Raw genomic sequence first — 227,636 nt, 5'->3', positions numbered from 1 at the left:
CACGCCGGCTGCACCGTTGGTCGGCGCGGTCACCACGCGACCACCGGCGGCGTTTTCTTCGTTCACCGCCAGTGCGTACAGGTTGACCCAGTCCAGCGTGGTCAGCGGATCGCGCATCGCCGCTTCCGGCTTCGACGACAGCTCGCGGTACAGCGCCGGTGCACGACGGCCGACCTTCAGGCCACCCGGCAGCACGCCTTCCTCGCGGATGCCACGCGCGACGCACGACTGCATCGCGCTCCAGATCTCGCGCAGGTTGGCGCGGATCTCGTCTTCGCTACGCCAGCACTTCTCGTTCTCGAACATCAGCTGGGCAATGCTCAGGCCGCTGCGTGCGGTCTGCGCCAGCAGCTCGTCGCCGCTCTTGAACGGGTAGGGCAGCGGGGTCTCGTCGGGCACGATGCGGTCATCGGCCGCGTCGTCCTGGTTGACCACGAAGCCGCCACCGACCGAGTAATAATCGCGGGTGGCGATCACTTCGTCGTCGGCGTTGTACGCGGTGAAGCGCATGCCGTTGGTGTGGTAGGGCAGCTTCTGGCGCTTGTTCATGCCGAGGTCGCGCTTCTCGTCGAAGGCGATCTCGTGCTGGCCCATCAGCTGGATGCGCTTGCTGCTGCGGATGCGCTCCAGCGTGGCCGGGATGATGTCCGGGTCGATCAGGTTCGGCCGCTGCCCTTCCAGGCCGAGCAGGATCGCCTTGTCGGTACCATGGCCGCGGCCGGTCAGCGCCAGCGAGCCATAGACATCGGCGCGGATGCGCGCGACCTCGTGCAGGCGGCCCGGGTCGAGCAGCCAGCGGTGGATGAATCGCTCGGCGGCCTTCATCGGCCCGACGGTGTGCGAGGAGCTCGGGCCAATGCCGATCTTGAAAACGTCGAACGTGCTGACAGCCATGGTTGCCGTACTGCGGGTACCGGAAGAGACCGCTATTCTAGCGGTTCACGCCGCACTTCAATGGCTGCGGCGCAGCATTTCCACCAAGGGGACCCTGCCGGTGTTGACTCTGTTCCAGCGTGACGACTGCCACCTGTGCGACATGGCGCTGGCCGAGCTGGCCAAGGCCCGGGCGCCGGAATTCGAATCGGTGTTCCTGGATGACCAGCCAGCGCTGGAATCGCGCTACGGCGCGCGGGTGCCGGTGCTGCGCGACGAGCGCGGCGACCGTGAGCTGGACTGGCCGTTCGACGCGGCTGCGGTTCAAGCCTGGCTGGCCGTCGAACGGTAGTGCCGGCCGCTGGCCGGCACCTGCCCGCATCGGTGAGGTTGCCGGCCAGCGGCCGGCACCACCGGAGATGATGGCCGGGGCGGTGCCCCGGCCCGTTGATCATTTCGCGTCGAACTTCACGATCGTGCTGATCGCGGTTTCGTCCGGGATGGTCTTGGTGTCGGCCCAGTCACCGCTGCCGACGCCGAAGTCCAGGCGCTTGACGGTGGCCTTGCCGGTCAACACCGGCTGGGTGCCCGGCTTCCAGGTGAAGGTGAGGGTGACCGGCTTGCTGACGCCGCGCAGCTCCAGCGTGCCGTCGGCGGCGAACTGGTCGTTGCCCACCGCACGGAAGCCCTTGGCGGTGTAACGCGCAGTGGCGAACTTGCCGACGTTGAAGAAGTCGGCGGTCTGCAGGGTCGAGTCGCGGTCGCTGTTGCCGCTCTTGGCACCGGCCAGCGGAATCACCACGTCCAGCGAACCGGCGGCCGGGTTGGCCGGGTCGAAGCTGAGCTTGGTGGCAAAGCCCGGGAAGCTGCCGGTGAACACTTCGCCGTCGTACTTGGTGGCGAACACCAGGATCGAGCCGGCGCCGGGGGCCTGCGCGTAGTCCGCAGCGAGCGCCGGGGCGGTGGCCAGCATGCCGGCCAGGGCGGCGGCCACGGCGGCCGGAGTGGTCAGTTTCAGGTTCATCGGTCAGTCCTTCTGAGGGGAGGCGAGCCAGCCGCGCGGCAACATGCGGGACAGCGTTGCATCGCGCTGGAACAGGTGGTGGTAGAAGGCAGCGCCGGCATGGGCCAGCACCACCGCGATCAACAGCCAGAAGCCGTATTCGTGGATGGCGTGGGACACCGCGACGACCTGCGGATCCGGGCCACTCAGCTTGGGCACATCAACCAGGCCGAACCAGCGGAACGGGCGCAGGCCACTGGCCGAGTCGTACAGCCAGCCCGACAGCGGGATGGCGAACATCAGCACATACAACAGCACGTGGGTGGCGCTTGCGATGCGCTCCTGCCAGCTGGGCACGCCCGGCACCGGCTTGGGGGCGCCGGCGTACAGGCGCCAGCCGAGGCGGAACAGCACCAGCGCCAGTACGGTGATGCCGATCGACTTGTGTGCGGTGTAGACCCAGAAGTACTTGGGCGTCTTGGGCAGTTCGCCCATGGTCAGGCCGACCACGCCCAGGGCGAGGATCAGCAGTGCGATCAACCAATGCAGGATCTGGCTGACACTCCCCCAGGCGGCGGGGGTGTTCTTGGCGGTCATGAAAGGTCCTCTAGCGGGCCGTCTTGGGGTCGGAGTGCGGAACGGGAGCGGGAGTTCCCGGGGCGTCGCTGCGGTCGAGGGTGGCTTCAGCCTCGATCCTCAGCTGTACTGCATCACCGATGACGCCCGGCCAGGCGGTGATGCCGAACGCGCGCCGGCTCAGCGTGGTGCTGGCGGAAAAACCGGCGGTGCGTCGGAACGGGGGGAGGGGGTAGCGCTTGATGGCGTTGAGGGTCACGTCCAGGGTGACTTCCTGGCTGACGCCGCGCAGGGTCAGGGTACCGATCACGTGCGCACGCTTGGCATCGATCGGTTCGACCCGGCTGGAGACGAAATGTGCCTTCGGGAAACGCTCGCCATCCAGAAGGCTGCGGGCCAGCGTGGCCTGGTTCCATTTGGCATCACCAAGGTCCAATCGCGACACGGGGACCTCGACATCCAGTGTGGCCTCGCGCCAGTTGTCGGGATCGAACTGCAGGCGGCCCTCACTGCCGGAGACCGTCCCCATCGCCTGCGAGTAACCCGCGTGGTCGATGGTGAACAGCACACGCGTATGCACCGGATCGAGGCGATAGGTATCTGCATCCGCCCAGGCGGGGGCGGTGGCGAGCAGCGTCGGCAGCAGGGCCAGGCAGGGACGCATCGATGGCGGGCTCCGGAAGGGGGACGATGCGATCATACGCACAGCCCCCCGCCAACGTTGCGTGCATGGCTGCAACAGTTCGTGGTGGGTCCACCGGTGGAAACAGGCTGTTGCAGCCATGAACCCGGCCCTGTGTGACAATCGGGACAGGACAGGGGGTTCAGGATGACGAGCGGTTGGCGCCTGTGGTGCCGAGGCATCGCGGGAATGGGGCTGCTGCTGATGGCGTTCGCCACGGCGGCCACGGCCCTCGACATGGCGGAAACACCGCGCCTGCGCCGTTTCGGTGCAGCTGAAGGCATGCCCTCGCGCATGGTGCTGGCGCTGGCCGAGGACCGCCAGGGCCATATCTGGGCGGCCACCGATGGTGGCCTGGTGCGCTATGACGGCGGCAACCTGCGGGTCTGGGAACATGATCCGGAGCAGCCGGGCTCGCTGCCCGGCAACGAGATCGAGACCCTGCTGGTCGATCCCCTGGACCGCGTCTGGGTCGGCATCAATGGCAAGGGCGTGGCCCGGCTGGATGCCGACCGCGAACGCTTCAAGACCTTCGATGCGGTCAACGGCCCCTGCTTGAGCCAGTTCTGGACGCTGGCCTACGCCGAGGATGCACTGTGGATCGGCACCAGTGGCCATGGCGTCTGCCGTTTCGGTGAAGACGGCAGCCTGCGCTTCTTCGAGCATGATCCGGCCCGTCCTGGCGGGTTGCCCAGCAATACCATCTACAGCAGCCTGGTCGATGCGCAGGGGCGACTGTGGATCGGCACCGAGGCGGGCATTGCGCGCTGGAACGGGACTGGATTCGAGGCTGTCGCGCCGCGCGAACTGGGGGCGCTGAGTGTATTGCGCCTGAGCCGCGACCCCGATGGCTCGATCTGGGCCGGCAGCCAGAATGACGGCCTTTACCGTATCGACGCGCAGGACCGGGTCAGCCGTCCGCGCTGGGCCGACAGTGCGCGCCTGCGTTCGGCACTGGTGCTGGCCGATCGCCAGGGCGGTTACTGGGCGGGCACCTCCGATGGCCTGTTGCGTGGAGATGCCAGCATGCTGCGGCGGCTCGACGGCGACCGCGGCAGTGGCTTCCTCACTGCCCAGAGCGGTGTGCTTGATCTGATGCAGGACCATGAGGGCGGATTGTGGGTGGCGCTGCTGACCCAGGGCCTGGCCTACCTGCCGCCGGACTGGCGCCGGTTTTCGATCTGGAACCAGCTTGACGGCAAGCCGCTGGACAGCCAGTACCTGCTGAGTGCAGCCAGTGATGGCCGGAATTACTACGTCGGCTCAGCGCATGGCGTGTACCAGCTGGACGCGCAGGGAGTACTGAAGTTGCTGGCCAGCGATCGCGAGATCGGCAGCGGGGCGGTGTGGTCGGTGCTGCCGCGGCCGGACGGGCGCCTGTGGCTGGGGCGTGCCGGCCGCATCAGCGTGTACGACCCGGCCACCCGCGCGCTGCACGATTGGCATATCGATGGGGGAGCCGATCTGCGCCAGCGCATCGATCTGATGCGGCAGGCCCCCGATGGCACGGTCTGGCTGTCGGTGATGAACCTGGGCCTGCAGCAGCGCAGCGCCGATGGCCGCGTGCTGCGTAGTTACCCGCTGGAGGATCTCCGCAAGACCGCCGATTCACCGGTTGAGCAGATCCGCTTTGATGCACAGGGCAAGGCCTGGGTGATGGGCGACATGGGGATCTGGCGTGAACAGGCCGGGCGCTTCGAAGCGGTGCCGGGCGTTTCGCGCGGGCTGATCTACGATCTGGTGTGGGTGGATCCACAGCAGCTGTGGCTGGCCCGGCAGGGCGCGCTGGAACGCTACCAATGGGATGGCATGAGCCTGCGCCTGATCCAGCGCATCGATGGCAGTGCTGGCGTGCCCTCAGTCAGCATGGGAGGACTGGCGCTGGCCGAAGACGGCCGCCTGTGGGCGACCACGCCACGTGGCCTGCTGCGGTGGGACCCGAAAACGCGCCGCCTGCAGCAGTTCAACGAACGCGATGGTCTGCCCGACGCCGAGTTCACCAGCAGGCCGCCGGCGGTGAATGCCGATGGTCGCGTGCTCGCGGTTGCCCAGACCGGCCTGGTCGTGTTCGATGTGAATGCTGCCGATGCGGTGCTGCCGCCGTCGTCGCTGGTGATCGCCGAGGTCCGCGTGCGGCGTGATGATGCCCGCGGCTGGCAACCGCTGCCGACCACCGGCACGCTGTTGCTGGGGCCGGATGATCGTGATCTGCAGATCGATGCGCGACTGCTTTCCTATGCCAATCCGCAGGGCAACCGTTACCGCTTCCGGGTGCAGGGCTACGACCAGAACTGGGTGGAGCAGGGCGGTGACGGCCAGCGCACGCTGTCGCGGCTGCCGACCGGCAGCTACGTCATTGAAGTCCAGGCGGCAACGGCCAGTGGCACGTGGACGCCTTCACAGCGGTTGCAGGTGAAGGTGCTGCCACCCTGGTGGCGCAGCGGCATGGCGATCTTCGGCTACCTGCTGATCGGCTCGCTGCTGCTGCTTATCCTGGTGTGGTCGATCCGTGCGCGCCTGCGCCGCCGCCAGCAATGGCAGTTGACCGTGCACAAGCAGCAACTGGCAGAGCAGGCCTCCCAGGCCAAGAGCCGGTTCCTGGCCACGCTGGGCCATGAGGTGCGCACGCCGATGACCGGTGTGCTCGGCATGAGCGAGTTGTTGCTGGCCACCCCGCTGGATGCGGTGCAGCGCAGCTATGCAGGCTCGATCCAGCAGGCTGGCAGCCACCTGCTGCGGCTGGTCAATGACGCACTGGATCTGGCCCGCATCGAGGCCGGCCGGCTGGAGCTCGACCTGCGCCCGTTCGATCTGGCTGGCCTGCTCGACCAGGTGCAGGCGTTGATGGAGCCGATGGCGAAGCAGCGCAACCTGGGGTTCCAGCGTGGGGGCGATCCGCCGGGGCCGATCAGCGTCAGCGGCGACGAGATGCGCGTGCGGCAGATCCTGCTCAACCTGCTGGGCAATGCAATCAAGTTCACCGAGCGCGGGCACGTCGGCCTGGCCGTGCGCCTGGAAGAGAACGGTGGCGGACTCTGCTTCGAAGTGCATGACACCGGCCCGGGCATCAACGCCGAACAGCAGGACCGCCTGTTCCATCGCTTCGAACAGGCGGACGGCCCGCGCACCGCGTCGCGCTATGGCGGCAGCGGTTTGGGCCTGGCGATCTGCCAGGAGCTGGCCGTGGCCATGAACGGACGCATCGAAGTGGACAGCCAGCCGGGCAAGGGCGCGCGATTCCGGGTGTGGTTGCCGCTGCCCTGGATCCGGCAGGCCGCCAATGCGCCGGGCGAGTCGCCGGTGCTGCCGGTGCTGCCGCCGCTGCGCATCCTGCTGGTGGAAGATGACGCGACCGTGGCCGAGGTCATCGCCGGCCTGCTGCGTGGCCGTGGCCACGACGTGGTGCATGTGCTGCATGGCCTGGGCGCGCTTTCGGAGATTGCCACCGATGGTTTTGACGTGGGCCTGCTCGATCTCGATCTGCCCGCGCTGGACGGCACCGCCATCGCTCGCCAGCTGCGCACCATGGGCTATGAACTCCCCCTGGTGGCGGTCACCGCGCGCTCCGATGCCTACGCCGAGACCCAGGTCCTGGCGGCCGGGTTCGATGGCTTCCTGCGCAAGCCGGTGACCGGTGACATGCTGGTGACTGCCATTGCCCAGGCGCGCGCAAAACGACAAACCGCCCTTTGAATGCGCCAGCGCCGGGCGTGAACGGCGCGACTTTCGGTTTACCATGCCGACGCCCGTAGTGCGGGAATCATCAGAAGCAGCGTGAGGAGGCAATCGGTGGTGTATCTGCGGGCGGCGATGCTGCTGCTGGTCCTCCTGTGCTGCCTGTCGCCCGCTGCGGCGCAGCCGGTGCCACCGAGCCCGCGTCAGGTGACGGTGTTCGACGGCTTGCCGTCCAATACCGTGAACCGCATGGCCGAGGATCGTTACGGTTACCTCTGGATCGCCACCAACGACGGTCTGGCCCGCTACGACGGGCGCAACTACCGGATCTGGCGTTCGGAGGACGGCCTGCGCGACAACCGCATCTGGACGGTGCTGGTCGATGCGCGCAACCAGCTCTGGATCGGTACCGAGAACGCCGGTCTGGTACGGATGTCGGCCGATCGCCGCCAGCTGCATTTCTACGACCGCAGCAGCCAGCCGTTGATGGGCACCAACACGGTCTGGAGCCTGGCCACCACGCCGGATGGTTCGGTCTGGTTCGGCACCCACGAAGGTGGTCTGTACCGCCTGGACAACCAGGACCGGCTGCAGCGCTTCCTGCCCGAAGCGAACAACCCACGCAGTCTGCCGGCCGCATCGGTGCCGTACCTGGCAACCCTGGCCGATGGCAGCCTGTGGATCGGCACCAAGCATGGCGTCGCGCGCTGGACCGGCACGGACTTTGAACGGGTTGGTGCCGGCATCGTTCCCAGCCTGCTGATCAATGGCCTGACGGCCGAGCCCGATGGCAGCCTCTGGATCAGCACGATGGCCGGTGCCATCGTGCGTCGTCCCGATGGTCGTTTCGAGGCACCGTCCTGGAAGCTGCCCGAAGGCGAACAGGTGCTGGGCATGATGCTGCGCGACGAGCAGGGCGGGCACTGGCTGGACACCCGCACCGGCCTTGGCCGCGCGGTCGATGGCCAGTACCAGGCCGTGCCGCTGTACAGCGCGGTGGCGCGTGGCCCGGTATGCCCGAACTGGACCGGCGCCTACGAGGATCGCGAGGGGGGCATCTGGCTGGCCAGCACCAACGCCGGCCTGTGGCACCTGCTGCCGCGCTGGTGGCAGTTCTCGGTGCTGTCGCGGCTGGAGGACGACCCCCGCTCGCTGCGCAATGCCTTCGTGCTGGGTACCAGCCCGTCCAGCAACGGCGGCATCTGGACGGTCGGCAGCCACGGCGCGCTGGACCGCTTCGATCCGAAGACCGGCCGCATCGAACAGCACCGCACCTGGGTCAACGGCATGCACTGGCTGACCTCGGTGCGCGAGGATCGCCGCGGCCAGGTCTGGATCGGCTCCAACGACGCGCTGCTGCGCTACGACCCGAAGCGGCGAGATCTGCGCCGCTGGGGCCGGGATGCCGGCGCCGACGCGACCATGGAAGGGGTCATCGAATCGATGATGACCTGTGATGGTGACAGCCTCTGGCTGATGCTGCCGTCGGGTCTTCAGCAGCGCGATCTGGATGGGCGCCTGCGGCGCCAGCTGGACAATGGCCAGCGCGGATTGCAGCAGGGCCAGCTCAATCTCGATGTGGAATGCGGGCCGCAGGACCATATCTGGCTGGCCAGCAGCCGAGGCCTGCTGCAGTGGCTGCCGGAAAGCGAGCGCTTCCAGCCGGTGCCGGGCGCACCGGCGACCGCGATCCATGCACTGCACGTGGGCAGCGATGGCCAGGTCTGGCTGTCCGAGGATGGCCGCCTGTCGCGCTACCGCTGGAGCCAGGGCCGGCTGGAGCGGCAGGCCGTGATCGGTGCCGAGCAGGGCTACCCGGCGATCTCCGCTTCGGGGCTGGTGGTCGATGTACAGGGGGTGGCGTGGGCAACCAGCGCGCGTGGCCTGGTGCGCATCGGCGCCGATGGCCAGAGCGTGCGCCTGTATGGCGTGCATGACGGCCTGCCGAGCCAGGAATTCCGCGAGCACACGCTGGTGATGTCGGGAGACGGCCATCTGGTGGCGGGTACGCCGTCCGGTGTGGTGGTGTTCGACCCGGAGCAGGTGCGGCCCTCGATGCGGCGTGCGCCGCTGGTGATCGAGCGGGTGGAGGTGCGCCGCAACGAGCAGGTGCTGGACCTCACCCACGACACGCCGTTGCAGATCGCCGATGGCGACCGCGATCTGCGCATCGTCGCGCGCCTGTTGTCGTTCGCCGATTCGGCGTCCAATACCTATCGTTACCGGTTGGCCGGCTATGACCCGGACTGGGTGGAAGTGGGACCGGCCGGTGAGCGCCTGTTCTCGCGGCTGGCACCGGGCAGCTATCGGCTGGAAGTGCAGGCGCGGTCGGCCGACCATGTCTGGTCACGGGTGCAGAGCCTGGAATTCCGCGTGCAGCCACCGTGGTGGCGCAGCCTGTCCGGCCTGCTGGTGCTGGCCTCGTTCGCGCTGCTGCTGACCAGCTGGTTCGCCTGGCTGTACCGTCGGCGCCTGCAGCGTCGCCACGCCTATCAGCTGGCGCTGCACAAGCAGGAGCTGGCCGAGCAGGCGTCGGCGGCCAAGACCCGCTTCCTGGCCAACCTTGGTCATGAGATCCGCACGCCGATGACCGGTGTGCTCGGCATGAGCGAGCTGCTGCTGTCCTCACCGCTGGATCCGCAGCAGCGCGGCTATACACAATCAATCCGCCACGCCGGCGAGCACCTGCTGCATCTGGTCAACGATGCGCTGGACCTGGCGCGGATCGAATCGGGCCGTCTGGAGTTGCAGTCCAAGCCGTTCGCGCTGAGCTGCCTGCTGCAGGACCTGGCGGCGCTGATGGGCCCGTTGGCTGCACAGAAGGGCCTGCGCTTCACCCTCGACAACCAGTTGCCGCCCGGCCTGCAGGCCACCGGCGACGCGATGCGGGTACGGCAGATCCTGCTGAACCTGCTTTCGAATGCGGTCAAGTTCACCAGCCGCGGCACCATCACCCTGCACGCGCGCAGCGACGCCGAGCTGCGATCGCTGCATTTCGAAGTGCGCGACACCGGCCCCGGCATCAGCCAGGAGCAACAGCAACGCCTGTTCCGCCGCTTTGAGCAGGCCGATGGTGCACGTACCGCGGCGCAGTACGGCGGCAGTGGCCTGGGCCTGGCGATCTGCCGCGAACTGGCGCATGCGATGCAGGGGCGGATCCAGGTGGAGAGCCAGCTTGGTCGCGGCACCTGCTTCGGCGTGACGTTGCCGTTGCCGATGGTGGTCGATGCCGATGCCGAAGCAGATGGTGAAACGCACCGCGAGGACGCGGCCAACATGCCGCCATTGCGGGTACTGCTGGTGGAGGACGACGCGACTGTGGCCGATGTGGTGCGCGGGCTGCTGAGTGCGCGCGGGCACGAGGTGGTACATGCGGGCCATGCGCTGGCGGCACTGCGTGAGATCAGTGCCGGTGATTTCGACGTCGGCCTGCTGGATCTCGACCTGCCGGGCCTGAGCGGCTTCGAGCTGGCCCAGCATCTGCGCAACCAGGGCTACATGCTGCCACTGCTGGCGGTGACCGCACGTACCGACCCGGACCTGCAGCAGCAGGTGGAGGCGGCCGGCATCGGTGGCTTCCTGCGCAAGCCGGTGACCGGGGAACTGCTGGTGGAAGCGATCGCCCGGGTGATGGGAAGGTAGGGATTATTGCAGGGCTTGCAGCCCTGCACCTGCAGAAGCAACGTCAACGTCAAAAGCGTGCAATCCGTGGGATGGCGGGGTGGGTCCGGTTGCGGGGGACGCTGCAAGTCCCCCTCCGGGGCCCGGCCCAGCCGCTGGCGGCTGTGCGTTCGGGCGCTTGCGAAGCGGTGCTTCGCAAGCAAAGCGCCCTCACCCATGTAAGCTCGGTCGCCGCTTGCTCGTGTGCGCTGTCCTGCGCACACGGCAAGACCGGGGTTGGGCCTCCTGCCCAACTCGCCCGAGGCATGCCTCGGGCCCATGCGGCTCACGCCCCCGCAACCGGACCCTCCCCGCCTTCGACAGTTTTCCGCGATCTGTCGGAGCACGGGGTCGGATCCCGTTGGCGCGCAACGGGCTCTGACCCCAATCTGGAATTCGATATCTGACAGATGTGTCGACCAAGGTCGACACCTACCAACAACCGCGCGTTCCAACAGTCGCCGTTACCCACAGCCGCGTGAACCTGTCAGAGGTGGGGCGGTGTGGGCTTGCAGGACCGTTGGCGCCATGGATGGCGCCATCGAGCCCCCATGGACGGGTTTACGGCGTGTCCTGCAAGCCCACACTGCCCCGCCATCCCACGGAATGCTCGCTGTTGCTGTTGCTGTTGCTTCGGGTTGGGCCTCTGCGGGTGCAGGGTGCAACCCTGCCGAACCCCCTCACTCCGCGACGTGCTCGACCTGCCGTGGCTCCGGCTTGGTGTCCGGCAGCTGCCAGAAGATCATCGTCGAGGTCAGGGTGATCGCGCCCACGCACAGGAAGGTGGCGTGCAACGCGGCGGTGGCGCTGTTGCTGTCCAGGTGATTGCCGAACGCGGCCAGCAGGCTGCCGGCCGCCGCGGCACCGAAACCGGCGGCGAGCATCATCACCATCGACAGCAGGCTGTTGCCGGAACTGGCGAACTCGCGATCCAGATCACGCAGGGTCACGGTGTTCATCACGGTGAACTGCAGCGAATTGACCGCGCCGAAGAAGGCCAGCTGCAGCAGGCGCCAGGCCAGGTGCTGGCCGGGTGTCATCAGGATGAAGCTGGCCATCGCCAGGCCCACCAGCACGGTGTTGACCATCAGCACGCGGCGGTAGCCGTAGCGCTCGACCAGCTTCACCGCCAGCTTCTTCGACACCATGCCGGCCGCCGCCACCGGCACCATCATCAGGCCGGCGTTCATCGGGCCCAGGCCCAGGCCGACCTGCAGCAGCAACGGGATCAGCATCGGCATGGCGCTGCTGCCGATGCGCGAGAACAGGTTGCCAAGGATGCCGATGCGGTAGCTGGGCACGCGGAACAGGGCCAGCGAGAACAAGGGCGCGGTGGAGTTGGCGGCATGCAGCCAGTAACCGACCAGTGCGGCCAGGCCGGCCACGGTCATCAGCATCACCAGCGCATGTGGCGTTCCGAGCCCGGAGATGCCGTCCAGCGCCAGCGACAGCACCACCATCGCAAAGGCCAGCATGATGTAGCCGCGCAGGTCGAAACGGGTGCGATGGCTGGCGTAGTGGTCGGGCATGATCTTCATCGCGGCGATGAAACCGATCACGCCGATCGGCAGGTTGATCAGGAACACCCAGTGCCACGACGCGATCTCGACCAGCCAGCCACCCAACGTCGGGCCGATCAACGGGCCGACCAGCGCGGGGATGGCGATGAAGCTCATCGCGCGCAGGAAGTCCTCGCGTGGCACCGAACGCATCACTGCCAGGCGTCCGACCGGCAGCAGCATCGCACCGCCGATTCCCTGCAGCACGCGCGCACCGACCAGCTGGTGCAGGTGCTGGGCCAGCGCGCAGGCCAGCGAGCCGAGGGTGAACAGGATGATCGCCACCAGGAAGGTACGGCGGGTGCCGTAGCGGTCGGCGATCCAGCCGGAGGCGGGGATGAAGGTGGCCACTGCCAGCGCGTAGCTGAACACCACCGACTGCATCTGCAGCGGGCTCTCGCCCAGGCTGGCCGCCATCGCCGGCAATGCCGTGTTGACGATGGTCGAGTCCAGCATCTGCATGAAGATCGCCAACGAAACCAGCCACAGCAGGGGGCGCTGGCGGTTGTAGGTCGATGGCGATGTGGACATGGGGTGCGGCCGGTGCAGCGTGGGGGACGCCATGATCGCGCACTGCGGGTCACGGCGCGATCAACATCGCGCCGCAACCGCATGCGCAATGCTCAGCGCTGGCTGTGCGCGTGCACTGCGTCGACCAGCACCTGCACGTGCGCCGGGTCCATGTCCGGCGACATGCCGTGACCGAGGTTGAACACATGGCCCTCGCGCGAACCACCGTTGCCGGCGGCATAGGTGTCGAGCACGCGTGCTGCTGCGGCGGCGATCGCATCCGGCGAGGCGTACAGGGTGGTCGGGTCGAGGTTGCCCTGCAGGGCGACGCGGCCGCCGGTGCGGCGCATCGCCTCGTCCAGATCCAGCGTCCAGTCCAGGCCCAGCGCATCGGCACCGGTCTGCGACAGCGCTTCCAGATGCAGGCCGGTGCCCTTGCCGAACAGGATCAGCGGGGTGCGCTCGTTGCCTTCGCCGCGCTCCAGGCCCTCGGCAATCCGCTGCAGGTAGCGCAGCGAGAACTCGCGGTACATCGACGGCGACAGCACGCCACCCCAGGTATCGAATACCTGCAGCGCCTGTGCACCGGCCGCGCGCTGCGCGCCGAGATAGGCGATCACCGCCTCGGTGGTGACCTCCAGCAGGCGGTGCAGGGCCTGCGGATGGTTCAGTGCCATCGCCTTGATCCGCGCGAAGTCCTTGCTGCCGCCGCCTTCCACCATGTAGCAGGCCAGCGTCCACGGGCTGCCGGAGAAACCGATCAGCGGCACCTGGCCGTCCAGCTCACGGCGGATCAGGCGCACCGCGTCCATCACGTAGCCCAGGTCCTGTTCCATGTCCGGCACCGCCAGCCTGGCGATGGCCGCTTCATCACGCACCGGGTGGCGGAACTTCGGGCCTTCGCCTTCGACGAAGTACAGCTCCAGGCCCATCGCATCGGGAATGGTGAGGATGTCCGAGAACAGGATGGCCGCATCCAGCGGGAAGCGGCGCAGCGGCTGCAGGGTAACCTCGCAGGCAATCTCCGGATTCTTGGCCATGGCCAGGAAGCTGCCGGCCTTGGCTCGGGTCGCGCGGTATTCCGGCAGGTAGCGTCCGGCCTGGCGCATCAGCCAGACGGGGGTGCAGTCCACCGGTTCGCGGCGCAGGGCGCGCAGCAGGCGATCGTTGCGGAGAGGGCTGGTCACGATGGGCATTCCTTGGACGAAAGTTGGCAGCGGCGTCAGTCGCCGTGCGAGAGGATCTGGAAACCGCGATGCAGTTCGGCATCGCGGGCCTTCTCGAAGGCATGGCGGGCTTCGTCGGCCTGCAGGAACAGCTCGCGCCGCAGCTGCGAGCGGCTGCCGACGCGGCCGCTCTCGCGCAGCAGTTCCCAGCCGCCGAACAGATCCGGCTGCAGGCTCAGGCGCAGGAAGCGCGGTGCCTGCGCACCGGCGTCGGGATGTTGCAGGTAGACGTGCATGGCGCCGATTGTAGCGGGGCCAGGGTGACCCCGGCCGCAACGCGGTGGTGCCGGCCGTTGGCCGGCAACGTCATGAGCGGGGAAGCCGGCCAGCGGCCGGCACTACCAGGCTGCGCGGCAGGATTGCCGGCCAGCGGCCGGCACTACCGGGCCGACAGCACCTTCAGCACCGCCGCCTCATCCACGTCCGGCACCACTTCGGCGCGGCCCATGCCACGCCACAGCACCAGGCGCAGGCGGCCGGCCACGTTCTTCTTGTCCAGCCGCATGCGGCCGAGCAGGGCCTGCGGATCCAGTCCTGCGGGGATCGTCACCGGCAGGCCGAGCCGTTCCAGCAGCGCCTGCAGGCGCGCGCGGTCGGCATCGTCGGCCAGGCCCAGGTCGGTGGACAGCGTTGCCGCCAGCACCATGCCCACCGCCACCGCTTCGCCGTGGTTCAGCGCATCGCGGCCCGGGGCCGAGTAGCCCTGTTCGGTCTCGATGGCATGGCCGAAGGTATGGCCGAGGTTGAGCAGGGCACGCTCGCCCTTCTCGAACGGATCACGCTCGACGATGGCGGCCTTGTGCCGGCAGCTGCGCGCGATGGCTTCGGACAGTACCGCATCCTCGGCGGCCAGCAGTGCATCGGCATGCTGCTGCAGCCATTCGAAGAACACCGCGTCGCCCAGCGCGCCGTACTTCACCACTTCGGCCAGGCCGGCGCGCAGCTCGCGCGGTGGCAGGGTGGCCAGCACGCGGGTATCGGCAATGACCGCGCGCGGCGGATGGAATGCGCCGACCAGGTTCTTGCCGGCCGGAATGTCGACCGCGGTCTTGCCGCCCACGGACGAATCGACCATCGCCAACAGGGTGGTCGGCAGCTGCACGCAGTCCACCCCGCGCATCCAGCAGGCGGCGGCGAAACCGGCGAGGTCACCGACCACGCCGCCACCGAGGGCGAACACGCAGGCATCTCGGGTGGCGCCGAGCGCGGCCAGCGCTTCGATCGCGCGGCCGAATTCGGCCAGGGTCTTGGAGGCTTCGCCGGCGGCCAGCACGTGCTCGCCGACGATCAGGTCGGGGCGTGCGGCCAGCAGCGTCTGCTTCACGGCGGCCAGGTAGCGCGGAGCCACTTCGCTGTCGCTGAGCAGCAGCACGTGGCGGCCGCGCACATGCGAGGCCAGCGCGGTGCCGTCGGCCTGGGCACCAGCGCCGATGGTGATGGAGTAGGGGCGGTCGCCGCCAACGGCGACCTGCAGCAGGGCGGGGGAAGTCATGCGGTCAGGTCCTGGCGCTGCCATTGCGTGGCCAGCTTGACCACCAGCTGGGCGGTCGCGTCGGCAGCGGTATACGGGTCGGTATCAAGGGTGAGGTCGGCCAGTTCGCGGTACAGCGGGTCGCGGTGAGCAGCCAGATCGTGCAGCACCTGCTCGCGGTCCGGGCGCTGCAGCAGTGGCCTGCCTTTGTCGCGGGCCAGGCGTTCCAGCTGCGCGGCCACGCTGACCCGCAGGTAGACCACGAAGCCGCGCTGGGCGATCAGCGCACGGTTGTCCGGATCCAGTACGGCGCCGCCACCGGTGGAGACCAGCTGGCCGCGGCCTTCCAGCACACGGGCCAAGGCTTCGCGCTCATGGCTGCGGAAGCCGGTTTCACCCGAGTGCTCGAAGATTGTCGGGATGCTGGCGCCGGCGGCATCGACGATGGCCTGGTCGACATCGACGAAGTCCAGCGTGAAGCGCTCGGCCAGGCGGCGGCCGATGCAGGTTTTGCCGGCGCCCATCGGGCCGATCAGGATCAGGTTCGGAGCAGGATTCATGCCCTCTGATGCTAACACCTCCGTGCCCTTGCCTTTACGTTCTTCACGTCAGGCTAGGCGTTCCTGCGGGGTCTCCCGCGCCAGCCGGAGTACAGGCCATGACGGTCGCCAAGGTCATCGAAATCACCGCCTCCTCGCCGAAGAGCGTGGAGGACGCCGTGCGCAGCGGTCTGAAGAAGGTCTCCGAGACGGTCAAGGGCATCCAGGGCGCCTGGGTGAACGAGACCAAGGTGGTCACCAACGGCAGTGGCGAGATCACCGAATGGCGGGTCAACCTGCGGGTGACCTTCCTGGTGGAATAGGCGTGCTCAGCGCACGTCCTGCACCTGGCGCTGGCCGTCCAGCACCACCACGTGGTCGGCCAGGGCGGGCAGGGCGTGCAGTGCCTGCCGGCTGACCCGCTCGTAGTACTGCACGAAGCGCTCCAGCTGTGGCCGGCTCATGCCGTGCCGGCCCGGCTGCGCGGCCTGCAGGTTCTGTTCCTGCTGCCAGCGCCAGCGTGGTACCACCGAAAAATCCGGCGGCTGCAGGAACCACAGGCGGTCGCAGCGCTGCCACAGCGCCGGGTAGTCTCGGGCCAGCGCCTGGTTGCACCAGCGACGCCATCGGCCATCGGCGTCGGCCTCGCGTTCCAGTGCGTTCAGCGGGCTGTCCAGCGCGTTGTCATCCTGCGCCGGTGTGCCGAGGAACCAGCCTTCGAACACCAGCAGGTCCAATGGCTGCTGCAGCTGCGGCCACTGAGCCTCGGGCAGGCGTTCATCGGCCAGCTTGTCGAATCGTGGCATCGCGAAGGGCTGGCGTGCGGCCACCGCGTCCAGCACGCCGTGGGCCAGCGGCAGGTCGTGGGTGCCGGGCGGCCCGCGGGTGATCAGCAGCGGATGCACCTGGCGGGCCAGTCGCTGGCGCTGCGCACGGGTGAGGTAGACGTCATCGATCGACAGCGTGGCCGCGTTCAGGCCGCGTGCCTGGGCGCGCGCCACCACCTGCGCGGCCAGCGTCGATTTGCCGCTCCCCTGCAGGCCGCTGATCGCCAATACTGGAACCGCTGCGCCGCTGCCCAGCGCATCATCCAGCGCCTGTTCGGCCAATGTTTCGGAGAATCCTTTCACCTGGGGCATATACGCAGCAGCGGCCATGCAGCCACAATAGCCCAATCCGTGTGAGAAGAACGCAATCATGAGCGACCTGTACGCCGAAGCCCTGTCCACGTTTGCCGGCCTGTTCGACGAGGCCAAGCAGAGCCGCGAGGTCGAGCCGAATGCGATGACCGTGGCCACCGCCGATACGCAGGGCCGTCCCTCGGCGCGTACCGTGCTGCTGAAGGCCTTCGACGAGCGTGGCTTCGTCTTCTATACCCACCTGGACAGCCACAAGGGCCAGGAGCTGCAGGCCAATCCGCAGGCCGCGCTGTTGTTCCTGTGGCGCAGCCTGCGCGAGGCGGGTATCCAGGTGCGCATCGAAGGCCGTGTCGAGCAGGTCGCCGATGCTGAAGCCGATGCCTATTTCGCCAGCCGCCCGCGCATGAGCCAGATCGGCGCCTGGGCCTCGCAGCAGTCGAAGACGCTGGCAACGCGCGAGGAATTCGATGCGCGCGTGGCCGAGGTCGAAGCCCGCTTCGAGGGCAAGGACGTGCCGCGCCCGGAGGGCTGGAGCGGCCTGCGCGTGGTGCCTGACCGCATCGAGTTCTGGTATGGCGCGCAGTTCCGCCTGCACGAACGCTGGTGCTATGAAGCCGGTGCCGAAGGGCGCTGGAGCAAGCGCCTGCTGTATCCGTAAGGCAACCTGATGCAACGCCTGCCGCTGTACCGTGTGGTGGTGTTCGTGCCGTCGGCAGTACTGGATGCAGTGAAGCAGGGCATCCTCGCGGTGGACGCGCTGGCGGCCGGCGACTACGAGCACGGGATGTGGTGGTCGGCGCCGGGGTTCGAGCAGTTCCGCCCGCGCGTGGGTGCGTCGCCCGTGCAGGGTGAGGCGGGCCGCACCGAAGTGGTCGACAGCGTGCGCCTGGAATTCTGCCTGCCTCGGAATCCGCAGCGGCTGCAGCGCATCTTCGAACAGGGCATCGTGCCGCATCACCCGTGGAAGGTGCCGGTGGTGCAGGTGGAGGAAATCGAGCTGCTGCTGGCCAGGTAGATCCACGCCATGCGTGGATGAGATGCTTGACGGAAGAGCGGTGCGAACCAAGGTTCGCACCCACCAGGCAACGAGTGGTTACAACCCCTCCGCGCGCAGCCAGCGCCACAGTGTGGTGCGTGAGACGCCCAGCGCCTGCGCCATCCCCTCGCGATCATTGCGATGTTCCTGCAGCAGCGTTTCCAACTGCGCACGCGGTGGGCGCTTGCCGTTGCTTTCCACCGGCAATGCTGCAACGCCCTCATTCACCAGTTCGGGCGCAAGCTGCAGCAGTCGCGCAGCATCAATCAGCCCTTCACCGGGCTGCCAGTGGATGCGCAGGCGATCCACCAGGTTGCGCAGTTCGCGCACGTTGCCGGGCCACTCGGCGGCGATCAGTATGCCCATCGCGTCCTCATCCAATGGCGCGTCGATCCCGCGCAATTGGCGGAAGAAGTGCTGTGCCAGCATCGGAATGTCGCCACGCCGCGCGCGCAGCGAGGGCAGGGCGATACGCAGCGCGGCCAGCCGGTAATACAGATCGCGGCGGAAGCTGCCGGCCGCGGCGCGCTGTTCCAGTGATTGCAGGGTCGCGGCCACCACGCGCAGATCCACCGGGGTCGGTTCGGTGGCACCCACGCGCAGCACTTCACGTTCCTCCAGCACACGTAGCAGGCGAGTCTGCAGTGGTAGCGGCAGTTCGCCGATCTCGTCCAGGAACAGCGTCCCGCCGTCTGCGGCTTCGACCAGGCCGACACGGCCGCCACGGCGTGCGCCGGTGAAGGCGCCATCGCTATAGCCGAACAGTTCCGCCTCCAGCAGCGATTCGCTGATCGCGCCGCAGTTCAGTGCCACGAAGCGTCCGCGACGACCGCTGGCGGCGTGCAGCTGGCGCGCCACCAGTTCCTTGCCGGTGCCGGTTTCGCCGCTGACCAGCACGGTGCTGTCATGTGGGGCGTAGAGCGCGATCTGCGCGCGCACCCGCGCCATCGCGTCGCTGTCGCCGAGCAGTTCATGCGCATCGGCGCGCGCTGCCGGGCGCCGGCGTGGGGCAGGGCGGTTGCTGCCGGAACGTGCCAAGGTCTGGGTCAGTTCCAGCGCATGTTCGAACGCCTGCCGCACCGAGTCGGCGGAGTACAGCAGCACGCCGGGCAGGCCGGCCTGTTCGGCGTGGTCGATGGCCATGCCGGTGCCGACGATCACTTCGATGCCGTTGGCGCGCAGATCGGCGATGCAGTCGCGCGCATCCTCGCGGGTGACGAAACGCCGATGCTCGATATCCAGGCCGAAACTCTGCTGGAAGTTGCTGAACACCGGCACGTCGCTGGCGTGGGTGACCAGGCCGATGCGGCTGGCGATGCGTCGCGCGCGCGCCAGTGCTTCCATCAGATCGAAGCCGTTGGCCTGGATCGGCACCAGCGGCAGCTCCAGCCGGCCGCGCAGCCAGGCGGCGTTGGAGCCACCGGCGATCACCACATCGCAGTGCTCGCGACGCAGGCGCTGGCCGATCACATCCACCGCTTCCTCGAAGCCGAGGTTGATCTGTTCGATGCGCGCGCGGCGGTCGAACTCGGGAATGACGTCGCCGAGCAGGCCGGTCAGACGCGAGACGCTGACCGTCCAGATCACCGGGCGGCCGGGGTCGGCATCGGCATGGCGCAGGGGTGAGCGGGGCAGGTACATGGCGGCGGGTTCGGGCGAAGTGTTTCATGATACATCTGTTTCAGTGTTTCATATGTTTCACTATTGAGTGACGGTCATGTCCGTGAAATCAACGGCTTGCAGCTTGGCATGGTGCTTGCGCCTACCCATCCGTTCTTCAACCTGGATTGCCGCATGACCGCTTCCGCCCCTTTCTCCGCCGGTGCCCGCTTCCGTGAGGCGCTGGCTGCCGAATCGCCGCTGCAGGTGATCGGCGCGATCAACGCCAACCATGCCCTGCTGGCCAAGCGCGCCGGCTTCCGTGCCATCTACCTGTCCGGCGGCGGCGTTGCCGCAGGCTCGCTGGGCCTGCCGGACCTGGGCATCAATACCCTGGAAGACGTGCTGGTGGACGTGCGCCGCATCACCGATGTCAGCGACCTGCCGCTGATGGTCGACATCGACACCGGCTTCGGCCCGAGCGCGTTCAACATCGCGCGCACCGTGAAGTCGCTGATCAAGGCCGGCGCGGCCGCCTGCCACATCGAGGACCAGGTCGGCGCCAAGCGCTGCGGTCACCGCCCCGGCAAGGAGATCGTCTCGCAGGGTGAAATGGTCGACCGCGTGAAGGCGGCTGCCGATGCCAAGACCGATCCGGACTTCTTCCTGATCGCGCGCACCGACGCCATCCAGGTGGACGGCGTGGACAAGGCCATCGAGCGCGCCATCGCCTGTGTCGAGGCAGGTGCCGATGGCATCTTCGCCGAGGCTGCCTACGACCTGGACACCTACCGCCGCTTCGTCGACGCGGTGAAGGTACCGGTGCTGGCCAACATCACCGAATTCGGTGCCACCCCGCTGTTCAGCCGCGATGAACTGGCCTCGGCCGGCGTCGCCATCCAGCTGTTCCCGCTGTCTGCCTTCCGCGCCGCCAACAAGGCTGCCGAGAACGTCTACCAGGCGGTGCGCCGCGATGGCCACCAGCGCAATGTGGTGGAGACCATGCAGACCCGCGAAGAACTCTACGACCGCATCGGCTACCACGCCTTCGAGCAGCAGCTCGATGCACTGTTCGCCGCCAAGAAATAAGCAGTACCCTGCACCATCAAGTTTTCGGAGGGAAACATGAACGATACGACCGCAACCCCGACCTTCAAGCCGAAGAAGTCCGTAGCCCTGTCCGGCACCGCCGCCGGCAACACCGCGCTGTGCAGCGTGGGCCGTAGTGGCAATGATCTGCACTACCGTGGCTACGACATCCTGGACCTGGCCAACACCAGCGAGTTCGAGGAAATCGCCTACCTGCTGGTGCACGGCAAGCTGCCGACCCGCGCCGAGCTGGTTTCGTACAAGGCCAAGCTGAAGTCGCTGCGCGGCATTCCGGCAGCAGTGAAGGCGGCGCTGGAAGAACTGCCGCCGTCGGCACACCCGATGGACGTGATGCGCACCGGCGTGTCCGTGCTCGGCTGCGTGGCGCCGGAGAAGGACGATCACAACCATCCGGGTGCGCGTGACATCGCCGACAAGCTGATGGCCTGCCTCGGTTCGATGCTGCTGTACTGGTACCACTGGAGCCACAACGGCCGCGCCATCGACGTGGAAACCGACGACGACTCGATCGGTGGCCACTTCCTGCACCTGCTGCACGGCGAGAAGCCGCAGGAGTCGTGGGTGAAGGCGATGCACACCTCGCTGATCCTGTACGCGGAACACGAGTTCAATGCCTCGACCTTCACCTGCCGCGTCATCGCCGGTACCGGCAGCGACATGTACAGCGCGATCTGCGGTGGCATCGGCGCGCTGCGTGGCCCGAAGCATGGCGGCGCCAACGAAGTGGCGTTCGAAGTGCAGAAGCGCTACGACAACCCGGATGAAGCCGAGGAAGACATCAAGGCCCGCGTCGAGCGCAAGGAAGTGGTGATCGGTTTCGGCCACCCGGTCTACACCGTCTCCGATCCGCGCAACAAGGTGATCAAGGACGTGGCCCGCGAGCTGTCCGAAGAGCAGTCCAGCATGAAGATGTACGACATTGCCGAGCGCCTGGAATCGGTGATGTGGGACATCAAGAAGATGTTCCCGAACCTGGACTGGTTCAGCGCCGTCAGCTACCACATGATGGGCGTGCCGACCGCGATGTTCACCCCGCTGTTCGTGATCGCCCGCACCGCCGGCTGGAGCGCGCACATCGTAGAACAGCGCATCGACGGCAAGATCATCCGCCCGAGCGCCAACTACATCGGTCCGGAAGACCGCGACTTCGTCGCCATCGACAAGCGCGTCTGATCCACCTGCTGTACCCATCCGGCCGGCCCCGTGCCGGCCGGATGCTTTCGCCGCCGCACCGCCGGCACCCGGCCCGCCTCAAGCACTCCGCCAGCCCATGAATACCGATTACCGCAAGAACCTCCCCGGCAGCACGCTGGACTATTTCGACGCGCGCGCCGCTGTCGATGCGATCCAGCCTGGCGCCTATGCCACCCTGCCGTACACCTCGCGCGTGCTGGCCGAGAACCTGGTGCGTCGCTGCGATCCGGCTACGCTTGGCGATTCGCTGAAGCAGCTGATCGAGCGCCGCCGCGACCTCGACTTCCCGTGGTTCCCGGCACGCGTGGTCTGCCACGACATCCTCGGCCAGACCGCACTGGTCGACCTGGCTGGCCTGCGTGATGCGATCGCCGACAAGGGCGGTGACCCGGCCAAGGTCAATCCGGTGGTGCCGGTGCAGCTGATCGTCGATCACTCGCTGGCGGTGGAGTGCGGTGGTTTCGATCCGCAGGCGTTCGAGAAGAACCGCGCCATCGAAGATCGCCGCAACGAAGACCGTTTCCACTTCATCGATTGGACCAAGCTGGCGTTCGAGAACGTGGACGTGATTCCGCCGGGCAACGGCATCATGCACCAGATCAACCTGGAGAAGATGTCGCCGGTGGTCTACGTGCAGGACGGCGTCGCCTTCCCGGACACCTGCGTGGGCACCGACAGCCACACCCCGCACGTGGACGCGCTGGGCGTGATCGCGATCGGCGTGGGCGGCCTGGAAGCGGAGAACGTGATGCTGGGCCGCGCCTCATGGATGCGCCTGCCCGACACCGTCGGTGTCGAACTGAGTGGCCGCCCGCAGCCGGGCATCACCGCCACCGATGTGGTGCTGGCCCTGACCGAGTTCCTGCGCAAGGAACGCGTGGTCGGTGCGTGGCTTGAATTCTTCGGCGAGGGTGCCGCGGCACTGACCATCGGTGACCGCGCCACCATTTCCAACATGTGCCCGGAGTACGGCGCGACCGCCGCGATGTTCTACATCGACGGGCAGACCATCGATTACCTGCGCCTGACCGGCCGCGAGGAATCGCAGGTGGCGCTGGTGGAGAACTACGCCCGTACCACCGGCCTCTGGGCCGATGACCTGGCCACCGCACAATACGAGCGTGTGCTGCGCTTCGACCTGTCCAGCGTGGTGCGCAACATGGCCGGCCCGTCCAACCCGCACAAGCGCGTGGCGACCGCCGAGCTGGCCGAGCGCGGCATCGCCGACGAAGCCAAGCTGGAAGCGGGCAAGGCCGAGCAGGCGCAGGGGCTGATGCCCGACGGCGCGGTGATCATCGCCGCCATCACCAGCTGCACCAATACGTCCAATCCGCGCAACGTGATCGCCGCCGCACTGCTGGCGCGCAAGGCTAACGAGCGTGGCCTGCTGCGCAAGCCGTGGGTGAAGTCGTCGCTGGCGCCGGGTTCGAAGGCGGTGCAGCTGTACCTGGAAGAGGCGGGCCTGCTGCCGGACCTGGAAAAGCTCGGCTTCGGCATCGTCGCCTTCGCCTGCACCACCTGCAACGGCATGAGTGGCGCGCTGGACCCGAAGATCCAGCAGGAAATCATCGATCGCGACCTGTATTCCACCGCCGTGTTGTCGGGCAACCGCAACTTCGATGGCCGCATCCACCCGTATGCGAAGCAGGCCTTCCTGGCTTCGCCGCCGCTGGTGATCGCCTATGCCATCGCTGGCACCGTGCGCTTCGATATCGAGAAGGACGTGCTGGGCGTGGACACCGACGGCAACGAGGTGCGCCTGAAGGACATCTGGCCGAGCGACGCCGAGATCGACGCGGTGGTGAAGGCATCGGTGAAGCCGGAGCAGTTCCGCCGCGTCTACAACCCGATGTTCAACGTGCGCGTGGAGCACGGTGCGGCGGTCAGCCCGCTGTACGACTGGCGCCCGCAGAGCACCTACATCCGCCGTCCGCCGTACTGGGAGGGCGCACTGGCCGGTGAGCGCACGCTGTCTGGCATGCGCGCGCTGGCGGTGCTGCCGGACAACATCACCACCGACCACCTGTCGCCGTCCAACGCGATCCTGGCGTCCAGTGCCGCCGGTGAGTACCTGGCGAAGATGGGCCTGCCGGAAGAGGACTTCAATTCCTACGCCACCCACCGCGGTGACCACCTGACCGCGCAGCGCGCTACGTTCGCCAATCCGAAGCTGTTCAACGAGATGGTGCGCAACGACGACGGCAGCGTGAAGCAGGGTTCGCTGGCGCGCGTGGAGCCGGAAGGCAAGGTCATGCGCATGTGGGAAGCGATCGAAACCTACATGGACCGCAAGCAGCCGCTGATCATCATCGCCGGTGCCGACTACGGGCAGGGCAGCTCGCGTGACTGGGCCGCAAAGGGCGTGCGCCTGGCCGGCGTGGAGGCGATCGCGGCCGAAGGCTTCGAACGGATTCACCGTACCAACCTGATCGGCATGGGCGTGCTGCCGCTGGAGTTCAAGCCGGGCACCACCCGCCTGACCCTGGGCATCGACGGCACCGAGACCTTCGACGTGATCGGCGAGCGCACCCCGCGCGCCGAGCTGACCCTGGTCATCCACCGCCGCGACGGCCAGGACGTGCTCGTGCCGGTCACCTGCCGCCTGGACAGCGACGAGGAAGTGGCGATCTACGAGGCCGGCGGCGTGCTGCAGCGCTTCGCCCAGGACTTCCTGGAAGGCGCCAAGGTGGCGTGATGCCGGACTGAATGCCTGCCCCCGGAGGCCGGGGGCGGGCTTGTCCGACACCAGGGCAGGGCGCACACTGACTTGGCAAAAACTGCCAAAGGAGAGTTTCATGGCCACCATGAACATTTCGCTGACCGATCCGCTCAAGCAGTTCGTGGACGAGGAAGTGCGCGAAGGCGGCTACTCCAGTACGTCGGATTATGTGCGTGAACTGATCCGCCAGCGTCAGCGCAGCAAGGCTGAAGAGCTGCTCAAGCAGTTGATTGCCGAGGGGCTGGCTTCTGGGCCTGCCGTTCCGGTGACTGCGGCCACATTCGAGCGGATGCGTCGCGAACTGACCGAAAGGATGGAGCGTGAAGGCGATTGAATGGAGGCCCCGTGCCGAGACAGACGCAGCCGACGCCGCGCTGTGGTACGCACGACAGGGAGGGCTGGCACTGGGTCAGCGCTTTCTCGCCGAGCTGGAGGCCACGCTTCAACGTATTGCGATGTTCCCTGCGTCAGGTTCCGTCTGCCATGCCGACCTCGCCGCACAGTTGCCGGCACTCTTGCGCTTCATGCAGGTTCCGGGCTTTGAACGCTATCTCGTCTACTACCTCGATCTGCCGGACCGCGTGGACGTCATGCGGGTGTGGTGCGTTGATCGTGGCCTTGACGCACTGATGCAAGACATTTCCTGAAATCCAAACGCGTGGATCCGACGATGACCTTTCTCCCGCAACTCCGTATTCCCGCCAGCTACATGCGCGGCGGCACCAGCAAGGGCGTGTTCTTCCGCCTGCAGGACCTGCCCGAGGCCGCGCAGGTGCCGGGCGCCGCGCGCGATGCGCTGCTGATGCGCGTGATTGGTTCGCCCGATCCGTATGGCAAGCAGACCGACGGCATGGGCGGCGCCACCTCCAGCACCAGCAAGTGCGTGATCATCTCCACTGCCTCTGTGCCGGATCACGATGTCGACTATCTGTACGGTCAGGTGGCGATCGACACCGCCTTCGTCGACTGGAGCGGCAACTGCGGCAACCTCAGCACTGCGGTGGGTCCGTTCGCGATTGCCAATGGTCTGATCGATCCGGCCCGCGTGCCGCGCGATGGCCTGTGCACCGTGCGCATCTGGCAGGCCAACATCGGCAAGACCATCATCGCGCACGTGCCGATGCGCGATGGCGAAGTACAGGAGATCGGCGATTTCGAGCTGGATGGCGTGACCTTCCCGGCCGCCGAGATCCAGCTGGAATTCATCGATCCGTCCGATGACGGCGATGCGGGCGCGATGTTCCCGACCGGCAACCTGGTCGACACCCTCGATGTCCCCGGCGTGGGCAGTTTCGAGGTGACGATGATCACCGCGGGAATCCCGACCATCTTCCTCAACGCCGCCGACCTCGGCTACACCGGCACCGAGCTGCAGCCGGCGATCAATGAGGACAAGGCCGCACTGCAGAAATTCGAGACCATCCGCGCACATGGCGCGCTGCGCATGGGCCTGATCTCGAAACTTGAAGACGCAGCAACCCGCCAGCACACGCCGAAGGTGGCCTTCGTGGCGCCGGCGCAGGACTATGTGTCGTCCAGTGGCAAGGCAATCCCGGCGTCGGCCATCGATCTGCACGCACGTGCGTTGTCGATGGGTAAGCTGCACCACGCGATGATGGGCACCGCCGCCGTGGCGATTGGTACCGCCGCGGCGATTCCGGGCACGCTGGTCAATCGTGCGGCCGGCGGCGGCGAACGCGAAGCGGTGACCTTTGGTCACCCCTCCGGCACGTTGCGCGTGGGTGCGCAGGCCGGGTTCGTTGACGGACAGTGGACGGTGACCAAGGCCATCATGAGCCGCAGCGCCCGTGTGCTGATGGAAGGCAAGGTGCGGGTGCCGGCCGAGTAACCAGCCGGTCGGCGCTGGCATCACATGCTTCGGTAGATGCCAACCTTGGTTGGCATGGCATTGGCACCGCCCGGGCAATGTCCAGCGCCAACCACGGTTGGCGACTACCGGGAGGCGCGGCCTGACCTGCTTTCTGAAGAGGAGATCGACGATGTCTGACAGCCACACCCCATCCAACGAGCGTGCAGCGTGGGATGCGCTGCTGGTGGACATCGTCGATTACGTGCGCGACGCCCGTATCGACTCACCGCTGGCGTTCCAGACCGCGCACCACTGCCTGCTTGATACGCTGGGCTGCGGTCTGGAAGCGCTGTCCTTCCCGGCCTGCAGCAAGCTGCTCGGTCCCGTGGTGCCGGGCATCAGCGTGGTCAACGGCGCGCGCGTGCCGGGTACGCACTACGTGCTGGATCCGGTGCAGGCCGCCTTCAACCTCGGCGCGATGGTGCGCTGGCTGGATTTCAACGACACCTGGCTGGCGGCCGAATGGGGCCATCCGTCGGATAATCTGGGCGGCATCCTTGCCGTCTGCGACTGGCTGGGACGCAACGCGCAGGCCCTGCGTCGCCCGCCGCCGACCGTGCACGACGTGCTGCTGGCAATGATCAAGGCGCATGAGATCCAGGGCGTGCTGGCGCTGAAGAATTCATTCAACCGGGTCGGGCTGGACCATGTGGTGCTGGTCAAGGTGGCGACCACCGCCGTGGTCGCGCAGCTGCTCGGGCTGGATCGCGAACGCATGCTCAATGCAGTGTCGCTGGCCTGGGTCGATGGCCAGGCGCTGCGGACCTACCGGCACGCGCCCAACACCGGCTCGCGCAAGAGCTGGGCCGCAGGCGATGCCACCAGCCGTGGCGTACGCCTGGCGCTGATCGCGGCAACGGGTGAAATGGGCTATCCGAGCGTGCTCAGTGCACCGACCTGGGGCTTCGAGGCTGTGTCCATGCATGGACAGGCACTGACGCTGGAGCGGCCGCTGGGCAGCTATGTGATGGAGAACGTGCTGTTCAAGATCAGCTACCCGGCCGAGTTCCACGGCCAGACTGCGGTGGAGGCAGCGATCGCGCTGCACCAGCAATTGCGCGCGATGGGGCGGCAGGTCGAGGATATCGCGCACATCGCCATCCGCACCCAGGAAGCCTGCATCCGCATCATCGACAAGAGGGGCCCACTGCACAATCCGGCCGACCGCGACCACTGCGTGCAGTACATGATCGCCATCGCGCTGCTGCATGGGCGGCTGGTGGCCGAGGACTATGAGGACGACGTCGCCGCCGATCCGCGCATCGACGCGCTGCGCGCAAAGATGGCCTGCCACGAGGATCCGCAGCTCAGCGCCGACTATCTGGACCCGGACAAGCGCAGCATCGCCAACGGCCTGAGCGTGCGCTTCAACGATGGCAGTGAACTGCCGGAAGTGCTGGTGGAGTATCCGCTTGGCCACGCCCGACGCCGCGGAGAAGGCATTCCGCTGCTGATGGACAAGTTCCGCCGGCACCTGGCCCATCGCTTCCCGACCGCCCAGCAGCAGCGCATCCTGGCGGCATCGCTGGATCCGGTGGCGCTGGCGGCGATGCCGGTGACCGATTACGTGGACCTGTACCTGCCGGGGTAGCAACGCTTTGGTGGGTGCCAACCTTGGTTGGCACGGGCCCAACGCCAACCAAGGTTGGCGGCTACCGGGACCGCCTTGGTCGGCACGGATCCGATCCAGCCGGGCGCGGCCCGGTGCCACCGTTCCGATGCATTCCTGCCGAATTCGCGTCAACACCTTGACGCGGCCTGCCTATAATGGCCGCCTCGATCAAGGAGTGACGACATGAGCGGTCCGGCACGGCGGAAGCGGTGGGGATGGGCGGCGGCGGTACTGGCAGGAGGCCTGTTGCTGGGCCTGGCCGGTTGCCGCAACGACAGCGGGCAGCTGCCCAAGGCCAGCGGTGAAGCGATCACCACCCAGGCCGAGCAGGTGAAGGAATTCACCCTGCTGCGCGCCTACCCGGACCAGAAGAATGACGGCCTGTCGCTGGCGCTGGAATTCTCGCGCCCACTGGTGGGCACCCAGGATTTCGACAAGCTGGTGCGCTTCGAAGAGAAGGTCGGCACCGACGACAGCAGCTGGACGCTGTCCGATGACGGCCTGACCCTGCGTTACCCGTTCGTCGAGGCTGGCAAGGAGTTCAGCCTGGTGGTCTCGCCGGACCTGCTGGCCGCCGATGGCAGCCGCCTGGGCAAGGAACTGAAGCAGAAGGTGTTCAGCGGCGAGCTGAAGCCGGTGGTCGGTTTCGCCTCGCAGGGCAGCGTGTTGCCGGCCAAGGACAGCCGTGGCCTGCCGGTGGTCTCGGTGAACGTGCCGGAAGTCGACGTCGAGTTCCTGCGCGTGCGCGAGAAGGACCTGCCGACCTTCTTCAGCCAGTATCAGCGCGGCGGCCGCCGTGGCAGCTGGGAGCTGAGCAGCGACTACGAGCGCAGCCCGATCAACAAGCTGGCCGAGCCGGTCTACGTCAACCGCTTCATCCTCGGCGGCAAGAAGAACGAGCGGGTGCTGACCTACCTGCCGACCCAGGACATCAAGGAACTGCAGGAGCCGGGCCTGTACTTCGCCCTGCTCAAGCGCACCGGTGACTATGAAGGCGAGTTCGACACCGCGTTCTTCTCGGTCAGCGACATCGGCCTGCATACCCGCGCCTACAAGGACAAGCTGTTCGTGCACACCGCCGGCCTCAAGGACGGCGCGCCGCTGAAGGGCATCGACCTGCGCGTGCTCGACGCCAAGGGCGAGGTGGTACTGAAGGGCAGCACCGACGGCAACGGCAATGCGCTGCTGAACTACACGCTGGATGCCACCCACGTGCTGGTCGCCAGCACGGGCAAGGACACCAGCTTCCTGCCGTTCAACCAGCCGGCACTGGACCTGAGCGAATTCGCCGTGGCCGGCCGTGACAATGCCTGGTTCGACGTCTATGCCTGGTCCGGGCGCGACCTGTATCGCCCGGGCGAAACCGTGCGCCTGTCCGCCCTGCTGCGCGACAACGATGGCAAGCCGGTCAAGGCTCAGCCGGTGTTCCTGCGCCTGAAGCAGCCCGACGGCAAGACCTTCCGCGAGACCCGCCTGCAGCCGGGCGAGCAGGGCTACATCAACTTCGAGCAGGTGATCCCCGCCGAGGCGCCGACCGGGCGCTGGCAGGTCGAGTTCCGCACCGACCCGGCGAGCAAGGAAGCGATCCAGGGCATGACCCTGCGCATCGAGGAGTTCCTGCCCGAGCGCATGAAGCTGGACCTGGACAGCGCGCAGAAGACGCTGAAGCCGGGTGAGGACCTGCGCCTGCAGGCCAATGGCGCCTACCTGTACGGGGCGCCGGCCGACGGCAACCGTTTCACTGCGCGCATGGCGGTGGCCGCCGAGCAGCAGCCGGTCGAGGGCCTGCCGGGCTACTTCTTCGGTGACCCGACCCTGCAGCTGCCGCGCGAGGCCAAGGACGTGATCGACACCACGTTGCCGGGCAACGGCCAGCTGCGTGAGGATGTGGCGCTGCCGGAAGAGGCGGCCAAGGCCAAGGCGCCGATTGCCGTGGTGCTGTCCGGCAGCCTGTATGAAACCGGTGGCCGCACCGTCACCCGTACCCTGAAGCGGGTGATGTGGCCGGCCAACGCCCTGGTCGGTGTACGCCCGCTGTTCAACCCGGAGGACGGTGCCGATTCCAACGGCAACGCGCGCTTCGAATTGATGCGCGTGGATGCTGCTGGTACGCCGCAGCCGGCCAAGGGCCTGAAGATCACCCTGGTGCGCGAGCTGCGCGACTACCACTGGACCTTCAACGACAACCGCTGGGACTACGATTTCACCCGCCGTTTCGAGAACAAGGAAACCCGCACCGTCGATGCCGGCAGCAGTGCGGTCGCCTTCGATTTCCCGGTGGAGTGGGGCGAGTACCGGGTGGACGTGTTCGACCCGTCCACCGGCCTGACCAGTCGCTATCCGTTCCGCGCCGGCTGGAGCTGGGGCGATGACAACCGCGGCCTGGACGCGCGCCCTGACAAGATCAAGCTGGGCCTGGACAAGACCGGCTACAAGGCCGGTGACACCCTGGAAGTGACGGTGACCCCGCCGCATGCCGGCAAGGGCATCCTGATGGTCGAGACCGACCGCATGCTGTACGTGCAGGACATCGAGGCCAAGCCGGGTTCGACCTTCAAGATTCCGGTCACCGCCGACTGGGAACGCCACGACGTCTATATCACCGCGCTGGTGTTCCGTGGCGGCAGTGCGCCGAGCAAGATCACCCCGGCCCGTGCCGTGGGCGTGGTGCATGTGCCGATGGACCGCAAGGGCCGCACCGTGGCGGTCGGCCTGGTGGCGCCCAAGCAGATGCGCCCGGAGCAGGACCTGCCGGTGACGGTCAGCGCACCGCAGCTGGCCGGCAAGATGGCGCACGTCACCGTCTCGGCGGTGGACGTGGGCATCCTCAACATCACCCGCTTCCCGGTGCCCGATGCCGGTGCGCACTTCTTCGCCCAGCGTCGCCTCGGCATCGATGCCTACGACATCTACAGCCGGGTGATCGAGAGCTTTGATGGCGGTGCCGGCAAGCTGAAGTTCGGTGGCGACATGGCGCTGCAGGCATTGCCGCAGGCCAAGCGCCCGACTGCGCGCGTGCAGACCGTGGACCTGTTCTCCGGCCCGGTGCAGCTCGATGCCAAGGGCATCGCCCGCATCCGCCTGAAGGTGCCGGACTTCAACGGTACCCTGCGGGTGTCGGCGCTGGTCTACAGCGATGACCAGTACGGCAAGCGCGACGTGGAAACCGTGGTGCGCGCGCCGATCCTGGCCGAAGCCAGCATGCCGCGCGTGCTGGCCCCGGGCGACCGCAGCACGGTGACCCTGGACGTGCAGAACTTCACCGGCAAGCCGGGCCAGTTCAACGTGAAGGTGGAAAGCGAAGGCCCGCTGAACCTGGGCGAGGGCAGCCGCAGCGTGCAGTTGAATGCCGATGCCAAGACCACGCTGAGCTTCCCACTGTCGGCACGCGAGGGCCACAGCGTGGCCAAGGTGCGGGTGCGGGTGGATGGCAACGGCTTCAAGGCCGACCGTCGCTACGAGCTGCCGGTGCGTGCGGCGTGGCCGCAGGTGCTGCGTTCGCAGGTGCGCACGCTGGATCCGCTGGCAGCGGTCAGCCTCGACAACAGCCTGACCGATGGCCTGATGTCCGAGTCGGTGAATGCCCGCCTGCTGGTCAGCCCGCTGCCGCCGATCCCGTTCGCCAGTGCGCTGCAGGGCGCGTTGAACTACCCGTATGGCTGTGCCGAGCAGACCACCAGCAAGGGCTACGCCGCGCTGATCCTGGACCAGGCGACGTCGTCGATGCTCGGAGCGGACGGGCTGGATGCCAAGACCCGCCGCGAGCGCATGGAAGGTGCGTTCGGTCGCCTGGCGTCGATGCAGGTGGCCAATGGCAACTTCTCGATGTGGGGTGACGACGGCTACGTGAACCCGTGGCTGACCCCGTACATCACCGAGTTCCTGCTCGACGCGAAGGACGCCGGTTTCGCGGTGCCCGACAACGTGCTGCAGAAGGCGCTCAACCGTCTCAGCGAGGATCTGCTGTCCGGTGGCAATCAGTTCTACGGCCAGGACGACCGCGAGAAGCTGAAGTTCGCCAATCAGGCGTATTCGGGCTACGTGCTGGCCAGGGTCAACCGTGCGCCGCTGGGTACCCTGCGCACGCTGTACGACAACGAGCGCAGCAAGGCGGTCGGCGGCCTGTCGCTGGTCCATCTGGGCGTGGCGCTGTCGCTGCAGGGCGATGCCAAGCGTGGCCAGGCGGCATTGGCCGCGGCCTTCGCCAAGTCCAGCAGCGAACGCCCGTCGTACTTCGGCGACTACGGCAGTGCGATCCGTGATGACGCGCTGATGATCGCGCTGACCCACGAAAACAAGCTGGCCAAGCCGGCCTGGGATGCGCGTGCGGTGGATCTGGGCCGTGGCCTGGATGCGCGCCGCAATGCCGGCTGGATGTGGCTGAGCACGCAGGAACAGGTGGCCATCGCCCGCCTTGGCAAGGCACTGGCCGCCAATCAGAAGGCGCTGGTGGCCGGTGAGCTGGTGATCGGTGGCAACACCGAAGCCATCGGTGAGCGCAAGCTGTTCGGCCGCAACTTCAGTGCCAGCGAACTGGCCAGTGGCGTGCGCTTCACCCCGCAGGGCCAGCCGCCGATGTTCGCCAGCATCGACGTGGCCGGCATCCCGCGCAGTGCGCCGGCACCGGACAACAGCGTGCTGGGCATTGAGCGCAGCTACTTCGGCACCGATGGCAAGCCGTGGTCGCCGCGTCCGCTGAAGGAAGGCGAAGCGCTGATCGTGCGCGTCACCGTCACCGCCGACACCACGATGCCCGATGCACTGCTGACCGACCTGCTGCCGGCCGGCCTGGAGATCGAGAACTTCAACCTGGGCGATGCCAAGCAGTGGGCCGACGTAGTGGTTGATGGCATCACCATCAGCGACCGCGGCGAAGCTGCCGACACCAAGCACGAAGAGTTCCGCGACGACCGCTATGTGGCTGCGCTGAAGCTCTCGCGTGGCAGCAAGGCCAACGTGTTCTATCTGGTGCGTGCGGTGACCCCGGGTACCTACTCGGTGCCGCCGCCGCTGGTGGAGGACATGTACCGGCCGCAGCTGCGTGGCGTCGGCCGTAGCAACCCGACCACGATCACGGTGGTACAGCCGTGACCGCGCGGACGGGCCGCGACGGCGCGGCCCGTCCCGCTGGCAAGCTCCAATCCGGCACGCTGCAATGAAGAAGACGATGTCGATCCGGCTGGCGGCCCTGCGCCGCCGGTTGCGGCCGCTGTGGCCGTGGCTGCGCTGGGGCACGGCCGCCACGCTGGCGCTGCTGCTGGTGCTGGATTTCGCCTTCCCGCCGCCGCTGCCGAAGCAGCGCGATACCAGCACCCTGGTGGTGGCTGCCGACGGTACGCCGCTGCGTGCGTTCGCCGATGCCGAGGGCGTGTGGCGCTATCCGGCATCGATCGACAGCGTCTCGCCGCTGTACCTGCAGGCGCTGCTGACCTACGAGGACCGCTGGTTCTGGCGCCATCCGGGCATCAACCCGCTGGCCATCCTGCGTGCCAGCGGCCAGCTGCTGCGCGGCGGCCGCATCGTGTCCGGTGGCTCGACCCTGACCATGCAGGTCGCGCGCATCCTCGATCCGCATACGCGCACGCCCTGGGGAAAGCTCAAGCAGATGCTGCGCGCGGTGCAGCTGGAAGTGCATCTGAGCAAGCAGCAGATCCTGGCCCTGTATCTGGAGCGCGCGCCCTACGGTGGCACCATCGAGGGCGTGGAAGCGGCCAGCTGGGCGTACCTGGGCAAGCCGGCGGCGCAGCTGTCGCATGCCGAGGCCGCGCTGCTGGCAGTGCTGCCACAGGCGCCGAGCCGGCTGCGTCCGGACCGTCATCCGGAAGCGGCGCAGAAAGCGCGGGACAAGGTGCTGTCACGCATGGCCGAACTGGGGGCGTGGACGCCGGAAGAGGTGGAAGACGCGCGTATCGAGAACGTGGTGGCGCGATCGCTGCGGCCGCCGCTGCACGCCGCATTGCTTGCGCAGCGCCTGCATTCGGCGCATCCAGGACAGGCACGCATCCAGAGCAGCATCGACATCGGACTGCAGCGCACGCTGGAAGAGCGCGTGGCCAGCTATTTCTCGACGCTGCCCGAGCGTACTTCGGCGGCCTTGCTGGTGGTCGACAACCAGACTCTGCAGGCGCGTGCCTACGTCGGTACGTTGTCCTTTGGTGACCGCCAGCGGCTCGGCCACGTCGACATGGTGCAGGCCTGGCGGTCGCCGGGCTCCACGCTCAAGCCGTTCCTGTATGCGATGGCGCTGGACGATGGCCTGATCCATTCGGAAAGCCTGCTGGTCGATGCGCCGCAGAGTTTCGGCAGCTACCGCCCCGGCAACTTCGACATGGCCTTCAATGGACCGATCGGCGCCTCCAGCGCGCTGCGGCTGTCACTCAACGTACCCTCGGTGGATCTGCTGCAGCGGGTCGGTCCGGCGCGCTTCGCCGCACGCCTGTCGCACTCCGGCATCCAGCTGCGCTTCCCGCCGGGCAGCACGCCCAACCTCTCGCTGATTCTGGGCGGTACCGGGGCGCGGCTGGAAGATCTGGTCGGCGCGTTCGCGGCGCTGAACCGCAACGGCATTGCCGGACGCGTGCGCTACACCGATGACGAACCGATGATCGAGCGGCGACTGGCCTCGCCGGGCGCCAGCTGGATCGTGCGCGAAATGCTGGAATCGAACCCGCGCCCAGGCTACAGCGTCGGTACGTTCGATGTCGGTGGCCGCCCGCGTGTGGCGTGGAAGACCGGCACCAGCTATGGCTATCGCGATGCGTGGGCGATCGGCAGTACCCGCCACTACACCGTGGGTGTGTGGGTGGGCCGGCCGGATGGCACGCCGTTGCCGGGCCAGTACGGCGCGGTCACCGCACTGCCGCTGATGTTCGAGGTGGTGGACAGCCTGCCGCGCCAGCGCGGCGATTCGGCTGCCGCACCGATGCCGGCCAGTGTCAGCCAGGAAGACATCTGCTGGCCCACCGGCGAACGCGCCGAGGGCCTGCCGGCGGCGCTGTGCCAACGGCGGATGTCGGCCTATCTGCTGGACGGCGCGGCGCCGCCGACCTTCCCCGAGCGCGAGGCACGGCGCTGGCAGCCGGGGCGGCAGCGTTACCTGGCCGACGCGCGAACCGGCTTGCGTGTATCCGCTGATTGCCGTTTGCCGCATGAGGAAGTCGCGCTTGAGATCGCGCGTTGGCCGGCGTTGTTGTCACCGTGGCTGCCCAAGGCCACGCGCGCTGCCTCGCAGTTGCCGGAGCTGTCGCCGGATTGCCGCGACGACGGGCGTGAGGCCAGCGTGGCCCTGCACATCGATGGCCTCAATGATGGCGCCACGCTGGCGCGTGCGCCAAACTCGGAACATGGCGTGCGCCTGCAGCTGCGCGCGCTGGGCAGCGAACAGGTGGTGGACTGGTTGCTGGATGGACGCTGGATCGCGCAGACCCACGGCGCGCAGTTGATGCAGCGCGAGTTCGCCGATCCGGGCGCACACACTTTGACCGCGCTGGCGGCCGATGGCGCGTGGACGCAGGTGCGGTTCAACGTTCTCCGCTAGATGCCGGCCTTGGTCGGCGCGCGGCCCAACGCCAACGACACCGCCGTGCTCTGGTAGGTGCCAACCTTGGTTGGCACGCGGCAAAGACGCCCACCAAGGTGGGCATCTACCAGATCATTCCCCGATCCACCCATCCAGCAGGTCGGCGAACTCATCGGCGTGCTCCTCTTCCTGTGCAAGGATCTCTTCAAGGATGCGCTTGGTGGTGGTATCGCGGTCGCCGATGAAGTTGATCATCTCGCGGTAGCTGTCGATGGCGATGCGTTCGGCCACCAGGTTCTCGCGCACCATGTCGCGCAGGTCGCTGCCTTCCTTGTACTCGGCATGCGAGCGCGCGGTCAGCGTGTCGGGGTTGAAGTCCGGCTCGCCGCCGAGCTGGACGATGCGCTCGGCCAGCTTGCCGGCGTGCGCCTGTTCCTGCTGTGCATGTTCGAGGAATTCGGCTTTCACCGCGTCGGCCAGCATGCCCTTGGCCATGAAGTAGTGCCGGTAGTAGCGCAGCACGCATACGTACTCGGTGGCCAGTGCATCGTTGAGCAGCTTGATCACGACCTTGCGGTCGGCGCTGTAGCTGTCGGTGATCGCACCGTCTTCGATATTGCGACGGGCGCGTTCGCGCAGGGTCTTGCGGTCACTGATGCCGGGCACCTTTGCGGCAGGCTTTGCGGCTTTGGCTGGCTTGGTGGACATGGCTGGCCGTTTCCTCTTGCGGTGGAAGATCAGGTTGGCAGGTGCTCCAGCACGTATTCGGCCGAAGACACTTCGAACTGGCCGGGCTGCTCGATCCAGGCCGCACGCACCACGCCATCCACCACGTACAGGGCGAAACGGCGTGAGCGGATGCCCATGCCCGAGGCGCTGGCGTCGAGCTCCAGGCCGAGCGCACGGGTCAGTTCGGCATTGCCGTCGGACAGCATCAGCAGGCCGTCGGGCACGCTCTGGTCGGCGGCCCAGGCCTTCATCACGAACGGGTCGTTGACCGCCATGCAGTAGACATCGATGCCGCGCTGGCGGAACGCCTGGAATTTCTCGACGTAGCCGGGCAGGTGGCGCGCCGAGCAGGTCGGGGTGAACGCGCCGGGCACGGCGAACAGCACCACCTTGCGTGCGTCGAACAGCGAATGCGTATCGAGCGTTTCAATGCCCTCGCGGATGCGCTTGAGGGTCACTTCCGGAATGCGGTCGCCGACATGGATGGTCATGGGGAACTCCTTGCTGGGGCAGGCTAGTGGGCCGGATGGGACAGGGGCGTCAAGACATTGGAAAACCCGTGTGCAGGCCCCATCTTCAGGCTTTGCGGCGGGGCTTCCAGCCACAGCGTGGCGCATGGGGATGGCAGTCGCATTGCGCAGGATCAGTCGGCCTCACCGTGGCCGCACGAGGGGCGGCGTAGCATGCCGGCGCGTAGAATGAACCCGGGGCGGCGCCACCGGCGCGGCCGAAGCAGATCGAGGTAGCTGGATGGAATTCAAGGATTACTACGCCACCCTGGGGGTGGAACCGAGCGCGGGCGAGGCGGAGATCAAGACGGCCTACCGCCGGCTGGCACGCAAGTACCACCCGGACGTCAGCAAGGAGGCCGGGGCCGAAGACAAGTTCAAGGCGGTCAACGAGGCCTACGAGGCGCTGCGCGATCCGGAAAAGCGCGCGGCCTACGACCAGCTGCGCGCGCAGGGCTATCGCCCGGGCGAGGAGTTCAACGTGCCGCCGAACTATGGTGGTGCTGGCGGTTTCAATTTCGAGGAAGTATTCGGCGGTGGCGGCCCCAATGGAGGCTTCAGCGACTTCTTCGAGAGCCTGTTCGCGCGACAGCGTGGCGGTGGTGGCGCTGGTCCGGGGCCGGGCTTCAGCAGCCAGGGCCACGCGCCCAACCGCGATACCCGCGCCAAGCTGTCGGTTCCGCTGGAAGCGGCCTACAGCGGCGACAGCCTGCGCATCACCGTCAACGGCAAGCAGCTGGACGTGCGCGTGCCCAAGGGCATCCGCCCAGGCCAGGTGATCCGGCTGGCCGGGCAGGGCAACCATGGCGGCAACCTGCTGCTGGAAGTGGAGTACGCCGCCCACCCGCAGTTCGAGGTCGATGGCCGCAACATCCTCTATACGCTGCCGGTGACCCCGTGGCAGGCCGCGCTGGGCACCAGCATCAGCGTGCCGACCCTGGGCGGAGCAGTGGAATTGAAGATTCCGGCCGATTCCGATGCTGGCCGCAAGCTGCGCCTGCGTGGCCGTGGCCTGCCGGGCAATCCGGAGGGCGACCAGATCGTCGAGATCGAGATCGTGGCCCCGGCCGCGACCGACGAGGCGCAGAAGAAGGCTTACCGGAACCTGGCCAAGGCGTTTGGCGAGTCAATCTGAGCACGCCTTGCGGTAGTGCCGGCCGCTGGCCGGCTGTTTCATGACCCGGAACGGTGATGCGTGGTTGCCGGCCAGCGGCCGGCACTACCGCGCGTGTCTCAGCCCTGCCCGGCGAACACCCGTTCCAGCACCTCGGACAGCTCGTCTTCCGAGAACGGCTTGGTGATGTAGGCCTTGGCGCCCTGGCGCATGCCCCACATGCGGTCGGTGTCCTGGTCCTTGGTGGTCACCAGGATCACCGGGATATGCCGGGTCGCCTCGTCGCGGGCGAGGGTGCGGGTGGCCTGGAAGCCATTGAGGTTGGGCATCACCACGTCCATCAGGACCAGGTCGGGCAGCTCGGCCTTGGCGGTTTCGACCCCGGCGGCGCCATCGGTGGCGGTCAGGATCTGGTGCCCGAGCTTCTCGACGATGCGCTGTATCCCCAACAGCTGCGACGGTGAGTCGTCGACGATCAGAATGCGTGCCATGTTGTTCCCCATGTAATGCCCGCAGTGTAGTGCGGGCCCATTACTGGCGGGAGGGGCGCATCTGCCGTCCGTCGCCTGCCTGCGACGTTCAGTCGATCCGCACCACGGTGCGGCCCAGCGAACCGCCGGCCAGCATCCGTTCGAACACGGCAGGAAGGCCATCGAGGCCGACTTCGGCGGTGCAGATGCGGTCCAGCTGCTGCGGCTTCCAGTCACTGCCCAGCCGCGACCACACTTCTTCGCGCAGCCCGCGCGGTGCATTGGCCGAGGACACGCCCAGCAGTGACACGCCGCGCAGGATGAACGGCATCACCGTCATGTCCAGCGTCGGACTGGCGGCCAGGCCGGCACTGACCACGCTGCCGTAGGGCACGGTCTGCGCCAGCAGGCTGGCAAGCATGTCGCCTCCGGCATTGTCGAGGCCCCCGCCGAAGCGGGCCGACTGCAGTGGGCCGGTATCGGCCAACGCCGAGCGTGGCAGCACCTCGGCGGCACCGATGCCGTGCAGGAAGTCGGACTGCTCCGGCTTGCCACTGACCGCGTGCACCGTGTAGCCGGCACGACTGAAGATCGACAGCGCCAGCGCGCCGACACCGCCGCTGGCGCCGGTGACCGCCAGTGGGCCGAGCTCCGGTGTCTGCCGGTTGTCCTGTAGGCGCAGCAGCGCCAGCGCTGCCGTGAAGCCGGCGGTGCCCAGCACCATCGCCTCACGCGGGGTCAGCCCGGCCGGCTGGGCGATCACCGCACGCGACTCCAGCCGCACATACTGGCTGTAGCCGCCGTCGCGGGTTTCGCTGAGGCCGCAGCCGGTGGCCAGTACCGCATCGCCTTCACGCCAGGCCGGGTCGGTGGATGCCACCACGGTGCCGGCCACATCGATTCCGCCGACCAGCGGGAAGCGGCGCAGGATCCTGCCCTTGCCGGTGCCGGCCAGCGCGTCCTTGTAGTTGACCGAAGACCAGTGGGCGCGGATCAGTACCTGGCCGGGGTTAAGGTCGTCGACATTGAGCTGGGCCAGGCCACTGCGGTAACCGGCGGCGTCGTTTTCGATGCGGAAGGCGGTGAACGGGGTGGTGGGGGCCATCGGCGTTGCCTGACTTCGAGGAAAACGCCACCTTACCCCGTTGCCCCCCTTTCGATCCTGCCGATCCGCCCCATCTTGTATGATCGGTGATGGTTTCACGGCTGGTGGTGCGGGAAGGGCCCGCGCCGCAGCCCAAATCTTGATGGAGCGTGCATGGCCTGGAATACACCCGGCGGCAACAAGGGCGGACAAGGCCCCGAGGACAATCGACGCGGGCCCTTCGGGTCGCGCGGCGGTGGCAATGGTGGTGGCTGGGGCGGACTGCCCGGGCCGCTGAAGGACCTGTTCGACGGTGGCATCATGCGTTGGGTGGTGGCGGCTGTCGTGTTGCTGGTGCTGTTCTCCAGCTTCCAGCTGATCGGCGAACAGCAGCGTGGCGTGGTGCTGCGCTTCGGCCAGTTCTCGCGCATCCTGCAGCCCGGCCCGAACTTCAAGCTGCCGTGGCCGATCGAATCGGTCACCAAGGTCAATGCCACCGAGATCAAGACCTTCTCGATCCAGGTGCCGGTGCTGACCCGCGACGAGAACATCGTCAACGTCTCGCTGAACGTCCAGTACCGCATCGACGACCCGCAGCAGTACCTGTTCGGCACGGTCGATGCCAACCAGGTGCTGGAGCAGTCGGCGCAGAGCGCGGTGCGCGAGGAAGTCGGCCGCGCCGATCTCAACGCCGTGCTGAACAACCGTGGCCCGCTGGCCGTGGCCGCCGAGGAGCGCCTGCAGGCGCTGCTGAAGGCGTTCAAGACCGGCCTGACCGTGACCGGCCTGACCCTGCAGGATGCCCGTCCGCCGGAAGAAGTGAAGCCGGCCTTCGACGAGGTCAACGGTGCCCAGCAGGTCAAGGAACGCCTGATCAACGAAGCCCAGGCCTACGCCGCCAAGGTCGTGCCGGAAGCCCGGGGCCAGGCCTCGCGCGCCCGTACCACTGCCGAAGGCTACAAGCAGGCGGTGGTGTCCAAGGCCGAGGGTGACGCGCAGCGCTTCAGCCTGTTGCAGGCCCAGTACAAGGACGCTCCGGAAGTGACCCGCAAGCGCCTGTGGCTGGAGACCGTGCAGCAGGTGCTGAGCGAGAACCGCAAGGTGATCGGTGGCGATGGCCGCCAGCTGATCTACGTGCCGATGACCGGCGATACCCGTCCCACCACCTCGGCCCCGCCGGGGGTGACCAATCCGGAGGTGGTGATGCCGTCGCTGCCGGGTGCAGCGGCGGAAGCTTCCCGTGATCCGGGCCGGCCGGTGGGCCGCCCGACCGGGCGACCGAGCGGCCGTGAGGAGGGCAGCCGATGAAGAGTCCTATCTGGATCGCCGTGATCGTGGCGGTGGTGCTGGGCCTGCTTGGCTCGGTGTACGTGGTCCGTGAGGACCAGACTGCCATGGTGCTGAACCTGGGCAAGGTGGTGCGTTCGGACATCAAGCCGGGCCTGCACTTCAAGGTGCCGGTGGTGGAAACGGTGAAGGTCTTCGACCGCCGCTTCCAGGTGCTCGACACCGCCCCGGCGCGTTACTTCACCGCCGAGCAGAAGGACGTCAGCGTCGACTTCTTCGCCATCGGCTACATCTCCAACGTGGGTGACTACTTCCGTGCCACCGGTGGCGATCCGCGCATCGCCAACGCCCGCCTGGCACCGATCATCACCGACTCGCTGCGCAACCAGATCAACTCGCGCACCCTGCAGCAGCTGGTCTCCGGCGACCGCAGCGAGCTGATCGCCGAGCAGCTGAAGGGGATCAACGAAGCGGTGGCGGGCCTCGGCATGCAGATGATCGACCTGCGCATCAAGCAGGTGGACCTGCCCACCGACAGCCAGGTGATCAATGACGTGTACGAGCGCATGCGCGCCCAGCGCAAGCAGGAAGCGGCCAAGCTGCGCGCGGAGGGCGAGGAGCAGTCGCTGACCATCCGCGCCCAGGCCGACCGTGACAGCACCGTGCTGATCGCCGAAGCCGAGCGTGATGCCCAGCGCCTGCGCGGTGAAGGCGACGCCGATGCGGCGCGCATCTACGGCAAGGCCGGCTCGGCCGACCCGTCGTTCTATGCGTTCTACCGCAGCCTGGAGGCCTACCGTGGCTCCATGACCGACGGCAACGGCGTGATCGTGCTCGACAAGAACGACCCGTTCCTGCAGTACCTGAAGAACGACCGCTGAGGTCGCAGGGCAGTACCCCACGGGGCCCGGCCAGATGCCGGGCCCCGTGCTTTTTCCGGAGTCCCCCATGAAAGATCTGTTCGCCGCCGTCTGCCTGGTGGCGGTGCTGGAAGGCCTGTTCCTGTTCGTCGCCCCGTTCGCCTGGAAGCGCATGGCCGAGCGCCTGCTGGACCTGCCCAGCCCGGCCCTGCGCAGCTTCGGCGGGTTGGTGCTGCTGGCCGGCCTGAGCCTGCTGTGGTGGGCGCGGCATTGAAAGGGTAGTGCCGGCCGCTGGCCGGCAACCTGGGATTGCCGGCCAGCGGCCGGCACTACCGGAGGCGTCTGACTGGCCGGCACATGCGTGGCCCGGCTCTGGTAGATGCCAACCTTGGTTGGCATTGCCGGCCAGCGGCCGGCACTACCGGGAGGTGCCTGACTGGCCGGCACATGCGTGACCCGGCTCTGGTAGCTGCCAACCTTGGTTGGCATTGCCGGCCAGCGGCCGGCACTACCGGGAGGCACCTGACCGGCCGGTACATGCGTGGCCCGGCTCTGGTAGATGCCAACCTTGGTTGGCATTGCCGGCCAACGGCCGGCACGACCGGGCGGGGCGGCTGACCGGCCGGTGAAGCCGTCCGTCGGAAAGGTGGCACCCGACCCCGGAAACCCGGATAATGCACAAAAGCCGGACGGGCCTCCCCGTTCGGCTTTTTCCGTGTCTGGGCCTTCCATCGCCGGCTGCTCCCCGTTTGGAGCCGCCCTCCAGGTGCTGGCCAGCCCCGCCACGGTTCAACCGTCCGCGGCCCCGATGGCCGCAACATATGAGGAGCCCGTCATGGGTCAGTCTGTCGTAGTGTTGGGTGCCCAGTGGGGCGATGAAGGCAAGGGCAAGATCGTCGATCTGCTCACTGAGGAAATCGGCGCCGTCGTGCGCTTCCAGGGCGGCCACAATGCCGGCCACACCCTGGTCATCAACGGTAAGAAGACCGTCCTGCACCTGATCCCGTCGGGCATCCTGCGTGACGATGCGCTGTGCCTGATCGGCAACGGCGTGGTGATCTCGCCGGCCGCGCTGCAGAAGGAAATCGCCGAGCTGGAAGCCTCCGGCGTGGAAGTGCGTTCGCGCCTGAAGATCTCCCCGGCCGCGCCGCTGATCATGCCGTACCACATCGCCCTGGACCAGGCGCGCGAGCGCGCTGCCGGCGGCAAGGCGATCGGCACCACCGGCCGTGGCATCGGCCCGGCCTACGAAGACAAGGTGGCGCGTCGCGGCATCCGCATCGCCGACCTGCATTACCCGAAGCAGCTGGAAGAACTGCTGCGCACCGCGCTGGATTACCACAACTTCGTGCTGACCAAGTATCTGAACACCGATGCGGTCGATTTCCAGAAGACCTTCGACGAAGCGCTGGCCTTCGGCGAATACGTGCAGCCGATGAAGTCCGACGTGGCCGGCATCCTGCACGACCTGCGCAAGCAGGGTAAGCGCGTGCTGTTCGAAGGCGCGCAGGGTGCGCTGCTGGACATCGACCACGGCACCTACCCGTACGTCACCAGCTCCAACACCACCGTCGGTGGTGCACTGGCCGGTTCCGGCGTCGGCGCCGATTCGATCGACTACGTGCTGGGCATCGCCAAGGCCTACGCCACCCGCGTCGGCGGCGGCCCGTTCCCGACCGAACTGGACGACGAAGTCGGCCAGGGCATCCGTGACCGCGGCGCCGAGTACGGTGCCTCGACTGGCCGTCCGCGTCGCTGCGGCTGGATGGACATCGTCGCGCTGAAGCGCGCCGTGGCCATCAACGGCATCAGCGGCCTGTGCATCACCAAGCTGGACGTGCTGGATGGCATGGAAAAGCTCAAGGTCTGCATCGCCTACGAATACAACGGCAAGCGCACCGAGTACGCGCCGCTGGATGCACAGGGCTGGGAAGACTGCACCCCGGTGTACCTGGAGTTCCCGGGCTGGAGCGAGAACACCCACGGCATCACCCAGTGGGACGAGCTGCCGCCGGCGGCACGCGCCTACCTGCGTTCGCTGGAAGAGCTGGCCGGCTGCCCGATCAGCATCGTCTCCACCGGCCCGGACCGCGACCACACCATGGTCCTGCAGGATCCGTTCGCCTGAGGTAGCGCCGGGCGCTGCCCGGCGTAGGTGACAGTAAGAGCCCCGCGAAAGCGGGGCTTTTTCGTTACTGTGTCGGCACGGCCAGCAGGGAAATGACGTGATGACCCGGATGTCAGCGTGAAGGGCGTAACGGTGGTGCGGATCACCCTGTGGGTGATGTGGAGCCTGTGGGCGCTTGCCTGCGCGGTGCTGGTGCTGGGCGCGATCGCCAACCACATGGCCTCACGCACGCAGGTGCTGCCTCTGGTGCTGAGCCCGGGTGCGACGGCCGAGGTCACGGTCTACCGCTTCATCGATGACCAATTGCGGCTGCGCCTGCGTTACGCGGATGACGGTACTTCCACGGCGATCGATCCTGAGGTGCGCCTGCGCGTGGAAACCCCGACAGATCAGACCGACTTCCGCGCCGAAACGCGTTCGGGCGTGCCGGGTTCCGGCATCACCCGCGCGCTCGAATCGGTTGTGCCTGCTGGATTTGCCGCCTCGTACTTCGGTTATGGCCGGGGGGATGCGCTGCCGCGCGGGCGTTCGTGGCTGCGGGTGACCGTTCTGGAGGTCGAGCCCGCGCTGGCGGGGCGCGTGGCCTCGGTGGAACTGCTGCCACCGATGGACGTACTGAAGCTGACCGACCTGGACTACGCGTGGCTGTGGCCGTTCTTCTTCTGGAAGGTGGCGGCGTTGTTCCTGCTGATTCCGGGCGCTGCGCTGGTGGCATTCACCATCACCTTGCGGCACTGGCAGCGTCAGGCGTCGAAGCCGCCTGTTTCAACAGCGGATACGGATTGATCGACTCTCCCTTCCACCACTGTCTTTCCGGGCCCAGCATGTGCACTTCAAAGTGCAGGTGCGGGGCCTCGGCGCTGGCGTTACCGGTGCTGCCCACGTAACCGATCACCTCTCCGCGCTTGATCACCTGCTTCTCCGCCAGGCCATCGGCGTAGCGCTGCAGATGCGCGTAGTAGTAGCACCAGCGCCCGCTGGGCTCGAACTGGTAAATCGTCAAGCCGCCGCGCTCGCTGTCGAACAGTTTTTCAACCGTTCCATCGGCCACCGCCAGCACCGGCGTACCGGTATCGGCCATGATGTCGATGGCATCGTGCACGCGACCCTCGCTGCGCGCATCGGTGAACGTGTCGCGCAGCTGGGAGGCCAGGACGCCCTGTACCGGCAGCAGCAGACCCGACGGCGCATCCGCAGTCCGCGCGGCTGACGGTGCGGTGGCGGCGGGGGCAGGGGCCGTGTCGAGCGGCGCTACGGATCCCTTGGCCGGCGCCACAGCTGCTGCCGGTTGTGCTTCCGGCAGCGAGGCGGCTACCGGCTCGCCTGCATCGCGGCGCAGCCACCAGCCTGCACCCAGCCCCAGCAGAACGCCCAGCACGATCAGTTGCGAAAGGCGCATCGGCTCACTCCTGCATCACCACGGGTACCGAGGTATCCACGGCATCGGCCACGCGCAGCGCATCCCAGTTGGTCATGCGCACGCAGCCATGCGATTCGGTCTTGCCCACATGGCCGGGTTCGGGCGTGCCATGCAGGCCGTAATGCGGCTTGGACAGATCGATCCAGACCCGCCCGACCGGATTGTTCGGGCCCGGTGGCAGGGTGGCCTTCTTTTCGCCCTTGCGGGCATCCCAGAACAGTTTCGGGTTGTAGTGGAACGGCGGGTCGCGGTAAACGCCCAGGATCTTCCATTCGCCGATCGGTAACGGGTCGTGCTGGCTGCCCGACGACACCGGCACCTGTGCGATCACCTTGCCCTGCGCATCCAGCAGCTGCAGCGTGGAGTCGGATTTGTCGACCACGATCTTCGCCGCCTTTGGCAATGCGGCCAGTGCGATGTTGGGTACCTGGATGCGGCTGCCAGCCTTGGTCAGGTCCACGCCGGGATTGAGCGCCTTCATCAGCTCAGGGGAGGCATGGAAGCGCTCGCCGAGGGCTTCTTCCACACTGCCGTAGCCCAGCGATGTGAGCTTGGCCTGGGCGGCGGGCCCTTTCGGAGTGGCCTGGAACGGACCGGCGACATCCTCAGCAGTCAGCGTGTAGCTGGCCAGCGGCCCAACGGTATCGGCCTGCAGGGCCTTCCAGGTGGTGTCGTCCAGTTCGCCCGTTACGTCCAGCCCATGCGCTGCCTGGAAACCCGACACCGCGCGTCGCTGGTTGCTGCCCACTTCGCCGTCGATCTGGCCAGGGGAGAAGTTCGCGCGATCCAGCAGCACCTGGGCGTGCAGCGCGGAGTGGGGTGCGGTGTCCGGTCCGGCCGTTTCGGCAATGGGTGCGGGCAGGTGGGGCGGCGGCGCCTGCGCGAAGGCTGGCGACGCCAGCAGCGAGAGAGCGAGCAGGGTGGATCGGGACACGGGCAAGGGCATTGGGATCTCCAGCAGGTCACGCCACCACCTTGCCCGCAGCAGCCGCCGAGCCACCGTGAAAGGGATCTGACGTCCGCATGAGCAGTCGCGCCCACCGCAGTCAATTCCCGTGTCCAGAAGCGGCCGGGCCGGGGCTCACCAAGGTGAACGGTGGCCGACGCTATCGACGGACGGCGATCAAGATTGCCTGCCGGGCCGCCGATAAGGGCGCATCCCCCCGTTTTGGATACCCCCATGAACTACTTGAGGAACGTCAGGGTTGCCTGGCGTCTTGGGCTGGGCTTTGGCCTGTTGCTGCTGCTGGTTGCCGCCGTGGTGGCCACCGGCGCCACCGCCAGTGTCGTGCAGAAGCGCGCGATGCAGCAGGTGGTCGACGTCAGCGTAGCCAAGGTGCGCCTGTTGTCGCAGATGCTCGATGCCAACAACCAGATGATGGTGGTGCGTCGCGAGATGCTGATCCGCCAGGGCGACGACCGTGGCCACGACGAGCAGCGCATCGCCGATCTGGTGAAGCGCTACGAGGCCAGCTGGACCGCCTATCAGGCGCTGCCCAGCGACGCCGACGGCAAGGCCATCGCTGAAACCATCGCCGCCAAGCGTGCCATTGCGCGTCCACTCAACAAGCAGACCAGCGAACTGATGGAGCAGGGCGACTACCCGGGCGCCGTAGCGCTGACCCTGGGCCCGGTGCAGGAAGCGGCAAACGGCTGGAACAAGGCGCTGTCCGATGGCGTGGACTTCGAAGAGAAGGAAAGCCGTGAGGCAGCCGCCGAGGCGATCCGCCTGGGCGAGCGCAGCCTGCTGCAGCTGCTGGTGCTGGGCGGCGTCGCGCTGCTGGTGGGCATCGGTGCCTCGGTGATGATCGGCCGCAGCCTGACCGGCCCGCTGGCCCGCGCGGTGAACCTGGCCGAGCGCCTGTCCAAGGGCCAGCTGGACCAGGAGTTCCGCCTTGGTGGCCGTGACGAACTGACCCAGCTGGGCGAGGCGATGGCCAGCGTGCGGCAGAGCGTGCAGGCGGCGATCGGCGCACAGCTGCAGATGGCCGAACAGCACGAGGCCGGTGCGATCCGCTACCGCATGGACGCCAGCGCCTTCCCCGGCGATTTCGGCCGCATGGTGCAGGCCACCAACAGCCTGGTCGAATCGCACGTGCAGGTGGAACTGCTGATGGCTGAAGTGATGCAGCGTTACGCCATCGGTGACCTCAGCCGCGACCTGCCGGACTACCCGGGCGAGAAGGGCACGCTGACCCGCACTCTGGCGGCAGTGAAGCAGAGCCTGATGGCGATCAACGCGCAGATCGATGAACTGGCCCGGGCCGCGCGCGCCGGTGATTTCAGCATGCGTGGCGATGCCGCTGCGTTCCAGTTCCAGTTCAAGGCGATGGTCGAGCACCTCAACGGCATGATGGCCAGTTCGCAGGCCAGCATCGCCGACGTTTCCGACGTGCTACGCGCGATCTCGCACGGCGACCTGACTGCACGCATGGACGGCGAGTACGACGGTGTATTCGCCCGCATGCGTGACGACGCCAACACCACCACCGCGCAGCTGACCGGCATCGTGCGTGGCATCCAGGTGGCCGCCGACAGCATCAACAACGCGGCGCAGGAACTGGCCGCCGGCAACAACGACCTGTCGCGCCGCACCGAGCAGCAGGCCGCCAACCTGGAAGAAGCCGCCGCATCGATGGAGGAACTGACCTCGACTGTGCGCCAGAATGCCGAGCTCGCTCGTCAGGCCGACAGTGAAGCGCACGCCGCCGGTGCCGCCGTACGCGAAACCGAGCAGGCGATGGCGCAGATGGCGTCGGTGATGGGTGAGATCGATCAGTCCTCGGCACGCATCTCGGAAATCTCCACCGTGATCGACGGCATCGCGTTCCAGACCAACATCCTGGCGCTGAATGCTGCGGTTGAAGCCGCGCGTGCAGGTGAGCAGGGCCGTGGTTTTGCCGTGGTCGCCAGCGAGGTACGCACGCTCGCACAGCGTGCCGGTGTCGCCGCCAAGGAGATCAAGGAACTGATCGAAGATGCCGCTGCGAAGGTGAAGAGCGGCCTGGCAGTGACGGTCGAATCGGAAGCTGCGATCGCGCGCGTAGCCCAGGCAAGTTCGCGCACCACCCAGCTGATGAGCGACATCGCAGCGGCCAGCAAGGAACAGGCCGCCGGTATCGAGCAGGTCAACCAGGTGGTGGTGCAGATGGACCAGGTGACCCAGCAGAACGCTGCGCTGGTGGAAGAAGCCACCGCGGCGAGCCGCGCGCTGGAAGAACAGGCGCATGCGCTGACCACGTCGGTTTCGGTGTTCAAGGTGGAGCAGGGCGCGCGCATGCCCATCATGCCTGCGCAGGCGGCGTAAGCAACCTGCGACTGGATGTTGGATGGCGCCCTGCATGCGCTCCCGCGTGCAGGGCGTCGATGCGCGCAACCGGTCCGTGCCGTTGGCTAGCGCCCGCGCGCGGCGCGTTCGATCAGCCAGCCGGCTGCGTACAGCAACAGCAGTGTTGGCGGAACCAGTACTGCATACGCGGTCGACCAGGGTTTGCCGTACAGCAGGCTGCCTGCGCCGATGGCATCGAGTGCAGCAGACTGCAGGGTGATGGGGAGCGACATCAGGATATAGGCCCCCTTCGGGTCCGCATCCGACTGCGCGCCGTGAACCAGCCATGCGGTCAACAGCAGGTAGACCACGCAAAGCGCAAGACCGGTCCAGCTCAGTAATCGCCGCATCTTCATCCGCACGCCTCCGTTCAACGGACGTCGAAGTGAGCCTGCAGAGGCAGGCTCACATTCCGCAGCAGATCCCTGACCACCACCTGCGCAGTCCACGTGCCTTTCGGATCACTGGCCTCGGCCACGAACTTCAGGTGCAGGTTGGTCATGTACAACAGGTTTGGCGGGCCGGGCAGGGCAGCGGTGAAACAGGGAACATCGCGTTCGTCGATGCTGGTACTGCCGTCCGGGCGCAGCATGCGCAGATCGCAGTGCACCTTGGGTACGCGGTTCTCATCCAGTTGCGGGTTGGACAGGAATGTCAGCAGGAACAATTCACCGCCCGGGTGGACTTCGTCGGCCTCGGTAAAACCGGGAGTGGTCTCCGGTGGGGTTTCCAACTTGGCCTGCCAGTCGGCATCGGAGGTAACCAGCAGCGATGCAGCAAAGCCACCGCTGGATTTCATAGCACCGGTCTCCGGCATCGCCTTGCCGTCCCCGTTTATCCAACCATCGCTGGCGGAGCTGTTCAGTGGCAGCATCATGGCCATCATGGCCAGCGCGTAGGTCCATCGCATCAACGGCTCTCCTTGGCAGCCGCGTTCCGCGGCAGAGCGGGCAGTATTGCTCAACCTTGCCCGGCAAAGCAGCCGGAGAGCCGGAGCAGAGTTTCCGTTGCCTGCCGATGTGGGCGATGCTTGCCAGCAAAGGAGGTGACATGGGAATCGGGAGCGAGGAAAAGCCGGGCGGTGATTCAGCATCACCCACGCCGCAGCACGTGCTGATGCTGCCCGGCCTGGATGGCTCCGGCAGGCTGTCGTTCCCGTTTCTGTCAACACTCCAGGCTCATGGGCTGACGACGCAGGCGATTACGCTGCCTGCGCAGGGAGGGCAGGATCACGCCACGCTGGCCCAACGGCTGTGGTCGCAGCTGCCCGGCCATCCCTTCATCCTGCTTGCCGAGTCCTTCTCGGGCCCGTTGGCAGTTGAACTGGCCACACGACACCCTACCGGGCTGCGCGGACTGGTGCTTGCCTCGACCTTTGCGAGTCGGCCGGTGCCATTGCCGGCAGCCAGCGCAGCCCTGCTGTCGCCGGCCTGGCCTCTGCCTCCCGTGGCGTTGCTTGCGCGCCTGTTGCTGGGGCGGTGGCGCACCCGCGAGCACCTGTCGATGCTGCGCGATGCGCTGGCCCGGATTCCGGCGGCCACATTGCGGCAACGCGCCGCAGCGACCCTGCGCGTCGACGTACGCGCATTGCTGCCGGCAATCGACGTGCCGACGCTGTGCCTGCACGCGTGCCATGACCGCCTGCTGTGGCCACCCAGTGTGGCAGAACTGCAGGCCCTTTTGCCGGATGCCCGGCATGTTTCGCTGGAAGGACCGCATCTGCTGCTGCAGGCACGCGCTGACGCAGCCGCAGCCGAAGTTGCCGCGTGGATGAGGACGCTGTCGCCCTGATCGAAGGACTCAGCCCCGCGCGCGGGTACGTGCTGCCTTCTTCGCCGCCACCTTGCGCACGGTCTTCTTTGCCGCACGGGTTTTCGCTGCCTTCTTCGCCGCAGCGCTACGCGAGGCGGGAGTGCTGGACTTCTTGGCCACCGTCTTCTTTGTCGCCTTCTTTGTGGCTGTCTTGCGAGCCGGTGCCTTCTTTGCCGCCGCCTTCTTCGCAGGGGCCTTCTTCGCTGCCGTCTTGGGTGTGGCCTTCTTTGTAGCGGACTTCCTGGCAGGCGCCTTCTTCGCAGCCTTCTTGCGGGTCGCCTTCTTCGTACCCTTGCGCGCGCTGCCGCCACGCTTCCCACCACCATCCTGCTTGTTCACGGTCGCCCAGGCAATGCGCTCGGCCGTGCCTTCGCTGGCACCGCGCTCGCGCTCGCTTTCCTCGATGTGCTCGGCCTGACGCTTCTGTTTATCGGAATATGCGGATTTGTCACCACGGGGCATGACAGTTCTCCTGTTGTTGTAGTCAGGCCAGCAGGCGCAGCTTGGGTTCGCGCGCCCACTGGCGGGTGGCGGCCGCTGCCAGGAATGCCTTGGCGTCTTCCGCTTCGACGATGCCGGCGTCGTTGCCGACCCTTGCCGCCTTCAGCAGCGTCTGGCCGCCCGCGTCGCTGGCGATGGCCTTCAGGTGCGCCCACGCCTGGCTGACGAACTCAAGGGCAGCGCTCTCTTTCGACAACGCCTTTGATGCCTCTACGCTCAGCACCACGGCCACCGCATCGAACACGGCCGATGGCGTGCCGGCCAGTTGCCCATCGGCGGCCTGTACGCTGCCGTCACTGAGCGTGGCGCCTCCCACTTTTGGTGCGACCAGCTTCACGTTTGCACCTGCCTTCCGGGCCGCTTTGCTCAGGCTGGCAATCAAGCGCGCGTCGGAGCCTTCGTCGAACAGGATGCCGATGCAGCGCCCTTGCAGGGTGGGTTTGTTGCGACCGATCACCCGCACTTCGGGGGCGGGGGGCATGTCCCGCACTGGGGTAGCGGTCGGCGCCGGGTCGGGCAGTGCAGGCAACGCCAGACCATCGGCCACGCGCTGCGCCAGTGAGTCATCGATGTTGCGCAGGTGACTGACGGTGCGTACCCGCACCTTCAGCGTTTCCACCTTGGACAACTCGAACACCAGCGCCGATGCCAGATGGGCCTGTTCCGGCTTTTCAAGGCTACGGAAGAACATGCGGGCCTGGCTGTAGTGGTCGGCAAAGCTATCCGCGCGGATGCGGCCCTTGCGGCCATCGTCCGTGCTGGCGTGACTGCGGAATCCGCTTGAGGCCTCGCGCGGTGTGTTTTCCTGCAGCGAGCTGGGATCGTAGGCCACCCGGCCCTTGGGAACCTGCATCTGCATGTGGCCGTCGCGCTGATGATTGGCAAACGGGCACTTCGGAGCATTCACCGGGATCTGGTGGAAGTTCGGCCCGCCGAGACGCAGCAACTGCGTGTCGAGGTAGGAGAACAGACGACCCTGCAGCAGCGGGTCGTTGCTGAAGTCGATGCCCGGTGGCACGTTGGCTGGGCAGAACGCAACCTGCTCGGTCTCGGCGAAGAAGTTGTCCGGCCAGCGGTCCAGCACCATGCGGCCGATGACCTGCAACGGCACCAGCGATTCGGGAATGATCTTGGTCGGGTCCAGATGATCGAACGGGAATGCGTCGGCCTCTTCTTCCGTGAACAGCTGCACTGCCAGTTCCCATTCGGGGAAATCGCCGCGCTGGATCGCCTCGAACAGGTCCCGGCGATGGAAGTCATTGTCGGCCGACTGCAGCTTCAGCGCTTCGTCCCAGACCGTTGACTGGATGCCCAGCTTCGGCCGCCAGTGGAACTTGACGAAAGTCGACTCACCTGCCTCGTTCAGCAGGCGGAAGCTGTGCACGCCGAAGCCTTCGATCATGCGCAGCGAACGCGGAATGGCACGGTCGCTCATTGCCCACATGATCATGTGCATCGACTCGGGCATGAGCGAGATGAAATCCCAGAAGGTGTCGTGGGCCGTGGCCGCCTGCGGGAAGGCACGGTCCGGTTCCATCTTCACCGCGTGTACCAGGTCCGGGAATTTCATGGCGTCCTGGATGAAGAACACCGGGATGTTGTTGCCGACCAGGTCCCAGTTGCCTTCCTTGGTATAGAACTTGACCGCGAAGCCGCGCACGTCGCGCGGGGTGTCCACCGAGCCTGCGCCACCGGCTACCGTCGAGAAGCGGGTGAACACGGGTGTCTTCACGCCTACCTCGGTCAGGATGCGCGCTCGGGTATGCGCCTTCAACGATCGGGTCAGCTCGAAGTAGCCATGTGCTGCGCTGCCACGTGCGTGCACGATGCGCTCGGGAATGCGTTCGTGATCGAAGTGGGTGATCTTCTCGCGCAGGATGAAGTCCTCCAGCAGCGTGGGCCCCCGGGTTCCCTGCCGCAGGGAGTTCTGGTTGTCCGCCACCGGGATGCCCTGATCGGTGGTCATCACCGGATGGCTGGCCCCGGCCTGCTGGTGCAGTTCATCACCGTCGCCCCGGTAGTGGTTTTCGGCGTGGGTGGTTGCGCGCTTGCCGGTCGGCTTGCTGGCGGCCATTGACGTTGGCTCCGGATGATCTGAAAGAGAACCACGACACTGGAACCGAGCCCGTTAAACCGAGGTCCGGCAAAGGTGAACGTACAGGCAAAAGCAGGCTCGGGTATGCTTGCCCCATGCGAGTCGAGCCCGCCGACATCGAAGCCCTGTTCGACGCCATCCCGGATGTGCTGTTCTTCATCAAGGACCTTCAGGGGCGTTACACCCACGTCAACCAGACCATGCTGCGGCGGCTGGGCCTGCGCGCGCGCAAGGACGTGATCGGGCGTACCGCGGCTGAAATCTACCCGACCGGCCTCAGCGCGGACTACGTCGACCAGGACGCCCGCGTGCTGTCCGGTGAGGTGATCGAGAACCTGATGGAGCTGCACCTGTTCGCCAACCGCGAACCGGGCTGGTGCCTGACCTGCAAGCGCCCGCTGGTGGTCGATGGGGCCATCGAGGGCCTGATCGGCATATCCCGCGACCTCGGCCAGAAGGACAGCCTGGGCACCCAATACGAGCAGCTGCGGCTGGCCCTGGCCCACCTCAATGCGCACTACGCCGAGAACGTGCGCATGCAGACCCTGCTGGACATCACCGGCTTCTCGCTGTCGAAGCTGGAGCGCAGCTTCCGCAAGGTGTTCCAGATGACCCCGCAGCAGGTGCTGACCCGGCTGCGGATCCAGATGGCCATGCACCTGCTGCACGGTGACGACAGCATCGCCTGCATCGGCCAGGCCTGCGGTTTCAGCGACCAGAGCGCCTTTACCCGCAAGTTCAAGGCTGAAACCGGTTTCTCGCCGCGCGCCTACCGGGCCCGTATTGGTGGCAACGTCGGCGAGCCGGCGCTGGCCTGAGCCGCCTGCTGCGCTGTGCCTATCCCCGTGGGCACGGGACAGGGTAAGGTGTCGCCCCTGTAGCCCGCCGCCAGCCCCGCCGATGCCCAACTCGATTCCGACCGCTTCGCCGTCCCGCCTCGGACATTCGCTCAAGCCCCGCCAGCTGATCATGATGGGTCTGGGCAGCGCCATCGGCGCCGGCCTGTTCCTCGGCTCGGGCGTGGGTGTACAGGCGGCCGGCCCGGCGGTTCTGGTGTCGTATCTGGTCGCTGGTGCGCTGGTGATCATCGTGATGAACGCACTGGGCGAGATGGCGGCGGCCAAGCCCACCAGCGGCGCGTTCTCGGTCTATGCCGCTGATGCCATGGGAGCCACCGCCGGCGCCACCGTGGGCTGGCTGTGGTGGGTGCAGCTGGTGATCGTGATCGCCGCCGAGGCGGTAGGCGCGGCCGGGCTTCTTGCCACGGTCTGGCCGGCGATACCGGTACCGATGGCGGCGCTGGCCTTCATGCTGTTCTTCACCGCGATCAACCTGCTGGGAGTGAAGAACTTCGGCGAGTTCGAATTCTGGTTCGCCATCCTCAAGGTGGTGGCGATCCTGGCCTTCATCGCCATCGGCGTGGCGCTGCTGATGGGCTGGCTGCCGCAGGTGACCTCGCCGGGCCTGAGCAACTTCACCGAGCATGGCGGCTTCGCGCCGAAGGGGCTGGCCGGTATTGGCGCGGCACTGCTGGTTGTCGTTTTTGCCTTTGGCGGGACCGAGATCGTAGCCGTCGCTGCGGCCGAAACCGAAGATCCCGAGCGCAGCATTGCCCGTGCCATCCGCACCGTGGCCTGGCGCATCCTGGTGTTCTACATCGGCTCGCTGAGCGTGATCATCGCCGTGGTGCCGTGGACCAGCGAGGCGCTGAAGTCGCCGTTCGCTGCGGTGCTGGATATTGCCCGCATCCCGGGCGCGGGTACGGCCATCACCCTGATCGCGGTGATCGCGCTGCTGTCGGCGCTCAATGCCAACCTCTACGGCGCCTCGCGCATGATGTATTCGCTGGCGCAGCGCCGCGAAGCCCCGGCCGTGCTCGGCTGGACCGACCCGCGCCAGGTGCCGGTGATCGCCGTGCTGGCCAGCGTGCTGTTCGGCTTTGCCGCCACGGTGATGGAACTGCTGTTCCCGGACCGGGTGCTGCCGGTGCTGCTGAACATCGTCGGTTCCACCTGCCTGCTGGTGTGGACGCTGTCGCTGGTGTCGCAGCTGGTGCTGCGCCGCCGCGCGGATCGCCTGGGTACCCGCCTGCCGTTCCGCATGGCCGGCTTCCCGTGGCTGACCTGCTGCGCGCTGGCGATCCTGGCACTGATCTTCGGCCTGCTGCTGAGCGAGTCGCACACCCGCCTGCAGTTCCTGTCGATGGTGGCACTGACTGCCACGATCGCCGCCAGCAGCGCCATCGCCCGGCGCATGCGCGAGGCGTGACTGAAGCTGCCGGCCAGCGGCCGGCACTACCACGGGGGCTGCACATCCGCCGTGCCATCCTGATCGTGTGGGCCGTCAGCGGCCCGTCGACCAGGAGTACCGCATGCTGCGCAGCCGCCCCTTCCTGATGTTCACCGGCCAGGCCGAAGCGGCCCTGGCTCTGTATGCCGAGGCCTTCGCCGATTTCCGCCTGCTGGCAATGCAGCGCCATCCGGACGGCGCCGGTGCCGGCGTGCCCGGGCAGGTCCGCCAGGCCATCTTCCTGCTCGGTGGAACCCACTACCTGTGCTTCGACAGCCTGGACGTGCACGATTTCACCTTCTCACCGTCGATCTCGCTGTTCGTGGAGTGCTCCGGCGCCGAGCAGTTCGAGCGTGCCGCACGCGTGCTGGGCGAAGGCGGTCATTGGTTGATGCCGGTGGGTGACTACGATTTCAGCAACCGCTACGGCTGGGTGCAGGACCGCTTCGGTGTGTCGTGGCAGTTGAGCCTGGGGCAGATGCCGGATCCGTGATCGGATGTTTGTGGGTGTGGACATTGGTCCACACGCGCTTATGAAAACGGCCCGCTTGCGCGGGCCGTTCTGTTTACCGATGCAGCGAGGAATCACGCCTCGACTTCATCATCCTTGTAGGCATCGACCGGGATGCAGGCGCACATCACGTTCTTGTCGCCGTACACGTTGTCCACGCGTGCCACCGGCGGCCAGTACTTCTGCAGCTTCAGGCTCGGCAGCGGGAACGCAGCCAGTTCACGCGGGTAGGCGTGGGTCCATTCGCTGGCGGTCACGGCGGTCGCGGTATGCGGCGCGTTCTTCAGCGGGTTGTCCTCGCGGTCCAGGCGGCCGTCTTCGATCGCGGTGATCTCCTCGCGGATCTGGATCATCGCGTCGATGAAGCGATCCAGCTCGTGCAGCGACTCGCTCTCGGTCGGCTCGACCATCAGCGTGCCGGCCACCGGGAAGCTCAGGGTCGGGGCGTGGAAGCCGAAGTCGATCAGGCGCTTGGCCACGTCCTCGGCGCCGATGCCGCTGGTCTTCTCCAGCGGGCGCACGTCCAGGATGCACTCGTGTGCCACCAGGCCGTTGCGGCCGGTGTACAGGGTCTTGAAGTGCGGGGCCAGGCGCTTGGCGATGTAGTTGGCGTTGAGCTGCGCGACCTGGGTGGCCTTGCGCAGGCCGTCGCGGCCCATCATCGCGATGTACATCCAGCTGATCGGCAGGATCGAGGCGCTGCCGAAGCTGGCCGCGCTGACCATGCCGACCGGGCCGTTGTCACCCAGCTTGCCCGGCAGGAACGGGGCCAGGTGCTCCTTGACCGCGCACGGGCCGACGCCCGGGCCGCCACCACCGTGCGGGATGCAGAAGGTCTTGTGCAGGTTCAGGTGCGAAACATCCGAACCCCACTTGCCCGGCTTGGCCACGCCGACCAGGGCGTTCATGTTGGCACCGTCGGTGTACACCTGGCCGCCGTGCTTGTGGATGATCTCGCAGATCTCCACCACCTCTTCCTCGAACACGCCGTGCGTGGACGGGTAGGTCATCATGATCGCGGCCAGGCGGTCGCTGTACTTCTCGGCGTTGAGGCGGATGTCCTCGACGTCGACGTTGCCGTTGGCATCGGTCTTGGTCACCACCACCTTCATGCCGCACATCTGTGCCGAGGCCGGGTTGGTGCCGTGCGCCGAGTCCGGAATCAGGCAGATATCGCGATGTTCCTCACCGCGCGAGCGGTGGTAGGCGCGGATCGCCAGCAGGCCGGCGTACTCGCCCTGCGCGCCGGAGTTCGGCTGCAGGCTGACCGCGTCGTAGCCGGTGCATTCCACCAGCATCGCTTCCAGCGTGTCGATCAGTTCCTTGTAGCCCAGCGCCTGGTCGGCCGGCACCAGCGGGTGGATCTGCGAGAACTCCGGCCAGGTCACCGGGATCATCTCGGCGGTGGCGTTGAGCTTCATGGTGCACGAGCCCAGCGGGATCATCGTGCGGTCCATTGCCAGGTCCTTGTCGGCCAGCGAACGCAGGTAGCGCAGCAGCTCGTGCTCGCTGTGGTGGGTGTTGAACACCGGGTGGGTCAGGAACGCGGACTGGCGCAGCAGGCCGGCCGGCAACGCGTCGGCGGTGCTGGCATCCAGTGCGTCGACGTCCAGCGAGGCACCGAACACGGCAGCCACGGCGACGATGTCGGCGCGGGTGGTGGTCTCGTCCAGGCTGATGCCGACCGAGTCGCTGTCGATCGCGCGCAGGTTGTAACCGGCGGCGCGTGCCTTGGCGTGGATCTCATCGGCGTGCACGCCGGTGACATGCAGGGTGTCGAAGAAGTCACCGCCGACCTGCACGCCGGCGTTGCGCAGCGCGGCGGCCAGGATCGAGGCCAGGCGATGGGTGCGGCGGGCGATGCGGGTCAGGCCGTCCGGGCCGTGGTAAACGGCGTACATCGAGGCCATCACCGCCAGCAGCACCTGTGCGGTGCAGATGTTGGACGTGGCCTTCTCGCGGCGGATGTGCTGCTCGCGGGTCTGCAGGGTCAGGCGGTAGGCCGGGTTGCCCTGCGCGTCGATCGAAACGCCGATCAGGCGGCCCGGCATCGAGCGCTTGTAGGCGTCACGGCAGGCCATGAAGGCGGCGTGCGGGCCACCGAAGCCGAACGGCACGCCGAAACGCTGGCTGTTGCCGACCACGATGTCCGCGCCCCATTCGCCCGGAGCGGCCAGCAGGGTCAGGGCCAGCAGGTCGGTGGCCACGGCCACCAGGCCGCCGCGCGCGTGCACGGCATCGACCAGCGCCTTGTAGTCGCCGACCTGGCCGAAGGTGTCCGGGTACTGCAGCAGCAGGCCGAAGGCTTCCGCTTCCAGCGCTTCGGCCGGAGTGCCGACGCGCAGCACGATGCCCATGGGCTCGGCGCGGGTGCGCAGCAGTTCCAGCGTCTGCGGGTGCACGGCGTCGTGCACGAAGAAGGTGTCCGACTTCGACTTGGCCGAACGCTTGGCCAGGGTCATCGCTTCGGCGGCGGCAGTGGCTTCGTCCAGCAGCGAGGCGTTGGCGATTTCCATGCCGGTGAGGTCGGCGCACAGGGTCTGGAAGTTGATCAGCGCTTCCATGCGACCCTGCGAGATTTCCGCCTGGTACGGGGTGTAGGCGGTGTACCAGGCCGGGTTTTCCAGGATGTTGCGCAGGATCACGTTCGGCGTGTGGGTACCGTAGTAGCCCTGGCCGATGAAGCTGCGCAGCACGGTGTTCTTGTCGGCGATCGCACGGATCTTCGCCAGTGCCTGCACTTCGGTCATCGACTCCGGCAGCGCCAGCGGCGCCGGCGACTTGATCTTGGCCGGTACGATGGCATCGGTCATGCCATCCAGCGACGCGTGGCCGACGACATCGAGCATCTGCGCGATCTCGGCGTCGTTGGGGCCGATGTGGCGCTCGACGAACGCATTGTGGTGCTCGAGCTCACGCAGGGAAGGGGTGTTCTGGGACATGGCGAAGGATCCGTCAGGAAAGGGCACACGCACGGGCACAAGCCGCCGGTCGGCGGTCTGCGGGGCGCCCCTCTGTCCTTTTGCCTGAGAGTTTAAAAGCGCGGCGGACCGCGGCTTCGTGCCCCTTCGGCGCCGGATCGAACCGGTCTCTCCAGAGTTCTGTTACGGGTGGTATCGGGCCTGAGCGATTACGGGCGTTGCGCCTTCGGCAGCGGTGTTCCGCTTCTCCCACCGTGTTGCCCGCTGATTATAGCCCGTTGCGGGCCCGCCGGCCGCCTCCAGGCATGGCCGCCGCGCCTGAATGGCCGATGGCCCGGCCGTGCGTTTTGTGCACCGCTGCATGGCATCGGGCGCAATCCCCACCTATGATGGGTGGATACCCGAATTCATCTGGCGCTGTCCCTGCAGAAGGGGACCGGCGCCCGCCGTGCGTGCCGCGCATGGCCCTGCCGGACGCCTTCCCCATGACCGCCGCTGTTGCTCCCTCCACCCGCCGCATGGCCCTGCTGCTCGCCGGTCTGGCCATGTTCGGTCCGTTCTCGATCGACACCATCTTTCCGGCGTTCCCGCAGCTGGCCCAGCGCCTGGCGGTGGACGAAGTGGCGGTGCAGCAGACGATCAGCGTGTACCTGCTGTTCTACGGCCTGATGAGCCTGGCGCACGGCCCGCTGTCCGATGCCTGGGGCCGCAAGTGGGTGATCCTCGGTGGCCTGGTGGTGTTCGTCGGCGCCTCGGTCGGCTGCGCGCTGTCCACCGACCTGACCACGCTGCTGGCGTTCCGCGCGCTGCAGGGCCTGTCGGCGGGTGTCGGCATGATCGTTGGCCGCGCGGTGATCCGCGATCTCTACCATGGCCACGACGCGCAGCGCCTGATGAGCCAGGTGTCGATGCTGTTCGGCATCGCCCCGGCCATCGCACCGATCATCGGTGGCTGGATCCTGCTCAGTGGCGCCGGCTGGCCGCTGATCTTCTGGTTCCTGGTGGTGTTCGGGCTGGTCCTGCTGGCGGCCACTGCACGCTACCTGCCGGAGACCCATCCGGTTGAAGCGCGCGTGCCGTTGTCGCCGCGCACGTTGATGCGTGATTACCTGCGCATCGGCTTCAACCCGCGCTTCCTGCGCCTGGCGCTGGCCGGCAGCATCGGCTTCGGTGGCATCTTCCTGTACATCTCCTCGGCGCCGGTGTTCGTGATGCAGCACCTGCATCTGGGCGAGGGCGGCTTCGCCTGGCTGTTCATCCCCACCATCGGCGGCATGACCACCGGCTCGTTCCTGTCCGGGCGCATGGCCGGGCACACCACGCCCACCCGCCAGGTGTCCATCGGTTTCGGCCTGTGCGCGCTGTCGGTGCTGCTGAACGTCGGCTACGTGGCGCTGGCGCCGCAGTTCGTGCTGCCGTGGGCGGTGCTGCCGATCTTCCTGGGTGGCATGGGCATGGCATTGATCTTCCCGATCCTGGCGCTGGCGGTGCTGGACATGTACCCGCACCAGCGTGGCCTGGCCTCGTCGCTGCAGGCGTTCGTGCAGCTGATGATCAGCACCGTGGTGGCCGGCGTGGTGTCGCCGCTGCTCAGCGCCAGCCCGCTGCACCTGGCGCTGGGCCAGGCGGCGTTCTTCGGCGCCGGCTTCGTGTTCTGGTACTGGGAACACCGGCGCGAACGCATGGTGCAGGCAGTCTGCACGGGTCACTGAGCAGCGTGCAGGGGTAGGGCGGACGGGGATGCCGGCACATCCTTGCAACCGCGGACAACCGGACTAGGCTGGGCATTCCAGCCAGCCGGTGCGTGGATGCACGACAGCCAGCCAATCCGATGTCGTTGCATGAGGTTCCCCCATGGCTGCGCAGCAGACCTACCGCCTGTTCGAGGTGGCGCTGAAGGAGCGCCGCGTTCTCTCCCCTTCCCTGGACCGCATGGTATTCACTGGCGCCGACGTGGCGCGGATGAAGACCGAAGGCCCGGACCAGCGGATCAAGGTGTTCTTCCCCTTGCCCGGCCAGGACCTGCCGCAGGTCCCCAGCGGCGAGGACTGGTACCCGCGCTACCGGGCGCTGCCGGACGATCAGCGCCCGCCGATGCGCACCTACACCATCCGCCAGCTGCGTGCGGAGCAGGGCGAGGTCGACGTCGATTTCGTCATCCACGGGGTGACCGGACCCGCTTCGCGCTGGGCCATGCATGCACGGCCGGGAGACCGCGTGGTGTTGCTGGCCCCCGATGCCGACTGTGCCGAGAGCAGCGAAGGCTGGGAGTGGAAGCCACCAGCCGGTGTCGGCCAGGTACTGCTGGTGGCCGATGAAACGGCGTTGCCTGCGGTGGCGGGCATCCTCGAAGAGCTGGCGGACATGCCTGATCCGCCGCGCACGCTGGCATTGCTGGAAGTGGCCCAGGCCGGCGATGCGGTGCCGTTGAAAGCGCCGGGCACAGCCGAGCTGGTGTGGTTGCCGCGTGGGCAGGCCGCCTATGGCCAGCCGCTGCTGCAGGCGGTCCAGGAACGGCTGTCAGCGACCTCAAGCGTGGCTGCTGGCGATGCGCTGGAGGAGATCGACGTCGATACGCAGATCCTCTGGGAGCAGGCCGACACCTGCGTGGCCGGGCCGCTGTACGCCTGGGTGGCGGGCGAGGCGGGGGCGGTGATGGCGATCCGCCGCCACCTGGTGCGCGATTGCGGGCTGGACCGCCGCGCGATCACCTTCATGGGCTACTGGCGGCACGGCAAGGTGCTGGACTGACCATACTGGATCGAGCACGCGTGAAGCAGCGCTGCGGGCGGGGTGCGCTATCCTTGCGCCCCCTTCGCAGCGGTACCGCACCATGTCCACCAGTTCCAAGACCCGCCGCGACCAGCGCCGTCGCCAGGAAAAGCAGGCCGCCAACAAGGCCGCCGCGCAGGCATCGCCGGTGGAACCGCATGCCGAGCTGCGCGATGCGCAGCGCACCCTGCTGGCCGGTGTCGTGCGCCGTGACGGCGAATGGGTGCTGGGCATGGACGGCCGCATCGCTGGCCACAGCGAGAGCGCTGCGCAGGTGCTGGCGCTGATCATGCAGGCCGGTGAACTGCACGAGCGCAACGGCACGCCGGTGCGCCTGATGTACTCCGATGCGCTGGGCGATGCCGCGCAGGCCGAAGCGAAGGAGAAGGGCCAGACCTTCGAGGAATTCAAGGCCGAGCTGGCCGCAGCGATGGCCGCGAAGAAGAACAGCTGACAGGCCTTTCGGTAGAGCCGGCCGCTGGCCGGCTGCCCGTTGGGTCTTCATCGCGTAGTTGCCGGCCAGCGGCCGGCACTACCGGAAAGGGGCGGGTCCTCGCGGACCCGCCCCTTTTCTCATTTCGCCGCCGGGGCCGCGTTGGCCTGCCAGCCGCACATCTGGCCTTCGTTTGATTGCTGTTTCGGTAGAGCCGGCCGCTGGCCGGCTGACCGTTGGGCCTTCATCGCGTAGTTGCCGGCCAGCGGCCGGCACTACCGGAAAGGGGCGGATCCTCGCGGACCCGCCCCTTTTCTCAATTCGCCGCCGGGGCCGCGTTGGCCTGCCAGCCGCACATCTGGCCTTCGTTCTGCTGCTTCAGCCACTCGTTGACCGGGGTGAAGTACTCGATCATCGGGCCGGCATCGAGCTTGTCGGTACCGGTCAGCTCCTTCAGCGTGGCCTGCCACGGCTGGCTGGCACCCTTGCTCAGCATCGCCCAGTACTTCTGGCCGGCTTCCTTGTTGCCGTAGAAGGTGCACTCATGCAGCGGGCCCTTGTAGCCGGACGCGTCGCACAGGCCCTTGTAGAACTGGAACTGCAGGATGCGCGCCAGGAAGTAGCGGGTGTACGGGGTGTTGCCCGGCACGTGGTACTTCGCGCCCGGATCGAAGAACTCCTCGCCGCGGGTGCTTGCCGGGGCCACGCCCTGGTACTTGGCCTTCAGGTCCCACCACGCCTTGTTGTAGTTGTCGGCGGTGATCGAACCATCGAACACTCCCCAGCGCCAGCGGTCGATCATCAGCCCGAACGGCAGGAACGACACGCCCGACAGCGCCATGCGCATCTGGTTGTTGATGACCGCTTCGCGGCTTTCGGTCGGCGCATCAACCAGGCCGATCGAGCTGAGGTACTTGGGCGTCATCGCCAGCACGATGGTGTCGCCGATCGCTTCATGGAAGCCATCGTTGGCACCGCCCTGGAACAGCGGCGGCAGCGGGTTGTAGGCCAGGTCGTAATAGATGTGGCCCAGCTCGTGGTAGATGGTGGTGAAGTTCTCTTCGTTCGGCTTGATGCACATCTTGGTGCGCACGTCGCCTTCCATGTTCATGTCCCAGGCGCTGGCGTGGCAGACCACGTCGCGATCGTCGGGCTTGATGAACTGGGTCTTTTCCCAGTACGACTGCGGCAGCGACGGCATGCCCAGCGACACGTAGAAGTCCTGGGCGCGCTCGGTCATCTGCTTGGCGGTACGCAGTTCGGCCTCGCGCTGTGCCTTGTACTGCGCCGCTACGTTGGCATCCTTGCCGGCCTTGGCCAGCGCCGCGCTCAGGTTGGTCTGGTACTGCTTTTCAAGCGCTGCAGTGATGTCCAGGCTGCCGGCACCCGGATACGGCTCCAGCTGGTCCCACAGATTCGACCAGTCCTGCTGCCACATGTTGCCCAGCAGGTGTGCGGCGATCAGGCCATTGCCCACTTCCGCCTTGTCCTTGCCGTAGGTCTTGTCCAGCTTGCCGCGTGCGTAGCAGTGCAGCTGCTCGTACATCGGCTTGACCTGTTCCCACAGGCGGTCGGTTTCCGGGCCGATCTGCTCCGGCGGCATGTCGTAGCCGCTGCGCCACATCTGGCCGGCATCAGTGAAGCCCATGCCCTTGGCACCTTCGTTCACCAGACCGACAAATTTCTGGTAGTCGCCGCGCATGCTCCTGGTGGTGCTGTGCCAGCCCTGCCAGGCGTCGAGCTGCTTGTCGTAGTCGCGGCTGCGTGCCAGCACCTGCTCCAGCTCGCCCAACTGGCGGCAGGAGTTCGGATCGTTGGCATCGGTGCAGTACTTGCCGGCGCCGTAGCTGCCTTCCATGCGCGTGGCGATCTGGGTCAGCTCGGCCAGCTTGGCCGGGTCGCGCGGTGCCGGCATCGACGACATCAGCTTCAGCAGGTGGATCGCGCGCTTGCTGTCCTCGCTCATCGGCTTGCCGTCGAACTTGGCGGCCTGTTCGATCCAGCTGTTGAGCTGGGTCAGCGAGCGCTCGTTGGCCTTGGCCGCGATGCGTTCCGAATCACTGTTGATGTACGTGGAGGACAGCCACTGCGCCGAGGTCATCTCCGGGTAGGCGGCCTTGAACTCGGTATTGATGCGGGCCACGAACTGGTCGGCGGTTTCGCCGGCCGGGGCGCTGCTGCTGGCGCTATCGGTGCCTGGCGCAGCTTCCTTCTTGCAGGCGGCCAGGGCCAGCGTGGCGGCGGCGACAGCCGAGGCCAGCAGGAGATGACGGTGTTTCACGGGCGGTCCTTGGGTGGTGAACGACGGCCGAAGGCTAGTGGGCCGTCGCCGCCACCGCAAGTGGCGGAAGTCGGTTGGGTTCGGCAGGGCTGCGCCCTGCACCTGCCGAAGCAACGGCAAAGGCCGAAGCAACAGCAGAAGCGGGCGATCCGTGGTTTGGCGGGGCGGTGTGGACTTGCAGGACACGCCGTAAACCCGTCCATGGGGGCTCGATGGCGCCATCCATGGCGCCAACGGTCCTGCAAGCCCACACCGCCCCACCTCTGACAGTTCCCCGCGATCTGGTAGATCCACGCCATGCGTGGATGGAATCTGTCAGATATTCGAAATTGATCGATTGAGATTCAACAGGTCGCAGGAAACTGTCAAAGGCGGGGTGGGTCCGGTGGCGGGGGTGTCAGCCGCATGGATGCGGCTGCCAAGCCTCCAGGGACGGATTCACGGCGTCCCCCGCCACCGGACCCACCCCGCCATCCCACGGAATGCACGCTGTTGCTGTTGCTTCGGCCGTTGCGGTTGCAGTTGCCTCTGCAGGTGCAGGGCTGCAAGCCCTGCCGGACAACCCTCAACCCTCGCAGTTGGCGAACACGTCGCGGTCGCGCTCGTACAGCGAGGTATTCACCTGCATCAGGCCCAGCACCGACGGGAACAGGTTGTCATGGTCGGTGTAGGCCGCCGAACGCTTGCGCACGCACTGCAGGTCCAGCCCGCGGCTGCTGGCGAAGCCCTGCGAGAACCACATCGTCATCGGTACCCGGGTCTGCTCGGCCGGCGCGATGGCGTAGGGCACGCCATGCAGGAACAGGCCCTTCTCGCCCAGCGACTCGCCGTGGTCGGACAGGTAGATCATCGCCGTGTCGTAGTCCTGCATGCCCTGCAGCGTGCCGATGGTCTTGGTCAGGAAGTGATCGGTGTACAGCACGGCGTTGTCGTAACTGTTGGTGATCTCTTCGCGCGAGCAACGACCGATGTCACGGGTATCGCAGGTCGGGGTGAAGCGGCGGAACGCGGCCGGATAGCGCTCGAAATAGGCCGGGCCGTGGTTGCCCAGCTGGTGCAGCACCACCACCCGGTCACCGGGCCTGGCACGCACCTGGGTGGCGAGGTCCTGCAGCAGGATCTCATCCATGCAGCGGCCATCGGCACACAGGCCAGGCGTGGTGGCATCGGACAGCGACTGGAAGTCCAGGCCTTCGCACACGCCCTTGCAGCCGGACTGGTTGTCACGCCACAACGGCGCGATGCCGGCGCGGTTCAGGACGTGCAGCAGCGACTGGTGTGCGCGGATCTTTTTTTCGTCGTAGTCGTGACGACCCCATGGCGAGAACAGGCACGGCAGCGAAACCTCGGTGCTGGTGCCGCACGAGTGCATGTCCGGGAAATTGATCACGCTGGCCTGCGCCAGTTCCGGGGTGGTGTTGCGGCCACCGTTGAGCCCCCAGTTCTGCGCGCGCACGGTCTCGCCCATGACGATCACCAGCAGGCGCGGCTTGCTGGCCGGCGCGCGCGGGGTGGCCTTGGCATCGGTGCCGATCGGCAGCTTCGGCGCGCGCTGCACCGGGTTGTCACCGCGCAGTGCACGCGGCATGCCCAGCAGCACGTTGGCCGGTGTCGCGAGGTAGCGCACTTCGCGCTGGTTGCGCATCAGTGCCGAGACATCCTGGAACGAGATCAATGCACCGCCCACCGCGGTCACTGCCGCCACGACCAGGAAGCCGACGCGCCAGAGCAGGCTGCGGCCCCAGCTGCGGCGGCGCAGCTGCACGCGCCACAGCACCGCCATCGGCAGCACTGCCAGCAACAGCACCGGCCACAGCAGCGACACGGTCATCAGCTCACGGCTTTCCTTGGGATCGGTCGCCAGCACGTTGCGCAGCATGTCCGCATCCAGGTAGATGTGGTAACGGCTCATGTAATGCGCAGCGAATGCGGTCACCAGCAGCAACAGGCTGATCACCACCTTGGCGTTCCAGCGCCAGACCAGGATGCCCAGCAGCACGCCGTGCGCACCGAGCAGCAACAGCAGCAGCGACAGCGCGTAGCGCAGGCTGCCCGGATGGCTGGCCATCGCGCTGTGCCAGAACAGGCCATTGCCTGCCACCGCGAAGAACAGGCTGGTCAGTGCGATCAGTGCTTCGGTGGACAGCTGCGGCCGCCAGCGGCGAAGGTTCGCCAACGCGGGAAGGCGGGCGGGGCGTTGGACCGATGCACTCATGCGTTTGCCTCCTGGCGGTGGGGACGGTCCAGCTGACGGCGGGCCAGGACGCGTTTGACGATCAGATACAGGCCCAGCGAAAGCAGCCAGCAGATCAACGCAGTAGCAACGTCATGCGAAAGGAAATGCGCGCCCCGCAGCTGCTGGCTGACGCCGAATACCAGGCCGGTGCCAAGGCCGATCCACAACCCGGCCCAGCGCCATGAAGGGCGCCACAGCAAGGCGAAAAAGTACAGGGACAACCATGCATAGCCCGCGCTGGCGTGGCCGGCCGGGAAGCAGGCCTGTGCGGCCATGCCTGCGGGGCGTGCCGTGAAAAGCCCGATGAACGGCTGGTGGCCACCGTAGCGCAGCAGGTCCCAGGGGCATTCCATCGGCACCAGCGACTTCAGCAGGGAGATCACACCCGTGCCCAGGGCCATGGCAATCACGACATAAAGCAGCGCCCACCGCAGGGTGCGATCGCGACCCTTTCGCCAGTGGTGGAAGCACAGCAGGATCGCCACGAGCGCAGCAGCCGTGCTCAGCCACTTGCCGGCCTTGTGCACCACCGTGCGGGTGACCCAGGCGTCCTGTAGCGCCCAATGGCCACCCTCAAGGCGGAACAGGTGATCGGCGACCCATTGGTCGCCGCCGAAACCCATCAGCAGCGTAAACACGGGCAGACCGATTGCGACAGGCAGCCAGAGGTGAGTTACGGCGAATTTTGACGCCAGTGGCGATGTCGCAAGCGGCGCTACCGAATCAAGGGGACGGACGGGCATGCTGGGAAAGGGCGGGTCGGGAATCCGCGGCCATGCTCGTCACCTGGATGTCGGAGAAGGGTCGGACGCTCGTTCGTGCCGGGTTAATGCTTGCCCGGCACGTGTCAGCGTTCAGTCTTCTTCAGCGGTCGCGCCGGCCCGTTCGGCGTGGCATTCCGCGTCCCACGCGGTACCGGGAAGCAGTTGCCAGCGATTCCTGTTGGCAATACCGATATCGATCACCTTGCTCGGGTCCACGCACGGGCTCATCGCATCGTCCAGCACCAGCAGCCAGCGCTTGCCCGGTGCCTCGGCCAGCCACGGGCCGGCGTCGTGCCACTGCTCGGCCCAGGGCCGCTTGAAGCCGAACTCGCGCACCGGCCGGTCGGCCTGCAACAGGTTCTGCTCGCGCCAGGCCACCAGCGCCAGTTCGGCGTCGGGTCCGATCCGCGCGCCCACCCGGCGCATGAGTGCCGACGCCGAAGCGAAGGGGTCCAGTGCAGGCATCAGCACCAGGCCGTAGAGCATCCACAGCATGCCGTGGGTCAGCAGTACCAGCGTCGCGGCACGGCGTACCCGCAGCCACACGATCAGCGTGGCCAGGGCAATGGCGAAGGTCAGCAGGCCATCGCCCAGCACTGGCAGCAACGTCTCGGGCATGGCGCGGCGTTGCAGTTGCGCCAACGCCCATGGGTGCTCGGTCATCAGCATCACGCCGAGTACGCCGGTGGCCAGCATCAGCACCACGCTGTAGCCGAACAGGTAGCGGCGCACGCACACGCGGCGCAGCAGGCCGGGCAGCAGCGGCGCCACGGCCAGTGCCATCGCCGGCAGCATCGGCAGCAGGTACACCTCGCGCTTGCCCGGGCTGGCACTGAAGAACACCAGTACCAGTACGGCCCAGCCCAGCAGCAGCCACTGGCGGCGATCGCCGCGACGGATGCGGCGCCACCAGGGCTTGAACAGCATCGGCAGCAGCAGGCTGCCCGGCAGCCACAGGGTCAGGATCACCTGCAGGTAGTACCAGGCCGGCTGCCGGTGGTGCCAGGCATTGGCGTAGCGGGTGCCGGTCTGCTTGAACAACAGCTCGTGCGCGTAGGCCTGCAGTTCGGCGCTGGGCGTATGCAGCAGGGCCCAGCCCAGCGGCGCCAGCCACACGCCCACGCCCAGCAGGAACGCCGGGATCAACCACAGCAGCGTTGCCGGGTGCGGACCCTCCACACGGTGCCCGCGACGGCGCTGGTACAGCCACCAGCCGAACCAGGGCAGCACCAGCAGCAGCGGCAGGAAACCCACGCCCTTGGTCACCGTGCCGACACCGGCGGCGAAACCGGCCAGCCACAGCGCGGGCCGGTTGCGACGTTCGCACAGGTGCCGCATCAAGCCCCACAGGGCGACGGTGGTCATCCCCACCAGCACCATGTCGATCTGCGCACGCTTGGCCATCAGCCCGAACTGCAGCGTGCAGAACAGCGCCGCGAGGGCATAGATGGAAAGCCGCGGCGACCACAGCCGCCGTGCCAGATCCGACACCAGCCACAGACTCAGCAGGGCGCCCAGCAATGACGGCAGCAGGAACGACCATTGCCAGCTGCCGACCACCTCGTAGGCGGCCGCCTGCAGCCACATGAACACCGGTGGTTTCTCGGCATACAGCTCGCTGCCACGATGCGGCAGCAGCCATTGCCCGCTCTCGACCATGGTCCGTGCGGCCAGCACGAAGCGCGGCTCGTCCGGTGGCTGCGGCTGCCGAAGGCCGATGCCCGCTGCCAATGCAGCAATGATCAGCAGCCACAACAGGGGCAGGCGCCAACGGCGGGGCAGGGCTACGGGCACGGCAGGCTCCGGGAGCAAAACGGCCATTCTGAGGTGGCGGGGGTGGGAAAAGCGTCAGAAGGGGGCGGGACGACCGCATTCCGACATGGGCGGCGCTACCATGGTACGAACTTCCGTGGATGTTTCGTGCATGCGTCTGTTGGTGATCGAGGACAACCGCCAGCTGGTGGCCAACCTGTTCGACTATTTCGAGTCGCGCGGGCATGTGCTGGACGTGGCCCCGGATGGCATCACCGGCCTGCACCTAGCCGGCAGCCACCCCTACGATGCGGTGATCCTGGACTGGATGCTGCCGCGCATGGAGGGACCGGAAGTGCTGCGCCGGCTGCGTGCCGAGCACGCGTCGGAGGTGCCGGTGATCATGCTGACCGCGCGCGATGAACTGCCGGACAAGATCGCCGGTTTCCGCGCCGGTGCCGACGACTACCTGACCAAGCCGTTTGCCCTGCCCGAGCTGGAGGTGCGGCTGGAAGCGCTGCTGCTGCGTGCGCAGGGCCGCAACCCGCGCAAGCGCCTGCAGGTGGGCGACTTGGTGCTGGACCTGGCGACGCTGGAGGCGCAGCGTGAGGGCCAGGTGCTGCACCTGTACCCGGCCTGCCGCAAACTGCTGGAAGTGCTGATGCGGGCCAGCCCGGGTGCGGTGACGCGACAGCAGCTGGAGTTCGCCCTGTGGGGTGACGAGCCGCCGGATGGCGACCTGCTGCGTTCGCATGTCTACGAGTTGCGTCGCAGCGTTGACGGTCCGTTTGCCGAGAAGCTGATCCACACCCTGCCGCGCGTGGGTTACCGGTTGGCGGTAGTGGAGGGTGCCGACGCCGTCAGGAATGCTGATGAGGGCGCGTAAGCCGGGGCCGTTGTACCGGCGCGTGGTGTGGTGGTTGCTGGGCTATCTGGCGCTGCTGTCGATCGCGGTGTTCAGCGTCGGCAACTACGTGCACGAGCACGCCGAGCATGCTGCCTGGCGCGCGCTGCTCAACTCCGAGCTCGACAGCATCGTCGAGCATGTCGAGCACGAACCGCACTATCGCTGGCAGGATTCGGACACGCTGAGCCTGTACCGCTTCGACGCGGTCAACCTTCCCGATAGCCTGCGTACCCTGCATCCAGGGCTGCACGACGGCGTAATGGTCAAGGGCCGCGAGACGGCGGTGATGGTGCGTGAAACCCAGTCGATGGGACGGGTCGCGCTGGTACTGGACATCTCCGACTTCCATGACCTGGAACAGTTCGCCACGCGCTGGGTGATGCTGGCCGGGGTGATCATGATCTTCGTTACCGTGCTGATGGCTTCGTTCGGCATGGAGCGGATGGTGCGTCCGCTGAGCCTGCTGGCACAACACATCGCCGCGCTCAGGCCGGGCGTGCAGGGGCAGCGCATCGAGGTCGATCCGCGCGGCAGCTCAGAGCTGCACACCATTGCCAATGCGTTGAACGATTACCTGGACCGCAACGAGCAGTTCGTCGAACGCGAGCGGGTCTTCATCAGCACCGCCAGCCACGAATTGCGCACGCCGATTGCGGTGATGACCGGTGCCGCCGAACTGGCGCTGGAGCAACCGGGCCTGCCCGAGCGTGCGCGCCAGCAGATGCAACGGGTACTGCGCACCGCACAGAGCGTGGAGCAGCTGATCGAACTGCTGCTGGTGCTGGCGCGTGATCCGGCGCGACTGGCGGCGCGTGCCGAGCGCATCGCGCTGGACCAGCTGCTGCCGGAGATCGTCGACGACCATCGCCACCTGCTGGGCGACAAGGACCTGAGCATCGGCATCCAGGCCGCACCGGTGGACATCGTCGCGCCGCTGGCGGTGGTGCAGGCAGCGATCGGCAACCTGCTGCGCAACGCCATCGAGAACAGTGGCCGTGGCCACATCGAATTGCGCCTGAGTTCATCGGCGGTGCTGACCCTGCAGGACCCGGGACATGGCATGAGCCCGGAAGAGATCGCGGCGATCCATGCGCGGATGGCCCGTGGCGAACGCGCCGATCGTGGCGGCGGCATCGGACTGGATCTGATCGCGCGGCTGTGCGAGCACCTGGGATGGACCCTGCAGTTGCAGCCCTGCGAGCCGCGTGGCACACGTGTCACGCTCGATTTCAGTGCCTCGCGACCGCGCTGATCCGGCCGTTCGTGTAGATGCCAACCTTGGTTGGCATGCCGTTCGTCGACCAAGGTCGACGCCTACCCAGGCGGTGGCTGGGCGTGCTCTGGTAGATGCCAGCCCTGGTTGGCATGCCCCGGCGGTGGCTGTCCGTGTCCTGGTAGATGCCAGCCCTGGTTGGCATGCCCTGGCGGTGGCTGGGCGTGCTCTGGTAGATGCCAACCTTGGTTGGCATGCCGTTCGTCGACCAAGGTCGACGCCCACCCAGGCAATGGCTGTCCGCTTCAACGCCCGTTCGGTCGCGCCACGTGCTGGTCGATCAGGATCACGTTGCCGTCGGGATCGGCCAACTGCAGGTAGCCGGTCCCCTGGCCATCAGGATCGGTGCGGACCGCCAGTTCGATGCCCCTGGCGTCCAGCTCTGCCTGCAGCTCACGCACATCCTGGAAGTGGGGCAGTTCCTGCTTGTGCTGGTCCCAGCCGGGGTTGAAGGTCAGCAGGTTGCCCTCGAACATGCCCTGGAACAGCCCGATCACCGTGCCGTTGCTGCGCATCACCAGCCAGTTCTGTGCCGGATCGCCGCCGGTGACCGAGAAGCCCAGGGCTTCGTAGAAGGCACGGGAGGCCGCGAGATCCTTCACCGAGAGGCTGACCGAAAAGGCACCAAGCTGCATGAGTGGGCTCCCTGACGGGATGGGGGGGGGGGCGGCACTGCAGCATGACCGGGCGTGAAGACAATGTTAATCTCGATCTGCGCCGCCTTATGCGGCGCTTTTTTTCTCCGCTCTTTCGATCGACAGAGGATCCCATGCCGACCGAACCCGCTACTGCCCTGATCAGCAACGACATCGTTGGACTGGGCCTGATTGCCGCCACCCTGGCCCTGATCTTCTGGGCCGCCAGTGGTCCAACCCCGCTGCTGAAGAAGATCTTCGCCTGGGTGCCGGCCCTGCTGCTGTGCTATTTCATCCCCGCCGTCTACAACACCGCCGGTGTCATCGATGGCCACAACACCTCGCTGTACAACCCGGTCGCGCGTGACGTGCTGCTGCCGGCCGCACTGGTCCTGCTGACCCTGTCGATCGACCTGAAAGGCGTCATCAAGCTCGGCCCGAAACTTCTGATCGTGTTCTGTGCCGGTACGGCCGGCATCATGCTCGGCGCCATCGTCTCGTTCCAGCTGATGAAGCTGATCCATCCGGAAACCGTGGCCGGTGATACCTGGGCCGGCATGGCGGCGCTGGCCGGCAGCTGGATCGGTGGCGGCGCCAACATGGTCGCCATGCGCGAGGTGTTCGGCACCGATGCCACCACCTTCGGCCAGTTCGCGGTGGTTGACGTGGCCTGTGCCAGCCTGTGGATGGCGATCCTGCTGTTCCTGGCCAACCGCGCACAGCAGATCGACACCCGCAATGGTGCCGACACCCGTGCCATCGACGAGATGAAGGCGCGCATCAGTGCCTACGAGGCGCAGAACGCGCGCATTCCCAGCATGACCGACCTGATGGTGATCGTTGGCGTGGCCTTGGGTGGCGTCGGCCTGGCCCATGCCATCGCCGCGCCGCTGGCGGGCTGGTTCAAGGCCAATGTCAGCTGGGCCAGCCAGTTCAGCCTCGACAGCCAGTTCGTCTGGGTGATCCTGCTGTCCACGGCGATGGGCCTGGGCCTGAGCTTCACCCGTGCGCGCCGGCTGGAAGCGGCTGGCGCTTCGCGGCTGGGCACGGTGTTCCTGTACTTCCTGATCGCCTGCATCGGCATGCAGATGAACCTGCTGTCGCTGCTGGATCGGCCGTGGCTGTTCCTGCTCGGCGCGATCTGGATGGCCACGCACGTGCTGGTGCTGTGGGTGGTGGCCAAGCTGCTGCGCGCGCCGCTGTTCTTCTTCGCCATTGGTTCGCAGGGCAACATCGGCGCAGCCGCTTCGGCCCCTGTAGTGGCGGCGGCGTTCCATCCGACGCTGGCGCCGGTGGGCGTGCTGCTGGGTACGGTGGGTTATGCCACCGGCACGGGCCTGGCCTATGTCACCGGCCTGATCCTGAAGTGGATGGCCACCGGCTGAGTTCCGGCCGCCCTGGCGTCATGCTTCCGTAGATCCACGCCATGCGTGGATGCATTTCATGGGTCTCCATGAACAAGGAAGGGGTCAGATCTGTTTCCCGGAGGAAACGGATCTGACCCCGGACTCAACTCGATATCTGCCAGGTTTCATCCACGCATGGCGTGGATCTACTCAACGTCATTCGAGAGCTGTTGAACCGGACCCTCAACAGCAGCGGCCACCGTTGCGTCCGCCATAACGCGCTTCCTGGCGCTCGCGGAAGAACGTCTTGTAGTCCATCGGCTCCTGGTCCGGATGCTTTTCCAGCATGTGCCGGACGTAGTTGTCGTAATCAGGAATGCCACAGCACAGTCGTGCGGTCTGCACCAGGCGCCGCCAGATGCGGCGGTGCGCCTGGTACTGGCCGGCGGGAACCAGTTGCGTACTCATCACAGATCCACCATTTCATGCGGCTTCAGCGCCACGTACGGGGTCTCGCGGTCAGTGCGCTGCGGATTGCGGCGGGCCGCCAGGATGGTCTTGATCGAATACACCAGCACCGCGCCCACCACCAGCAGGAACAGCGCGGTCAGGCCAGTGTTGACGTAGGCGTTGACCACGATCTGCTTCATCTGCGCCACCGACTTGGCCGGTGCAGTGATGGTGTCGCTGGCGAGCGCGGCCTGGAACTTGTGTGCCTGTGCCAGGAAGCCCTGTGCCGGATTGCTGTCGAAGATCTTGATGAAGCCGGCGTAGGTGGTGCAGATCAGCAGCCACACCGCCGGTACCGCAGTCACCCATGCATAGCGGTCACGCTTCATCTTGAACAGCACCACCGTGCCCAGCATCAATGCGATGCCGGCCAGCATCTGGTTGGAGATGCCGAACAGCGGCCACAGCGTCTGGATGCCGCCGAACGGATCCACCACGCCGGTGTAGAGCAGGTAGCCCCACAGCGCCACGCAGCCGGCGGTACCGATGATGTTGGCGGTCCACGATTCGGTCTTCTTCAGGGCCGGCACGAAGTTGCCCAGCAGGTCCTGCAGCATGAAGCGGCCCGCACGGGTACCGGCGTCCACCGCGGTGAGGATGAACAGCGCTTCGAACAGGATCGCGAAGTGGTACCAGAACGCCATCATCGCGTCGCTGCCACTGGGAATCGCTTCGTGCAGGATCTGCGCGATGCCTACCGCCAGTGTCGGTGCGCCACCTGCACGATGCAGGATGGTGGGTTCACCAATGGCCGCCGCGGTCGCGGTCAGCTGCTCGGGGGTGATGGTGAAGCCCCAGGTGTTGGTGATGTAGTGCGCGGCCGAGGCCGCATCGGCACCGATCACCGCCGCCGGGCTGTTCATCGCGAAGTAGATGCCCGGATCGATGATCGAGGCCGCCACCAGCGCCATCACCGCGACGAACGATTCCATCAGCATGCCGCCGTAGCCGATGTAGCGCATGTGCGCTTCATTGGCCAGCAGCTTCGGCGTGGTGCCGGAGGAAATCAACGCGTGGAAGCCGGAGACCGCACCGCAGGCGATGGTGATGAACAGGAACGGGAACATGCCGCCCTTCCACACCGGGCCGTCGCCGCTGGCGGCGAACTGGGTCAGCGCCGGCATCTTCAGTTCCGGCATCACCACCAGGATGCCGATGGCCAGCGCGATGATGGTGCCGATCTTGAGGAAGGTCGACAGGTAATCACGCGGGGCCAGCAGCAGCCACACCGGCAGCACCGAGGCGACGAAGCCGTAGCCGATCAGCATCCAGGTGATCTGGGTGCCGGTGAAGGTGAAGGCCGGGCCCCAGACCGGATCGGCGGCGACCTTGCCGCCGTACCAGATCGCGGCCAGCAGCAGGATCAGGCCAACCACCGAGATCTCGCCGATCTTGCCGGGGCGGATGTAGCGCATGTACACGCCCATCAGGATCGCAATGGGCATCGTCGCGATCACCGTGAACATGCCCCACGGGCTTTCGGCCAGCGCCTTGACCACCACCATCGCCAGCACTGCCAGGATGATGATCATGATCAGGAACGCACCGAACAGCGCGATGGTGCCGGGCACCTGGCCCATCTCTTCTCTTACCAGGTCACCCAGCGAGCGGCCATTGCGGCGGCTGGACAGGAACAGGACCATGAAGTCCTGCACCGCGCCGGCCAACACCACGCCCACCACCAGCCACAGCAGGCCGGGCAGGTAGCCCATCTGCGCGGCCAGCACCGGGCCGACCAGCGGGCCGGCGCCGGCAATGGCGGCGAAGTGGTGGCCGAACAGCACGTGCTTGTTGGTCGGCACGTAGTCCAGGCCATCGTTGTTGATCACCGCCGGGGTGGCCCGGGTCGGATCCAGCTGCATCACCTTGTTGGCGATGAACAGGCTGTAGAAGCGATAGGCGACGAGGTACAGCGACACCGCCGCGACGACGATCCACAGGGCATTGATGTGTTCGCCGCGGCGCAGCGCCACGGTGCCCAGACAGAACGCGCCGAGCAGAGCGAGTACCGCCCAGCCCAGTTTGGAAAACCCTTTCATGAGGTGCTCTCTCCCGGAAAGACAGACAAAGAGTCCTGCTTGCCCACGACAGGGTCAATTGGCACAGGACGAATCGGCGGTAGTACTTTGGTCGTACGGCGGCTGCGCTGACGTGCAGCGAACATCAGGGATGGAACAATCGGTTGCGGAGCCATCCATTGGCCTACGGCCGTGTGGCGTCCATCTTCAGTGGCACCCATCCAACAGGAGTCGCCATGAGCTTTCCCGAACCGGTCCGCGTACTGCGCACCATCCGTGGCATGCCCACCTCCGACGGTGCCGGCGTGCGCCTGACCCGCGTCATCGGCGGCCCGACGCTGCCCGACCTGGATCCGTTTCTGCTGCTTGATGAGTTCGGTACCGACCGTGCCGAAGACTACATCGCCGGCTTCCCGGAACACCCGCACCGCGGTTTCGAGACCGTCACCTACATGCTCGACGGGCGCATGCGGCATCGCGACAACCATGGCAACGAAGGCCTGCTCACCCCGGGCAGCGTGCAGTGGATGACCGCTGGCCGTGGCCTGGTGCATTCGGAGATGCCCGAGCAGGAAAGCGGGCAGATGCGCGGGTTCCAGCTGTGGGTGAACCTGCCGGCGAAGGAGAAGATGACCGAGCCGAAGTACCAGGAATTCGCACCCGAGCGCATTCCCGTGGTGCACCCGGAGCCGGGCGTGGATGTGAAGGTGATTGCCGGCAGCGTGGACGGCACCGATGGCCCGATCGTGCAGCCGGCCACCGATCCGCTCTACCTCGACATCACGCTGGCGCCCGACCGGGCCTGGACCTATGCGCTGCCGGAGGGGCACAACGCGTTCGCCTACGTGTTCGAAGGTGCGATGACCGTGGGTGAGCAGGACGCCGCGCGCGACGTTGCACGCCAGGAACTGGCGGTGCTGGGCGGTGGCGAGCAGTTGCACCTCTCGGCCGGCAGCGAAGGTGCGCGGTTGATCCTGGTGGCCGGCCGTCCGCTGCGCGAACCGGTGATGCGCCACGGGCCGTTCGTGATGAACACGCGGCAGGAACTGATGCAGGCCTTCGTCGATTTCCAGGAAGGCAAGTTCTGAGAGAGTGCCGGCCGCTGGCCGGCAGCAGCCTCGGACAAAGGCGGATCGGGGTGCCGGCCAGCGGCCGGCACTACCGTCGGATCGGCTCGCATTGCGGGGATGCTGCCAGGCAGTCATCCCCGTCACCTTCAGCGCCCCGCGGCCACGGCCGACGGGGTCAGGCTCATGCCCTGCGCCAGCTGCTGCAGCGAGCCCAGTTCCTGCGCGCTGTCCGGATACAGCGAAATCTGCGCGTAACGCCCTTTGTCGAGCTTGACCACACTGATGCGACGCTCGGCATAGCCGGGCGGCTGCTGGCCACCCAGATCGGGCTGGTACCAGTACAGCGATTCACCGCCGAAGCTGCCCTTTTCCTGGCGCAGCGAGCGGTTCAATGGAAGGTTGGGATCGCGCGCACTGAGCATCAGGCTCAGGACCTCGCGGCCATCGCCGGTGCTGGCGCGGCAGACCAGGAAATCGGCCTGTGCCTGCTGTTGCCACTGCAGGCCGCTGCTGGCCGGCAATGAAGGACATTCGGTGGGAGCCTGTGCAGCGGCGGCCTGGGCCACCGCGAACAGCAGGCTCGACAACACTACAGGCGCGAACTTCATGCATCCCCCAAGGTGGTGTGTCGTTGGCTCCGCCGGATGGACCGGCAGCCTTGGCATCCCATCCCCGGATGCCGCCCCGGCCGGCATGTGCACGGACGGTCAACTCAACCTTAACGGAACGTGAGCGATCGCACAAATCGCGGTTACACGCGTAACCATTGCGGCCGGTGGTCGGCCGCAATGGTCCGCACAGGCCTCAGCGGTCGTTGCCGATCCACTTGTAGATGATGCCGCCGATCGCGCCGCCCAGCAGCGGGGCGACCCAGAACAGCCACAGCTGGCTGACCGCGCCGCTGCCGGCGAAGAAGGCCACCGCCGTGGAACGGGCCGGGTTCACCGAGGTGTTGGTGACCGGGATGCTGATCAGGTGGATCAGGGTCAGCGACAGGCCGATCGCCAGCGGGGCGAACCCGGCCGGTGCCTTGCCGTGGGTGGCGCCCATGATCACGATCAGGAACACGGCGGTCAGCACGACTTCGCACAGGAAGGCCGCGGCCACGCTGTAGCCGCCGGGGGACAGCGCGCCGTAGCCGTTGCTGGCGAATGCACCGGCCTGGCTGCCATCAATGGCGAAGCCGCTGGCGCCCGATGCGATCTGCAGCAGGATGAAGCCGGCCAGCAGGCCGCCGGCGACCTGGGCGATGATGTACGGGATCAGGTCCTTGGTCGGGAAACGAGCGCCGGCCCACAGGCCGACACTGACCGCCGGATTGAAGTGCGCGCCGGAGATATGGCCGAACGCATAGGCGCCGGTCACCACGGTCAGGCCGAAGGCCAGCGCAACGCCGAGGAAACCGATACCCAGCGGATTGCCGTCACCCCCGAACTTGGCGGCCAGCACCGCACTGCCACAGCCACCCAGAACCAGCCAGAACGTGCCGAGGAATTCGGCGGACAAGCGTTTACCCATGCTCATGTGTTGCACTCCTTTGACGGTCGAAAGTGTGATTTATGTCACATTTCAATGATCAGCGGGTGACTGTAGCGTCAACGCCGGGTGCAGGCATACACCTTCGGATGTGTGCAACACGCGATGTTCAGTACTGCGGCAGCGGGATGAATTCCTTGTCGTCGCCCGGAATGGTGCCGAAGCGGCCGGCCTCCCAATCGTGCTTGGCCTGCTCGATGCGTTCCTTCGAGCTGGACACGAAGTTCCACCACAGGTGACGCGGGCCATCCAGCGGCTCGCCACCGAACAACATCGCCTTCACCGGCGTCTTCGCGCGCAGGCGGCCACGCGCACCAGCCTCGGGGATCACCAGGTGCTGGGCAGGGATGTCCACGCCATCCAGCTGCGCGTCGCCTTCGAGGATGTACAGCGCGCGCTCGCGGTGGCCGTTGTCGATATCGATTTCCGCATCCGGGTCGAGGTCGATCGCCACGTTGAGCGTATCGGCGAACACCTTCACCGGCGATTCTTCGCCGTAGGCGCGGCCGGCAATGACGCGCAGCCATGCGCCATTGCGGCGCTGCTCGGGCAGGGTGGCGGCGGCATGGTGGTAGAACGCCGGCTCGATTTCCTCATGCGATTTCGGCAGCGCCACCCAGGTCTGCATGCCGTGGATGGGGTTGTCATGGTCGCGGTCCGGCTGCGGCGTGCGCTCGGAATGGGCGATGCCGCGGCCGGCGGTCATCCAGTTGACGTCACCGGGGCGGATCACCTGATCCGAACCCAGCGTGTCGCGGTGGCCGATCGCGCCCGACCACAGATAGGTGACGGTGGCCAGGCCGATATGCGGATGCGGGCGCACGTCGATGGCGGTGCCGGGGTGCATGAGTGCCGGGCCCATCTGATCGACGAACACGAACGAGCCGATGCTGCGCGCCTGCAGGGTGGGGACGGCGCGACGGACTTCGAGTCCGCCGATGTCGTGCACGCGCGGGGCGATGATGGTGGTCATGCGGGCGTTCTCGCTGGCAGGGATCAGGTGATCAGCATCGCATGCGGCTGTGACGGGGACATGCCCCGTATGGGTAACAGGTTGTTCCGTAGAGTGGAGCTTGCTCGACTGGGGTTCCAGCCAACGGCGCAGCCCCTCGTGGCTGTGGGTTGGTCGCTGAAGGCAGAAGCAAGATCAAAAGCTGCGCTTGGCCGGGCGGGTGGGTGGCGCAGGGGACGCTGCAAGTACGTCCATGTAAGCTCGATCGCCGCATCCATGCGGCTCACGCCCCTGCGCCACCCACCCGCCCGGCCTCTGACAGTTTCCGTGTGCGTCCAGCCACGGAGAAGAAAAAAGAAAATCAAAGTCAAAATCAAACGCCGGTCGCTTCGCTCCTGGTGGCAACCAAGGTAGCCACCCACCAGTTCGCAGTAGCCATCAACCAGATTCGCGGTTCACCGACCGTCACCGGGAAACTGTCAGGGGTGGGGCGGTGTCGGGTTGCGGGGTGTCCGCGGCATGGATGCCGCGGCCAAGCCCCCAAGGTGAAGTGACCCCCGGGAGTTGGACGCTAGATCCAACCCCGAGGGATACATGAACAAATACGACGCGCGTTTCAAACTGCAGGTCGCCAAAGAGGCCTGCAAGACCTCCACATCGGTCAAAGCCGTTGCCCGTCGCCACGGCCTGGAGTTCTCCACGGTCAGGCGCTGGGTGGCGACCTATCGGCTGCATGGTTGGCGGGGATTTCATCGCCAGGCCCGGTCCTATGACCTCCCGTTCAAGCTGGCTGTCCTGGAGAAGATGAGCCAGGACGGCCTGTCCGGGCGCGAGGCCACCACCTACTTTCAAATTGGCGATGCCGGCGCGGTGGGGCGATGGCGGCGCCTGTATGCTCAAGGCGGTGCCCAAGCGTTGGCACCCCCTCCGCCGCCGCCCCGAAAGCCGATGAAGAAGACCCGTTCGTCCAAGCCGCCTGAAGATATGAGCCGCGATGAGCTGCTCAAGGAAGTCGCCTATCTGCGTGCGGAGACCGACTACCTAAAAAAACTCGATGCCTTGATCCGGGAAGAGCAGGCGGCGCAGGACGCAAAGCGCAAGCCGTCCAAGGATTGAGGCAGGTTCATACGCTGTCGCTTCTGCTCGAAGCAGCTGAGCTGTCACGCAGTACGTTCTATTACCAGAACCATGTCCTGGCCCATCCGGATCAGGATGAGGCAGCCCTGTGCGAGCGCATCCGTGCAATCTACGATCAAAGCCAAGGGCGCTATGGCTATCGCACGGTGACGCTGGAATTAGCCAATCAGGGTCATCGGACCAATCACAAGCGGGTTCAGCGCCTGATGGGGGAGATGGGGCTGAAATCGCGGGTGCGTGTGAAGCGCTACCAGGCCTTCAAGGGGGCGGCCAATGTTGTGGTTGGCAATGACCTCAATCGCCAGTTCCATGCAGAGCGGCCCAACCAGAAGTGGGTGACTGACGTGACCGAGTTCAAGGTGCAGGGCATGAAGCTATACCTGTCGCCGATCATGGACCTCTACAACGGCGAAATCGTGGCTTATCAGATCAAGCGTCGGCCCGTATTTGATCTGGTGGGTCAAATGCTGGAGGAGGCCATCAAGAAGCTTTCCCCGGATGAGCGCCCCATGATCCACTCCGACCAGGGCTGGCAGTACCAGCATGAAAACTACCGGCACATGCTGGAAAAGCACTCGTTGAAGCAAAGCATGTCCCGGCGCGGCAACTGCCTGGACAATGCGGCGATGGAGAGCTTCTTTGGAACGCTGAAGTCGGAATTCTTCTACCTGAACAGCTTTGACAGCCTCGAGAGTCTGGAGGCTGGGCTGGTGGAATACATCCAGTACTACAACGAAGAACGCATCAAACTGAAACTGAAAGGTCTGAGCCCGGTAAAGTACCGGGAGCAGGCCCAATCGGCCGCCTGACCCCGTCCAAGTCTCGGGGGTCACTTCAAGGACGGGTTTACGGCGTCCCCGCAACCCGACACCGCCTCGCCCAACAAACAGAAAAGCCAGAGCCGGCTGTTGCTCCGGCTCTGGCTCTGGCTCTGGCTTTTGCTTCGGCGGTTGCCTCTGCGGGTGCCGGGCCGCAGGCCCGGCCGATCAACTCACACCACCGGTTCGCGCAGGGCGGGATTGTCCCAGCCCGGGCGCGGTGCGAAACGGTCACCATGGCGCTGCTGCAGCGCCTTCAGCCGCTCGACGATCGCGTCGGCACCCACCGCGCGGATGTGCTGGATCGGGCCGCCACGGAACGGTGCGAAGCCGGTACCGAAGATCACGCCGGCATCCAGCAGGTCCGCATCCGCCACCACGCCTTCGTGCAGGCAGGCCACTGCCTCGTTCAACAGCGGCAGGATCAGGCGGTCCTCCAGATCGGCCGGGGCCTGGTAATCGCTGGCCACGTCCGGCTTCTTCGGCTTGCCGTTCTCCCAGGTGTAGATGCCCTGGCCATCCTTCTTGCCGCGCTTGTCCGGTTCCACCGTCTGCAGCGCGGCCGGAATCTGCAGGCCCAGGAACGGTGCCAGTTCGCGGCCGACACCGGCGGCTACGTCCAGGCCCACGGTATCGATCAGTTCGATCGGGCCCATCGGCATGCCGAACTTCACCGCCGCCCTGTCGATCACCGGGCCCGGGATGCCTTCGGCGTAGGCAGTGGCGGCTTCCAGCATGTACGGGAACAGCACGCGGTTGACCAGGAAGCCCGGGCTGCCGGCCACCGGCACCGGGAACTTGCCCAGTGCCTTGCAGAACGCGGCCAGGCGACGTTCGGTCTCAGGCGCCATGCCGTCGTGATGGATGATTTCCACCAGCGGCATCTGCGCGACCGGGTTGAAGTAGTGCAGGCCAGCGAACTGTGCCGGGCGCTGGATGTGGTCGCGCAGCTCCACCAGCGGAATCGACGAGGTGTTGGTGGTCAGCAGCGCATCCAGCTTCATCTTCGGTTCCAGCGTCTGGTACAGCGCGCGCTTGGCTTCCGGGTTCTCGATGATCGCCTCGATCACCAGGTCGGCCTCGGCCACGCCGCTGCCTTCCAGGTCGGCACGCAGGCGCGCGGCCACCGCGGGACGCTTGCTCTCGTCGCGTACCTTCTTGGCGAACAGGGCCTGCGCGCGCTCCATGGCCGGGTCGATGAAGCGCTGCTCGCGGTCCTGCAGGGTCACCTCGAAGCCCTTGTAGGCGGCCCACGCAGCGATATCACCGCCCATCACGCCGGCGCCGACCACGTGCACGTGGCGGATGCCGGAGTCACCACCGCCGAGGCCCTTCAGGCGCTCGGTCAGGAAGAAAATGCGGATCAGGTTGCGCGCGGTCGGCGTGCTGGCCAGCTTCACCACGGCACGCCGCTCGGCATCCAGGCGCGCCTGGATCGGCTTGCCGCCGCTGCGCTGCCAGGTGCTGATCAGCGCGTAGGGCGCCGGGTACTGGTCCTTCTTGGCCTTGCGCGCGACCTGCTTGACCATCTGCGGTGCCAGCAGGGTGCGGGCCAGCCAGGTGTTGGTGGCCCAGGCCGTCGCGCGCTGCTTGAACGGACGGGTGGTGCCGGACAGCGCCAGCGCGACGGCGGTGTCGAGCACCACTGCCGGTGCCACCACCTTGTCGACCAGGCCGATGCCGCGCGCGGCCGAGGCCGACAGGGTGCGGCCGGTCAGCATCATGTCCATCGCCGCCGGTGCGCCGACCAGCTGAGGCAGGCGCGCGCTGCCACCCCAGCCCGGGAAGATGCCCAGCTGGGTCTCCGGCAGGCCGATGCGGGTGCTGCTGTCATTGGAGGCCACGCGGTAGCGGCAGGCCAGCGCCAGCTCGGTACCGCCGCCCAGGCAGTGGCCGTGGATGGCTGCCACGGTCGGGCAGGGCAGTTCAGCCAGCTTCTGGTAGGTGGCCTGGCCGCGACGGATGGCGTCGTTGACGGTGCCGCGGCGGTCGAACTCCTGGAACTCCTTCAGGTCGGCACCGGCAATGAAGCCGGCCTTCTTCAGCGACTGGATCACCACGCCCTTGGGCGGGTCCAGTGCAATGCGCTCGAGCAGGTCGCCCAGTTCCAGCAGCACGTGCTGCGACATGGCGTTGACGCTGCTGTCCTGACGATCCAGGGAGAGAACCACCACGCCGTCGTCGCGGATCTCGGGGTGCCAGTGGCTGAAGCGGAGACCATCGAAGCCTGAGAGCATGGACGTTCCATCCGGTTGTGTATGGAGAAGCGGCTATGATCCAGAGGTTGTTTCCCCCGCGTCAAATCCCAATAGCAGGGGAGTGGCGACCCCGGATCCATGGCCGTGGACCGGGACGCTAACGGAACGGTGGTTAAAAGCTGGTGCGGCGCCAGGTGATCGGCGACTGAACTTTTCCCGGGATTGGCAGTCTCATTGCCCGACGTCGGTTGGGCTGACAGGAGTGCGGCCCCTCATGGCCGATGTTGATACACCTCAGGAGCTGGATCTGGAACTGGTCCGGCGCGTGCAGCACGGCGAGAGCGCCGCGTTCGATGTCCTGGTGCGCAAGTACCAGCATCGCGTGGTGGCCCTGGTCGGTCGCTACATCGCCGACTGGAGCGAATGTCAGGACGTCGCCCAGGACACTTTCATCCGTGCGTACCGCGCGATCGGAAGTTTCCGCGGCGATGCCCAGTTCTCAACCTGGTTGCATCGAATCGCCGTGAATACCGCCAAAAACTACCTGGCTTCACACAATCGCCGGCCGCCGACCGATGACATCGACATCGGTGACGCCGAACAGTTCGACAGCGGGACGCGCCTGCGCGACACCGATACGCCCGAACGCGAGTTGATGCGCCAGGAACTGGAACAGACGGTGATGAAGGCCGTCAACGCGCTGCCGGAAGAACTCCGGTTGGCGATCACCCTGCGCGAGGTGGAAGGCCTGAGTTACGAAGATATCGCGCAGAAAATGGGGTGCCCGATCGGCACCGTGCGTTCACGGATCTTCCGGGCGCGCGAGGCGATCGACACCGAACTCCGGCCGCTGTTGGACATCGGCAGCGCCACCCGTGAGAAGAGCCGCGTATGACCAGTAATCCGTTCAACGAATCGCAGAACCACCAATCGCCCGCCGGGCAGCGCCTGGACCAGCGCCATCGCGAACAGCTGTCGGCCCTGGTCGATGGCGAGCTGGGCGCCGACGAAGCGCGCTTCCTGCTGCGCCGGATGGAGCACGACCCCGAGCTGGCCGGCTGCCAGGAACGCTGGCAGCTGCTGGGTGACGTGATGCGCGGGCAGGCCTCGGCGCTGGCGCCGGCCGGCTTCAGCGCGGCCGTGGCCGCCGCCATCGCTGCCGAACCGGCGCCGCAGGCCGAGCCGCGCCGCGAGGTGCGCCGCAGCGGTTGGCGGGCCTGGGGCGGTGGCGCCGCACTGGCCGCCTCGGTGGCGGCGGTGGCGCTGTTCATGGGCGGCGAGAAGCTGAAAGAGGCCACCCCGGGCGAGCCGCTGGCACCGCAGGTGATCGCCAGCCAGGCCGAACTTGCGCCCGCACCGGCGCCGACGACGCCGGCTCCGGTAACCGAAGCCTCGGTGGATACCGCCGCAATGGCCGTGGCCGGTGTACCGGCAGTGGCCATGGCCGCGGCCAGCCGACGCCAGGACACCCGTCGCGCCAGCGCTACCCGCAGCCAGCAGGCCGCGCGTGCCGCCCAGCGCGAGGACATGCCGCAACGCGCCGTGGCCGCCGCACAGGCGCCGCTGACCCCGACCGTGCCGGCCAATGCCAGCCGCAACATGCCGTTCGGTGAGGTTGGTGGCCTGCAGGCGCGACCGTGGCCGCGCTCCAGCCTAGCGCCCGCTGCCGGCGGCGCGCTCAATGCGAGCTTCCCGGCCCACGCCGGTGGCGCCGCGTTCTACCCGTTCGAGCCGCGCCTGCAGGACGACCTGCCGGTGCCGCCGCGCCCGCGCGACTGAGCCGGGCGCTTTCACGCCCCGCCGTCGGCGGGGCCCGTATTCCTCTTTCCATCCGATCCGGAGGTTGCCGTCCGATGACTCCCCGACTCCGCACGCAGGCCATGGGCCTGCTGGCCCTGACCCTGCCGTTGGTGGCCTGCGCACAGGCCCCTGCACCGGCCGCCCAGACCCAGGCCGCGCCGGCCGCCGCGCCGCGGGCCCCGGCCCAGCCGCTGGTCACGGGCCTGCCTGACTTCACCAATCTGGTCGAACAGGTCGGGCCTGGCGTGGTCAACGTCGACACCACCATCGTCCGCAACAACCGCCAGGCCTCGCGGGGCCCGATGGGCGGCGACGATGACATGCCGGAGTTCTTCCGCCGCTTCTTCGGCCCGGATTTCCCGATGCCGGGGCAGGGCCCGGGCGGTCCGGACGGTGGCCCCAGCATCAAGGGCCGCGGCATGGGCTCGGGCTTCATCATCTCGCCCGATGGCTATGTGCTGACCAACTACCACGTGGTGGCCGATGCCAGCGAGGTGAAGGTCAAGCTGGGTGACCGCCGTGAGTTCACCGCGAAAGTGGTGGGCAGCGACCAGCAGTACGACGTGGCACTGCTGAAAATCGACGGCAAGAACCTGCCGACCGTGCGCGTTGGCGACTCCAACTCCCTCAAGCCGGGTCAGTGGGTGGTCGCGATCGGTTCGCCGTTCGGCCTCGACCACTCGGTCACTGCCGGCGTGGTCAGCGCCCTCGGCCGCAGCACAGGTGGTCCGGACCAGCGCTACGTGCCCTTCATCCAGACCGACGTGGCGATCAACCAGGGCAACTCCGGTGGCCCGCTGCTGAACACCCGTGGCGAAGTGGTCGGCATCAACTCGCAGATCTTCTCCGCCTCGGGCGGCTACATGGGCATCAGCTTCGCGATCCCCATCGACCTGGCGATGAGCGCGGTCGAGCAGATCAAGAAGACCGGCAAGGTCACCCGTGGCCAGCTCGGCGCGGTGGTGCAGGAAATCGACGGGCTGAAGGCGCAGGCGATGGGCCTGCCGGACAGCCGCGGCGCCCTGGTCAACCAGATCGTGCCGGACTCGGCTGCAGCCCGGGCCGGGGTGAAGATCGGTGATGTGATCCGTTCGGTGAACGGCGCGCCGGTCAACAGCTGGTCCGACCTGCCGCCGCTGATCGGCGCGATGGCACCGGGCAGCCGGGTCACCCTGGGCGTGATCCGTGATGGCAAGCCGCGCGACCTCAGCGCCACCCTGACCGCACTGACCGAAGACGGGCAGGCCGGTTCGCGTGGCCCGGCCACCGGCGACAGCGATGCGGCTCCGCAGGCCGGCGCCAATGCCCTGCTGGGGTTGGACGTCAGTGACCTGACCGCACCGCAGCGCAAGCAGCTGGGCCTGGAATCGGGCGAAGGCGTGCGCATCACCGGGGTCAAGGGCCAGGGCGCGCGTGATGCGGGCCTGTCTCCGGGCATGGTGATCCTGCAGGTGGCCAGCACCCAGGTCGGCAGCGTGGACGCGCTGAACCGTGCGCTTTCCAGCTACAAGAAGGGCGACGTGGTGATGCTGCTGGTGCGCACCGGCAGCGGCAACAGCGCGTTCGTCGCGGTCAAGGCTGGCCAGTAAGGCCTGCCGGGGCCGCTTCGGCGGCCCCTGCTTTTCCCCGAAGCCCCGCCCTGGCGGGGCTTCGGCCATTCCGGTCCCGGTCCGATGAGGCCGTTTTCGCGGGCGGGCGCCGGGCATGCGATAATCGACCGTTACCCTGACGACGCCGCGCGCCGCCGCCACCTATGTCTTCTGATTCGATGCGGAACATCCGCAACTTCTCCATCATCGCCCATGTCGACCACGGCAAGTCCACGCTGGCCGACCGCATCATCCAGCTCTGTGGTGGCCTGCAGGCCCGCGAGATGGAAGCGCAGGTGCTCGACTCCAACCCGATCGAGCGCGAGCGTGGCATCACGATCAAGGCGCAGTCGGTGTCGCTGCCGTACCTGGCCAAGGACGGGCAGACCTACCATCTGAACTTCATCGACACCCCCGGCCACGTCGACTTCTCCTATGAAGTCAGCCGCTCGCTGGCCGCCTGCGAAGGCGCGCTGCTGGTGGTCGATGCGGCCCAGGGCGTGGAAGCGCAGTCGGTGGCCAACTGCTACACCGCCGTGGAGCAGGGCCTGGAAGTGGTGCCGGTGATCAACAAGATCGACCTGCCCACCGCCGACATCGAGCGTGCCAAGGCCGAGATCGAGGCCGTGATCGGCATCGACGCCTCCGACGCCGTGCCGGTCAGTGCCAAGACCGGCCTGAACGTGCAGGACGTGCTGGAAGCGATCGTGCATCGCATCCCGCCGCCGAAGCCGCGCGACACCGACAAGCTGCAGGCGCTGATCATCGACTCCTGGTTCGACAACTACCTGGGTGTGGTCTCGCTGGTGCGCGTGATGCAGGGCGAGATCAAGGCAGGTGACAAGCTGCAGGTGATGTCCACCGGCCGCAACCACCAGGTCGACAACGTCGGCGTGTTCACCCCGAAGCGCAAGGTGCTGCCGGCGCTGCGTGCAGGTGAAGTGGGTTGGGTCACCGCCAGCATCAAGGACGTGCACGGTGCGCCGGTTGGCGACACCCTGACCCTGGCCGGCGACCCGGCACCGAAGCCGCTGCCGGGCTTCCAGGAAATGCAGCCGCGCGTGTTCGCCGGCCTGTTCCCGGTCGATGCCGAGGACTACCCGGACCTGCGCGAAGCGCTGGACAAGCTGCGCCTGAACGATGCCGCGCTGCGTTTCGAGCCGGAAAGCTCCGAGGCGATGGGCTTCGGCTTCCGCTGCGGCTTCCTCGGCATGCTGCACATGGAAATCGTGCAGGAGCGCCTGGAGCGCGAATACAACCTGGACCTGATCAGCACCGCGCCGACGGTGGTGTATGAAGTCCTGAAGACCGATGGCTCGATCATCAACATGGACAACCCGGCCAAGCTGCCGCCGGTGAACCAGGTCGAGGAGATCCGCGAGCCGATCATCCGTGCCAACGTGCTCACCCCCGAGGAGTACATCGGCAACATCATCAAGCTGTGCGAAGAGAAGCGCGGCAGCCAGATCGGCATCAACTACCTGGGCAGCCAGGTGCAGATCAGCTACGAGCTGCCGATGGCCGAGGTGGTGCTGGACTTCTTCGACAAGCTGAAGTCGGTCAGCCGTGGCTATGCCTCGCTGGACTACCACTTCGTGCGCTTCGACGCAGGCCCGTTCGTGCGCGTGGACGTACTGATCAACGGTGACAAGGTCGATGCACTGTCGCTGATCGTGCACCGCAGCCATGCCGACCGTCGCGGCCGCGAGCTGTGCGAAAAGATGAAGGACCTGATCCCGCGCCAGATGTTCGACGTGGCCATCCAGGCCGCCGTCGGCTCGCAGATCATCGCCCGTACCACGGTCAAGGCCATGCGCAAGAACGTGCTGGCCAAGTGCTATGGTGGCGACGTTTCGCGCAAGAAGAAGCTTCTGGAAAAGCAGAAGGAAGGCAAGAAGCGCATGAAGCAGGTCGGCCGCGTGGAGATCCCGCAGGAAGCGTTCCTGGCCGTGCTGCAGATGGACAACAAGTAAGCCCGCACCGGCCCTGCGGGGCCGGTCGTCTGGTGACGTTGCAAAGGACCCTGAATGAAACTGTTTGAGATCCTCCTGGTCGTGCTGACCCTGGCCTCGGGCCTGATCCTGCTTGCGGACAAGCTGTACCTCGCCAAGCGTCGCGCCCAGCGCGCGGGCCTGCTCGATTCCGAGCCGGTGCTGGTGGACTACTCGCGTGCGTTCTTCCCGGTGCTGGCGATCGTGCTGATCGTGCGCAGCTTCATTGCCGAGCCGTACAAGATCCCGTCCAGCTCGATGATGCCGAACCTGCTGATCGGCGATTTCATCCTGGTCAACAAGTTCTCCTACGGCCTGCGCCTGCCGATCAGCAACACCAAGTTCGTGCCGGTGGGCGAGCCCTCGCGTGGTGACGTGGTGGTGTTCCACTTCCCCGGCCATGGCGAGAACGATCCGGCCAAGGGCGAGAACTTCATCAAGCGCGTGATCGGCGTGCCGGGCGACACCGTGGTCTTCGAAGGCGACGGCGTGATCCTCAACGGCGAGCCGCTGAAGTACGACAACAAGGGCATCTACGCCGGCCACAAGGGCCAGGGCGAGGGCGCCAACCTGCTGGTCGAGCACCTGCCGGGCCGCACCCACACGGTGCTGGAGACCGACTATCCGCGTGGCCAGGGCCAGTGGACCGTGCCGGCCGGCAAGTACCTGGTGATGGGCGACAACCGCGACAACAGCGATGATGGCCGTTTCTGGGGCCTGCTGCCGGAAGAGAACCTGCGTGGCAAGGCGTTCCTGATCTGGCTGAACTGCCAGGGCTGGTTCTGCAAGGATGGCTTCGAGCCGTCGCGGATCGGCTCGAGCATCAACTGAGCGGGCACCAACTGAGTATTTTCACATCCAACGCGTATCTGGGGAGAACGCAATGAAGACGATGAACACGCAGCGTGGCATGACCCTGACCTCGTTCCTGACGGTCCTGATCGTGGTTGGCTTCTTCCTCTACATCGGCATGAAGCTGTTCCCGATGTACCAGGAGTACTACGCGGTGCGCTCGGCGATGAAGAGCCTGGCCAACGAGCCGGGCGTGGGCAGCATGGAGCCGGCGCGCATCCAAGACCTGTTCTTCAAGCGCCTGTACATCAACTATTCGGACAACGTGAAGCCGGCCAACGTGAAGTTCGACCGTCGCGACAATGGCTGGACCCTCAAGGTCAACTACGAAGTGCGCCGTCAGCTGATCGGCAACCTCGATGTGGTTGGTAAATTCGATTCTTCCCAGGACCTGACACGAAGCGGTGCCCAGTAAATTCATCCAACGTGGCGACCTGATCGGTCATGCCTTCAGTGACCCGGCCCTGCTCAAGCAGGCGTTGACGCATCGCAGTGCCGGTGCGCCGCACAACGAGCGCCTGGAGTTCCTCGGCGACAGCATCGTCAACATGATGGCGGCCGAGGCGTTGTACCGACGCTGGCCCAAGGCTGACGAAGGCGCGATGACCCGTGCCCGTGCCGAGCTGGTGCGTGAAGGCGCGCTGGCGGTGATCGGGCGCACCCTGGAACTGGGCGAGCGGCTGACCCTGGGCCCCGGCGAAATGAAGTCCGGTGGTCATCGCCGCGACTCGATCCTGGCCGACGCGGTGGAAGCCGTGGTGGCCGCGATCTACCTGGATGCCGGCTTCGAGGCCTGCCGGGCGGTGGTACTGCCCTGGTTCAGCGCTTCGATCGAGGCACTGCCGGCTTCCGGTCGGCCCGAGAAGGACCCCAAGACCCGCCTGCAGGAATGGCTGCAGGCCCGACAGAAGGCGTTGCCGCAGTATGAACTGGTGTCAGAATCCGGTGACGACCACGCCAAGCACTTCCGGGTACGCTGCAACGTAGCCGACCCGGCCGCCAGCACCGAGGGCGAAGGCGCCTCGCGGCGGCTTGCCGAACAACAGGCGGCTGCGGCCGTCCTAGAACAACTGGATTCCAAGTGAGCGAACAAACTTCCCATCATTGCGGCAGCGTGGCCGTCATCGGCCGCCCGAACGTGGGCAAATCGACCCTGACCAATGCCCTGGTCGGCGCCAAGGTCAGCATCGTTTCCAACCGCCCGCAGACCACGCGCCATCGCCTGCTGGGCATCGCCACCTATCCGGAAGGCCAGCTGGTGCTGGTCGACACCCCCGGCCTGCACAAGGTGCAGAAGCGGGCGATGAACCGGGTGATGAACCGCGCCGCGCGTGGCTCGCTGGAAGGCGTCGATGCCGGCCTGCTGGTGATCGAAGCCGGTCGCTGGGACGAGGAAGACAGCCTGGCCTTCAATGTTCTGCGCGACGCCGGTATCCCGGTGGTGCTGGTGGTCAACAAGATCGACCGGCTGAAGGACAAGGGCGCGCTGCTGCCGTTCCTGCAGGAAGTCACGGCCGGCCGCGATTTCTCGTCGGTGCATCCGATCTCGGCGCAGAAGCGCAACGGCCTGGAAGCACTGGTACGCGACGTACTGGCGCTGCTGCCGGAAGCGCCGCCGATGTTCGGCGAAGACGAGATCACCGACCGCAGCCAGCGCTTCCTGGCCGGCGAACTGGTGCGTGAACAGCTGATGCGCCAGCTCGGCGAAGAGCTGCCGTATGCCACCACCGTGGAAATCGAGCGCTTCACCGAAGATGGCAACCTGCTGCGCATCGGCGCGGTGATCTGGGTCGAGCGCGAGGGCCAGAAGGCGATCGTGATCGGCAAGGGGGGTACCCGCCTGAAGGAGATCGGGGCCAAGTCCCGCCTGCAGATGGAGCGCCTGTTCGGCGCCAAGGTGTTCCTGGAGACCTGGGTGCGCGTGCGTGAAGGCTGGTCCGACGACGAGGCCGCACTGAAGGCCTTCGGTTACGAGTAAGCCGTTGCAGTCGCTTCGATGATGATCGAGGACGACACCGGCTTCGTGCTGCATGCACGGGCCTATCGCGAGACCAGCCTGCTGGTCGAAGTGCTGAGCGCGCAGCATGGCCGGATCGGCCTGCTCGCGCGTGGCGTATCCACCGCCAAGGGACAGGTGCTGCGCGCGGCCCTGCAGCCGCTGCAGTGGATCCGCTTCAGTGCCCAGCAGCGGGGCGAATTGGCCCAGCTGCGGGGTGCCGAGGCACTGGATGCTGCCCCGCGCCTGGTCGGCCAGGCGATGCTGGCCGGCTTCTATCTGAGTGAATTGACCCTGCGCTTGGCCCCGCGCCAGGACCCGCTGCCGGAGTTGTACCTGGCCTACGGCGAGGCACGCGCGCGGCTGGCCGTGGGCGCCGGCCTGGCCTGGACCCTGCGCCGGTTTGAGCGCGAGCTGCTGTCTGCGCTGGGCCTGGGTTTCGATCTGGACAGCGCCAGCGACGGCCAGCCGATCGACCCGGCCGCGCGCTACGAACTGGACCCACAGGAAGGCGCGCAGCGCCTGCTCAGCGAGCGCGGTGGGGAACGCCGGGCGGCCGCGACGGGTTCTGCGCTGCTGGCGCTGGCCGCCGATGAAGAGCCCGATGCCGCCGACCTGGCCAGCCTGCGCCTGCCGATGCGGCGGGTGCTGGCCCATCACCTGGGGCCACGAGGACTGAAGTCCTGGGAAATGCTCGAGCAGCTCGCTCCCAGGCGTTGAGGGGTGTTCGGCAGGGCTTGCAGCCCTGCACCTGCCGAATCAACGTCAACGTCAACGTCAACGGCAGAAGCTGGCTATCCGTGGGTAGGCGGGGTGGGTCCGGTTGCGGGGGCCGCTGCAAGTACGTCCATGTAAGCTCGGTCGCCGCATCCATGCGGCTCACGCCCCCGCAACCGGACCCACCCGGCCTTCGACAGTTTTCCGCGAGCTGTCGTAACGGCACTCTGCTCTGGTGGGTGTCGACCTTGGTCGACACAGTAGAGCCACGCCATGCGTGGATGCGTTTCGATTTCAATTCGAAATATTTGATTCCGATTGAGATTCATCCACGCATGGCGTGGATCTACCAGCCGTCACCGGAAATCTGACGGGGGTGGGGCGGTGTGGGTGGACAGGACCGTTGGCGCCATGGATGGCGCCATCGAGCCCCCATGGACGGGTTTACGGCGTGTCCTGCCCACCCACACCGCCCCGCCCAACAAGCAGAAAGCCAGAGCCGCTCTGGCTCTGGCCTTTGACGTTGCCCTGGCTTGAAGGCTTCGGTAGGTGCAGGGCGCAGCCCTGCCGAACAACCCTCAATGCAGCAGGGCAGCGACCGCGTCGCGGAATCCCGCCTGGGCCTGCCCGGACTCCGGCGCATGATGCAACTGGCGCACCGCCCGGCCCAACCGCGCCGCGCCCACGAAGCCACAGCTCGCCTGCAGCCGATGCAACTGGCTGCGCAGCTGGCGCTCGTCATGCTGGTCCACCGCCTGCTCGACCGCATCGCGTACGCCCGGCAGCTCGGCCAGGAACAGCTCGCGCAGCGCGATCAGGTGGTTGCGCTGGCCATTGAGCGCGGCCAGTGCCGCAGTCTCGTCCCAGTCCTGTACCTGCAGCTCGACCGCGGCCGGCGCCTGGGCCATGACGATCCCGGCCGGGCTGTTGACCAGGGCGCGGCGCACCGCCTTCAGCAGCTGGTCGCGGCCCAGCGGCTTGACCAGCGTGTCGCTGAAACCGGCCTCGCGCAGGCGCGCATGGATCGAGGTATCGCCGTCGGCGGTATGCGCCAACGCCGGGGTGTCGGGATGTGAACGGCGCAGTTCGCGCAGCAGCTGCGCGCCATTGCCGTCAGGCAGGTTGACGTCGATCAGCCACAGGTCATGCGCGCCGGGCTCGGCGCTGGCCAGGGCACTGGCCAATGAGTCTGCGGTGTCCACGTCCGCCGGTAACGTTTCCAACGCCGCCTTGAAAAAACCGCGGCTGATGATGTCGTCCTCGACAAGCAGGAAGCGGGGCCGGCTGGCCCGCGGGGTCATCTGCATCAGGGCTGCCTCCATGTCAGCTGTTGCAATCATCAAGCACAGCGGCGGCGGGCGCAAGCGGGTCCGGACCCTGCCGGTCAGGATCTGCGACAATACGCCCCCATTTTTGCCCGCAGCCTGTTGCCACGTGGCCCGATCCCGCTCCCGCATCGACCGTACCCCGTTCCAGACCGAGATCCTCGACCTCAGCCATGATGGTCGCGGTGTCGCCCGCCGTGAAGGCGAGGGCGGCAAGGTCACCTTCGTCAGCGGCGCCCTGCCGGGCGAGGTGGTCATGGCCGAACAGACCGCCCGCAGCCGCCATTTCGACGAAGCGCGTACGGTGGAAGTGCTGCAGGCCTCGCCGCAGCGCGTCACCCCGAAATGCCCGCACTTCGGCACCTGCGCCGGCTGCGTGCTGCAGCACCTGGACGAAGACCAGCAGATTGTCGCCAAGCAGCGCGTGCTGATGGACAACCTGGAGCGCATCGGCCACGTGAAGCCGGGCACCGTGCTGGCGCCGCTGGTCGGCGAGAGCTGGGGCTACCGGCGCAAGGGCCGCTTCTCGGTGCGCCGGGTCGAAAAGAAGGACAAGACCCTGGTCGGCTTCCGTGAACAGGATCCGCGCTTCGTCGCCGACCTCAGCCAGTGCCTGACCGTGATCCCGGAAATCGGCACCAAGGTCGAGGCGCTTTCCAGCTTCATCGAATCGCTCGATGGCAAGCGCGATATCCCGCAGATCGAGTTCATTGCCGGCGACCAGGCCGTGGTCCTGACCGTGCGTCACCTGCAGCCGCTCAGCGACGCCGATCGTGCGGCCTGGGCCGCCTTCGGCCAGCAGCATGGCTTCGTGATCTACCTGCAGTCCGGTGGCGTGGATACCGTGCAGCCGCTGGACGGGCAGGGCGTGCCGCTGTCGTTCCGGCTGGCGCCGTGGGACGTGGAGCTGGCGTTCCGTCCGTTGGACTTCATCCAGGTCAACGCCAAGCTCAATGAGAAGATGATCGCCCACGCCCTGGACCTGCTGGAGCCGGGTGAGGACGAGCGTGTGCTGGACCTGTTCTGCGGCCTGGGCAACTTCACCCTGCCGCTGGCGCGCCGCGTGCGCGAAGTGGTCGGTGTGGAAGGTGATGCTGGCCTCGTCGCGCGGGCCCGTGAGAATGCCGAGCGCAACGGCCTGACCAACGCCCAGTTCTTCAGCGCCGACCTCACCCAGGACCAGCGCAGCACGCCGTGGATGCGCCAGGGCTTCGACAAGCTGCTCTTGGATCCGCCGCGCTCGGGCGCGATCGAAGTGCTGCAGCAGCTGCCGCTGAAGCAGTTCAAGCGCATCGTCTACGTCAGCTGCCACCCGGGTTCGCTGGCACGCGATGCCGGCTATCTGGTCAACGAACAGGGCTTCACCCTGGTCAGTGCCGGTGCCATGGACATGTTCCCGCACACCGCGCACGTGGAAAGCATCGCGGTATTCGAGAAGCGCTGATCGGCTGTCATGCCCATCGCGCATAATGGCGCGATGGGCATCGAAATCGAACGCAAATTCCTCGTCAGCAGTGATGGCTGGCGCACCGCCGCGCACCGGGTGATCCCGATGGCGCAGGGCTACATCAACGACATGGGCGCGCTCGATCGCGGCACCCAGAACGCTTCGGTGCGCGTGCGCATCGAAGGCGACCACGCCGCGCTGAACCTGAAGTCGCGAACCATCGGCCACACCCGCCAGGAGTTCGACTACCCGATCCCGGTGGACGATGCGCGCGCACTGCTGGCGCTGTGCGTGGGCGGCCTGATCGACAAGCGCCGCCATCTGGTCGAACACGCCGGCCTGACCTGGGAGGTGGACGAGTTCCTCGGCGACAACGCCGGCCTGGTCGTGGCTGAGGTTGAGCTGGACAGCGCTGACCAGACCATCGACCTGCCGGACTGGGTGGGTGCCGAAGTCACCGATGATGCCCGCTACTACAACGTTGCCCTGGCCAGCCACCCGTATTCAGAGTGGTGAAACCACCAAAAAGGGGACGGAGGGGATTAAGTCGTCTTTACCCCATCTGTGCGGAAAACGACTTAATCCCCTCCGTCCCCTTTTATCGAGGGTGTCGGCCCCCATGTGGAAAGGATGAGAATCGACATCTACTCCGACGTGGTCTGCCCCTGGTGCTGGATCGGCAAGCATCGTTTCCAGCAGGGCGTGCAGTTGCTGGGCGCCAACGCGCCTGAACTCGATATCCACTGGCAGCCGTTCCAGCTCGACCCGGATGCTGACGCCACCCCGGTGCCGCTGCGCGAGGCCTATGTGCGCAAGTTCGGCGGCGTTGAGCGTACCGAACAGATCCTCGGCCAGACCCAGACCACCGCGCGGGCCGAGGGCCTGCCGATGGACTTCAGCCAGGGCCAGGTGCGGGTGACCACGCTGCCGGCGCACCGGGTGTTGTGGCTGGCGGGCGAGCACGGCGTGCAGGATGCGGTGGGCGAAGCACTGTTCCGCGCCCACTTCGAGCACGGTCAGAACCTGGCGGACCCCTCGGTGCTGATCAAGGCGGGCGCGGCAGGCGGCCTCGACGCGGGTGAAATCACGCAGATGCTGGCCTCCGACCGCGGCTTGGCCGAGGTCGAAGCCAAGCTGGCGCAGGCTCATGCATTGGGCGTTTCTTCGGTGCCGACCTTCGTCATCGATGGGAAGTGGGCCATTTCCGGGGCGCAGCCCCCCGAGGCCTTCGCCAACGCCCTGCGCCAGATCGCCGCCGAGCAGGGCGCGCCTGCGGCCCCGGCTGACGGCGACGAGGCCTGCGGTCCGGACGGCTGCAAGGTCTGACCGGATCCGAAAAGGGGACGGAGGGAATTAAGACGTATCCAGCCCGTAGGGGCCGATTGCGGCTTAATCCCCTCCGTCCCCTTTTTCTGACCACTGCGCCTGTCGGCCGGTTCTGCGACAATGCGGCACTGCGCCATGCGGGCGCGCGTTGTGGAGATCGACCATGCTGCTGATCGGCGTTGCCGGCACCGAACTGACCGCCCAGGAACGCGACTGGCTGCAGCACGATGCCGTGGCCGGGGTGGTGCTGTTCAAGCGCAACTTCGCCTCGCGCCAGCAGGTGACCGATCTGAGCGCGGCGATCCGCGCTGCCGCGCCACGCCCGCAGCTGATCTGCGTGGACCAGGAAGGCGGTCGCGTACAGCGATTCCGCGAGGGTTACAGCGATCTGCCGCCACTGCAGGACATTGGTGCCCTGTATGCCACCGACCCGCAGCAGGCCTTGGCATTGGCCGAACGGCACGCCTGGCTGATGGCCAGCGAGGTACGCGCCAGCGGCCTGGACCTGAGCTTCGCGCCGGTGGTCGATCTTGGCCGTGGCAACCGTGCCATCGGCAACCGCGCCTTCAGTGAAGACCCGCAGGTGGTGGCCGCGTTCACCGCCGCCTACGTGCGTGGCATGCACTCGGTCGGCATGGCCGCCACGCTCAAGCATTTCCCCGGCCACGGCACCGTGCTGGAAGACACCCACGTCGATACCGCGATCGATCCGCGCGCGCTGGACGAGCTGCGCGCGCAGGACCTGGTGCCGTTCCAGGCCGGCATCGCCGCCGGTGCCGATGCGGTGATGATGGCGCACGTGATCTACCCGCAAATTGCGCCTGAACCGGCAGGTTACTCGCCGCGCTGGATCCAGGACATCCTGCGCGGCGAGCTCGGCTTCCGTGGCGTGGTGTTCTCCGACGACATCGGCATGGCCGCCTCGCACAGCGCCGGCGGCGTGCCGGCGCGCGTGCACGCGCATCTGGACGCCGGCTGCGACGTGGTGCTGGTCTGCCACCCGGAGCTGGTCGATGAAGCCCTGCACGCGGTGCAGGGGCGCTCCCTCAATACCGCTGCGCTGCTGGGCCTGATCGGCCGCGGCGCGCTTGGCTGGGATGGCCTGCTGGCCGATGCCCGCCATGGCGACACCCAAACCCGTCTGCTTGAAACCCTTGGAAGAACTGTCTGATGCCCAACCTCACCATTTCCCAGGCCCTGGCCCAGGCTGACCTGCTGGTCGACCGCCCCACCATCGACAAGGCCATCGCTGGTATCGCCGACGCCATCGCGCGCGATTACAAGGGCGAGGTGCCGCTGTTCCTGTCCATCATGCACGGTGCGCTGCCGTTCGCCGGCCAGCTGGCGCTGGAACTGGGCGCGCGCGGCCAGGACGTGCAGTTCGATTACCTGCACGCCACCCGTTACCGCGGTGAAACCACCGGCGGCGACCTGGTCTGGAAGCACAAACCGGCCACCTCGCTGTTCGGTCGCCGCGTGCTGCTGGTCGACGATATCCTCGACGAGGGCTACACCCTGCAGGGCGTGCGCACCTGGTGCCTGGAACAGGGCGCGACCGACGTGCGCATCGCCGCGATGACGGTGAAGAAGCACGACCGCGCGCTGCCGGACGTGACTGCCGACTACGCCGGCATCGAACTGCCGGACCGTTACGTGTTCGGCTTCGGCATGGACGTCAACGAAACCCTGCGCTGCGTGCCGGCCATCTACGCGATGAAGGAATAACGGCGCAGCCGCCCGCGGCGCGTCTTCTTCTGCCGCCGGCATCCTCGGGTGCCGGCGTTCGTCTTTTCATGGAGTGCTTCGAATGCAACAGATCGCCCTGGCCGTGATCGGCGGTACCGGTGTCTATAACCTGGCCAAGCTTGACGACGTGCAGACCCACGAGGTCGACACCCGCTTCGGCCGTCCGTCGGGCCCGGTGCGCGTTGGTACGCTGCTCGGCCATCGCGTGGCGTTCCTGGCGCGGCATGGCGAAGGCCATTCGCTGCCGCCGCACAAGATCAACTACCGCGCCAACCTGGCCGCGCTGCAGCAGCTGGGCGCGCAGCGCGTGCTGGCGTTGAACACGGTGGGAGGCATCACCGAACACTTTGGTCCGCGCGTGCTGGCCTGCCCGGACCAGATCATCGACTACACCTGGGGCCGCATCAGCACGATCTGTGAGGAAGAAGGCACCGACGTGGTCCATGTTGATTTCGGCCACCCGTACACACCAATGCTGCGCAGCAAGATCCTGGCTGCGGCCAAAGTGACCGGCGTCACGGTCCATGACGGTGGCTGCTACGGCGCAACACAGGGCCCGCGCCTGGAAACCATCGCTGAAATCGCCCGTATGCGCCGCGACGGCTGCGATCTGGTGGGCATGACCGGCATGCCGGAAGCCGCGCTGGCACGCGAGCTGGGGCTGGATTACGCCTGCCTGGCGATCATCGCCAACTGGGCTGCCGGCTGTGGTGATGGCGAGGAGATCACGATGGCCGAAGTGCTGGCCAACGTGCAGGCAGCCGGCAACGGACTTCCGGAACTGGTGGGCGAATTGGCACGGGGGTGATTGTCTTCCCCGAGCAAGCTTTGCATACTCAGCTTGTGCGCGGGTTCAGCGTACACCACCCATTCATTGCATAAGGTCTCGCATCACCATGCCGAACGGTACCGTCAAGTGGTTCAACGACGCCAAGGGATTTGGCTTCATCTCGCCGGAGGATGGCAGCGCCGACGTGTTCGCGCACTTCTCCGCCATCAACTCCAAGGGCTTCCGCAGCCTGCAGGAAGGCCAGCGTGTCACCTATGACGTGACCCAGGGCCCGAAGGGTGCCCAGGCTTCGAACATCACGCCGGCCGAGTGATCCACTCGACAGTGCGTTGAAAACCCCGCTTCGGCGGGGTTTTTTTTGCGCGGATTGCCCGCGACCCGCTCGCGATCCAGCCGCCTCGGGCACAATGCAGCCATGACGGAACGACTGCGCATCGCCGTGATCGGCTACGGCACCGCTGGACAGGCAGTGTCCATCCTGCACACCCGTGACGGCCACGAGGTGGAGATCTTCGAACGCGTGCCCACGCCGGGGCCGGTGGGTGCCGGTTTCCTGCTGCAGCCCAGCGGCCTGCAGGTACTGTGGCAGATGGGCCTGCTTGATTCCGTGCGCGCACATGCCGCGCCGGTGCACCGCCTGTATGGCGACACGCCGTGCGAGCGCGCGGTGATGGACATGCGCTACGAGGGACTGGATGCGCGCCTGCACGGCCTGGGCATGCAGCGCGGGGCCTTGTTCTCGCTGTTGGACGAGGCGCGCGCAGGCGAGGGCCAGCTGCATGCCGGTACCACCATTACCGAGGTGGATGCCGAACACGGCCGTCTGCGCGACAGCGACGGGCGCACGCATGGCCCGTTCGACCTGGTAGTGGTCGCCGATGGCGCCGCGTCGACGCTGCGCGGCACGATCGCCGGCGGTGCCGGGCTGGACCGCGTGTATCCGTGGGGGGCGCTGTGGTGCCTGCTGCCGGCCGAGGACTGGCCGCACGTGCAGGAGCTGCGGCAGCGTTACGTGGCCGCGCGCAAGATGATCGGACTGCTGCCGGTCGGCACGCGCCCCGGTGATGACACGCCGCGCCTGAGTTTCTTCTGGAGCCTGCCACGCGCCGACTTCGAACGCTGGCAGGCCGATGGCATGACGCCCTGGCTGGATGAACTGCATGCACTGTGGCCGCAGGCCAGTGCGCGCTTCGCCCATCTGCGTGATGCCGGCCAGTTGGCGCGCGCGGTCTACCGTGATGCGGTGATGACGCGCTGGCACCACGGCCGCATGGTGCTGGCCGGTGATGCCGCGCATGCGATGAGCCCGCAGCTGGGGCAGGGCGTGAACATGGCGCTGTTGGACGCGCTGGCGCTGCGCGATGCGGTGCGCACCTATGGCGGCAGCACGGTCGCGCTGCAGGCCTACCAGGCGCAACGCAGGGCACACGTTGCGGTGTACCAGCGCTGGAGTCGTTGGCTGACGCCGCTGTTCCAGTCCGACCGCGACGCCTGGGCGAAGGCGCGTGACGTGCTGCTGGGCCCGATGGGGCGCCTGCCCGGGGGGCGTGGCCACATGCTGCGCGTGCTCAGTGGCACCCAGCACGGCTGGTTCGGTGCACTTGCACTGGATCCGGCGTTCGTCGACGCACTGGCCACTGCAGCGGAAATGCCTCGTATCAACGCGATTTCGGCCAATGCGTGAAGCGCGTCGTCACCTGAATTAACGGTTGCCTCACCGCCGATATGCGAGAAGTAGGTTGCACGCGATTGCGCGTCGCCCGTTTTCCTTTCCGTGATCAACATCGCGCGTGGCCCGGGCGGCGCTGCCGTTGCGGCCTGTTGCGGCCCGGACGTGCCGCCTGTTGTTGAAGAGGAGGACGCCATGTTGTTCGCGGTCGAGGAGCTGGAATCGGAAATCTGCAAGCTGCGCGGATTGCTGCAGATGCTGCACGAGGACCAGCCCGACGTACTGGAGGACGTGTTCGAGTTCCATGTCGGCAGCCTGATCAGTCATGCATCAGCGGAGCACCACGCGCGCATCCGCACCTGCGCGCAGGAAATGCTGGCGGCGATCCAGGCGTTGCCGCGACGACGTGAGGGCGACACGCCTGATTTCCAGTTGATGCCGCAGCTGGGCATTCGTCCGGCCTGATTCAAGCCACCGGCAGTTGTACCAGGCCGTTTTCCACGCAGGCGACCCTTTGCTCGCCGCGGGCGGGCACGGGCACGATGCCGGCAGTGAACGCGGAGAAGGCCGGCAGCACCGTCATCCGCTCACGCAGCCAGAACGCGGGGAAGCGCCGTCGCAATGGCGGCAAGGCGACCTGCGGATGCAGATGCCCGGCGATCACATGCAGCTCTGCATCGGGCATCGGCTCATGGCGAAGCAGGAACGGCTGCAGCCGTACTTCATCGTGGATCTGTACCTGCAATTGAGCATGCGGCAGCTGGCGGTCGTGATTGCCACGCAGGACATGCACGTCCAGCGAAGCATTGCGTTCGCGCCATGCAAGCCATTGCTGGTACCACGCAGCGCGATGCGCCGGTCCATGCAGGATGTCACCCAGGATCCACAGCTCGCGACAGGCATGCCTGTCCAGCAGCCCCTGCAGGCGTTGCAGGTCTTCGCCGGTGCCGCCGCTGGGCAATGCGATGCCGGCGCGGCGGAATACATCGGCCTTGCCCAGGTGCAGGTCGGCGATCAACAGCGCCTGCCGCGCGGGCCAGTACAGCGCACGCGCGCCAAGCAGTATCAGCGATTCGCCGGCGCGCAGCAGCGGCAGTTCATCGGCCATGGCGGCGCTCCAGCTGCTGGGCCGCGCGTTGCACGCGGGTGCGCCAGTCCTCGTTGCTGAACTGCCCGCGCAGGCGTTCGGCCCACAACGGGAAGCCCAGTGGCGTGAGTGATGTCGGGTGCTGCACCGAGAGGGTCTGCATGCCGATCCTTGCCAGGACCTGCAGTAGTCCCGGCAGATCCAGGCTGTCGTGCAGCACTTCGCGTTCGGCCAATGCCAATAGCAGGTGGCCGGGGTCATGCTCGCGCAGTACGTCGTAGAGCAGGCCTGCCGAGGCTTGCAGCTGGCGCAGCGATCGCGGCATGCCGCCGGGCAGGCTGGGGACCAGCAGGCCCGCTACGCGTGCGATGCCACGGAACTGGCGGCGCGCCAGCTCGCCCAGGTTCACCGCGGCACGCAGATCGTCCAGCAGCTGATCGGCGGTGAACAATGCCCGCCATTGCGCCGCATCCAGTTCGATCGCCTGCGCCGGTGCCAGCACCAGGCCATGATCGTTCACCGCGTAGCCGATGCTGTTGCGCTGCCGGCGGGTACAGCGCAGTGCCAGCAAGGCGGCCAGCGCCTCGTGCACGTGACGGCCGGCAAAAGGGTAGACGAACAGGAACTGGCCGTCGCGGCGCCGCACCTCTTCCACCAGCAGATGCTCTGGGCCGGGAAGCGCCGACAACTGCTGCTGCAGTGCCAGCAAGGGGGACAACCAGCGTGATTCGGCACTGTCGTCGGCGCCGGACAGCACCCACTCCAGCTCGCGGCCGAGCGGCATCGACAGCGGCAACTGGCCTCCCTGCCAGCGCGGCACCACACCATCACCGCGCCCTCGTGCCAGCCGCACGAAGGCGGTCATGTCGCGCAGCTGCACCAGTTCCAGCAGGCGCCCGGCGAACTGGAAACGGTCGCCGCGACGCAGGCGGCTGGCGAACTGTTCCTCTACGGCGCCCAGGCTGCCGCCGCGCAGGAACTGCACGCGCACGCTGCCATCGCTGCTGATGGTGCCGATCGACAGCCGATGGCGCAGTACCTGACGGCGATCGTGCATGCGGTAGTGGCCGTCGGCATCACGCACGACCTTGTGGAAATCGGGGTACTGGGCCAGGGCCTGGCCACCCTGCACGATGAACGTCAGAACGGCCTGCCACTGGTCTTCGCCGAGCGACGCAAAGGCATGGGTACGCCGTACCTGCGCCAGCAGCGCATCGCTGTCGAAGCCACCGGCCAGGGCGCGGCTGACCGCATGCTGGGCCAGCACATCCAGCGACAGCGTCGGCGGCCTGCGCGCTTCGACCACGCCTTCGGCCAATGCACGGCGCACCGCGGCGTATTCGGCCAGCTCCAGTGCATGGCTGGGCACGCACAGGATGGAACCGCTGGCGCCCGGGCGGTGACGCGCACGTCCCGCGCGTTGGCGCAGGCGGGCCACGCCCTTCGGGCTGCCCAGCTGCAGTACCTGCTCAACCTCGGGGAAGTCCACGCCGAGGTCGAGGCTGGAGGTGGCAACCACGCAGCGCAGCGCGCCCGCGCGCAGGCCATCCTCGACCTGCTGGCGCAGCGCTGGATCAAGCGAGCCGTGGTGCAGCGCAAGCGTGTCCGGGGCTTCCGGCCAGACCGCGGCCAGCGCCTGATGCCACAGTTCTGCCTGCGCACGGGTGTTGGTGAACAACAGGCTACTGCGTGCCCGCATCAACGCGTCCAGCACCCGCGGCAGCTGCGCCAGGCCCAGATGCCCGGCCCACGGAAAACGTTCGCCGGGTTCCGGCAGCAGGCTGCGCACGCTGATCGCGCGCGGGCGCACGCCCTGCACGATCGGCGCGTCGGGCTGTCCGGGCAGCAGCACGTCGCGCGCCTCATCCAGGTTGCCCAGCGTGGCCGAAAGCCCCCACAGCTGCACTGCAGGCGCAGCTTCGCGCAACACCGCCAGGTTCAACTGCAGCAGCACACCGCGCTTGTTGCCCAGCAGCTCATGCCATTCGTCCACCACCACGCAGCGCAGCTGGCGCATGCGCGGCAACGTATCCGGATAGCTCAGCAGCAGCGCCAGTGATTCGGGCGTGGTGACCAGTACGTCGATGCGGCCTTCGCGGGCCTGGCGCCGCTCGCGGTTGCTGGCGTCACCGCTGCGCAGGCCGACACGCCATCCCAGTCCCAAGCCGTCGACGACGGCCTGGAGCGCGCGTGCGGTATCACTGGCCAACGCGCGCAAGGGCGTTACCCACAGCACCTGCAATGGGCGCACCGCACTGGCGCGGCGGGGCGAGGGCGGTGGATCGATCAGCGCCTGCAGCAACGGCCCGCCGAACATCGCCAGCGTCTTGCCGCTGCCCGTGGGCGTATGCAGCAACCCGGATTCGCCGGCCAGGTAGTGGCGCCACATCGCGCGCTGGAAGGGCAGTGAGCGCCAGCCGCGTGCCGCGAACCAGTCTTCCAGCCGGCGCAGTGCCTGGCTGCGGGTCATCGCGCCAGCGCCTGCAGGCTGGCCAGCTGATCGGCCTCGCTGGCAGGCTTGTCGTGGCGCCAGCGCAGGATGCGCGGAAAGCGCACGGCGATCCCCGATTTGTGCCGGCTGCTGCGGTTGACCGCTTCGAAACCCAGCTCGAACACCTGTTCGGCGCGTACGCTGCGCACCGGCCCGAAACGTTCGCGGGTGTTGGCGCGGATCCAGCGATCAAGCGCGAGGATCTCCTTGTCGTCCAAGCCCGAATACGCCTTGGCCACCGGCACCAGCGTGTCGCCGTCCCAGACGCCGAAGGTGTAGTCGGTGTACAGCGTGCTGCGCCGCCCATGGCCAGCCTGTGCGTACAGGAGCACCGCATCGATGGTGAGCGGATCGACCTTCCATTTCCACCAGTCACCGCGGCGTCGCCCAGCCAGGTAGGGCGAGCCGCGTCGTTTCAGCATCAGCCCTTCCACGCCACGTTCGCGTGCCACATCGCGCATCGCCGCCGCCTGCGCCCAGTCGACGGCGGCAACGTCGGGCGACAGCTGGATCCGCACATCGTCCAGTGCACCGATGACCGCGGCAAGCCGCGTACGCCGTTCCTGCAACGGCAGCTCACGCAGATCCGCGCCATCGTGCTCCAGCAGGTCATAGGCGAGCACGCGTACCGGCGTGTTGCGCAGAGTCGCTGCTCCTGGCTTGCGACGCTGGATGCGGGTCTGCAGGGCGGTGAATGCGCGCGGCAGGTTGGCGGTCTCGTCCCAGGCCAGCAGCTCTCCGTCCAGCACGCAGCCCTCCGGCAACGCCATCGCGGCGTGCTCGATCTCGGGGAAGCGGCCATCCAGTCGTTCCTCGCCACGGGACCACAGCGCGACTTCGCCACGCCGGCGCAGCAGCTGCAGGCGTATGCCATCCCATTTCCATTCCAGCAGCCAGTCGTCGATCGCGCCGAGGCGTTCGGCAGGATCGCCTTCCAGAGGGGAGGCGAGGAAGAAGGGGTAGGGCTGCTGGCGGTCGGACGGCAGCTCGTCCGGTGACAGCAGTTGAGCCAGCAGCCCGGGCGAGGGGACCCACTCGCCGAGCATGCGCTGGGCGATGCGTGCGATGTCCAGGCCGGACCATTCCGCCAGTGCCTGCTGTACCAGTCGCTGCGAAACGCCAACGCGCAGGGCGCCGGTCAGCAGCTTGTTGAACACCAGGCGTTCGCTGCTGCACAGCTGCTGCCAGCCGGTGACTATCGCCGCGTGGCGTACTGCTTCGGGTTGGTTGGCCACGGCCAGCAGATGCTGTTCGATCCAATCAGCCAACGGGCGGTCGGCGGCCGGCTGGGATGGATCGTCCAGCAGCAGGGTCAGCGTTTCGGCCAGGTCGCCCACCTGCGCATAGCTGTCTTCCACCAACCACGGGGGCAAGCCGGATTCTTCGGCAATCCAGGCGCGCAGTTCGCCGCTGGCAGCGATCCTGCGGCGTGCGCCGCCCACCTTGCCACCGCTGAGCAGGTACAGCGCCCATGCCGCATCGTGCGCGCGCGCCTGGCGGAAGTAGTCGACCAGTGCGGCACGCTTGTCCAGCGTGGCGGTGCTGCGGTCCAGGCGCTGGTAGAGCGCTGCGAAGGCCTTCATTCCTCGCTCCCGAAATCGGTACGGAAGGCTTCGGCCGCCACGCCGCGCTCACGCAGGAAGGGAATCAACGCATCGGTATTGCCATGGGTGGCGATCACCCGCTGCGCACCGGTCTGTTCAATGGTCTGCAGCAGCGCAGGCCAATCGGCGTGATCGGAAATGACGAAGCCACGATCGACGTTGCGGCGACGCCGGTTGCCGCGCAGCTGCATCCAGCCCGAGGCAAAGCCCAGCTGGTGGCGGCCGAAGCGGCGCATCCACGGTGTGCCGGCGGCCGAGGGTGGTGCGAGGATCAGCTGGCCGGCGGCATCGGGCTGACGGCCCTGTTCGGCGACGGTGAGCGTCTCCAGCATCGGCACGCCGGCCTGCCGGTAGACCGCGACGCCATTGGCGATGGCGCCGTGCAGCCAGGCTGGTCGATCGTCCAGCGGCAGCAGCTCGGCCAGCACCCGCTGTGCCTTGCCCAATGCGTAGCACAGCAGGATCGCGGCTTCGCCACGTTGTTCGCATTCGCGGCGCCACGCCAGGATCTCTGCAGCCACCGCCGGCGTGTCCGGCCAGCGGTAGATCGGCAGTGCGAACGTAGCTTCAGTGATGAAGGTATCGCAGGGCACCACTTCGAACGGTGTGCAGGTCGGATCAGGCTGTCGCTTGTAGTCGCCGGAGGCTACCCATACCTGCTGCCCGTCGTCGATGCGTACCTGTGACGAACCGAGCACGTGGCCGGCCGGATGCAGCGATACCTGCACCTGCCCGAGGCGGAACGGCACACCCTCGGCATGCCCCTGCACCGGCACGTCACCCAGACGCCAGCGCAGGATCGGCAGGCTGCCTTCGCTGCAGTGGTACTCCCCCATGCCCGGGCGGGCATGGTCGCCGTGGCCATGGGTGATGACCGCGCGCGCTACCGGTCGCCACGGGTCGATATGGAAATCGCCGGCGGCGCAGTACAGCCCCTCCGGGCGCAGCACCACCAGATCGTCGTTGCCTGCCATGCGGTCACTGTGGCCTGCGTCTCGTGCAGAGGGTGAGAACCGGCCTGAACACGGGCTTGGCAGGCGATGCGGCACAATCGGGCCGCATACCTCTTGCCGCCAGGATGGACCGGATGAGTGGACCCAGCTTCAGCAGCAACGCACCGTATGAAACCCATGTGGTGTTGAACCAGCCGCCGCCGTTCGCAGGGCGACAGTTGTGGACAGACGACGTGGCGCTGATGGAGGCCGTACAGCGCGAAGGCGCCGCCAGCTTCGCGCCGCGACTGGGTGTCTATGGTGCACTCGCCGGTGATGAACTGTACCGGCTCGGCTTCGATGCCAACCGTGATCGTCCGCGGCTGCGCACGCATGATGCACAGGGCCATCGCATCGACATCGTGGAGTTCCATCCGGCCTATCACCAGTTGATGGACACGGCAAAATCGCACGGTGTCGCTGGATTGTCCTGGCATGAGCCGCAGCCCGGCGCGCACGTGGCACGTGCGGTGTTGAGCTACCTGCATCACCAGGCCGAGGCGGGCACCAGCTGCCCGTTGACCATGACCCATGCGGCAGTGACGGTACTGCATTCGCAGCCGCATCTGGCCGAGTGGGCGCGCAAGGCCGCTGCGCCGGTCTATGACCCGCGCGACGTGCCGGTGGCGGACAAGGCCGGCATCACCCTGGGCATGGGCATGACCGAGAAGCAGGGCGGCTCGGATGTCCGTGCCAACAGTACGCGCGCCGAACCGATCGATGGCGAGCGTTACCGTCTGGTCGGCCACAAGTGGTTCTTTTCCGCACCGATGTGCGATGGCTTCCTGGTGCTGGCGCAGGCGCCGGGAGGCCTGACCTGCCTGCTGATGCCGCGCCGGCTGGCCGATGGTGACCGCAATGCGTTCCGGTTGATGCGGCTGAAGGACAAGCTCGGCGATTGGGCCAACGCTTCCAGTGAGGTCGAGTTCTGCGGCGCACAGGCATGGCGCGTGGGCGAAGAGGGGCGCGGCGTGGCCACCATCATCGGCATGGTGATGATGACCCGCCTGGACTGCATGCTGGGTGCAGCGGCGGAGATGCGCATGGCGCTGGCGCAGGCGCTGCACCACGCACGTCATCGACGTACCTTCGGCAAGCTGCTGGTCGAGCACCCGCTGATGACCAACGTGCTGGCTGATCTGGCGCTGGAGTCGGAAGCGGCCACGGTGTTGGCGATGCGGATCGCGCGCGCGGTGGATCGCGCCGGTGTGGATGCCAATGAAGCCGCGATGGCGCGGTTGGGGACGGCGCTGGGCAAGTACTGGCTGTGCAAGCGCGCGCCGGCCTTTGTCAATGAAGCGCAGGAATGCCTGGGCGGTGCGGGCTACGTGGAGGAGTCGATGCTGCCGCGCCTGTACCGGCAGGCACCGTTGAATTCGATCTGGGAGGGCAGCGGCAACATCCAGTGCCTGGATGTGCTGCGTGCGCTGGCGCGCGAACCGGAGGCGATGACGGCGCTGCGCGGTGAGCTGGCATCGGTGGCTGACCGTGATGGGCGCTATGCAGCGGCATTGCAGCGTTGGGCAGCGGCACCGCCACCGGAGGAAGCGCAGGCGCGGCTGTTCTGCGAGCGCACTGCGCTGCTGCTGCAGGCGGCGCTGCTGCTGCGTGCGCGCAGCCCGATGGCGGAGGCATTCGTGCGTAGCCGGCTGGAAGGGGAGCACGGGCTGGCGTTCGGGACGCTGCCGGCGGGGGTGGAGCTGACGGCGATGCTGGCGCGCGCGCTGCCGTAGGAGGCGGCCAACGGCGGAGCCCCTCGTGGTGGGCGCTGATACTGATGGGTGGGCCGCGCGGGTAGATCGCGCAGGGGGCGCTGCAAGTACGTCCATGTAAGCTCGGGCGCGCCATCCATGGCGCTTACGCCCCTGCGCAACCCACCCGCGCGTCCGTGGACACTTTCCGTACGCGTCCAGCACGGAATCAACAGAAAGAGCAGAGAGCGAAAAGCAGAAAAGCCGCGGCAGTGCCGCGGCTTTTCCTGTGCAGCCGAGCCGATGCTCGGCTGGTCGGTAGCGCCGGGCCATGCCCGGCGAACGAACCGTTAGTGCTTGGCTTCTTCCTTGGCGGCGTTGGCCTTGGCGTCATTGGCGACATCGCGGGCCTTGTCGGCGACCTTCTGTGCGGCGTTCGCAGTGGCGTCGCTGGCGTGTGCGGCGGCATCGGTTGCGGCGTCCTTGGCCTTGTCGGCGGCGTTGGCGGTGGCGTCTGCAGCCTTGTCCAGCGCCTGCTGGGTATCGGCGGCGGCCTGCTCGGACGCGGCAGCGGTCTTGTCGGCGGCGTCGCGGGTGGCTTCGGCGGCCTTGTCCACGGCGTCACGGGCGGCAGCGCCTGCGCTGTCGGCAGCCTGCTGTGCGTCCTGCTTGGCCTGTTCGGCTTCGGGGCCCTTGCAGGCGGCCAGGGCCAGCAGCAGGGAGGCGGCCAGCAGGGTGGTGGTGATCGGACGAATCTTCATGGCGGTCTCCGGTACTGCAATGGATGGGGACGCCAGCCTATTCATGCCGTTGTGAAGATGGGGTCGCGATGCAGCGGCTCAGTCGCGCGCATTCGAAAAAAGAAAAAGCCGCTGGCGAACCAGCGGCTTTTTCAGAACAGCGTGAAGAAAGAAGTTATTACTTCTTGGCTTCTTCAGCAGCGTCCTTGGCCTTCTCAGCGGTGCCTTCAGCAGCCTTGGCAGCGTCAGCAGCGGCGCCGGCAGCGGCGTCGGTGGCAGCAGCGCCAGCCTGGGCAGCAGCGTCAACCGAAGCGTCAGCAGCGGTGGCGGCGGTGTCAGCGGCCTGCTGGGCAGCGTCGGCGGTCTGGGCGCCAGCAGCGGCGGCCTGGTCGGCAGCAGCCTGGGCTTCGGTGGCGGCTTCGTTGGCCGAAGCAGCGGCGTCCTGGGCAGCTTCCTGCTTCGAGCAGGCGGCCAGGGCCAGAGCCAGGGACATCGCGACCAGCAGCTTGTTGATGCTCATTGTGTGAATCCTCGTCGTTAGAATTAGGCAACGCGCATGCTGCGCGCCGACAACATGATGACAAGCCAAGATTGGGTGTCAAGCGATCCCGCATTCATTTTTGCGAAATCATCGTTAAACCCATTTAAATCAATTCGATGGCGATAGCCGTTGCTTCGCCACCGCCGATGCACAGGGTGGCAATGCCGCGCTTGCCACCGCGCGTGCGCAGGGCGTTGACCAAGGTCACCACCAGGCGTGCACCGGAGGCACCGATCGGATGGCCCAGTGCGCAGGCGCCGCCATTCACGTTGAGCTTGTCGTGCGGAATGCCCAGTTCGCGCATCGGCGCCATCGCCACCACGGCGAAGGCTTCATTGATCTCGAACAGATCGACCTGGTCCAGCGACCAGCCGGTCTTGTCCAGCAGTTTGTGCAGCGCGCCGATCGGGGCGGTGGTGAACCACTCCGGTTCCTGCGAATGGGTCGCGTGGCCGACGATGCGGGCCAGCGGGGTGATGCCGCGAGCGGCTGCATCTTCCTCGGTCAGCAGGACCACTGCAGCAGCGCCGTCGGAGATGCTGGAGGAACTGGCGGCGGTGACGCTGCCGTCCTTCTTGAAGGCCGGGCGCAGGGTCGGGATCTTGGCGATGTCCGAGCGGCCCGGCTGCTCGTCGGTGGTGACCTCGACCTCGCCCTTGCGGGTGGCGACCTTCACCGCGACGATTTCATCGGCGAACGCACCGTTGGCCTGCGCCGCCTGCGCGCGCTTGACCGATTCGATGGCGTAGGCGTCCTGCTCTTCGCGGCTGAACTGGTATTTGTCCACGGCGCATTCGGCGAATTCACCCATCGCCTTGCCGTCATAAGCGTTGACCAGGCCATCGTGGGCCATGTGATCGACCGCCTGGAAGTTGCCGAAGCGGTTGCCGGTGCGCGAGTTCGGCAGCATGTGCGGCGCGTTGGACATCGATTCCATGCCGCCCGCGACAACGATGCTGGCCGAACCGGCCTTGATCAGGTCATGACCGAGCATGATGGTCTTCATGCCCGAGCCGCACACCTTGTTCAGCGTGGTGGCACCGGTCGACAGCGGGATGCCGGCAGCGATCGCCGCCTGGCGGGCGGGCGCCTGGCCGAGGTTGGCCGGCAGCACGCAGCCCATGAGGACTTCGGAAACGTCGCTGGCCGGGATGCCCGACTGTTCCAGGGCGGCAGCGATGGCGGCCGCGCCGAGGGTCGGGGTCGGCACGCCGTTGAACTGGCCGAGGAAGGAGCCGATGGCGGTGCGCTTGGCGGCGGCGATGACGATGTTGGACATGGCAATCTCGTTGATGCGTAAGCAATGTTCGGAAAGGAGACCGGGGGCCGTTGGATGTGCCCCGGTTTCCCGGCAGACTGCGTGGGGGTCGACCCAAGTATAGAGGGTCGGGGAGGGCCGCCGCTGGGCGCGGCCGCACGCCTGCCGGGATGAAGGCAGGACAACGTTCATGGGAAGGAATCGATGGAACGCACGATGATGGTGAGGTCTGCCCTGGGAACCGCGCTGGCGGTAGCGCTGACGGCCTGTGGTGGAGGTGGCGGGGGCGGCAACGTGCGCATCGATACCCCGCCACCACCGCCGCCACCGACTACCCCGCCACCGACGACGCCGCCCCCGGTCAAACCGCAGGAGCCGGCCTTCGACGCGCATCTGTCAGTCACCAATGCGCGCGCCGCACAGGCTGCCGGCCTGACCGGCCAGAACGTGCGCATCGGCATCGTCGACTCCGGCGTGCAGCGCAATGCGGTGGCGTTGAATGGCCGGGTGCTGGCCAACCTCAACTACATCGATCCGGCCAGGAACAATCTGGGTGTCGATGATGTGGTCGGCCACGGCACCGCCGTGGCCAGCCTCGCTGCCGGCGCGGCAACGGGCTCCTGGCCGGGTGGCATCGCGCCAAAGGCGCAGATCGTGTCGGCACGGATCATTGCCGACAAGCCGCCCGTCGATGACGGCAGCGGCAAGGGCAATTCCTTCAGCGGCCCGCTGGGCGTGGCCCAGGTCCACCAGGACCTGATCAGCTACAACGTGAAGGTGATGAACAATTCGTGGGGCGGCCTGTACTGGACCGATCTACCGACCACCGCGCAGGTGGCCGCCGAATATCGCCCCTTCGTGATCAACCATGGCGGGCTGGTGGTGTTCGCCGCGGGCAATGATGGCCGCAGCGAGCCGAGCAGCCTGGCCGCACTGCCCAGCCAGCAGGGCGTGGCCGGCACGCTGCCGGCTGCCGACCTGGAGCGCGGCTGGCTGGTGGCCACCGCCGTGGATCCGTATGCGCCCGGTACGCTGGCCAGCTATGCCAATGCCTGTGGCCAGGCGGCCCGCTACTGCCTGGCGGCGCCCGGCAGCGCGGTCTATCCCGATGCCAACGGTGGCAGCTACTACTGGAACTACGGCACGTCATTCGCGGCGCCCTTGATTTCCGGTGCGGCGGCGCTGGTCTGGGAGCGCTTCCCGTACTTCAGCAACGATCTGGTGCGGCAGACCCTGCTGGGTACCGCCAAGGACATCGGTGCGCCGGGCGTGGATCCGGTGTTCGGCTACGGCCTGCTCGACATCGGTCGTGCGATCAACGGTCCGGGTCGTTTCGACTGGGGTGATGTGGTCGCCAACGTGGATCTGGCCTCGACCGGCTCGGCGTGGCGCAACGATATCGTCGGCAGCGGCGGGCTGGTCAAGCAGGGCGGGGGCACCCTGGTGCTGGCCGGCAACAACAGCTACACCGGTGCCACCCGCATCGAACGCGGCATCCTGTCGCTGCAGAACAGTGGCGTGATCCGTTCCAACGTGACCATCCTCGGCCAGTCCGATCCGGATTCGACCGGCCTGCAGTTCAATGGCGGCACGCCCCGCGTGATCGGCAATGTGGTCAACGGCAGCAGCGTATTCCTCACCACCGGCAACACCACCGGCACCATCGAGGGCAACTACACCCAGCAGGCCGGCGCACAGTTGATGATCGCACTGGGCGCCAATGCGCTGCAGGTCACCGGCAATGCCGCGATCGACGGTGGCGTGCGCGTGCATGGCTTCGTTTCCGGCTACGTGCCACAGAACGGCAGCCGGCAGGACCTGATCCATGCGGCAGGCGGACTCAGCGGCACCTTCAGTACGCCGGCTACCTCCAGTGGCCTGCAGGGGCTGTCATTGCTGCAGAGCAGTTATGGCTATGACAGCAACAACGTGTGGTTGAACCTGACCCAGGTCAGCGTCACCGCAGCGGCCAGCGGGCTGGGGGCGTCCGCCCAGGTGGCAGCACAGCGCCTGGAAGGTGCATTCGCAGCGCTGGACAAAAACGCAGGCCTGCAGGGATCGGCCTTTGGTGCAGCGGCCGGTGCCCTGCAGTGGACCGGCGGTGGCCCGCAGGGCCTGGCCGCCAGCCTGCAGAGCCTGTCCGGTCAAGCGCATGCGCGAGCCGAAGCAGCGACCTTCGACAGCATCGACATGTCGCGGCGTGCGATCGCCGAGCGCTTTGATCGTGTACAGGCCGCACCGCGCCTGCGCGGGAGCTGGCAGAGCGCGCTGGGTGAGGCGGGGCAGGGCAGCTTCGCCGGCAACGCTGCCGACAGCCGGGGCTGGATGGCCGGCCAGGATTTGCCACTGGGCAGCAACGGCCTGATGGGCGTGGCGTTTGGCGAGACCCGCAGCACTGGTGGCAGCAGTTTCGGCGGTGATCGTGGGCGTGATCGCCAGGCGCAGGCACAGTTGTATGCCGGCTGGAATCTGGGACGTGGCTACGCGCTGGCCCAGGTGGGGAGCGGACAGTTCACCCGCGCGCTGGATCGTCAGCTGCTGCTCGGTGCCGGTGCCTATGGCGTCTCCGCGCGGTACGGCGGCCGTTTCAGCAGTGCCAGCGTGGAGGGCGGGTACCGGCTGGGGCGTGCGGGCGCATCGATGACGCCCTACGTCGGTGCCAGCACCACGCGTGTGGAGACCGACGCCTTCAATGAACTCGGCGGCTTTGGTTTCGGCCTGCGGGGCGATGCCAACCGCGTGCAGCGCAGCCAGATGCTGGCCGGTATCCGCGGCGAGCGCGGTTGGGGGCGTTGGACGCTGCGTGGGCATGCCGAATGGCAGCAACGGCTTGATGGTGCGGATGCGGACTGGCAGGCCAGCTTCGTCGGCGTCGATGCCTGGGCGCCGTTGGCGGGCTGGAACGCGCCGCGCGGCAGTGCGCTGATCGGCGTGGCGCTGGAATCGTGGTGGGGCCGCAATGGGCGCCTGAGCCTGGGCTTCGACCAGCGCGTTGGTGGCGAAGGTGCGCGGCAGGCCGCCTTGCGCTACAGCACCGGCTTCTGAAGGACGGCTCGCGCCGGGTCATGCCCGGCGCGACATCGGCAGGTTCAACCGCCGCGCAGGTTGCCCAGGCGCGGGGTGCTGCGGCCCAGCGGCATCTTCAGCTTGCCGATCGACAGGATGCGGCTTTCGGCGATGCGGTCGGCGGCACGCTGCGGCGCGATGTTCTCGCGCTGCGACAGTTCGAAGATGCGGGTGAGGTTGTGGTAGATGCTGCGGATCAGGCGCATTGCGCGTTCGCGGTTGTAACCGTCGATCTCCAGCGACACGTTCATCACGCCACCGGCGTTGACTGCATAGTCCGGCGCATACAGGATGCCGCGCGCATGCAGCTCGTCGCCGATTTCCAGGCTCGACAGCTGGTTGTTGGCGGTGCCGCAGATGATCTTCGCCTTGATCCGCGGCAGCGTGTCGGCGTTGATCGCACCTTCCAGCGCGCACGGTGCGAACACGTCGGCGTTCACCTCGTGGATCTCATCCGGCTTGACTGCTTCGGCGCCGAAATCGCTGACCGCGCGATCAACCAGCGCGCTGTCCAGGTCGGTGACGTACAGCTTGGCACCGCGGTCGCGCAGCAGTTTCACCAGTTCCATGCCGATGTGGCCCAGGCCCTGCACGGCGATGCTGGTCTTGCCCACTTCCTCATGGCCGAACTTGAAGCGCATCGACGCCATCAGTGCCTGCAGCGCACCGTAGGCGGTGAACGGGGCGGGATCGCCGGAGCCACCATGGACCTGGTGCACGCCGGTCACGAACTGGCTTTCCAGGTAGATGTTCTCCATGTCGTTGACGTCGGTTCCGACGTCCTCGGCGGTGATGTAGCGCCCGCCCAGCGAATCGACATAGCGGCCGAAGGCACGGAACAGCACCTCGGTCTTGTCCACTTTGGGGTCGCCGATGATCACCGCCTTGCCGCCACCCACGTTGAGGCCGGCCAGTGCATTCTTGTAGGTCATCGTCCGGCTTAGCCGCAGCGCATCGGCCAGCGCCTCGTCGGTGCTGGCGTAGGGGCGCATGCGCACGCCGCCCAGGGCCGGGCCGAGGGTGGTGTTGTGGATGGCGATGATCGCCTTCAGGCCGGCGTCGTGGTTGTGGCAGAACACCACCTGTTCGTGGCCGGTGGTGGCGAGGGTTTCGAATAGCATGGCGTCTCCGATGGCGCGATCAGCGGCGAACTGCAGCGAACGGCCAGTGAACGGTAGGGTCCCAAAACAAAAAAAGCGACGTCGTCGGTGCAGGGGGACGGGTCGCGCGGCGCCATTCTAGTCCATTCCCCCGGCCGGTGCCGTCGACATCGGTGGCCTTCCGGTTAAAGAAGATGAAAGTTCGGCCGATGCTGCGACGACGGCGGGTGGCCGGATTCGCGTGAAGAGGCAGGGCGGTCAGTGACGGCAAGGGCACCACAACGACAGGGCGGGCGGCGATGACGCCGGCCTGGTGGCGATCATTGCGTGGCTGGCTGGCGCGCTCGACCGGGACGGCACCGTCCCGGTTGGCGGCGGCGTCGCGGCAGGCGGTGGCGGCGGCGGCGGCCAGCCTGCAGGGCGAGGCTCTGCCCTCGGCCGAGATCGCTGCACATCTGCAGCGTGGCCTGCATGCACTGGCCCTGTACCCGCGCCTGGCCGGTGAATCCACGGCGGTGCAGGCCGCGGGGTTGGGCGAGGCGGTGGCGCGCGCGCTGCAGGACCGGGACTGGGCGGCCCGTCAGCTGCCGCGCCGCCCGCAACTGCTGCCGCAGCTGATCCAGACGGTCAACGACGATGCTGCGTCGGCGCGGGTGATGGCGGCGATCATCGGCCAGGACCCGGTGCTGACCGGCAACCTGCTGCGCATCGCCAACAGCCCGGCCTACAAGGTGCACGAGCGCCCGGTGGAAAGCCTGCAGCGGGCGGTGACGCTGGTCGGTACCGAAGGCGTGCGACAGATCATCAGCGCAGTTCTGGTGCAGCCGGTGATGCAGGTGCAGTGCGAGGTGTTTCCGCAGTTCAGCACGATCATCTGGGAGCACGCACTGCTGGCCTCGCGCGCAGCCGCTGACCACGCGCGCACGGTCACTTTCGGCGATGCCTTCGCCGCCCAGTGGCTGGGCCTGGTACAGGGGCTGGGGGCCGCGCTGGTGATGCGCCAGCTGCTGCAGGAAGCGCAGGCACGCGATGAAGCGGTGGAGCCGGCGCTGGCGCTGCAGCTGCTCCAACAGTGGTCGCTGCCGTTGGCGCAACGCGTGGCTGCGGCCTGGGAGCTGCCCGAGCCGGTGCACCAGGCGCTGGCGCCCGAGGCGGATGGCCCGCTGGCCGACAGCCTGCGCCTGGCCAGCGCGGCCGCAGCGGCCAGCCTGCTGTGCCGGCACGGACATGCCAGCCAGAGCCGCATGCTGGCCCTGCTTGAACAGTTGCCTTCGGCGCCGCCGCATGCGCTGCGCTGGATCTGGCGGCGCCTGCATGGGCGCAGCGTGGAAACACGGGATGACGCCGGACAGGAAGAGGCAGGTCCTGCGCCCTGAGCGCTACAGCTGCGATTCCACCGGCAGCCAGCTGATCACCCGCGACAACCAGCGTTTGCGCGCCGTTGCCCCCGGCTCGGCCTCCACCCAGTGCGGTGGCGGTTCGCGCTCCAGCCAGCGCAACCGGCGACGGTCATCCAGCGCCAGCCACCAGCTGTGCCTGGGATCAGCCAGGCGCAGGTACTCGTCCCGCAGCTGTGCGCCCAGCACCGGATCGTCGAACAGCACGCCCATCTCGGTGTTCAGATAGGCCGAGCGCGGGTCGAGGTTGAACGAACCGACAAAACCGCGGCGGTCATCGACCAGGAACGCCTTGGTATGCAGGCTGGCGCCGCTGCTGCCGAACACGCCGGCATCGCCGGACTGCCCTTGTGCCTTCAGTTCGTAAAGGTGGACGCCGGCTTCAAGCAACGGCACGCGGTAGCCCATGTAGCCACCATGTACGGCGGCGACGTCATTGGCGGCCAGTGAGTTGGTGACCACGCCGACCTGCACGCCCCGCCCGGACATGGCCGAAAAGCCATCCAGGCCCTCGTTGCCGGGAACGAAGTAGGGCGAGATCAACAGGGCCTTGTGCTTGGCGGCCTGCAGCTCGCTGATCAGGGTCGACACCAGCCAGGCAGCGCGATCGTCCTTGCGGTGCTTCATCGGCGGGTCGGACACGATGCGCACTGCACCGCTCCAGCGCAGCGGCTCGGGGCTCGGGCGCTGGCGCTTGCGCGATTCGGCCACGCGCGCCAGGTACGGCAGGGCCACGTCCCGCTGCGCCTCATGGTCCGATTCGCGCACCAGCAGGCGCAGTTGTGCGTCGGTATGGAAGGCAAGCGCGGATACCGGAATGGCGGTTTCGCTGTTCCAGTAGTCGTCGAAGATGCGGTTGGCCTGCTCCACGGCGGGGCCGGCGACCAGCAGGTCCAGATCCTGGAAGTTCACATCGGTGCGCGCGCTGAAATACTCCTCGCCGATGTTGCGGCCACCGACGATCGCGACGCGGCCATCGGCGATCCAGCTCTTGTTGTGCATGCGGTGGTTCACGCTGAAGAAGCGCTGCACCATCTCCACCACGCGCAGGATGCCGGTCCGGTTGCGGAACGGGTTGTACAGGCGGATCTCGATGTTCGGATGCGCATCGAGTGCCATCATCAACGCGTCCTTGTCCTTGGCGTTCATGTCGTCAAGCAGGATGCGCACGCGCACGCCGCGCTCGGCGGCGTCGTACAGCGCCTTGGCCATCAGATGGCCGATCAGGTCGTCGTGCCAGATGTAGTACTGCAGGTCCAGGCTGCGGCCTGCGTGCGCGGTGATCATCGCGCGCGCGGCGAAGGCATCCATGCCATCACTGAGGAACGCCACGCCGGACTGCCCGGGGTGTGCGTCCTGCAGCGGCACGATCTGCTGGTCGATGCGGGTCTGCGCCGGCTGCAGTGGCAGCACATGCGAGGGTGCGCCCTGTGCCTGCGGGGTGAGGTGGTCGGCCAGCAGCAGCCCGGACAGGACCAGCAGCAACAGCGCGGCGAGGATGATCGCAGCGACGCGCGGCAGGCGTCGCCACAGGGGCTTGGGCAGGCTCATGCCCCGATGGTAGATCCACGCCATGCGTGGATGAAAGCCAATAGACCCGCTGCAGTAGATCCACGCCATGCGTGGATGACAGGGACTTCGCGGTCAGAAGCGCTCGTCGCTGCCCAGGTAACGCCACTGCCCCGCAGGCAGTGGTCCCAGTGCCACGCGGCCAATCCGCAGCCGACGCACGGCCGCGACCTGCAGGCCGGCAGCGGTGACCGCCACGCGCAGGCCCTTGGCCGTCAGGCCCTTGCCGGCGAAGCGCAGGCGCTGCTCGCTCTGCCAGCTGACCTTGGCGCCGCCCGATTCCTGCTGCAGCCGCGCCATCAGCCACGGGCCGCGCTCGGGACCGCCTTCGGCCACTTCGATCAGGTATTCCTGTTCGGTGCGGCCCAGATTGCGCTGCAGATGGGCCAGCGTGGCCGGGTCCTGGCTGACCACCACCAGGCCGCTGTCGCTGGCCGGAAGCGAGGCGGCCAGCTGCAGGCCGTGGAAGTGACGCTGAAGCGGACGGATGTCGCTGGCATCAAGTTCGCTGCGGCTGTCACTGCTGACCAGCGCACACAGGGTTTCAGCGGCAACACCTGCCGGCTTGTGCAGCAGCATGCTGACCCGCTCGGCCTTTTCATCGCTGGCCTGCTCGGCCACGACGATCACCGCGCTGTCATCGACCGGGCGCTGCGGCTGCTCGACCACCTCGCCATTGACGCTGACCCAGCCGCCTTCGATGTAGCGCCGCGCTTCACCGCGCGGGATGCCGAGCAGGGCGGACAGGCGTTTGTCGAGGCGGATCGGTTCCATGGCGGAAAGGTCAGGCAGGGGGCGCGCAGTGTAGCCGCTGCGGCCGGTCAGCGCTGGCCGCGGTTGGCCAGCTCGGTCAGGTACAGGCGGGTATCGAACTCCAGCTGCAGGTACTCCGGCTCCATGTGCTGGCACAGCTGGTAGAAGGCCTTGTTGTGATCGGCTTCCTTCAGGTGGGCCAGTTCATGCACCACGATCATGCGCAGGAACGCCGCTGGTGCCTGGCGGAACACGGTGGCGATGCGGATCTCGCGGCTGGCCTTGAGGCGGCCGCCGTGCACGCGGGAGATGGCGGTATGGGTGCCCAGCGCGTGCTTGATCACTTCCAGCGTGTTGTCGTAGCAGACCTTGTTGAGCGGCACCGACTTGCGCAGGTAGCGGTCCTTCAGCTCCTGCGTGTAGTCGTACAGCTGGCGGTCGCTGCGCACCTCGTGCGGATCGGGATAGCGCTGCTGCAGCCAGGGGCCGAGCTTGCCCTGCGCCAGTAGTTCACTGACCTGGGCGACCAGGGGTTCGGGATAGCCGGTGAGGTACTTCAGGACTGCCATGCAGGGGCGGCGGGGCGTCGGTAGAATGGGGCATCCAAGATTACACGCGGTACGCATCGACCATGGCAAAGCCCAACGCGCTGCAGGAACAATTGCTCAAGGCCGGCCTGGCCAAGAAGTCGCAGGCCAGCGCTGCCGCGAGCGCGCAGGCCAAGGCCCGGCAGGGCAAGGCCGAATCGACCTCGGCCGATGTCCAGCGCGAGGCTGAACGGGCCCGCGCCGAGAAGGTCGAGCGCGACCGCGCACTGGCCGCCGAGCGCAATGCCCAGGCCAGGCAGGCTGAACAGAAGGCCCAGGCCCGGCAGATCATCACGGCCCATGCCGTGCCTCACAAGGGCGACGACGAGTACCGCTTCAGCGATGGCGTGGCGATCCGCACCCTGCTGATCGACCCCAAGCTGCGCAAGGCGCTGTCGGTGGGCGTGCTGGTCATCGTTGCCCTCGGCGACGGTTACGCCCTGCTGCCGCGTGCCGCTGCCGAAAAAGTGCGTGAACGCGCCCCGGAGGCGATCATCGTCGACCACGGCCAGCCGGGCTCGACCGCCGAGATCTCCACCGGCAATGCCGAGGACGACGCCTACTACGCGCAGTTCCAGGTGCCGGACGACCTGGTCTGGTAAGCCAAAAAGGGGACGGAGGGGATTAAGCCGCAAATGGCTTGCTCCGGCCCGTCTGCCTTCTGCTCAGCTTGCTGAAGGCCCGCCGGTCATGGTTCGGCGCTACCGTTTACTGCGCGGTGTATCGTCCCCATATCAGGCGACACACCTGCGGAGGATGGCCATGGCCACCGGTTGGGCGGGAGACGGCGCGGTCCAGGACCAGATCGACGCCACCGTCGACGATGCGATCGCCCGCGCGAGGCGCCAGCTGCGCGAGGGTCCTGGTCTGGAACATTGTGAGGAATGCGACGCGCCGATCCCGTTGGCGCGGCGCCAGGCTGTGCCCGGGGTACGGCTGTGCGTGGCGTGCCAGCAGGCGCATGACGACGAAGCGCAGGCGCATGCCGGCTACAACCGGCGTGGCAGCAAGGACAGCCAGTTGAGGTAAGGGGTGTTTTATTGCAGGGCTGCGCCCTGCACCTGCAGAAGCAACGTCAACATCAAAGGCTGGCATTCCGTGGGTTGGCAGGGCGGTGTCGGAGTGCGGGGACGCCGTGAACCCGTCCATGGGGGCTTGGCCGCGGCATCCATGCCGCGGACACCCCGCACTTCGACACCGCCCCGCCTCTGACAGATTTCCGCGATCTGTTGGAACCCGCTGCTGATGCCGACCGTTGGTCGGCACGGGGTCGGATTCAATTTTGACTATCGATATCTGACAGATGTGCCGACCAACGGTCGGCACCCACCAACAGCGCGCGGAATCTGTCAGAGGTGGGGCGGTGTGGGTTGGCAGGACCGTTGGCGCCATGGATGGCGCCATCGAGCCCCCATGGTGAAGTGACCCCCGGGAGTTGGACGCTAGATCCAACCCCGAGGGATACATGAACAAATACGACGCGCGTTTCAAACTGCAGGTCGCCAAAGAGGCCTGCAAGACCTCCACATCGGTCAAAGCCATTGCCCGTCGCCACGGCCTGGAGTTCTCCACGGTCAGGCGCTGGGTGGCGACCTATCGGCTGCATGGTTGGCGGGGATTTCATCGCCAGGCCCGGTCCTATGACCTCCCGTTCAAGCTGGCTGTCCTGGAGAAGATGAGCCAGGACGGCCTGTCCGGGCGCGAGGCCACCACCTACTTTCAAATTGGCGATGCCGGCGCGGTGGGGCGATGGCGGCGCCTGTATGCTCAAGGCGGTGCCCAAGCGTTGGCACCCCCTCCGCCGCCGCCCCGAAAGCCGATGAAGAAGACCCGTTCGTCCAAGCCGCCTGAAGATATGAGCCGCGATGAGCTGCTCAAGGAAGTCGCCTATCTGCGTGCGGAGACCGACTACCTAAAAAAACTCGATGCCTTGATCCGGGAAGAGCAGGCGGCGCAGGACGCAAAGCGCAAGCCGTCCAAGGATTGAGGCAGGTTCATACGCTGTCGCTTCTGCTCGAAGCAGCTGAGCTGTCACGCAGTACGTTCTATTACCAGAACCATGTCCTGGCCCATCCGGATCAGGATGAGGCAGCCCTGTGCGAGCGCATCCGTGCAATCTACGATCAAAGCCAAGGGCGCTATGGCTATCGCACGGTGACGCTGGAATTAGCCAATCAGGGCCATCGGACCAATCACAAGCGGGTTCAGCGCCTGATGGGGGAGATGGGGCTGAAATCGCGGGTGCGTGTGAAGCGCTACCAGGCCTTCAAGGGGGCGGCCAATGTTGTGGTTGGCAATGACCTCAATCGCCAGTTCCATGCAGAGCGGCCCAACCAGAAGTGGGTGACTGACGTGACCGAGTTCAAGGTGCAGGGTATGAAGCTGTACCTGTCGCCGATCATGGACCTCTACAACGGCGAAATCGTGGCTTATCAGATCAAGCGTCGGCCCGTATTTGATCTGGTGGGTCAAATGCTGGAGGAGGCCATCAAGAAGCTTTCCCCGGATGAGCGCCCCATGATCCACTCCGACCAGGGCTGGCAGTACCAGCATGAAAACTACCGGCACATGCTGGAAAAGCACTCGTTGAAGCAAAGCATGTCCCGGCGCGGCAACTGCCTGGACAATGCGGCGATGGAGAGCTTCTTTGGAACGCTGAAGTCGGAGTTCTTCTACCTGAACAGCTTTGACAGCCTCGAGAGTCTGGAGGCTGGGCTGGTGGAATACATCCAGTACTACAACGAAGAACGCATCAAACTGAAACTGAAAGGTCTGAGCCCGGTAAAGTACCGGGAGCAGGCCCAATCGGCCGCCTGACCCCGTCCAAGTCTCGGGGGTCACTTCATGGACGGGTTTACGGCGTGTCCTGACCACCCACACCGCCCCGCCATCCCACGGAATGCCGCTCTTGATCTTGCTTCGGCTTCGGCCTCTGCAGGTGCAGGGCGCAGCCCTGCAAAGAAGAACCTCCCTCAGCCGTCGCCCTGGATGCCGCCGGGGGCCTGCGTCGGGTCGCGCCAGCGGCGCACCGTGCGCTGGAAGAACAGGTTGTTCGGCAGCTGCAGCACCGTGCCCTCGTGGCCGTCGCCGGTCTCCTGCAGCGTGGTGTAGATCAGGTTCACGTCGATCACCCGGCCCTTCAGGCCCGGCTTCTCGCCGTTTTCCAGCACCTCGATGTAGTCGTGCAGGCGGAACGGGCGGGTGGTGAAGATCAGCAGCGTGCAGAAGATGTTGGACAGCACGCTCCACGCCGCGAAGAAGGCCACCGCGCCCACGGCTGCGAAGCCGGTGAACGCGGTCCACAGCACCGACGGCTTCGCGCCGAGCAGGCTGAGGATGTACAGCAGGGCACTGAAATAGACCACGAAACTGGTGATCCGGCGCGCGCCCATCACCATTTCCGGCGGCAGCGTGTAGTGCTCGGCAAAGCGGCGGATCAGGCGACGGGCGAGCACGCGCAGGAGCCATGCGACCAGCAGCACCAGTACGATCTGCAGCGCCACGCCGGCGTAGTTCAACCACGGGTGGGTCCAGGCGGGCAGGTGATCCTTCAGCGACAACATCATGGGGCGAAAACAGGCGGCGGGAACGGCCCCTGATGTTACCCGGCGCGTGCGGGGGATTCGACCGCCGGGTTCCAGGCCACGCACACCAGCTCTTGGCGGTGCTGCTGCAGGCAGGCGCGGCCATTGTCGGGACGCAGCTGCAGTGACAGGCCCAGCGCCTGCAGCAGGACACAGGCGGTGATCACCAGCAGGGCGGCGCAGGATGGGCTGGACATGGCAGGACTCCTGGACGGCAATTTCGCGAAGGACCTTTCATGGATGCAGCAGCCACCCAAAGGGTTGCATGCCATCGATCATCGATCGGCTCTAAACCTTTTCCCGGGTCGCCGCATCCAAGCGATATGCTCGACACCACCATGCCCGCGCCGCCTGCCGCCAACGACGCCGTCGATGAACCCGCCCTGGTGCGGGCGGCGGCCGCCGGTGATACCGCTGCCTATGAACTGCTGTACCGGCGCCACGCGCCCCGTGTATTCGCTGTGCTGTGGCGGTTGTGTGGCGGCCAGCAGGCACGCGCCGAGGACGCGCTGCAGGAAGCGTTCCTGCAGGCGTGGAAGGCGCTGCCGGGCTTCCGTTTCGAGAGCAGCCTGTCGACCTGGCTGCACCGGCTGGGCGTCAACGCGGCACTGATGGAGCTGCGCGGACGAGCCGGCGGGCAGGATCACGACCGCCTCGACGAAGTGGACGGAGGGTTGCAGGAGCTGGCAGTACACGATCGTTGCGCCGGCACCGAACGCGACCTCGAACGGGCACTGTCGACACTGCCGCCACGGGCACGTGCGGTACTGGTACTGCACGACATCGAAGGCTGGAAACACCAGGAAATCGCCGAACAGCTGCAGATGGCCGTCGGCAGTTCCAAGGCACAGTTGCATCGTGCGCGCGGCCTGTTGCGCGCACGGCTGGGAGACATGACATGAGTACACACGACCACGATTCCGACCACGATCTGCTGGCCCGGCTGCGCGCGCTGCCGACCGAACGCGGCGTACCCACCGATGGCTGGGCACGCCTGTCGGCGCAGCTGCCGCCGCGTGAACCGCAGGCGGCACCTGCGCCGGGCGACAACGTGGTGGCCCTGCCAGCGCGCTCGCGGCGTCGCTGGTGGCTGCCGGTCGGTGCGGCATTGGCGGCCAGCCTGGCGCTCTACGCGGTGGCACCGTGGCGGCATGCGCAGCCGGAGGTGCCGGTACCTTCAGCGCTGCAGCTGCAGGCGGCGGCGATGACCGAGCAGTACCAGCAGGCCGTCGCTTCGCTGCCCGATGGACGGGCGCCGGAATGGCAGCCGGCGCTGCACGAACTGGATGAAAGCGCAGCGCAGATCCGTGCCGCCCTGGCGCAGGACCCGCGTGCGCCGCACCTGCTTGGCCAGCTCAAGCGCACCTATGCGCTGCGGCTGGAACTGACCCGGCAGGCGGCCTATGCCGCCGAGTCCGGCTTGACGACCTGAGGAGACCCCCATGACCCGAACCCTGATTTCCTGCTGTGTCGCGCTGCTGCTGGCCCCTGCCGTGGCGCTGGCCGACACCCGCATTGACGAGCGCCACACCCTGGCCGCGGGCGGTCGCATCGAGCTGAGCAATGTGGCCGGCAAGGTGACCGTGCGTGGCTGGGACCGCAATGACGTGCAGCTCACCGGCACGCTCAGCGACGGCCTGCAGCTGCGTCAGGAGAAAAGTGCCAACCGTGTGCGCTGGGAGATCGAATACCCGCGCCGCAGCAGCAATGGTGGCGCGACGCTGGTACTGAACGTGCCGCGCTCGGTGGAGCTGCTGCTGAGCACGGTCAGCGCCAGTCAGGACATCAGTGGCATCGATGTGCGACGGCTGCAGGCCGACACGGTCAGCGGCAGCCTGAGCGCGGCTGGCCGCAGTGGCGACAGCAAGCTCAACACGGTCAGTGGCAGCGTCAGCGCACGCCTGCAGACGCCGAAGCTGGACGTGAACACGGTCAGTGGCCGGATCGAGGCCGGCGGCGGCGTGTCCGGTGATATCGGTGCGCAGACGGTGTCCGGCCGGGTCGAGGTGGACGCCGGGCGCGTGCAGCGGCTGGCGGTGGAGACCGTCTCGGGCAGCATCGATCTGGCAGCGGCCGGGTTGGCTCCCGGCGGCCGCATCAACGTCGAATCGGTCAGTGCCTCGGTCACGCTGAGCCTGCCGCGCACGGTGTCGGCACAGCTGTCGGTGAACAGCTTCAGTGGTTCGATCAACAGTGACGCCGGGCAGGTGGAGCGGCCGCGCTATGGGCCGGGCAGCCACCTCGATACGCGTCTGGGCGGCGGTGATGGTGACATCCGCATCCAGTCGCATTCGGGCAGTGTGCGGGTACGCCTGGACCGCTGAACGCGATCCGGCAGGCCGCGGCGGCAGCGCCGCCGCGGTCGGTACTGGGTCAGCTGGCTTTCTTCAGCGCCCAGGTGGTGCCGAGGACTTCGATCTTGCCACCGGCCTTGCGGAACGCTGCCAGGTCCGAAGCGATCGAATCGCTGCTGACCACAGTGCTGGCGGCCGCGCCCTTGCGTTCGCTGCGGATGCTGTTGCTGGCCTTCGCGGGGGTCTTTGCCTTGCGGGGCATGGTTGCTCCTGTCAGGTGGAAGGGGAGGAAAGCGCCCAGGCATCGGCCTGGCGCAGGTAGTCCTGCCGCTCGCGGCGGCAGTCATCGCCGCCCATCGAAAACTGGCGGCAGATCGCCGGGCGCTGCGAATAGATCGTGCAGCGCAGGTGATAGGGATCGATCGCCGCGCACCAGCCTTCCTCGTTGCGCGCCATCACGGCACGGCCGTGGGTGTCGCGTGACAGGAACTGGCCGGGCACGTGGTCGCCGGGCTGCAGCAGCACGGGCAGCCGGCAACAGACCGCGTCACAACGGCGGCAGTCGATGGGTGCAGGTGCTGCGTCAGGTTGTAAGGCCACAGGGGCCTGGCGGGTGCCCAAAGCGGGTCTCGATGGCGGCTCAGGTGCTGCGCGGACCATGAACGAGCCAGGAAGGCATGGCCGCTAGGCCCGCGGGGCGGGCCAGGCTGCACTGTGGACACACACCGGCGTGGCCGGCGGAAGGTGCAGCGTGGTTCTAGCCGACCAAGAGTAACTTAGACCGCGTAACGTTTTGTTAATCCTGGCTGGCTGCCGCCAGCGCAAGGCCCTGGACCACGCCCAGCGAGGGCTCGCCGTGGACCATGCGGGCCCCCGGGAAGGCCTCGGCCACGGCCTGGCGCAGGTAGCCGGCACGGGACATGCCACCGGTCAGGAACACCGCGTCCGGGTCGCCGCCGATGTCGCTGCGGACCTGGGCCAGCAGCTCGCGGATCTGCTCCAGGTAGCCATGGGCGGCGGCGGCCAGGCCGTCGGCGCTGCTGTCGGCATGCAGGTCGCGGGCGATGTAGTCCAGCGTGCTGCGGTGCTCGCTGGCGGCGCTGAGGGCAATCTTGGCGCGTTCGACATCGCGGTACAGGCGGGCGGTATTGCCGGTGTCCTGCAGGGCCTGCAGGCGCGCGCCCCACGGGTCGTCGACGTGATCGTATTTGTGCTGGCGGAAGTCGCGCTGGCGCGTCATGTCCTGCACGGTGGCGGCTTCCACGTAGTGGTGGGCGGGCACGCGGGTGATGCCGCGGCCGAACAGCGGCATGTAGCTGGACAGGCTCAGCGCCAGATCGATGTCGGTACCGCCACGGGCGATACCCCAGGCGCGGTGGATGCGCGGCGCAGCATCGCCACCAACCTCGGCGTGGGCGATATCGGTGGTACCGCCGCCGATGTCAACGATCACCGCCTGGTGCCGCTCGCGGCTTTCGGCGTGGTAATGCATGGCCGCCGCGGCCGGTTCCTCGAGGAAATCGATCTGGTCGAAACCGGCCTGGGTGGCGGCTTCGCGCAGGATGTCCAGTGCCTGATCGTTGCCGGCCGCGCCGATCGAGCTGCGGAACTGCACCGGGCGGCCGAGCAGGGCGGCACGCAGCGGCTGGCCAAGCTGGGCGCTGGCGGTCAGGCGGATGTGCTCGAGGATGTGCGCGGCGATGCCGGTGATGGTCTGCTTCGCGCGCGGGTGCAGGTTGTAGCCCAGCATCGACTTCGGGCTCTGCACCAGGTTGCCTTCGTGTTCCTCGAAATAGGCTTCCAGCGCGTCGTCGCCGTAGACCGCGTTCTGCAGCAGGTCGCTGGCGCTGCGCTCCTTGCCGGCGCGGGCTTCCATCCATTCCCGGCGCAGTGCGCGCAGGGCTTCGCGGCGCAGCGCCTGCGGCGTGCGTTCCTGGCCGGCGGCACGGGCCGCGCGCGCGGCGCTGTCGATCATCTGCTGCAGCTCGTGTTCCTGGCCGGCGTCGAGCTGGAAGTCGTCCGGGTCGGGCACCACGCCAGGGAAGTACACGCTGGTACGGAACTGCTCGGCGTCGCCGAAGCGGATCGGCAGCAGTTTCCCCTCATGCACGATGGCGGCGGCGGAGTTGCTGGTACCGAAGTCGATGCCGAGGCGCATGGGGAGTTCCGGGGGCGATCAGGGGCCGCGCACTCTGCTGCAGTTCGTCGCCGACTGCAAGTTCCCGTCGCTTGCCGGTGTGGAACGAGTCAAGGAGTTTCCCGGGCACCACCCCCGAAAAGAGGGGGGAAGGGCTGGGCGGTTACAATGGCGGCTGTTGATTCACTTTGAGGTACTTGCTGATGTCTTCTGCCCCCGCCTGCCCGCAGTGCACCCTGGAAAACACCTACGCCGATGGTGCGCTGTGGATCTGCGCCGACTGCGGTTTCGAATGGACCGCCGAGGAAAGCGCCGGTTCCACCCTGGTCGCGCGTGACAGCAACGGCAACACCCTGCAGGCCGGCGACACCGTCACCGTGATCAAGGACCTGAAGGTCAAGGGCTCCTCGATCCCGCTCAAGCAGGGCACCGTGATCCGCAACATCCGCCTGGTCGAGGATGACGCCGAGCACATCGAAGGCAACTCGGACAAGATCAAGGGTTTGGTCCTGAAGACCTGCTTCCTCAAGAAGGCCTGATCGCCTTCAGCGCTTGGCCTGCTGCTGCGCGCGCCAGCGGGCCAGGCTGTCCAGCTTGGCCTGGTAGCGCGCCTGCTCCGGCGCGCCCCCCAGTTCCTGCGCACGCAGCAGTTCGCGATCGGCGCGCTTGAGCTGGCCAGCCAGGAAATAGACGCGTGCCAGCCCGAAGTGGAACTGATGCGCGGTGTCATACAGGCGCACGGCCTGCCGGTAATAGCGGATCGCCTGGTCCAGCTGGCCGGCACGTTCGGCCTTGGCGCCGAACATGTATTGCGCGAACGGGTCTTCGCGCTGCACCGACTTCAACCGGCGCTCAAGTGACTGCGCCTGCGCGGTCAAGCCCAGGCTGCGGAACAGCGCGGAGGCATTGGTCAGTGCGGCATCCTGGCGGCCTTCCAGCTGCAGCGATCGGTCCAGCGCCTGCCGCGCCGCCTCGTTGTTGCCTTCGCGGTGGTCGAGCACGCCGAGGTTGTTCCACACCGGAGCGAACCCGCTGTCCTGAGCCAGGGACGCGTCGAAGAATGCACGCGCGCCGACGAAATCACCGTCGGCGAGGCGCTCCGCACCCCGGTTGTTGTAGAAATGCGCCAACGCCCGCGCACGGCTGACGGGAACCGGCCCGCGGCGGTCATAGAGCACATTGCGGTCCAGATCGACGGTACCGAAGCGCCCACCGACGTCGACGCCGGCGTTGACATGGCCGACGCTGTAGACCACGCCCGCATCCTGGTCCTGGTACCAGGACACCACCTGCCCGACTTCCTGCACGCGGGCCTGGATGCCAGCCTCCCGCGCAAGCGTCACGAACAGCAGGGTGAAGGCCAGGCAGTTGGCGCGGCGGTGTTGCCAGATATCGCTGACGGTGTAGGTCGCATTGGCGTCGTACTGCAGGTCCAGCCCGTGCTGGTCGAAGATCATCTCCACGAGCGCCTGCAGCCGCTGGTCGCGGGAGTAGCTGCGCTGGATCACCTGCTTCTGGAGCATCGCGCGCAGGTCCGCGGGAATGGCGAACACTTCTTCCGGGGTCGGCACACGTGCGGCCGACACGGTGATGGTCGGGGTCGTCACCACATAGGCGGGCGGTGCCTGGCCTGCGCCGAAGGCAGGAGCACAGAAGGCCAGCAGCGAAAGAGTGAGGCAATGGGCGGCAGAACGGTACATGACGGTTCCCGGCAGCGGCGGGCGCTCCCGCCTGTGGCGAGTGTATGCCCATGGATGTCCGGCTGCAGCGACCGTTGGTCGGCGCCGCGTTCATCCACAACCGGTGTGGACCAGCGCTCGACAAAGCTGTGGACAACTGGCTCCGGGCCCCGCCCGGCAAGCGTTGTGAGTGCGTGGTGAAAAAACCGCCAGCTTGCCCGGCGCCGGCACAGGCGGGATGATCAGGTCATGGACTTCTCACCGCTGACGCTTGCCCCGGCGCAGTGGCAGGCGCTGCAGGACAGCTATGCAACGCCGCCACGGGCCTACCACCACTTCGGCCATGTGCGCGCGGTGCTGCAGCACTGCCAGGAGGTCGCCGATGGCCCCGGCTGGAAGCAGCCGGCCGAGATCTATCTGGCCGTGCTCTATCACGATGCGATCTACCAGGCGGGGCGCAAGGACAACGAGGCGCGTTCGGCGCAGCTGGCTCTGCAGGCGATCGCACAGGCGCCAGAGCTTGCCACTGTCGACGCCGCTCGCGTGGAGCAATTGATCCTGCTGACCGCCCGCCACGGCGCGCTTGGTCCAGAGGATGTGGATGCCGAGGCGGCGCTGTTCCTGGACTGCGACATGGCCATCCTGGCCGCGCCGGAGCCGGTGTTCGCTGCCTATGACCGTGGCGTGGCCGAAGAATACAAAGGGGTGGTGCCGGGCTTCCTGTACCGTGCCGGCCGTCGCCGCTTCCTGCAGGGCCTGCTGCGCGCTCCGCGGATCTTCCTCAGCGGGTTCTTCCACCAGCGCCTGGACGCGGCCGCCCGTGACAACCTGCGACGTCAGTTGGGCGTTTGAGCCGGCCCGGTACACTGGTGACCTGTTTCCAATGATTGCCGTTTCCGACCGTGTCCGTCCCTGATCCCGATCCCCGCCCGCTGCCACCGGAAGAACCCGGCCCCAACGAATGCTGCGGCAGTGGTTGCCCGCTGTGTGTGCTGGACCTGTATTCCGATGAGCTGCAGCGCTACCGCAAGGCGCTGGCCGAGTGGAAGACGCGGCATCCAGAGGCCGCACCATGAGCCGTGCACGCCCGGCGGCGGTGCTGGCGCTGGTGGCACTGGTGCTGTTCGTGGCCACCGCGCTGTGGACCCAGGTTGCGCGCAGTGATCTGGACTGGGTGCGGGCGACCTTGAGCCTGTACCTGCACGGGCCGTGGGGGCTGGCATTGCGCGCTGCCTACTGCCTGCTGGCGCTGGCCATTGCGGCGCTTGGCATTGCGCTGTATCGCGGCAGCATCGGCCCGCGGCGCAGTGCGGCCGCACCATTGCTGTTCACGGTTTCCGCGCTGGGCCTGGCGACGGTCGCCATCGGCGACAGCTGGCTGCCTGAAGCAACACCGCTGCTGGCACCGTTCATCCATGGGCTGGCAGCCAACACGGCGTTCCTGTGTGCCAGCGTCGGCATGCTGCTGCAGGCCTGGTATCTGCGCCGCGAACCGGGTTGGCAGTCCGCTGCGGGCCTGCTCTGGGGCTGGGCATGGCTGGCCTTTGTGCTGCTGTGGCTGCATGTGCTGTGGCGTGGTGGTCCACCGCGTGGGCTGGGACAGAAAGTGGTGATCGCGGTGATCGTTGGCTGGCTGCTGTATCTGGCGATGGCGCTGTACCGTCGCAGCCGTCGGGCCGCAGCCCACTGAATCCCCAACGGCCTGCGCCGGTACGTGCCGTGCACGCGGCGGCGGCGTATCGTGTGCGCATTCCATCGGGGATGCGATATGAAGCGTGCAGGGCTGGGCAGGGCAATGGGTGTGGTACTGGCGCTGGCCGCGCTGCCGGCAACGGCGGCCGTGACCCCGCAGCAGTTCAGCCATGGGCGGTTCGAGCAGATTCCGGTGCACATGCCATCCGGCACGCCGCAACGGGTGGTGATCTGGTTCCACGAACCCACGGCCGGTGGTGACACCAGCCGCCTGCCGATCGAGGCCCTGCGTGCCGATGGCGCGCTGGTCGCGGCAGTGGACATTGCGCACCTGCGCGGTGTGCTCAAGCGCGAGGGGGACCCGACCTGTTCGTTCGGTTCCGGTGACGTCGAGAATTTCTCACGTTGGCTGCAGGCCTCGCTGCATCTGCCCGGCTACCACCTGCCGCTGGTCGGCGGTGATGGCGAAGGTGCCGAGATGGCCTATTCGCTGGCAGCGCAGGCCGATACCCAAGTGTTTGCCGGTGTACTGACTACCGGCTTCTGCCCGGACCACAACCACCAGCGCATGGTCTGCGGCGATGGTGTGAAGCACGACAGGCTGCAGCCGGCCGAACTGAATTTTCCGTGGTTGAGCGCGGCCGGTGACCGCGGCTGCAAGGTCGGCCAGGCCAGCGCGTTCGTGCAGCAGGTCGCGATGGCACGCGAGTTCAAGCGCACCGCGCGCGGTGATGCGTCACCGGGCCTGGTGGCTGCGGCACGGGTGATCGGCGCGCAGGCCGGCGTCAGCCTGGCACCGCCGCCTGCTGCACTGAAGGGCCTGCCCGTGGTGGAAATGCCGGCGACCGGCAGCGGCGATACGCTGGCGGTGTTCGTCTCCGGTGACGGTGGCTGGGCTGGCCTGGACAAGAACGTGGCGTCGTCACTCAACGAGCATGGCGTGGCGGTCGTCGGCATCGATTCGCTGCGCTACTTCTGGAGCGAGCGCACACCGAAGGGCTTTGCGGGCGACCTGCAGAAGATCATCGACCACTACCGCCAGCAATGGCGCCGCGACAAGGTGATGTTGATCGGTTTCTCGCAGGGCGCCGACGTGCTGCCGGCCACCATAAACCAGCTCGACGTCGGCACCCGTGAGGCGCTGGAGCGCATCGTGCTGCTGTCGGTGGGCAGGAAGGCCGACTTCGAATTCCATGTCAGCAACTGGCTGGGCGGTGGCGGCGACGGCCTGCCGATCGCACCGGAAGTGGCCAGGCTGCCGGCGGAAAAAACGCTGTGCGTGTACGGCGACAAGGATGAGGACGCGCTGTGCCCGGATCTGCCGGCCAATGACGGCGTGAGGAAGGTGAAGCTGCCGGGCGATCACCATTTCGGTGGCGATTACGACCGCCTCGCCGAAGTGATCCTGAAGGGCGGGGTGTAGCGTTTGGTAGACGCCGATCTTGGTCGGCGCTGGGGCTGAAGGCGCCGCGGGCTGAGCGTGTCGACCAGGGTCGACACCTACCAGGCGCATGTAGCGTCGAGCCACGCCCGACGGCTGTTGGTAGACGCCGACCTTGGTCGGCGCTGGGGCTGAAGGCGCTGCGGGATGAGCGTGTCGACCAAGGTCGACACCTACCAGGCGCATGTAGCGTCGAGCCACGCCCGACGGCTGTAGGTAGACGCCGACCTTGGTCGGCGCCGGGGCTGAAGGCACCGCAGGATGAGCGTGTCGACCAAGGTCGACACCTACCGGGCGCATGTAGCGTCGAGCCACGCTCGACGGCTGCTGGTAGACGCCGACCTTGGTCGGCGCTGGGGCTGAAGGTGCCGTGGAATGAGCGTGTCCACCAAGGTCGACACCTACCAGGCGCATGTAGCGTCGAGCCACGCTCGACGGCTGTTGGTAGACGCCGACCTTGGTCGGCGCTGGGGCTGAAGGCGCTGCGGGATGAGCGTGTCGACCAAGGTCGACACCTACCAGGCGCATGTAGCGTCGAGCCACGCCCGACGGCTGTAGGTAGACGCCGACCTTGGTCGGCGCCGGGGCTGAAGGCACCGCGGGATGAGCGTGTCGACCAAGGTCGACACCTACCGGGCGCATGTAGCGTCGAGCCACGCTCGACGGCTGCTGGTAGACGCCGACCTTGGTCGGCGCTGGGGCTGAAGGTGCCGTGGAATGAGCGTGTCCACCAAGGTCGACACCTACCGGGTGGCAGGTAGCGCCGGGTCATGCCCGGCGGATCGCGGCTTCAATTCCGCCGCGGATCCAGCGAGATCAGGCGCGTGGCATCCAGCAGCGCGGCCGGCAGATGCATGCCGCCGGGCGCGGCGAGATAGCGCGGCCGCCACTGCGGATCGAACTTCGATTTGAAGCGGCGCAGGCCACTGAATCCATAGAAGCGTTCGCCGTGCCGCGCCAGCAGTCCGGCCAGTCGGTTCCAGCGACCGGCCAGCCGATGCTGTGCCAGCCCGGACAACGGTGCCATGCCAAGCGAGAAACGCGCATAGCCCTGCGCGCGGCCCCACAGGAACAGTTCGATGAAGAGGAAGTCCATCGTGCCCTTCGGTGCTTCGTTGACGTGGCGCATCAGGTCGACCGACAGCTCGGCGCCGGCCGGTGCCTGCCACAGGTTGGCGAACGCCACGATCTGGCCCTCGGCCTCAACCAGCGCCACCGGGAAGCGCACCAGGTAATCCGGGTCGTAGCTGCCCAGCGAGAAGCCCTTCTCATCGCCGGCCTTGTCTTCCAGCCATGCGTTGGAAATTGCGTGCAGGCGCGGCAGCAGGCTGGGAATTTCCTCCACCGGTGCCACGCGGAAGGTCAGGCCACCGCGCTTGCCCCGGTTCCAGGCTTGGCGCAGATCGGCGCGTTCGCGGCCTTCCAGGCCGAAGTCATGCAGCGGCACCATCGCTTCCTCGCCCAGCTTGACCAGGCCCAGGCCCAGGTCGAGGTAGGTCTGCCAGTAGGTCTCGCCCACTTGGTAGAACACCGGGCGCAGGCCCAGCCGGTCGGCTTCCTCGCGGAAGCGCCAGATCAACGCGCGCGCCACGTCAGGCGGGCCGACCGGATCGCCCATCGCGATCAGCGAACCGCCGTAGCGCTGCATCATCACGAAGCCCTGTTTCGCGTCATCGCGCAGCACCGCCTTGTCGGCGGTCAGTACCAGGCAGGCCTGGGTATCGGTGGCACCGGCCAATACCGGCGCCAGCGACTGCAGCGTGGCTTCGTCGGCGGGTTGCAGCGGGCTGCGCGTGCTGTGCAGCAGCCGCGCCAGGCCGAACATCACCAGCGCGATGGCGACCACCAGCAACGCACGCAGTGCGCGCGGTGCATTGCCCGACACCGCGAACTGCCACCACAGCTCGTTCTGGTACTCGACGTGGCTGTAAGTGAAGAACAGCAGCCAGGTGACCGCAACCAGCACCAGGCCGAGATTGCGCAGCCACGGCCACGACCAGGCTTCGTCCAGCAGGGCACCCTGGCGGTAGAACTCGCGGCGTGCGGCCCAAAGTGCCATCGCCACCAGCACTGCCGAGACCGCGATCAACAGCTGGCCACCACGCAGCCACAGTGGCAGCGGGGTGATCACGCACACTGCCATCGCCAGCATCCACGCCGCATGGCTGCGCCGGGCCAGGCCCTGGCCGATCAGCAGCAGTGCAACGCCGCTGAGGCTGCCGATCAGATGGGATGTTTCCAGGATCGGCAGCGAGGCATTGACCAGGTGACGGCGAGGCGTCGGCAGCGTGCCGTCGATGACCAGCGCGGCGCCGATGCTGAACACCGCCAGCGCGATGATCTGCGGCAGCCACGGGCGCAGCGCGTTCCAGCCGGCACGCGTTGCGCCGGCGCTGGCCTGCAGCGGCTGACGCAGGGCGGGCGCAAGGGCGAGCAGGGTGGCCAGCACCAGCGGCAGCACGTAGTAGGTAACGCGGTAGATCAGCGCCGCCGCCAGTACCGCCGCCGGCGCCACCTGCGGCAACAGCTTCAGCAGGCTCCATTCGAACACGCCCAGGCCGGCCGGCACGGTGGAGACCAGGCCGGCCAGCACTGCCACCAGGTACAGGCCGACGAAGCCCGGCAGGCCGGTCGGCGTGGAGTCCGGCAGCAGCACGTAGAACGCGGCACTGGCCAGCACCAGCTCGATCACGCTGAGCACGGTGACGCCGATCATGGTGCGGCGGTCGGGCAGCCACAAGGCATGACCGAACACACGGAACTGCCGTCCTTCGCGGCCGACCAGCAGCACCGTGGCGAGGTAGGCGAGCAACGCGACGATGCCGACGATACGTACCGCATTGGGATCCAGCGGCAGCGCCAAGGCTGCGGCAGCCGCTTCCATGCACAGCGCCACACTGATCAGCAGCCATGCACCGAACACGAAGCCGAGCGTGCTCATCAGCACCACCTGGCCGATCTGCGCCAGGTCCAGGCCGGCGCTGCGGTAGCCACGCAGGCGCACCGCGCCGCCGGTCAACGCGGCAAAACCCACGGTCTGGCCCAGCGTGTGCGCAAGGAATGCAGTGATGCCGACGCGCGCGGGGTGCACGCGGATGCCGCTGCGACGCAGGCCGATGGCATCGAAACCGATCAGGCAGGCGTAACTGGCCAGGCCGAGTACCACGGTGAGCGCGATCTGCGTGCCGCTGAGCTGCCGGAACGCTTGGCGGATGGCGCGATAGCCGTGCTCGTCGAACTCGTTGGCCAGGCCGTGCAGGGCCAGGGCGAGGATCAGCAGGGGGATGACGATGGTGGCAACCCGCTTCCAGGTTGGCGTGGAAGAGGCGGTGGTGGAGTCGACGGGGGCGGTCATCGGCGCAAGGGTGCGGCAGGAGGGGCGAGGGCGGTGTCAACGCGGGCGTGGCGCATCGTGCGCCTGTCATCGTCATTTGACCAGTGGGACCGTCCGAGTCTGGTAGTGACGTGTCGCGGAGGATGCCCGTGCACCCACCGTCGACCGGTTTGGAGGACAATGCAGGCCTGATCAACCGCAGGAGCCACGCCCATGATGGAGCGTTACGACGTCGGACCGCGCATGTCCGAAATGACCGTATACAACAAGGTCGCCTATCTCTCCGGCCAGATTCCGGAAGACACCAGCCAGGACATCACCGGCCAGACCCGGCAGGTGCTGGCAGAAATCGACAAGCTGCTGGCGTTGGTCGCCAGTGACCGCCAGCACGTGCTGCGCGCCGAGGTGTTCCTGGCCGACATGGCCGACTTCGACGGCATGAACAAGGCGTGGGATGAGTGGGTGGTCGAGGGTGCGACCCCGGCGCGTGCCACGGTCGAGGCCAAGCTGGCCCACGCTGACTGGAAGGTCGAGATCGTAGTGACGGCGGCGGTACCGTAACGGCAGGCAAGGTCAGGTCCCACCAGCGGAGGGTAGAGTCGACGGTTAGTCGACTATCGCGCGCAGCGCGGGGTTTTGCGCCGCCGGAACGAAGAGCAGTCGACAAACAGTCGACTCTACCCCGCCGCTCCACTGCCGGTTGGTCTGGTGGCTACGTTGGCACCAGCTCGATGCAGTCCACCGGGCACGGTGGAATGCACAGCTCGCAACCGGTGCACAGATCGGCAATGACCGTGTGCATGTACTTGGCGCCACCGACGATGGCATCCACCGGGCAGGCCTGGATGCACTTGGTGCAGCCGATGCAGTCGGCTTCCACGATCAATGCCACCTGCGGCGCCTTGTGCTCGCCGCGCGAACGATCAAACGGAATGGCGGGTACGTCCAGTACCTGCGCCAGTGCGCGCGCGCCAGCGTCGCCGCCCGGCGGGCAGCGGTCCACGCCTGCCTCGCCGCGCGCCATGGCCTGCGCGTACGGGCGGCAGCCGTCGTAGCCGCATTGCCCGCATTGGGTCTGCGGCAGCAGGCGGTCGAGGCGTTCGGTCAGGGGAGGAATCAGGCTCATGCGTGGCGAAGGCTGCGCGTTGGGGTTACTTCAAGGGCTTGCCACGGAACCAGCGCTCGTGGGCCAGCGCCAGCATCGGCTTGTCTTCGGAACTGTCACCGTAGGCATGGATGCGCACGTAGCGTGACAGATCGAACTGGCGACGGATGTGCTCGACCTTGCGCGGGCCACAGTCACCACCGGCATAGCGACCTGTGAGACGGCCGTCCTGGCTCTCCAGCCGGTTGCAGATCAACTGCAGGCCCAGTTGTTCGCACCACGGCCGCAGATACAGGTCCAGCGAGCCGGACACGATCACCACGGTGTGCTGCTGTTCCTTGTGCCAGCGGATCTGCTCCAGCATTTCCGGGCGCACCACGTCGGGCAGGAACTCACGCGAGAAGCCGGCGGCCAGCGTGGCGATGTCATCGCTGTGGCGGTCGCTGAAGGTCAAACGGGTGACGCGCGCGCGGATGCGCTCGGCCGAGATCAGTTTCAGCTTGTATGCGGCCAGCCACGGGCCGACTTTCCACCACGCCTGTGCCAGCTGTTCGGCCGTGGCCACGCGGCGCAGGAATCGGCCATAGGTATCGCAGGTGGTTACGGTGTGGTCGAAGTCGAACAGCGCCAGTTCCATTCCGTTGCCTCCCATCGCGTTGCCCCGAGGCCGGTGCTGCCGGCGGGCGTGGCCGCAACCACGCCCGCTGCGGGCATCAGCGGACTGGCATGCCCGGCTGCGCGCCGCTGTCGGCGTCCAGCAGCGCCAGCGCGCCGCCGTCGAAACCGGCCGACAGGATCATGCCTTCGCTCAGGCCGAAACGCATCTTGCGCGGGGCCAGGTTGGCGATGAACACCACACTGCGGCCGACCAGCTTCTCCGGCTCGCCGTAGCTGGCGCGGATGCCGGAGAAGATCTGGCGCTTGCCCAGCTCGCCGGCATCCAGTTCGAAGCGCAGCAGCTTGTCCGAGCCTTCCACGAACTCGCAGACCAGCACCTTGCCGATGCGCAGGTCGAGCTTGGCGAAATCGTCGATGCCGATGTAGGCCGGAGCATCGGCACCCTTGGCTTCGTCCTTGGCCGGTGCCGGTGCCGGTGCGGCCGGCTTGGCGGCGTCGGTCTTGGCGGCGGGGGCGGCAGCGGCGGCCGGCTGCAGGGTGTCCTTGGAGGCGTCGATCATGGCGTCAATCTTCTTCGGGTCGATACGGGTGAACAGCGGGGTGTAATCGGTGATGCGATGGCTCAGCAGCGGCTGCGCCAGTTCGGTCCAGTCGTTCACCGGTGCGGCCAGGAAGGCTTCGGCCTGTGCGGCGGTGGCCGGCAGCACCGGCTTCAGTGCGGTGACCAGCACGCGGAACAGGTTCAGGCCCTGGCTGCACACCGCCTGCAGCTGCGCGTCGGCGCCTTCCTGCTTGGCGATCACCCACGGCTTGACGTCGTCGATGTAGCGGTTGGCTTCATCGGCCAGGGTCATGGTCAGGCGGATCGCCGCGGCCGGATCGTTGCGCTCGTAGGCTTCACGGATCGGCGCCAAGCCGTCGACGAAGCGCTGGTACTGCGCCGCATCGGGCAGCTGTGCGGCCAGCTGGCCGTCGAAACGCTTGCTGATGAAGCCGGCGCAGCGGCTGGCCAGGTTGACGAACTTGCCGACCAGGTCGGCGTTGACGCGGGCGATGAAGTCACCCAGGTTCAGGTCGAGATCGTCGACGCCACCGCCGGACTTGGCGGCGTAGTAGTAGCGCAGCGCTTCCGGCTCCAGGCCGGCGTCGAGGAAGGTACGCGCCATCACGAAGGTGCCGCGCGATTTGCTCATCTTGGCGCCGTCTACGGTCAGGTAGCCGTTGACGTGCAGGCGGGTTGGCGCGCGGTGGCTGGTGCCATGCAGCACCGCCGGCCAGAACAGGCCGTGGAAGTTGACGATGTCCTTGCCGATGAAGTGGTGCAGCTCGGTGGCGGTGCCGGCGCGCAGATGCGCTTCGAAGTCTTCGCCGAGCTTGCCGCATAGGGTCTGGAAGCTGGACAGGTAGCCGATCGGCGCATCCAGCCAGACGTAGAAGTACTTGCCCGGCTGGCCCGGAATCTGGAAACCGAAGTACGGTGCGTCGCGCGAGATGTCCCACGCGCGCAGGCCACCTTCGGCATTGAGCCACTCACCCAGCTTGGCCTTCACGCCCGGCAGGGCGACATCGCCGGCCAGCCATTCGCGCAGGAATGCATCGAAGTGGCCCACCTCGAAGAAGAAGTGCTCCGAATCGCGCATTTCCGGCGTGGCACCGGAGATGACCGAACGCGGCTCCTTCAGGTCGGTCGGCGCATAGGTGGCGCCGCAGACTTCGCAGTTGTCGCCGTACTGGTCGGGGCTGCCGCAGTTCGGGCAGATGCCCTTGACGTAGCGGTCGGGCAGGAACATGCCCTTGGCCGGGTCGTAGAACTGCGCCACCGAGCGGCGGCTGATGTGGCCGGCCGCTTCCAGCTTCAGGTAGAACTGCTCGGTCAGCGCCTGGTTGGCCGCCGAATTGGTCGAGTCGTAGTGATCGAAGGCCACGCCGAAGGCGGCGAAGTCACGTTCGTGGCTGGCCTGGATGTTGGCGATGAAGGTTTCCGGGGTGACCCCGGCCTTTTCCGCGGCCAGCATGATCGGCGTGCCATGGGTATCGTCGGCGCAGACGAACCAGGCCTTGCCGCCACTCATTCGCCGCGCACGCACCCAGATGTCGGCCTGGATGTAGCCGACCAGGTGGCCCAGGTGCAGCGGGCCGTTGGCGTAGGGCAGGGCGGTGGTGACGAGCGCGGTACGGGTCATGGTCGCGGGGTGAAGCCGAGGGGAACCGCAGAGTATCGCATGCCCGCAACGAGGTGACCCGGCCGAAGCCGGGTCACGGGGATGAAGCGGGGCCTGGGGGCTTATTCGCGCTGCCAGGTCTGCGCGCGGCAGATGAAGGCAATGCAGCCGGACACGTCCAGCTTGGTGCCGCCGGGCTGCAGTTCCATCTTCGACTTGTAGGTCTTGCCGTTGGCCGGGTCGAGGATGGTGCCGCCGGACCACTTGTTGGCGCCGTCGGCCTTCAGGTTCCAGAGAATGGTCATGCCCTTCACCGGCTTGTTCTTGTTGGCGCCTTCACAGCCGTCGCAGACCGGGTTCGGGCCCTTGTCCGAGTGCAGGATGTCGACCACCTTGCCGGTCAGCGTGCCGTTGGCGGCCTGGCTGATCTCGACGATCGACTTCACCTTGCCGGTTTTGTCGTCGATGGTCTTCCAGCGGCCGGCGGCGCCGTCGGCGGCCTGTGCCGACAGGGCGGCCAGGCACAGCGGCAGTGCCAGCAGCAGGGTCTTGAAGGTCTTGCGCATGGTCCCCTCCCAGGGTTCATTCCGGCACGCTGCCGGTATGGGTCGACTGTATACCCATTCGGCGAGGTATGGGGAAGGGGGGCTTTGCAGGGCTGCGCCCCCGCCTCTGACAGATTTCTGCGGCTGTTGGTAGGTGTCGACCTTGGTCGACACGGTAGATCCACGCCATGCGTGGATGAATCTCGATTGAAGAACGCTCAACCGACTTCGTACAGCTCCAGCGGCAGGTCGTCGGGGTCGGCGAAGAAGGTGAAGCGGCGGCCGGTGTATTCATCCACGCGGATCGGTTCGCACACCACGCCATGCGCGGCCAGGCGCTGGATGAAGGGTTCCAGCCGGGCGACGCGGAACGCGAGGTGGCGCAGGCCCTGGGCTTCCGGGCGGCTGGGACGGGGCGGCGGCGAGGGGAAGGAGAACAGTTCCAGCTGGCCACCGTCGGGCAGGGCCAGGTCCAGCTTCCAGGAGTCGCGCGCGCTGCGGTGGTTCTCGGCCAGCACGCGCAGGCCGAGGATGCGCACGTAGAAGTCCTTCGAGCGTGCGTAGTCGCTGCAGATCAGTGCGGCGTGGTGGATGCCCAGCAGGGCGTCGGCATCGCGGGTCATTGCAGGGTGTCCAGCCAGCGCTGGGCGATCTTCAGCGCCAGCGGATAGGGTTCGGGGTCGTTGCGGTTGGTCAGCACGATCACGGTCAGGTGCTTCTCCGGGTGGCGCACGATCACGTTGCGGAAGCCGATGCTCTCGCCGCTGTGCCATTGCACCGGGCCATTCAGGCGCCAGCCGAAGCCGTAGTGCGGCACGTCCGGTTCGGGTGTTGCGGTGGCCGGGCTGAACATCGCGCGGCGCGAGGCTTTCGACAGCAGGCGGTCGTCATACAGCGCCGCATCCCAGCGGGCCAGGTCGTCCAGCGAGGAATAGATGCCGCCATCGCCGAGCACGGCGCTGGTGGTGCTCTGGTCGGTGCGTTGCCAACGGCCATCGATCCAGCTGTAGCCATAGGCGCGTGCAGCGACCGTGTCCTCGCCGTCCTGGTGGGCCACGGTATGCGCCATGCCCAGCGGGCGGAAGATGCGCTGCTGCAGAAAGCTCGCGAAATCCTGGCCGGCGGCGCGGCCGACGATCATTGCCAGCAGTGCATAGCCGCTGTTGCTGTAGCGATACTGCGTGCCGGGTGCGAAATTCAGGCGGTCCTCGTGCGACAGCAGGGTCAGCACGTCGGCGTCATGCACCTGCCGAGGGTCAGCCGGGTCCATCAGGTCTTCGTAGTCGAGCAGGCCACCGGTGTGCGAGAGCAGTTGGCGGATCGTGATGGCCGCTGCAGCCGGCGGCAACTCGGGCAGCCACTGCCGGGCCGGCTGGTCGAGCCCAAGCCGGCCATCCTCCACCAGCAGCAGTACCGCCGCAGCGGTGAACTGCTTGCTGACCGAGGCCAGCCGGAAGTTGCTGGCTGCGGTGATCGTGGTGCCGTCCTCCAGCACCGCCAGGCCGTAGCCGCGGCGGAACACCGGTTGCCCGTCATGCAGCACCAGCACAGCGGCGCCGGGCACCTGGCCGTCGTAGGCCTGCATCAGGCCGTCGATGCCCGCATCCGGTGGGGTCAGCACCGGTGCGGCAGCGCCCATCAGCGGCAGCAGGCCCAGCACGACGGCGAACAGGGCGACGGCAGGGCGCATGGCGGCTCCGGAGGGGTCAGGGTGAAGGCGCGGGCGTGGCGCTGGCCGGCTGGGCCATCCAGCGCTCCATCTTGCGGTCCAGCACGTCCAGCGGCATCGAGCCATCCTTCAGCAGTTCGGCGTGGAATCGGCGCAGGTCGAAGGCGGCACCCTGGCGTGCCTTGGCCTTGTCGCGCAGGGCGACAATGGTGGTCAGGCCGGCCACGTTGGACAGCGCCTGGCCGGGCTGGGCCATGATCCGCTCGACTTCGGCGTTGGCGTCATCGCTGCTCATGTCCACGGTCTTCTGCAGGTAGGCCACGGCCTGCTGCTTGCTCCAGCCCTGGGCGTTCACGCCGGTGTCGGCCACCACGCGGGCAGCGCGCAGCAGGCGCGAATACAGGTAGCCGATGCGATCGTAGGGATCGGTATAGATGCCCAGGTTCTCACCCAGTGTTTCGGCATACAGGCCCCAGCCTTCGACGAAGGCGAGATCGCCACCCAGGCGGCGGAAGCGCGGCAGCTTGGCCAGCTCCTGCTGCAGGCCCAGTTGCACGTGGTGGCCGGGGATCGCTTCATGCAGGTACTGCACCGGCACATTCCAGCGCTTGCGGCTGGGCAGGTCGCGGGTGTTCACGTACAGCACGCCCGGTTGCCCGGCCGCAGACGGCTGGTAGGCCGCTGCTGCGGCGGTCAGTGCACGCTCCGGTTCCACCGCGCGCACGTCCAGCGTGGACTTGGGCAGGGTATCGAGCACCTGCGGCAGGCGTGCGTTGACCTGCTGCTGCACCTGGCGATAGCGGTTGATCAACGCATTGGCGTCGCCGTACTGGAACTGGCGGTCGTTACGCATGCTGCGCAGCAGCTTGGCCGGCGTGCCGCGCAGCTTGGCGTCCTTCATCACCGTGGCGATCTGCGCCTGCAGTTCCTGCACGCGCTGTTCGCCCAGCGCGTGCAGCTGCGCGGCGGTCTGGTCGCTGGCCGTGGTCTGCACGATCAGGTTGGCGTACCAGGCCTGGCCATCGGGCAGTGCGCCCAGGCCACTGCTGGTGCGCGAGGCGGGCAGGTATTCGGTGGCGATGAAACCGCGCAGGGCACGATAGGCCGGCATGATGCGCAGTTCGATCATGCGCTTGTATTCGGCGCTGATGCGGGCCTTGTCCTCGGCCGCGATGGTGTTGGGCATGGTGCGGATCGGCGACCAGAAGATGCTCTCTTCAGCAGTCGGCTTGATCACTGCATCCAGCTGCGGCAGTACCTTTTCCATCAGGTCGCGTGGCTGCACCACGCCGGCCTTCATGCCCTGGCGCATGTTGTCGATGGCCTGGTCGAACAGCTCGGGAATGCCGAGCGAACGGCGCGACCAGGTGTCGTAGTCCTGTACGGTGTTGAACGGCTGTGCGCCGGCACCGGCGCCGAGGATCGCCATGATGCTGCCGACGTTGTAGTACTGGCTGATCGGCATCATCCAGCTCGGGTAGCGCTCGGCGGCCAGCGAAGCGCGCGCGTCGCGCACGAAGATCTCGTAGCTGAGCAGGTCCTGGCCCTGCAGGCCGTCGCTGCCGAGTTTCTCGACCTTGCCCAGCCACTCGGTGGTGAAGTCGTGCGATTGCTGGCGCCACGCGGCGGACAGGATGTTGGGCAGCTGGTCGTTGTAGCGGGCCTCGCCCTGGAAGGTTGCCTGCAGCGGATTCAACCGCATCGAGGCATCCCAGTATTCGTCATACAGGCGCTCCAGCTGCACCTGCTTGGGTACGGCGCGGGCCGGTGCGACCGGACGCGGCGTGGCGCGGCGCGCCGAACTGCCACGGGCCGGCGCGGTAGCGCGGGCAGGCCGGGCCTTGGGCTTGGCGGCCTGGCGGGTCTGCGCGGCGGCAGGGCGGCTGGCCTTCTTTTTCGCTGCTTCGGCCGACGGCACGGCGCTGAACAGGAACAACGCGGCGATGGCGGCGGCCAGGGCGCGGGTGGGATGCGGCATCAGGAGCTTCCGTGGAACACAGACCGTGGAGCTTGCACGATCCGGCCGCGTACGGCCAGCGTGAAGGCGCAGTCAGCTTTTTGCTGCTGGGGCTTCAGTCAGCCGCAGCGGCGGCGCGCAACGATGCGGCTCGCTCGGCACCCAGATAGCGGGTGATGGCACGCCGCATCAGGTACAGCAACGGAATCAGGGCGATCGCAAAGCCCATCTTGTAGATGTAGTTGACGCTGCTGACCGCCAGGAACAGCGAGGTCGGCCAGTGTTGCGGGCCCAGCACGAAGGCGATCCAGATCACCACGAAGCTGTCCACCACCTGCGAGATCGCGGTGGACCCGGTCGCACGCAGCCACACGTGGCGCTCGCCGGTGGCCTGGCGGATGCGATGGAACACCGCCACGTCGATCAGCTGGCCGAGCAGGAAGGCCACCAGCGAACCGGCGATGGTCCACATGCCCTGGCCGAACACCGCTGCGAATGCCGCCTGGTAGTCCGGCACGCCGTGGCCATCCATCGACGTGACCCACCAACTGGCCGGCGCCAGCGAAATGGCCGCGAAGGCGAACAGGAAGCCGTAGCCGATCAGCACCACCGCCAGCCACGAGATGAAGCGCACGCCGCGCTTGCCGAAGAACTCGTTGATGGTGTCGGTCATGATGAACACCACCGGCCACAACAGGGTGCCGGCGGTGAAGCTGAGCGAGCCGGTCTGGCCGAACAGGTTCCAGTTCAGCGGAGCGATGCCCAGGGTGTCTTCCAGCGCGAAGATCTTCACCCCGATCAGCTCGGCCAGCACCGCATTGCCGCAGAAGAACGCGGCCAGCACGATGAACAGCAGGACCGCGCGGTCCTGCAGCGGGCGCTCGATCGGCGCCGGGGTCATTCGGTGCGTTCGCCGGTGCGTTCGCCGGCACGGGTGAACGGCACGCTGGACGGCGCCACGGCACCGCCGGAAATGATGAAGCTCATGGCCTGGTCGACGGTCCAGTCGGTCGGCGTCAGCAGTTCCACCGGCACGATTTCCAGGTAGCCCGAGGTCGGGTTCGGCGTGGTTGGCACATACACCGCGGCCAGCTCACGGTCGGTGCCGTGTTCCTTGATCACGCGGGTGACCAGGCCGACCGATTTCATGTCGCGGTGCGGGAAGTCGATCAGCACCACGCGCTGGGTGCTGCCCGGCTCGGTCTGCAGCATGTCCAGCAGCTTCTTGGCGCTGTCGTAGATGATGCTGGCCAGCGGAATGCGCTTGATGACCGCGCCCACCCAGCGCAGCAGGCGCTGGCCGAGCACGCGGCGGCTGGCCACGCCCACCGCCAGGATCACCAGCAGGGTGGCCAGCAGGGCGATGGTGTCCTGGATCCATTCGGCGCGGACCCAGCCGAGGTAGTGCGGGAAGCTTGTCGCGATCTGCTCGGACAGCGGTACCACCAAGGGGCTGGAAATGCCCGACAGCAGCACGAACACGAACTTGACCACGACCCAGGTCAGCCAGATCGGCAGCAGGGTCAGCAGGCCGGTCAGGAACAGGCGCTGCAGGGAGGGGCGGGGGACCAGGGCGGGGGCTTCGAGCGACATGCGCGCATTGTAGCGGTCACTGCCGGTCGATTACGCTGGGGAATCGACTGCGGCAACGGCACATGGAAGGGAAGCTGTGTTGAAGATTCTGCGCGGACTGGGCTGGACCCTGGCAGGCCTGCTGGTGCTGGCCATCGTGGTGTGGTGCGCCTCGCGCATGTGGCCGGTGCCCGAATCGCGGCTGCAGGCGCAGCAGCGACTGGAAGCACGCCTGCCGGCGACTGGCCACAACGGTTATGCCCTGTTGTGGACGCTGCCGTTCGACGATCTGGATGCCCGCCAGCGCGAGCAGGCGTTGGCCGAGGACGTGCGCCGTTGGGAGGCCGACCTGCGGGGCAGCAGCGGCGGCCAGACACACCTGGTGGCCAACCATGCCGAGCTGCGCTCGCGGCCCGGTGCCAGTTGCGGGCCGGCCGCCAGCGGCTGCCTCGCCCAGGTCCGCGCGGACCCGCAACGCTTCGTGGAGGCCCACGCCGGCCACCAGCAGTTGCATGCGCGGCTGGATCAGCTGGCCGAAGCGGACTACTTCATGTCGCCGTTCCCGCCGAAGGGCGAGGGCATTCTGGTTCCGTTGCCGACCTATGGCCTGGTGATGGACGCCGCCAGTGCGCGCGCGCTGGCCTATGTGCAGGGCGATATCGACGGTGCCCTGCGAGGCGCCTGCCGTGGCCTACAACTGGGCCGGCGGCTGTTGCCCGGCAGCAGCTATCTGGTCGAGAGCATCGTCGGTGCCAGCCTGGTGCAGGCCAATGCCCAGCTGCTGGCCGACATGCTGGTCGAACTGCCGGCCGACCACCCCTTGCCGGCGGAGTGCGAACAGCCCATGCAGCCGCTGCGGGCCGAGGAACAGAGCCTGTGCCGTGCCATGCAGGGTGAGTACGCGATGAGCCGGGCGGCGATCGAGACATCGGCGCGGGAGTTCGGCGGCGTGCTGGTGCTGGATCGCAGCAGCACCCTGGCCCGCGTGGCCGGCAATCTCGGCTGGGCCTGTGGCGCGGCAGCCACATCGGCGCTGGAAGCGGATCGCCCGTTGCCAGTGCCGGCGCCACCGCAGCATGACTTCGGCTGCCTGTCGAACGTCATGGGCTGCGTGCTGACCGATATCGCCGCGCCGATCTATCCTGCCTATTCGTCACGGCCACAGGATGCTGCGGCGATGGTGCGGCTGCTGGGGGCGCAGCGTTGGCTGCGGCAGCAGACGGATGATCCGGTGGACGCACTGCAGCGGCTGCCGGTGCAGTTCCGCTCGCCGGTGCGGGCGCCGCAGCTGTCGGCCGACGGCCGCCACCTGCAGGTGCCGCGTCGCTCTCCAGCGCGCAGCGCTGAAGAGAACCCGTGGCTGTCGATGCCGTTGCAGAAGGAATCGGCTTCGACTGCTGCGGGACGCGACTGATGCGCGCTCAGCGTGCGTGTGGCTTCAACCGCAGGTAGACCTGCTTGCGCACCTGGGCGACCACCTCGCCGCTTTCATCGACGACATCATTGCTGAACCATCTCAGCACTTTGTCACCAGCGGCGGCTTCGGCGCGCAGTTCGTCCAGCAGTGCGTCATCGATGCGGAACGACGTACGTACGGTGCCTCTGCCGGGCTTGAGGAAATCGATGGCGCCGGCACGGTCCCACACGTAGTAGTCGCGGCCGAGGATGTGCAGCAGGCCAAGCATCCAGAACGGATCGGTCATCGCAAACAGGCTGCCGCCGAAATGCGTGCCGACGTAGTTGCGGTTCCAGGGCCGCATGCGCAGTTCGACGTCGATCTGCCGGTAGTCCGGCGAGACCCGGGTGACGTGGATGCCGGTGAACAGGAACGGCGGCCAGAGATTGATACCGAAGCGGAACAGACGGGCGTTCATGCGGGTCCGGGGGCGCAGGGCGAGGCGCCCAGTCTAACCATTCGCATGCGTATGTTGCACCCCGGGCGAGCGTCCGCACAATTCGGGCGTGGTCCGGCGAATTGTAGAGTCGAGCTTGCTCGACTGCTTTCAGGGGTAGCAGCGAATACGCTCGACGCCATCCGATAGCTATTTCAGGGTTTTCCCGATGGGTACGGCTCGGTCCCCGGTCCATGCTGTTTACATGCCCAGCCCTGCCTTGTTGCGCGGTCGATTTTCCGCAATCGGATGCTTCTACGTAGTCACCACTGTCACTGCGGGTCGTCGACGCATCTTTGCAGATACGCGACACGCGGCGACCCTGATGGACGGCCTTCGTGACAGTGACCGCCGTGGACTCACGCGATCATTTGCCTGGGTGGTAATGCCCGATCATCTGCACTGGGTCATGCAGCTGCGTCAAGGAACCCTGGGGCGATGCATGCAGTCACTGAAGTCCAGAGTGGCCATTGCAGTCAATGCGCACTCCGATGAAGAACTGCCGGTGTGGCAGCGGGGCTACTACGATCATCTGATCCGGAATGAGGAGGATGTTCGGCAACAGTCACTGTATGTACTGGCCAACCCCGTGCGCGCGGGCCTGACATCGCGGCTGGGAGACTATCCGCTTGCGTGGTGTCGCTGGCCGCTGGAATGAGGCGGAGGCAGTCGAGCAAGCTCGACTCTACAGGTGGTTTGCATGTCCTGCTTCATGCGCCGTCGATGACATACCCGTCGCGGCCGTTGGCCTTGGCCTGGTACAACGCGGTGTCGGCGCCTTCGACGAAATGGTGTGGTTGCAGCGTGCCGTCGGGTACGCGGGTGAACACGCCGATGGTGAGGGTGACGCCTGCTTCGCTGCCGTCACCGGGCGCCGGCAGTGCACGCACGCAGGCGATCAGGTCCTCGATGACCTGGCGCGCGCCCTCGGCCGGGGTATCAGGCAGCACCAGTGCGAACTCGTCGCCACCGTAGCGCGCGGCCATGTCGCGTGGGCGTCGCGCATGCGCACCGATCAGGCGTGCAACATCGCGCAGCACGCGGTCGCCGACCTGATGGCCGTGGCGGTCGTTGTGGCGCTTGAAATGGTCAACGTCGATCAGTGCGAGGCTCAAGGACTTGCCACTGCGTCGCGCGGCATCGCATTCCTGTTGCAGCGACTGCTCGAAACGCAGGCGATTGCCGAGACCGGTCAGCGCATCGCGGTTGGCCAGGCGGTGCCAGGCCGAGACGCGCCAGGTCGCCCAGGCCAGCAGCACCAGCAGGATGCCCAGCATGGCGCTGGCCGGTGCCCACCACAGGTCACCGGCGCGCAACAGCAACCAGCTCAGCAGCGGTGGAAGCGGCAGCGAGCACAGCGCCGCGAGCCATGGCAGGCGCAGGCCGAGCAGGATCACGCACAGTGCCACCAGGACGCCACTGATGGCGTGCTGCCAGAGACGGGGCAGCAGGTCGATCTGCTTGTGCTGCAGCAGCATCGAAGCGATGTTGGCCTGGTACTCGCTGCCGCTCATCCAGAACTCGCGGGTGGTCGGGGTCAGCAGCCGAGGTGCGATGCCGCTGGCGGTCATGCCCACCACGATGCGGCGGCCGTGCAGCATCGCCATGTCCACGTGACCATCCAGCACATCGGCATAGGACACCTGCGGCAGGCGTTCGGGCGGTCCGGCATAACGCACCCGCACGTAGTCGTTGCGCCGCCATTGATAGGGCGAACCGATCTCCGGGTCGGGGTCGGGCAGGCCGTGCACCGCGCCCGCGGGCAGGTCGGCCAGCGCCAGGCCCAGTGCTGGCCAGTGGGCCTGGCCGATGCCGGCACGCAGGTACACGCCGCGCGCGACACCATCGCCATCCACTTCCACATCGGTGTGGCCGATCGCTGCGGCACTGGCCGCGATCTGCGGAATCGGCAGCATTTCCTCGGCCATGCGGTCGCCGGCGGCCGGTGCCGCGAGTACCGGCAGCACCACCCGGCCGTTGCGGCGTATCGCGGCGGCCAGTTCATCGTCCTGGCGGCTGTCGCGACGATCAGGTTCGGACAGCATCAGGTCCAGTGCGACGCGCTCGGCACCGGCATCGGTCAGCCGGTCGAGCAGGCGGGCATGGATCGAGCGGGGCCAGGGCCATTGGCCGATGCGCTGCAGGCTGCCCTCGTCGATGGCCACGATCAGCACGCTGGGGTCGGGGCGGTAGTCCCAGTTGCCGACCATGGCGTCGTAGGCCGCTTCGTCCTGTCGCCACAGCCACTGGCCCTGGCTGGCGATCACCGTCAGCACCCCGGCCAGCAGTGCCAGCAGGATCCGCTTCGGCCACGGCAGCGGCGAGCGCCTCATAACAACAGCAACAGCAGCAGGGCGCCACCACCGGCGCCGTAGCACAGGCGGCAGGGCAGCTTGATCTGCTGGGCCGGTGAGTACTCACCCGCATGACCATCGTCGTCGATGTACTGCACACGCACATGCAGGGTGCCGCTCCACGGCCGCTTGAAGCTGACCTGCGGCTCGCTCACGGTCTGGTCGACCAGGGGCGCCCTGAAGTCGCCACGACGGTCCACCTGCACCCGGTACTGCTGGCCTTCGCTGCCGGCCTGCCAGCGCAGGGTCAGTTCGCCATGCGCGGCCTCAGGCGGCTGCAGGGCAGGGTCCACCGGTTCATTGCTCAGTTGCAGGGGCAGGGCTTGGCCGTAGCGGCCCTGATGGCCGTTGCCGTCGCGCGACGCCACCCGCCAGAAGTACTCGCCGGGCGGCAGCGGCTGCGCCAGGCGCAGGTCGGTACCTGGGGTGCTCTGTTCCTGCAGTGGCTGCACGAAGCTCGGCTCGGCAGCGATCTGCAGCACGCTGCTGCGCGCGCCCGGCGCCTGGCTCCAACGGAAGCGCGGGCGGTCGCTGTTGACGGTCTGCCCATGCAGGGGGGCCACGGTGAGCGGCGGCGGGGGCTGGTCGCTGAGTTCGAAATCGGCGCTGGCGTCGAGGCCTTCCACGCCCTGTGCATCCACCGCGCGCAACAGGATGCGCAGCTGGCCGGGGGGCAGGCCACCGATCGCCAGCCGGGTGTCGGCGGTGGTGGCGGCAAACAGCAGGATTTCCGGCGTCGCTGCCTGTACCACTTCCACGCGGTAGCGCGCGGCGCCGTCGACGGGGTCCCAGGCAAGCAGGGTCGGCAGGGGCGCCAGGCGCACCTCGTCGCTACGCAGCTGCGGCGCTGGAAGAAGGGCGGAGACAGCGTCCGGTGCGGCATCGGCGCTGCTGCTGCGGCTGGCCTGTCCAGGCTGGACCAGGCGCTTGCCGTGGGTGTTGCCGACCTGCACCTTGCCCTGCAGTACTTCGGTGGCAGCCACCTGGCCGGTGTCACCGGCGCTGACCCGGAAGACGGTGCCGCGCACGCTGCTGGTCGCCGTAGGTGCATCGATGATGTAGCGCGAGGCCGGGCCACGGGCAGGTGTCACCCGATTGCTGGCGCGGCCCTGCTGCAGGCGCAGGCGGGTATCGACCATGCCGGTGTGGCCGTAGCGGCTGAGCTGGTCCAGGCGCAGCCGGGAGTACTCGCGCAGCTGCAGGCGCGAGGCGTCAGCGAATTCAAGCGTGACGCTGGAGTCGCCTTCGGTCTGCACGGTGTCACCGATGCGAAGTTGTTCCCCGGCGAGTATCGCGCGCGAGGCGCTGCCATCGGCACCTGACAGTTCGACCTTGCCGCGCACCGACAGCACGCGGGCAGGTGCCGGTTCGATGCGCAGCCAGCTGATCGGGAAGCGCAGCAGCTGCCCCGGCGGCAGCTGGTAGGGGTTGTCGATGCGGTTGTGCTGTTGCAGCTGCTGCCAGCGCACCGAGGGCTTGAGGTACAGGCCTCCCAGATCCCACAGGGTATCGCCGGGACGGACCCGGTAGTTCCAGTCCTGGGCGGCGGCCATGGCCGGCAGGAAGAGAAGAGCGCAGAGCAGCGCGCCCTGGAAGCGCATGGCGAACGACAGCGAGCGGACGAAGGTCACAGTTTGCAATCCCGGCAATGCGGGGGCGCAGCTGCAAGACCCCATGGCCCCGACCTCATCCCCCCGAACGGATCGTGGCGACCGTACGGCCGCCATCCCGCGCATTATTGCCCGCGTTCAGTGCAGGGATTCTGAACGAAGTGGGTTCCCGTTCAGAACAGCAGGGAGGCCATCCGGCGGCGGTACTGGCCGACCAGGTCCTCGTCGGAGATCACATTGAAGGCGTCGATCAGGGCCTTGCGCGGCAGTCCGTCCTCGAACGTGCGGTCGATCCGCAGCATTTCCAGGAACTGGGCCAGCGCGGCTTCGTCGTGGCCACCGAGCAGCAGCTGTACGCCACGCAGGTGGCGTGCCTTGAGGTCCTTGCCATCGGCGGCGATGCGCGCGTCCAGCACTTCGGCGGCCGGGGCGTCCTTCAGGGCCGAGGCGAAGGCCAGCCGGGCGCGTGCACGCACGGCACGGTCGTCGGTGGCCAGGTTGGCGGGCAGGCCATCGATCAGCAGACCGGCTTCATCCACGCCACCGATCTGCAGCAGGGCCAGCGCCAGGTCGAGCTTCAGCTCGTCCTTGTCCGGCTCGGCGGCGATCTGCGCGCGCAGCACGTCCACCTGCGCCTGCGGGTCCAGCGGCGCTTCGTCTTCGGCGACGGCGTCGCCGATGTCGGCCGGCACGATGCCGTGCTGGGCCAGGAATTCACGCAGCTGGCCTTCCGGGATGGCCCCCGGGAAGCCGTCCACCAGCTGGCCGCCCTTGACCAGGAACACGGTCGGCACCGAGCGGATCTGGAAGGCGGCAGCGATCTGCTGTTCCTTGTCGACGTCGACCTTGGCCAGTTCGAAGGCGCCGTTGTACTCGGCTGCCAGCTTTTCCAGCATCGGCCCGAGGGTCTTGCACGGCCCGCACCAGGTGGCCCAGAAGTCGACCAGCACCGGCGTCTGCAGCGACTTCTGCAGGACTTCGGCCTCGAAGGTCGCAGTGGTGGCGTCGAATACGTAGGTCGTCTCGGTCATGGGGGAAAGCATCGTTTGGCGTCTGGAGACTGATTCTATGGTGACGATCGATGCCGGTCTCAACCCGGGTTGTAGTAAATGCCTGACAATGCCGCCTTCCTGTCGCCGTCCTTTCCGGAGCCTGCATGTCGTCCCTGTCCCCGTTGCTGCGCCTGTCCGGTCTGGTCGCCGCACTGCTGTTCATGCTGGCGGTGCTCGGTTTCGGCGCCGGCCTGGAAGGTTACGCACAGGCTCGCCACCCGGTGGCGCTGCTGGGAGCACAGGGGGTGCCGCATGCGCTGGCCTTCAATCTGCTGGGCTTCGTGCTGCCGGGCCTGCTGGCGGTGGTTGTGGCCGAGTGCCTGCGCCGTGGGCTGCCGGCAACCGCCGGCTGGGCGCCCCGGGTGGGCAGCCAGATGCTGCTGCTGGCCGGGTTGGCGTTCGCCGCGATGGGACTGCTGCCGCTGGATGTGGATGACCTGCACGGGCCGGCCAGCCAGCTGCATGCCAGCGCCTGGATGATCTGGGTGCTGGGTTTCGTTGCCGGGACCCTGTTGCTGGGCACGTCGCAGTTGCGCCAGGCGCATGGCCGCGCGCTGGGCGCAGTGGCGCTCGCCTGTGGCGTACTGGCCGCGCTGGCGGCGTTTGCCCTGCAGGGCGTGTTGGCGGCGCCGCTGGCACAACGGCTTGCGTTCGCCTGCTGGACGGCCTGGCTGGCCCTGGCCCTGCCGTTGTCGCGGCCGCGCTGAGACCGGCCTCGGGCGCTCGCGGAGCCGGCCTTCAGCGGGCGGGATTGGAGACGTTTGCCGCACTGCGGTACGCTGTACCGCTTTGCCGCCGCATCCGCGTGTTCCATGACCAGCGCTGAAACCAACGCCTACGACCCGCAGCAGGTTGAATCCGCCGCCCAGCAGTACTGGGACGCCACCCGTGCCTTCGAAGTCGACGAGACTTCGGACAAGCCGAAGTACTACTGCCTGTCGATGCTTCCGTACCCGTCCGGTGCGCTGCACATGGGCCACGTGCGCAATTACACGATCGGCGACGTGATCAGCCGCTACAAGCGCATGACCGGCCACAACGTGCTGCAGCCGATGGGCTGGGACGCGTTCGGCCTGCCGGCGGAAAACGCCGCGATCAAGAACAAGACCGCACCGGCGGCCTGGACCTACAAGAACATCGAGCACATGCGTGGCCAGTTCAAGGCCATGGGCTATGCCGTTGACTGGTCGCGCGAGTTCGCCACCTGCCGCCCGGACTACTACGTCCACGAGCAGCGCATGTTCACCCGCCTGATGCGCAAGGGCCTGGCCTACCGCCGCAATGCGGTGGTGAACTGGGACCCGGTCGACCAGACCGTGCTGGCCAACGAGCAGGTGATTGACGGCCGCGGCTGGCGCTCCGGCGCCCTGGTCGAGAAGCGCGAGATCCCGCAGTGGTTCCTGCGCATCACCGATTACGCCCAGGAACTGCTGGACGGCCTGGACGAGCTGGACGGCTGGCCGGATTCGGTCAAGACCATGCAGCGCAACTGGATCGGCCGCTCCGAGGGCCTGGAAATCCAGTTCGACGTACGTGACGTTGACGGCGGCGTGCTGGATCCGCTGCGCGTGTTCACCACCCGTCCGGATACCGTGATGGGCGTGACCTTCGTGTCGATCGCCGCCGAACATCCGCTGGCGCTGCATGCGGCGAAGAACAACCCGGAACTGGCCGCGATGCTGGCCGACCTGAAGCAGGGTGGCGTGTCCGAGGCCGAACTGGAAACCCAGGAAAAGCGCGGCATGGACACCGGCTTGCGTGCGCTGCATCCGGTCACCGGCGAGCCGGTGCCGGTGTGGGTCGCCAACTTCGTGCTGATGGGCTACGGCACCGGCGCGGTGATGGCTGTGCCGGGTCATGACCAGCGCGACAACGAAGTGGCCAACAAGTACGGCCTGCCGATCAAGCAGGTGATCGCGCTGAAGGATGCGCGCACCGAAGAAGAGCGCACCTGGGATGGCAGCCGCTGGCAGGACTGGTACAGCGACAAGAGCCGTGCCTTCGAGCTGGTCAACTCGGCCGAGTTCGATGGCCTGGATTTCCAGGGTGCCTTCGAAGCCCTGGCCGAACGATTCGAGCGCAAGGCCCAGGGCCAGCGCCGCGTCAACTACCGCCTGCGCGACTGGGGCGTGAGCCGCCAGCGCTACTGGGGCTGCCCGATTCCGGTGATCTACTGCGCCAAGTGCGGTGCGGTGCCGGTGCCGGAAGAACAGCTGCCGGTGGTGTTGCCGGAGGACGTGGCATTCTCGGGTACCGGTTCGCCGATCAAGACCGATCCGGAATGGCGCAAGACCACCTGCCCGGACTGTGGCGGTGCGGCCGAGCGCGAGACCGACACCTTCGACACCTTCATGGAGTCGAGCTGGTACTACGCCCGCTACACCTCGCCGGGTGCCCGTGATGCCGTCGACAAGCGCGGCAACTACTGGCTGCCGGTCGACCAGTACATCGGTGGCATCGAGCACGCGATCCTGCACCTGATGTATTTCCGCTTCTATCACAAGCTGCTGCGCGACGCGCGGATGGTGGACAGCAACGAACCGGCGCGCAACCTGCTGTGCCAGGGCATGGTGATTGCCGAGACCTACTACCGCCCGAACCCGGATGGCTCGAAGGACTGGATCAACCCGGCCGATGTGGAAGTGCAGCGCGACGAGCGCGGCCGCATCACCGGCGCGACCCTGATCGCCGACGGCCAGCCGGTGGTGGTCGGTGGCACCGAGAAGATGTCCAAGTCGAAGAACAACGGCGTGGACCCGCAGGCGATGGTCGACAAGTACGGCGCCGACACCGTGCGCCTGTTCTCGATGTTCGCCGCGCCGCCGGAACAGTCGCTGGAGTGGAATGAAGCCGGTGTGGATGGCATGGCCCGCTTCCTGCGCCGCCTGTGGGCCCAGGTGCAGAAGCATGCTGCCGATGGCGCCGCTCCAGCGCTGGATGTTGCAGCACTGGATGCCAACCAGAAGGCACTGCGCCGCAAGACCCACGAGACCATCGGCAAGGTCGGTGACGACTATGGCCGCCGCCACAGCTTCAACACCGCCATTGCCGCGGTGATGGAACTGATGAACGCGCTGGCCAAGTTCGAGGACGGCAGTGCGCAGGGGCGCGCGGTGCGCCAGGAAGCGCTGCAGGCCATCGTGCTGCTGCTCAACCCGATCACCCCGCACGCCAGCCATGCCCTGTGGCAGGTGCTGGGCCATGGCGAGACCCTGCTGGAAGACCAGCCGTTCCCGCAGGCCGATGCCGGTGCGCTGGTGCGCGACGCGCTGACCCTGGCCGTGCAGGTCAACGGCAAGCTGCGTGGCACCATCGACGTGGCGGCCGACGCCACGCGCGAGCAGGTCGAGGCACTGGCCCTGGCCGAGCCCAACGCGGCCAAGTTCATGGAAGGCCTGACGGTGCGCAAGATCATCATCGTGCCGGGCAAGATCGTGAACATCGTCGCCGCCTGATGTACCCCGTACCGGCCATCCGCGTGGTGGCCGGTACCATTCCGGTGCAGGGCCCGGCGTTTGATGGCCCTGCATTCACGCGGCTTCGGGCACGCTGTGTGTTGCCGTGATCGCCCGGCTCCGCCAGACTGTCTCCATGACCCGAATCCTGCTTGCCCTCGTTCTTGTCCTCGGCCTTGCCGGCTGCGGTTTCCATCTGCGCAACAAGCTGATGCTGCCGACCGACACAGCACCGGTGAAGGTGGTTTCCACTGCGCCGTACAGCGAACTGGTCAAGCTGCTCAACCGCAGCCTGCTGGCCTCCGGCGCCAGGCTGGCCGATGAGGACAGCAAGGAGCCCAGCGCCCAGCTGCAGGTACTGTCCGAGCGCTGGGGCGACCTGCCGATCGCCATCGACTCGCAGGGCCGTGCGCAGGAATACAGCCTGCGCTACGCGGTGATCTTCATCTTCCGTCGCGAAGACGGCAGCGAACTGGTGCCCCAGCAGGTGATCGAGCTGTCGCGCGACTACGTGTCGCCGCCGACCGACGCCACCGGTACCACCACCGAACGTGAAATCCTGGCCAATGAACTGCGCCGGGAAATGTCCGCCTCGATCATCCGCCGCATCGACAGCGTGGTGCGTGCCGAGATCGAGAAGGGCGGCAGCCTGTCGGCGCCGAAGGACAAGCCCATCGAAGGCGCGGTACCGGCCGAGCCGGTCCCCACAGCCAAGCACTGAGCCGCGCGCATGGAACTGCGTCCGGAGCAGCTGGCCAGCCAGGGCGCTGATACCGCGCTGGCGCCGGTCTACCTGATTGCCGGCCCGGAAACCCTGCGCGTGCTGGAGGCGGCCGACGCCATCCGCGCACGTGCGCGCGCCTCGGGCATTGGCGAACGTGAAGTGTTCGACGCCGATGGGCGTGATTTCGACTGGAACCAGCTCGACGCCAGTTTCAATGCCCCCAGCCTGTTCAGCGCCCGTCGCCTGGTCGAGGTGCGCCTGCCCAGCGGCAAGCCGGGCAAGGACGGTGCCGAGGTGATCAGCCAGTTCTGCGCCAATCCGGCGCCGGACGTGGTGTTGATGATCACCGCCAACGAATGGAGCAAGGCGCACCAGGGCAAGTGGGCCGAAGCGGTCAACCGCATCGGCGTGCTGTCGGTGGCGTGGGCGATCAAGCCGCATGAACTGCCGGACTGGATCGAGCGCCGCCTGCGTGGCAAGGGCCTGCGCGCGGACCCGGCCGCCGTGCAGCGCCTGGCCGAGCGGGTGGAAGGCAACCTGCTGGCTGCCGCCCAGGAAATCGACAAGCTGGCGCTGTTGGCCGATGGCCAGCCGCTGGATGTGGAGCGCATGGAGTCGCTGGTGGCCGATGCCGCCCGCTATGACGTGTTCCGGCTGGTGGAGGCGACATTCTCCGGGCAACCGCCGGCGGTGCTGCGCATGCTGGCCGGCCTGCGAGGCGAGGGTGAGGCGGTGGCTGCGTTGATGCCGATGGTGATCCGCGAGCTGCTGGCCGGTGCTGGCCTGGCCCGGGTGCAGGCCCGGGGTGGCAACCTGGCCGCCGAAATGAAATCGCGCGGCATCTGGGAATCGCGGCAGGCGCCGTACAAGCGCGCGCTGCAGCGGCATCCGGAAAGCAAGCGCTGGGAGCGCTTCGTGGCTGAAGCGGGACTGGTCGACCGTATCGCCAAGGGGCGCGCCGACGGCGATGCCTGGCTGGCGCTGGAGCGCCTGCTGGTGGCTGTGGCCGAACCGCGTGCCGTGCGCCTGCTGGCGCGGGCCTGAGCAATGAGCCTGCGGATCTACTACGGGGGCACCTTTGATCCGGTGCACCTCGGGCACCTGGCGATCGCGCGGGCTGCCCGTGACGAACTGCAGGTTGCCGTGCGCATGCTGCCGGCGGCCGATCCGCCGCACCGTGCCGTGCCCGGCGCCACGGCCGAGCAGCGCTGCACCATGCTGTCGCTGGCCATCGGCGACGAACCGGGCCTGCTGCTGGACCGGCGCGAGCTGGATCGCGCGGCACGTTTCCCCGGTCGGCCGTCCTACACCGTGGACACCCTGCGCGAGCTGCGCGGCGAGCTGGGGCCGAGCCGGCCGCTGGCCTGGCTGGTCGGCGCCGACAGCCTGCTTGGCCTGTCCCGCTGGCACGAATGGGAGGCGTTGTTCGGGCTGGCTCATTTCGTGGTGGCGGAGCGCCCGGGTAGTCCGTTGCAGGCCGCGGTGGATGGCGAGCTGGGCCGGGCGCTGGAAGGGCGTTGGGCCGACACCGAGCAGGCCCTGTTCGCCAGCCCGGCCGGGCGCATCCTGCGCCTGCACCACCCGCTGCGCGAGGAATCGGCCAGCGCGGTGCGCTCGCAGATCGCCGCCGGCGGCCCCTGGCGCGCCCTGCTGCCACCCGGCGTGGCGGACTATGTGGCTGCACACGGGCTGTACCGCCCGGCCAGGCCGTGAATGGCGCAGCGGCGCCATCCCCGTATAATCGCCCCCACGTTTATCGAGTCGATCCACTTTGAGCAACCAGACCCAGCCCCAGACCATCAAGGTCGATCTGCCCAGCCCGCCGCCGTCCGTGCCGGAACTGCTGGCCAGCGTCCGCCAAGCCACCGAAGACCTGAAGGCCAAGGACCTGGTCGAGATCGACGTGCGCGGCCGGTCCAGCGTTGCCGACTACATGATCGTCGTTTCGGGCACCTCGACCCGCCACGTCAAGTCGATTGCCGACGAAGTCGTGCGCTTCGCTAAGAACATCGACGTGATGCCGCTGGGCGTGGAAGGCGAGCGCGAAGCCGAGTGGGTGCTGGTCGATCTGGGCGACGTGATCGTCCATGTGATGCTGCCGCGCGTGCGTGAGTTCTACGCCCTCGAGCGCCTGTGGACCGTCGGCGACCAGCCGCCGTCCAGCGACGACGAAGTGGCCTGAGCCACACGTTGATGCATCCCTTCGACGGCGCCGATGGCGCCGTCGACGTTTTGGAGGACCGTTGATGAAAGCCCGCCTGATCGCCACCGGTGAACGCGCCCCCAGCTGGGTGGCGCAGGGCTTCGCCGAGTACCAGAAGCGGCTGTCGCACTGGCTGCCGTTCGAGCTGGTGGAAATCGAGCCCGGCCTGCGTGGCAAGGGGCGCGATCCGCGTCGCGCCACCGAAGATGAAGGCAAGCGGGTCATCGCTGCGCTGCCGAAGAATGCCTATGTGGTGGCGCTGGACGTGCCGGGCCGCCAGCTCAGTTCCGAACAGCTGGCGCAGCGCCTGGAACACTGGCGCGGGCAGGGAAGGGACCTGGCGTTCCTGATCGGTGGCCCGGAAGGGCATTCGCCGGAGGTGTCCGCGCTGGCCGATGAGAAGTGGTCGATCGGCCCGCTGACGCTGCCGCACATGCTGGTGCGCCTGGTGGTGGCCGAGCAGCTGTATCGGGCTGCCGCAATGATTGCCAATCACCCCTACCATCGCGCGTGAAGAATGGTTATACTAGTCGTCTGCCCGAATAGCTCAGCCGGTTAGAGCACTTGACTGTTAATCAGGGGGTCGTTGGTTCGAGTCCAACTTCGGGCGCCACCTTGAAAAACCTGCATCGCGAGATGCAGGTTTTTTTTTGCGTCTTTGTAGCGTCGAGCTTGCGCGACTGCTGTTGTGGAGCCGAGCCATGCTCGGCTGCTGCGGATGAACCAGCCGAGCGTGGGCTCGGGTCTACAGCGCGAGATTGCCTCGCCAGAACGCCACCAGCGTGGCGATCGCCACGATCAGGATCGCAGCGAACAGCACCCCCTCCCAACGCGTGAATACCTGTTCGCCGCGTTGGCGCCTGGTCAGCGCGAACAGCACCACACCGGGCACGTACAGCAGCACCGACAGCAGCAGGTTGTCCAGGCCACCGGCATACACCAGCCACAGCGCATAGGCGCTGGCCAGCAGTGCGACCACGAAATCGCGCCAGCGCACGCCTGGTTCTCCGGCATAGGCCTGCCCACGCCAGGCCAGCTGCACACCGAACGCGGTGGACAGGAAGTAGGGCACCAGGCTCATCGACGCGGCCAGCAGCACCAGCCCGGTATAGCTGCCGGAATTGACCAGCACCAGCAGCAGGAACAACTGGATCAGCCCGTTGCTCAACCACAGTGCATTGGCCGGCACGCCGCGCGCGTTCTCACGCCCCAGGAAGGCCGGCATGGTGCCGTCACCTGCGGCGGCATAGAGCACTTCGGCGCACAGCAGCACCCAGGCCAGCAATGCACCGAGAACGGAGATGATCGAACCGATGATGATCACCGTCGCGCCCCATTCGCCGACAATGGCGCGCAGCACATAGGCCATCGACGGATTGGGCAGTCCGGCCAGTTCCGCCTGCGACAGCACGCCCATCGACAACAGGCTGACCAGCACCAGCAGCAGCCACACGCCGAGGAAGCCGATCACCGTGGCGCGACCCACGTCGGCACGGCGTGCGGCGCGCCGCGAGTAGATGCTGGCGCCCTCGATGCCAATGAACACCCACACGGTCACCAGCATCATGCCGCGCAGCTGCTGGCCAAGGTCGCCGAGTGCAGGCGCGCCGAGGAAATCGGCGCGGAACACGTCCATGCGGAACGCGCCGGCGGCCAGGACCAGGAACAGGGCGATCGGCAGCAGCTTGGCCACGGTCACCAGGCCGTTGACGATGGCTGCAGTGCGCAGGCCACGCAGCACCAACAGGTGTACGGTCCACAACAGCAATGACGATGCGGCCACGGCGGCCGGGGTATTGCCTTCGCCGAACACGGGCATGAAGTGGCCGAGGCCACTGAAGATCAGCACGAAGAAGCTGGCGTTGCCGAGCACCGAGGCGACCCAGTAGCCCCACGCAGCGGAGAAGCCGATGTAGTTGCCGAAGCCTTCGCGCGCATATGCGTAGATGCCGGTATCGAGATCAGGCCGGCGGTTGGCCAGGGCCTGGAACACGAAGGCCAGCATCAGCATGCCCGCGCCGCTCAGGGCCCAGCCGATCAGCGCCGCGGCCGGGCCGGCGCTGCGCGCCACGTTCTGCGGCAATGAAAAGATGCCGGCGCCGACCATCGAGCCGACCACCAGTGCAGTCAACGCGGGCAGGCCCAGGCGTTGCGAAGTTGCGGCCATGCGGATCCCCTGCGGCGGTGATGCCGCGTGCACACGGTAGCCATGTGCCCGTGAACATGCCTGCAAGGGGCGGAACGATGAAGGCCCGGGCAGCTGCCCGGGCCTTCGAAGTTGTTGCGTTGAAGGGTGTTGCCTGTATTACTTGAAGGTGTACTTGGCACCGACGGTGAAGTAGCGACCGATGGCACCACTGAAGTGCATCGGGTTGTAGTTCACGCCGCCATAGGTCAGCGGATCCAGCGGAGCAATGCGGTCGAAGACGTTCTCGACCGAAGCATTCAGCTCGAACGCTTCGGTGATTGCCCAGCGGCCGGAAAGGTCGAAGGTGGTGAACGAAGAGATCTTCTTCACCGGCGAGCCGTCGGCATAGAAGAACTGGTACTTGCCGCCGCGCTTGTCGGTGTTTTCCATGCTGGAGATGTAGTTGGCCACGCCGCTGACACTCCACGGGCCCTGCTTCCAGGTGGTACCGAAGTTGATGCGGTCCTTCGGCGTGCCGATGCAGTTGGTCACGTCGCAGTTGCCGTGCGTGCCCAGGAAGTCATCGGTGCTGGTACCGCTGGTGCGCTCGAACTTCAGCAGGTGGCTCCACTGCAGATCCATCTCCAGCTGGCCCGGGCCGATATCGAAGGTCTGGCGGATGTCGGTGTCGATACCGCGAACGCGCGAGGAACTGGCGTTGATGTAGGCGGTGTTGACGGCCAGGATGCTGCCGGTACCGGCGACGCCGTTGAGCAGGTTGTTGTCGCGCAGGACGTTGCCAGCCCGGATCGCGTCATCGGTATCGCCCTGGGCGATCTCGTTGGTGCGCTTGATCTCCCACGCATCGACGGTCAGCGAGGTGGAGCGGGTAGGCTGCAGCACGATACCCACCGAGTAGCTCTTCGACTCTTCCGGCTTCAGGTCCTTGTTCGGACGGGTGATGATCGCAACCGACTGCGAGCCGCAGTCGTCCGGCGAAGCGCCCGGGGCAGGGTTTTCACCGTCCGGGCAACGGATCGGATCCGAGGCCGTGGAGAACGCGGCCAGGCCACCGTCGCCGTTCTCGGCCGGGTTCGGTGCACGGAAGCCTTCGGCGTAGCTGGCGCGCAGGGCGATCCAGTCGGCCGGCGTCCACTTCACACCCAGCTTCGGCGTGGCCTTGCCTTCACCACTTTCGTACTTGTCGTAGCGCAGGGCAGCGGACAGTTCCAATTGCTCCAACACCGGTGCCGACAGTTCGACGTAACCGGCGTACACGTTCTGGGTGCCGTCGTAGGCCGAGTAGCCCAGGCCGATGATGTCACCCGTGTCGGTGTAGGTCTGCGGGGTCAGGCTGTTGCTGGTCTTGCGCCACTCGGTACCGATCGCCAGGCCCAGCGGGCCACCCTTCAGGTCCATCAGGCTGCGCGACACGGTGAAGTCGAACATATCCAGGCTGGACTTGGCACGTGCGCTGATCTTCGGCGAGATGTAGTCATACAGCGCCTGGGAGTTCAGGTTGGCATTGTCGCCAATGCGCCATACGCCACCGGCACAGTTCGCGTCACCCAGTGCACACTTCACGGCGCTGTAGCGCAGGAAGCCGGTGCGCTCGTTGACCAGGTCGGTGCCCGAGTGCAGGTAGGCGGTGTCGTAGCTCCAATCACCCCAGTTGCCCTTGACGCCGACCAGGAAACGATTGAACTCGTTGGTGTTGTCGGTCACGCGGGGGCCGACGTCCCAAGCGCTATAGCGCAGGCGCAACGGGCCAGTACCGAGGCCGGCAGGCCGGTCAGGATGATTGGGACCAAGCACCACGGCGCCCGGACCGCTGTTGCCGTTGACCGGGCCGCCGGGATAACCCCAGCCGCCGGACGCGGCGGACGGCGTGTTGCTGAAGGTGGTTTCCTTCTTCGAGTAGCCGATCTCGGTGTAGATTTCGCCACCTTCACCGAACGCGAAGCTGGCGCGGCCGAACACATTGACGTACTTCTCTTCCGGCGAGATATCGCGATACAGCTGTGCCGGATCCCACAGGCAGCCCTGCGCGGCGACAGAGGCGTCGGTCTGGCCACCGATGGTGGTCAAGCCCTGGCAGCCCGGCAGCGGTACGAGGGTGGCCGGATTCGTGTCGGTGACATTGCGGTCGTCGTACACCGAGCCATTGGGACCAACGCCGCCGCGGGTCTTGCCGCTGAGGAAGGCGCCGCCCAGGAACTGGGCATTGTTGCCATAGCCCCACTGGCGGGTGTCGCCGGTGCCGATCCACTTGCGGTTCTTGCGGTCGCTGATCTTGATCGCGTCGCTCTTGCCGACGTCAAGGCTGAAGAAAGCGTTCCAGCCGTCGGTGGCCATGTCGCCGGTACCGGCGGTCAGGGTCGCCTTCTTGGTATCGCCATCGCTGTCGCCGGACAGGCCGTAGGAGCCGCGAAGGATCGCGCCCTGGAAGTCGCTGCGCAGGATGATGTTGACCACGCCGGCGATGGCGTCGGAACCATAGATCGCCGACGCGCCATCCTTCAGCACTTCCACACGTTCAACGGCGTCGAGCGGGATGGTGCTCAGGTCGGTGAAGACCTTCTGGCCGTCATCGGCCAGGCCGTAGGTGGCCATGCGGCGGCCATTCAACAGGACAAGGGTCGAACCCGCGCCCAGGCCACGCAGCGAAATGCCGGCGCCACCACCGGCGAAGCCGTTGCCGAACGATTTGGGAATCGAGCCGGCGCCATTGGCGGTGATGGTCTGCAGGTACTCGGCAACCGTGGTCTTGCCCGTACGGTCGATTTCCTGGCGGGTCACCACCTGCACCGGGGACGGTGTTTCAGTGTTGGTGCGCGGGATGTTCGAACCGGTGACCGTGATGCGGTCCAGGTTGGTGGCCTTTTCCTGCGCGAAAGCGGAGGTGGAAGCCACGGCGCCAACCAGCAGCAGCGTGCCGCCGGTAAGGATATGGGTGATGGACGATGCCAGGGTGGTGCGGCGGCGGCTGGCGGGCCGTTGGATCAGGTGTTTCACAGCTTCTCTCCTAACTGGAAAACCGTAGCGTTGAGGGCTGTCTCCGGAAGATTCCGGGACGGACCAATCTAGGTTTCCGACAGGTGACGAAGTCGTGAATTTTTGCTTAATCAATAACAGTTGATCCTGTTCCGTCCGTACCCGCCCGGACGGAAGCGCCGGCCCGGCAAGCAGCCGGGCCGGCGATCACCTCAGTCCGGCAGCGAGAACTGCACCGGCACCATGCCGATGGCCGGCACGGCCACGCCATCACGCTGGGCCGGCTCGAAGCGCCAGTGCCTGAGCACCTGTTGGCGTGCGGCCTGGTCCAGGCTGCGCGAGCCACTGCTGCGCTCGATGCTGACCACCGCCGGCTGCCCGTGGGAGTCCACCTCTACCCGCAACAGCACCGTCCCCTGCTCGCGGTTGCGCAGTGCCGCCAGCGGGTAGGCCGGCGGCGGGGCGCTGCGGTACTGCAGCTGGGCGCCGGCCAGAGGCGTGGAGGTATCGATGCTCGGTGCCAGCTGGGGCGGGGCCGGTTCGGCGGCCGGCAGTGCGATGCCCTGGGTCTCCTCCACGGTCGCGGTGGGTGCAGGCAGTGGCGGTGCTACCGGCTGCGTCCGGGGTTTCGGCACCACCTGGACGATCTCTTTCGGCGGGATCGGAACCGGCGGCGTGGGCGGTGGCGGGATCTTCTCGATCAGCCTGACCGCAGTCTTGTCACGCGGAACCTGCACGGCCTGGTAGGTCGCCGGGATCAGCAGCAACAGGAAGGCCAGCAGATGCAGGGCGATGGCCGCGCTCCAGGCGGCAACGCGGGCGGGGTCGAAGTGCGGGGATGCAACGGGATACGTACGAACCATGGTCCACCTCCATGCCAGTGACGAAGTCCTCAACGCACCAGGGCCCGTGGCGGGGTTGCCGCACGCGGCTGGCAGTCCATCAGTAGCGCGACAGGGCAGCCACTGCCTAGAGGCAGGGGGGCGATCGTTGGGCTGGCCTTCAGCCAACGCCGGCTACGGGCATGAAAAAGGCGGATCCCCTGCGGGATCCGCCTTTGTCGGCAATGGCGAACGGGATCAGCGACCCAGTTCGAACACCACGTCCAGGTTGACCGAGACGGTCGATTCACCCGGTGCGACCGGGGTGGCCTTGTCCATCGCCGCGCCGGCCGACATGGCCCGCATCATCGGCATCGGGCGGTAGCCGCCGCCAGCGTTCTCGGAAATGCTGACGATGCGGCGCACCTGCAAGCCCAGCGACTTCGCATAGGTCTGGGCGCGGGCCTGGGCCTTCTTCAGTGCAGCCAGGCGCGCTTCGTCGTAGACCGGTTCCGGCTGGTCGATCTCGAAGCTGGGGCCGTTGATCTGGTTGGCGCCCTGCGCAGCCAGTGCGTCCAGCACCTTGCCCAGCTTGGCGATGTCGCGCACCTTCAGGCTGACCGTGTTGCTGGCCTGGTAGCCGGTGATCTTCGGTGCTTCGTTGTCGGCATAGCGGTACTGCGGGTTGAGGCTGACGCCACTGGTCTGCACGTCGCGCTCGGCGATGCCGGCGGCCTTGATCGCGGCCAGTACCTTGTCCATCTGCTGGGCGTTCTGGCGCATGGCGCTGTTGCCATCGGCGGCCTGGGTGACCACACCGGCCGACAGGGTGGCCACGTCCGGCACGCGGGTCGCCTCGGCATTGGCCGAGATGTTCAGCAGGGTGCCTTCGGCCGGGGCGGCGATCGACGGCGACGACGGGGCAGCATGGGCGGTCATCGAGGTTCCAAGGGCGAGGGACAGGGCGAGCAGCAGCGGGGTGGCGGTCAGGCGCATGGAGAACTCCTTGTTGTGCCGTTGAGGGTGGTGTCGTAGCGATGAACGCGCTGTGAGCCCGTTCGGGGTTGCGCACGTTCCGGGGCGGGTTGCCGACGATTCAGGTGGCGGCCTCAGGTTATGCTGTGCCGATGCTCTATCTTGCTTCCCGTTCCCCCCGACGCAACCAGCTGCTGGCCCGACTCGGACGCCCCTTCCAGGCCCTGGACCTGGAGGTCGTCGAGCAGCGCGCGCCCGCTGAAAGCGCCGAACAGTATGTCTGCCGGGTCGCCGCCGACAAGGCGCGCGCCGGGCTGGCCCGGGTGCTGGCCGATGACCCGCAGGCGCGCGTGCTCGGCTCGGACACCGAGGTGGTGCTGGATGGCGACGTGTTCGGAAAGCCCACTGACGCCGCCGATGCGCGGGCGATGCTGGCGCGCCTTGCCGGGCGTACCCATCAGGTGATGACCGCCGTGGTGGTGGTCGGCGCGGACGGGCTGGACAGCGAACTGGTCATTTCCGAAGTGACCTTCGCCCCGATCGACGCTGCCGACATCGCCGCCTACGTGGCCACCGGCGAGCCGTTGGACAAGGCCGGGGCCTACGCCATCCAGGGCGGGGCCGAGCGCTGGATCGAACATCTTTCCGGCAGCTACTCCGGCGTCATGGGGCTGCCATTGCTGCATACCGATCGTCTGCTGGCGCGCTGCGGCGTGCCGGCCACAACTGCCGATGCCGCCAGGGAGGCTGCCGATGTCTGAGGAAATCCTGGTCAATGTGACCCCGCGCGAAACCCGGGTCGCGGTGATCGAGAACGGCATGCTGCAGGAACTGCACATCGAGCGCGGTTGGCGCCGGGGTGTGGTCGGCAACATCTACAAGGGCAAGGTGCAGCGGGTGATGCCCGGCATGCAGGCGGCCTTCGTCGAAGTCGGGCTGGAGCGTGCCGCGTTCCTGCATGCCAACGACGTGGTGCGGCCGGCGCCGGTGGCCAGTGCCGATACCGAGAACACCACGCTGCCGCCGCCGTCCAGCGTGCCGATCGTCGAGCTGCTGCGCGACGGCCAGGACATCGTGGTGCAGGTGGTGAAGGACCCGATCGGGACCAAGGGCGCACGCCTGACCACCCAGATCAGCATTCCCTCGCGCTACATGGTGCTGCTGCCGCAATCCAAGGTGGTGGGGGTGTCCGCACGCATCGAGGATGAAACCGAGCGCGCCCGGCTGAAGGCGCTGGTGACCGAACTGTCGGCGCAGCACGGAGGCTACGGCTACATCGTGCGTACCAATGCCGAGGGCCAGCCGGCAGAGGCCATCGCCGAGGACATCGCCTACCTGTCGCGCGTTTGGAACGTGGTCGAGCGTCGTGGCCGCGAAGCGGCCTCGTGCAGCAACATCTATGAAGACCTGAGCCTGCCGCTGCGATCGGTACGCGACCTGATCCGCAAGGACGTTGACAAGGTGAAGGTGGACTCCAAGGAGACCTTCGCGCAGTTGCAGGCCTTTGTTGCCAAGTACATGCCGGTGCTGGCCGAGAAGATCGAGCTGTACAGCGGTGATCGCCCGATCTTCGACATGTTCGGGGTGGAGGACGAGATCGGCCGCGCGCTGGACAAGCAGGTGCCGCTGAAATCCGGTGGCTACCTGGTGATCGACCAGACCGAGGCGATGACCACCATCGACGTCAACACCGGTTCGTTCCTCGGCCAGCGCAACCTGGAAGAGACGGTGTTCCGCACCAACCTGGAAGCTGCACAGGCGGTGGCACGGCAGCTGCGGCTGCGCAACCTGGGCGGCATCATCATCATCGATTTCATCGACATGGACGATGCCGAGCATCGCCGCCAGGTGCTGCGCACCCTGGAAAAGGCGCTGGCCCGCGACCATGCCAAGACCACGGTGTACGACTTCTCGCCGCTGGGCCTGGTGGAGATGACCCGCAAGCGCACGGTGGAAAGCCTGGAGCGCCAGCTGTCGGAGACCTGCCCGCAGTGCAGCGGCCGCGGCAGCATCAAGACCACCGAGACGGTGACCTACGAGATCTTCCGCGAGATCACCCGTGCCGTGCGCCAGTTCGATGCCGCGCGCCTGCTGGTGATCGCGTCGACCAAGGTGGTCGCGCGCATCACCGACGAGGAATCCGCGGCGGTGGCCGAGCTGGAGGAATTCCTCGGCAAGAGCATCCGCTTCCAGGCGGACGAGCAGTACCTGCAGGAGCAATTCGATGTCGTTCTGCTCTGATCCTCGCCGGCCGCAGGCCGGCGGTGGCCGATGAGCGCGCCGCCGCGCCTGCGACTGCGAAGGATCCGCCGTCATTTCATTGCCGCCTGCGCGGTGGGCCTGGTCGGGCTTGCACTGCTGGTGGGCACCTTCAGCCAGCTGCTACCGCTGGCCGAGCGCCATCCCGACAGGATTGCCGCCTGGCTGAGTGAACGCGCTGGCCAGCCGGTGCGTTTCGACCAGCTGCAGACCGCCTGGACCCGGCGCGGCCCGCTGCTGCAGCTCAAGGGCCTGCGCATCGGCGCCGGCCAGGGCCTGGCGATCGGCGAGGCCGAAGTGCTGGTATCGATGTACAGCGGCCTGTTGCCTGGCCGGTCGCTGACCGAGCTGCGCCTGCGTGGCCTGGCGCTCGACCTGCAGCAGGGCGAGGACGGTCGCTGGTCGGTACGCGGCCTGCCGCAGGCCGCCAATGGCGGGGACCCGCTGGATGCGCTGCGCCGGCTGGGCGAGCTGCAGGTGATCGGAGGCCGCCTGGGCGTGCATGCGCCGGAGCTGGGGATCGACACCACGCTGCCACGCATCGACGTGCGCCTGCGGGTCAATGGCGACCGCCTGCGTGTAGGCGTGCGTGCCTGGGCCCAGACCGAAGCGCTGCCGTTGACGGCGGTGCTGGACGTGGACCGCGTGCGCGGCAATGGCCAGGCCTGGCTGGGCGCCGATCCGGTCGATTTCCATGCCTGGTCGCCGCTGCTGGCGGCCGGCGGTGTGCGCCTGCGCGAAGGCAAGGGCGAACTCAACCTGTGGCTGACCCTGCGCGATTTCGCGCCGGTGGCGGTGACCACCGATTCGGACCTGCGTGATGTCCGCATCGATGGCGCACCGATGCCCTCGATGGTGGCTCCGCAGCTGCAGCTGCAGCGGTTGCAGGCACGCCTGCGCTGGCAGCGCCAGGCTGATGGCTGGGCGTTGCAGGTGCCGCGCCTGCGCCTGAAAACGGAAGAGGGCGAGCAGCAGCTCGATGGCCTGCAGCTGCAGCTTGGCAAGCAGCTGCGGGTCCGTTCTGGCGAAGTGCAGGCCGGCACCGCGCTGCGTGCGCTGGCCCTGAGCGATCGTCTTGAACCGGGCCTGCGTCGCTGGCTGTTCCTGTCCAGGCCGCAGCTGGATGTGCGCGAGTTGCAGCTGGCGGGCGAACGCGATGGCCCGCTGTGGGCGCAGGGCGAACTGCAGTCGCTGGGCTTCGCCAGCGGGGGCAATTCGCCCGGCCTGCGCGGCCTGGGCGGGCGCTTCGAAGGCGACGCGGATGGCTTCAGCCTGCAGTTGCAGCCGCAACGGCAGCTGCAGTTCGATTGGCCGACCGGCTTTGGTGTGCGTCATGACCTGCATCTGGCGGGACAGGTGGTGGGCTGGCGCGACGAGGGCGGTGGTTGGCGTATCGGTACTGCGGCGATGCGCGTGGAAGGCACCGACTATGCGGCCGACGTGCGCGGCGGGGTCTGGTTCCAGGGGGACGGTACGCGGCCGTGGCTGCAGCTGGCGGCCAAGCTGGACGACGTGCCGATGACTGCGGCCAAGCGCTTCTGGATCCACTCCAAGATGAGCAAGGGCGCCACCGACTGGCTGGACATGGCGCTGGCCGGCGGCCAGGTGCGCAATGGTATCGGCCTGGTCAGTGGCGACCTGGACGACTGGCCGTTCGACAACAACGATGGCCGCTTCGAGGCCACCGGCCATATCACCAACGGTGACATCCGTTTCCAGCACGATTGGCCGTTGATGAGCCAGGTCGACGCCGATATCGCCTTCATCGGCCCCGGCTTCGACATGCATGGGCGCGGCGATCTGGCCGGTGTGGCGGTGCAGAAGTTCGAGGCGGGCATTCCGGATTTCGGGCAGCAGCCGCTGTATGTGCGCGCCGATGCGCAGAGCGAGGCGGGCAAGCTGCTGGCGATGCTGCGGCAGAGCCCGCTGCACAAGGATTATGGCGACACCTTGGACAACCTCACTGCTGCCGGCCCGGCGCATGTGACCTTCGATCTGCTGCAGCCACTGCACCACGATGAAGGTGGCGGCCACCTGCAGGGGACGGTCGATCTGGCCGGCGTGAAGCTGGTCGACAAGCGCTTCCAGCTCGCCTTCGACAACATGCAGGGGCAGGCGCGCTACAGCAATGGCGGTTTCGATGCCGAGGCGCTGTCGGTGCGCCACCTCGGCCAGGACGGTCGCCTGAGCCTGCGTGCCGGTGGCTACGTGCACGACAGCAGACTGGCCTTCGAATCGCAGCTGTCGGCCACGCTGGATGCCGGCGTGCTGATCGACCGCGCGCCGGAGATGGCCTGGCTCAAGCCCTACATCACCGGAACCTCGCCGTGGACCATCGCGGTCAGCCTGCCCAAGGTCACTCCGGGGGCGCCTGCGCCGCCCAGCGAGCTGCGGTTGAGCTCCGATCTGGTCGGGACCCGGCTGGACCTGCCGGCGCCGCTGGACAAACCGGCTGCCGAGCCGTTGGCGACCACCGTGGCTGCACAGCTGCCGATGGGGGCCGGCCGCATCGACGTGGCGTTCGGCCAGCGCCTGGCGCTGGCCGCACGCAGCCACAACAACCAGACCGGTGTGCAGGTGACGCTGGGCAGCGACCATGTCGACCGCGAGCCGCCGCCGAGCGGATTGACCGTCAATGGCCGCAGTCCGACCCTGGACGCTCTGGAGTGGATCAGTCTGGCGCGGGGTGGCAGTGATGACGACGCCATGCCGCTGCGTGCGGTGGACGTGCAGGTCGGCCAGTTGAAGCTGATCGGTGGCGTGTTCGAGCAGACCCGGTTGCAGCTGCGCCCGGGCGCGCAGGCACTGGATGTGCGCCTGAACGGCCCGTCGCTGGCCGGGCGCCTGACCGTCCCCAATGCAGACGGCGGCACCATCAGTGGCCAGCTCGACCGCGTGCACTGGCAATCCCTGCCGGCGGCTCCGGGTGCATCGGCCGCACCGGCACGGGTACAGGCCGGCGCCAACGACATGGACCCGGCCAAGCTGCCGCCGTTCGCGCTGGACATCGCCGACCTGAAGTTCGGCAAGGTGGTGCTGGGCCAGGCGGTACTGCGTACGCGGCCGCTGGCCAATGGCCTGAACGTGGACGAGCTGCGCTTCCGTGCGCCCGACCAGGAGATCGACATCAGCGGTCGCTGGCTGGGCCGCACCGGTGGTGCCCGCACCGAGCTGACCGCACAGGTGCGCAGCGAGGACCTGGGCGGACTGATGCAGAACCTCGACTACGGCGGCCAGCTGCGTGGCGGTTCCGGCCAGGCGCAGCTGCAGGCCACGTGGAATGGGGGGCCGTCGGACTTCCAGCTGGGCAACCTGCAGGGCCGCCTGGACCTGCACGCGCGCAACGGCCAGCTGCTGGAGCTGGAACCGGGCGCCGGCCGGGTGCTGGGCCTGCTCAGTGTCACCCAGCTGCCGCGGCGCCTGATGTTCGACTTCCGAGACTTCTTCTCCAAGGGCTTCGCGTTCAACCAGATCGACGGCAGCATGCAGTTCGGCCAGGGCATGGCGCGCACCGACAAGGTGCTGATCGAAGGCCCGGCAGCCAATATCACCATCCGCGGCCAGGCCGACCTGCGCAACCAGCAGTTCGACCAGACCATCGACGTCAACCCGCGTGCAGGCAATCTGCTGACCGTGGTGGGTGCGGTCGCCGGTGGTCCGGTGGGGGCGGCGCTGGGCGCGGCCACCAATGCGGTATTGTCCAAGCCATTGGGCGAGATTGGCGCCCGTACCTACAAGGTGACCGGTCCATGGAAGGAACCGAAGGTGGAAGTGATCGAGCGCAGCCGCGACAAGGCTCCGCCACCCGTACCGGCACCGGCGCCGGCCATTCCGCCGACCGTCACCGGCCTGCCGCGCTCGCGCTGAGCGCGGCTTTCCTGTTCACGGGGCTTGCCTGAGCGCCCCCGCATCCCCAGATCGAGAACCATGACTGATATCGCCCTGACGCTTGCCCAAGACCGCCTGCTGCGCCCCGGCGGCCTGGATACCGCTGGCCTGGAGCGCACCTTCGGCCAGCTGCTCGGCCCCGGTGTGGACTTCGGCGACCTTTATTTCCAGCATGCCCGCCGCGAGAGCTGGAGCGTGGAAGACGGCATCGTCAAGGACGGCGCCCATTCCATCGAGCAGGGCGTGGGCGTGCGGGCGATTTCCGGCGAGAAGACCGGCTTCGCCTACTCCGACGACATCCATGCCGATGCGCTGCTGACGGCGGCGCAGTCGGCGCGTGCGATCTCGCGTGAAGGTGGCGCCCAGTCCGGGCGGTCGCTGCTGCGCGGCAACGCGCGCGCGCTGTACCCGGCGCTGGACCCGATCGATGGCATCGGCAACGAGGCCAAGGTCGAGGTGCTCAAGCGCCTGGATGGCTACCTGCGCGCCGCCGACCCGCGCGTGAAGCAGGTGATGGTGAGCCTGTCCGGCGGCGTCGATACGGTACTTATCGCCCGCAGCGACGGTGTGCTGGGCGCTGACGTGCGCCCGCTGGTGCGCCTGAACGTGCAGGTGATCGTCGAGCACAACGGCCGCCGCGAGTCCGGCTATGCCGGCGGTGGTGGCCGCTACGGGTATGAGGAGCTGTTCGCCGACGGCCGCCCCGAGGCCTTTGCCCGCGAGGCGCTGCGCCAGGCGCTGGTGAACCTGGACGCCGTTCCGGCACCGGCCGGGGTGATGCCGGTGGTGCTTGGTCCGGGCTGGCCCGGCGTGCTGCTGCATGAAGCGGTCGGCCATGGCCTGGAAGGCGACTTCAACCGCAAGGGCACCAGCGTCTACGCGGGCCGCATCGGCGAGCGCGTTGCCGCCCCGGGCGTGACCATCGTCGATGACGGCACGCTGGACGGACGCCGTGGTTCGTTGAACATCGACGATGAGGGCCACCCGAGCCAGTGCACCACCCTGATCGAGGACGGCATCCTGGTCGGCTACATGCAGGACAGCCTCAACGCACGGCTGATGGGCATGGCGCCGACCGGCAACGGCCGCCGCGAATCGTTCGCGCACCTGACCATGCCGCGCATGACCAACACCTACATGCGCGCCGGCCAGCACGACCCACAGGAAATGATCCGTTCGGTGAAGAAGGGCCTGTACGCAGTCAACTTCGGTGGCGGTCAGGTCGACATCACCAGCGGCAAGTACGTGTTCTCGGCCACTGAGGCCTACCTGATCGAGGATGGCCGCATCACCACGCCGGTGAAGGGTGCGACGCTGATCGGCAACGGTCCGGAAACCATGCAGAAGGTGCGCATGGTCGGCAACGATCTGGCCCTGGACGAGGGCGTGGGCATCTGTGGCAAGGACGGGCAGAGCGTGCCCGTGGGTGTCGGCCAGCCCTCGCTGCTGATCGAGGGCATCACGGTCGGCGGTACCCAGGCCTGAGCCGGGCGATGGCCAGCGCCACCGCCCAGGCCGGCGCGGACTCAGTCCTCGTCGGCTTCGTCGCTGTCGACGGGGGCGGCGTCTTCGGCGCTGGCCTTCAGGCCCAGCGCGGCCGGCAGCATCAGGGCGCGCAGCACCTGGAAAATTTCGCGGTAGGCGCGCGGCGGCTTGTTCCTGGCCTTCTCGGCCTGCGCATTGCGCACCAGCGTGCGCAGCTGCTGGCGGTCGGCCTGCGGGTAGTCGTCCAGCAGTGCAGCCAGCGCCTTGTCACCCTCGGCCAGCAGGCGCTCGCGCCAGTCTTCCGCGCGGTGCATCATCGCCACTTCACGGCGACCGGTTTCGCTGTTGGCGTCCAGCGCATCGCGGATCGCATCCAGCGTGGCGTCTTCTTCGCGGCGCATGTGCTTGGCCAGGAACGCCAGCTGGCGCTTGTGGGCGATGTGGGCGGTGATGCGCTTGCACTCGGCGATATGCGGCAGCAGGTCTTCCGGGATCGGCAGGCGTGCCAGCTGGGCCGGGGTCAACGACACCAGCTTCTCGCCCAGGGCCAGGACGTCGAGCGCGTCGCGCCGGTTCTGGCTGCGGCTCTTGTCGTGGAATTCACCGGTTTCTTCGTCGCGTCCGCGCATCGTTCCTACCTGATCTCAAAAAAAGTCGCCCGGCGTGATGCCGGGCCCAACCCGTACAGGATAAAGCATTGAACGTGATCGCCCCTGAAGTCGCTGTCGGCGACGACAGCCTGGCCCGGCTGGAACGGCTGGCCGACCTCTCCCAGCAGCTGCTCGACCGCGCCCGTGCGCTGGGCGCCAGCCAGGCCGAGGTCAGCTGCAGCGAGGATCGTGGCCTGGAGGTCAATGTCCGCCTTGGCGAGGTGGAGACCGTGCAGTCCACCCGTGACCGCGGTATCGCCGTCACCGTCTATTTCGGCCAACGCAAGGGCAGCGCCAGCACCGGCGACCTGAACGAGGCCAGCCTTGCCGCTACGGTCGAGCAGGCCTGTGCAATCGCCCGGCACACCGAAGATGACCCGGCTGCCGGCCTGGCCGAGGCCGCACTGATGGCCACCGATTTCCCGGATCTGGATGCCTGGCACCCCTGGGCGCTGCAGGCCGACGAGGCGGTGGACCTGGCCCTGGCCTGCGAGAACGCAGGCCGTGAGGCCGATGCGCAGATCCGTAATTCCGACGGCGCCTCGGTTTCGAGCATGCAGAGCCTGTCGGTGTACGCCAATTCGCATGGCTTTTTCGGCCGTGAGCGTGGCACCCATCATTCGGTGGGCTGTGCGCTGATCGCCGGCCAGGGCGATGGCATGCAGCGCGATGGCTGGTACACCAGCGCGCTGGCCCGCGAGGATCTGGAAGACGTGGGCCTGGTCGGTCGTCGTGCTGCCGAGCGCACCGTCGCCCGCCTGCAGCCTCGTTCGATGGCCACCGGCAGCATGCCGGTGCTGTTCGCCCCGGAAGTAGCGCGCAGCCTGGTTGGCCACCTGCTGTCGGCGGTGTCCGGCGGTGCGCTGTACCGCCAGGCCAGCTTCCTGCTGAACAGCGTTGGCCAGCAGCTGTTCCCGGACTGGATGCAGATCGAGGAACTGCCCCACCTGCGCCGTGGCCTGCGCTCGGCCGCCTTCGACGGTGACGGCGTGGCCACGCGTGCTTCGGCCCTGGTCCGTGACGGCGTGCTGCAGCGCTATGTGCTGGGCAGCTACTCGGCACGCAAGCTGGGCCTGCAGACCACCGCCAATGCCGGTGGCGTGCACAACCTGCAGCTGGCCGCCAACGCGGGCTCCCTGCAGGACATCGCCCGGCAGATGGGCGATGGCCTGCTGGTGACCGAATTGATGGGGCAGGGCGTGAACGGGGTGACCGGCGACTACTCGCGCGGTGCCGGCGGCTTCCGCGTCGAGAATGGTGAGATCCAGTTCCCGGTGGATGGCGTCACCATCGCCGGCAACCTGCGCGAGATGTTCAGCAGCATCGAAGCGGTCGGCAGTGACGTCGACCCGCGCTCGCACATCCGGACCGGTTCGATCCTGCTGGGGCGGATGACCATCGCCGGTAATGATTGATGGCGTCGATGGCGTAAGCTATGCCCGCCTGACGCAACCAGCTTGGTGCTGGTGGGTCAAGACCACCCAATGAAAAGGAGTTTTGTCGTGAGCGAATTCGATAACGTCCCGCCGCCGCCGGCCACCACCGACGTGCCGGCCGACCAGCGCACCATGGCCCTGGCCGCGCACCTGCTGGGCATTTTCACCTGGTTCATCGGTCCGCTGATCATCTGGTTGATCAACAAGGACGACGCCAGCAAGGCTTTCGTGACCGACCAGGCCAAGGAAGCGCTGAACTTCCAGATCACCATCACCATCGCGATGCTGATCTGCATCGTGCTGACCATCGTGATCATCGGCGGCATCCTGGCCCCGATCGTCGGCATCCTGAACTTGGTGTTCTGCATCATTGCAGCGGTCAAGGCCAACAACGGTGAAGCGTACCGCTACCCGTTCGCGCTGCGCCTGGTCAAGTAAAACCAGCTGCATGCGGAACTGAAAACGCCCGGCATTGCCGGGCGTTTTTGCTTGACGGTAGCGCCGGGCCATGCCCGGCGAGCGCGCAGCGCGGCAGCATCACCACCAGCGATCAATGATCGCGTTCGACCGCCAGCGTCGCCAGCGCACGCAGTGCATCAGCCTCTTCGCCGTACCCGGCCAGGATCGCCTGCATGCGTGCCGCGAGTTCGTGCAGCTGGGCCTTCGCCCCGTCCAGGCCGAGCAGGGCGGGGAAGGTGCTCTTGTCCTGCGCCTGGTCCTTGCCGGCGGTCTTGCCCAGCTGCTCGGAACTGGCCTCGACATCGAGGATGTCATCGCGTACCTGGAAGGCCAGGCCGAGTGCGTCGGCGAAGCTGTCCAGCTGGGCCAGCTGAGGTTCGTGGGCCTGGCCGCACAGCGCGCCCATGCGCACCGCCGCACGGATCAGCGCGCCGGTCTTCAGGGCATGCATGCGGGTCAATGCCGCCAGCGTCTGCTGCTGGCCGGTGGCATCGATATCCAGCGCCTGGCCGCCGCACATGCCAGCGGCGCCGGACGCGTGGGCCAGGGTCTGCAGGCAGGCCACGCGCAGCGTGGCCGGCAGCGGTGCATCGGCCAGCAGGCCGAAGGCACGGGTCTGAAGCGCGTCGCCTGCCAGAATCGCGGTGGCTTCATCGAAGGCGATGTGGGTGGTCGGCTTGCCGCGACGCAGCGCGTCGTCATCCATCGCCGGCAGGTCGTCATGCACCAGCGAGTAGGCGTGGATGAGTTCGACGGACATGGCGGCCGCATCCAGGCTTTCCGGCTGCGCACCGAACAGGTGGCCACTGGCGTAGACCAGCAGCGGGCGCATGCGTTTGCCACCGCCCAGCACCGAATAGCGCATGGCCTGGTGCAGGCGCTGCGGCGCTTCGGCAGGCGAGGGCAGCGCGGCGTCGAGCTGGCTTTCGATACGGTCGCGCCAGCGCGCGAACAGAACCTCAGCCGTCATGGCTGGGCGGATCGAAAGGCTCGGATGCTTCCGGCTGCGCCGGATCGCTGAGCAGGCGCACGCGCAGCTCGGCCTGCTCCAGCGCCTGCTGGCACTGGCGATACAGACCGACGCCACGTTCGTAAGCACTGAGCGAAGCTTCCAGGCTCAGCTCGCCGGTTTCCATCTGCTCCACCAGCTGCTCCAGCGATTCGAGCGACTGCTCGAACTGGGCGACCGGGGAGGCGTTTTCGGGGGACTTCTTGGCCATGCGGCAAGTGTGGACGGGCCGCGCGCGGGGGTCAATTCACCAGCCGCCCGGGCGCCACTGCAACTGTGCGCCATGCGCCTGCAACCAGGCCTGCAGCGGTGCGGCGATGACCACGTCGGCGGCGGCCAGCAACTGCGGGCCATCAAAGATCAGCGGCAGCTGCGCGCGTCGCCAGGGGGCGAGGTGTTCGCGTTGCAGGCAGTCCTTCAACGCGTGCGAATGCTGGCGACCGGGCAGCAGAATGCGCTCACCGCCCACGCGTGCACGGACCTGCAGCGGGCGTTCGAAGGCCGGGGTGCCCTGCAGGCGCAGCTGTCCGCCATCGGGCAGTGCCAGCGGTGCGCGTCCATCCCATTCGGCCTGCCACTCGGGGGGAAGCGCAGGCAGCCGGGCCGGCAGCAGATAAGCGTGGTCGCGCCATTGCTGGATCGCGTGATCGTGCCAACTCACCCGGGCCTGGCGATCGTTGTCGGCCGGCAGCAGCTCGTCCAGCGCCTGCTGCAGCACGGTGGCCGGCAGCGGTGCCGCGTCGTGGCCGGCCACCCAGGCACGCAGCACGCGTGCGGCACGGCCCGTTGAGACCTGGCGAAGCAGCTGCAGCGACAGCACGCGTGGAGCGACTTCCAGGTGTGCGATCAGCTCGGCGTCTTCCTCGTCAAGCAGTTCGCGGGTCTGCCCGCAGTGCGTTGCGCTGCCCGCCATCGCCGCAGCGGCATGCGGCCAGCGCTGGCGCAACAGTGGCAGTACCTGCAGGCGCAGGAAGTTGCGATCGGCGTGGTCGTCGGCGTTGCTGGGGTCTTCGATCCAGTGCAGTGCATGCTGGCGGGCGTAGTCGAGGAGTGCACTGCGTGGCACTGCCAGCAGCGGTCGCCATAGAGGCTTTTCGCCAAGGCGGCTGTGCGTGGACATCGCTGCCAGGCCATCGACGCCGGAAGCGCGCAGGGCGCGCAACAGGAAGGTCTCGGCCTGGTCGTCCTGGTGCTGTGCCAGCGCCAGGGTTTCGCCGTCGCGCAGTTCGGCCGCGAACGCGGCGCGTCGTGCCAGTCGCGCGGCACCCTCGGTGCCCAGGCCTGTGCCGTTCTCGACCTGCACGCGGTGCACGGCCAGTTCGATGCCCCAGGCGTCGCATTGCTGCTGGCAGTGCAGCACCCAGTCATCTGCATCGGGCTGCAGCCCGTGGTGCACGTGCACCGCGCGCAGCGCCGTGCCGGAAGCTTGCGCGCAGCGCCACAGCCAATGCAGCAGCACGGTGGAGTCGACACCACCGCTGTAGCCCACCAGCAGCGGCGCATCCAGCGGAACGAGGGCAGGAAATTCAGTCACGGCGGCAAGTATAGGGTTGGTCGGCAGGGCTGCGCCCTGCACCCGCAGACGCGCAAGCAACGGCAACGGCCGAAGCAACAGCAGAAGCGGGTTTCCTGAGGGTTGGCGGGGGGGGGCGGTTGCGGGGGCCGCTGCAAGTCCCCCTCCGGGGCCCGGCCCAGCCGCTGGCGGCTGTGCGTTCGGGCGCTTGCGAAGCCGTGCTTCGCAAGCAAAGCGCCCTCACCCATGTAAGCTCGGTCGCCGCTTGCTCGTGTGCGCTGTCCTGCGCACACGGCAAGACCGGGGTTGGGCGTCCTGCCCAACCCGCCCGAGGCATGCCTCGGGCCCATGCGGCTCACGCCCCCGCAACCGGACCCACCCCGGCTTCGACAGAATGCCGCGATCTGCCAGAACGGCGTCGTGCACCGCTTTGGTAGGTGTCGACCTTGGTCGACACAGTAGATCCACGCCACGCGTGGATGACTCATTCGATATCTGACAGATGTGTCGACCAAGGTCGACACCTACCAACAGCCGCGGAGATCTGTCAGAGGCGGGGCACTGTGGGTTTGCGGGGTGTGAGCCGCATGGATGCGGCGATCAAGGCTACATGGACGTACTTGCGCCGTCCTCGCAAACCCACAGTGCCCCGCCATCCCACGGAATGCACGCTGTTGCTTCGGCCGTTGCCGTTGCGTCTGCAGGTGCAGGGCGCAGCCCTGCCGAAAACCCTACTTTACCCGACGGCCCGAACGGTCGATGCGGAACCGCTCTCCGCCTTCCATCGGCGTGTGGCCATCGGCATCCGGCGTGCCGCGCCGGCAGCCATTGCAGACTTCGGCCACGCCATCCTGGAACGGCCAACCGAAATCGAAGGTGCCGGGCACCACCTGACGGAACTTCAGATCGAAGTAGGCCACGCGGTTGCCGACGCGGGCGCGCAGCAGGCCTTCCTGCGGTGTTTCCGGACCGTTGTCCCAGGTCAGTACCGGCAGGCTGCGGCCCTTGCGGTTGACGTAGTGGAAGCCCTGGTCGGCGTACACCACGGCCAGACCATGGTCGTCGTAATTCAGGTCCTTCAAGGTGTCGGCACTGATCTTCGGCCGGTGATCGACCACTTCGCAGTTGGGCAGCGGCCACAACCCGTGTTCGTCGGTCAGCAGCTTGCACGCCGATGTCTGTGCCGCTGCATTGGCACTGACCAGCACGCCAAGCAGGACCAGCGACCGCGCGAAGCGGCCGCTGGCAGGAGCAGGGTAGGCCTGCCTCACGATCACTTGGCCTCGGCCTTGCGCTCGAATGCGGTCGGCGCCGGCAGCTGCACCGGCACGCCCTTGTCATCGCAGGTGCCGGCCTGGCACAGGCGTTCGCGCAGGGCCGGGGTGGCCTGCACGATCATGTGGTAGATCGCGTTCTGTTCCAGCGTGCCGCGGATCGCCTTGCTGCCCGGGCCGCGTGCCCAGATACCGACGTCTTCGCCGCCGTGCGACTCGGACTTCATCGGCACCAGTGCTTCCTGCATGTAGTCCGGATGCTCGGTGTCGACCTCGCGCAGGTTCGGGCGGCCGTTGGCCGGTTCGAAGCTGCTCGGGTTGTGCGGGTAACGCTTCGGACCGGCCGGCTGCTGGTTGCTGCTGCCGGTATGGCCCGGGCCGTTGGCGTAGCTCAGGGTGGTGTACGGCTGGCCGGTGCCGTCCAGCGCGTAGTCGAGCTTGCCAGCGCCATCTTCGCCGCCCTTGTCCTTCACCTTGCCCAGGATCGGGTTGCCGCGCGCCGGGTAGCCGACGAAGTTCAGGGTGTGCGAGTGGTCGGCGGTGACGATGATCAGGGTATCGTCGGCCGAGGTCAGTTCGTTGGCCACGCGCACCGCGTCGGACAGGGCCACGGTCTCGGTCAGCGCACGGTAGGCGTTGCCGCTGTGGTTGGCGTGGTCGATGCGCGCGCCTTCGATCATCAGCACGTAGCCTTCCTGGTGCTTGGCCAGGTTCTTGATGGCTGCCGCCGTCAGTTCGGCCAGGCTCGGCTCACCGCCCGGATCCTGCGGGCGCTCGTACTCGTAGCGCATGTGGTCCGGCTCGAACAGGCCAAGAATGGCCGGAGCGTTGGCGGCGGCGGCCAGCTGCTTGCTGTTCCACACATAGGCACCCTGCGGGTGCGCCTGCTGCCATTCCTGCACCAGGCTGCGGCCATCCAGGCGCTGGCCGACCTTGTCGTCGTATTCCGGATCGCGTTCTTCCACGGTGGTGAATTCACCGCGACCGCCGCCGAGGGCGACCAGCGGGCCACGGCCATAGCGCGAGGTGGACAACAGCTGCTGGGCGATGTCCTTGCAGCCGGCGGCCTTCGCGGCTTCGGTCAGGTCGGTGTCGTTTTCCCAGTTGCGCTCGGGCGAGTGCGCGTAGGTGGCGGCCGGAGTGGCATGGGTCAGGCGTGCGGTGGACACCACACCGGTGGCCAGGCCGGCGCTGTCGGCCAGCTGCAGCCAGGTCAGCAGGCCCTTGGACAGGCTGTCGGCGCAGTCGGTGCGGCTGCCGGCGCTGACGCCGATCGCGCCCATGTGGGTCTTCACGCCGGTGGTGATGGCGGTCATGGTGCCAGCCGAATCCGGGGTCTGCGAATCGGTGTTGTAGGTCTTGCTGAACGCCGTGGCCGGGAAGCGCTCCCAGGACAGCAGGTTCTCTTCACCCGAGCCGCCCTTCTGCTGGCCTTCGTAGATGCGCGAGGCGGCCACCGTGGTCAGGCTCATGCCGTCGCCGAGGAACAGGATGACGTTCTTGGCCTTGCCGGACATCGCGCCGTTGGCGGCGGCCTGGGCGGCGCCGCTGCGGTACCACCACTGCGGGGTCTCGCCGGCCGGATGGGCAACGGGGTCGACGGCGACCTTCAGGCCGGCCGGGGCGGACGCGGGGGTGGTGCTGGCGCAGGCGCCCAGCAGCAGGGTGGTGGCGCAGGCGGCCAACAGGGAGACGGAACGGCGCATGGACGCTGGGATCTCACAAACTGTAACGGGACGTTCATTATGCCCGCCCTCGCAAGGCACGCCGATGACACACTGATTTGCCGGCCGGGCGGTCGTTCCGCGGGCCGCCTTGGGCTATCGTGCCAGCATCCCTTCCTTCCCCTCTGGATTGCCTATGAAGCTGGTCTCTGCCTGGCTGCGGATTCCATTCTGGCAGCGCGTGGTCGGTGGCTTCGTGCTCGGCGCGCTGGCCGGCTGGGCGCTCGGCCCGGCCGCGGAAACGTGGTTCGGCCCGCTCGGCGAGCTGTACGTCACCCTGATCAAGATGATCGCCGTGCCGCTGGTGTTCTTCGCGGTCATCAACGCAATCTCGTCGCTGCACGGCCAGAAGTCGGTCGCCGCGCTCAGTGGCCGCACCTTCCTGTGGTTCGTGATCACCGCCGCGTTGGCGGTGTGCGTCGGCCTGGGCGTGGGTACCGTGCTGCAGCCCGGCGCCGGTGGCCTGCAGCTGTCGATGGCCAGCAACTACGTGCCGCGCGAAGTGCCCAGCGTGGTGCAGGTGCTGCTGGACGTGGTGCCGGCCAATGTCTTCTACGCGCTGTCCGGCATCGGCACCAAGGTCAATGCGGCCGGTGAAACCGTGCTGGCTGCCGGTCGCGGCTCGATCCTGCCAGTGATCTTCTTCGCTGGCCTGGTGGGCTTTGCCATCGTCAAGCTGGGCGAGAAGGTGACCGAGGCGCGCAAGCTGGTCGGGCAGATGAGCGACATCATGATCCAGGTGACCCGCTTCGTGCTGGAAGTCACCCCGATCGGCACCTTCGGCCTGATTGCTGGCCTGGTCGGCAGCTACGGTTTCGAGAAGCTGCTGCCGCTGGGGCATTTCGTGCTGGCGCTGTACGTGGCCTGCGCCCTGCACATCGTGGTGGTCTACAGCGCACTGCTGCTGGCACACGGCCTGAACCCGTTGAAGTTCTTCCGTGGCGCGGCGCCGGGCATGCAGGTCGCCTTCGTCAGCTCGTCCAGCTTCGCAGCGATGCCGGTGGCGCTGCGCTCGATCACCCACAACCTGGGCGTGAACAAGGACTACGGTTCGTTCGCGGTGCCGCTGGGCGCCAGCATCAAGATGGATGGCTGCGGCGCGATCTATCCGGCGCTGTGCGCGGTGTTCATCGCGCAGTACAGCGGTGTGCCGCTGACCCCGGAACAGTACGTGGTGGTGCTGATCGCCTCGGTGCTGGGCAGCTTCGGTACCGCCGGCGTGCCCGGTACCGCGGTGATCATGGCCACGGTGGTGCTGAGCGCAGCCAACCTGCCGCTGGAGACCATCGGTTACCTGTATGCCATCGACCGCATCCTGGACATGATGCGCACGATGACCAATGTGACGGGCCAGATGCTGGTGCCGGTGATCGTGGCCAAGGAAACCGGGCTGCTCGACCAGGCGGTGTATGACAACCCGTCCAGCAATGTGGGTGTGGACGATCCGGACCCGACACCGCCACGCGGCTGAGGTTGCGTGGAGATGAAAGGCCCGCCCTGACCGGCGGGCTTTTTGTTTTGGAGCTGACTGGCGCGGTGCCGATCAGGGTAGGTCCCCGGTAGATCCACGCCATGCGTGGATGGCCGCAGTGCCGACCAACGGTCGGCACCCACTGGGGCAGGTGGCGCAGTGCCGGCCAAGGTCGGCACCCAGTGGGGGCGCAAACAAAAAAGCCGCTGCAGGGCAGCGGCTTTCTCGTGTCAGGCGGCGCGGTGGCGCCAGCGGGTCAGAGATCGACCCGGCGGGCCTGCATGAACTTGTTGCCCCAGTAGCCGCTGAGCAGGGTGTCCACGCGGACGTCCTTGCCGGAGCTCGGTGCGTGCAGGAAGCGGCCATCGCCAACATAGATGCCGACGTGGTCGACGCGGCCCTTGCGGCCGAAGAACACCAGGTCACCGGCAGCCAGCGCGGTGCGATCATTGATCAGTTCGGCGTTGTCATCGTGTGCCATCTCGCGCGACACGCGCGGCAGCTCGATGCCCAGGGCCGAGCGGAACACGTAACCGACCAGGCCGCTGCAGTCGAAACCGCTGTCCGGGTTGCTGCCACCCCAACGATACGGGGTGCCCAGCAGGGTCATCGCGCGGCGCAGCAGCGATTGCACCTTGCCGTTGTCGGCGGCGGTGCCGACAACGCTGCCATTGGCGGCGCTGCTGGTGTCGTAGTTGGCGAGCAGGCGGCTGAGATCACCGGCCACCACGGCCGAGCGGTCCATCAGCGGAATGGTGTCGTTGGCAGCCAGGTGCGGCAGCAGGGCGGCCAGCGTGGCGCTGGCGGCGGCATCGACGCGGCTGCGCTGCGGAGCGGCAGCCTCGGCCTTGGCGGCCGGTCGGGCGGTGCTCTCGGCCACCGGGGCCGGGGTCACATCGGAACGGTTCGGAGCAGTCTGCGACCAGGCCGGAAGGCTGGTCAGACACAGTGCCAGGCCAAGCAACAGCGGGCGGGCACTACGTGAAGATACGGAAGTCTGGCCTTCGCTTTTCAGGTCGTCAGTCGTCACGCGTCGGTCACAGGAAAAAAACGATGGGGCATCATGCCCTGTAAAAGCGGCAATAAGTTAAAAATTCCGTTAGTAAATCGTTAGTTGCACGGTGATGTGCGTCACAATTTTGAACATATCGCCTGTTCATTTTAGCGAAGGACACGTTTCGCCCCGGTGTAGTGGTCCTTCCAGTACGGACCGCTGAGCGAGTCCAGCCGGACCGTGCCACCGGTGCTCGGCGCGTGCACGAAGCGCCCTTCACCCACATAAATGCCGACATGGGTGACGCTGCCGCGGCTGCCGAAGAACACCAGGTCGCCGGTGGCCAGGCGCTGCGGGTCGATCTTCGGGCCCTGTACCGCCGCCAGGTCGCGCGAGGTGCGCGGCAGTTTCAGGTCCAGCATCTCGCGGTAGACGTAGGCCACCAGGCCGCTGCAGTCGAAGCCGGAGTCGGGGGTATTGCCGCCATAGCGATAGGGGGTGCCGACCAGGCTGATGGCGCGCATCAGCACCGAGTTGGCCGCCTCGGGATTGTCCGGCACGGTCTTCGGCCAGTTCGCGGTCGGCGGGGGCGGCGCGGGTCGGGTGGCCTTGCCGCCGCCGCAGGCGGTCATCAGCACGGGCAGGGCCAGCAGCAGGGCCGGGGCGAGGAGCCGGCGCAGGCCGGACGAAACTGGCGTGATGTGCATGATCTCCGGATAATGCGCCACCTTAGGATTGGCCGTCATGATGGCGGCGTCCCCGCCGGGCGACAACCCGCCCCAACCCGCCTGCCTCCGGCAGATCCAGACAGAGTTGCGCATGAAGATCGAAAAAGACCGCGTTGTCCGCTTCCACTACACCGTTTCCGAAGTCGGCCAGGAGCCGATCGAATCGTCCAAGGACCGCGGCGAGCCGCTGGCGATCCTGATCGGCCACGGCAACATCATTCCGGGCCTGGAAAACGCCATGATGGACAAGGAAGCCGGCGCGACCTTCAGCGTCGACGTCAACGCTGCCGATGCCTACGGCGAGCGTCGTGAGGGCCTGTCCCAGCGCGTGCCGAAGAAGCACTTCGGCAACACCAAGCTGGCTCCGGGCCAGCAGGTTGTGCTGCAGACCAACTTCGGCCCGCGTGCGGTGACCGTGCAGAAGGTCGGCATGAGCGTCGTCGACGTCGACCTGAACCATCCGATGGCCGGCAAGGACCTGCACTTCGACGTGGAAATCGTCGATGTGCGCGAAGCCGGCAAGGAAGAAATCGACCACGGCCACGTCCACGGCGACGGCGGTCACCAGCACTGATCGCAGCGCGATTGTGATGGCAGCAACGGCCCGCTTCGGCGGGCCGTTGCGTTTGTGGAACACGGCGCGGCCATCCATGGCGCGCAGGCCGGCGGCATAATGGTGGACCTGCCCGACGGACGCCCTGTGAACGCCGCTTCTCCTTCCCTGCAGCCGGTGGCTTCCGGCGAACGCATCGCCGTGCTTGACGTGCTGCGCGGTGCTGCGCTGCTGGGCATCCTGCTGATGAACATCGAGGCCTTCAGCGGGCCGCTGGACCTGGCGTTCACCGGCATCGACGTGCATTGGCAGGGCATCGACTACTGGGCCGATGCCTTTGTCTACGTGTTCGTGCAGGGCAAGTTCTTCACCCTGTTCTCGTTGCTGTTCGGTGCCGGCTTCGCGGTGATGGCGCAGCGCGCTGAGGCCGCCGGGCGCGACTTCACCCCGTTCTACCTGCGCCGCAGCGCTGGCTTGCTGCTGATCGGTCTGTGCCATGCACTGCTGGTCTGGTCCGGCGACATTCTGGTGATGTATGCACTGATCTCGTTGCCGCTGCTGGCCTGCCGCGAGGCGCCACGCAGCTGGCTGCCGTGGATGGGGTTGATGGTCTACCTCGGCGGTGTGGCGATGATGCTGCTGGTCGGCGCGATGGTGTCGATGGCTTCGGCCGAAGATGTGCAGGGCATGCTTGCTGAGGCGCAGCGGAGCATCGAGCTGCAACGGCAGGTGTACGGGCAGGGCAGCTGGGCGCAGGCCAATGTGCAGCGCCTGAGTGAGTTCGGTACGTCCATGGGGGCGCTGCTGATCACCGGCCCGGAAGTGCTGGGCATGTTCCTGATCGGCAGCTGGTTCGCCGGCAGTGGCGCGCTGGCGACGCCGGAGCGCTTCCCGCGCCTGTACGCGTCGCTGCGCTGGATCGCACTGCCGCTGGGCCTGCTGGTCACGCTGCTGGGGGTTGCCTGGAAACCCTACCTGGCACCCGGTGCGTACAACCTGCCGGTGACGGCGGCGATGGCCATGGTCACGGTTGGCGGGCTGCCGATGTGCCTGGGCTACCTGGCGTGGATCGTGCACTGGCGCATGCGATTGGCCTGGCTGGCGCCGGTGGGGCGCATGGCGCTGACCCATTACCTGGCGCAGTCGCTGGTCTGCACGCTGCTTTTCTATCACTACGGACTGGGATGGTTCGAGATGATGCCGCGCAGCGTACAGCTGCTGTTCGCGCTGCTGTTGTTTGCACTGCAGGTGACCCTTTCGCAGGCCTGGTTGCGCCGCTTCCGCTTCGGGCCCATGGAATGGCTGTGGCGTGCGATGACCTACCGGCAGTGGCCGCCGATGCGGCGCGGGGCCGGGCAGGGCTGATCGATGCAGGGCGCGCGCGAGGATGTGATCGTGGTCGGCGCCGGTGCCATTGGACTGGCCGTCGCGCTCGCGCTGCGCGCACAGGGCCGACAGGTACGCGTGATCGACCGTGGGCGTGTCGGCGGCGCGACCTCGCATGGCAACTGCGGCACCATCACCCCCAGCCACGCGCCGCCGCTGCCAGCGCCTGGTGTACCGTTGCGCGCGCTGCGCTGGATGCTCGATCCGCGTGCACCGTTGTACGTACGTACGCGCCTGGACCCTGCATTGTGGCGCTGGCTGCTGCAGTTCGGCGCGCGCTGCAACGCACGTGACTGGCTGCACGCCACGCGGGCACGCGGCGCACTGTTGAATGATTCACGGCTGCGCCTGGCCCACTGGGTGCAGACGCATGCGCTGGACTGCGAATTCGATACCCGCGGTCTGGACTACGTGTTTGGCGATGCCCGCAATTTCGATCACCACGCCGCTGAGTGTGAGGCACTGAACGCGCAGGGCATCGCCACGGCGCGCATCGACGGCGCCGACTATGCGCGCGACAATCCAGCTTTCCATGATCGCATTGCCGGCGCGATCCACTTCCCCGGCGATGCGCAGCTGCGTCCGGACCGCTACACCGCCGAACTGGCGCGCGTGCTGCGTGCACAGGGCGTGGTGATCGAGGAGCAGGCGGACATGCAGGATTTCAGCACCGACGCGCAGGGTGTGCGCGTGCACGTCGGCGAACGCACGCTGCACGCACGCGAGCTGGTGCTGGCCACCGGACCGTGGTCGCCGCGCTGGGCACGGCAACTGGATCTGCGCGTGCCGATCCAGCCCGGCAAGGGCTATTCGCTGACCTGGTCGCGACCGGTGCAGGTGCCGCAGCGCCCGGTGGTGCTGAAGGACCATTCCGTGTTCGTGATTGCTTGGCGCGAGGCGTTGCGACTGGGCGGCACCATGGAATTCGCCGGTGCCGAACCGCAGCTGCGCACGGCCCGCCTGCAGGCCCTGCAGCAGGCCGCCGACCACTACCTGCGCGCGCCACGCGGTGCGCAGCTGCAGGAGCAGTGGTGCGGGTGGCGCCCCATGAGCGTGGACGACGTGCCGTTGATCGGCCGCGCGCCTGCGCATCCTCACGTCTGGCTTGCAGCGGGGCATGGCATGCTCGGCATCAGCATGAGCGCCGGCACCGGCCAGCTGATCGCCGATCTCGTCTGCGGCCGCACGCCAGCGATCGATCCTGCCCCTTACCGACCCGAGCGATTCCGATGAGCACTGCATCCTTTGATTACGACCTGATCGTCCTTGGCGGCGGCTCCGCCGGCCTGGCCGGCGCGATCCGCGCCGCGCAGCATGGCAAGCGCGTGGCAATGCTGGAGCCCGGTGAGCTGGGCGGGACCTGCGTCAATGTCGGCTGCGTGCCGAAGAAGGCGATGTGGCTGGCGGCCGACCTGCACGAGCGTATCGGTCTGGCCAGTGCGATGGGCTTCGATGTAAAAGCGCGCCCGGCGCTTTCCTGGAAGGAACTGGTGATCCATCGCCAGGCCTACATCAGCAACATCCACACCAGCTACCACAAACGCCTGGATGAGACCGGCGTGGTGCGTATTCCGGCGCGTGGCCATCTGCTGGATGCGCACACCGTGGCCTGCAGCGATGGTGTGCGCTACAGCGCCGAGCACATCCTGATCGCAACCGGTGCGCACCCATTGCGGCCCGACATTCCCGGCGCCGAACTGGGCCTGGTCTCCGACGATTTCTTCGATCTGCGCGCGGCGCCTGCCGAAGTCGCGATCATCGGGGGTGGTTACATCGCGGTGGAACTGGCCGGCCTGCTGCAGGCGCTGGGCAGCCGCGTGAGCCTGCTGGTGCGCGGCAAGCGGCTGCTGGAGCGCTTCGACTACGAGCTGACCGATCAGTTGTCCGAGAACCTGAAACAGCAGGGCGTGCGCATCCATTTCGACTACCGCCTGCGTGAACTGCAGCGCGATGGCGAACGGGTGCGTGCATTCGGCCATGACGGCCCGCTCGACAGTGTGTTCGACGCGGTGTTCTTTGCTACCGGGCGTCGCGGCAACAGCCGTGATCTGGGCCTGGAAGCGCTCGGCATCTGCATCGGCGAGCACCAGCAGGTGCAGGTGGACGAATGGCAGACCACCAGCGTGCCGAGCGTGCACGCGGTGGGTGATATCGCCGGCAAAGTCGGCCTGACTCCGGTGGCGGTGGCGGCGTCACGGCGCCTGATGGATCGCCTGTTCGGTGGCCGCCCGCAGTCGAAGATGGATTACGAGAATGTGGCCAGCGTGGTGTTCTCGCACCCGCCGCTGGGTGCGGTGGGCATGAGCGAGGAAGAAGCGCGCGCGCGTTTCGACCAGGTGAGCGTTTACCACAGCCGTTTCCGACCGATGCTGCAGGCGCTGGCCAACGGTACACAGCGCAGCCTGTTCAAGATGGTCTGCGCCGGCCCGGAAGAACGCGTGGTGGGTATCCACCTGCTGGGCGAAGCGGCCGACGAGATCCTGCAGGGTTTCGCGGTGGCGGTGAAGATGGGCGCGACCAAGGCCCAGTTCGATGACACCGTGGCGATCCACCCGACCTCGGCTGAGGAAGTGGTGCTGATGCGCTGACCTGCGGTTGCTGCAGAGCCGAGCCCATGCTCGGCCGTCGCTCTTTGTAGAGTCGAGCCATGCTCGACTGCGGTGGAAAGACAGTCGAGCTTGGCTCGACTCTACAAGGCGGGCACCGGACGGCTCCGTGCGACAATGGGCGCCCCCACGCTTTCCCGGGCCGCTCCGAGCGGCCCGCCGTCGTCCTGATGTCCAATCCCGCTTCCCGTATCGCCACCGCCTCCCCACGCATTGCGCTGGGGGGTATCGGCCTGGCCGCGATCGGCGCCATCGCTGCTTCCGGCAAGGCGATCATCGTCAAGCTCGGCCTGCGTCACGGCGTGGATGCCACCACGCTGCTTGCCCTGCGCATGCTGATGGCGCTGCCGCTGTTCGTACTGATGGCGCTGTGGGCCGCGCGTCGGGCCGAACCACTGTCCTGGGCCGACCGAGCCCGTGTGCTGTGGCTGGGTTTCACCGGCTACTACCTGTCCAGCCTGCTCGACTTCCAGGGCCTGCAGTACATCAGCGTGACGCTGGAACGATTGATCCTGTACTTGAATCCGACCCTGGTGCTGCTGATCAACGTGCTGCTGGCGCGCCAGTGGCCGGGCCGATGGCAGATCGGCGCGCTGGTGCTGAGTTATCTGGGCGTGCTGCTGGCGTTCGGCCATGACCTGCAGCGCGAGGGTGGGCAGATCATCGTTGGCAGCCTGCTGGTGCTGGGCAGTGCGCTCAGCTATGCGCTGTACCTGTTCGGCAGCGGGCAGGTGGTCGCGCGTATCGGAGCGGTGCGGCTGACCGCTTACGCCAGCTGCGTGGCCAGCGTGCTGGTGCTGCTGCATTTCGCGGTGACCCATCCGCTGCCGTTGTTGTGGCAGGCACCGGCGCCGGTGCAGTGGTTGTCTCTGGCCAATGCCACCGTGTGCACGGTGCTGCCAGTGCTGGCGATCATGCTGGCGGTGCAGCGCGTGGGTTCGTCGCTGGCCGCGCAGGTCGGTATGCTGGGCCCTGTTTCCACCATCGTGATGAGCCTATGGCTGCTCGACGAACCGATGGGGCCGGCGCAGATCGCCGGCACCGTGCTGGTGCTGATCGGCGTTCTGCTGGTAACCCGCCTGCGGCGCTGACGCCTGAGCAGGCGCGCGCGCGCATCCTGGCGGTGATCCGCGCGATCCCGGCGGGGCAGGTGATGGGCTATGGGCAGGTGGCGCTGCGCGCGGGCCTGCCCGGGCGTGCGCGCCTGACCGCGCGCATCCTGGGCCAGAACGACGACCCGGACCTGCCCTGGCATCGCGTGCTGCGTTCAGATGGGCGCATTGCCATGGAGGAAGGTTCGGCTGGTTGGCGCGAGCAGTCACAGCGGTTGCGCGCCGAGGGCGTGCGGGTGGAGAACGGCCGGGTGCGGATGCCGGCGGCTGATCCGGCGGCAGCACTGGATGCCGCTGTGTGGGGTCCGGGCTGAGCACCGCTGGCGACTGAACAGGCCGCGCCTGCCGGTCGCCAACAAGACACGGTGCTGCGGCTATGATGGAGGCCGTTCCATGCCGGTGCTCCCATGTTCCCGCGACTGCCAACCGTCACCAAGGCCCTGCTGATCGCCAACGCGATCCTGTTCCTGCTGCAGCAGCCGTTCCTGCTCGGCATGCAGACCTTCGAGCCGTTCATGCTGCAGCCGTTGCAGCAGGGCTTCGATGCGTTCTCGCCGGGCGGCAATTTCCAGCCGTGGCAGCTGCTGACCTATGGCTTCCTGCATGGCAGCTTCGGCCATCTGTTCTTCAACATGCTGGCGGTCTTCATGTTCGGCGCGCCGCTGGAGCAGACCTGGGGCGAGAAGCGCTTCCTGCTCTATTACCTGGTGTGCGTGGCCGGTGCCGGTGTCTGCCAGCTGCTGGTGGGTACGCTGCTGGAAAACCCGGCCACGGTGCTGGGTGCTTCCGGTGGCGTGTTCGGCCTGCTGCTGGCCTACGGCATGCTGTTCCCCAGCCAGCGGGTGATGCTGCTGTTCCCGCCGATCCCGATGAAGGCGCGTACCTTCGTGATCCTGTTCGGCGTGGGCGAGCTGGTGCTGGGCATGACCGGCTGGCAGCCGGGCGTGGCCCACTTCGCACACCTCGGCGGCATGCTGTTCGGCTGGTTGCTGATCCGCTACTGGCGCGGACAATCGCCGTTCAACAAGCGCCGCCCGCCCGGCCCACCGAAGCGCCCCAACCATCTGCGCAGCGTCAAATGATCCGAAGGATCATTTGACGCTGTAGGTGCCAACCTAGGTTGGCACGCTTTGAATGGGATCATTTGACGCTGTAGGTGCCGACCGTTGGTCGGCACACCTTCTCCCACGCGGGTAGGTGCCAACCTTGGTTGGCGCGCTTTGAACGGGATCATTTGATGCTGTAGGTGCCGACCGTTGGTCGGCACGCTTTGCTGCCTCGTGCCAACCAAGGTTGGCACCTACCAACAGCAGATGATGCAGGCGACGGGGTACACGCGCCTCCACGATGGCGAGGCTCTACAGATCCTGCAACACCACCTGCGCGGCATTGTGCCCGGGCGCACCGGTGACGCCACCGCCGGGATGGGTGCCCGACCCACACAGATACAACCCCGGAAGGGCGCCGCGGTAGCCGGCCTGGCCGACCATCGGCCGTGCCGAGAACAACTGGTTGGCACTGAGCGCACCGTGGAAAATGTCGCCGCCGGCCAGGCCGAAGGTGCGTTCCAGATCCAGCGGCGACAGCACCTGCCGACCGAGCACGTTGCCGGCAAAGCCGGGCGCATACCGTTCGACGGTGGCAATCATCAGGTCCGCCACAGTCTCGCGGTGATCATCCCAGTTACGCCCGTCGGGCAGTACCGGCGCCACGTGCTGGCAGAACAGGCTGGCCACATGCTGCCCGCGCGGCGCCAGTGAATCATCCAGCGTGCTCGGAATCAGCATCTCTACGATCGGTTCGCGCGACCAGCCTTCGCGGCGCGCATCCAGCCAGGCGCGGTCCATGTAGTCCAGGCTGGGGGCCATGATGATGCCGGCGCTGAGGTGATCGCCGGGGCCGGGCAGGGCTCGGAAGTCCGGCAACCGCGACAGCGCCACGTTCATCCGGAAGGTGCCGGAACCGCAGCGCCAGTTCGTCATGCGTTCGCGTGTGGCAGCGGGTACCTGCGTTGGCTCCAGCAGCTGTTCGTACAGCAGCTTCGGATTGACGTTGGCCACCACCGCGCGTGCACGCAGGGTTTCGCCGTTGACCAGTTCCACCCCCACGGCGCGGCCTTGTTCGATCAGTACCTGTTGCACACCGGCATCCACGCGCAGTTCGGCCCCGGCCTCGCGCGCCGCGCTGGCGATGGCCTGGCTGATCGCGCCCATGCCGCCGATCGCGTGGCCCCACGCACCCTTTACGCCATTGCACTGGCCGAATACGTGGTGCAGCAGTACGTAGGCACTGCCCGCTGTATACGGGCTTGCGTAGTTGCCGACGATGCCATCAAAGCCGAACAGCGCCTTGATCGGCTCGCTCTCGAACCAACGGTCCAGGTACTCCGCCGCCGACAGCGTGAACAGGTCCAGCAGTTCCTGCCGCAGTGGCGCATCCAGCGCCGCCAGTTCGCGGCCGAGTTTCCCCATCTGCCATAGTGCGGGCAGCGCACGCCAACCGCCTGCTACACCCAGGTCGGGCGGCGCGCGCAGAGCCCATGCGCGCAGTACGTCGGCGAAGATTTCCAGGCGTGCCTCGTACGCGGGCAAGCGCTGCGCATCCCGCTCGGAGAACTTCGCCACCTCGGCCTGAGTGCGACCAGGAGCCGACAACAGATAGCGGTCGTCGGGCAATGGCAGGAAGTTGTTGGCCGGGCGCGCGACGATGCGCAGCCCATGCGCATGCAGCTGCAGGTCGTCGATCACCTTCGGCTGCAGCAGCGAGACCGTGTACGAGGCGACTGAGTTGCGGAAGCCGGGATGGAATTCCTCGGTGACCGCAGCGCCGCCAAGAACGCCGCGACGTTCCAGCACCAGCACCTTCTTTCCGGCACGCGCCAGATAGGCCGCGCAGACCAGGCCGTTGTGGCCACCGCCAACGATGATCGCATCCCAGGTCATCTGCACCTCGGAAAAAGGGGACGGAGGGGATTAAGTCGCAATTCGCATGGGGTCACCGGCAATGGGGAAAAAACGACTTAATCCCCTCCGTCCCCTTTTTTGATCGCTGCTTCGATGGTGGCGATGTCGATCTTCTTCATCGGCATCATCGCGTTGAATGCGCGCTTGGCCAGTGCCTTGTCCTGGCTGGTCACCGCTTCGATGAGCATGCGCGGGCTGATCTGCCAGGAGATGCCCCAGCGGTCCTTGCACCAGCCGCATTGGCTCTCCTGGCCACCGTTGCCGACGATCGCATTCCACAGGCGGTCGGTCTCGGCCTGGTCCTCGGTCTGGATCTGGAAGGAAAACGCTTCGCTGTGCTTGAACGCGGTGCCGCCGTTGAGGCCGACGCAGGGGATGCCGCAGACCGTGAATTCAACGGTCAGTACGTTGCCTTCCTTGCCGTCCGGATAGTCACCGGGGGCGTGATGCACGGCGGTCACCGCGCTGTCTGGCAGGATGCTGGCGTAGAAGGTGGCGGCCTCGAGTGCGCCGTTGTCATACCAGACACAGATCGTGTTCTTGTGTGCCATGTCGGGGCTCCACGTTGGACGAAGCCGCAGCGATAGCATGCGCGGTGTTAATCCGGGATCGTGCTGCACCTGCAAAAAAGGAGGGCGCCCGAAGGCGCCCTCTGCATTACCCGTGTGACAGCTGGATCAGCGCCAGACCTTGATCTGCTCGGCTTCACTGCGCTGCATCGGCTGGCCGGCCTTGCAGCTGAAGGTGGCGCCGAAGGCCGGCAGGTTGGCCAGCGTGCCGTTGCTGCGCCACAGGCCCGGTGCACGGATGTCGGCGGTCAGGCGGCGTACGGCCTCGTTCGGCGCCAGCTGCTGCGCCCACAGCGCAGACCAGGCGCGGAAGAAGCCCTGCTGCTGGGCCTGCTTGGCCTTCGGCTCCTGCGCGACATACGCCGCCCAGGCCAGTTCCAGACCGGCGATGTCGGCCAGGTTCTCCTCCTGGGTGAGCGTGCCGTTGACCTTGGCACCCTTCACGCCCGGGAAGTCGTAGGCGCTGTACTGCGCGGCTACGCGGTTACCGAGCAGGGTCCAGGCGGTCTTGTCGGCCGGGGTCCACCAGCTGCGCAGCTCGCCCTTGGCGTCGACCAGCGCGCCCTTGGCATCGATCGCGCGGGTCAGCTCATGGCCGACCAGGCCACCGAAGCTGCCGAACTTGTCGGCAGCGTCGGCCTTGGCGTTGAACACCGGGCCCTGCAGGATCGCGGCGGTGACGATCAGGCGGTTCTGGGCCAGATCGTAGGCCAGCGACGGCTGCTGCGGCAGCACGTCCCAGCGACGGTCGGCGTTGCCCTTGCCGATGCGCTTCATTTCCTCGCGATGGCGCCAGGTCGAAGCAATCAGCATGTTGCCACCGAACGAACCGCGGCCCATCGGCTGCACGCTGTAGTCGAGGTCGCGCAGCGGGGTGCCGATCTCGATCTTCAGCGCAGCCAGCTTGGCCTGCGCTTCGGCCTTGGCTTCGGTGCTCATCCAGCTGCTGTTCTTGACCGCTTCGATCTGCACTTCGCGCACCTTGTCGACGATCCACGCCGCCTGGCGACGATCTTCGGCGGACAGGTAACGGGCAGCGTATTCGCGACCGACCATCGGGCCAGCGGCTACGTTGATCGCCTCCAGCACGTCTTCCCAGCGCTGCGGCGGCAGGGTTTCGCCACGCAGCACGCGGCCGCGGAATTCGAACTCGGCATCGCGGTAGGCCTTGGACAGGTACGGTGCCATCGAGTCGCCCACGCGCCAGCGCAGGTAGGCCTTCCACTGGTCCGGCTTGAGCTTGGTGACCATGCCGTCGAGCTGCTTGAACAGGCCCGGGTCGGCCAGCGAGACCAAGTCGTCATCCACGCCCTGTGCCTTCAGGAAGGCATCCAGCTGCAGGTTGCGGTAGCGGCTGTTGAGCTCCTTGGTGGAGATCGGCGCGTAGTTGTTGAACGGGTTGTTGATGCCGGCCAGCGACTGCGCATTGCGTGCCAGCTCGGTTTCCAGCGCGATCACCGCCTGCGACTCGGCATCCAGCTTGGCCGCCGGGGTGCCGGTCAGTGCCAGGATCTGCTTGACGTAGTTGCGGTAGCGGCCCATCAGCGCCACGGTGTCGGCGTCGGTACGGGTATAGAACGCCGGATCCGGCAGGCCCATGCCGCCCTGCATGAAGTAGCCGATGTGACGGTCCAGCGCTTTCAGATCGACGTCGGGGCCGAAGTTGAATGCCACCGGGATGCCGACCTGGTGCAGTGCGGCGATCGAGGCCGGCACATCCTTGGCCTTCTTGATGGCGTTGATGCGGGTCAGCAGCGGGGCGATCGGGTTGGAGCCGTCTGCTTCCACGGCCGCTTCGTCCAGGCCACTGGCCCAGAAGTCACCCAGCAGCTTCTGCACGTTGCCCTGCGGCGCCTTCATCGCTGCGTCGAGCAGTTCACGCTGCTGCTGGCGGCTGCGGTCGACCAGCTGGCCCAGCGCGGTGGTGGCGCCGGTCTGCGGCACCGGGTTGGCCTTCAGCCAGCCGGCATTGGTGGCGTCGTAGAAGTCGCTGCACTGGGCACTGACAGCCGGGGCACGCGCGGCCTTTTTCTTGGCGGCGAAGGCATCGTGGGTCGGGACCAGAGTCGCCAGGCTGATGCCCAGGGCGATGGCAAGCGGACGGAAATTGGGCATGTGGAACGAATCCGTGATGGATTGAGGGCGCGCGCACTATAGCAAGCCGCGCATGGGCGCGGCATGCACGCATCACGGCGCATCCGCCGGGCATGGCCCGGCGCTACCGGGTGTGTGGCATCGACACCGCATGCACGCATCACGGTGGCTCCGCCGTGCCATACGCCGACCAAGGTCGGCATCTACCAACGGCGTGGGCCTGCACAGGCGCGGCAGATCCACGCCATGCGTGGATGACGGGCGCCGCAAAAAACAAAGGCCCGGGAATTCCCGGGCCTCTGCAGGTCTACCTTGGCATCAGCCAGGGCTTACCAGATCACCACCTGCTGCTCGCCGGCGCGGGCCATCGGCGAACCGGCCTTGCACTGGAAGGCCGCGGCAAAGGTCGGCAGGTTCGACGGCGCACCCATGGCTCGGAACTGCGCCGGCGCGTGCGGGTCAGTGGCCAGGCGGACCTTGGCGTTTTCCGGGGTGTACTTGGTGCGCCACACGGTGGCCCAGTTGAAGAAGAAGCGCTGGTCGCGGGTGAATCCATCGACCTTTGCATCTTCCTTGCCGGCGGACGCCTTCTGCAGGGCGTCGTAGGCGGTAGCCAGGCCGCCCAGGTCGGCGATGTTCTCGCCCAGGGTCAGGTGACCGTTCACGGCCTGGCCGTCGACCTTGTACTGGTCGAACTGCTTGACCAGCTTGCCGGTCAAGCCTTCGAAGTTCTTCTTGTCAGCGGCGGTCCACCAGTCTTCCATGTTGCCGGTCGGCCCGAAGCGTGCACCCTGGTCGTCGTAACCGTGGGTCATTTCGTGGCCGATCACCGCACCGATGCCGCCATAGTTCAGTGCGTCGTCGGCCTTCGGATCGAAGAACGGCGGCTGCAGGATGGCGGCCGGGAACACGATCTCGTTCTGCAGCGGGTTGTAGTAGGCGTTGACCGTCTGCGGGGTCATGCCCCACTCGGTCTTGTCCACCGGCTTGCCAATCTTGGACAGGTTGAACTTGTAGTTGAACTCACTGGCTGCGCGCACATTGCCCAGGTAGCTGTCGCGCTGGGTCTGCAGGCCCGCCCAGTCACGCCACTTGTCCGGGTAACCGATCTTCGGGGTGAAGGTTTCCCACTTGGCGATGGCCTTGGCCTTGGTTTCATCGCTCATCCAGCTCAGGCCCTGGATGCGTTCCTTCAGCGAAGCGGCCAGGTTCTTCACCAGCTCTTCCATCTTCGCCTTGGCTTCCGGCGAGAAGGCAACCTTCACGTACAGCTGGCCGAAGGCTTCACCGGCGTCGTTCTCGATGGTGCCCAGCACGCGCTTCCAGCGCGGCTTCTGTTCCTTCTGGCCATTGAGGGTCTTGCCGTAGAACTCGTAGTTCTCCTGCACGAAGGCATCGGCCAGGTACGGCGAGGCGCTGTCCACGGTGTGGAAGCGCAGGTAGGCGCGCCACACCGACGGATCGGTATCGCCCAGCGCCTTGCTCACTTCCTCATGGAAGGCCGGCATGGCCAGCGAGAACTTCTCCGGCGCGGCTACGCCCTGCGACTTGAAGAACTCGGTCCAGCTGAAGTTCGGGGTCAGCTTGTCAGCGTCGGCCAGGGTGACCGGGTTGTAGTACAGCTCGACGTTGCGCGACAGCTCCACGCGCGACTTGGAGGCCTTGGCCAGGCGGGTCTCGAACTTGACCACGTCCTCGGCCTGCTTGGCAGCGTCGGCAGCGGCGACGCCGGACAGCTCCAGCACCTTGGCGACGTGCGCCTGGTAGGCCTTCAGCTTGTCGGCGTTCTTGGCATCGGTGTAGTAGGTGCTGTCCGGCAGGCCCAGGCCGCCCTGGCTGGCGTAGGCCAGGTTGACGGCCGAGTTCTTGAAGTCGGCTTCGGCGCCGAAGCCGAACAGGACGTTGTCACCCTTGGCCGCGCTGCTGCGCAGGTAGTCGGCGATGGCCGCCTTGTCCTGCAGGCCGTCGATCGCGGTCAGGTCGGCCTTCAGCGGCTCGATGCCCTGGGCATTGATCTTGGCTTCGTCCATGCCGGTGGCCCACAGGTCGCCGACGATCTTCTCGATATGGTTCGGGTTCTTGACCTGCGCGACCTGTTCAGCCAGCTGGTGCTGCACGGCCACCGAACGCTCGTCGAGGATGGTGAACGCGCCCCAGCTGGTGCGGTCGCCCGGAATTTCATTGGCGGCCAGCCACTTGCTGTTCACGTAGTCGCCGAAGGCGCCACAGGCGTCCTTGCTGGCATCCAGATCGCTGGGCTGGAAGGCGTTGTAGGCCGGCAGCTTGCTCTCGTCCAGCGTGTAGTTGGTGGCTTCGGCCGCAGCCGGCGTGGAGGCGGTGGCATCCTTGGCCGGGGTTTCGTTCTTGCCGCAGCCGACCAGCGCGGCCGAAACGGCCAGGGTCAGCAGCACGATCTTGGGAGTACGGGTCACTTTGATGGCCTCCAGGCCGAGTGAGTCAGGGAAGGGCCGCGGGGACGGCCGTGGGCCGAACAATACGCCGCCGGCCTGCCCTGCAAGGGTGTCGAAGGTCATGGCCGGGCGCAAGGGGGCCGCTTCGTGGGCCGGAAAAGACAGACCCGGCAAAAGCCGGGTCTGTCGGGGTACTGCGATAAGGCGTGGATCAGAACTTGTACTTCAGACGCACGAACGGGGTGCGGCCGTAGTAGTCGTACTGGGTGGCGAAGGCCGGTACGTTGCCGTAGCGGGAATCGGCGACACCGATGGAAACCAACGGCGGGGTCTTGTTGAAGATGTTGCTGACGCCCACCAGGATTTCCCAATCGGCCTGCGCGTAGCTGACCGAAGCGGTGTGGTAGATGCGCGAGTCGGCCACGATGTCACGATAGGAGTTCGGACGACCCTGGTAGGTGAACACCGGGCTCAGATCGATGTCTTCGGTCTTGTGGATGTAGGTGGTCAGCCAGTTGTACGACCAGTCACCACGGGTCAGGCTCAGCGCCAGGTTGCCCACCACCTTCGGACGGCCGATGTCACCCAGCAGCTCCGAGGATTCCAGGCCGCTCGCAGCTGCGCTGGAGAACACTTCCTGGGTGTCTTCGATCGTGTAGGTGACCTGGGTCTCGGCCGAGAACTTGCCGAACGAGAAATCGTGGTCGAAGTTTGCGGTCAGATCGTAGCCACGGGTGCGCTGCTTGTTGATGTTGATGAACTTGTTCTGGATCTGGGTCACCGCATACGGCTGGGTAGCACTGGCCGGATTGCGGGTCAGCAGATCGCAGTAGCTGTTCGGGTACACCGTGCCGCCGTAGCAGCCACGCATGACGTTGGTGCTGCCCAGCTGCGCGATTTCATTGCTCACTTCGTAGTCGAAGTAATCGATGGCCACGCTCAGGTTGGCGAAGGTCGGGGTGAACACGATACCGGCGGTCTTCGCACGCGAAGTTTCCGGAATCAGCGAATTACCACCGCCCTGGCGGTACACCGTGCCGCTGCTGCCGCCGCCGGCATAGTCGGCCGGGATACCTGCGGCCGCACAGTTGGCCTGGTAATTGGTATTGGAGCTTTCACCCCAGCGTACGCACGGATCGTTCGCCTGCTGGAAGAAACCAGTCTCGTTGCCAAGGTACAGCTCATACAGGCCCGGCGCGCGGTAGGAGGTGCCGATCGAACCGCGCAGACGCAGCGACGGAATGACCTGCCAGTTCAGGCCGACCTTCCAGACATTGTCCGAATCGGCAACGTTGTCGTACTTGAACACGCGACCCGAGGCGTTCAGGCTCAGCGATTCCACCGCCGGCAGGCCCTTCAGCAGTGGCACGTCGAACTCGACGAAGGCTTCCTTGACCTTGTCGTTGCCCTTGGTCACATCAGCCGAGGACGAGCCCCAGATGTCGCCAGTGCGGGACAGTTCGCTCGGCTGGTCGTTGAGCGAGTAATAGCGGTATTCCAGGCCGCCCGCAAAACCGACCGCACCGGCCGGCATCTCGAACAGGTCGCCGCTGACGACGGCGTTGATGGTAGCCTGCTTGTAAGTGGTCTTGCCCCAGTCCCACGCACCGAGCTTGTCGACCAGCTCGTCGACCTTGCGGCCGCTCAGGTAGTCCGGGTCGAAGTAGTTCACCGCCGGCGGCGCGTCGGTGTAGTCCAGGTCGCCGCTCTTGGAGGCCTGGATGGCCAGATTGCCGTACTTGCCACTGGAGTGGCTGAAGTTCGCGTTGACTTCCCACGCCCAGGTGTCGGTGCCCTTGAACAGGCCGTCAAGCTTGGTGGCGGCGTAGAAGTAATCGACGGTGACATCCTGCTGGGACTTGAACAGCATCACCGGGTTGGCGACGATCTCGGTACCCGGGATGTAGGCATACGGGAAGAACTGGCGCCAGGAGAACGTCTCGGTTTCGCGACGGTTGAACAGGAACTGGGTCTTCCAGTTGACCGAATCGAAGCCGAAGTCGGTGGCCACGTAGGCGGTCTTCCGCTCCTGCTTGTTGATGATGTGGCCCTGGCCCCAGCGCGCGAAGTTCACCGGCTCATCGAAGAAGGCCTGGCCGCGCGCGTAGCTCTGGGTCTTGCGCGGGCGGTAGCCCGGCAGCGGGCCGACAGTGGTGCCATCACCCGACGGCACATAGCGGGTGCTGCCGATGTCGACCACGTTGTGCAGCATGTTGACGCAGTTGGCCAGCGGCGTACCGGCATTGAGCGAACGATCTTCGCGGTCGATGCGGTTGCCGTCGGCGTCCTTGACCAGGTCGTTGCTGCAGTTGAGGAAGTCGCGGTCGCCGCGGGTCAGCTCGTTGTGCTGATACCACTCGACGGCAGCGATGATGCTGCCCTTCTCGAAGTTCCAGCCATTGGCCAGCGACGCCGAGAACACTTCACCGCCGCCTTCGGTCGGGACGCGGCCGGTAACGGTCAGCTCCGGGCGCTCGATGTTCTTCTTGGTGATCAGGTTGACCACACCGGCCACGGCGTCGGAACCATAGATCGAGGACGAACCGTCCTTCACGATCTCGGCACGCTGCAGGATGGCGGTGGGAATGACGTTCAGGTCGAAGGCGCCGACGGCGCCACGGGTACCGGCCGGGCCGGGGCGCTGGCCATCGAGCAGCACCAGGGTGCGGTTGGCGCCCAGGCCGCGAAGCGACACGGTCTGTACGCCGGTGCCGCCGTCCACGACGAAGCCGCCGAACTGGTGGGTGATCTGGGTTTCGGCCGAACCGATGGCCGACTTCTGCAGGAACTCGGCCACGTTGACCTGGCCTTGCTTCGCGTTGGTTTCGGCGTTGATGGTGAACACCGGCGAAGTGGTCTCGTAGTCCGCACGGCGGATCAGGGAGCCGGTGACCGTAACCTTGTCAAGATCGGTTGCGCGGGTGGAAGCGCTTGAGCTGCTTGACGCCTTTGCTTCCTGCTGGGTGGATTCCTGGGCCAGAGCCGGTGCGACCTGCAGGCAGGCCAGCACAGCAAGAGTCAACGGGACGCGGCTTGGCTTTGATTGGCGGTTGGCGTTGCGCATTTCGTTTTGATCCCCACTTGTTATGCTTCGGTTAATGGAGTGTATGAGTCGCGTAAAGTAAATGCAACATGAATATTAAAATATCTTAACTTGCTGTTGTTATAGGGAAATTCAGTATTTGGAGCACGGAAAAGCCCCTGCCTGGCCGACAGGGGCTTGGTGAAAGCGAGGGTGCCCGGGGAGGGATCAGAGGCCGCCGGGGCCGCAATCCTTGCTCAGGTAGTCGGCCATGAGCGTCAATGTCGTCCGGAAGTGCGCGGGGTACCACGGCATGCTGTGCGGCATGTCGGGGATCAGCTCGAACCGGGCTGGGACCTTGCCCTGTACGCCGTTGTAGAAGTTCCTCGCATGGAAGGACGGCGTGCGTACGTCACGGTCGCCGACGAAGGTCAGCAGAGGAATCGTGGCCTTCGCAGTGTTCTGCATCGGGTCCATGCCCTTCACCGTGCGCCCCTGCAGAATGCGTTGCAGGCGGTTCTGGCTCCAGGAGGTGCCCAGCCGGCCAAGATCGGTGACCGGGGCGCCAGCGATGGCGCACTGGTAGGGGGAGGGGCTGCGCACTGTCGCGGCGGCAGCCGCGAAGCCGCCGTAGGAATAGCCGAAGATCGCGATGCGGTCCTTGGCGGCGATGCCCTGTGAGACGAGCCAGGCGGCGCCGTCATCCTTGTCGTCCTGCATCTTCTGGCCCCACTCGGCGTCACCTGCCAGCCAGAGCTTGCGGCCAAGGCCGGCGCTGCCGCGGTACTGAGGGCGCAACACGGCGTAGCCTCGCGAAGTGAAGAACGGCACCCAGCCGGATTCATCCCAGCCGGTGTAGTCGCGTGCCCACGGCCCGCCGTGCGGATGAACGAGTGCCGGCAGCGGGCCGTCGCCCTGCTTCCAGCCCGGCGGGAGATCCAGAATCGCTGGAATCTGCAGCCCATCGCGTGCGGTGTAGGTCACCCAGCGTTGTTCACCGATCTGCTTGCTGTCCACCCAGGGGCGCTCATTGCCGAGTGGCACGACATCCTTGCGATCGGCCAGGATGAAGTAGCTCTTCGGGTTGCGGTTGCTTTCCGTGGTGAACAGGACGCGCGAAAGGTCGTCGTTGTAGCCGGTGATGTAGATGCTCAGGCCGGGATAGGCTTTCTGCAGGCCCTCCTGCAGAGCCTTCATCTGCGGATCCACGTACACGGCCTGTCGCTGCGGACCGTCGATATAGAAGCCGAGGACCTGGTTGAAGTTGCTCTTGCGCGTGCCCAGGATCAGTGAACTGATCGAGAAGGAGGGATGGGCGGCCAGAGGCTCCTTGTCGAACTCCTTTTTGGCAGGATCGTACAGTCGCGCCTGCACCAGATCCGAGAACTGGTCGGTCAGCACGTACAGCTTGCCGCTGTCATCGTCTATGCCGACGACTTCCACCGTATAGCGTTCGCTCAGTCGGGTGGTCAGGGGGGCGTGCACTTCGAACTGGCCGGCGCTGTTCTTGATCAGAATGCGTTGTTCGAAATCGTCGGAGCCGGCGGATTCGACCTGGGTCTGGGTAAGGACTTCACCTGTGCGGGGATGGAACAGGCCGGGTGACGTGCGGGAGCTGCCCTTGAACAGCAGTTCGGTCTGGCCCGTGCGCAGGTTGAAGCGGTAGTAGTTGGCCTGCAGCGTGGCCTCATTGAGCTGGCTGATGATGACCCTGTCTGCATCCAGCGGCAGCCCATGGACGAGCGAGGCGGTACCCGCAAGTTCGAGGCAGCGAAGGGTCTCGGGGCTGACCCCGAGCGTGCGGGTGTTGTTGGCGAACGCCTCGTCGAACTTGGTCTGGGTGGCGTCGGTGAGGTAGGCCTTGGTCAGGAAGGTCTTGGTGGCTCCCGTACTGTTGCCTTCACCGCAGCCGCCGAGTTTGCCTGTCCATTCCTGGCGCCCGATGACGAGGTTGCGTCCCGCCTTCAGTGCGCTTGCCGCGATGAACTTCATCCGGTCACCGGATGGCGTGATGGCGACCGGACCGGCGCCGAGGTTATCCAGGTTCCAGTTGGCCAGGGCGGTATCGCTGTTGTCGCTGCCGGGCGCGGCGACGATCGCGACCAGCTGCTTGCCGTCGGCACTCATGGTGACCGACTGGATGGTGGGGATCTTGGCGAAATCCTCGGCTGGCAGAGGGCTTGCGAGGGCAGGGGCAATGCACAGCGCCGCCAGTGCGGCGGCGCCAAGGCGGGCGGGGGACAAGCGCAGTTCCATGGTCGGCAGGGTCCTTGTGGCGGGCACATCAATATGACCTGAAGATGAACGAAGACGTGAATCCAGTCAACTTGGCGTGAATGCCCGGGCGCGCGTCACGCCCTGGAGGGACGACAAGCAAAAAAAGACCCCGCCGGGGCGGGGTCTTTGGTGCGGCAAGGGCCTGGATCAGTGATCGCCAAACTCGTACTTGGCCTGCACATAGATGGCACGCCCGTAGGCGTTGTACAGGTAATTGTTGTACGGCTGGCCGCTGGTGCCGGCGAAGCTGAAGCGCTGGTTGTCCGGCATCTTGTTGAACACGTTGTTGACCATCAGCGACAGGGTCAGGTTGTCCAACGCACGGTAGTTCACGCTCAGGTTGTAAGTGGTGTAGGAGCCCCACTTGCCTGCCTTGTAGCCGGAGCTGTGGACGTAGTCGTAGCCATTGCCCACGTACGCCATGTAGTTCGGCGTCTTGCCAATGTAGTTGGCGTACAGGGTGGTGGTCCACTTGTCCTTGGCCCAGCCGACCGAACCATCGGCGCGCACCTTGGCGTACGAGTCGTACACCCACATCGCGTACGGGTCACGCAGCAGGTCCAGGAACTCATCGCCCGGCTGCGGCTGCAGTTCGCGCTTGAGCATGTCGGTGTAGTTGCCCGAGAACTGAAGCGAACCGAAGCGGCCCATGTCGTGCACGTACTTGAAGCTGGCGGTCAGCGCTTCCAGGTTCTGGCGGGCGACGTTCATCTTCGGGGTGTAGATCTCGTCCAGCACGCCGGACGCATCGCGGGTGATCCAGTCGTTGACGTTCTGGCAGCTGGCCGAGGTGTTGTTGGCCTGGCCGCCACGGCAGTAGTACTCGGCCAGCAGCAGCTGGTCGGAGCTGAGCGTATCGACCTCGTTCTTGATCTTCCAGTTGTAGTAGTCCACCGACAGCGACAGGTTGTTGATCGGTGCCCACACAACACCTGCATTCCAGACGTCGGCGGTGATCGGTTCCAGGTCCGGGTTGCCGGCGCGGGTGCCGAACACCGAGACGCTGTCATACGGGCAGCCGGTGGTGTTGGCCGGGTCGTAGCCCAACTGGCCGCAACGGTAGTAGTCGGTGGAGCCGTTGGCGTAGTAGCCGCTACGGCCCTGGAATGCGTCGGACAGGGTCGGAGCGCGGAACGCCGTACCGTACTTGCCGCGGAACAGCAGGCTTTCGATCGGACGGAACTCGATGCCGATGCTGTAGGTGGACTTGTCGACGGTGTTGCTGCCGATCTTGAAGGCGTCGTAGCGACCGGAACCGGTCACCGTCAGCATGTCATGCAGGGGCAGGCGCAGTTCACCGGTCACCGCATAGTTGCTGCGGTGGCCAGCACCGGAGACCGCCGTGGTGCCCCAGACGCTGCCATCCATCAGGCCCGGATCGGGGCTGTAGTCCCAGCCTTCGCTTCCACCTTCAACGACCACGGCCAGGCCGGCGTCGCCGCCGGGCAGCTTGAACAGTGATCCATTGGTGACCTGTGCACGGGCCAGGTTCTGCCAGGTGCGGCTCTGGCTGTAGCTGTAGCCGGTGAAGGTCTGGAAGTCACCGGCCGGCAGCGGCGCGTAGAACGCTTCCCAGTTCGGGCTGTAGATGTCGTAGCCGGTGCTGGTGGTTCCCAGCACCGGGCCGAGCACGCGCTGTTCGAAGTAATCGTTGATCGGGTCATTCCAGCGCACGAAGTTGCGCTCGGTCAGCTTGTACTCGCCGCGGGTGAAGCTGAGGCTGTAGTCCCAGTTGCCGGCCGTGCCGCGGCCGCCCAGCGTCACCTGATAGGCCTTGTTGCGGTCGGTGTTCATGATGTCGCGGTAGCCGGCGCCGCCGATGTCTTCCGGGGCGAACACGCGCTGCAGGTTCATGTACTGGCCGCTGGCCTGGTCGTAGAAGCGGCCCCAACCGGAAGAGGTGCCCCACCAGGTGTAGCCGGAACCCGTTGCGTACTTGACCTCTTCCAGGCTGTACAGCGCATCGCCGAACAGCTGGAAATTGTCATTCACGTCGAAGGTGGCAGAGCTGTAGATCTGCGCGCTTTCCTTGCCGTTCTTGATGGTCTTGTAGCCGGTGCCATAGGTCGAGCCACATGCCTGGCCGGTGGGCCGGGTGCCGAGCACCGTGGTGCCATCGAACTGCCCGGCCACATTGGCGCACAGGTTCGGATCCATCATGGCGTAGGCGTTGTTGGCCGCCGGCAGCAGCACCAGGAAGTCGTTGGAAACGTACTGCGGGCTGTAGCCGTCGGGGTTGTTGACCTTGGTCAGATCGCGTTGGTAACCCCAGATCGGGCTGGTCTTTTCGTACTGCACGTTGACCAGCGCGTGGAAGCGGTCATCGACACCATTGAAGCCGCGGGCGCCGCTGAAGCGGAAGCTGTTGCCGCCGCCTTCGCTGTAGGCGCCGCCACGGACGTTGAGGACGCCACCATCCATGCGTTCCTTGAGGATGATGTTGACCACGCCAGCGATCGCATCGGAGCCATACAGTGAGGACTGGCCGCCCGGCAGGATCTCGATGCGCTCGACGATGTCGATCGGAATGCCGCTGATGTTGTTGAACGTATCGCCGCCGTTGTACAGCGCCGGATATGAAAGCATCGGGCGGCCGTTGATGAGGTACTTGGTGTAACCCGGGCTGAGGCCGAACATGCCGGCGGCTTCGGCGCCCTGGGTGAACGAGGCCGAGGTCTGGCCACCCTGCAGGCCGCCAGTGGACAGCGAGGACTGCTGCAGGACATCGGCAACGCTGGTGAAGCCGCGGGTCTGGATGTCCTCTGCGGTCACGGTCAGGACCGGTGTGTGGTTCTCGATCTCGGTCTGCGGAATCAGCGAACCGGTGACCGTCACGCGGTCAAGCTGGGTCGGTGCGTTGCCGCTTTGCGCCAGGGCCGTGCCGGAGGCGAGCAGTGTGCCGAGCAGGGCGAGCGTCAGTGGGTGGCGCGAGAGTGTGGAACGATGGCGAGACATGGAAAATCCCCGTAGTGAGCGATGTCTTGGCTACCGGCTTCCGTGTCGGCTTAACGATCTGTTCAGTTGCATTCCATTCAGCCGGACCGTAACACGCACTTAACGCAGGGAACACACGATCGTCATTTCGTCAATCGGGCTTTTGCCTGAAAAATGGCGATATATCAATGACTAACGCCAATTGTTTTGGAGTGTTTCAAAAGATGGCGATATGAAGGGCATTCTTTCGTAGTGCATTTGCTGCTTCTGCATCAATGCTTTACCGAAGGCTTCCTGGAACCAAAAAAAGGCCCCGCCGAAGCGGGGCCTGGTCCAGACACGAAGCCCGGAAAACGACGGGATCAGAAGTTGTACTTGACCTGGGCCGAGATCTGGCGGCCGTAGACGCTGTAGAAGCCGTCATTGAACGGGGTCGATTCGTTGCCCGGGTAGTTGTAGCGCTGGCCTTCCGGCAGCTTGTTGAACACGTTGTTGACCATCAGCGACAGGACCAGATCTTCCTGTGCCTGGTAGTTCATGCTCAGGTTGTACGTGGTGTACGAACCCCACTTGCCGGCCTTGGCGCCGGAGGAGTGGACGTAGCCGTAGCTGCGGCCGGTGTAGGCCAGGTAGTTCGGGGTGCTGCCGACGTAGTTGGCGTACACGGTGGTGGTGAACTTGGCGATGTTCCAGGCCACCGACAGATCGCCGCGGACCTTGGCGAAGTTGTCGTAGTACCACATGTTGTACGGATCGCTCAGCAGATCCAGCTTGGCGGCACCCGGCATCGGCTGCACTTCACGCTTCAGCATGTTGGTGTAGTTGCCGGAGAACATCAGCGAGCCGAAGCGGCCGATATCCTGCTGGTACTTGGCCGCCACGGTCACCGCTTCCAGGTTCTGGCTGGCAACGTTGAGCTTCGGCGTGTAGACACGTTCCAGATTGCCGCTCTTTTCATCGCGGGACACCCAGTTGGTCACGTCACCGCAGCTGGCCGAGGTGTTGTTCGGCAGGCCGTTGTGGCACTGGTACTCGGCCAGCAGCAGCTGGTCGCTGCTGAGGGTCTTGACCTCGTTCTTGATCTTCCAGTTGTAGTAGTCGGCCGACAGCGAGAAGTTGCTGACCGGGGCCCACACCACGCCTGCGCTCCAGACGTCGGCGGTGATCGGCTTCAGGTCCGGGTTGCCGGACTTTTCGCTGTACACCGAAGTGTTCTTGTAGAACGAGCAGGCCTCGTCACGCAGGCCGTAACCCATCTGGCTGCAGCGGTAGTAGTCGTTCTGGCCGGACGAGTACGAACCGCTCATGCCCTGGAAGGCATCGGACAGGGTCGGTGCGCGGAAAGCGGTACCGTACTTGCCGCGCAGCAGCAGGCTCTCGATCGGACGGAATTCCAGGCCGATGCTGTAGGTGGCCTTGTCGACGGTCTTGTCGGCGATCTTGAAGGCGTCATAGCGGCCCGACGCGCTGACGGTCAGCTTGTCGTGCAGCGGCATGCGCAGCTCGCTGGTGACCGCATAGTTGCTGCGGTGGCCGGCACCGGCGACAGCGGTGGTGCCCCACACATTGCCATCAACGAACGCCTGGTCCGGCGAGTAGTCCCAACCTTCGCTGCCACCTTCCAGCACGACGGCCAGGCCGGCGTCACCGCCCGGCAGACTGAACAGCGAGCCGTTGGTCACCTGCACGCGGCCCAGGTTCTGCCAGGTCTTGCTGCGATGGGTACCGTAGCCGGTGAAGCTGGCGAACTGGTCCGGAGTGATCGGCGAGTAGAAGGCCGCGTAGTCCGGGTTGTAGATGTCGAAGCCATCAGCGGTGGTGCCCAGCTTGGGGCCCAGCACGTTGTCGCCGAAGAAGCCATCGATCTTGTCCTTCCAGCGCACGAAGCGGTTCTGGTCCAGGCGGTACTCACCACGGGTGAAGCTGGCGCTGTAGTCCCAGTCGCCGACCATGCCCTTGCCGCCCAGGGTGACCTGGTAGGCACGGCTTTCGTCGGAGTTCATGATGTTGTTGTAGTGGCCCGGGCCGATTTCTTCCGGCGCGAAGGCGCGCTGCAGGTTCACGACCTTGCCCAGGCCCTGGTCGTAGAAGCTGCCCAGGCTCGACTTGGTGCCCCACCACAGGGCGCTGGAGCCGGAGGTGAACTCGGTCTTTTCCTTGCTGTACAGCACATCGGCGAACAGCTGGAAGTTGTCGTTCACGTCGAAGGTCATCGACGAGTAGAACTGGCCGCTGTTCTTGCCGTTCTTCAGGGTCTTGTAGCCGGCGCTGTACACCGAACCGCAGGACTCGCCCGACGGGCGCTGGCCGACCACGGTGGTGCCGTCATACAGCCCAGCGACGTTCGCGCAACGGCTCGGGTCCATCATCAGCAGCTTGTTGTCAGCGTTGGTGATGACGGCGAAGTCGTTCGACGGAACCTGGGCGGTGTAGCCGACCGGGTTGTTCTGGCGGGTGATGTCGCGCTGGTAGCCCCAGATCGGGCTGCCGTTCTCGATCTGCACGTTGAACAGTGCATGGAAGCGGTCGTCGAAGGCGTTCATGCCCTTGGCGGCGCTGAAGCGGATGTTGCTGCCACCGCCTTCGGTGTAGGTGCCGCCACGGAGGGTCATGGTGCCGCCGTCCATGCGCTCCTTCAGGATGATGTTGACCACACCTGCGATTGCGTCCGAGCCGTACAGCGAGGACTGGCCGCCCGGCAGCACTTCGATGCGCTCGACGATGTCGATCGGAATGCCGCTGATGTTGTTGAAGGTTTCGCTGCCGTTGTACAGCGCCGGATACGAGAGCATCGGGCGGCCGTTGATCAGGTACTTGGTGTAGCCCGGGTTCAGGCCGAACATGCCGGCAGCTTCGGCGCCCTGGGTGAACGAACCCGAGGTCTGGCCACCTTGCAGGCCGCCGGTGGTCAGCGACGACTGCTGCAGCACTTCAGCAACACTGCTGAAGCCGCGGGTCTGGATGTCTTGGGCGGTGATGGACATCACCGGGGTCTGGGTTTCAACCTGGGTCTGCGGGATCAGCGAACCGGTGACGGTGATCTTGTCCAGGTTGGTCGCCTTGTCCTGGGCCATTGCCGGGGCGGCGGCCATCAGAGCGGAAATCAGGGCGACGGCGAGCGTGTTGCGACGTGCGGTGTTGCTTACGTAGTTCATGTAGTTCCATTGGAGAGCAAAAACAAAAACGGCACTGCGCATGCGCCATCGCGCGGGCTGGGAATGCCAGCTCCGCAGCCCAAAACAGTGCGGGTCGAACGTAACATGAACTTAACAATCTGTGCACGAATCTGTAGCAATCCTGAATTTCAGTCAGGTTACGTCCAGCTTGTATGATGCTCGGTTATTCCCCCTGACCCCGCCGGTGCTCGTTGTGAACAGTTCTCCCCGCCGTCCCCATGCAAGCCAGGTCCAGAAGGGACTTACGCCGCATGCCCGCATCCGCAACGTGATCGCGGTTGGTTCGGGCAAGGGCGGCGTCGGCAAGTCGACCACTGCGGTCAATCTGGCCGTGGCCCTGCAGCAGCTCGGCGCACGCGTGGGCGTGCTTGATGCGGACATCTACGGGCCGAGCGTGCCGGCCATGCTGGGCCTGTCCGGTCGCCCGGAAAGCCCCGACAACAAGAGCATCGAGCCGCTGCGTGCGTTCGGCGTGGACACCATGTCGATCGGCTACCTGATCGAAGAAGACACGCCGATGATCTGGCGTGGACCGATGGCCACCTCGGCGATGACCCAGCTGTTCAATGACACCCTGTGGGATGACCTGGACTACCTGCTGATCGACCTGCCACCGGGCACCGGTGACATCCAGCTGACCCTGACCCAGAAGATCCCGCTGGCCGGCGCGGTGATCGTCACCACCCCGCAGGACATCGCCACGCTGGATGCGAAGAAGGCGCTGAAGATGTTCGAGAAGGTCGAGGTGCCGGTGCTCGGCATCGTCGAGAACATGGCGGTGCATACCTGCAGCAGCTGCGGGCATGTCGAGCACCTGTTCGGCGAGGGCGGCGGCGAGCGCATGGCCGCGCAGTACGGCGTGCCGTTGCTGGGTTCGTTGCCGCTGCAGATCGGCATCCGCGAGCAGGGCGATTCCGGTACCCCGATCACCGTGGCCCAGCCGGATTCGGTCCCGGCCCAGGCCTACCGCCATGCCGCCCAGCGCCTGATCGAGGAGGTTGGCAAGCGTCCGCGTGCCTCGATCCCGATCCTGTCGTCGCTGCTGTAAGTGCCAGGGCAGGGGCCGCCGGCGACGCCCGGCCCCCTGCTAGAATCCTCGCGCCCCCTCGTACCCCAGGACAAAGCATGAGCATCAAGAGTGACCGTTGGATCCGCCGCATGTCCGAGCAGCACGGCATGATCGAGCCGTTCGAGGCCGGGCAGGTCAAGCAGGCCAACGGCGAGCGCATCGTCAGCTATGGCACCTCCAGCTACGGCTACGACGTGCGCTGCTCGCGCGAGTTCAAGGTGTTCACCAACATCAACTCGACCATCGTCGATCCCAAGCACTTCGATCCGGGCAGCTTCGTGGATATCGTCGGCGATGAATGCATCATCCCGCCCAACAGCTTCGCGTTGGCGCGCACCGTGGAGTACTTCCGCATCCCGCGCGACACCCTGGTGGTGTGCCTGGGCAAGAGCACCTACGCGCGCTGCGGCATCATCGTCAACGTGACCCCGCTGGAGCCGGAGTGGGAAGGCCACGTCACCCTGGAATTCAGCAACACCACGCCGCTGCCAGCGCGCATCTACGCCAATGAAGGCGTGGCGCAGATGCTGTTCTTCCAGGCGGCCGCCGATGACATCTGCGAGACGTCGTACCGCGATCGTGGCGGCAAGTACCAGGGCCAGACCGGCGTGACCCTGCCGCGGACCTGAGCGGCGCGCCATCGCATGACGAAAACGCCGGGCATGCCCGGCGTTTTCATGGGTGCGGCCACACGCTGCGCTCGCCGGGCATGGCCCGGCACCAGCTTATTTCCCGCGACCGAACAGCATCGCGATGCCCACGCCCACCAGTGCCACCGGCCACCAGGTCAACAGCAGCTTGGACAGGTTCAGGTGCGTCCAGCCGAGGTTGCTGGCGAGCATGAACAGGCCGATCAGGATCAGCAGGACGGCGGCAACGAGGTTGAATCGCATCGGGTCGGTAAACGCTCAGGACTGGGCTGGATATCCTAGCCGTTCCTTCCAGTAGGCGACATGCTGGTCCAGCGCACCCGGCTCGTAGCGGTGCGCGGGGCCGCTGCCCCAGACCGGGCCCGGCCACGCGGGGTCGCCGTCATGGCGGCCGATCACATGGAAATGCAGCTGGCGCACGATGTTGCCCAGCGCACCGATATTGATCTTCTCCACCCCGTCGGCGCCCTTCAGGGCCTTGCAGGCGCGGTTGAGCTCGGTGCGCAGCTTGTCCTGCTGCTCGCCGTCCAGCTCGATCCACTCGGTCACCCCGGCCAGGCGCGGTACCAGCACCAGCCAGGGGAATCGTTCGTCGTTCATCAGCCGCACTTGCGACAACGGTCCTTCCGCCACCAGCACGCTATCGGTGGCCAGGCGTGAATCGAGTTCGAATTCGCTCATCCAAGATGCTCCGAGAAGAAGTCCAGGGTGCGTTGCAGCGCCAGGGTGGCGCTGTCTGGATCATACGCATGTCCGACCTCCCGGTTGAAGGCGTGGTCGGCCGGATAGACGAAGGTGGCCATCTGCGGCAGCTTCTCGCGATGGGCCTGCACGGCCTCCGGCGGGATGCTCTTGTCCTGGGCACCGAAGTGGAAGATCACCGGGGCCTTGGGTGTCTCATCCAGGAACTGGACGTTGCGCGCACCGTAGTAGCTGGCCGACGGCAGTCCCAGGCGCAGCGCGGACAGCAGGGCGACACTGCCGCCCCAGCAGTAGCCGACCGTGCCGACTTTGCCGTAGGGGGCCAACCGGGTCGCTGCGGCACGGACCACCTCCAGCGCCTTCTCCATGCCCAGTGCGGTCACCCGTTCCAGGCCCTGCTTCACACCGTCGGCGTCATAGGGCAGGGCGTCCGGATCGGCTTCTGTGCCGTCAATCAGGTCGAAAAAGGACGGCGCCAGCACCGCATAGCCTTCGGCCGCGAAGCGCTCGGCCACGCCGCGGATGTGCGGGTTGGCGCCGAAGATTTCCTGCACCACCACCAGCCCGCCACGCGGGGTGCCCTCCGGCAGGGCGTGCCAGGCCCGTACCGGGCCGTGATGCGTATCCAGGGTGATCCACTCGGCCATCGTTTCTACCTCGTTGCGGGGAACAGGGCTGCATTGTCGATGCTGCGCGGGTCAGCGCGGTGTCAGCGGCTGTGCCCGATCAGGCGGCTGGCCATTCAGAGCGCGGCCGCCAACCCCGGTATACTGGCGCCCTTTCAGGCCCCGGCCCCCAGGAACCCCTGCCACGACGGCAGGGGCCCAGGCCCCCAGAGTCCCGCGATTCCATGTCCCAGCTGAACCCCAAAGTCGGCTTCGTCAGCCTTGGCTGCCCGAAGGCCCTTGTCGATTCCGAACGCATCCTTACCCAGCTCCGCTCGGAAGGCTACGACATCGTGCCGTCCTACGATTCGGCCGACGTGGTGGTGGTCAACACCTGCGGCTTCATCGATTCGGCGGTGACCGAGTCGCTGGACGCGATCGGCGAGGCGATGAACCAGAACGGCAAGGTCATCGTCACCGGCTGCCTGGGCAAGCGACCGGAGCAGATCCGCGAGGCGTACCCCAACGTGCTGGCGGTGTCCGGCCCGCAGGACTACCAGAGCGTGATGGAAGCGGTGCACGAAGCGCTGCCGCCCAAGCACGATCCGTTCGTGGACCTGGTGCCCGACTACGGCATCAAGCTGACCCCGCGTCACTATGCCTACCTGAAGATTTCCGAGGGCTGCAACCACAAGTGCAGCTTCTGCATCATTCCGTCGATGCGCGGCAAGCTGGTCTCGCGCCCGGTGGATGAAGTGCTGCGTGAAGCCGAGCGCCTGGTGCGTGGTGGCGTGCGCGAGCTGCTGGTGGTTTCGCAGGACACCTCGGCCTATGGCGTGGACGTGAAGTACGCCGAGAAGATGTGGCGTGACAAGGCCTACCAGACCCGTCTGAAGGCGCTGTGCGAAGGCCTGTCCGAGCTGGATGCGTGGGTGCGCACGCACTACGTCTACCCGTACCCGCACGTGGACGAGGTGGTGCCGCTGATGGCCGAAAACCGCATCCTGCCGTACCTGGACATCCCGTTCCAGCATGCCAGCCCGCGCATCCTGCGCCTGATGAAGCGCCCCGGCGCGGTCGAGAAGACCCTGGAGCGCGTGCAGAACTGGCGCCGCATCGCGCCGGACATCACCGTGCGTTCCACCTTCATCGTCGGCTTCCCCGGCGAGACCGAGGCCGAGTTCGAAGAGCTGCTGTCGTTCCTCGACGAAGCGCAGCTGGACCGCGTCGGCGCGTTCGCCTATTCGCCGGTCGAGGGTGCCACCGCCAACGACCTGCCGGATGCGGTTCCGGAGGAAGTGAAGCAGGAGCGCCTGGCCCGTTTCATGGAAAAGCAGGCGCAGATTTCCGCTGCGCGCCTGGAGGCCAAGATCGGCACCGTGCAGCAGTGCCTGGTCGACGCCATCGAAGGCGATATCGCGGTGGCCCGTTCCAAGGCCGATGCCCCGGAGATCGATGGCCTGGTGCACATCCAGAATGCCGACCAGGTGCCGTTGCGCGTAGGTGAGTTCGTCGACGTGGACATCACCGAGAGCGACGAGCACGACCTGTACGGTGACGCGCTGCCGGCCGCCACCCGCCCGGCATTCGATCTCAAGATGCTGTGACCGCGGCGACGACCGCGGCCGGTGACGGCAGCAGCGTCCGCCGTTTCGTGCCGCCGCCGCGTGCGGCGGTCGATCCACAGGTGTTCGGGCACCCGGTGTTTGCCGGATTGCGCGACGTTCGTGATCTGTTGGAAGGCCCGGCGTGGCCGTCCATTGCAGCGCTCGAGGCACGCCTCGCGCTACCGGGCAAGCAGCTGGTCGAGCAGGATGCCACGCTGCTGGCCGACGGCCTGCACTACGAAGCCCGCATCGCACAGGGCCGCATCGCCACCCGCGCCGACAACTGGCATGACCTGTTCAACGCACTGGTGTGGGCCCACTACCCGCAGCTCAAGCAGGCGCTCAATGCGCAGCAGTGCCGGCATATCGAGGCGATGCCGCCGGGCCAGCGCAACCGCGCGCAGGCGGCACTGACCCAGTTCGACGAAACCGGCGTGATCGTGCGTGTGCGCGATCACAGGCTGCTGGCTGCCTGGGATGTGCACGACTGGTGTGCGCTGTTCGAATCGAGACACTGGCTGAGCGGCGACATCGCCATCGCTACGGTATTCGGGCACGCGCTGATGGAGCAGGCGCTGCTGCCGGGCCGCCGGCTGGTGGGCAAGTGCGTGGTGGTGCACGGCAAAGCCGATGACACCTGCGTTGACGCAGTGGCTTCGGCCATCGTCGAGGGCAGGGCAGTGACCGATCCCCTGCAGTTGCGTCCGCTGCCGCTGGCGGGAATCCCGGGCTGGCACCAGGGACAGGATGCCGCCTTCTATGCAGATGCCGCGTACTTCCGCCCGCTGCGTGCCGGCCGCCAGTACCCGCCGCCGTTGCACGGGGCTATGTAGAGTCGACTGTCAGTCGACTGCTCTTCGTTCCGAGGCCGTGAACGCCCGACAGATGGCTTCGGCGAGTCATCAACCGCGATGAGGAGCGCGGTGCGTTTACCGTCCGGCTGCGGAGGTTTGTGCCGCGCTTCGCGCGGTAGTCGACTGACAGTCGACGCTACAACGGCTTGTATTCCACTCCGATCACCGCAAAGGTGAACTGGCCGCCGGGCAGCTCCACCGAGAACTCATCATCCATTCGCTTCTTCAGCAGCGCACGCGCCAGGGGGGAGTCGATGCTGATCCAGCCCAGCCCAGCATCGGTCTCATCCGGCCCGACAATGCGATAGCGGCTGGTCTCACCGCTGTCCACGTTCTCCAGTTCCACCCATGCGCCGAAGAACACCGCCAGCGGATCGGTCGGCGTGGTATCGACCACGCGCAGCGATTCCAGCCGCTTGGTCAGGTAGCGCACGCGGCGGTCGATTTCACCCAGCTGCTTCTTGCGGTAGGTGTACTCGGCGTTCTCGGAGCGGTCGCCTTCCGCGGCAGCGGCGGCCAGCGCCTTCACCACCTCCGGGCGGCGCACACGCCACAGCTCATCCAGTTCGGCCTTCAACCGGGCGTGGCCGGAGGCGGTGATCAGGGCGGTACTCTTTTCTGCAGGGGGACGCCAACGCGACATGTGGTGCAACTTCTTTTCAGGGGAACGATGGGGCCGGGTCCTTTCCACAGGAAAGGCCTCCGACCCCGGGAGGGCAGGTCAGCGTTTGCCGCCGAAGATGCCGCCCAGCAGGCCGCGCACGATCTGGTTGCCCAGCTTGGTGCCAACGGTACGCGTGGTCTGCTTGGCCATGGTCTCGATCATGCCCTGGCGGCGCTTGGTGCCGAAGATCGCATCCTTGATCGCCTGGCCGAAACCGCCTTCCTGCGCCTCGTCCTGCTCGCGGCTGCGGGCCGCCGGCGCCTGCGCCTGCTCGACCGTCTTCTGCGCGCGCTGGGCCAGCAGCTCGGCGGCCGATTCGCGGTTGATCGCGGTGTCGTAGCGGGTGCCGACCGGGCTGCCGGCACGCACCTGGGCACGTTCGGCCTCGGTGATCGGCCCCATCCGGCAGCGCGGCGGTGCGATCATCGTCTGCTGCACCGGCATCGGCACGCCCTTGTCCTGCAGCGTGGAGACCAGTGCTTCGCCGGTACCGAGCTGACTGAGCACCTTTGCCACGTCCAGCTTCGGATTCGGTACGAAGGTCTCGGCAGCGGTCTTCACCGCCTTCTGGTCGCGCGGGGTGAACGCACGCAGTGCGTGCTGCACGCGGTTGCCGAGCTGGCCGAGGATGTTGCCCGGTACGTCGTCGGGGAACTGCGAGCAGAAATACACGCCCACGCCCTTGGAGCGGATCAGGCGCACCACCTGCTCGATGCGCTGCACCAGCGAGGCCGGTGCGTCGTCGAACAGCAGGTGGGCCTCGTCGAAGATGAAGACCAGCTTCGGCTTGTCCAGGTCGCCCACCTCCGGCAGCTGCTCGAACAGCTCCGACAGCAGCCACAGCAGGAAGGTGGAATACAGCTTGGGCTTGAGCACCAGCTGGTCGGCGGCGAGGATGCCGATCACGCCGCGGCCGTCGTGATTGACCCGCATGATGTCGGCCAGTTCCAAGGCCGGTTCGCCGAAGAAGTTCTCGCCGCCATCCTGTGCCAGGCGCAACACCGAGCGCTGGATGGCAGCGATCGACTGCGCGCTGACCAGGCCGTACTCGGTGGAGATGTCCTTGCGTTCTTCGGCAACCAGGCCGAGCAGGGCGCGCAGGTCATCCATGTCCAGCAGCAGCAGGCCGCGATCGTCGGCCAGCTTGAATACGATATCGAGCACCCCGGCCTGGGTGTCGTTCAACTCGAGGATGCGTGCCAGCAGGGTCGGGCCCATTTCGCTGACCGTGGTGCGCACCGGGTGGCCGAGCTTGCCGTACAGGTCCCAGAAAATGGTCGGGCTGGAGGCCGGTGCGTAGTCGGCCACGCCGATCTCGGCGGCGCGCTTGAGCAGGTTCTCGGCGCCGGTGCCGGGCACGGCCAGGCCGGACACATCGCCCTTCACATCGGCCAGGAACACCGGCACGCCCAGCCGCGAGAAGCCCTCGGCCAGGGTCATCAAGGTCACGGTCTTGCCGGTACCGGTGGCGCCGGCCACCAGGCCGTGGCGGTTGCCGAGTTTCGGCAGCAGGGTGACGGCAATATCGTCGGTGATGCCTTTGCCGAGCAGAATCGGATCCATGGTCCAGCCCTTGTGGTGAATAGCCCAATGTTAACCGCCGGCGGTGACGGGCCGAAGGTCGGCTTGCCCGGACCTTGGCGGCGCCGCTACTCTGCCTGCCTGTTTCGCACACAGTGCCATCAATGCCCGTTCCTGTCCTGATTTCCCGCGGTTGGCCGCTGCTGGCCCTGGCCGGCCTGGTTTCCCTGGCGCCCGACGCCCATGCGCAGCGGGTTTCGGCCCGGGACAAGGTGAAGGTGGATGCGCTGCAGCAGCGCATGACCGCCGCCGAGAAGCGCTACAGCGATGCGCTGCTGCTGGTCGCCAATGCCGACCCCAAGGGCAGCAACGAGGCGGACGCCGCGCTGGAGGACATGGAAGATGTCCTCAACGACTGCGTGAAGCAGAAGGGCTGCCAGATGGGCACCCTGCTGGCCAGCTACAAGCGCCTGCTCAAGCATGATGCTGATGCCGCTGCCAGCGATGACGTGGCCGATGAGGGTGGTGACCGCCTGGAAGCCGACCCCGACCATATCGGCCCGCTTACCGCCGACGTGCCGGAGGCCGCGCGCGCTGCAGCGCTGCTCAACGACAAGCGACATGCCTTCGACACCATGGTCGAGTACAACCCCGCCGTGCAGGCCGGCATCCGCCGCTGGTTGACCGACATGCGCCCGGCGCTGCTGACCAGCTACGAGAACTACCAGAACCTGCGCGCGGTGATGTGGCCGGAGTGGGAAAAGCGTGGTCTGCCGGAGGCGCTGCTGTTCGGCATCATGGCCAAGGAGTCCAACGGCCGTGTGCATGCCTCCTCGCGTGCCGGCGCCGCCGGGCTGATGCAGTTCATGCCGGCCACCGGCCGCCGCTTCGGCCTGGGCCCGGACGGCACCGGCTTCGACACGCGCTTTGACGCACGCAGTGCCGCCGAGGCCAGCGCCAGTTATCTCAACGAGCGCCTGCGCGAACTGAACAACAACGTGGAAATGTCGGTGGCCGCCTACAACGGTGGCGAAGGCCGCGCCGCGCGCGTGTTCAAGCAGAGCGGTGGCCAGAGCTTCTGGACCGACAGCGTCTACAACCAGTTCCCCGGTGAAACCAAGGACTACGTGCCGATGGTGATCGCCGCGGCCTGGATCTTCCTGCACCCGCAGCAGTACGGTGTGGAGCTGCCGAAGATCAGTGCGCAGCCGGCCACGCTGCGCCTGGCCAAGTCCACCACCATCTACGAACTGACCATCTGCCTGGGCAGCCACGGCACCCGTGATGGCTACATGCGCGCGCTGCGCAATCTCAATCCGCGCTATGAGGCCGATGGCTGGATTCCGGCCGGCACGCTGATCAACGCCACCACCCGCATTGCCGGCCTGTACCAGCGCAACTGCGTCAGTGGCCCGCGTGCCGACCTGGCCCGCACCCTGATCACCGCCGATCTGAACGCGGCGATCAAGCGCCCGACCGCCGCCAGCTACACCGGCAGCGTGGCCGTGGGCGGCGTGGTGCCGGTGGCCGACGCCGCGGCCTCCACCAGCGTGCCGACCACACCGGTCGCTCCGGTGGCCACGCCGCGCCCGGCGGCACGGCCGAAGCCGGTGCGCAGCCACAAGGTGGGCCGGGGTGAAACCCTGGGCGCCATCGCGGCCAAGTTCCAGTGCGACGTGCCCACCTTGGCCCGCGCCAATGGCCTGAAGGCCCCGGCCTACAGCCTGCGCCACGGCCAGACGCTGAAGCTGCAGGGCTGCGACAAGTAATCCCCCCGACCCTGGAATCCGCATGGACCTCGAAGACACCCGCAACCTGTTCGCCAACCTCCGCGAAAACACCGACTGGGACATCACCGGCCCGTTGCTGTGGGGGTACTTCTTCGTGCACTCCACTGCTGAGCCGTTGCAGGCACTGGCAGAGCACCTGCAGGCGCAGGGCTATACCTTCGTGGAACTGTTCGAGCAGGAGCCGGAAGAGGGCGACGCGCCGTTCCATGTGCTGCACGTGGAGCGTGTGGAGATCCACGACGAAGCCTCGCTGGACCGCCGCAACCAGGAATTCGCTGCGCTGGCCGCGGAAAAGGGCGTGGAAGACTACGACGGCATGGACGTCGGCCCGGCCCCAGCCCTGCAGTAACGCGCGTACCGGTAGTGCCGGCCGCTGGCCGGCATTCCGTTGTGGAAAAAGGGGACGGAGGGGATTAAGTCGTTTATGCATAAACGACTTAATCCCCTCCGTCCCCTTTTTGTCAGCGCAGCTTCGCCAGCGCCTGGCCCAGCTGCACCGGGCTTTCGGCACCCAGCTGCGGGGCGAACTCGGCCACGCCCGGCGGCAGCAGCACGATCACGGTCGAGCCGTAGTTGAAGCGCGCCATCTCGGCGAAGCGCTCCAGCTGGATGCCCTGGCCGCGGTAGTCCTTGCGGGTGATGCGGTCACCGTAGGCTGGAATTTCTTCGCCGCTCCACACGGTTTCCACGCCGGACACCAGCAGCGCACCGACCATCACGCTGACCATCGGGCCGAAGCTGGTATCGAAATGGCAGACCAGGCGCTCGTTGCGCGCGAACAGGCGCGGCACGCCGTTGACGGCGGCCGGGCCGACGCTGAACAGGCGGCCGGGCACGTGCACGGTTTCGCGCAGGGTGCCGGTCCACGGCATGTGCACGCGGTGGTAGTCGCGCGGCGACAGGTACACGGTGGCGTACAGGCCGTCGTTGTACGGCTTGGCGTCCTCGTCACTGCCCAGCAGTTCGGCGGCGGTGAACGACTGGCCCTTGGCCTGGAAGATGCGGCCGGCTTCGATCCTGCCGAGCTGGCTGATGCGGCCGTCGGCCGGCATCACCAGGCTGCGCGGATCGGCATCGGCCACGCGCGCGCCCGGTTTCAGTGCACGGGTGAAGAACTGGTTGAAGGTGGCATAGCTGCGCGGGTCCGGGTTGGCCGCTTCGTCCAGATTGACGTTGAACTTGCGGGTGACCGTGTCGATCAGCCAGCGCGACACGCGCGGATCGTCCGAGTACGCCAGCGAACGCGCCATCGAGGACAGCAGGCGGTGGGGCAGGGCGTACGTCAGGGCGGTGGTGAGGCTCATGGGGCGGTTTTCTCGGTCAGCTTCTGCAGGTCGCGGGCAATGGCCGGCGCGTTGAACGGGGGCCGCACCAGGCCGGCAAGGCGGCCCTGCGGGTCGAGCACGGCCAGGCTGGCCGAGTGCTCGACGGTGTAATCCTCGGGGTTCTCGTCGAAGTGCTTGCCCGGCACCTTCTGGAACACGAAGCCCAGCGAGGTGGCGAAGCGCTCCAGCGAGGGAACGTCGGCGGTGGCGGCCAGGGTGTCCTTGTGGAAGCCGTGCACGTACTCGCCCAGGCGGGTGGCGCTGTCACGGTCCGGGTCGACCGAGATGAACAGCACGCGCGGGCGCAGGCTGTCGGGCAGGGCCTCCCACTGGTTCTGCGCGCCGGCCAGCTCGGCCAGGGTGGTCGGGCAGACGTCCGGGCAGAAGGTGAAGCCCAGGAACACCAGGGTCCAGTGACCCTTCAGTTCGCCCGGGATCAGGCGGGTGCCGTCGGACTGGGCCAGATTGAAGTCGGGCAGTTCGCGCGGCTGCGGGTACAGCGTGATCGCTTCGGTGGCCGGGGCATTGGCCGGCGGTTTCGGCGCGAACACCTGCTGGGCGGCCAGCAGGCCGAGACCCGCCGCCAGGGCGATCAGCAGGATGATGCCGGCGTTGCGATTGAACATGGGAGCCCCCGCGCGAAGTGGGCTCCATCATACCGGCTGCGGCCCGATCGTTTCTGCCGCAACGGATGCCGCCGCGGGCGCCAGCCCCTATAATCGGGGGCCACTTTGCCCGCAGTACCGCCATGACCGCTGAAACGGCCGCCGAACTCCACACGATCATCGATCTGATCCGCTACGGCACCAGCCGTTTCAACGAAGCCGGACTGACCTTCGGGCACAGCTACGACAACGCGCTGGATGAGGCCACCCAGCTGGTGCTGCACAGCCTGCACCTGCCGCACGACCTCGGCCCGGCGTACGGCCAGGCGCGTCTGCTGCAGGAAGAGAAGGTGCGTGTGCTGGAACTGTTCCAGCGTCGCATCGACGAACGCATCCCGGCCGCCTACCTGACCGGTGAGGCCTGGTTCGCCGGTCTGAGCTTCAAGAGCGACAAGCGCGCCCTGGTGCCGCGCTCGCCGATCGCTGAACTGATCGAGTGCGGCTTCGAGCCGTGGCTGGCCGGCCGTGATGTCAGCCGTGCGCTGGACCTGTGCACCGGCTCGGGCTGCATCGCCATTGCCATGGGTCACTACTACCCGAACTGGGAAGTGGACGGCGTCGACCTGAGCGACGATGCACTGTCGCTTGCCGAAGAAAACAAGGAGCGCCTGCAGGCGCACAACGTCACCCTGCTCAAGTCGGACCTGTTCAACGGCCTGACCGGTCGCCACTACGACCTGATCGTCACCAATCCGCCGTACGTCACCAACGACGAGACCGATGCCCTGCCGCAGGAGTACTCCTACGAGCCGGAAATGGGCCTGCGTGCCGGCGACGACGGCCTGGACCTGGTGCTGAAGATCCTGCGTGACGCCCCGCTGCACCTGAGCGAGGACGGCCTGCTGATCTGTGAAGTGGGCGAATCCGAGCAGCACCTGATCAAGCTGCTGCCGGAAGTCGACTTCGCCTGGATCGAGTTCAAGGTCGGCCAGATGGGCATCTTCGCGGTCGAGTGCCGCGAGCTGATCGCCCACAGCGCGCGCATCACCGAACTGGCGGCGCAGCGCCCGTGAGCTCCAATTCGTTCGGCAAGCTGTTCACCGTCACCACGTTCGGCGAGTCGCACGGGCCGGCCATCGGCTGCGTGATCGATGGCTGCCCTCCGGGGCTGGCGCTGGACGCGGCCGAATTCGCCCATGACCTGCAGCGTCGCGCGACCGGCAAGAGCCGGCACACCTCGGCCCGCCGCGAGGCCGATGAGGTCGAGATCCTGTCCGGCGTGTACGAGGGCCTGACCACCGGCACGCCGATCGCGCTGCTGATCCGCAACACCGACCAGCGCAGCAAGGATTACGTGAACATCGGCCAGCAGTTCCGGCCGGGTCATGCCGACTACAGCTACTGGCACAAGTACGGCATCCGCGACCCGCGCGGTGGCGGCCGTTCCTCGGCGCGCGAGACCACCATGCGCGTGGCCGCCGGCGTGGTCGCCAAGAAGTGGCTGGCCGAACGCTTCGGCGTCACCGTGCGCGGCTACCTGTCGCAGCTGGGCGACATCACCCCGGCCGGTTTCGACTGGTCGGCGGTGGAAGACAACCCGTTCTTCTGGCCGCACGCCGCACAGGTGCCCGAGCTGGAGGCGTACATGGATGCGCTGCGCAAGTCCGGTGATTCGGTCGGTGCGCGCGTGGACGTGGTCGCCGACAACGTGCCGCCGGGCTGGGGCGAGCCGATCTACGGCAAGCTCGATGGCGAACTGGCCGCCGCGCTGATGAGCATCAACGCGGTGAAGGGCGTTGAGATCGGTGACGGTTTCGCCAGCGCCGCACAGAAGGGCACCGAACACCGTGACCTGCTGACCCCGCAGGGCTTCGCCAGCAACCATGCCGGCGGCATCCTCGGTGGCATCTCCACCGGCCAGCCGGTGGTTGCGTCGATGGTGTTGAAGCCGACTTCCAGCCTGCGCCTGCCGGGCCCGTCGCTGGACACCGCCGGCAACGTGGTCGAGGTGGTCACCACCGGTCGCCACGATCCCTGCGTCGGCATCCGCGCCACCCCGATCGCCGAGGCGATGGTGGCGATGGTGCTGATGGACCAGGCGCTGCGTCATCGCGCGCAGTGCGGCGATGTCGGCACGATCACCCCGCGTATTCCCGGGCAGATCGATGGCTGACACGCGGCCGACCGTGTGGGTGAGCCAGCCGCTGATCGACGCGGCCATCGCGCCGCTGCGCGATCGCGTGCAGCTGCGCAGCACCGACACCGTCACCGCTTGGTCACCCGACCAGATCGCCGAACAGCTGGCCAGCGCCGACGGCGCCATCATCACCCTCAACGAGCGCATCGGCGCAGCACAGGTGGCCGATGCCGCGCAGCTGCAGGTGATCGCCAATGTCGGTGTCGGCTACAACAACCTGGATGTCGACGCGCTTAGCGCGGCCGGCATCCTCGCCAGCAATACCCCGGACGTCCTGACTGAAACCACCGCCGATCTCGGTTTCGCTCTGTTGATGGCCGCCGCGCGCCGCATCACTGAATCCGAGCGCTGGCTGCGCGAAGGCCAGTGGAAGCAGTGGTCGTTCCAGACCATGCTCGGTGCCGACATCCACGGCAGTACGCTGGGCATCCTTGGCATGGGCCGCATCGGCCAGGGCATCGCCCGTCGCGGCGCGCACGGTTTCGGCATGAAGGTGCTGTACCACAACCGTTCGCAGCTTCCGGCCGCGACCGAAGCGGAGGTGGGGGCCCGTTACGTTGACCTGGACACGCTGCTGGCGCAGGCCGATCACCTGCTGCTGGTGCTGCCGTATACCCCGGCCTCGCATCACCTGATCGATGCCGCCGCACTGGCGAAGATGAAGCCGTCGGCGACGCTGGTGAACATCGCCCGCGGCGGCCTGGTCGATGAGATCGCGCTGGCCGATGCGCTGGCCAACGGCCGCCTTGCTGCAGCGGGTCTGGATGTGTACGAAGGCGAGCCAAAGGTGCGCCCCGAACTGCTGGCGCTGCGCAACGTCGTGCTCACTCCGCACATCGGCAGCGCCTCGCTGGCCACGCGCACGGCGATGGTACAGCTGGCCGTGGATAATCTGGTTGCCGGGCTCGGCCTGGACGGCGGCCCGTCGCGCATGCCGAGCGCGATCAACGCTGACGCGGCGATGGCCGCACGCGTGACTCTGGGCAAAAAAACCGGGAAACGATAGGGAACCTCCGCGCGCCCCGCTTGAGGAGGTTCCCCGAACCCAGCTGTCGTGCGTGTTTTTTTTCCCCTTCCCCGTTTTCGTGAGAGTTTCCCCCATGAGCAATGCACAGCGCAGTTTCCACGTCGCCGTCGTCGGTGCCACCGGTGCGGTCGGCGAGACCATGTTGTCGATCCTGGCCGAGCGTGATTTCCCGGTCGGCACCCTGAGCGTTCTCGCTTCCGAGCGTTCGGCCGGCGGCGAGATTGAGTTCAACGGCCAGAAGGTCAAGGTCCAGGACCTGGCCACCTTCGATCCGAGCGGCGTCGAGATCGCCCTGTTCTCGGCCGGCGGCAGCGTGTCCAAGGAATACGCACCGAAGTTTGCCGCAGCGGGTGCGGTGGTGATCGACAACTCCTCGGCCTTCCGTTACGACGATGACGTGCCGCTGGTGGTGTCCGAGGTCAACCCGGAGCAGGTCGCCAACCGTCCGCGCGGCATCATCGCCAACCCGAACTGCTCGACCATGCAGATGCTGGTGGCGTTGGCACCGCTGCACCGCAAGTACGGCATCGAGCGCATCAACGTCTCCACCTACCAGTCGGTGTCCGGCGGTGGCCGTTCGGCAACCGAGGAGTTGGGCAAGCAGACCGGCCAGCTGCTGAGTTTCCAGGAAATCGATCCGCAGCGCTTCCCGGTGCAGATCGCCTTCAACCTGATTCCGCACATCGACGACTTCCAGGACAACGGCTTCACCAAGGAAGAGATGAAGCTGATCTGGGAGACCCGCAAGATCCTCGGCGACGACAGCATCCTGGTGAACCCGACTGCGGTGCGCGTGCCGGTGTTCTACGGCCACTCCGAGTCGGTCGCGATCGAGACCCGCGATAAGGTCACCGTGGCCGAAGCACGCGCGCTGCTGGAGCAGTCGCCGGGCATCGAAGTGGTCGATCGTCACGAAGCCGGTGGTTACCCGACCCCGGTCACGCATGCGTCGGGCACCGACGCGGTGTACGTCGGCCGCATCCGTGAGGACCTGTCGCACCCGCGCGGCCTGAACCTGTGGATCGTGTCGGACAACGTGCGCAAGGGCGCGGCGTTGAATGCCGTGCAGCTGGCCGAGCTGGTCGCCGCCGAGCAGCGCTGATCACAGCGGTTGCCTCACCGGTAGTGCCGGCCGCTGGCCGGTATTGCCGTGATGGGGGCGTGCGTGTGTGCCGGCCAGCGGCCGGCACTACCGAAGGTCTCCCATCGGTGGGTGCGGACCCCGGTCCGCACGCTTTATAGTGTCGCCCATGAATAAACGGGCCAAGGGCGCAAAGCGCCCGCTCACCTATCTGTCCGCCGCACTGCTCGCCCTGGCCAGCAGTTCGGCGCTTGCCCTGGGGTTGGGCGACATCCGGGTCCTGTCCAAGCCGGGCCAGCCCCTGCTGGCCGAAATCCCGGTGGTCTCGGCGGACCCGTCCGAACTGGAAAACCTGCGCGTGGCGCTGGCCTCACCGGTCACCTTCGAACGTGTCGGCCTGCAGCGGCCAACCGGACTGGTCAGTGAACTGCAATTCGAACTGACCCGCGACACGCAGGGCAGGGCGGTGGTGCGCGTCACCTCGCAGGCGCCGGTGGAGACGCCGTCGCTCAGCTTCCTGATCGAAGCCGACTGGGGCCAGGGCCGCCTGGTGCGTGAGTACTCGGCACTGGTCGATGCGCCGCCCAGTGCGTTGGCCGTGGCCGAGCCGGAAATCGTCGCGCCGGCCAGTACGCTCTCCAATACCATCGTGCGCGAACCTGTACCGGCTTCGGTGCCAGCAGCAGAGACGCCCACGACGCCGCCACCAGCGGTGGCGCCAGCACCGGCACGCCCGCGTGCGGCCTCCGCGCCAGTTGCTGCACCGGCGGCCGATGGCAGCATCACCGTGCAGCGCGGGCAGACCCTGTCGGAGATCGCCAGTGCGGTGGCACGTGGCAACCAGGTCAGTCGCGACCGCGCGATGATCGCCCTGCTGCGTGCCAATCCCGAAGCCTTCATCCGCGGCAACGTCAACCTGCTCAAGCAGGGTGCGGTGCTGCGCATGCCCGGCAGTGATGCGCTTGCTGCGGTCGACGCTGCCGAAGCGACGACGCTCGTGCGCGAGCATGCCGCGCAATGGCGGCAGGCACGTACCGTGCCGCAACCGGTGGGCATGGCCGCACCGGTTGCCAAGGCGGCAGCCACGAACGCTTCTTCCCCGGCTGCGGCCAATGGGGCACGACTTGAGATCGCTCCGGCGCTGGCGTCCGACGCCGCGCACGCGGGCACAACCACCGGCACCGCTGCCGGCAGCGAGGGTGACATGCTGGGCAACGAACAACTGCGCCAGGCGCGTGAGGACATCGCCACCCGCGATGCCGAGATCGGCGAGCTGAAGCAGCGCGTGGCCGACCTGGAAAAGCTCAAGGAACAGCAGCAGTCGCTGATCGCGATGAAGGACAACGATCTGGCCGCCGCGCAGCAGCGCCTGGCGCAGGCACCGGATGCCCGCGATGCGGCAACGCCGTGGTACTGGCTGGGGCTGCCGGTGCTGCTGCTGGCGGCGGGCGCCGCCTGGCTGCTGCGTCGTCGCAAGCCGTCGCCGCTGCCGCCGTTGCGTGAGGAAGACGATGCCGCCGGCCTGGCCGCAGCGGTGCCGGCGGGTGCGGCGCTGGATACGCTGGCCGAGCAGTCCTCGTGGTCATCGGCTGTTGCCGGCAACGGCCGCCAGGAACCGGCGATGCCCGACTGGGCGACCGAAACCGAAGTGCACGACGTAGTGGTCGCCGAACCTGTCGCCGAGCGCGCGGTACGGGCCGAATGGCAGGCCGAGACACTGCGCGACGAGGACGCGGTGGCCTTGCCCGAAGCGGTGACCGATCTGCCGCGCTGGGACGATTCCGCAACCACCGCCGACGAGGTTGTCGTCGCCGTGCCGCTGCAGGACGAACGCGTTGTACCGCAGGCGCCGGCCGACGTGGCGGTGCCGGATTACGCACTGCATGCCGAACAGCAGCCGCAGTTCCGCGGCGTGTTCGATCTGCCGGCCGACGCGCATGACAACGAGGCGCCGGCGGATGCCGCTCATCCCGAAGCCATCGACGGCATCGACCATGGCAGCATCGAGGTCTCTCATTCCGACGACATCGCGTCGAGCGCAGCCGCGCCTGCCGGCGACGCCGGCTGGTCGCCACGTGCCGGCCAGGAGCGCCTGGAACTGGCCATTGCCTACCTCGATCTGGGCGACGCGCAGACGGCGCGCACCCTGTTGCTGGAAGTCGCCGAAGGCGGTGACCTGCACAGCCAGGCCCAGGCCCGTGAACTGCTGGCGCGCCTGCCGTGACCGAACCTGCCGACAAGGACCTTGCCATGAGCCGCGAACGCCGCATCGACTACGTTGAATTCGCGTCCAGCGACCCGGCTGCCAGCCGTGCCTTCTTCGAGAAGGTGTTCGGCTGGTCGTTCGTCGACTACGGCAGCGACTACACGGCGTTCGACGATGGCCGCCTGCAGGGCGGCTTCTTCCGTGGCCAGCCGCAGCGGGCCAGCGACAGCGGTGCACCGCTGCTGGTGCTGTATGCCGACGCACTGGCGCCGGTCGAGGCCGCCGTGCGCGACGCCGGCGGCGAGATCGTGCGCGCGGTGTTTTCCTTCCCCGGTGGCAGCCGCTTCCAGT

General features: G+C 66.9%; 194 protein-coding genes, 1 tRNA gene and 1 riboswitch (2 of these 196 cut by a window edge). Of the genes, 103 read left to right on the top strand and 92 right to left on the bottom strand.

The annotated features are described in order from the left end of the window. Positions 1-894, bottom strand: the 5' portion of a protein-coding gene (locus tag ACSYS9_RS18160; RefSeq protein ID WP_049456519.1) for an L-serine ammonia-lyase. Its footprint begins 489 nt before the window's first position; 894 of the gene's 1,383 nt are visible here — the first part of the coding sequence; its start codon is at positions 892-894; the stop codon falls past the left edge of the window. Positions 895-994: 100 nt separating this feature from the next. Here ACSYS9_RS18160 and ACSYS9_RS18155 point away from each other — a divergent pair, with 100 nt between their 5' ends. Then, on the top strand, positions 995-1,225 hold the full coding sequence (locus tag ACSYS9_RS18155; RefSeq protein WP_032127830.1) for a glutaredoxin family protein: 231 nt from the start codon (positions 995-997) through the stop codon (positions 1,223-1,225). Positions 1,226-1,324: 99 nt separating this feature from the next. Here ACSYS9_RS18155 and ACSYS9_RS18150 read toward each other — a convergent pair whose 3' ends face one another. The 3 genes from ACSYS9_RS18150 to ACSYS9_RS18140 are packed head-to-tail and all read right to left on the bottom strand — an operon-like array spanning position 1,325 to position 3,116. Further along, a complete protein-coding gene (locus ACSYS9_RS18150; protein ID WP_010482754.1) occupies positions 1,325-1,897 on the bottom strand; it encodes a YceI family protein in 573 nt (190 codons plus the stop codon). A gap of 3 nt (positions 1,898-1,900) precedes the next feature. After that, positions 1,901-2,473 (bottom strand): cytochrome b, encoded by a 573-nt coding sequence (locus ACSYS9_RS18145; protein WP_005410672.1) that lies wholly within the window; start codon positions 2,471-2,473, stop codon positions 1,901-1,903. Positions 2,474-2,483: 10 nt separating this feature from the next. Further along, on the bottom strand, positions 2,484-3,116 hold the full coding sequence (locus ACSYS9_RS18140; RefSeq protein WP_071228098.1) for a YceI family protein: 633 nt from the start codon (positions 3,114-3,116) through the stop codon (positions 2,484-2,486). A 165-nt stretch (positions 3,117-3,281) separates the two neighbouring features. On the opposite strand from ACSYS9_RS18140, the gene ACSYS9_RS18135 reads away from it, so the two are divergent. Together ACSYS9_RS18135 and ACSYS9_RS18130 are read left to right on the top strand one after the other, a co-directional pair. Next, complete coding sequence (locus ACSYS9_RS18135; protein ID WP_071228099.1) at positions 3,282-6,827, top strand: hybrid sensor histidine kinase/response regulator; 3,546 nt, start codon at positions 3,282-3,284, stop codon at positions 6,825-6,827. 96 nt (positions 6,828-6,923) lie between these two features. Beyond that, entirely contained in the window at positions 6,924-10,451 is a 3,528-nt protein-coding gene (locus tag ACSYS9_RS18130; RefSeq protein WP_440568293.1) for an ATP-binding protein, read from the top strand. A 698-nt stretch (positions 10,452-11,149) separates the two neighbouring features. Here ACSYS9_RS18130 and mdtD read toward each other — a convergent pair. The 5 genes from mdtD to ACSYS9_RS18105 all read right to left on the bottom strand — a co-directional run bounded on the left by mdtD (position 11,150) and on the right by ACSYS9_RS18105 (position 15,795). Continuing rightward, the gene (gene mdtD / locus ACSYS9_RS18125) at positions 11,150-12,559 is read right to left on the bottom strand and encodes a multidrug transporter subunit MdtD (RefSeq protein ID WP_010482759.1); all 1,410 of its coding nucleotides are present in this window, start codon (positions 12,557-12,559) and stop codon (positions 11,150-11,152) included. A 92-nt stretch (positions 12,560-12,651) separates the two neighbouring features. Further along, positions 12,652-13,734, bottom strand: coding sequence for a uroporphyrinogen decarboxylase (gene hemE / locus ACSYS9_RS18120; RefSeq protein WP_032127799.1), 1,083 nt, complete (start codon positions 13,732-13,734; stop codon positions 12,652-12,654). A 26-nt stretch (positions 13,735-13,760) separates the two neighbouring features. Then, positions 13,761-14,000 (bottom strand): WGR domain-containing protein, encoded by a 240-nt coding sequence (locus tag ACSYS9_RS18115; protein WP_032127800.1) that lies wholly within the window; start codon positions 13,998-14,000, stop codon positions 13,761-13,763. A 143-nt stretch (positions 14,001-14,143) separates the two neighbouring features. Next, complete coding sequence (aroB, locus tag ACSYS9_RS18110; protein ID WP_071228101.1) at positions 14,144-15,256, bottom strand: 3-dehydroquinate synthase; 1,113 nt, start codon at positions 15,254-15,256, stop codon at positions 14,144-14,146. Beyond that, the gene (locus ACSYS9_RS18105; protein WP_071228102.1) at positions 15,253-15,795 is read right to left on the bottom strand and encodes a shikimate kinase; all 543 of its coding nucleotides are present in this window, start codon (positions 15,793-15,795) and stop codon (positions 15,253-15,255) included. Before ACSYS9_RS18105 ends, aroB begins: the two co-directional genes overlap by 4 nt. A gap of 98 nt (positions 15,796-15,893) precedes the next feature. Here ACSYS9_RS18105 and ACSYS9_RS18100 point away from each other — a divergent pair, with 98 nt between their 5' ends. Continuing rightward, positions 15,894-16,097: a dodecin family protein gene (locus ACSYS9_RS18100; protein ID WP_005410663.1), complete on the top strand. Its 204-nt coding sequence runs from the start codon at positions 15,894-15,896 to the stop codon at positions 16,095-16,097. A 6-nt stretch (positions 16,098-16,103) separates the two neighbouring features. Here the strand turns inward: ACSYS9_RS18100 and ACSYS9_RS18095 are convergent, their stop codons facing one another. Then, complete coding sequence (locus ACSYS9_RS18095; RefSeq protein ID WP_071228103.1) at positions 16,104-16,931, bottom strand: kinase; 828 nt, start codon at positions 16,929-16,931, stop codon at positions 16,104-16,106. 40 nt (positions 16,932-16,971) lie between these two features. On the opposite strand from ACSYS9_RS18095, the gene pdxH reads away from it, so the two are divergent. Together pdxH and ACSYS9_RS18085 are read left to right on the top strand one after the other, a co-directional pair. After that, the gene (pdxH, locus tag ACSYS9_RS18090; protein ID WP_049401396.1) at positions 16,972-17,571 is read left to right on the top strand and encodes a pyridoxamine 5'-phosphate oxidase; all 600 of its coding nucleotides are present in this window, start codon (positions 16,972-16,974) and stop codon (positions 17,569-17,571) included. A 9-nt stretch (positions 17,572-17,580) separates the two neighbouring features. Further along, positions 17,581-17,928 carry a hypothetical protein gene (locus ACSYS9_RS18085; protein WP_071228104.1) on the top strand — a complete coding sequence of 116 codons (348 nt, stop codon included), beginning with the start codon at positions 17,581-17,583 and terminating at the stop codon, positions 17,926-17,928. Positions 17,929-18,006: 78 nt separating this feature from the next. Here ACSYS9_RS18085 and prpR read toward each other — a convergent pair whose 3' ends face one another. After that, positions 18,007-19,590, bottom strand: coding sequence for a propionate catabolism operon regulatory protein PrpR (prpR, locus tag ACSYS9_RS18080; protein WP_071228105.1), 1,584 nt, complete (start codon positions 19,588-19,590; stop codon positions 18,007-18,009). Between the two features lie 153 nt (positions 19,591-19,743). Between prpR and prpB the strand changes: the two genes are divergently transcribed. The 9 genes from prpB to pbpC all read left to right on the top strand — a co-directional run bounded on the left by prpB (position 19,744) and on the right by pbpC (position 35,590). Next, on the top strand, positions 19,744-20,637 hold the full coding sequence (gene prpB / locus ACSYS9_RS18075; RefSeq protein ID WP_071228128.1) for a methylisocitrate lyase: 894 nt from the start codon (positions 19,744-19,746) through the stop codon (positions 20,635-20,637). Positions 20,638-20,673: 36 nt separating this feature from the next. Further along, positions 20,674-21,831 carry a bifunctional 2-methylcitrate synthase/citrate synthase gene (gene prpC, locus ACSYS9_RS18070; protein ID WP_014038133.1) on the top strand — a complete coding sequence of 386 codons (1,158 nt, stop codon included), beginning with the start codon at positions 20,674-20,676 and terminating at the stop codon, positions 21,829-21,831. Positions 21,832-21,928: 97 nt separating this feature from the next. Continuing rightward, a complete protein-coding gene (acnD, locus tag ACSYS9_RS18065) occupies positions 21,929-24,547 on the top strand; it encodes a Fe/S-dependent 2-methylisocitrate dehydratase AcnD (RefSeq protein WP_071228106.1) in 2,619 nt (872 codons plus the stop codon). 100 nt (positions 24,548-24,647) lie between these two features. Beyond that, positions 24,648-24,905: a type II toxin-antitoxin system ParD family antitoxin gene (locus tag ACSYS9_RS18060; protein ID WP_071228107.1), complete on the top strand. Its 258-nt coding sequence runs from the start codon at positions 24,648-24,650 to the stop codon at positions 24,903-24,905. Further along, a complete protein-coding gene (locus ACSYS9_RS18055) occupies positions 24,892-25,218 on the top strand; it encodes a type II toxin-antitoxin system RelE/ParE family toxin (protein ID WP_071228108.1) in 327 nt (108 codons plus the stop codon). The genes ACSYS9_RS18060 and ACSYS9_RS18055 overlap by 14 nt, the downstream gene beginning before the upstream one ends. Positions 25,219-25,241: 23 nt before the next feature. Then, positions 25,242-26,420: a 2-methylaconitate cis-trans isomerase PrpF gene (gene prpF / locus ACSYS9_RS18050; RefSeq protein WP_071228109.1), complete on the top strand. Its 1,179-nt coding sequence runs from the start codon at positions 25,242-25,244 to the stop codon at positions 26,418-26,420. A 151-nt stretch (positions 26,421-26,571) separates the two neighbouring features. After that, positions 26,572-28,032: a bifunctional 2-methylcitrate dehydratase/aconitate hydratase gene (locus ACSYS9_RS18045; protein ID WP_071228110.1), complete on the top strand. Its 1,461-nt coding sequence runs from the start codon at positions 26,572-26,574 to the stop codon at positions 28,030-28,032. A gap of 204 nt (positions 28,033-28,236) precedes the next feature. Continuing rightward, positions 28,237-33,144, top strand: coding sequence for an alpha-2-macroglobulin family protein (locus tag ACSYS9_RS18040; RefSeq protein ID WP_440568286.1), 4,908 nt, complete (start codon positions 28,237-28,239; stop codon positions 33,142-33,144). Between the two features lie 64 nt (positions 33,145-33,208). Beyond that, positions 33,209-35,590, top strand: a complete 2,382-nt coding sequence (gene pbpC, locus ACSYS9_RS18035) for a penicillin-binding protein 1C (protein ID WP_071228112.1) — start codon at positions 33,209-33,211, stop codon at positions 35,588-35,590. A 114-nt stretch (positions 35,591-35,704) separates the two neighbouring features. Here the strand turns inward: pbpC and ACSYS9_RS18030 are convergent, their stop codons facing one another. After that, positions 35,705-36,280: a ferritin-like domain-containing protein gene (locus ACSYS9_RS18030; protein ID WP_049421227.1), complete on the bottom strand. Its 576-nt coding sequence runs from the start codon at positions 36,278-36,280 to the stop codon at positions 35,705-35,707. Positions 36,281-36,309: 29 nt separating this feature from the next. Further along, positions 36,310-36,792 (bottom strand): peroxiredoxin, encoded by a 483-nt coding sequence (locus ACSYS9_RS18025; protein ID WP_032127816.1) that lies wholly within the window; start codon positions 36,790-36,792, stop codon positions 36,310-36,312. 259 nt (positions 36,793-37,051) lie between these two features. Between ACSYS9_RS18025 and ACSYS9_RS18020 the strand changes: the two genes are divergently transcribed. Beyond that, positions 37,052-37,945, top strand: a complete 894-nt coding sequence (locus ACSYS9_RS18020; RefSeq protein ID WP_071228113.1) for a DnaJ C-terminal domain-containing protein — start codon at positions 37,052-37,054, stop codon at positions 37,943-37,945. Between the two features lie 98 nt (positions 37,946-38,043). Here ACSYS9_RS18020 and pilH read toward each other — a convergent pair whose 3' ends face one another. Beyond that, positions 38,044-38,415 (bottom strand): twitching motility response regulator PilH, encoded by a 372-nt coding sequence (pilH, locus tag ACSYS9_RS18015; protein WP_005410644.1) that lies wholly within the window; start codon positions 38,413-38,415, stop codon positions 38,044-38,046. Between the two features lie 88 nt (positions 38,416-38,503). After that, positions 38,504-39,499, bottom strand: a complete 996-nt coding sequence (locus tag ACSYS9_RS18010; protein WP_071228114.1) for a YhdH/YhfP family quinone oxidoreductase — start codon at positions 39,497-39,499, stop codon at positions 38,504-38,506. Between the two features lie 153 nt (positions 39,500-39,652). Here ACSYS9_RS18010 and hflK point away from each other — a divergent pair, with 153 nt between their 5' ends. The 5 genes from hflK (at position 39,653) to ACSYS9_RS17985 (ending at position 44,539) form a co-directional block, all read left to right on the top strand. Continuing rightward, positions 39,653-40,786: an FtsH protease activity modulator HflK gene (hflK, locus tag ACSYS9_RS18005; protein WP_049401370.1), complete on the top strand. Its 1,134-nt coding sequence runs from the start codon at positions 39,653-39,655 to the stop codon at positions 40,784-40,786. Beyond that, the gene (hflC, locus tag ACSYS9_RS18000) at positions 40,783-41,646 is read left to right on the top strand and encodes a protease modulator HflC (protein WP_010482785.1); all 864 of its coding nucleotides are present in this window, start codon (positions 40,783-40,785) and stop codon (positions 41,644-41,646) included. The genes hflK and hflC overlap by 4 nt, the downstream gene beginning before the upstream one ends. A 67-nt stretch (positions 41,647-41,713) precedes the next feature. Next, a complete protein-coding gene (locus ACSYS9_RS17995; RefSeq protein ID WP_005410640.1) occupies positions 41,714-41,899 on the top strand; it encodes a DUF2065 domain-containing protein in 186 nt (61 codons plus the stop codon). Between the two features lie 561 nt (positions 41,900-42,460). Next, on the top strand, positions 42,461-43,753 hold the full coding sequence (locus ACSYS9_RS17990; protein ID WP_049421231.1) for an adenylosuccinate synthase: 1,293 nt from the start codon (positions 42,461-42,463) through the stop codon (positions 43,751-43,753). A gap of 117 nt (positions 43,754-43,870) precedes the next feature. Further along, positions 43,871-44,539 (top strand): hypothetical protein, encoded by a 669-nt coding sequence (locus ACSYS9_RS17985; RefSeq protein ID WP_071228116.1) that lies wholly within the window; start codon positions 43,871-43,873, stop codon positions 44,537-44,539. Here ACSYS9_RS17985 and ACSYS9_RS17980 read toward each other — a convergent pair. Together ACSYS9_RS17980 and ACSYS9_RS17975 are read right to left on the bottom strand one after the other, a co-directional pair. Then, positions 44,475-45,152: a M23 family metallopeptidase gene (locus tag ACSYS9_RS17980; protein WP_071228117.1), complete on the bottom strand. Its 678-nt coding sequence runs from the start codon at positions 45,150-45,152 to the stop codon at positions 44,475-44,477. The two genes, ACSYS9_RS17985 and ACSYS9_RS17980, sit on opposite strands and share 65 nt — an antisense overlap. A 4-nt stretch (positions 45,153-45,156) precedes the next feature. Continuing rightward, positions 45,157-46,119, bottom strand: a complete 963-nt coding sequence (locus tag ACSYS9_RS17975; protein WP_032127822.1) for a L,D-transpeptidase family protein — start codon at positions 46,117-46,119, stop codon at positions 45,157-45,159. A gap of 234 nt (positions 46,120-46,353) precedes the next feature. Between ACSYS9_RS17975 and ACSYS9_RS17970 the strand changes: the two genes are divergently transcribed. After that, positions 46,354-48,480: a methyl-accepting chemotaxis protein gene (locus ACSYS9_RS17970; protein ID WP_071228119.1), complete on the top strand. Its 2,127-nt coding sequence runs from the start codon at positions 46,354-46,356 to the stop codon at positions 48,478-48,480. Positions 48,481-48,566: 86 nt separating this feature from the next. Here ACSYS9_RS17970 and ACSYS9_RS17965 read toward each other — a convergent pair whose 3' ends face one another. Beyond that, on the bottom strand, positions 48,567-48,857 hold the full coding sequence (locus ACSYS9_RS17965) for a hypothetical protein (protein ID WP_005410634.1): 291 nt from the start codon (positions 48,855-48,857) through the stop codon (positions 48,567-48,569). A 14-nt stretch (positions 48,858-48,871) separates the two neighbouring features. Further along, positions 48,872-49,411 (bottom strand): hypothetical protein, encoded by a 540-nt coding sequence (locus tag ACSYS9_RS17960; protein WP_071228120.1) that lies wholly within the window; start codon positions 49,409-49,411, stop codon positions 48,872-48,874. 140 nt (positions 49,412-49,551) lie between these two features. Here ACSYS9_RS17960 and ACSYS9_RS17955 point away from each other — a divergent pair, with 140 nt between their 5' ends. After that, the gene (locus tag ACSYS9_RS17955) at positions 49,552-50,292 is read left to right on the top strand and encodes an alpha/beta fold hydrolase (protein WP_071228121.1); all 741 of its coding nucleotides are present in this window, start codon (positions 49,552-49,554) and stop codon (positions 50,290-50,292) included. A gap of 9 nt (positions 50,293-50,301) precedes the next feature. Here ACSYS9_RS17955 and ACSYS9_RS17950 read toward each other — a convergent pair whose 3' ends face one another. Continuing rightward, complete coding sequence (locus ACSYS9_RS17950; RefSeq protein ID WP_071228122.1) at positions 50,302-50,775, bottom strand: hypothetical protein; 474 nt, start codon at positions 50,773-50,775, stop codon at positions 50,302-50,304. A 22-nt stretch (positions 50,776-50,797) separates the two neighbouring features. Continuing rightward, complete coding sequence (locus tag ACSYS9_RS17945) at positions 50,798-52,888, bottom strand: catalase (protein WP_071228123.1); 2,091 nt, start codon at positions 52,886-52,888, stop codon at positions 50,798-50,800. Positions 52,889-53,004: 116 nt separating this feature from the next. Here ACSYS9_RS17945 and ACSYS9_RS17940 point away from each other — a divergent pair, with 116 nt between their 5' ends. From ACSYS9_RS17940 to ACSYS9_RS17930, 3 genes are all read left to right on the top strand, one after another. Continuing rightward, a complete protein-coding gene (locus tag ACSYS9_RS17940) occupies positions 53,005-53,727 on the top strand; it encodes an AraC family transcriptional regulator (protein WP_032127825.1) in 723 nt (240 codons plus the stop codon). A gap of 82 nt (positions 53,728-53,809) precedes the next feature. Further along, positions 53,810-55,177 carry an amino acid permease gene (locus ACSYS9_RS17935; RefSeq protein WP_071228124.1) on the top strand — a complete coding sequence of 456 codons (1,368 nt, stop codon included), beginning with the start codon at positions 53,810-53,812 and terminating at the stop codon, positions 55,175-55,177. 103 nt (positions 55,178-55,280) lie between these two features. Further along, complete coding sequence (locus ACSYS9_RS17930; protein WP_005410627.1) at positions 55,281-55,691, top strand: VOC family protein; 411 nt, start codon at positions 55,281-55,283, stop codon at positions 55,689-55,691. Positions 55,692-55,783: 92 nt separating this feature from the next. On the opposite strand, the gene gcvP is transcribed toward ACSYS9_RS17930, so the two are convergent. Continuing rightward, positions 55,784-58,651, bottom strand: a complete 2,868-nt coding sequence (gene gcvP / locus ACSYS9_RS17925; protein ID WP_071228125.1) for an aminomethyl-transferring glycine dehydrogenase — start codon at positions 58,649-58,651, stop codon at positions 55,784-55,786. 62 nt (positions 58,652-58,713) lie between these two features. After that, positions 58,714-58,816, bottom strand: a riboswitch (glycine riboswitch). 299 nt (positions 58,817-59,115) lie between these two features. On the opposite strand from gcvP, the gene ACSYS9_RS17920 reads away from it, so the two are divergent. From ACSYS9_RS17920 to ACSYS9_RS17910, 3 genes are all read left to right on the top strand, one after another. Next, positions 59,116-60,342, top strand: a complete 1,227-nt coding sequence (locus tag ACSYS9_RS17920) for a multidrug effflux MFS transporter (protein WP_071228129.1) — start codon at positions 59,116-59,118, stop codon at positions 60,340-60,342. Positions 60,343-60,484: 142 nt separating this feature from the next. Continuing rightward, complete coding sequence (locus tag ACSYS9_RS17915; protein WP_071228126.1) at positions 60,485-61,381, top strand: siderophore-interacting protein; 897 nt, start codon at positions 60,485-60,487, stop codon at positions 61,379-61,381. An 82-nt stretch (positions 61,382-61,463) separates the two neighbouring features. Beyond that, positions 61,464-61,856, top strand: coding sequence for a hypothetical protein (locus ACSYS9_RS17910; RefSeq protein ID WP_071228127.1), 393 nt, complete (start codon positions 61,464-61,466; stop codon positions 61,854-61,856). Between the two features lie 295 nt (positions 61,857-62,151). Here the strand turns inward: ACSYS9_RS17910 and ACSYS9_RS17905 are convergent, their stop codons facing one another. The 4 genes from ACSYS9_RS17905 to ACSYS9_RS17890 all read right to left on the bottom strand — a co-directional run bounded on the left by ACSYS9_RS17905 (position 62,152) and on the right by ACSYS9_RS17890 (position 68,910). Then, entirely contained in the window at positions 62,152-64,116 is a 1,965-nt protein-coding gene (locus tag ACSYS9_RS17905) for a M2 family metallopeptidase (protein WP_440568278.1), read from the bottom strand. Between the two features lie 565 nt (positions 64,117-64,681). Continuing rightward, positions 64,682-66,331: a phosphoethanolamine transferase gene (locus tag ACSYS9_RS17900; RefSeq protein ID WP_071229548.1), complete on the bottom strand. Its 1,650-nt coding sequence runs from the start codon at positions 66,329-66,331 to the stop codon at positions 64,682-64,684. After that, positions 66,328-67,095, bottom strand: a complete 768-nt coding sequence (locus ACSYS9_RS17895; protein ID WP_071229549.1) for a phosphatase PAP2 family protein — start codon at positions 67,093-67,095, stop codon at positions 66,328-66,330. Before ACSYS9_RS17895 ends, ACSYS9_RS17900 begins: the two co-directional genes overlap by 4 nt. 111 nt (positions 67,096-67,206) lie before the next feature. After that, entirely contained in the window at positions 67,207-68,910 is a 1,704-nt protein-coding gene (locus ACSYS9_RS17890; RefSeq protein ID WP_071229550.1) for an ArnT family glycosyltransferase, read from the bottom strand. A gap of 130 nt (positions 68,911-69,040) precedes the next feature. On the opposite strand from ACSYS9_RS17890, the gene ACSYS9_RS17885 reads away from it, so the two are divergent. Together ACSYS9_RS17885 and ACSYS9_RS17880 are read left to right on the top strand one after the other, a co-directional pair. Further along, positions 69,041-69,754: a response regulator transcription factor gene (locus tag ACSYS9_RS17885; RefSeq protein WP_071229551.1), complete on the top strand. Its 714-nt coding sequence runs from the start codon at positions 69,041-69,043 to the stop codon at positions 69,752-69,754. Further along, positions 69,741-71,027: a sensor histidine kinase gene (locus ACSYS9_RS17880; RefSeq protein ID WP_032129860.1), complete on the top strand. Its 1,287-nt coding sequence runs from the start codon at positions 69,741-69,743 to the stop codon at positions 71,025-71,027. The genes ACSYS9_RS17885 and ACSYS9_RS17880 overlap by 14 nt, the downstream gene beginning before the upstream one ends. A gap of 266 nt (positions 71,028-71,293) precedes the next feature. On the opposite strand, the gene ACSYS9_RS17875 is transcribed toward ACSYS9_RS17880, so the two are convergent. Then, positions 71,294-71,683: a VOC family protein gene (locus ACSYS9_RS17875; RefSeq protein ID WP_032129859.1), complete on the bottom strand. Its 390-nt coding sequence runs from the start codon at positions 71,681-71,683 to the stop codon at positions 71,294-71,296. Between the two features lie 134 nt (positions 71,684-71,817). Here ACSYS9_RS17875 and ACSYS9_RS17870 point away from each other — a divergent pair, with 134 nt between their 5' ends. Then, positions 71,818-73,068 (top strand): DUF819 family protein, encoded by a 1,251-nt coding sequence (locus ACSYS9_RS17870; RefSeq protein ID WP_049421249.1) that lies wholly within the window; start codon positions 71,818-71,820, stop codon positions 73,066-73,068. 204 nt (positions 73,069-73,272) lie between these two features. On the opposite strand, the gene ACSYS9_RS17865 is transcribed toward ACSYS9_RS17870, so the two are convergent. Next, a complete protein-coding gene (locus ACSYS9_RS17865; RefSeq protein ID WP_005410613.1) occupies positions 73,273-73,497 on the bottom strand; it encodes a YbdD/YjiX family protein in 225 nt (74 codons plus the stop codon). Next, complete coding sequence (locus tag ACSYS9_RS17860) at positions 73,497-75,578, bottom strand: carbon starvation CstA family protein (RefSeq protein ID WP_049401342.1); 2,082 nt, start codon at positions 75,576-75,578, stop codon at positions 73,497-73,499. Before ACSYS9_RS17860 ends, ACSYS9_RS17865 begins: the two co-directional genes overlap by 1 nt. 215 nt (positions 75,579-75,793) lie before the next feature. Between ACSYS9_RS17860 and ACSYS9_RS17855 the strand changes: the two genes are divergently transcribed. Continuing rightward, a complete protein-coding gene (locus ACSYS9_RS17855) occupies positions 75,794-76,645 on the top strand; it encodes a pirin family protein (RefSeq protein WP_071229553.1) in 852 nt (283 codons plus the stop codon). Positions 76,646-76,773: 128 nt separating this feature from the next. On the opposite strand, the gene ACSYS9_RS17850 is transcribed toward ACSYS9_RS17855, so the two are convergent. From ACSYS9_RS17850 to ACSYS9_RS17840, 3 genes are all read right to left on the bottom strand, one after another. After that, positions 76,774-77,235: a hypothetical protein gene (locus ACSYS9_RS17850; RefSeq protein WP_071229554.1), complete on the bottom strand. Its 462-nt coding sequence runs from the start codon at positions 77,233-77,235 to the stop codon at positions 76,774-76,776. 196 nt (positions 77,236-77,431) lie between these two features. Then, positions 77,432-78,151 (bottom strand): aquaporin Z, encoded by a 720-nt coding sequence (aqpZ, locus tag ACSYS9_RS17845; RefSeq protein WP_071229555.1) that lies wholly within the window; start codon positions 78,149-78,151, stop codon positions 77,432-77,434. Between the two features lie 121 nt (positions 78,152-78,272). Further along, entirely contained in the window at positions 78,273-79,136 is an 864-nt protein-coding gene (locus ACSYS9_RS17840; RefSeq protein WP_032129853.1) for a pirin family protein, read from the bottom strand. Positions 79,137-79,709: 573 nt separating this feature from the next. On the opposite strand from ACSYS9_RS17840, the gene ACSYS9_RS17835 reads away from it, so the two are divergent. Then, positions 79,710-81,061, top strand: a protein-coding gene (locus ACSYS9_RS17835; protein WP_189719851.1) for an IS3-like element ISStma2 family transposase whose coding sequence is annotated in 2 segments (ribosomal slippage) — positions 79,710-80,157 and positions 80,157-81,061 — 1,353 coding nt in all. Because the reading frame shifts where the segments join, the coding sequence is not laid out codon by codon here. 182 nt (positions 81,062-81,243) lie between these two features. Here the strand turns inward: ACSYS9_RS17835 and ACSYS9_RS17830 are convergent. Continuing rightward, positions 81,244-83,307, bottom strand: a complete 2,064-nt coding sequence (locus ACSYS9_RS17830) for a 3-hydroxyacyl-CoA dehydrogenase NAD-binding domain-containing protein (protein WP_071229416.1) — start codon at positions 83,305-83,307, stop codon at positions 81,244-81,246. Between the two features lie 235 nt (positions 83,308-83,542). Between ACSYS9_RS17830 and rpoE the strand changes: the two genes are divergently transcribed. The 9 genes from rpoE (at position 83,543) to recO (ending at position 92,216) form a co-directional block, all read left to right on the top strand. Next, entirely contained in the window at positions 83,543-84,163 is a 621-nt protein-coding gene (gene rpoE, locus ACSYS9_RS17825) for an RNA polymerase sigma factor RpoE (RefSeq protein ID WP_010482816.1), read from the top strand. Continuing rightward, positions 84,160-85,047, top strand: coding sequence for a sigma-E factor negative regulatory protein (locus ACSYS9_RS17820; RefSeq protein ID WP_049421254.1), 888 nt, complete (start codon positions 84,160-84,162; stop codon positions 85,045-85,047). Before rpoE ends, ACSYS9_RS17820 begins: the two co-directional genes overlap by 4 nt. A 74-nt stretch (positions 85,048-85,121) precedes the next feature. Then, a complete protein-coding gene (locus ACSYS9_RS17815; RefSeq protein WP_032129850.1) occupies positions 85,122-86,657 on the top strand; it encodes a DegQ family serine endoprotease in 1,536 nt (511 codons plus the stop codon). A 179-nt stretch (positions 86,658-86,836) separates the two neighbouring features. Next, positions 86,837-88,630, top strand: a complete 1,794-nt coding sequence (gene lepA / locus ACSYS9_RS17810) for a translation elongation factor 4 (protein WP_032129849.1) — start codon at positions 86,837-86,839, stop codon at positions 88,628-88,630. 54 nt (positions 88,631-88,684) lie between these two features. Continuing rightward, positions 88,685-89,479, top strand: coding sequence for a signal peptidase I (gene lepB, locus ACSYS9_RS17805; RefSeq protein ID WP_032129848.1), 795 nt, complete (start codon positions 88,685-88,687; stop codon positions 89,477-89,479). Between the two features lie 52 nt (positions 89,480-89,531). Further along, entirely contained in the window at positions 89,532-89,915 is a 384-nt protein-coding gene (locus ACSYS9_RS17800) for a DUF4845 domain-containing protein (protein WP_010482821.1), read from the top strand. Then, entirely contained in the window at positions 89,905-90,585 is a 681-nt protein-coding gene (gene rnc, locus ACSYS9_RS17795; protein ID WP_032129847.1) for a ribonuclease III, read from the top strand. The genes ACSYS9_RS17800 and rnc overlap by 11 nt, the downstream gene beginning before the upstream one ends. Further along, positions 90,582-91,478, top strand: a complete 897-nt coding sequence (era, locus tag ACSYS9_RS17790) for a GTPase Era (protein WP_010482823.1) — start codon at positions 90,582-90,584, stop codon at positions 91,476-91,478. The genes rnc and era overlap by 4 nt, the downstream gene beginning before the upstream one ends. Positions 91,479-91,496: 18 nt before the next feature. Then, positions 91,497-92,216: a DNA repair protein RecO gene (gene recO, locus ACSYS9_RS17785; protein ID WP_032129846.1), complete on the top strand. Its 720-nt coding sequence runs from the start codon at positions 91,497-91,499 to the stop codon at positions 92,214-92,216. A gap of 575 nt (positions 92,217-92,791) precedes the next feature. Here the strand turns inward: recO and ACSYS9_RS17780 are convergent. Then, on the bottom strand, positions 92,792-93,520 hold the full coding sequence (locus ACSYS9_RS17780; RefSeq protein WP_032129364.1) for a response regulator: 729 nt from the start codon (positions 93,518-93,520) through the stop codon (positions 92,792-92,794). Positions 93,521-93,647: 127 nt separating this feature from the next. Here ACSYS9_RS17780 and rlmD point away from each other — a divergent pair, with 127 nt between their 5' ends. The 9 genes from rlmD to ACSYS9_RS17735 all read left to right on the top strand — a co-directional run bounded on the left by rlmD (position 93,648) and on the right by ACSYS9_RS17735 (position 100,981). After that, on the top strand, positions 93,648-94,982 hold the full coding sequence (gene rlmD, locus ACSYS9_RS17775; RefSeq protein WP_071229417.1) for a 23S rRNA (uracil(1939)-C(5))-methyltransferase RlmD: 1,335 nt from the start codon (positions 93,648-93,650) through the stop codon (positions 94,980-94,982). Positions 94,983-95,015: 33 nt separating this feature from the next. Further along, positions 95,016-95,501: a CYTH domain-containing protein gene (locus ACSYS9_RS17770; protein WP_071229427.1), complete on the top strand. Its 486-nt coding sequence runs from the start codon at positions 95,016-95,018 to the stop codon at positions 95,499-95,501. 114 nt (positions 95,502-95,615) lie between these two features. Beyond that, positions 95,616-96,311, top strand: a complete 696-nt coding sequence (locus tag ACSYS9_RS17765; protein ID WP_049398295.1) for a DsbA family oxidoreductase — start codon at positions 95,616-95,618, stop codon at positions 96,309-96,311. A 163-nt stretch (positions 96,312-96,474) separates the two neighbouring features. After that, entirely contained in the window at positions 96,475-97,482 is a 1,008-nt protein-coding gene (nagZ, locus tag ACSYS9_RS17760; RefSeq protein ID WP_005414204.1) for a beta-N-acetylhexosaminidase, read from the top strand. Continuing rightward, positions 97,482-98,036 (top strand): hypoxanthine-guanine phosphoribosyltransferase, encoded by a 555-nt coding sequence (locus ACSYS9_RS17755; protein ID WP_005410592.1) that lies wholly within the window; start codon positions 97,482-97,484, stop codon positions 98,034-98,036. The genes nagZ and ACSYS9_RS17755 overlap by 1 nt, the downstream gene beginning before the upstream one ends. Before the next feature lie 82 nt (positions 98,037-98,118). After that, entirely contained in the window at positions 98,119-98,865 is a 747-nt protein-coding gene (locus tag ACSYS9_RS17750; protein WP_010482830.1) for an S-methyl-5'-thioinosine phosphorylase, read from the top strand. Positions 98,866-98,953: 88 nt separating this feature from the next. Then, the gene (locus tag ACSYS9_RS17745; protein ID WP_005410590.1) at positions 98,954-99,160 is read left to right on the top strand and encodes a cold-shock protein; all 207 of its coding nucleotides are present in this window, start codon (positions 98,954-98,956) and stop codon (positions 99,158-99,160) included. Positions 99,161-99,262: 102 nt separating this feature from the next. Continuing rightward, the gene (locus ACSYS9_RS17740; protein ID WP_071229418.1) at positions 99,263-100,531 is read left to right on the top strand and encodes an FAD-dependent oxidoreductase; all 1,269 of its coding nucleotides are present in this window, start codon (positions 99,263-99,265) and stop codon (positions 100,529-100,531) included. Positions 100,532-100,711: 180 nt separating this feature from the next. Continuing rightward, the gene (locus tag ACSYS9_RS17735) at positions 100,712-100,981 is read left to right on the top strand and encodes a hypothetical protein (RefSeq protein WP_032129345.1); all 270 of its coding nucleotides are present in this window, start codon (positions 100,712-100,714) and stop codon (positions 100,979-100,981) included. Between the two features lies 1 nt (position 100,982). Here the strand turns inward: ACSYS9_RS17735 and pdeM are convergent, their stop codons facing one another. Genes pdeM through ACSYS9_RS17715 form a run of 4 tightly spaced genes read right to left on the bottom strand, consistent with a single transcriptional unit; the run spans position 100,983 to position 106,672 of the window. Then, complete coding sequence (gene pdeM / locus ACSYS9_RS17730) at positions 100,983-101,624, bottom strand: ligase-associated DNA damage response endonuclease PdeM (RefSeq protein WP_032129346.1); 642 nt, start codon at positions 101,622-101,624, stop codon at positions 100,983-100,985. After that, positions 101,614-104,073: a ligase-associated DNA damage response DEXH box helicase gene (locus tag ACSYS9_RS17725; RefSeq protein ID WP_071229419.1), complete on the bottom strand. Its 2,460-nt coding sequence runs from the start codon at positions 104,071-104,073 to the stop codon at positions 101,614-101,616. The genes pdeM and ACSYS9_RS17725 overlap by 11 nt, the downstream gene beginning before the upstream one ends. Further along, positions 104,070-105,677 (bottom strand): ATP-dependent DNA ligase, encoded by a 1,608-nt coding sequence (locus ACSYS9_RS17720; RefSeq protein ID WP_071229420.1) that lies wholly within the window; start codon positions 105,675-105,677, stop codon positions 104,070-104,072. Before ACSYS9_RS17720 ends, ACSYS9_RS17725 begins: the two co-directional genes overlap by 4 nt. Next, positions 105,674-106,672: a ligase-associated DNA damage response exonuclease gene (locus ACSYS9_RS17715; RefSeq protein ID WP_071229421.1), complete on the bottom strand. Its 999-nt coding sequence runs from the start codon at positions 106,670-106,672 to the stop codon at positions 105,674-105,676. Before ACSYS9_RS17715 ends, ACSYS9_RS17720 begins: the two co-directional genes overlap by 4 nt. A gap of 113 nt (positions 106,673-106,785) precedes the next feature. Here ACSYS9_RS17715 and ACSYS9_RS17710 point away from each other — a divergent pair, with 113 nt between their 5' ends. Beyond that, positions 106,786-108,423 (top strand): acyl-CoA dehydrogenase family protein, encoded by a 1,638-nt coding sequence (locus ACSYS9_RS17710; RefSeq protein ID WP_071229422.1) that lies wholly within the window; start codon positions 106,786-106,788, stop codon positions 108,421-108,423. A 308-nt stretch (positions 108,424-108,731) separates the two neighbouring features. Here ACSYS9_RS17710 and ACSYS9_RS17705 read toward each other — a convergent pair whose 3' ends face one another. From ACSYS9_RS17705 to ACSYS9_RS17695, 3 genes are all read right to left on the bottom strand, one after another. Further along, positions 108,732-109,142 (bottom strand): hypothetical protein, encoded by a 411-nt coding sequence (locus ACSYS9_RS17705; RefSeq protein ID WP_014647982.1) that lies wholly within the window; start codon positions 109,140-109,142, stop codon positions 108,732-108,734. A gap of 157 nt (positions 109,143-109,299) precedes the next feature. Beyond that, positions 109,300-109,641: a hypothetical protein gene (locus ACSYS9_RS17700; RefSeq protein ID WP_004153024.1), complete on the bottom strand. Its 342-nt coding sequence runs from the start codon at positions 109,639-109,641 to the stop codon at positions 109,300-109,302. 124 nt (positions 109,642-109,765) lie between these two features. Further along, entirely contained in the window at positions 109,766-110,941 is a 1,176-nt protein-coding gene (locus ACSYS9_RS17695; RefSeq protein ID WP_010482849.1) for a thiolase family protein, read from the bottom strand. 183 nt (positions 110,942-111,124) lie between these two features. Here ACSYS9_RS17695 and ACSYS9_RS17690 point away from each other — a divergent pair, with 183 nt between their 5' ends. Continuing rightward, positions 111,125-113,965, top strand: coding sequence for an autotransporter serine protease (locus ACSYS9_RS17690; RefSeq protein ID WP_071229423.1), 2,841 nt, complete (start codon positions 111,125-111,127; stop codon positions 113,963-113,965). Positions 113,966-114,009: 44 nt separating this feature from the next. On the opposite strand, the gene ACSYS9_RS17685 is transcribed toward ACSYS9_RS17690, so the two are convergent. Continuing rightward, positions 114,010-115,107 carry a Glu/Leu/Phe/Val dehydrogenase dimerization domain-containing protein gene (locus tag ACSYS9_RS17685; protein WP_010482852.1) on the bottom strand — a complete coding sequence of 366 codons (1,098 nt, stop codon included), beginning with the start codon at positions 115,105-115,107 and terminating at the stop codon, positions 114,010-114,012. 278 nt (positions 115,108-115,385) lie between these two features. Between ACSYS9_RS17685 and ACSYS9_RS17680 the strand changes: the two genes are divergently transcribed. Continuing rightward, the gene (locus ACSYS9_RS17680; protein ID WP_071229424.1) at positions 115,386-116,462 is read left to right on the top strand and encodes an HDOD domain-containing protein; all 1,077 of its coding nucleotides are present in this window, start codon (positions 115,386-115,388) and stop codon (positions 116,460-116,462) included. Between the two features lie 3 nt (positions 116,463-116,465). Here the strand turns inward: ACSYS9_RS17680 and ACSYS9_RS17675 are convergent, their stop codons facing one another. The 3 genes from ACSYS9_RS17675 to ACSYS9_RS17665 form a co-directional block, all read right to left on the bottom strand. Further along, on the bottom strand, positions 116,466-118,058 hold the full coding sequence (locus ACSYS9_RS17675; RefSeq protein WP_071229425.1) for a phospholipase D family protein: 1,593 nt from the start codon (positions 118,056-118,058) through the stop codon (positions 116,466-116,468). 69 nt (positions 118,059-118,127) lie between these two features. Then, positions 118,128-118,826, bottom strand: a complete 699-nt coding sequence (locus ACSYS9_RS17670) for an RNA pseudouridine synthase (protein ID WP_032129355.1) — start codon at positions 118,824-118,826, stop codon at positions 118,128-118,130. 47 nt (positions 118,827-118,873) lie between these two features. Beyond that, on the bottom strand, positions 118,874-119,374 hold the full coding sequence (locus tag ACSYS9_RS17665) for a M48 metallopeptidase family protein (protein WP_005414217.1): 501 nt from the start codon (positions 119,372-119,374) through the stop codon (positions 118,874-118,876). A gap of 62 nt (positions 119,375-119,436) precedes the next feature. On the opposite strand from ACSYS9_RS17665, the gene ACSYS9_RS17660 reads away from it, so the two are divergent. The 3 genes from ACSYS9_RS17660 to ACSYS9_RS17650 all read left to right on the top strand — a co-directional run bounded on the left by ACSYS9_RS17660 (position 119,437) and on the right by ACSYS9_RS17650 (position 122,209). Next, positions 119,437-119,994 (top strand): DUF2058 domain-containing protein, encoded by a 558-nt coding sequence (locus ACSYS9_RS17660; RefSeq protein WP_071229426.1) that lies wholly within the window; start codon positions 119,437-119,439, stop codon positions 119,992-119,994. A gap of 160 nt (positions 119,995-120,154) precedes the next feature. Beyond that, positions 120,155-120,421 (top strand): DksA/TraR family C4-type zinc finger protein, encoded by a 267-nt coding sequence (locus tag ACSYS9_RS17655; protein WP_032129365.1) that lies wholly within the window; start codon positions 120,155-120,157, stop codon positions 120,419-120,421. A gap of 436 nt (positions 120,422-120,857) precedes the next feature. Continuing rightward, a protein-coding gene (locus tag ACSYS9_RS17650; protein ID WP_132809301.1) for an IS3-like element ISStma2 family transposase occupies positions 120,858-122,209 on the top strand; the annotation gives its coding sequence in 2 pieces (ribosomal slippage) (positions 120,858-121,305 and positions 121,305-122,209; 1,353 coding nt in all). A 155-nt stretch (positions 122,210-122,364) separates the two neighbouring features. Here the strand turns inward: ACSYS9_RS17650 and ACSYS9_RS17645 are convergent. Both ACSYS9_RS17645 and ACSYS9_RS17640 read right to left on the bottom strand, forming a co-directional pair. Beyond that, positions 122,365-122,958: a mechanosensitive ion channel domain-containing protein gene (locus ACSYS9_RS17645; RefSeq protein ID WP_081352322.1), complete on the bottom strand. Its 594-nt coding sequence runs from the start codon at positions 122,956-122,958 to the stop codon at positions 122,365-122,367. Between the two features lie 35 nt (positions 122,959-122,993). Continuing rightward, positions 122,994-123,173 carry a hypothetical protein gene (locus ACSYS9_RS17640; protein ID WP_049398314.1) on the bottom strand — a complete coding sequence of 60 codons (180 nt, stop codon included), beginning with the start codon at positions 123,171-123,173 and terminating at the stop codon, positions 122,994-122,996. 126 nt (positions 123,174-123,299) lie between these two features. Between ACSYS9_RS17640 and ACSYS9_RS17635 the strand changes: the two genes are divergently transcribed. Genes ACSYS9_RS17635 through ACSYS9_RS17625 form a run of 3 tightly spaced genes read left to right on the top strand, consistent with a single transcriptional unit; the run spans position 123,300 to position 125,300 of the window. Then, positions 123,300-123,878 (top strand): RNA polymerase sigma factor, encoded by a 579-nt coding sequence (locus ACSYS9_RS17635; protein ID WP_071228694.1) that lies wholly within the window; start codon positions 123,300-123,302, stop codon positions 123,876-123,878. Next, positions 123,875-124,408, top strand: a complete 534-nt coding sequence (locus ACSYS9_RS17630; RefSeq protein WP_032129360.1) for a hypothetical protein — start codon at positions 123,875-123,877, stop codon at positions 124,406-124,408. The genes ACSYS9_RS17635 and ACSYS9_RS17630 overlap by 4 nt, the downstream gene beginning before the upstream one ends. A 10-nt stretch (positions 124,409-124,418) precedes the next feature. Then, the gene (locus ACSYS9_RS17625; protein WP_032129361.1) at positions 124,419-125,300 is read left to right on the top strand and encodes a DUF4097 family beta strand repeat-containing protein; all 882 of its coding nucleotides are present in this window, start codon (positions 124,419-124,421) and stop codon (positions 125,298-125,300) included. A 49-nt stretch (positions 125,301-125,349) separates the two neighbouring features. Here the strand turns inward: ACSYS9_RS17625 and ACSYS9_RS17620 are convergent, their stop codons facing one another. From ACSYS9_RS17620 to ACSYS9_RS17610, 3 genes are all read right to left on the bottom strand, one after another. Then, positions 125,350-125,532, bottom strand: a complete 183-nt coding sequence (locus tag ACSYS9_RS17620) for a hypothetical protein (RefSeq protein WP_005410566.1) — start codon at positions 125,530-125,532, stop codon at positions 125,350-125,352. A gap of 11 nt (positions 125,533-125,543) precedes the next feature. Then, positions 125,544-125,795, bottom strand: coding sequence for a YkgJ family cysteine cluster protein (locus tag ACSYS9_RS17615; protein ID WP_005410565.1), 252 nt, complete (start codon positions 125,793-125,795; stop codon positions 125,544-125,546). Between the two features lie 271 nt (positions 125,796-126,066). Beyond that, positions 126,067-127,428 (bottom strand): Hsp70 family protein, encoded by a 1,362-nt coding sequence (locus ACSYS9_RS17610; protein ID WP_071228695.1) that lies wholly within the window; start codon positions 127,426-127,428, stop codon positions 126,067-126,069. A 182-nt stretch (positions 127,429-127,610) separates the two neighbouring features. Between ACSYS9_RS17610 and ACSYS9_RS17605 the strand changes: the two genes are divergently transcribed. Continuing rightward, a complete protein-coding gene (locus ACSYS9_RS17605; RefSeq protein ID WP_071228696.1) occupies positions 127,611-127,946 on the top strand; it encodes a zinc ribbon domain-containing protein YjdM in 336 nt (111 codons plus the stop codon). 6 nt (positions 127,947-127,952) lie between these two features. On the opposite strand, the gene ACSYS9_RS17600 is transcribed toward ACSYS9_RS17605, so the two are convergent. Continuing rightward, positions 127,953-129,107 (bottom strand): tetratricopeptide repeat protein, encoded by a 1,155-nt coding sequence (locus ACSYS9_RS17600; protein ID WP_071228697.1) that lies wholly within the window; start codon positions 129,105-129,107, stop codon positions 127,953-127,955. A gap of 228 nt (positions 129,108-129,335) precedes the next feature. Between ACSYS9_RS17600 and ACSYS9_RS17595 the strand changes: the two genes are divergently transcribed. The 4 genes from ACSYS9_RS17595 to ACSYS9_RS17580 all read left to right on the top strand — a co-directional run bounded on the left by ACSYS9_RS17595 (position 129,336) and on the right by ACSYS9_RS17580 (position 132,201). After that, positions 129,336-129,938, top strand: coding sequence for an HD domain-containing protein (locus ACSYS9_RS17595; RefSeq protein WP_071228698.1), 603 nt, complete (start codon positions 129,336-129,338; stop codon positions 129,936-129,938). Positions 129,939-129,988: 50 nt separating this feature from the next. Beyond that, on the top strand, positions 129,989-130,162 hold the full coding sequence (locus ACSYS9_RS17590; protein ID WP_049398321.1) for an oxidoreductase-like domain-containing protein: 174 nt from the start codon (positions 129,989-129,991) through the stop codon (positions 130,160-130,162). Further along, positions 130,159-130,776, top strand: coding sequence for a DUF998 domain-containing protein (locus ACSYS9_RS17585; protein WP_032130397.1), 618 nt, complete (start codon positions 130,159-130,161; stop codon positions 130,774-130,776). The genes ACSYS9_RS17590 and ACSYS9_RS17585 overlap by 4 nt, the downstream gene beginning before the upstream one ends. A gap of 78 nt (positions 130,777-130,854) precedes the next feature. Next, complete coding sequence (locus ACSYS9_RS17580) at positions 130,855-132,201, top strand: virulence factor family protein (protein WP_071228699.1); 1,347 nt, start codon at positions 130,855-130,857, stop codon at positions 132,199-132,201. An 808-nt stretch (positions 132,202-133,009) separates the two neighbouring features. Here the strand turns inward: ACSYS9_RS17580 and mprF are convergent. Beyond that, positions 133,010-135,574: a bifunctional lysylphosphatidylglycerol flippase/synthetase MprF gene (gene mprF, locus ACSYS9_RS17575; protein WP_071228700.1), complete on the bottom strand. Its 2,565-nt coding sequence runs from the start codon at positions 135,572-135,574 to the stop codon at positions 133,010-133,012. Between the two features lie 192 nt (positions 135,575-135,766). On the opposite strand from mprF, the gene ACSYS9_RS17570 reads away from it, so the two are divergent. Then, the gene (locus tag ACSYS9_RS17570; RefSeq protein ID WP_005410556.1) at positions 135,767-136,114 is read left to right on the top strand and encodes a RidA family protein; all 348 of its coding nucleotides are present in this window, start codon (positions 135,767-135,769) and stop codon (positions 136,112-136,114) included. Positions 136,115-136,265: 151 nt separating this feature from the next. Here ACSYS9_RS17570 and rnfB read toward each other — a convergent pair whose 3' ends face one another. The 9 genes from rnfB to ACSYS9_RS17525 all read right to left on the bottom strand — a co-directional run bounded on the left by rnfB (position 136,266) and on the right by ACSYS9_RS17525 (position 145,202). After that, positions 136,266-136,679, bottom strand: a complete 414-nt coding sequence (gene rnfB, locus ACSYS9_RS17565; protein WP_080291848.1) for an Rnf electron transport complex subunit RnfB — start codon at positions 136,677-136,679, stop codon at positions 136,266-136,268. A gap of 25 nt (positions 136,680-136,704) precedes the next feature. Next, positions 136,705-137,295, bottom strand: coding sequence for an HAD family hydrolase (locus ACSYS9_RS17560; protein WP_049463206.1), 591 nt, complete (start codon positions 137,293-137,295; stop codon positions 136,705-136,707). 76 nt (positions 137,296-137,371) lie between these two features. Further along, the gene (gene metG / locus ACSYS9_RS17555; protein ID WP_071228701.1) at positions 137,372-139,459 is read right to left on the bottom strand and encodes a methionine--tRNA ligase; all 2,088 of its coding nucleotides are present in this window, start codon (positions 139,457-139,459) and stop codon (positions 137,372-137,374) included. Positions 139,460-139,560: 101 nt separating this feature from the next. Next, positions 139,561-140,004, bottom strand: a complete 444-nt coding sequence (locus tag ACSYS9_RS17550; protein ID WP_071228702.1) for a DUF2147 domain-containing protein — start codon at positions 140,002-140,004, stop codon at positions 139,561-139,563. A 197-nt stretch (positions 140,005-140,201) separates the two neighbouring features. Continuing rightward, positions 140,202-140,606, bottom strand: a complete 405-nt coding sequence (gene gloA2, locus ACSYS9_RS17545) for an SMU1112c/YaeR family gloxylase I-like metalloprotein (RefSeq protein ID WP_071228703.1) — start codon at positions 140,604-140,606, stop codon at positions 140,202-140,204. After that, entirely contained in the window at positions 140,603-141,673 is a 1,071-nt protein-coding gene (locus tag ACSYS9_RS17540) for a serine hydrolase domain-containing protein (RefSeq protein ID WP_071228704.1), read from the bottom strand. Before ACSYS9_RS17540 ends, gloA2 begins: the two co-directional genes overlap by 4 nt. 16 nt (positions 141,674-141,689) lie before the next feature. Continuing rightward, complete coding sequence (locus tag ACSYS9_RS17535) at positions 141,690-143,630, bottom strand: DUF885 domain-containing protein (RefSeq protein ID WP_071228705.1); 1,941 nt, start codon at positions 143,628-143,630, stop codon at positions 141,690-141,692. A gap of 94 nt (positions 143,631-143,724) precedes the next feature. Beyond that, entirely contained in the window at positions 143,725-144,510 is a 786-nt protein-coding gene (locus ACSYS9_RS17530) for a queuosine precursor transporter (protein ID WP_049437362.1), read from the bottom strand. Next, complete coding sequence (locus ACSYS9_RS17525; protein WP_005414135.1) at positions 144,507-145,202, bottom strand: DUF502 domain-containing protein; 696 nt, start codon at positions 145,200-145,202, stop codon at positions 144,507-144,509. The genes ACSYS9_RS17530 and ACSYS9_RS17525 overlap by 4 nt, the downstream gene beginning before the upstream one ends. Before the next feature lie 76 nt (positions 145,203-145,278). Between ACSYS9_RS17525 and ACSYS9_RS17520 the strand changes: the two genes are divergently transcribed. Further along, entirely contained in the window at positions 145,279-146,595 is a 1,317-nt protein-coding gene (locus ACSYS9_RS17520) for a hypothetical protein (protein ID WP_071228706.1), read from the top strand. Between the two features lie 7 nt (positions 146,596-146,602). Here the strand turns inward: ACSYS9_RS17520 and ACSYS9_RS17515 are convergent, their stop codons facing one another. After that, complete coding sequence (locus ACSYS9_RS17515; protein ID WP_032128978.1) at positions 146,603-147,055, bottom strand: DUF4442 domain-containing protein; 453 nt, start codon at positions 147,053-147,055, stop codon at positions 146,603-146,605. Positions 147,056-147,278: 223 nt separating this feature from the next. Between ACSYS9_RS17515 and ACSYS9_RS17510 the strand changes: the two genes are divergently transcribed. Beyond that, the gene (locus ACSYS9_RS17510; RefSeq protein WP_071228707.1) at positions 147,279-147,731 is read left to right on the top strand and encodes an REP-associated tyrosine transposase; all 453 of its coding nucleotides are present in this window, start codon (positions 147,279-147,281) and stop codon (positions 147,729-147,731) included. Between the two features lie 52 nt (positions 147,732-147,783). On the opposite strand, the gene ACSYS9_RS17505 is transcribed toward ACSYS9_RS17510, so the two are convergent. The 3 genes from ACSYS9_RS17505 to trxA form a co-directional block, all read right to left on the bottom strand. Further along, complete coding sequence (locus tag ACSYS9_RS17505; protein WP_049398692.1) at positions 147,784-149,406, bottom strand: CHASE2 domain-containing protein; 1,623 nt, start codon at positions 149,404-149,406, stop codon at positions 147,784-147,786. Beyond that, on the bottom strand, positions 149,403-151,103 hold the full coding sequence (locus ACSYS9_RS17500) for a FecR family protein (protein WP_071228708.1): 1,701 nt from the start codon (positions 151,101-151,103) through the stop codon (positions 149,403-149,405). The genes ACSYS9_RS17505 and ACSYS9_RS17500 overlap by 4 nt, the downstream gene beginning before the upstream one ends. A 107-nt stretch (positions 151,104-151,210) precedes the next feature. After that, positions 151,211-152,068 (bottom strand): thioredoxin, encoded by an 858-nt coding sequence (trxA, locus tag ACSYS9_RS17495; protein WP_049463215.1) that lies wholly within the window; start codon positions 152,066-152,068, stop codon positions 151,211-151,213. 125 nt (positions 152,069-152,193) lie between these two features. Here trxA and ACSYS9_RS17490 point away from each other — a divergent pair, with 125 nt between their 5' ends. From ACSYS9_RS17490 to ACSYS9_RS17455, 8 genes are all read left to right on the top strand, one after another. Continuing rightward, positions 152,194-152,796 carry a DUF998 domain-containing protein gene (locus tag ACSYS9_RS17490; RefSeq protein WP_071228709.1) on the top strand — a complete coding sequence of 201 codons (603 nt, stop codon included), beginning with the start codon at positions 152,194-152,196 and terminating at the stop codon, positions 152,794-152,796. Positions 152,797-152,901: 105 nt separating this feature from the next. After that, positions 152,902-155,544 carry a leucine--tRNA ligase gene (gene leuS, locus ACSYS9_RS17485; RefSeq protein WP_071228710.1) on the top strand — a complete coding sequence of 881 codons (2,643 nt, stop codon included), beginning with the start codon at positions 152,902-152,904 and terminating at the stop codon, positions 155,542-155,544. A gap of 136 nt (positions 155,545-155,680) precedes the next feature. Next, positions 155,681-156,265, top strand: coding sequence for an LPS-assembly lipoprotein LptE (locus tag ACSYS9_RS17480; protein WP_071228711.1), 585 nt, complete (start codon positions 155,681-155,683; stop codon positions 156,263-156,265). Between the two features lie 9 nt (positions 156,266-156,274). Next, complete coding sequence (gene holA, locus ACSYS9_RS17475; protein WP_032128985.1) at positions 156,275-157,312, top strand: DNA polymerase III subunit delta; 1,038 nt, start codon at positions 156,275-156,277, stop codon at positions 157,310-157,312. Between the two features lie 3 nt (positions 157,313-157,315). After that, entirely contained in the window at positions 157,316-157,981 is a 666-nt protein-coding gene (gene nadD / locus ACSYS9_RS17470; protein WP_071228712.1) for a nicotinate-nucleotide adenylyltransferase, read from the top strand. 58 nt (positions 157,982-158,039) lie between these two features. Beyond that, a complete protein-coding gene (gene rsfS / locus ACSYS9_RS17465) occupies positions 158,040-158,450 on the top strand; it encodes a ribosome silencing factor (protein WP_005418109.1) in 411 nt (136 codons plus the stop codon). Between the two features lie 64 nt (positions 158,451-158,514). Next, positions 158,515-158,985 (top strand): 23S rRNA (pseudouridine(1915)-N(3))-methyltransferase RlmH, encoded by a 471-nt coding sequence (gene rlmH / locus ACSYS9_RS17460; RefSeq protein WP_005418108.1) that lies wholly within the window; start codon positions 158,515-158,517, stop codon positions 158,983-158,985. Between the two features lie 22 nt (positions 158,986-159,007). Further along, positions 159,008-159,084, top strand: a tRNA-Asn gene (locus ACSYS9_RS17455). A gap of 132 nt (positions 159,085-159,216) precedes the next feature. On the opposite strand, the gene ACSYS9_RS17450 is transcribed toward ACSYS9_RS17455, so the two are convergent. The 4 genes from ACSYS9_RS17450 to ACSYS9_RS17435 form a co-directional block, all read right to left on the bottom strand. Further along, positions 159,217-160,638 carry a basic amino acid/polyamine antiporter gene (locus ACSYS9_RS17450; protein ID WP_071228713.1) on the bottom strand — a complete coding sequence of 474 codons (1,422 nt, stop codon included), beginning with the start codon at positions 160,636-160,638 and terminating at the stop codon, positions 159,217-159,219. A gap of 138 nt (positions 160,639-160,776) precedes the next feature. Beyond that, positions 160,777-163,614 carry a TonB-dependent receptor gene (locus tag ACSYS9_RS17445; protein WP_019338628.1) on the bottom strand — a complete coding sequence of 946 codons (2,838 nt, stop codon included), beginning with the start codon at positions 163,612-163,614 and terminating at the stop codon, positions 160,777-160,779. A 191-nt stretch (positions 163,615-163,805) separates the two neighbouring features. Next, complete coding sequence (locus ACSYS9_RS17440) at positions 163,806-164,456, bottom strand: energy transducer TonB (protein ID WP_071228714.1); 651 nt, start codon at positions 164,454-164,456, stop codon at positions 163,806-163,808. A 216-nt stretch (positions 164,457-164,672) separates the two neighbouring features. Further along, the gene (locus ACSYS9_RS17435; RefSeq protein ID WP_006382138.1) at positions 164,673-165,410 is read right to left on the bottom strand and encodes an SIMPL domain-containing protein; all 738 of its coding nucleotides are present in this window, start codon (positions 165,408-165,410) and stop codon (positions 164,673-164,675) included. A 131-nt stretch (positions 165,411-165,541) separates the two neighbouring features. On the opposite strand from ACSYS9_RS17435, the gene ACSYS9_RS17430 reads away from it, so the two are divergent. The 4 genes from ACSYS9_RS17430 to tldD are packed head-to-tail and all read left to right on the top strand — an operon-like array spanning position 165,542 to position 173,021. Further along, a complete protein-coding gene (locus ACSYS9_RS17430; RefSeq protein WP_032128990.1) occupies positions 165,542-166,150 on the top strand; it encodes a Maf family nucleotide pyrophosphatase in 609 nt (202 codons plus the stop codon). Beyond that, on the top strand, positions 166,143-167,630 hold the full coding sequence (gene rng / locus ACSYS9_RS17425; RefSeq protein ID WP_010482960.1) for a ribonuclease G: 1,488 nt from the start codon (positions 166,143-166,145) through the stop codon (positions 167,628-167,630). Before ACSYS9_RS17430 ends, rng begins: the two co-directional genes overlap by 8 nt. A 30-nt stretch (positions 167,631-167,660) precedes the next feature. Then, entirely contained in the window at positions 167,661-171,515 is a 3,855-nt protein-coding gene (locus ACSYS9_RS17420; RefSeq protein ID WP_440568257.1) for a YhdP family protein, read from the top strand. Positions 171,516-171,575: 60 nt separating this feature from the next. Then, positions 171,576-173,021, top strand: a complete 1,446-nt coding sequence (gene tldD / locus ACSYS9_RS17415; protein WP_049398683.1) for a metalloprotease TldD — start codon at positions 171,576-171,578, stop codon at positions 173,019-173,021. Positions 173,022-173,062: 41 nt separating this feature from the next. Here tldD and yjgA read toward each other — a convergent pair whose 3' ends face one another. Continuing rightward, positions 173,063-173,650, bottom strand: coding sequence for a ribosome biogenesis factor YjgA (gene yjgA, locus ACSYS9_RS17410; protein WP_049462721.1), 588 nt, complete (start codon positions 173,648-173,650; stop codon positions 173,063-173,065). 68 nt (positions 173,651-173,718) lie between these two features. Between yjgA and pmbA the strand changes: the two genes are divergently transcribed. After that, complete coding sequence (gene pmbA, locus ACSYS9_RS17405) at positions 173,719-175,086, top strand: metalloprotease PmbA (protein WP_071228716.1); 1,368 nt, start codon at positions 173,719-173,721, stop codon at positions 175,084-175,086. Between the two features lie 87 nt (positions 175,087-175,173). Beyond that, positions 175,174-175,545 (top strand): DUF4870 domain-containing protein, encoded by a 372-nt coding sequence (locus ACSYS9_RS17400; RefSeq protein WP_071228717.1) that lies wholly within the window; start codon positions 175,174-175,176, stop codon positions 175,543-175,545. A 112-nt stretch (positions 175,546-175,657) separates the two neighbouring features. Here ACSYS9_RS17400 and ACSYS9_RS17395 read toward each other — a convergent pair whose 3' ends face one another. From ACSYS9_RS17395 to ACSYS9_RS17375, 5 genes are all read right to left on the bottom strand, one after another. After that, entirely contained in the window at positions 175,658-176,536 is an 879-nt protein-coding gene (locus ACSYS9_RS17395) for a polyprenyl synthetase family protein (protein WP_049462723.1), read from the bottom strand. Beyond that, a complete protein-coding gene (locus ACSYS9_RS17390; protein ID WP_005410522.1) occupies positions 176,526-176,786 on the bottom strand; it encodes an exodeoxyribonuclease VII small subunit in 261 nt (86 codons plus the stop codon). The genes ACSYS9_RS17395 and ACSYS9_RS17390 overlap by 11 nt, the downstream gene beginning before the upstream one ends. Positions 176,787-176,822: 36 nt before the next feature. Further along, entirely contained in the window at positions 176,823-178,109 is a 1,287-nt protein-coding gene (tilS, locus tag ACSYS9_RS17385; RefSeq protein WP_177179517.1) for a tRNA lysidine(34) synthetase TilS, read from the bottom strand. Positions 178,110-178,819: 710 nt separating this feature from the next. Then, a complete protein-coding gene (locus ACSYS9_RS17380) occupies positions 178,820-179,365 on the bottom strand; it encodes a WG repeat-containing protein (RefSeq protein ID WP_071228718.1) in 546 nt (181 codons plus the stop codon). After that, positions 179,362-181,068, bottom strand: coding sequence for an alkaline phosphatase (locus tag ACSYS9_RS17375; RefSeq protein WP_032128997.1), 1,707 nt, complete (start codon positions 181,066-181,068; stop codon positions 179,362-179,364). Before ACSYS9_RS17375 ends, ACSYS9_RS17380 begins: the two co-directional genes overlap by 4 nt. Positions 181,069-181,222: 154 nt before the next feature. On the opposite strand from ACSYS9_RS17375, the gene ACSYS9_RS17370 reads away from it, so the two are divergent. Continuing rightward, positions 181,223-182,557 carry a dicarboxylate/amino acid:cation symporter gene (locus ACSYS9_RS17370; protein WP_046988032.1) on the top strand — a complete coding sequence of 445 codons (1,335 nt, stop codon included), beginning with the start codon at positions 181,223-181,225 and terminating at the stop codon, positions 182,555-182,557. Positions 182,558-182,813: 256 nt separating this feature from the next. On the opposite strand, the gene ACSYS9_RS17365 is transcribed toward ACSYS9_RS17370, so the two are convergent. Both ACSYS9_RS17365 and ACSYS9_RS17360 read right to left on the bottom strand, forming a co-directional pair. Further along, positions 182,814-183,587 carry a C40 family peptidase gene (locus tag ACSYS9_RS17365; protein WP_005414115.1) on the bottom strand — a complete coding sequence of 258 codons (774 nt, stop codon included), beginning with the start codon at positions 183,585-183,587 and terminating at the stop codon, positions 182,814-182,816. Positions 183,588-183,718: 131 nt separating this feature from the next. Then, positions 183,719-184,297 carry a C40 family peptidase gene (locus tag ACSYS9_RS17360; RefSeq protein ID WP_065428014.1) on the bottom strand — a complete coding sequence of 193 codons (579 nt, stop codon included), beginning with the start codon at positions 184,295-184,297 and terminating at the stop codon, positions 183,719-183,721. Positions 184,298-184,370: 73 nt separating this feature from the next. On the opposite strand from ACSYS9_RS17360, the gene ACSYS9_RS17355 reads away from it, so the two are divergent. The 7 genes from ACSYS9_RS17355 to ACSYS9_RS17325 all read left to right on the top strand — a co-directional run bounded on the left by ACSYS9_RS17355 (position 184,371) and on the right by ACSYS9_RS17325 (position 191,018). Beyond that, complete coding sequence (locus ACSYS9_RS17355; protein ID WP_049398704.1) at positions 184,371-184,853, top strand: FKBP-type peptidyl-prolyl cis-trans isomerase; 483 nt, start codon at positions 184,371-184,373, stop codon at positions 184,851-184,853. Positions 184,854-184,952: 99 nt separating this feature from the next. Further along, the gene (locus ACSYS9_RS17350) at positions 184,953-186,197 is read left to right on the top strand and encodes a DUF418 domain-containing protein (RefSeq protein ID WP_071228776.1); all 1,245 of its coding nucleotides are present in this window, start codon (positions 184,953-184,955) and stop codon (positions 186,195-186,197) included. Between the two features lie 3 nt (positions 186,198-186,200). Next, a complete protein-coding gene (locus ACSYS9_RS17345) occupies positions 186,201-187,451 on the top strand; it encodes an NAD(P)/FAD-dependent oxidoreductase (protein WP_071228719.1) in 1,251 nt (416 codons plus the stop codon). Next, entirely contained in the window at positions 187,448-188,806 is a 1,359-nt protein-coding gene (gene gorA, locus ACSYS9_RS17340; protein WP_071228720.1) for a glutathione-disulfide reductase, read from the top strand. The genes ACSYS9_RS17345 and gorA overlap by 4 nt, the downstream gene beginning before the upstream one ends. Positions 188,807-188,994: 188 nt before the next feature. Beyond that, positions 188,995-189,915 (top strand): DMT family transporter, encoded by a 921-nt coding sequence (locus ACSYS9_RS17335; protein WP_071228721.1) that lies wholly within the window; start codon positions 188,995-188,997, stop codon positions 189,913-189,915. After that, on the top strand, positions 189,822-190,250 hold the full coding sequence (locus ACSYS9_RS17330; protein WP_423173770.1) for an MGMT family protein: 429 nt from the start codon (positions 189,822-189,824) through the stop codon (positions 190,248-190,250). Before ACSYS9_RS17335 ends, ACSYS9_RS17330 begins: the two co-directional genes overlap by 94 nt. Positions 190,251-190,343: 93 nt before the next feature. Beyond that, a complete protein-coding gene (locus tag ACSYS9_RS17325; protein ID WP_071228722.1) occupies positions 190,344-191,018 on the top strand; it encodes a rhomboid family intramembrane serine protease in 675 nt (224 codons plus the stop codon). A gap of 276 nt (positions 191,019-191,294) precedes the next feature. Here ACSYS9_RS17325 and ACSYS9_RS17320 read toward each other — a convergent pair whose 3' ends face one another. The 8 genes from ACSYS9_RS17320 to ACSYS9_RS17285 form a co-directional block, all read right to left on the bottom strand. Then, positions 191,295-192,878 (bottom strand): phytoene desaturase family protein, encoded by a 1,584-nt coding sequence (locus ACSYS9_RS17320; RefSeq protein WP_071228777.1) that lies wholly within the window; start codon positions 192,876-192,878, stop codon positions 191,295-191,297. Positions 192,879-192,955: 77 nt separating this feature from the next. Next, positions 192,956-193,450 carry a VOC family protein gene (locus ACSYS9_RS17315; RefSeq protein WP_032128230.1) on the bottom strand — a complete coding sequence of 165 codons (495 nt, stop codon included), beginning with the start codon at positions 193,448-193,450 and terminating at the stop codon, positions 192,956-192,958. 126 nt (positions 193,451-193,576) lie between these two features. Continuing rightward, on the bottom strand, positions 193,577-195,583 hold the full coding sequence (locus ACSYS9_RS17310; protein ID WP_049460715.1) for a M13 family metallopeptidase: 2,007 nt from the start codon (positions 195,581-195,583) through the stop codon (positions 193,577-193,579). Positions 195,584-195,891: 308 nt separating this feature from the next. Next, positions 195,892-197,994 (bottom strand): M13 family metallopeptidase, encoded by a 2,103-nt coding sequence (locus ACSYS9_RS17305; RefSeq protein ID WP_049398732.1) that lies wholly within the window; start codon positions 197,992-197,994, stop codon positions 195,892-195,894. A gap of 190 nt (positions 197,995-198,184) precedes the next feature. After that, a complete protein-coding gene (locus ACSYS9_RS17300) occupies positions 198,185-201,037 on the bottom strand; it encodes a TonB-dependent receptor plug domain-containing protein (RefSeq protein WP_071228723.1) in 2,853 nt (950 codons plus the stop codon). Positions 201,038-201,223: 186 nt separating this feature from the next. Beyond that, the gene (locus ACSYS9_RS17295) at positions 201,224-203,251 is read right to left on the bottom strand and encodes an alpha/beta hydrolase family protein (RefSeq protein WP_049423805.1); all 2,028 of its coding nucleotides are present in this window, start codon (positions 203,249-203,251) and stop codon (positions 201,224-201,226) included. A 168-nt stretch (positions 203,252-203,419) separates the two neighbouring features. Further along, positions 203,420-206,227: a TonB-dependent receptor domain-containing protein gene (locus ACSYS9_RS17290; protein ID WP_071228766.1), complete on the bottom strand. Its 2,808-nt coding sequence runs from the start codon at positions 206,225-206,227 to the stop codon at positions 203,420-203,422. Positions 206,228-206,568: 341 nt separating this feature from the next. Further along, positions 206,569-209,361, bottom strand: coding sequence for a TonB-dependent receptor plug domain-containing protein (locus tag ACSYS9_RS17285; protein ID WP_071228767.1), 2,793 nt, complete (start codon positions 209,359-209,361; stop codon positions 206,569-206,571). A gap of 214 nt (positions 209,362-209,575) precedes the next feature. On the opposite strand from ACSYS9_RS17285, the gene apbC reads away from it, so the two are divergent. Both apbC and dcd read left to right on the top strand, forming a co-directional pair. Further along, complete coding sequence (apbC, locus tag ACSYS9_RS17280; protein WP_026347084.1) at positions 209,576-210,430, top strand: iron-sulfur cluster carrier protein ApbC; 855 nt, start codon at positions 209,576-209,578, stop codon at positions 210,428-210,430. A 77-nt stretch (positions 210,431-210,507) separates the two neighbouring features. Further along, complete coding sequence (gene dcd / locus ACSYS9_RS17275; RefSeq protein WP_010483020.1) at positions 210,508-211,080, top strand: dCTP deaminase; 573 nt, start codon at positions 210,508-210,510, stop codon at positions 211,078-211,080. A gap of 96 nt (positions 211,081-211,176) precedes the next feature. Here dcd and ACSYS9_RS17270 read toward each other — a convergent pair whose 3' ends face one another. Genes ACSYS9_RS17270 through ACSYS9_RS17260 form a run of 3 tightly spaced genes read right to left on the bottom strand, consistent with a single transcriptional unit; the run spans position 211,177 to position 212,450 of the window. Next, complete coding sequence (locus tag ACSYS9_RS17270) at positions 211,177-211,344, bottom strand: LiaI-LiaF-like domain-containing protein (protein ID WP_005418011.1); 168 nt, start codon at positions 211,342-211,344, stop codon at positions 211,177-211,179. A gap of 15 nt (positions 211,345-211,359) precedes the next feature. Then, positions 211,360-211,782, bottom strand: a complete 423-nt coding sequence (locus tag ACSYS9_RS17265; protein WP_049398714.1) for an HIT domain-containing protein — start codon at positions 211,780-211,782, stop codon at positions 211,360-211,362. Next, a complete protein-coding gene (locus tag ACSYS9_RS17260; protein WP_049423813.1) occupies positions 211,779-212,450 on the bottom strand; it encodes a dienelactone hydrolase family protein in 672 nt (223 codons plus the stop codon). Before ACSYS9_RS17260 ends, ACSYS9_RS17265 begins: the two co-directional genes overlap by 4 nt. A 203-nt stretch (positions 212,451-212,653) precedes the next feature. Between ACSYS9_RS17260 and rimO the strand changes: the two genes are divergently transcribed. Together rimO and ACSYS9_RS17250 are read left to right on the top strand one after the other, a co-directional pair. Next, a complete protein-coding gene (gene rimO / locus ACSYS9_RS17255) occupies positions 212,654-214,015 on the top strand; it encodes a 30S ribosomal protein S12 methylthiotransferase RimO (RefSeq protein ID WP_440568248.1) in 1,362 nt (453 codons plus the stop codon). Continuing rightward, positions 214,012-214,848 (top strand): DUF3025 domain-containing protein, encoded by an 837-nt coding sequence (locus ACSYS9_RS17250; RefSeq protein WP_071228769.1) that lies wholly within the window; start codon positions 214,012-214,014, stop codon positions 214,846-214,848. The genes rimO and ACSYS9_RS17250 overlap by 4 nt, the downstream gene beginning before the upstream one ends. A gap of 157 nt (positions 214,849-215,005) precedes the next feature. Here the strand turns inward: ACSYS9_RS17250 and greB are convergent, their stop codons facing one another. Both greB and ACSYS9_RS17240 read right to left on the bottom strand, forming a co-directional pair. Then, positions 215,006-215,512, bottom strand: coding sequence for a transcription elongation factor GreB (greB, locus tag ACSYS9_RS17245; RefSeq protein WP_071228770.1), 507 nt, complete (start codon positions 215,510-215,512; stop codon positions 215,006-215,008). A 78-nt stretch (positions 215,513-215,590) separates the two neighbouring features. Further along, complete coding sequence (locus ACSYS9_RS17240; protein ID WP_071228771.1) at positions 215,591-217,096, bottom strand: helicase HerA-like domain-containing protein; 1,506 nt, start codon at positions 217,094-217,096, stop codon at positions 215,591-215,593. 122 nt (positions 217,097-217,218) lie between these two features. On the opposite strand from ACSYS9_RS17240, the gene ACSYS9_RS17235 reads away from it, so the two are divergent. Both ACSYS9_RS17235 and ACSYS9_RS17230 read left to right on the top strand, forming a co-directional pair. Then, the gene (locus ACSYS9_RS17235; protein ID WP_071228772.1) at positions 217,219-218,823 is read left to right on the top strand and encodes a transglycosylase SLT domain-containing protein; all 1,605 of its coding nucleotides are present in this window, start codon (positions 217,219-217,221) and stop codon (positions 218,821-218,823) included. A 22-nt stretch (positions 218,824-218,845) separates the two neighbouring features. Further along, on the top strand, positions 218,846-219,193 hold the full coding sequence (locus ACSYS9_RS17230) for a ribonuclease E inhibitor RraB (RefSeq protein ID WP_071228773.1): 348 nt from the start codon (positions 218,846-218,848) through the stop codon (positions 219,191-219,193). A 112-nt stretch (positions 219,194-219,305) separates the two neighbouring features. Here the strand turns inward: ACSYS9_RS17230 and asd are convergent, their stop codons facing one another. Together asd and ACSYS9_RS17220 are read right to left on the bottom strand one after the other, a co-directional pair. Next, positions 219,306-220,148 carry an archaetidylserine decarboxylase gene (gene asd / locus ACSYS9_RS17225; RefSeq protein WP_006381472.1) on the bottom strand — a complete coding sequence of 281 codons (843 nt, stop codon included), beginning with the start codon at positions 220,146-220,148 and terminating at the stop codon, positions 219,306-219,308. Beyond that, positions 220,145-220,795 carry an SCO family protein gene (locus ACSYS9_RS17220; protein WP_006381470.1) on the bottom strand — a complete coding sequence of 217 codons (651 nt, stop codon included), beginning with the start codon at positions 220,793-220,795 and terminating at the stop codon, positions 220,145-220,147. Before ACSYS9_RS17220 ends, asd begins: the two co-directional genes overlap by 4 nt. 122 nt (positions 220,796-220,917) lie before the next feature. On the opposite strand from ACSYS9_RS17220, the gene prmB reads away from it, so the two are divergent. The 6 genes from prmB to ACSYS9_RS17190 form a co-directional block, all read left to right on the top strand. Next, positions 220,918-221,847, top strand: coding sequence for a 50S ribosomal protein L3 N(5)-glutamine methyltransferase (gene prmB / locus ACSYS9_RS17215; protein ID WP_032128243.1), 930 nt, complete (start codon positions 220,918-220,920; stop codon positions 221,845-221,847). Next, complete coding sequence (aroC, locus tag ACSYS9_RS17210; RefSeq protein ID WP_071229128.1) at positions 221,844-222,947, top strand: chorismate synthase; 1,104 nt, start codon at positions 221,844-221,846, stop codon at positions 222,945-222,947. Before prmB ends, aroC begins: the two co-directional genes overlap by 4 nt. Beyond that, positions 222,940-223,977 (top strand): 2-hydroxyacid dehydrogenase, encoded by a 1,038-nt coding sequence (locus ACSYS9_RS17205; RefSeq protein WP_049423825.1) that lies wholly within the window; start codon positions 222,940-222,942, stop codon positions 223,975-223,977. The genes aroC and ACSYS9_RS17205 overlap by 8 nt, the downstream gene beginning before the upstream one ends. Before the next feature lie 94 nt (positions 223,978-224,071). Further along, complete coding sequence (locus ACSYS9_RS17200) at positions 224,072-225,100, top strand: aspartate-semialdehyde dehydrogenase (RefSeq protein ID WP_012511725.1); 1,029 nt, start codon at positions 224,072-224,074, stop codon at positions 225,098-225,100. Positions 225,101-225,248: 148 nt separating this feature from the next. Beyond that, positions 225,249-227,303: a FimV/HubP family polar landmark protein gene (locus tag ACSYS9_RS17195; RefSeq protein ID WP_071229129.1), complete on the top strand. Its 2,055-nt coding sequence runs from the start codon at positions 225,249-225,251 to the stop codon at positions 227,301-227,303. Between the two features lie 26 nt (positions 227,304-227,329). Beyond that, on the top strand, positions 227,330-227,636 hold the 5' portion of the coding sequence (locus tag ACSYS9_RS17190; protein WP_032128247.1) for a VOC family protein. It continues 56 nt past the right edge of the window; only the first 307 of its 363 coding nucleotides appear in the window; the start codon lies at positions 227,330-227,332; its stop codon lies beyond the right edge, outside the window.

The sequence above is a fragment of the Stenotrophomonas sp. STK17_22 genome (genome assembly GCF_051983905.1).
Taxonomy (GTDB): domain Bacteria; phylum Pseudomonadota; class Gammaproteobacteria; order Xanthomonadales; family Xanthomonadaceae; genus Stenotrophomonas; species Stenotrophomonas maltophilia_A.
This window is presented reverse-complemented; position numbering and strand designations above follow the sequence as displayed.

Coding starts and splice junctions, on each gene's coding strand:
- ACSYS9_RS18150 (WP_010482754.1), bottom strand. CDS start 1,897: ATGAACCTGAAACTGACCACTCCGGCCGCCGTGGCCGCCGCCCTGGCC.
- ACSYS9_RS18145 (WP_005410672.1), bottom strand. CDS start 2,473: ATGACCGCCAAGAACACCCCCGCCGCCTGGGGGAGTGTCAGCCAGATC.
- ACSYS9_RS18140 (WP_071228098.1), bottom strand. CDS start 3,116: ATGCGTCCCTGCCTGGCCCTGCTGCCGACGCTGCTCGCCACCGCCCCC.
- ACSYS9_RS18135 (WP_071228099.1), top strand. CDS start 3,282: ATGACGAGCGGTTGGCGCCTGTGGTGCCGAGGCATCGCGGGAATGGGG.
- mdtD (WP_010482759.1), bottom strand. CDS start 12,559: ATGTCCACATCGCCATCGACCTACAACCGCCAGCGCCCCCTGCTGTGG.
- hemE (WP_032127799.1), bottom strand. CDS start 13,734: ATGCCCATCGTGACCAGCCCTCTCCGCAACGATCGCCTGCTGCGCGCC.
- ACSYS9_RS18115 (WP_032127800.1), bottom strand. CDS start 14,000: ATGCACGTCTACCTGCAACATCCCGACGCCGGTGCGCAGGCACCGCGC.
- aroB (WP_071228101.1), bottom strand. CDS start 15,256: ATGACTTCCCCCGCCCTGCTGCAGGTCGCCGTTGGCGGCGACCGCCCC.
- ACSYS9_RS18105 (WP_071228102.1), bottom strand. CDS start 15,795: ATGAATCCTGCTCCGAACCTGATCCTGATCGGCCCGATGGGCGCCGGC.
- ACSYS9_RS18100 (WP_005410663.1), top strand. CDS start 15,894: ATGACGGTCGCCAAGGTCATCGAAATCACCGCCTCCTCGCCGAAGAGC.
- ACSYS9_RS18095 (WP_071228103.1), bottom strand. CDS start 16,931: ATGGCCGCTGCTGCGTATATGCCCCAGGTGAAAGGATTCTCCGAAACA.
- pdxH (WP_049401396.1), top strand. CDS start 16,972: ATGAGCGACCTGTACGCCGAAGCCCTGTCCACGTTTGCCGGCCTGTTC.
- ACSYS9_RS18085 (WP_071228104.1), top strand. CDS start 17,581: ATGCAACGCCTGCCGCTGTACCGTGTGGTGGTGTTCGTGCCGTCGGCA.
- prpR (WP_071228105.1), bottom strand. CDS start 19,590: ATGTACCTGCCCCGCTCACCCCTGCGCCATGCCGATGCCGACCCCGGC.
- prpB (WP_071228128.1), top strand. CDS start 19,744: ATGACCGCTTCCGCCCCTTTCTCCGCCGGTGCCCGCTTCCGTGAGGCG.
- prpC (WP_014038133.1), top strand. CDS start 20,674: ATGAACGATACGACCGCAACCCCGACCTTCAAGCCGAAGAAGTCCGTA.
- acnD (WP_071228106.1), top strand. CDS start 21,929: ATGAATACCGATTACCGCAAGAACCTCCCCGGCAGCACGCTGGACTAT.
- ACSYS9_RS18060 (WP_071228107.1), top strand. CDS start 24,648: ATGGCCACCATGAACATTTCGCTGACCGATCCGCTCAAGCAGTTCGTG.
- prpF (WP_071228109.1), top strand. CDS start 25,242: ATGACCTTTCTCCCGCAACTCCGTATTCCCGCCAGCTACATGCGCGGC.
- ACSYS9_RS18045 (WP_071228110.1), top strand. CDS start 26,572: ATGTCTGACAGCCACACCCCATCCAACGAGCGTGCAGCGTGGGATGCG.
- ACSYS9_RS18040 (WP_440568286.1), top strand. CDS start 28,237: ATGAGCGGTCCGGCACGGCGGAAGCGGTGGGGATGGGCGGCGGCGGTA.
- pbpC (WP_071228112.1), top strand. CDS start 33,209: ATGAAGAAGACGATGTCGATCCGGCTGGCGGCCCTGCGCCGCCGGTTG.
- ACSYS9_RS18030 (WP_049421227.1), bottom strand. CDS start 36,280: ATGTCCACCAAGCCAGCCAAAGCCGCAAAGCCTGCCGCAAAGGTGCCC.
- ACSYS9_RS18025 (WP_032127816.1), bottom strand. CDS start 36,792: ATGACCATCCATGTCGGCGACCGCATTCCGGAAGTGACCCTCAAGCGC.
- ACSYS9_RS18020 (WP_071228113.1), top strand. CDS start 37,052: ATGGAATTCAAGGATTACTACGCCACCCTGGGGGTGGAACCGAGCGCG.
- pilH (WP_005410644.1), bottom strand. CDS start 38,415: ATGGCACGCATTCTGATCGTCGACGACTCACCGTCGCAGCTGTTGGGG.
- ACSYS9_RS18010 (WP_071228114.1), bottom strand. CDS start 39,499: ATGGCCCCCACCACCCCGTTCACCGCCTTCCGCATCGAAAACGACGCC.
- hflK (WP_049401370.1), top strand. CDS start 39,653: ATGGCCTGGAATACACCCGGCGGCAACAAGGGCGGACAAGGCCCCGAG.
- hflC (WP_010482785.1), top strand. CDS start 40,783: ATGAAGAGTCCTATCTGGATCGCCGTGATCGTGGCGGTGGTGCTGGGC.
- ACSYS9_RS17995 (WP_005410640.1), top strand. CDS start 41,714: ATGAAAGATCTGTTCGCCGCCGTCTGCCTGGTGGCGGTGCTGGAAGGC.
- ACSYS9_RS17990 (WP_049421231.1), top strand. CDS start 42,461: ATGGGTCAGTCTGTCGTAGTGTTGGGTGCCCAGTGGGGCGATGAAGGC.
- ACSYS9_RS17980 (WP_071228117.1), bottom strand. CDS start 45,152: ATGCGCCTTTCGCAACTGATCGTGCTGGGCGTTCTGCTGGGGCTGGGT.
- ACSYS9_RS17975 (WP_032127822.1), bottom strand. CDS start 46,119: ATGCCCTTGCCCGTGTCCCGATCCACCCTGCTCGCTCTCTCGCTGCTG.
- ACSYS9_RS17970 (WP_071228119.1), top strand. CDS start 46,354: ATGAACTACTTGAGGAACGTCAGGGTTGCCTGGCGTCTTGGGCTGGGC.
- ACSYS9_RS17965 (WP_005410634.1), bottom strand. CDS start 48,857: ATGAAGATGCGGCGATTACTGAGCTGGACCGGTCTTGCGCTTTGCGTG.
- ACSYS9_RS17960 (WP_071228120.1), bottom strand. CDS start 49,411: ATGCGATGGACCTACGCGCTGGCCATGATGGCCATGATGCTGCCACTG.
- ACSYS9_RS17955 (WP_071228121.1), top strand. CDS start 49,552: ATGGGAATCGGGAGCGAGGAAAAGCCGGGCGGTGATTCAGCATCACCC.
- ACSYS9_RS17950 (WP_071228122.1), bottom strand. CDS start 50,775: ATGCCCCGTGGTGACAAATCCGCATATTCCGATAAACAGAAGCGTCAG.
- ACSYS9_RS17945 (WP_071228123.1), bottom strand. CDS start 52,888: ATGGCCGCCAGCAAGCCGACCGGCAAGCGCGCAACCACCCACGCCGAA.
- ACSYS9_RS17940 (WP_032127825.1), top strand. CDS start 53,005: ATGCGAGTCGAGCCCGCCGACATCGAAGCCCTGTTCGACGCCATCCCG.
- ACSYS9_RS17935 (WP_071228124.1), top strand. CDS start 53,810: ATGCCCAACTCGATTCCGACCGCTTCGCCGTCCCGCCTCGGACATTCG.
- ACSYS9_RS17930 (WP_005410627.1), top strand. CDS start 55,281: ATGCTGCGCAGCCGCCCCTTCCTGATGTTCACCGGCCAGGCCGAAGCG.
- gcvP (WP_071228125.1), bottom strand. CDS start 58,651: ATGTCCCAGAACACCCCTTCCCTGCGTGAGCTCGAGCACCACAATGCG.
- ACSYS9_RS17920 (WP_071228129.1), top strand. CDS start 59,116: ATGACCGCCGCTGTTGCTCCCTCCACCCGCCGCATGGCCCTGCTGCTC.
- ACSYS9_RS17915 (WP_071228126.1), top strand. CDS start 60,485: ATGGCTGCGCAGCAGACCTACCGCCTGTTCGAGGTGGCGCTGAAGGAG.
- ACSYS9_RS17910 (WP_071228127.1), top strand. CDS start 61,464: ATGTCCACCAGTTCCAAGACCCGCCGCGACCAGCGCCGTCGCCAGGAA.
- ACSYS9_RS17900 (WP_071229548.1), bottom strand. CDS start 66,331: ATGAGTGCATCGGTCCAACGCCCCGCCCGCCTTCCCGCGTTGGCGAAC.
- ACSYS9_RS17895 (WP_071229549.1), bottom strand. CDS start 67,095: ATGCCCGTCCGTCCCCTTGATTCGGTAGCGCCGCTTGCGACATCGCCA.
- ACSYS9_RS17885 (WP_071229551.1), top strand. CDS start 69,041: ATGCGTCTGTTGGTGATCGAGGACAACCGCCAGCTGGTGGCCAACCTG.
- ACSYS9_RS17880 (WP_032129860.1), top strand. CDS start 69,741: ATGAGGGCGCGTAAGCCGGGGCCGTTGTACCGGCGCGTGGTGTGGTGG.
- ACSYS9_RS17875 (WP_032129859.1), bottom strand. CDS start 71,683: ATGCAGCTTGGTGCCTTTTCGGTCAGCCTCTCGGTGAAGGATCTCGCG.
- ACSYS9_RS17870 (WP_049421249.1), top strand. CDS start 71,818: ATGCCGACCGAACCCGCTACTGCCCTGATCAGCAACGACATCGTTGGA.
- ACSYS9_RS17865 (WP_005410613.1), bottom strand. CDS start 73,497: ATGAGTACGCAACTGGTTCCCGCCGGCCAGTACCAGGCGCACCGCCGC.
- ACSYS9_RS17860 (WP_049401342.1), bottom strand. CDS start 75,578: ATGAAAGGGTTTTCCAAACTGGGCTGGGCGGTACTCGCTCTGCTCGGC.
- ACSYS9_RS17855 (WP_071229553.1), top strand. CDS start 75,794: ATGAGCTTTCCCGAACCGGTCCGCGTACTGCGCACCATCCGTGGCATG.
- ACSYS9_RS17850 (WP_071229554.1), bottom strand. CDS start 77,235: ATGAAGTTCGCGCCTGTAGTGTTGTCGAGCCTGCTGTTCGCGGTGGCC.
- aqpZ (WP_071229555.1), bottom strand. CDS start 78,151: ATGAGCATGGGTAAACGCTTGTCCGCCGAATTCCTCGGCACGTTCTGG.
- ACSYS9_RS17840 (WP_032129853.1), bottom strand. CDS start 79,136: ATGACCACCATCATCGCCCCGCGCGTGCACGACATCGGCGGACTCGAA.
- ACSYS9_RS17830 (WP_071229416.1), bottom strand. CDS start 83,307: ATGCTCTCAGGCTTCGATGGTCTCCGCTTCAGCCACTGGCACCCCGAG.
- rpoE (WP_010482816.1), top strand. CDS start 83,543: ATGGCCGATGTTGATACACCTCAGGAGCTGGATCTGGAACTGGTCCGG.
- ACSYS9_RS17820 (WP_049421254.1), top strand. CDS start 84,160: ATGACCAGTAATCCGTTCAACGAATCGCAGAACCACCAATCGCCCGCC.
- ACSYS9_RS17815 (WP_032129850.1), top strand. CDS start 85,122: ATGACTCCCCGACTCCGCACGCAGGCCATGGGCCTGCTGGCCCTGACC.
- lepA (WP_032129849.1), top strand. CDS start 86,837: ATGCGGAACATCCGCAACTTCTCCATCATCGCCCATGTCGACCACGGC.
- lepB (WP_032129848.1), top strand. CDS start 88,685: ATGAAACTGTTTGAGATCCTCCTGGTCGTGCTGACCCTGGCCTCGGGC.
- ACSYS9_RS17800 (WP_010482821.1), top strand. CDS start 89,532: ATGAAGACGATGAACACGCAGCGTGGCATGACCCTGACCTCGTTCCTG.
- recO (WP_032129846.1), top strand. CDS start 91,497: ATGATGATCGAGGACGACACCGGCTTCGTGCTGCATGCACGGGCCTAT.
- ACSYS9_RS17780 (WP_032129364.1), bottom strand. CDS start 93,520: ATGCAGATGACCCCGCGGGCCAGCCGGCCCCGCTTCCTGCTTGTCGAG.
- ACSYS9_RS17770 (WP_071229427.1), top strand. CDS start 95,016: ATGGGCATCGAAATCGAACGCAAATTCCTCGTCAGCAGTGATGGCTGG.
- ACSYS9_RS17765 (WP_049398295.1), top strand. CDS start 95,616: ATGAGAATCGACATCTACTCCGACGTGGTCTGCCCCTGGTGCTGGATC.
- nagZ (WP_005414204.1), top strand. CDS start 96,475: ATGCTGCTGATCGGCGTTGCCGGCACCGAACTGACCGCCCAGGAACGC.
- ACSYS9_RS17755 (WP_005410592.1), top strand. CDS start 97,482: ATGCCCAACCTCACCATTTCCCAGGCCCTGGCCCAGGCTGACCTGCTG.
- ACSYS9_RS17750 (WP_010482830.1), top strand. CDS start 98,119: ATGCAACAGATCGCCCTGGCCGTGATCGGCGGTACCGGTGTCTATAAC.
- ACSYS9_RS17745 (WP_005410590.1), top strand. CDS start 98,954: ATGCCGAACGGTACCGTCAAGTGGTTCAACGACGCCAAGGGATTTGGC.
- ACSYS9_RS17740 (WP_071229418.1), top strand. CDS start 99,263: ATGACGGAACGACTGCGCATCGCCGTGATCGGCTACGGCACCGCTGGA.
- ACSYS9_RS17735 (WP_032129345.1), top strand. CDS start 100,712: ATGTTGTTCGCGGTCGAGGAGCTGGAATCGGAAATCTGCAAGCTGCGC.
- pdeM (WP_032129346.1), bottom strand. CDS start 101,624: ATGGCCGATGAACTGCCGCTGCTGCGCGCCGGCGAATCGCTGATACTG.
- ACSYS9_RS17725 (WP_071229419.1), bottom strand. CDS start 104,073: ATGACCCGCAGCCAGGCACTGCGCCGGCTGGAAGACTGGTTCGCGGCA.
- ACSYS9_RS17720 (WP_071229420.1), bottom strand. CDS start 105,677: ATGAAGGCCTTCGCAGCGCTCTACCAGCGCCTGGACCGCAGCACCGCC.
- ACSYS9_RS17715 (WP_071229421.1), bottom strand. CDS start 106,672: ATGGCAGGCAACGACGATCTGGTGGTGCTGCGCCCGGAGGGGCTGTAC.
- ACSYS9_RS17710 (WP_071229422.1), top strand. CDS start 106,786: ATGAGTGGACCCAGCTTCAGCAGCAACGCACCGTATGAAACCCATGTG.
- ACSYS9_RS17705 (WP_014647982.1), bottom strand. CDS start 109,142: ATGAAGATTCGTCCGATCACCACCACCCTGCTGGCCGCCTCCCTGCTG.
- ACSYS9_RS17700 (WP_004153024.1), bottom strand. CDS start 109,641: ATGAGCATCAACAAGCTGCTGGTCGCGATGTCCCTGGCTCTGGCCCTG.
- ACSYS9_RS17695 (WP_010482849.1), bottom strand. CDS start 110,941: ATGTCCAACATCGTCATCGCCGCCGCCAAGCGCACCGCCATCGGCTCC.
- ACSYS9_RS17690 (WP_071229423.1), top strand. CDS start 111,125: ATGGAACGCACGATGATGGTGAGGTCTGCCCTGGGAACCGCGCTGGCG.
- ACSYS9_RS17685 (WP_010482852.1), bottom strand. CDS start 115,107: ATGCTATTCGAAACCCTCGCCACCACCGGCCACGAACAGGTGGTGTTC.
- ACSYS9_RS17680 (WP_071229424.1), top strand. CDS start 115,386: ATGACGCCGGCCTGGTGGCGATCATTGCGTGGCTGGCTGGCGCGCTCG.
- ACSYS9_RS17675 (WP_071229425.1), bottom strand. CDS start 118,058: ATGGCGTGGATCTACCATCGGGGCATGAGCCTGCCCAAGCCCCTGTGG.
- ACSYS9_RS17670 (WP_032129355.1), bottom strand. CDS start 118,826: ATGGAACCGATCCGCCTCGACAAACGCCTGTCCGCCCTGCTCGGCATC.
- ACSYS9_RS17665 (WP_005414217.1), bottom strand. CDS start 119,374: ATGGCAGTCCTGAAGTACCTCACCGGCTATCCCGAACCCCTGGTCGCC.
- ACSYS9_RS17660 (WP_071229426.1), top strand. CDS start 119,437: ATGGCAAAGCCCAACGCGCTGCAGGAACAATTGCTCAAGGCCGGCCTG.
- ACSYS9_RS17655 (WP_032129365.1), top strand. CDS start 120,155: ATGGCCACCGGTTGGGCGGGAGACGGCGCGGTCCAGGACCAGATCGAC.
- ACSYS9_RS17645 (WP_081352322.1), bottom strand. CDS start 122,958: ATGATGTTGTCGCTGAAGGATCACCTGCCCGCCTGGACCCACCCGTGG.
- ACSYS9_RS17640 (WP_049398314.1), bottom strand. CDS start 123,173: ATGTCCAGCCCATCCTGCGCCGCCCTGCTGGTGATCACCGCCTGTGTC.
- ACSYS9_RS17635 (WP_071228694.1), top strand. CDS start 123,300: ATGCTCGACACCACCATGCCCGCGCCGCCTGCCGCCAACGACGCCGTC.
- ACSYS9_RS17630 (WP_032129360.1), top strand. CDS start 123,875: ATGAGTACACACGACCACGATTCCGACCACGATCTGCTGGCCCGGCTG.
- ACSYS9_RS17625 (WP_032129361.1), top strand. CDS start 124,419: ATGACCCGAACCCTGATTTCCTGCTGTGTCGCGCTGCTGCTGGCCCCT.
- ACSYS9_RS17620 (WP_005410566.1), bottom strand. CDS start 125,532: ATGCCCCGCAAGGCAAAGACCCCCGCGAAGGCCAGCAACAGCATCCGC.
- ACSYS9_RS17610 (WP_071228695.1), bottom strand. CDS start 127,428: ATGCGCCTCGGCATCGACTTCGGTACCAGCAACTCCGCCGCCGCCATC.
- ACSYS9_RS17605 (WP_071228696.1), top strand. CDS start 127,611: ATGTCTTCTGCCCCCGCCTGCCCGCAGTGCACCCTGGAAAACACCTAC.
- ACSYS9_RS17600 (WP_071228697.1), bottom strand. CDS start 129,107: ATGTACCGTTCTGCCGCCCATTGCCTCACTCTTTCGCTGCTGGCCTTC.
- ACSYS9_RS17595 (WP_071228698.1), top strand. CDS start 129,336: ATGGACTTCTCACCGCTGACGCTTGCCCCGGCGCAGTGGCAGGCGCTG.
- ACSYS9_RS17585 (WP_032130397.1), top strand. CDS start 130,159: ATGAGCCGTGCACGCCCGGCGGCGGTGCTGGCGCTGGTGGCACTGGTG.
- ACSYS9_RS17580 (WP_071228699.1), top strand. CDS start 130,855: ATGAAGCGTGCAGGGCTGGGCAGGGCAATGGGTGTGGTACTGGCGCTG.
- mprF (WP_071228700.1), bottom strand. CDS start 135,574: ATGACCGCCCCCGTCGACTCCACCACCGCCTCTTCCACGCCAACCTGG.
- ACSYS9_RS17570 (WP_005410556.1), top strand. CDS start 135,767: ATGATGGAGCGTTACGACGTCGGACCGCGCATGTCCGAAATGACCGTA.
- rnfB (WP_080291848.1), bottom strand. CDS start 136,679: ATGAGCCTGATTCCTCCCCTGACCGAACGCCTCGACCGCCTGCTGCCG.
- ACSYS9_RS17560 (WP_049463206.1), bottom strand. CDS start 137,295: ATGGAACTGGCGCTGTTCGACTTCGACCACACCGTAACCACCTGCGAT.
- metG (WP_071228701.1), bottom strand. CDS start 139,459: ATGACCCGTACCGCGCTCGTCACCACCGCCCTGCCCTACGCCAACGGC.
- ACSYS9_RS17550 (WP_071228702.1), bottom strand. CDS start 140,004: ATGCGCAAGACCTTCAAGACCCTGCTGCTGGCACTGCCGCTGTGCCTG.
- gloA2 (WP_071228703.1), bottom strand. CDS start 140,606: ATGACCCGCGATGCCGACGCCCTGCTGGGCATCCACCACGCCGCACTG.
- ACSYS9_RS17540 (WP_071228704.1), bottom strand. CDS start 141,673: ATGCGCCCTGCCGTCGCCCTGTTCGCCGTCGTGCTGGGCCTGCTGCCG.
- ACSYS9_RS17535 (WP_071228705.1), bottom strand. CDS start 143,630: ATGCCGCATCCCACCCGCGCCCTGGCCGCCGCCATCGCCGCGTTGTTC.
- ACSYS9_RS17530 (WP_049437362.1), bottom strand. CDS start 144,510: ATGACCCCGGCGCCGATCGAGCGCCCGCTGCAGGACCGCGCGGTCCTG.
- ACSYS9_RS17525 (WP_005414135.1), bottom strand. CDS start 145,202: ATGTCGCTCGAAGCCCCCGCCCTGGTCCCCCGCCCCTCCCTGCAGCGC.
- ACSYS9_RS17515 (WP_032128978.1), bottom strand. CDS start 147,055: ATGAACGCCCGTCTGTTCCGCTTCGGTATCAATCTCTGGCCGCCGTTC.
- ACSYS9_RS17510 (WP_071228707.1), top strand. CDS start 147,279: ATGCCCAGCCCTGCCTTGTTGCGCGGTCGATTTTCCGCAATCGGATGC.
- ACSYS9_RS17505 (WP_049398692.1), bottom strand. CDS start 149,406: ATGAGGCGCTCGCCGCTGCCGTGGCCGAAGCGGATCCTGCTGGCACTG.
- ACSYS9_RS17500 (WP_071228708.1), bottom strand. CDS start 151,103: ATGGGGTCTTGCAGCTGCGCCCCCGCATTGCCGGGATTGCAAACTGTG.
- trxA (WP_049463215.1), bottom strand. CDS start 152,068: ATGACCGAGACGACCTACGTATTCGACGCCACCACTGCGACCTTCGAG.
- ACSYS9_RS17490 (WP_071228709.1), top strand. CDS start 152,194: ATGTCGTCCCTGTCCCCGTTGCTGCGCCTGTCCGGTCTGGTCGCCGCA.
- leuS (WP_071228710.1), top strand. CDS start 152,902: ATGACCAGCGCTGAAACCAACGCCTACGACCCGCAGCAGGTTGAATCC.
- ACSYS9_RS17480 (WP_071228711.1), top strand. CDS start 155,681: ATGACCCGAATCCTGCTTGCCCTCGTTCTTGTCCTCGGCCTTGCCGGC.
- holA (WP_032128985.1), top strand. CDS start 156,275: ATGGAACTGCGTCCGGAGCAGCTGGCCAGCCAGGGCGCTGATACCGCG.
- nadD (WP_071228712.1), top strand. CDS start 157,316: ATGAGCCTGCGGATCTACTACGGGGGCACCTTTGATCCGGTGCACCTC.
- rlmH (WP_005418108.1), top strand. CDS start 158,515: ATGAAAGCCCGCCTGATCGCCACCGGTGAACGCGCCCCCAGCTGGGTG.
- ACSYS9_RS17450 (WP_071228713.1), bottom strand. CDS start 160,638: ATGGCCGCAACTTCGCAACGCCTGGGCCTGCCCGCGTTGACTGCACTG.
- ACSYS9_RS17440 (WP_071228714.1), bottom strand. CDS start 164,456: ATGGTTCGTACGTATCCCGTTGCATCCCCGCACTTCGACCCCGCCCGC.
- ACSYS9_RS17435 (WP_006382138.1), bottom strand. CDS start 165,410: ATGCGCCTGACCGCCACCCCGCTGCTGCTCGCCCTGTCCCTCGCCCTT.
- ACSYS9_RS17430 (WP_032128990.1), top strand. CDS start 165,542: ATGCTCTATCTTGCTTCCCGTTCCCCCCGACGCAACCAGCTGCTGGCC.
- rng (WP_010482960.1), top strand. CDS start 166,143: ATGTCTGAGGAAATCCTGGTCAATGTGACCCCGCGCGAAACCCGGGTC.
- ACSYS9_RS17420 (WP_440568257.1), top strand. CDS start 167,661: ATGAGCGCGCCGCCGCGCCTGCGACTGCGAAGGATCCGCCGTCATTTC.
- tldD (WP_049398683.1), top strand. CDS start 171,576: ATGACTGATATCGCCCTGACGCTTGCCCAAGACCGCCTGCTGCGCCCC.
- yjgA (WP_049462721.1), bottom strand. CDS start 173,650: ATGCGCGGACGCGACGAAGAAACCGGTGAATTCCACGACAAGAGCCGC.
- ACSYS9_RS17395 (WP_049462723.1), bottom strand. CDS start 176,536: ATGACGGCTGAGGTTCTGTTCGCGCGCTGGCGCGACCGTATCGAAAGC.
- ACSYS9_RS17390 (WP_005410522.1), bottom strand. CDS start 176,786: ATGGCCAAGAAGTCCCCCGAAAACGCCTCCCCGGTCGCCCAGTTCGAG.
- ACSYS9_RS17375 (WP_032128997.1), bottom strand. CDS start 181,068: ATGCGCCGTTCCGTCTCCCTGTTGGCCGCCTGCGCCACCACCCTGCTG.
- ACSYS9_RS17370 (WP_046988032.1), top strand. CDS start 181,223: ATGAAGCTGGTCTCTGCCTGGCTGCGGATTCCATTCTGGCAGCGCGTG.
- ACSYS9_RS17360 (WP_065428014.1), bottom strand. CDS start 184,297: ATGACGGCCAATCCTAAGGTGGCGCATTATCCGGAGATCATGCACATC.
- ACSYS9_RS17355 (WP_049398704.1), top strand. CDS start 184,371: ATGAAGATCGAAAAAGACCGCGTTGTCCGCTTCCACTACACCGTTTCC.
- ACSYS9_RS17350 (WP_071228776.1), top strand. CDS start 184,953: ATGGTGGACCTGCCCGACGGACGCCCTGTGAACGCCGCTTCTCCTTCC.
- ACSYS9_RS17345 (WP_071228719.1), top strand. CDS start 186,201: ATGCAGGGCGCGCGCGAGGATGTGATCGTGGTCGGCGCCGGTGCCATT.
- gorA (WP_071228720.1), top strand. CDS start 187,448: ATGAGCACTGCATCCTTTGATTACGACCTGATCGTCCTTGGCGGCGGC.
- ACSYS9_RS17335 (WP_071228721.1), top strand. CDS start 188,995: ATGTCCAATCCCGCTTCCCGTATCGCCACCGCCTCCCCACGCATTGCG.
- ACSYS9_RS17330 (WP_423173770.1), top strand. CDS start 189,822: ATGGCTGCTCGACGAACCGATGGGGCCGGCGCAGATCGCCGGCACCGT.
- ACSYS9_RS17325 (WP_071228722.1), top strand. CDS start 190,344: ATGTTCCCGCGACTGCCAACCGTCACCAAGGCCCTGCTGATCGCCAAC.
- ACSYS9_RS17320 (WP_071228777.1), bottom strand. CDS start 192,878: ATGACCTGGGATGCGATCATCGTTGGCGGTGGCCACAACGGCCTGGTC.
- ACSYS9_RS17315 (WP_032128230.1), bottom strand. CDS start 193,450: ATGGCACACAAGAACACGATCTGTGTCTGGTATGACAACGGCGCACTC.
- ACSYS9_RS17310 (WP_049460715.1), bottom strand. CDS start 195,583: ATGCCCAATTTCCGTCCGCTTGCCATCGCCCTGGGCATCAGCCTGGCG.
- ACSYS9_RS17300 (WP_071228723.1), bottom strand. CDS start 201,037: ATGCGCAACGCCAACCGCCAATCAAAGCCAAGCCGCGTCCCGTTGACT.
- ACSYS9_RS17295 (WP_049423805.1), bottom strand. CDS start 203,251: ATGGAACTGCGCTTGTCCCCCGCCCGCCTTGGCGCCGCCGCACTGGCG.
- ACSYS9_RS17290 (WP_071228766.1), bottom strand. CDS start 206,227: ATGTCTCGCCATCGTTCCACACTCTCGCGCCACCCACTGACGCTCGCC.
- ACSYS9_RS17285 (WP_071228767.1), bottom strand. CDS start 209,361: ATGAACTACGTAAGCAACACCGCACGTCGCAACACGCTCGCCGTCGCC.
- dcd (WP_010483020.1), top strand. CDS start 210,508: ATGAGCATCAAGAGTGACCGTTGGATCCGCCGCATGTCCGAGCAGCAC.
- ACSYS9_RS17270 (WP_005418011.1), bottom strand. CDS start 211,344: ATGCGATTCAACCTCGTTGCCGCCGTCCTGCTGATCCTGATCGGCCTG.
- ACSYS9_RS17265 (WP_049398714.1), bottom strand. CDS start 211,782: ATGAGCGAATTCGAACTCGATTCACGCCTGGCCACCGATAGCGTGCTG.
- ACSYS9_RS17260 (WP_049423813.1), bottom strand. CDS start 212,450: ATGGCCGAGTGGATCACCCTGGATACGCATCACGGCCCGGTACGGGCC.
- rimO (WP_440568248.1), top strand. CDS start 212,654: ATGTCCCAGCTGAACCCCAAAGTCGGCTTCGTCAGCCTTGGCTGCCCG.
- greB (WP_071228770.1), bottom strand. CDS start 215,512: ATGTCGCGTTGGCGTCCCCCTGCAGAAAAGAGTACCGCCCTGATCACC.
- ACSYS9_RS17240 (WP_071228771.1), bottom strand. CDS start 217,096: ATGGATCCGATTCTGCTCGGCAAAGGCATCACCGACGATATTGCCGTC.
- ACSYS9_RS17235 (WP_071228772.1), top strand. CDS start 217,219: ATGCCCGTTCCTGTCCTGATTTCCCGCGGTTGGCCGCTGCTGGCCCTG.
- ACSYS9_RS17230 (WP_071228773.1), top strand. CDS start 218,846: ATGGACCTCGAAGACACCCGCAACCTGTTCGCCAACCTCCGCGAAAAC.
- asd (WP_006381472.1), bottom strand. CDS start 220,148: ATGAGCCTCACCACCGCCCTGACGTACGCCCTGCCCCACCGCCTGCTG.
- ACSYS9_RS17220 (WP_006381470.1), bottom strand. CDS start 220,795: ATGTTCAATCGCAACGCCGGCATCATCCTGCTGATCGCCCTGGCGGCG.
- prmB (WP_032128243.1), top strand. CDS start 220,918: ATGACCGCTGAAACGGCCGCCGAACTCCACACGATCATCGATCTGATC.
- ACSYS9_RS17205 (WP_049423825.1), top strand. CDS start 222,940: ATGGCTGACACGCGGCCGACCGTGTGGGTGAGCCAGCCGCTGATCGAC.
- ACSYS9_RS17200 (WP_012511725.1), top strand. CDS start 224,072: ATGAGCAATGCACAGCGCAGTTTCCACGTCGCCGTCGTCGGTGCCACC.
- ACSYS9_RS17195 (WP_071229129.1), top strand. CDS start 225,249: ATGAATAAACGGGCCAAGGGCGCAAAGCGCCCGCTCACCTATCTGTCC.